214 protein-coding genes, 4 tRNA genes and 1 pseudogene (2 of these 219 only partly in view) are annotated in these 228740 nt (G+C 62.5%); 92 read left to right on the top strand and 127 right to left on the bottom strand.

Going from position 1 to position 228740, the window contains the following annotated elements:
* Positions 1–276 carry the 3' portion of a bifunctional methylenetetrahydrofolate dehydrogenase/methenyltetrahydrofolate cyclohydrolase FolD gene (gene folD / locus J3485_RS07465; protein ID WP_206951873.1) on the top strand. The gene continues 582 nt to the left of window position 1, outside the view, so 276 of the gene's 858 nt are visible here — the last part of the coding sequence; its start codon lies off the left edge, out of view; its stop codon occupies positions 274–276.
* 154 nt (positions 277–430) lie between these two features.
* A complete protein-coding gene (locus J3485_RS07460; protein WP_206951872.1) occupies positions 431–2563 on the top strand; it encodes a M3 family metallopeptidase in 2133 nt (710 codons plus the stop codon).
* 13 nt (positions 2564–2576) lie between these two features.
* Here J3485_RS07460 and J3485_RS07455 read toward each other — a convergent pair whose 3' ends face one another.
* The 3 genes from J3485_RS07455 to J3485_RS07445 all read right to left on the bottom strand — a co-directional run bounded on the left by J3485_RS07455 (position 2577) and on the right by J3485_RS07445 (position 5375).
* Complete coding sequence (locus J3485_RS07455; protein ID WP_206951871.1) at positions 2577–3863, bottom strand: amidohydrolase family protein; 1287 nt, start codon at positions 3861–3863, stop codon at positions 2577–2579.
* Between the two features lie 76 nt (positions 3864–3939).
* On the bottom strand, positions 3940–5103 hold the full coding sequence (gene dinB / locus J3485_RS07450) for a DNA polymerase IV (RefSeq protein ID WP_206951870.1): 1164 nt from the start codon (positions 5101–5103) through the stop codon (positions 3940–3942).
* Between the two features lie 195 nt (positions 5104–5298).
* Positions 5299–5375 (bottom strand) — tRNA-Met (locus J3485_RS07445).
* 282 nt (positions 5376–5657) lie between these two features.
* On the opposite strand from J3485_RS07445, the gene J3485_RS07440 reads away from it, so the two are divergent.
* The 4 genes from J3485_RS07440 to J3485_RS07425 all read left to right on the top strand — a co-directional run bounded on the left by J3485_RS07440 (position 5658) and on the right by J3485_RS07425 (position 9800).
* On the top strand, positions 5658–6512 hold the full coding sequence (locus J3485_RS07440) for an ABC transporter permease (RefSeq protein ID WP_206951869.1): 855 nt from the start codon (positions 5658–5660) through the stop codon (positions 6510–6512).
* 93 nt (positions 6513–6605) lie between these two features.
* Positions 6606–7628 (top strand): ABC transporter substrate-binding protein, encoded by a 1023-nt coding sequence (locus J3485_RS07435; protein ID WP_206951868.1) that lies wholly within the window; start codon positions 6606–6608, stop codon positions 7626–7628.
* Positions 7629–7639: 11 nt separating this feature from the next.
* Positions 7640–8419: an ABC transporter ATP-binding protein gene (locus J3485_RS07430; protein ID WP_242538513.1), complete on the top strand. Its 780-nt coding sequence runs from the start codon at positions 7640–7642 to the stop codon at positions 8417–8419.
* A 19-nt stretch (positions 8420–8438) separates the two neighbouring features.
* Complete coding sequence (locus J3485_RS07425) at positions 8439–9800, top strand: LLM class flavin-dependent oxidoreductase (RefSeq protein ID WP_206951867.1); 1362 nt, start codon at positions 8439–8441, stop codon at positions 9798–9800.
* 1 nt (position 9801) lies between these two features.
* Here the strand turns inward: J3485_RS07425 and J3485_RS28850 are convergent.
* From J3485_RS28850 to J3485_RS07380, 9 genes and pseudogenes are all read right to left on the bottom strand, one after another.
* A pseudogene (locus J3485_RS28850) lies at positions 9802–10062 on the bottom strand (TauD/TfdA family dioxygenase); the annotation flags it as partial.
* Positions 10063–10373: 311 nt separating this feature from the next.
* Positions 10374–11501 (bottom strand): DegT/DnrJ/EryC1/StrS family aminotransferase, encoded by a 1128-nt coding sequence (locus tag J3485_RS07415; protein WP_206951866.1) that lies wholly within the window; start codon positions 11499–11501, stop codon positions 10374–10376.
* Positions 11498–12727, bottom strand: a complete 1230-nt coding sequence (locus J3485_RS07410) for an MFS transporter (RefSeq protein ID WP_242538512.1) — start codon at positions 12725–12727, stop codon at positions 11498–11500. The genes J3485_RS07415 and J3485_RS07410 overlap by 4 nt, the downstream gene beginning before the upstream one ends.
* The gene (locus tag J3485_RS28845) at positions 12724–14994 is read right to left on the bottom strand and encodes a glycosyl hydrolase family 65 domain-containing protein (RefSeq protein WP_242538511.1); all 2271 of its coding nucleotides are present in this window, start codon (positions 14992–14994) and stop codon (positions 12724–12726) included. The genes J3485_RS07410 and J3485_RS28845 overlap by 4 nt, the downstream gene beginning before the upstream one ends.
* On the bottom strand, positions 14988–16034 hold the full coding sequence (locus J3485_RS07400; protein ID WP_206951865.1) for an NAD-dependent epimerase/dehydratase family protein: 1047 nt from the start codon (positions 16032–16034) through the stop codon (positions 14988–14990). Before J3485_RS07400 ends, J3485_RS28845 begins: the two co-directional genes overlap by 7 nt.
* A complete protein-coding gene (locus J3485_RS07395) occupies positions 16031–16702 on the bottom strand; it encodes an HAD family hydrolase (protein WP_206951864.1) in 672 nt (223 codons plus the stop codon). Before J3485_RS07395 ends, J3485_RS07400 begins: the two co-directional genes overlap by 4 nt.
* 14 nt (positions 16703–16716) lie before the next feature.
* Complete coding sequence (locus J3485_RS07390; protein WP_206951863.1) at positions 16717–17199, bottom strand: adenylyltransferase/cytidyltransferase family protein; 483 nt, start codon at positions 17197–17199, stop codon at positions 16717–16719.
* Between the two features lies 1 nt (position 17200).
* On the bottom strand, positions 17201–17710 hold the full coding sequence (locus J3485_RS07385; protein ID WP_206951862.1) for a GNAT family N-acetyltransferase: 510 nt from the start codon (positions 17708–17710) through the stop codon (positions 17201–17203).
* Positions 17700–19016, bottom strand: a complete 1317-nt coding sequence (locus J3485_RS07380) for an aspartate aminotransferase family protein (protein ID WP_206951861.1) — start codon at positions 19014–19016, stop codon at positions 17700–17702. The genes J3485_RS07385 and J3485_RS07380 overlap by 11 nt, the downstream gene beginning before the upstream one ends.
* A 202-nt stretch (positions 19017–19218) precedes the next feature.
* On the opposite strand from J3485_RS07380, the gene xth reads away from it, so the two are divergent.
* On the top strand, positions 19219–19995 hold the full coding sequence (gene xth / locus J3485_RS07375; RefSeq protein WP_206951860.1) for an exodeoxyribonuclease III: 777 nt from the start codon (positions 19219–19221) through the stop codon (positions 19993–19995).
* Positions 19996–20114: 119 nt separating this feature from the next.
* Here the strand turns inward: xth and ntrC are convergent, their stop codons facing one another.
* The 3 genes from ntrC to glnA form a co-directional block, all read right to left on the bottom strand.
* Complete coding sequence (ntrC, locus tag J3485_RS07370; RefSeq protein ID WP_206951859.1) at positions 20115–21632, bottom strand: nitrogen regulation protein NR(I); 1518 nt, start codon at positions 21630–21632, stop codon at positions 20115–20117.
* 13 nt (positions 21633–21645) lie between these two features.
* Positions 21646–22788: a nitrogen regulation protein NR(II) gene (gene glnL, locus J3485_RS07365; RefSeq protein ID WP_206951858.1), complete on the bottom strand. Its 1143-nt coding sequence runs from the start codon at positions 22786–22788 to the stop codon at positions 21646–21648.
* A 116-nt stretch (positions 22789–22904) separates the two neighbouring features.
* Positions 22905–24320 (bottom strand): type I glutamate--ammonia ligase, encoded by a 1416-nt coding sequence (glnA, locus tag J3485_RS07360; RefSeq protein WP_206951857.1) that lies wholly within the window; start codon positions 24318–24320, stop codon positions 22905–22907.
* Between the two features lie 404 nt (positions 24321–24724).
* Here glnA and J3485_RS07355 point away from each other — a divergent pair, with 404 nt between their 5' ends.
* Positions 24725–25192, top strand: a complete 468-nt coding sequence (locus J3485_RS07355) for a rhodanese-like domain-containing protein (RefSeq protein ID WP_206951856.1) — start codon at positions 24725–24727, stop codon at positions 25190–25192.
* Here the strand turns inward: J3485_RS07355 and J3485_RS07350 are convergent.
* The 5 genes from J3485_RS07350 to hrpA form a co-directional block, all read right to left on the bottom strand.
* On the bottom strand, positions 25189–26013 hold the full coding sequence (locus J3485_RS07350; RefSeq protein ID WP_206951855.1) for a competence/damage-inducible protein A: 825 nt from the start codon (positions 26011–26013) through the stop codon (positions 25189–25191). The genes J3485_RS07355 and J3485_RS07350 overlap by 4 nt on opposite strands.
* Before the next feature lie 9 nt (positions 26014–26022).
* On the bottom strand, positions 26023–26835 hold the full coding sequence (locus J3485_RS07345; protein WP_206951854.1) for an EI24 domain-containing protein: 813 nt from the start codon (positions 26833–26835) through the stop codon (positions 26023–26025).
* Between the two features lie 12 nt (positions 26836–26847).
* Positions 26848–27843: a sterol desaturase family protein gene (locus tag J3485_RS07340; protein ID WP_206951853.1), complete on the bottom strand. Its 996-nt coding sequence runs from the start codon at positions 27841–27843 to the stop codon at positions 26848–26850.
* A gap of 13 nt (positions 27844–27856) precedes the next feature.
* Positions 27857–28888 carry a YVTN family beta-propeller repeat protein gene (locus J3485_RS07335; protein ID WP_206951852.1) on the bottom strand — a complete coding sequence of 344 codons (1032 nt, stop codon included), beginning with the start codon at positions 28886–28888 and terminating at the stop codon, positions 27857–27859.
* Between the two features lie 135 nt (positions 28889–29023).
* Positions 29024–33082 (bottom strand): ATP-dependent RNA helicase HrpA, encoded by a 4059-nt coding sequence (gene hrpA, locus J3485_RS07330; protein ID WP_206951851.1) that lies wholly within the window; start codon positions 33080–33082, stop codon positions 29024–29026.
* Positions 33083–33104: 22 nt separating this feature from the next.
* Here hrpA and argA point away from each other — a divergent pair, with 22 nt between their 5' ends.
* Both argA and J3485_RS07320 read left to right on the top strand, forming a co-directional pair.
* Positions 33105–34487 (top strand): amino-acid N-acetyltransferase, encoded by a 1383-nt coding sequence (gene argA / locus J3485_RS07325; protein ID WP_206951850.1) that lies wholly within the window; start codon positions 33105–33107, stop codon positions 34485–34487.
* A gap of 50 nt (positions 34488–34537) precedes the next feature.
* Positions 34538–34813 carry an oxidative damage protection protein gene (locus J3485_RS07320; protein WP_206951849.1) on the top strand — a complete coding sequence of 92 codons (276 nt, stop codon included), beginning with the start codon at positions 34538–34540 and terminating at the stop codon, positions 34811–34813.
* A gap of 176 nt (positions 34814–34989) precedes the next feature.
* Here the strand turns inward: J3485_RS07320 and J3485_RS07315 are convergent, their stop codons facing one another.
* The 3 genes from J3485_RS07315 to J3485_RS07305 all read right to left on the bottom strand — a co-directional run bounded on the left by J3485_RS07315 (position 34990) and on the right by J3485_RS07305 (position 36483).
* Entirely contained in the window at positions 34990–35472 is a 483-nt protein-coding gene (locus J3485_RS07315) for a metallophosphoesterase family protein (RefSeq protein WP_206951848.1), read from the bottom strand.
* Positions 35473–35524: 52 nt separating this feature from the next.
* Positions 35525–35725: a hypothetical protein gene (locus J3485_RS07310; RefSeq protein ID WP_206951847.1), complete on the bottom strand. Its 201-nt coding sequence runs from the start codon at positions 35723–35725 to the stop codon at positions 35525–35527.
* Between the two features lie 137 nt (positions 35726–35862).
* On the bottom strand, positions 35863–36483 hold the full coding sequence (locus J3485_RS07305) for a glutathione S-transferase family protein (RefSeq protein ID WP_206951846.1): 621 nt from the start codon (positions 36481–36483) through the stop codon (positions 35863–35865).
* A 244-nt stretch (positions 36484–36727) separates the two neighbouring features.
* Between J3485_RS07305 and J3485_RS07300 the strand changes: the two genes are divergently transcribed.
* Positions 36728–37033, top strand: coding sequence for a hypothetical protein (locus tag J3485_RS07300; RefSeq protein WP_206955878.1), 306 nt, complete (start codon positions 36728–36730; stop codon positions 37031–37033).
* Positions 37034–37090: 57 nt separating this feature from the next.
* On the opposite strand, the gene J3485_RS07295 is transcribed toward J3485_RS07300, so the two are convergent.
* The 8 genes from J3485_RS07295 to J3485_RS07260 form a co-directional block, all read right to left on the bottom strand.
* The gene (locus tag J3485_RS07295; RefSeq protein ID WP_206951845.1) at positions 37091–37438 is read right to left on the bottom strand and encodes a DUF3579 domain-containing protein; all 348 of its coding nucleotides are present in this window, start codon (positions 37436–37438) and stop codon (positions 37091–37093) included.
* The gene (locus J3485_RS29245) at positions 37435–39060 is read right to left on the bottom strand and encodes a methyl-accepting chemotaxis protein (RefSeq protein WP_206951844.1); all 1626 of its coding nucleotides are present in this window, start codon (positions 39058–39060) and stop codon (positions 37435–37437) included. The genes J3485_RS07295 and J3485_RS29245 overlap by 4 nt, the downstream gene beginning before the upstream one ends.
* 97 nt (positions 39061–39157) lie before the next feature.
* Positions 39158–40288, bottom strand: coding sequence for a porin (locus J3485_RS07285; protein WP_508616727.1), 1131 nt, complete (start codon positions 40286–40288; stop codon positions 39158–39160).
* Between the two features lie 202 nt (positions 40289–40490).
* On the bottom strand, positions 40491–41165 hold the full coding sequence (locus J3485_RS07280; RefSeq protein ID WP_206951842.1) for a response regulator: 675 nt from the start codon (positions 41163–41165) through the stop codon (positions 40491–40493).
* 4 nt (positions 41166–41169) lie between these two features.
* Complete coding sequence (locus tag J3485_RS07275) at positions 41170–42543, bottom strand: sensor histidine kinase (RefSeq protein WP_206951841.1); 1374 nt, start codon at positions 42541–42543, stop codon at positions 41170–41172.
* 106 nt (positions 42544–42649) lie between these two features.
* Positions 42650–43510, bottom strand: coding sequence for an ABC transporter permease (locus tag J3485_RS07270; protein WP_206951840.1), 861 nt, complete (start codon positions 43508–43510; stop codon positions 42650–42652).
* Between the two features lie 34 nt (positions 43511–43544).
* A complete protein-coding gene (locus tag J3485_RS07265) occupies positions 43545–44342 on the bottom strand; it encodes an ABC transporter ATP-binding protein (protein WP_206951839.1) in 798 nt (265 codons plus the stop codon).
* 119 nt (positions 44343–44461) lie between these two features.
* The gene (locus J3485_RS07260; RefSeq protein ID WP_206951838.1) at positions 44462–45475 is read right to left on the bottom strand and encodes an ABC transporter substrate-binding protein; all 1014 of its coding nucleotides are present in this window, start codon (positions 45473–45475) and stop codon (positions 44462–44464) included.
* A 308-nt stretch (positions 45476–45783) separates the two neighbouring features.
* Here J3485_RS07260 and J3485_RS07255 point away from each other — a divergent pair, with 308 nt between their 5' ends.
* Genes J3485_RS07255 through J3485_RS07245 form a run of 3 tightly spaced genes read left to right on the top strand, consistent with a single transcriptional unit; the run spans position 45784 to position 50253 of the window.
* Entirely contained in the window at positions 45784–47796 is a 2013-nt protein-coding gene (locus J3485_RS07255) for a TonB-dependent receptor plug domain-containing protein (RefSeq protein WP_508616726.1), read from the top strand.
* Between the two features lies 1 nt (position 47797).
* Positions 47798–48346, top strand: coding sequence for a YfiR family protein (locus J3485_RS07250; RefSeq protein ID WP_206951837.1), 549 nt, complete (start codon positions 47798–47800; stop codon positions 48344–48346).
* Positions 48343–50253 (top strand): putative bifunctional diguanylate cyclase/phosphodiesterase, encoded by a 1911-nt coding sequence (locus J3485_RS07245; protein ID WP_206951836.1) that lies wholly within the window; start codon positions 48343–48345, stop codon positions 50251–50253. The genes J3485_RS07250 and J3485_RS07245 overlap by 4 nt, the downstream gene beginning before the upstream one ends.
* Positions 50254–50261: 8 nt before the next feature.
* On the opposite strand, the gene J3485_RS07240 is transcribed toward J3485_RS07245, so the two are convergent.
* On the bottom strand, positions 50262–51584 hold the full coding sequence (locus tag J3485_RS07240) for a hypothetical protein (protein ID WP_206951835.1): 1323 nt from the start codon (positions 51582–51584) through the stop codon (positions 50262–50264).
* 267 nt (positions 51585–51851) lie between these two features.
* On the opposite strand from J3485_RS07240, the gene J3485_RS07235 reads away from it, so the two are divergent.
* Entirely contained in the window at positions 51852–52103 is a 252-nt protein-coding gene (locus J3485_RS07235) for a DUF3820 family protein (RefSeq protein WP_206951834.1), read from the top strand.
* 15 nt (positions 52104–52118) lie between these two features.
* Here J3485_RS07235 and J3485_RS07230 read toward each other — a convergent pair whose 3' ends face one another.
* Together J3485_RS07230 and J3485_RS07225 are read right to left on the bottom strand one after the other, a co-directional pair.
* Positions 52119–52880, bottom strand: coding sequence for a 4'-phosphopantetheinyl transferase family protein (locus tag J3485_RS07230; RefSeq protein ID WP_206951833.1), 762 nt, complete (start codon positions 52878–52880; stop codon positions 52119–52121).
* Between the two features lie 69 nt (positions 52881–52949).
* Entirely contained in the window at positions 52950–53438 is a 489-nt protein-coding gene (locus J3485_RS07225; protein WP_206951832.1) for a MarR family winged helix-turn-helix transcriptional regulator, read from the bottom strand.
* A gap of 212 nt (positions 53439–53650) precedes the next feature.
* Between J3485_RS07225 and J3485_RS07220 the strand changes: the two genes are divergently transcribed.
* From J3485_RS07220 to J3485_RS07210, 3 genes are all read left to right on the top strand, one after another.
* Complete coding sequence (locus J3485_RS07220; RefSeq protein WP_206955694.1) at positions 53651–55027, top strand: MATE family efflux transporter; 1377 nt, start codon at positions 53651–53653, stop codon at positions 55025–55027.
* 305 nt (positions 55028–55332) lie between these two features.
* Positions 55333–56289 carry an HTH-type transcriptional regulator ArgP gene (argP, locus tag J3485_RS07215; protein ID WP_206951831.1) on the top strand — a complete coding sequence of 319 codons (957 nt, stop codon included), beginning with the start codon at positions 55333–55335 and terminating at the stop codon, positions 56287–56289.
* 571 nt (positions 56290–56860) lie between these two features.
* Complete coding sequence (locus J3485_RS07210) at positions 56861–57937, top strand: LLM class flavin-dependent oxidoreductase (protein ID WP_309476983.1); 1077 nt, start codon at positions 56861–56863, stop codon at positions 57935–57937.
* 46 nt (positions 57938–57983) lie between these two features.
* On the opposite strand, the gene J3485_RS29635 is transcribed toward J3485_RS07210, so the two are convergent.
* Complete coding sequence (locus tag J3485_RS29635; protein WP_277991596.1) at positions 57984–58304, bottom strand: hypothetical protein; 321 nt, start codon at positions 58302–58304, stop codon at positions 57984–57986.
* Between J3485_RS29635 and J3485_RS07200 the strand changes: the two genes are divergently transcribed.
* The 7 genes from J3485_RS07200 to serA all read left to right on the top strand — a co-directional run bounded on the left by J3485_RS07200 (position 58285) and on the right by serA (position 65730).
* Complete coding sequence (locus tag J3485_RS07200) at positions 58285–59040, top strand: iron-containing redox enzyme family protein (protein ID WP_206951828.1); 756 nt, start codon at positions 58285–58287, stop codon at positions 59038–59040. The genes J3485_RS29635 and J3485_RS07200 overlap by 20 nt on opposite strands.
* A gap of 46 nt (positions 59041–59086) precedes the next feature.
* Positions 59087–60334 carry an ATP-grasp domain-containing protein gene (locus tag J3485_RS07195; RefSeq protein WP_206951827.1) on the top strand — a complete coding sequence of 416 codons (1248 nt, stop codon included), beginning with the start codon at positions 59087–59089 and terminating at the stop codon, positions 60332–60334.
* The gene (locus J3485_RS07190) at positions 60331–61500 is read left to right on the top strand and encodes an ATP-grasp domain-containing protein (protein ID WP_206951826.1); all 1170 of its coding nucleotides are present in this window, start codon (positions 60331–60333) and stop codon (positions 61498–61500) included. The genes J3485_RS07195 and J3485_RS07190 overlap by 4 nt, the downstream gene beginning before the upstream one ends.
* A complete protein-coding gene (locus tag J3485_RS07185) occupies positions 61497–62813 on the top strand; it encodes an ATP-grasp domain-containing protein (protein ID WP_206951825.1) in 1317 nt (438 codons plus the stop codon). The genes J3485_RS07190 and J3485_RS07185 overlap by 4 nt, the downstream gene beginning before the upstream one ends.
* A gap of 47 nt (positions 62814–62860) precedes the next feature.
* A complete protein-coding gene (gene ssuE / locus J3485_RS07180) occupies positions 62861–63463 on the top strand; it encodes an NADPH-dependent FMN reductase (RefSeq protein ID WP_206951824.1) in 603 nt (200 codons plus the stop codon).
* A gap of 48 nt (positions 63464–63511) precedes the next feature.
* A complete protein-coding gene (locus J3485_RS07175; RefSeq protein ID WP_206951823.1) occupies positions 63512–64435 on the top strand; it encodes a ketopantoate reductase family protein in 924 nt (307 codons plus the stop codon).
* Between the two features lie 89 nt (positions 64436–64524).
* Positions 64525–65730, top strand: a complete 1206-nt coding sequence (gene serA, locus J3485_RS07170; protein ID WP_206951822.1) for a phosphoglycerate dehydrogenase — start codon at positions 64525–64527, stop codon at positions 65728–65730.
* Positions 65731–65758: 28 nt separating this feature from the next.
* Here the strand turns inward: serA and J3485_RS07165 are convergent, their stop codons facing one another.
* Positions 65759–66916 (bottom strand): pyridoxal phosphate-dependent aminotransferase, encoded by a 1158-nt coding sequence (locus J3485_RS07165; protein ID WP_206951821.1) that lies wholly within the window; start codon positions 66914–66916, stop codon positions 65759–65761.
* 37 nt (positions 66917–66953) lie between these two features.
* On the opposite strand from J3485_RS07165, the gene J3485_RS07160 reads away from it, so the two are divergent.
* The 3 genes from J3485_RS07160 to J3485_RS07150 all read left to right on the top strand — a co-directional run bounded on the left by J3485_RS07160 (position 66954) and on the right by J3485_RS07150 (position 68938).
* A complete protein-coding gene (locus tag J3485_RS07160; RefSeq protein ID WP_206951820.1) occupies positions 66954–67616 on the top strand; it encodes a GntR family transcriptional regulator in 663 nt (220 codons plus the stop codon).
* Between the two features lie 279 nt (positions 67617–67895).
* The gene (locus tag J3485_RS07155) at positions 67896–68396 is read left to right on the top strand and encodes a ComEA family DNA-binding protein (protein WP_206951819.1); all 501 of its coding nucleotides are present in this window, start codon (positions 67896–67898) and stop codon (positions 68394–68396) included.
* Positions 68397–68488: 92 nt separating this feature from the next.
* On the top strand, positions 68489–68938 hold the full coding sequence (locus tag J3485_RS07150) for a YidB family protein (protein WP_206951818.1): 450 nt from the start codon (positions 68489–68491) through the stop codon (positions 68936–68938).
* Between the two features lie 136 nt (positions 68939–69074).
* Here the strand turns inward: J3485_RS07150 and J3485_RS07145 are convergent, their stop codons facing one another.
* Both J3485_RS07145 and gntR read right to left on the bottom strand, forming a co-directional pair.
* Complete coding sequence (locus J3485_RS07145) at positions 69075–69791, bottom strand: ProQ/FinO family protein (protein ID WP_206951817.1); 717 nt, start codon at positions 69789–69791, stop codon at positions 69075–69077.
* Between the two features lie 182 nt (positions 69792–69973).
* Positions 69974–71047, bottom strand: coding sequence for an HTH-type transcriptional regulator GntR (gene gntR, locus J3485_RS07140; protein WP_206951816.1), 1074 nt, complete (start codon positions 71045–71047; stop codon positions 69974–69976).
* A 154-nt stretch (positions 71048–71201) separates the two neighbouring features.
* Between gntR and J3485_RS07135 the strand changes: the two genes are divergently transcribed.
* Complete coding sequence (locus J3485_RS07135) at positions 71202–72488, top strand: ABC transporter substrate-binding protein (protein ID WP_206951815.1); 1287 nt, start codon at positions 71202–71204, stop codon at positions 72486–72488.
* Between the two features lie 71 nt (positions 72489–72559).
* Here the strand turns inward: J3485_RS07135 and J3485_RS07130 are convergent, their stop codons facing one another.
* From J3485_RS07130 to J3485_RS07100, 7 genes are all read right to left on the bottom strand, one after another.
* Positions 72560–73348: an ATP-binding cassette domain-containing protein gene (locus tag J3485_RS07130; protein WP_206951814.1), complete on the bottom strand. Its 789-nt coding sequence runs from the start codon at positions 73346–73348 to the stop codon at positions 72560–72562.
* On the bottom strand, positions 73348–74355 hold the full coding sequence (locus tag J3485_RS07125; protein ID WP_206951813.1) for an ABC transporter permease: 1008 nt from the start codon (positions 74353–74355) through the stop codon (positions 73348–73350). Before J3485_RS07125 ends, J3485_RS07130 begins: the two co-directional genes overlap by 1 nt.
* Complete coding sequence (locus tag J3485_RS07120) at positions 74352–75458, bottom strand: sugar ABC transporter substrate-binding protein (protein WP_206951812.1); 1107 nt, start codon at positions 75456–75458, stop codon at positions 74352–74354. Before J3485_RS07120 ends, J3485_RS07125 begins: the two co-directional genes overlap by 4 nt.
* A 414-nt stretch (positions 75459–75872) precedes the next feature.
* On the bottom strand, positions 75873–77141 hold the full coding sequence (gene boxA, locus J3485_RS07115; protein ID WP_206951811.1) for a benzoyl-CoA 2,3-epoxidase subunit BoxA: 1269 nt from the start codon (positions 77139–77141) through the stop codon (positions 75873–75875).
* Positions 77142–77144: 3 nt separating this feature from the next.
* Positions 77145–78572: a benzoyl-CoA 2,3-epoxidase subunit BoxB gene (gene boxB / locus J3485_RS07110; protein WP_206951810.1), complete on the bottom strand. Its 1428-nt coding sequence runs from the start codon at positions 78570–78572 to the stop codon at positions 77145–77147.
* Positions 78573–78604: 32 nt separating this feature from the next.
* Positions 78605–80302: a 2,3-epoxybenzoyl-CoA dihydrolase gene (boxC, locus tag J3485_RS07105; protein ID WP_206951809.1), complete on the bottom strand. Its 1698-nt coding sequence runs from the start codon at positions 80300–80302 to the stop codon at positions 78605–78607.
* Between the two features lie 135 nt (positions 80303–80437).
* A complete protein-coding gene (locus J3485_RS07100) occupies positions 80438–81400 on the bottom strand; it encodes a helix-turn-helix transcriptional regulator (protein ID WP_206951808.1) in 963 nt (320 codons plus the stop codon).
* A 164-nt stretch (positions 81401–81564) separates the two neighbouring features.
* Here J3485_RS07100 and J3485_RS07095 point away from each other — a divergent pair, with 164 nt between their 5' ends.
* The 4 genes from J3485_RS07095 (at position 81565) to J3485_RS07080 (ending at position 86218) form a co-directional block, all read left to right on the top strand.
* The gene (locus J3485_RS07095) at positions 81565–82041 is read left to right on the top strand and encodes a DUF4863 family protein (protein ID WP_206951807.1); all 477 of its coding nucleotides are present in this window, start codon (positions 81565–81567) and stop codon (positions 82039–82041) included.
* A 26-nt stretch (positions 82042–82067) separates the two neighbouring features.
* Positions 82068–83660: a 3,4-dehydroadipyl-CoA semialdehyde dehydrogenase gene (locus J3485_RS07090; RefSeq protein WP_206951806.1), complete on the top strand. Its 1593-nt coding sequence runs from the start codon at positions 82068–82070 to the stop codon at positions 83658–83660.
* A 76-nt stretch (positions 83661–83736) separates the two neighbouring features.
* Positions 83737–85338: a benzoate-CoA ligase family protein gene (locus tag J3485_RS07085; protein WP_206951805.1), complete on the top strand. Its 1602-nt coding sequence runs from the start codon at positions 83737–83739 to the stop codon at positions 85336–85338.
* A gap of 31 nt (positions 85339–85369) precedes the next feature.
* A complete protein-coding gene (locus J3485_RS07080) occupies positions 85370–86218 on the top strand; it encodes an alpha/beta fold hydrolase (RefSeq protein ID WP_206951804.1) in 849 nt (282 codons plus the stop codon).
* Positions 86219–86230: 12 nt separating this feature from the next.
* Here J3485_RS07080 and J3485_RS28830 read toward each other — a convergent pair whose 3' ends face one another.
* Positions 86231–86647 (bottom strand): hypothetical protein, encoded by a 417-nt coding sequence (locus J3485_RS28830; RefSeq protein ID WP_242538510.1) that lies wholly within the window; start codon positions 86645–86647, stop codon positions 86231–86233.
* A gap of 30 nt (positions 86648–86677) precedes the next feature.
* Here J3485_RS28830 and J3485_RS28825 point away from each other — a divergent pair, with 30 nt between their 5' ends.
* On the top strand, positions 86678–87238 hold the full coding sequence (locus J3485_RS28825) for a hypothetical protein (RefSeq protein WP_242538509.1): 561 nt from the start codon (positions 86678–86680) through the stop codon (positions 87236–87238).
* Positions 87239–87503: 265 nt separating this feature from the next.
* Positions 87504–88001: an acyl-CoA thioesterase gene (locus J3485_RS07070; protein ID WP_206951802.1), complete on the top strand. Its 498-nt coding sequence runs from the start codon at positions 87504–87506 to the stop codon at positions 87999–88001.
* Between the two features lie 10 nt (positions 88002–88011).
* On the opposite strand, the gene J3485_RS07065 is transcribed toward J3485_RS07070, so the two are convergent.
* From J3485_RS07065 to phnG, 19 genes are all read right to left on the bottom strand, one after another.
* Positions 88012–89457 (bottom strand): sensor histidine kinase, encoded by a 1446-nt coding sequence (locus J3485_RS07065; RefSeq protein ID WP_206951801.1) that lies wholly within the window; start codon positions 89455–89457, stop codon positions 88012–88014.
* A gap of 416 nt (positions 89458–89873) precedes the next feature.
* Positions 89874–90104: a hypothetical protein gene (locus J3485_RS07060; RefSeq protein ID WP_206951800.1), complete on the bottom strand. Its 231-nt coding sequence runs from the start codon at positions 90102–90104 to the stop codon at positions 89874–89876.
* 35 nt (positions 90105–90139) lie between these two features.
* Positions 90140–91366 carry a branched-chain amino acid ABC transporter substrate-binding protein gene (locus J3485_RS07055; RefSeq protein ID WP_206951799.1) on the bottom strand — a complete coding sequence of 409 codons (1227 nt, stop codon included), beginning with the start codon at positions 91364–91366 and terminating at the stop codon, positions 90140–90142.
* A gap of 144 nt (positions 91367–91510) precedes the next feature.
* Entirely contained in the window at positions 91511–92092 is a 582-nt protein-coding gene (locus tag J3485_RS07050) for a hypothetical protein (protein ID WP_206951798.1), read from the bottom strand.
* A gap of 238 nt (positions 92093–92330) precedes the next feature.
* Positions 92331–93212 (bottom strand): helix-turn-helix domain-containing protein, encoded by an 882-nt coding sequence (locus J3485_RS07045; protein ID WP_206951797.1) that lies wholly within the window; start codon positions 93210–93212, stop codon positions 92331–92333.
* Between the two features lie 122 nt (positions 93213–93334).
* The gene (locus J3485_RS07040) at positions 93335–94150 is read right to left on the bottom strand and encodes an acetoacetate decarboxylase family protein (protein ID WP_206951796.1); all 816 of its coding nucleotides are present in this window, start codon (positions 94148–94150) and stop codon (positions 93335–93337) included.
* A gap of 95 nt (positions 94151–94245) precedes the next feature.
* Positions 94246–95784, bottom strand: coding sequence for an FGGY-family carbohydrate kinase (locus J3485_RS07035; RefSeq protein ID WP_206951795.1), 1539 nt, complete (start codon positions 95782–95784; stop codon positions 94246–94248).
* Between the two features lie 17 nt (positions 95785–95801).
* Complete coding sequence (locus J3485_RS07030) at positions 95802–96530, bottom strand: SDR family oxidoreductase (protein ID WP_206951794.1); 729 nt, start codon at positions 96528–96530, stop codon at positions 95802–95804.
* Between the two features lie 33 nt (positions 96531–96563).
* A complete protein-coding gene (locus tag J3485_RS07025; protein WP_206951793.1) occupies positions 96564–97847 on the bottom strand; it encodes a sugar ABC transporter permease in 1284 nt (427 codons plus the stop codon).
* Between the two features lie 2 nt (positions 97848–97849).
* Positions 97850–98665, bottom strand: a complete 816-nt coding sequence (locus J3485_RS07020) for an ATP-binding cassette domain-containing protein (protein ID WP_206951792.1) — start codon at positions 98663–98665, stop codon at positions 97850–97852.
* A 72-nt stretch (positions 98666–98737) separates the two neighbouring features.
* Complete coding sequence (locus tag J3485_RS07015) at positions 98738–99796, bottom strand: ABC transporter substrate-binding protein (protein ID WP_206951791.1); 1059 nt, start codon at positions 99794–99796, stop codon at positions 98738–98740.
* A gap of 109 nt (positions 99797–99905) precedes the next feature.
* Complete coding sequence (locus J3485_RS07010) at positions 99906–100877, bottom strand: AraC family transcriptional regulator (RefSeq protein ID WP_206951790.1); 972 nt, start codon at positions 100875–100877, stop codon at positions 99906–99908.
* Positions 100878–101088: 211 nt separating this feature from the next.
* Positions 101089–102222 carry an alpha-D-ribose 1-methylphosphonate 5-triphosphate diphosphatase gene (locus tag J3485_RS07005; protein ID WP_206951789.1) on the bottom strand — a complete coding sequence of 378 codons (1134 nt, stop codon included), beginning with the start codon at positions 102220–102222 and terminating at the stop codon, positions 101089–101091.
* A 61-nt stretch (positions 102223–102283) separates the two neighbouring features.
* Positions 102284–103036 carry a phosphonate C-P lyase system protein PhnL gene (gene phnL / locus J3485_RS07000; protein ID WP_206951788.1) on the bottom strand — a complete coding sequence of 251 codons (753 nt, stop codon included), beginning with the start codon at positions 103034–103036 and terminating at the stop codon, positions 102284–102286.
* A gap of 25 nt (positions 103037–103061) precedes the next feature.
* Positions 103062–103832 (bottom strand): phosphonate C-P lyase system protein PhnK, encoded by a 771-nt coding sequence (phnK, locus tag J3485_RS06995; protein WP_206951787.1) that lies wholly within the window; start codon positions 103830–103832, stop codon positions 103062–103064.
* Complete coding sequence (locus tag J3485_RS06990) at positions 103829–104845, bottom strand: alpha-D-ribose 1-methylphosphonate 5-phosphate C-P-lyase PhnJ (protein ID WP_206951786.1); 1017 nt, start codon at positions 104843–104845, stop codon at positions 103829–103831. The genes phnK and J3485_RS06990 overlap by 4 nt, the downstream gene beginning before the upstream one ends.
* The gene (locus J3485_RS06985) at positions 104842–106023 is read right to left on the bottom strand and encodes a carbon-phosphorus lyase complex subunit (RefSeq protein WP_206951785.1); all 1182 of its coding nucleotides are present in this window, start codon (positions 106021–106023) and stop codon (positions 104842–104844) included. Before J3485_RS06985 ends, J3485_RS06990 begins: the two co-directional genes overlap by 4 nt.
* Complete coding sequence (gene phnH / locus J3485_RS06980) at positions 106023–106634, bottom strand: phosphonate C-P lyase system protein PhnH (RefSeq protein WP_374192412.1); 612 nt, start codon at positions 106632–106634, stop codon at positions 106023–106025. Before phnH ends, J3485_RS06985 begins: the two co-directional genes overlap by 1 nt.
* The gene (gene phnG / locus J3485_RS06975) at positions 106634–107122 is read right to left on the bottom strand and encodes a phosphonate C-P lyase system protein PhnG (RefSeq protein ID WP_374192411.1); all 489 of its coding nucleotides are present in this window, start codon (positions 107120–107122) and stop codon (positions 106634–106636) included. Before phnG ends, phnH begins: the two co-directional genes overlap by 1 nt.
* 281 nt (positions 107123–107403) lie before the next feature.
* Here phnG and phnF point away from each other — a divergent pair, with 281 nt between their 5' ends.
* The 7 genes from phnF (at position 107404) to J3485_RS06940 (ending at position 112959) form a co-directional block, all read left to right on the top strand.
* Positions 107404–108192: a phosphonate metabolism transcriptional regulator PhnF gene (gene phnF, locus J3485_RS06970; protein WP_206955692.1), complete on the top strand. Its 789-nt coding sequence runs from the start codon at positions 107404–107406 to the stop codon at positions 108190–108192.
* Positions 108189–108932, top strand: a complete 744-nt coding sequence (locus J3485_RS06965; RefSeq protein WP_206951783.1) for a DUF1045 domain-containing protein — start codon at positions 108189–108191, stop codon at positions 108930–108932. The genes phnF and J3485_RS06965 overlap by 4 nt, the downstream gene beginning before the upstream one ends.
* Entirely contained in the window at positions 108929–109474 is a 546-nt protein-coding gene (gene phnN, locus J3485_RS06960) for a phosphonate metabolism protein/1,5-bisphosphokinase (PRPP-forming) PhnN (protein WP_206951782.1), read from the top strand. The genes J3485_RS06965 and phnN overlap by 4 nt, the downstream gene beginning before the upstream one ends.
* Positions 109475–109694: 220 nt before the next feature.
* Entirely contained in the window at positions 109695–110609 is a 915-nt protein-coding gene (locus tag J3485_RS06955) for a phosphate/phosphite/phosphonate ABC transporter substrate-binding protein (protein WP_206951781.1), read from the top strand.
* Positions 110606–111460 carry a phosphonate ABC transporter ATP-binding protein gene (phnC, locus tag J3485_RS06950; RefSeq protein ID WP_206951780.1) on the top strand — a complete coding sequence of 285 codons (855 nt, stop codon included), beginning with the start codon at positions 110606–110608 and terminating at the stop codon, positions 111458–111460. Before J3485_RS06955 ends, phnC begins: the two co-directional genes overlap by 4 nt.
* On the top strand, positions 111457–112266 hold the full coding sequence (gene phnE / locus J3485_RS06945; RefSeq protein ID WP_242538507.1) for a phosphonate ABC transporter, permease protein PhnE: 810 nt from the start codon (positions 111457–111459) through the stop codon (positions 112264–112266). Before phnC ends, phnE begins: the two co-directional genes overlap by 4 nt.
* Before the next feature lie 36 nt (positions 112267–112302).
* Entirely contained in the window at positions 112303–112959 is a 657-nt protein-coding gene (locus tag J3485_RS06940; protein ID WP_206951779.1) for an LbetaH domain-containing protein, read from the top strand.
* A gap of 20 nt (positions 112960–112979) precedes the next feature.
* Here J3485_RS06940 and J3485_RS06935 read toward each other — a convergent pair whose 3' ends face one another.
* The 3 genes from J3485_RS06935 to J3485_RS06925 all read right to left on the bottom strand — a co-directional run bounded on the left by J3485_RS06935 (position 112980) and on the right by J3485_RS06925 (position 116889).
* Positions 112980–113924, bottom strand: a complete 945-nt coding sequence (locus J3485_RS06935) for a 2OG-Fe(II) oxygenase (protein ID WP_206951778.1) — start codon at positions 113922–113924, stop codon at positions 112980–112982.
* Between the two features lie 53 nt (positions 113925–113977).
* On the bottom strand, positions 113978–115288 hold the full coding sequence (locus J3485_RS06930) for an MFS transporter (RefSeq protein WP_206951777.1): 1311 nt from the start codon (positions 115286–115288) through the stop codon (positions 113978–113980).
* A gap of 107 nt (positions 115289–115395) precedes the next feature.
* The gene (locus tag J3485_RS06925; protein WP_206951776.1) at positions 115396–116889 is read right to left on the bottom strand and encodes a class I adenylate-forming enzyme family protein; all 1494 of its coding nucleotides are present in this window, start codon (positions 116887–116889) and stop codon (positions 115396–115398) included.
* Here J3485_RS06925 and J3485_RS06920 point away from each other — a divergent pair.
* From J3485_RS06920 to J3485_RS06910, 3 genes are all read left to right on the top strand, one after another.
* Complete coding sequence (locus J3485_RS06920; protein WP_206951775.1) at positions 116876–117064, top strand: hypothetical protein; 189 nt, start codon at positions 116876–116878, stop codon at positions 117062–117064. The two genes, J3485_RS06925 and J3485_RS06920, sit on opposite strands and share 14 nt — an antisense overlap.
* 359 nt (positions 117065–117423) lie before the next feature.
* A complete protein-coding gene (locus tag J3485_RS06915) occupies positions 117424–120327 on the top strand; it encodes an autotransporter outer membrane beta-barrel domain-containing protein (protein WP_206951774.1) in 2904 nt (967 codons plus the stop codon).
* Positions 120328–120564: 237 nt separating this feature from the next.
* The gene (locus J3485_RS06910; RefSeq protein WP_242538506.1) at positions 120565–121467 is read left to right on the top strand and encodes an alpha/beta fold hydrolase; all 903 of its coding nucleotides are present in this window, start codon (positions 120565–120567) and stop codon (positions 121465–121467) included.
* Positions 121468–121526: 59 nt separating this feature from the next.
* On the opposite strand, the gene J3485_RS06905 is transcribed toward J3485_RS06910, so the two are convergent.
* Positions 121527–121868 (bottom strand): hypothetical protein, encoded by a 342-nt coding sequence (locus J3485_RS06905; protein ID WP_206951773.1) that lies wholly within the window; start codon positions 121866–121868, stop codon positions 121527–121529.
* 122 nt (positions 121869–121990) lie between these two features.
* Positions 121991–122938, bottom strand: a complete 948-nt coding sequence (locus J3485_RS06900; protein WP_309476982.1) for a LysR family transcriptional regulator — start codon at positions 122936–122938, stop codon at positions 121991–121993.
* Between the two features lie 103 nt (positions 122939–123041).
* Between J3485_RS06900 and J3485_RS06895 the strand changes: the two genes are divergently transcribed.
* The gene (locus tag J3485_RS06895) at positions 123042–123425 is read left to right on the top strand and encodes a nuclear transport factor 2 family protein (RefSeq protein WP_206951772.1); all 384 of its coding nucleotides are present in this window, start codon (positions 123042–123044) and stop codon (positions 123423–123425) included.
* Positions 123426–123763: 338 nt separating this feature from the next.
* On the opposite strand, the gene J3485_RS06890 is transcribed toward J3485_RS06895, so the two are convergent.
* The 4 genes from J3485_RS06890 to acs form a co-directional block, all read right to left on the bottom strand.
* Positions 123764–123854, bottom strand: a tRNA-Ser gene (locus J3485_RS06890).
* Between the two features lie 71 nt (positions 123855–123925).
* Positions 123926–125944 (bottom strand): sodium:solute symporter family protein, encoded by a 2019-nt coding sequence (locus J3485_RS06885; RefSeq protein ID WP_206951771.1) that lies wholly within the window; start codon positions 125942–125944, stop codon positions 123926–123928.
* Positions 125941–126300 carry a DUF4212 domain-containing protein gene (locus J3485_RS06880; protein ID WP_206951770.1) on the bottom strand — a complete coding sequence of 120 codons (360 nt, stop codon included), beginning with the start codon at positions 126298–126300 and terminating at the stop codon, positions 125941–125943. Before J3485_RS06880 ends, J3485_RS06885 begins: the two co-directional genes overlap by 4 nt.
* A gap of 142 nt (positions 126301–126442) precedes the next feature.
* Positions 126443–128425: an acetate--CoA ligase gene (acs, locus tag J3485_RS06875; RefSeq protein WP_206951769.1), complete on the bottom strand. Its 1983-nt coding sequence runs from the start codon at positions 128423–128425 to the stop codon at positions 126443–126445.
* Between the two features lie 312 nt (positions 128426–128737).
* Here acs and J3485_RS06870 point away from each other — a divergent pair, with 312 nt between their 5' ends.
* The 6 genes from J3485_RS06870 (at position 128738) to J3485_RS06845 (ending at position 134386) form a co-directional block, all read left to right on the top strand.
* Positions 128738–129637 (top strand): DMT family transporter, encoded by a 900-nt coding sequence (locus tag J3485_RS06870; RefSeq protein ID WP_206951768.1) that lies wholly within the window; start codon positions 128738–128740, stop codon positions 129635–129637.
* A gap of 145 nt (positions 129638–129782) precedes the next feature.
* Complete coding sequence (locus tag J3485_RS06865; protein ID WP_206951767.1) at positions 129783–131318, top strand: fumarate hydratase; 1536 nt, start codon at positions 129783–129785, stop codon at positions 131316–131318.
* 165 nt (positions 131319–131483) lie between these two features.
* The gene (gene bfr, locus J3485_RS06860; RefSeq protein WP_206951766.1) at positions 131484–131966 is read left to right on the top strand and encodes a bacterioferritin; all 483 of its coding nucleotides are present in this window, start codon (positions 131484–131486) and stop codon (positions 131964–131966) included.
* Positions 131967–132036: 70 nt separating this feature from the next.
* Positions 132037–132903 carry a glutamate racemase gene (gene murI / locus J3485_RS06855; protein WP_242538694.1) on the top strand — a complete coding sequence of 289 codons (867 nt, stop codon included), beginning with the start codon at positions 132037–132039 and terminating at the stop codon, positions 132901–132903.
* A gap of 219 nt (positions 132904–133122) precedes the next feature.
* Positions 133123–133365: a (2Fe-2S)-binding protein gene (locus tag J3485_RS06850; protein WP_206951764.1), complete on the top strand. Its 243-nt coding sequence runs from the start codon at positions 133123–133125 to the stop codon at positions 133363–133365.
* Positions 133366–133576: 211 nt separating this feature from the next.
* Positions 133577–134386 carry an energy transducer TonB gene (locus tag J3485_RS06845; protein WP_242538505.1) on the top strand — a complete coding sequence of 270 codons (810 nt, stop codon included), beginning with the start codon at positions 133577–133579 and terminating at the stop codon, positions 134384–134386.
* Positions 134387–134713: 327 nt separating this feature from the next.
* Here the strand turns inward: J3485_RS06845 and J3485_RS06840 are convergent, their stop codons facing one another.
* Entirely contained in the window at positions 134714–135718 is a 1005-nt protein-coding gene (locus tag J3485_RS06840) for a LysR family transcriptional regulator (RefSeq protein WP_206951763.1), read from the bottom strand.
* Positions 135719–135841: 123 nt separating this feature from the next.
* Between J3485_RS06840 and J3485_RS06835 the strand changes: the two genes are divergently transcribed.
* From J3485_RS06835 to hemP, 4 genes are all read left to right on the top strand, one after another.
* Entirely contained in the window at positions 135842–136714 is an 873-nt protein-coding gene (locus tag J3485_RS06835) for a pirin family protein (protein ID WP_206951762.1), read from the top strand.
* A gap of 164 nt (positions 136715–136878) precedes the next feature.
* Positions 136879–137304: an OsmC family protein gene (locus J3485_RS06830; protein ID WP_206951761.1), complete on the top strand. Its 426-nt coding sequence runs from the start codon at positions 136879–136881 to the stop codon at positions 137302–137304.
* A gap of 37 nt (positions 137305–137341) precedes the next feature.
* Positions 137342–137824, top strand: a complete 483-nt coding sequence (locus J3485_RS06825; RefSeq protein WP_206951760.1) for an SRPBCC family protein — start codon at positions 137342–137344, stop codon at positions 137822–137824.
* A 185-nt stretch (positions 137825–138009) separates the two neighbouring features.
* On the top strand, positions 138010–138273 hold the full coding sequence (hemP, locus tag J3485_RS06820) for a hemin uptake protein HemP (RefSeq protein WP_206951759.1): 264 nt from the start codon (positions 138010–138012) through the stop codon (positions 138271–138273).
* 172 nt (positions 138274–138445) lie between these two features.
* Here the strand turns inward: hemP and J3485_RS06815 are convergent, their stop codons facing one another.
* The 5 genes from J3485_RS06815 to uvrB form a co-directional block, all read right to left on the bottom strand.
* A complete protein-coding gene (locus J3485_RS06815) occupies positions 138446–139858 on the bottom strand; it encodes a 4Fe-4S binding protein (RefSeq protein WP_206951758.1) in 1413 nt (470 codons plus the stop codon).
* The gene (locus J3485_RS06810; RefSeq protein WP_206951757.1) at positions 139855–140697 is read right to left on the bottom strand and encodes an FTR1 family iron permease; all 843 of its coding nucleotides are present in this window, start codon (positions 140695–140697) and stop codon (positions 139855–139857) included. The genes J3485_RS06815 and J3485_RS06810 overlap by 4 nt, the downstream gene beginning before the upstream one ends.
* A 47-nt stretch (positions 140698–140744) precedes the next feature.
* Entirely contained in the window at positions 140745–141077 is a 333-nt protein-coding gene (locus J3485_RS06805; RefSeq protein WP_206951756.1) for a cupredoxin domain-containing protein, read from the bottom strand.
* A gap of 29 nt (positions 141078–141106) precedes the next feature.
* The gene (locus tag J3485_RS06800; protein ID WP_206951755.1) at positions 141107–141655 is read right to left on the bottom strand and encodes an iron transporter; all 549 of its coding nucleotides are present in this window, start codon (positions 141653–141655) and stop codon (positions 141107–141109) included.
* A 249-nt stretch (positions 141656–141904) separates the two neighbouring features.
* The gene (gene uvrB, locus J3485_RS06795; protein ID WP_206951754.1) at positions 141905–143995 is read right to left on the bottom strand and encodes an excinuclease ABC subunit UvrB; all 2091 of its coding nucleotides are present in this window, start codon (positions 143993–143995) and stop codon (positions 141905–141907) included.
* A gap of 337 nt (positions 143996–144332) precedes the next feature.
* Between uvrB and J3485_RS06790 the strand changes: the two genes are divergently transcribed.
* Positions 144333–145532: an amino acid aminotransferase gene (locus tag J3485_RS06790; protein WP_206951753.1), complete on the top strand. Its 1200-nt coding sequence runs from the start codon at positions 144333–144335 to the stop codon at positions 145530–145532.
* A 97-nt stretch (positions 145533–145629) separates the two neighbouring features.
* Here the strand turns inward: J3485_RS06790 and J3485_RS06785 are convergent, their stop codons facing one another.
* Complete coding sequence (locus J3485_RS06785; protein ID WP_206951752.1) at positions 145630–146871, bottom strand: DUF3734 domain-containing protein; 1242 nt, start codon at positions 146869–146871, stop codon at positions 145630–145632.
* Positions 146872–146884: 13 nt separating this feature from the next.
* Positions 146885–147682, bottom strand: a complete 798-nt coding sequence (locus tag J3485_RS06780) for a 3-hydroxybutyrate dehydrogenase (RefSeq protein WP_206951751.1) — start codon at positions 147680–147682, stop codon at positions 146885–146887.
* A 195-nt stretch (positions 147683–147877) separates the two neighbouring features.
* Between J3485_RS06780 and J3485_RS06775 the strand changes: the two genes are divergently transcribed.
* Together J3485_RS06775 and J3485_RS06770 are read left to right on the top strand one after the other, a co-directional pair.
* Positions 147878–148849, top strand: coding sequence for a potassium channel beta subunit family protein (locus J3485_RS06775; RefSeq protein WP_206951750.1), 972 nt, complete (start codon positions 147878–147880; stop codon positions 148847–148849).
* Positions 148850–149024: 175 nt separating this feature from the next.
* The gene (locus J3485_RS06770) at positions 149025–149870 is read left to right on the top strand and encodes a 23S rRNA (adenine(2030)-N(6))-methyltransferase RlmJ (RefSeq protein WP_206951749.1); all 846 of its coding nucleotides are present in this window, start codon (positions 149025–149027) and stop codon (positions 149868–149870) included.
* A 54-nt stretch (positions 149871–149924) separates the two neighbouring features.
* On the opposite strand, the gene J3485_RS06765 is transcribed toward J3485_RS06770, so the two are convergent.
* The 3 genes from J3485_RS06765 to cueR form a co-directional block, all read right to left on the bottom strand.
* Positions 149925–150269, bottom strand: a complete 345-nt coding sequence (locus tag J3485_RS06765) for a hypothetical protein (RefSeq protein ID WP_374192410.1) — start codon at positions 150267–150269, stop codon at positions 149925–149927.
* A gap of 269 nt (positions 150270–150538) precedes the next feature.
* Positions 150539–150685, bottom strand: coding sequence for a DUF3563 family protein (locus tag J3485_RS06760; RefSeq protein ID WP_206951748.1), 147 nt, complete (start codon positions 150683–150685; stop codon positions 150539–150541).
* Between the two features lie 203 nt (positions 150686–150888).
* Positions 150889–151320, bottom strand: coding sequence for a Cu(I)-responsive transcriptional regulator (gene cueR / locus J3485_RS06755; RefSeq protein ID WP_206951747.1), 432 nt, complete (start codon positions 151318–151320; stop codon positions 150889–150891).
* Between the two features lie 145 nt (positions 151321–151465).
* Here cueR and J3485_RS06750 point away from each other — a divergent pair, with 145 nt between their 5' ends.
* Both J3485_RS06750 and J3485_RS06745 read left to right on the top strand, forming a co-directional pair.
* Positions 151466–151681 carry a heavy-metal-associated domain-containing protein gene (locus tag J3485_RS06750; protein ID WP_206951746.1) on the top strand — a complete coding sequence of 72 codons (216 nt, stop codon included), beginning with the start codon at positions 151466–151468 and terminating at the stop codon, positions 151679–151681.
* Between the two features lie 16 nt (positions 151682–151697).
* A complete protein-coding gene (locus J3485_RS06745; protein WP_206951745.1) occupies positions 151698–152621 on the top strand; it encodes a dTDP-4-dehydrorhamnose reductase family protein in 924 nt (307 codons plus the stop codon).
* A 17-nt stretch (positions 152622–152638) separates the two neighbouring features.
* Here the strand turns inward: J3485_RS06745 and J3485_RS06740 are convergent, their stop codons facing one another.
* From J3485_RS06740 to J3485_RS06725, 4 genes are all read right to left on the bottom strand, one after another.
* On the bottom strand, positions 152639–155788 hold the full coding sequence (locus J3485_RS06740; RefSeq protein WP_206951744.1) for an error-prone DNA polymerase: 3150 nt from the start codon (positions 155786–155788) through the stop codon (positions 152639–152641).
* A gap of 6 nt (positions 155789–155794) precedes the next feature.
* On the bottom strand, positions 155795–157264 hold the full coding sequence (locus J3485_RS06735) for a Y-family DNA polymerase (RefSeq protein WP_206951743.1): 1470 nt from the start codon (positions 157262–157264) through the stop codon (positions 155795–155797).
* Positions 157194–157865, bottom strand: a complete 672-nt coding sequence (gene imuA, locus J3485_RS06730) for a translesion DNA synthesis-associated protein ImuA (protein WP_206955686.1) — start codon at positions 157863–157865, stop codon at positions 157194–157196. The genes J3485_RS06735 and imuA overlap by 71 nt, the downstream gene beginning before the upstream one ends.
* A 275-nt stretch (positions 157866–158140) precedes the next feature.
* Positions 158141–159271, bottom strand: coding sequence for an alpha/beta fold hydrolase (locus J3485_RS06725; RefSeq protein WP_206955685.1), 1131 nt, complete (start codon positions 159269–159271; stop codon positions 158141–158143).
* Positions 159272–159443: 172 nt separating this feature from the next.
* Here J3485_RS06725 and J3485_RS06720 point away from each other — a divergent pair, with 172 nt between their 5' ends.
* Both J3485_RS06720 and J3485_RS06715 read left to right on the top strand, forming a co-directional pair.
* Positions 159444–160025: a TetR/AcrR family transcriptional regulator gene (locus tag J3485_RS06720; protein WP_206951742.1), complete on the top strand. Its 582-nt coding sequence runs from the start codon at positions 159444–159446 to the stop codon at positions 160023–160025.
* A gap of 441 nt (positions 160026–160466) precedes the next feature.
* Positions 160467–161363: a helix-turn-helix transcriptional regulator gene (locus J3485_RS06715; RefSeq protein WP_206951741.1), complete on the top strand. Its 897-nt coding sequence runs from the start codon at positions 160467–160469 to the stop codon at positions 161361–161363.
* 75 nt (positions 161364–161438) lie between these two features.
* Here the strand turns inward: J3485_RS06715 and J3485_RS06710 are convergent, their stop codons facing one another.
* The 13 genes from J3485_RS06710 to J3485_RS06650 form a co-directional block, all read right to left on the bottom strand.
* Positions 161439–162479, bottom strand: a complete 1041-nt coding sequence (locus J3485_RS06710; RefSeq protein WP_206951740.1) for an EscU/YscU/HrcU family type III secretion system export apparatus switch protein — start codon at positions 162477–162479, stop codon at positions 161439–161441.
* A gap of 32 nt (positions 162480–162511) precedes the next feature.
* Complete coding sequence (gene sctT / locus J3485_RS06705; protein WP_242538504.1) at positions 162512–163306, bottom strand: type III secretion system export apparatus subunit SctT; 795 nt, start codon at positions 163304–163306, stop codon at positions 162512–162514.
* Positions 163303–163806 carry a hypothetical protein gene (locus J3485_RS06700; protein ID WP_206951739.1) on the bottom strand — a complete coding sequence of 168 codons (504 nt, stop codon included), beginning with the start codon at positions 163804–163806 and terminating at the stop codon, positions 163303–163305. Before J3485_RS06700 ends, sctT begins: the two co-directional genes overlap by 4 nt.
* A complete protein-coding gene (locus J3485_RS06695) occupies positions 163787–165166 on the bottom strand; it encodes a FliI/YscN family ATPase (RefSeq protein ID WP_206951738.1) in 1380 nt (459 codons plus the stop codon). The genes J3485_RS06700 and J3485_RS06695 overlap by 20 nt, the downstream gene beginning before the upstream one ends.
* Positions 165163–165813 carry a type III secretion system stator protein SctL gene (gene sctL / locus J3485_RS06690; protein WP_206951737.1) on the bottom strand — a complete coding sequence of 217 codons (651 nt, stop codon included), beginning with the start codon at positions 165811–165813 and terminating at the stop codon, positions 165163–165165. Before sctL ends, J3485_RS06695 begins: the two co-directional genes overlap by 4 nt.
* Positions 165795–166532 carry a bcscK gene (locus J3485_RS06685; RefSeq protein ID WP_206951736.1) on the bottom strand — a complete coding sequence of 246 codons (738 nt, stop codon included), beginning with the start codon at positions 166530–166532 and terminating at the stop codon, positions 165795–165797. The genes sctL and J3485_RS06685 overlap by 19 nt, the downstream gene beginning before the upstream one ends.
* A complete protein-coding gene (gene sctJ / locus J3485_RS06680; protein ID WP_206951735.1) occupies positions 166522–167298 on the bottom strand; it encodes a type III secretion system inner membrane ring lipoprotein SctJ in 777 nt (258 codons plus the stop codon). The genes J3485_RS06685 and sctJ overlap by 11 nt, the downstream gene beginning before the upstream one ends.
* Before the next feature lie 57 nt (positions 167299–167355).
* Positions 167356–167823 carry a hypothetical protein gene (locus tag J3485_RS06675; RefSeq protein WP_206951734.1) on the bottom strand — a complete coding sequence of 156 codons (468 nt, stop codon included), beginning with the start codon at positions 167821–167823 and terminating at the stop codon, positions 167356–167358.
* Positions 167824–167929: 106 nt separating this feature from the next.
* The gene (locus tag J3485_RS06670) at positions 167930–168157 is read right to left on the bottom strand and encodes a hypothetical protein (protein ID WP_206951733.1); all 228 of its coding nucleotides are present in this window, start codon (positions 168155–168157) and stop codon (positions 167930–167932) included.
* 159 nt (positions 168158–168316) lie between these two features.
* Positions 168317–169492, bottom strand: a complete 1176-nt coding sequence (locus J3485_RS06665; protein ID WP_206951732.1) for an FHA domain-containing protein — start codon at positions 169490–169492, stop codon at positions 168317–168319.
* Positions 169493–171622 (bottom strand): type III secretion system outer membrane ring subunit SctC, encoded by a 2130-nt coding sequence (gene sctC, locus J3485_RS06660; protein ID WP_206951731.1) that lies wholly within the window; start codon positions 171620–171622, stop codon positions 169493–169495. It lies immediately after the preceding gene.
* Positions 171623–171630: 8 nt separating this feature from the next.
* Complete coding sequence (locus J3485_RS06655; RefSeq protein WP_206951730.1) at positions 171631–171888, bottom strand: EscS/YscS/HrcS family type III secretion system export apparatus protein; 258 nt, start codon at positions 171886–171888, stop codon at positions 171631–171633.
* 38 nt (positions 171889–171926) lie between these two features.
* Positions 171927–174044, bottom strand: a complete 2118-nt coding sequence (locus J3485_RS06650) for an FHIPEP family type III secretion protein (RefSeq protein ID WP_374192435.1) — start codon at positions 174042–174044, stop codon at positions 171927–171929.
* A 349-nt stretch (positions 174045–174393) separates the two neighbouring features.
* Here J3485_RS06650 and J3485_RS06645 point away from each other — a divergent pair, with 349 nt between their 5' ends.
* The 4 genes from J3485_RS06645 to J3485_RS06630 are packed head-to-tail and all read left to right on the top strand — an operon-like array spanning position 174394 to position 177845.
* The gene (locus J3485_RS06645; protein WP_206951728.1) at positions 174394–175269 is read left to right on the top strand and encodes a helix-turn-helix transcriptional regulator; all 876 of its coding nucleotides are present in this window, start codon (positions 174394–174396) and stop codon (positions 175267–175269) included.
* A 5-nt stretch (positions 175270–175274) separates the two neighbouring features.
* On the top strand, positions 175275–176447 hold the full coding sequence (gene sctQ / locus J3485_RS06640) for a type III secretion system cytoplasmic ring protein SctQ (protein WP_206951727.1): 1173 nt from the start codon (positions 175275–175277) through the stop codon (positions 176445–176447).
* A complete protein-coding gene (sctR, locus tag J3485_RS06635; protein WP_206951726.1) occupies positions 176440–177099 on the top strand; it encodes a type III secretion system export apparatus subunit SctR in 660 nt (219 codons plus the stop codon). The genes sctQ and sctR overlap by 8 nt, the downstream gene beginning before the upstream one ends.
* A 14-nt stretch (positions 177100–177113) precedes the next feature.
* Positions 177114–177845: a lytic transglycosylase domain-containing protein gene (locus J3485_RS06630; protein ID WP_206951725.1), complete on the top strand. Its 732-nt coding sequence runs from the start codon at positions 177114–177116 to the stop codon at positions 177843–177845.
* 12 nt (positions 177846–177857) lie between these two features.
* Here J3485_RS06630 and J3485_RS06625 read toward each other — a convergent pair whose 3' ends face one another.
* Positions 177858–178814, bottom strand: coding sequence for a helix-turn-helix transcriptional regulator (locus J3485_RS06625; protein ID WP_206951724.1), 957 nt, complete (start codon positions 178812–178814; stop codon positions 177858–177860).
* A 234-nt stretch (positions 178815–179048) separates the two neighbouring features.
* On the bottom strand, positions 179049–179990 hold the full coding sequence (locus J3485_RS06620) for a LysR family transcriptional regulator (protein ID WP_206951723.1): 942 nt from the start codon (positions 179988–179990) through the stop codon (positions 179049–179051).
* A 258-nt stretch (positions 179991–180248) separates the two neighbouring features.
* Between J3485_RS06620 and J3485_RS06615 the strand changes: the two genes are divergently transcribed.
* From J3485_RS06615 to J3485_RS06550, 14 genes are all read left to right on the top strand, one after another.
* A complete protein-coding gene (locus J3485_RS06615; protein WP_206951722.1) occupies positions 180249–181163 on the top strand; it encodes a helix-turn-helix transcriptional regulator in 915 nt (304 codons plus the stop codon).
* A gap of 234 nt (positions 181164–181397) precedes the next feature.
* Positions 181398–181613, top strand: coding sequence for a Flp family type IVb pilin (locus tag J3485_RS06610; protein ID WP_206951721.1), 216 nt, complete (start codon positions 181398–181400; stop codon positions 181611–181613).
* 38 nt (positions 181614–181651) lie between these two features.
* Positions 181652–182149, top strand: coding sequence for an A24 family peptidase (locus tag J3485_RS06605; protein ID WP_206951720.1), 498 nt, complete (start codon positions 181652–181654; stop codon positions 182147–182149).
* Between the two features lie 20 nt (positions 182150–182169).
* Positions 182170–183195 carry a Flp pilus assembly protein CpaB gene (gene cpaB / locus J3485_RS06600; RefSeq protein ID WP_206951719.1) on the top strand — a complete coding sequence of 342 codons (1026 nt, stop codon included), beginning with the start codon at positions 182170–182172 and terminating at the stop codon, positions 183193–183195.
* A gap of 71 nt (positions 183196–183266) precedes the next feature.
* On the top strand, positions 183267–184601 hold the full coding sequence (locus J3485_RS06595; RefSeq protein ID WP_242538503.1) for a type II and III secretion system protein family protein: 1335 nt from the start codon (positions 183267–183269) through the stop codon (positions 184599–184601).
* A gap of 13 nt (positions 184602–184614) precedes the next feature.
* Positions 184615–185001 (top strand): CpaD family pilus assembly lipoprotein, encoded by a 387-nt coding sequence (locus J3485_RS06590; protein WP_206951717.1) that lies wholly within the window; start codon positions 184615–184617, stop codon positions 184999–185001.
* A gap of 5 nt (positions 185002–185006) precedes the next feature.
* Positions 185007–186224, top strand: coding sequence for a CpaE/TadZ family protein (locus J3485_RS06585; RefSeq protein ID WP_206951716.1), 1218 nt, complete (start codon positions 185007–185009; stop codon positions 186222–186224).
* Positions 186224–187747: a TadA family conjugal transfer-associated ATPase gene (locus J3485_RS06580; RefSeq protein ID WP_206951715.1), complete on the top strand. Its 1524-nt coding sequence runs from the start codon at positions 186224–186226 to the stop codon at positions 187745–187747. The genes J3485_RS06585 and J3485_RS06580 overlap by 1 nt, the downstream gene beginning before the upstream one ends.
* The gene (locus J3485_RS06575) at positions 187744–188712 is read left to right on the top strand and encodes a type II secretion system F family protein (protein ID WP_206951714.1); all 969 of its coding nucleotides are present in this window, start codon (positions 187744–187746) and stop codon (positions 188710–188712) included. Before J3485_RS06580 ends, J3485_RS06575 begins: the two co-directional genes overlap by 4 nt.
* The gene (locus J3485_RS06570; RefSeq protein WP_206951713.1) at positions 188709–189641 is read left to right on the top strand and encodes a type II secretion system F family protein; all 933 of its coding nucleotides are present in this window, start codon (positions 188709–188711) and stop codon (positions 189639–189641) included. The genes J3485_RS06575 and J3485_RS06570 overlap by 4 nt, the downstream gene beginning before the upstream one ends.
* Complete coding sequence (locus J3485_RS06565; protein ID WP_206951712.1) at positions 189638–190777, top strand: tetratricopeptide repeat protein; 1140 nt, start codon at positions 189638–189640, stop codon at positions 190775–190777. The genes J3485_RS06570 and J3485_RS06565 overlap by 4 nt, the downstream gene beginning before the upstream one ends.
* Before the next feature lie 15 nt (positions 190778–190792).
* Positions 190793–191320 (top strand): TadE/TadG family type IV pilus assembly protein, encoded by a 528-nt coding sequence (locus J3485_RS06560; protein ID WP_206951711.1) that lies wholly within the window; start codon positions 190793–190795, stop codon positions 191318–191320.
* Positions 191320–191952 (top strand): TadE/TadG family type IV pilus assembly protein, encoded by a 633-nt coding sequence (locus tag J3485_RS06555; protein WP_206951710.1) that lies wholly within the window; start codon positions 191320–191322, stop codon positions 191950–191952. Before J3485_RS06560 ends, J3485_RS06555 begins: the two co-directional genes overlap by 1 nt.
* A 20-nt stretch (positions 191953–191972) precedes the next feature.
* Positions 191973–193508 (top strand): TadE/TadG family type IV pilus assembly protein, encoded by a 1536-nt coding sequence (locus J3485_RS06550; RefSeq protein WP_206951709.1) that lies wholly within the window; start codon positions 191973–191975, stop codon positions 193506–193508.
* A gap of 2 nt (positions 193509–193510) precedes the next feature.
* On the opposite strand, the gene J3485_RS06545 is transcribed toward J3485_RS06550, so the two are convergent.
* Positions 193511–194302 (bottom strand): helix-turn-helix transcriptional regulator, encoded by a 792-nt coding sequence (locus J3485_RS06545; protein WP_206951708.1) that lies wholly within the window; start codon positions 194300–194302, stop codon positions 193511–193513.
* 129 nt (positions 194303–194431) lie between these two features.
* On the opposite strand from J3485_RS06545, the gene J3485_RS06540 reads away from it, so the two are divergent.
* Entirely contained in the window at positions 194432–195331 is a 900-nt protein-coding gene (locus J3485_RS06540) for a helix-turn-helix transcriptional regulator (protein ID WP_206951707.1), read from the top strand.
* Here J3485_RS06540 and J3485_RS06535 read toward each other — a convergent pair.
* Both J3485_RS06535 and J3485_RS06530 read right to left on the bottom strand, forming a co-directional pair.
* Positions 195328–196296 carry a threonine ammonia-lyase gene (locus J3485_RS06535; protein ID WP_206951706.1) on the bottom strand — a complete coding sequence of 323 codons (969 nt, stop codon included), beginning with the start codon at positions 196294–196296 and terminating at the stop codon, positions 195328–195330. The genes J3485_RS06540 and J3485_RS06535 overlap by 4 nt on opposite strands.
* Positions 196293–197303 carry a nitrilase-related carbon-nitrogen hydrolase gene (locus tag J3485_RS06530; protein ID WP_206951705.1) on the bottom strand — a complete coding sequence of 337 codons (1011 nt, stop codon included), beginning with the start codon at positions 197301–197303 and terminating at the stop codon, positions 196293–196295. The genes J3485_RS06535 and J3485_RS06530 overlap by 4 nt, the downstream gene beginning before the upstream one ends.
* A 78-nt stretch (positions 197304–197381) precedes the next feature.
* On the opposite strand from J3485_RS06530, the gene J3485_RS06525 reads away from it, so the two are divergent.
* Positions 197382–198359, top strand: coding sequence for a LysR family transcriptional regulator (locus J3485_RS06525; protein WP_206951704.1), 978 nt, complete (start codon positions 197382–197384; stop codon positions 198357–198359).
* 154 nt (positions 198360–198513) lie between these two features.
* Positions 198514–199041, top strand: a complete 528-nt coding sequence (locus J3485_RS06520) for a low affinity iron permease family protein (RefSeq protein ID WP_206951703.1) — start codon at positions 198514–198516, stop codon at positions 199039–199041.
* Positions 199042–199050: 9 nt separating this feature from the next.
* On the opposite strand, the gene J3485_RS06515 is transcribed toward J3485_RS06520, so the two are convergent.
* Complete coding sequence (locus tag J3485_RS06515) at positions 199051–199755, bottom strand: FadR/GntR family transcriptional regulator (protein ID WP_206951702.1); 705 nt, start codon at positions 199753–199755, stop codon at positions 199051–199053.
* A 214-nt stretch (positions 199756–199969) separates the two neighbouring features.
* Here J3485_RS06515 and J3485_RS06510 point away from each other — a divergent pair, with 214 nt between their 5' ends.
* The 4 genes from J3485_RS06510 to J3485_RS06495 all read left to right on the top strand — a co-directional run bounded on the left by J3485_RS06510 (position 199970) and on the right by J3485_RS06495 (position 203312).
* Positions 199970–201295, top strand: a complete 1326-nt coding sequence (locus tag J3485_RS06510) for a C4-dicarboxylate transporter DctA (protein WP_206951701.1) — start codon at positions 199970–199972, stop codon at positions 201293–201295.
* Between the two features lie 104 nt (positions 201296–201399).
* Entirely contained in the window at positions 201400–202416 is a 1017-nt protein-coding gene (gene alc / locus J3485_RS06505; RefSeq protein WP_206951700.1) for an allantoicase, read from the top strand.
* A 30-nt stretch (positions 202417–202446) separates the two neighbouring features.
* Positions 202447–202956, top strand: a complete 510-nt coding sequence (locus tag J3485_RS06500) for an ureidoglycolate lyase (protein WP_206951699.1) — start codon at positions 202447–202449, stop codon at positions 202954–202956.
* Between the two features lie 71 nt (positions 202957–203027).
* A complete protein-coding gene (locus tag J3485_RS06495; protein WP_206955683.1) occupies positions 203028–203312 on the top strand; it encodes a hypothetical protein in 285 nt (94 codons plus the stop codon).
* Here J3485_RS06495 and J3485_RS06490 read toward each other — a convergent pair.
* The 6 genes from J3485_RS06490 to J3485_RS06465 form a co-directional block, all read right to left on the bottom strand.
* Positions 203288–203986 carry a response regulator gene (locus J3485_RS06490; RefSeq protein ID WP_206951698.1) on the bottom strand — a complete coding sequence of 233 codons (699 nt, stop codon included), beginning with the start codon at positions 203984–203986 and terminating at the stop codon, positions 203288–203290. The two genes, J3485_RS06495 and J3485_RS06490, sit on opposite strands and share 25 nt — an antisense overlap.
* A gap of 2 nt (positions 203987–203988) precedes the next feature.
* Positions 203989–206841, bottom strand: a complete 2853-nt coding sequence (locus J3485_RS06485; protein ID WP_206951697.1) for a DUF4118 domain-containing protein — start codon at positions 206839–206841, stop codon at positions 203989–203991.
* A 79-nt stretch (positions 206842–206920) separates the two neighbouring features.
* The gene (kdpC, locus tag J3485_RS06480; protein WP_206951696.1) at positions 206921–207502 is read right to left on the bottom strand and encodes a potassium-transporting ATPase subunit KdpC; all 582 of its coding nucleotides are present in this window, start codon (positions 207500–207502) and stop codon (positions 206921–206923) included.
* Positions 207503–207551: 49 nt separating this feature from the next.
* Entirely contained in the window at positions 207552–209696 is a 2145-nt protein-coding gene (gene kdpB / locus J3485_RS06475) for a potassium-transporting ATPase subunit KdpB (protein ID WP_206951695.1), read from the bottom strand.
* A gap of 13 nt (positions 209697–209709) precedes the next feature.
* Positions 209710–211518, bottom strand: a complete 1809-nt coding sequence (kdpA, locus tag J3485_RS06470) for a potassium-transporting ATPase subunit KdpA (protein ID WP_206951694.1) — start codon at positions 211516–211518, stop codon at positions 209710–209712.
* Entirely contained in the window at positions 211515–211607 is a 93-nt protein-coding gene (locus tag J3485_RS06465) for a potassium-transporting ATPase subunit F (RefSeq protein ID WP_206955682.1), read from the bottom strand. The genes kdpA and J3485_RS06465 overlap by 4 nt, the downstream gene beginning before the upstream one ends.
* Before the next feature lie 288 nt (positions 211608–211895).
* Here J3485_RS06465 and J3485_RS06460 point away from each other — a divergent pair, with 288 nt between their 5' ends.
* The 3 genes from J3485_RS06460 to J3485_RS06450 all read left to right on the top strand — a co-directional run bounded on the left by J3485_RS06460 (position 211896) and on the right by J3485_RS06450 (position 215012).
* Positions 211896–212159 (top strand): LysR substrate-binding domain-containing protein, encoded by a 264-nt coding sequence (locus J3485_RS06460; RefSeq protein WP_242538502.1) that lies wholly within the window; start codon positions 211896–211898, stop codon positions 212157–212159.
* Positions 212160–212258: 99 nt separating this feature from the next.
* Complete coding sequence (locus J3485_RS06455; RefSeq protein ID WP_206951693.1) at positions 212259–213674, top strand: C45 family autoproteolytic acyltransferase/hydrolase; 1416 nt, start codon at positions 212259–212261, stop codon at positions 213672–213674.
* A gap of 87 nt (positions 213675–213761) precedes the next feature.
* Positions 213762–215012 carry a phosphatidylserine decarboxylase family protein gene (locus J3485_RS06450; protein WP_206951692.1) on the top strand — a complete coding sequence of 417 codons (1251 nt, stop codon included), beginning with the start codon at positions 213762–213764 and terminating at the stop codon, positions 215010–215012.
* 80 nt (positions 215013–215092) lie between these two features.
* On the opposite strand, the gene J3485_RS06445 is transcribed toward J3485_RS06450, so the two are convergent.
* On the bottom strand, positions 215093–216655 hold the full coding sequence (locus tag J3485_RS06445; RefSeq protein ID WP_242538501.1) for a hypothetical protein: 1563 nt from the start codon (positions 216653–216655) through the stop codon (positions 215093–215095).
* A 560-nt stretch (positions 216656–217215) separates the two neighbouring features.
* Here J3485_RS06445 and J3485_RS06440 point away from each other — a divergent pair.
* Positions 217216–217632, top strand: coding sequence for a hypothetical protein (locus J3485_RS06440; protein WP_206951691.1), 417 nt, complete (start codon positions 217216–217218; stop codon positions 217630–217632).
* A 79-nt stretch (positions 217633–217711) separates the two neighbouring features.
* On the opposite strand, the gene J3485_RS06435 is transcribed toward J3485_RS06440, so the two are convergent.
* From J3485_RS06435 to J3485_RS06380, 12 genes are all read right to left on the bottom strand, one after another.
* Positions 217712–217788 (bottom strand) — tRNA-Pro (locus J3485_RS06435).
* Positions 217789–217841: 53 nt separating this feature from the next.
* Positions 217842–218270, bottom strand: a complete 429-nt coding sequence (locus J3485_RS06430) for a MerR family transcriptional regulator (RefSeq protein ID WP_206951690.1) — start codon at positions 218268–218270, stop codon at positions 217842–217844.
* A gap of 54 nt (positions 218271–218324) precedes the next feature.
* A complete protein-coding gene (locus tag J3485_RS06425; RefSeq protein ID WP_206951689.1) occupies positions 218325–218741 on the bottom strand; it encodes an integration host factor subunit alpha in 417 nt (138 codons plus the stop codon).
* A gap of 65 nt (positions 218742–218806) precedes the next feature.
* Positions 218807–221239, bottom strand: a complete 2433-nt coding sequence (gene pheT / locus J3485_RS06420; RefSeq protein ID WP_206951688.1) for a phenylalanine--tRNA ligase subunit beta — start codon at positions 221237–221239, stop codon at positions 218807–218809.
* 119 nt (positions 221240–221358) lie between these two features.
* Positions 221359–222372, bottom strand: a complete 1014-nt coding sequence (gene pheS, locus J3485_RS06415) for a phenylalanine--tRNA ligase subunit alpha (protein ID WP_206951687.1) — start codon at positions 222370–222372, stop codon at positions 221359–221361.
* A 152-nt stretch (positions 222373–222524) separates the two neighbouring features.
* Positions 222525–222884 carry a 50S ribosomal protein L20 gene (gene rplT, locus J3485_RS06410; RefSeq protein ID WP_206951686.1) on the bottom strand — a complete coding sequence of 120 codons (360 nt, stop codon included), beginning with the start codon at positions 222882–222884 and terminating at the stop codon, positions 222525–222527.
* 29 nt (positions 222885–222913) lie between these two features.
* Positions 222914–223111: a 50S ribosomal protein L35 gene (gene rpmI, locus J3485_RS06405; RefSeq protein WP_206951685.1), complete on the bottom strand. Its 198-nt coding sequence runs from the start codon at positions 223109–223111 to the stop codon at positions 222914–222916.
* A 240-nt stretch (positions 223112–223351) separates the two neighbouring features.
* The gene (gene infC, locus J3485_RS06400) at positions 223352–223888 is read right to left on the bottom strand and encodes a translation initiation factor IF-3 (RefSeq protein ID WP_206951684.1); all 537 of its coding nucleotides are present in this window, start codon (positions 223886–223888) and stop codon (positions 223352–223354) included.
* Positions 223889–223922: 34 nt separating this feature from the next.
* Positions 223923–225830, bottom strand: coding sequence for a threonine--tRNA ligase (gene thrS / locus J3485_RS06395; protein WP_206951683.1), 1908 nt, complete (start codon positions 225828–225830; stop codon positions 223923–223925).
* A 293-nt stretch (positions 225831–226123) separates the two neighbouring features.
* A tRNA-Val gene (locus J3485_RS06390) sits at positions 226124–226200 on the bottom strand.
* 69 nt (positions 226201–226269) lie between these two features.
* Positions 226270–228510 carry a RelA/SpoT family protein gene (locus tag J3485_RS06385; protein WP_206951682.1) on the bottom strand — a complete coding sequence of 747 codons (2241 nt, stop codon included), beginning with the start codon at positions 228508–228510 and terminating at the stop codon, positions 226270–226272.
* Between the two features lie 70 nt (positions 228511–228580).
* On the bottom strand, positions 228581–228740 hold the 3' portion of the coding sequence (locus J3485_RS06380; RefSeq protein WP_206951681.1) for a RidA family protein. The gene runs 194 nt beyond the window's last position; the window shows 160 of its 354 coding nt (coding positions 195–354); its start codon lies beyond the right edge, outside the window; the stop codon is at positions 228581–228583.

The raw sequence follows: 228740 nt of genomic DNA, 5'->3' as shown, positions 1-228740 counted from the left end.
CTCGCCGCGCATACGCGCACAGCCGACATCGTCGTCGCGGCAACGGGCCGGCGCAACCTCGTCACGGCCGAGATGATCAAGCCCGGCGCGACCGTCATCGACGTCGGCATGAACCGGGACGAAGCCGGCAAGCTCTGCGGCGACGTCGATTTTGCAGGCGTTTCGGCGGTAGCGGGCCATATCACGCCGGTGCCGGGCGGCGTCGGCCCCATGACGATCACGATGCTGCTCGTCAACACGATCGAAGCGGCGGAGCGCGGCGCGACGTGCGGCTGAACGCGGCACGCAGGCGGCACGCAGGCGGCGCGGAGCATACAACAGAACGAAAACGCGCGCCGCCGATTGGAATCGGCGCGCCGCGCCCCAATAATGAGGGTGTCGGGCGCCTAGGCGCCCGCCCTTTCGACACCAGACAGACAGGAACAGCGCTATGGCCTCGAATACGCCCGATTCGTCCCTCTCATCCGACAAGCGCCTCCCAGACGACAACCCGCTGCTCGATTTTTCCGGCCTGCCGCGTTTCGGCCAGATCCGTCCCGAGCACATCACGCCCGCGCTCGACACACTGCTCGACAAAGCGCAAGCGACGATCGACCACGCGACCGACACCGCCACGCCCGCAACGTGGGCCAGCGTCGTCGACGCCACGGAGGCTGCGACCGAGCCGCTCTCGCGCGCTTGGGGCATCGTCGGCCATTTGAATGCCGTCGCCGATACGCCGGAACTGCGGGCCGCCTACGGCGAGAATCTGCCGCGCGTGACGGAGTTCTGGTCGAGCGTCGGACAAAACCTGGCGCTGTTCGAGAAGTACAAGGCGATCGTCGCGAGCCCCGCGTATGCCGGACTGACCGACGAACGCAAGAAAATCCTGCAAAACGCGCTGCGCGATTTCCGCCTGTCGGGCGCCGAATTGCCCGAAGACCAGAAACCGCGCTTCTCCGAATTGCAGGAGCGCCAGGCGGCGCTAGCCAAGGCGTTCTCCGATCACGTGCTCGACGCGACCAACGCTTACGCCTACATCGCGAAGAGCAAAGCCGAACTCGCCGGCCTGCCTGCCGACGTCGTGCAAGCCGCACGCGAGGCCGCGCACGAAGCCGGCGTCGAGGGCTGGAAGTTCACGCTCCACTTTCCGTCCTATTTCCCGGTCATGCAGTACGCGACGCATCGCCCGATGCGTGAAACGATGTACCGCGCCTACGTCACGCGCGCATCGGAACTCGGCGGCACTTATGGCGGCGGCAAGCCGGAGTGGGACAACACCGCGAACGTCGCCGAGCTTTTGAAACTGCGCAAGGAAGAAGCGCAGATGCTCGGCTACCGCAACTTCGCCGAAGTCTCGCTCGTACCGAAGATGGCCGATACGCCCGACGAAGTCGTCGCGTTTCTCGAGGATCTGGCCAAGCGCGCGCGCCCCTATGCCGAGAAAGACTGGCAGGAATTGCGCGACTTCGCCGCCGACGAGCTCGGCCTCGAAGCGCTGGAGCCCTGGGACGTCGCGTTCGCCGGTGAACGCCTGCGCGAAAAGCGCTATGCGTTCTCGGAAAACGAGGTCAAGCAATACTTCCCCGAAGAGGCCGTCGTCGGCGGGCTGTTCAAGGTTGCGCAAACGCTGTTCGGCGTCAAGATCCGCCGCGACGAAACACCCGTATGGCATTCCGACGTTCGCTTCTTCCGCGTCGAAGACGACGATGGCACGCTGCGCGCGCAGTTCTATCTCGATCTCTACGCGCGCGAAGGCAAGCGAGGCGGCGCCTGGATGGACGACGCCCGCTCGCGCCACCAGCGCAGCGACGGCGGCCTGCAAACGCCGGTCGCCTATCTGACGTGCAACTTCTCGGCGCCCGTCGGCGGCAAGAGCGCCTGCTTCACGCACGACGAAGTCATCACGCTGTTCCACGAGTTCGGGCACGGTCTGCATCACATGCTCACGCGCGTGAACGAACTCGGCGTCTCCGGCATCAACGGCGTCGAGTGGGATGCCGTCGAACTCCCCTCGCAATTCCTCGAGAACTTCTGCTGGGAGTGGGACGTACTCGCCGATATGTCGTCGCACGTCGATACGGGCGCGAAGCTGCCGCGTGAGCTGTTCGACAAGATGATCGCCGCGAAGAACTTCCAGAGCGGCCTCGGCACACTGCGCCAAATCGTCTTCTCGATGTACGACATGCTGCTGCATACGAGTTTCGATCCGCAGGGCGCGCAAAGTGCGAACGATCTCGCGCGCGAAACCAATGGGCGCTACCACCTGATTCCGCAAGCGAGCTTCTCGCGCTGGCCGAATACGTTCAGCCATATCTTCGCGGGCGGCTACGCCGCGGGCTACTACAGCTACAAGTGGGCCGAGGTGCTGTCGGCCGACGCGTACGCCGCGTTCGAAGATGCTGCCAAGGCGACGCAAGGCAGCGTGCTCGATGAGAAAACGGGCGTGCGATACCGCAAGGAAATTCTCGAAGTCGGCGGCAGCCGGCCGGCGATGGATTCGTTCAAGGCGTTCCGTGGCCGCGCACCGACGATCGATGCGTTGCTGCGCCATAACGGCATGGCGTCGGCGCCCGCGAACTAACGCCAATAGGGCGTCAGCGGCGCAGCTTGAAGTCGATCTCGAGCGGCCGCCCTTCCAGCGACAGCGTCGCGCGCGCCGCCGGCGTGCGCGCGACGATCTTGCCGCGCCGCACGACCGCCAAGCGCGTAGCTCGCAATCGAATCGCTTCGATCGGGTCACGCGCATCGAGCACGACGCAGTCGGCGCGGCAGCCCGGCGCGATCCCGTAGCCCTCCAAGCCTAGAATGCGAGCCGCGTTCACCGTCACCGCATCGAGCGCGGCCCGCATCGCATCGACGCCCGTCATTTGCGCGACATGCAAGCCCATGTGCGCCACCTCGAGTATATCGGCCGAGCCCAGGCTGTACCACGGATCCATCACGCAATCGTGGCCGAATGCGACGTCGATGCCGGCCGCCAGCATCTCCGGCACACGCGTCATGCCGCGCCGCTTCGGGTAGGTATCGGCGCGCCCTTGAAGCGTGATGTTGATGAGCGGATTGGCGATCGCGGCCACGCCCGACTCGCGCATCAACGGCAGCAGCTTGCTGACGTAGTAGTTGTCCATCGAGTGCATCGAGGTGAGATGCGAGCCGGCCACGCGGCCGCCGAGCCCGAGGCGATACGCCTGCGCACACAGCGTTTCGATATGGCGCGAGAGCGGATCGTCCGACTCGTCGCAATGCATATCGACGGGCAGCCCCTTCTGAGCGGCGAATTCGCAGAGCAGCCGAATCGATTCGGCGCCGTCAGCCATCGTCCGTTCGAAATGCGGGATACCGCCGACGACGTCGACACCCATCGCCACCGCCCGCTTCAAGTTCTCGAACGCGCCCGCCGAGCGCAGCAAGCCGTCCTGCGGAAACGCCACGAGTTGCAAGTCGAGATACGGCGCAACGCGGCGCTTGACCTCGAGCAGCGCTTCGACGGCGAGCAAGCGCGGATCGCAGACATCGACGTGCGAGCGAATCGCGAGCAGCCCACGCGCGACGGCCCAATCGCAATACTGCAGCGCACGCTCGATCAGCGCCTCTTGTGTCAGATGCGGCTTGAGTTCGCCCCATAGCGCGATGCCTTCGAGCAACGTGCCCGACGCGTTCACGCGCGGCAACCCATAAGAGAGCGTGGCGTCGAGATGAAAATGCGCGTCGACGAACGGCGGCGCAACGAGCGAGCCCGCGGCGTCGATCTCCTGCCCTGCCGCCGCCACAAGATTCGGCTCGACAGCGACGATGCGCCCACCGTCGATCGCGATATCGACGGGCGCGTCGCGTCCCGCGACATGAGTGATCAATGCGGCGTGGCGGATGATGAGATCCATCGAGGGCTCCTCGGATAATGGGGGCGCCGCCGGCCCGATCGACGACATACGCGGCGAGAGGCGTGCTGTGCCGATTCTAGCGAGCCGCGCCGCTTTCCTCATCCTGCTCGTCGTCGAACAGCGGAAACTGTGCTCCATCGACGGCATCGTCCTCCTCGAGGCGCACGCCGACGCCTAGCAAGCGCACCGGACGATCACGGCGTGCGAAGCCTTTCTCCAACAAGGCGATGAAGGTAGGCAAATCGGTGGCATCGGCCGCGCATTCGACCGTCGTACGCTGAAAATCCGCGAAGCGGATCTTGACGTAAAGCTTGCGAATCGCAGCGCTGGCCCCAACGCGCGCAATGCGCGCATCGAGTTGCTCGGCTAGTTGCCGGATCTCGGCCGTGCAGGCATCGAGCGTTCGCAAGTCGGTCACATAAGTTGTCTCGACGCTGATCGACTTGCGCTCCTGATCGGGCTCCACCATCCGATGATCGATGCCGCGCGACAGATCGTGGAGCCTACGGCCGAACGCGCCGAAGCGTTGATGCAAATCGACGAGCGACCATTCGCGCAGATCGCGGCACGTAACGATGCCGAGCTTTTCGAGTTTCGCGGCCGTCACCTTACCGACCCCGAAGATCTTGCGTACCGGCAACGCCGCGACGAATGCGTCGACCTCGTGGGGACGCACGACGAACAAACCGTCGGGCTTGTTCCAGTCGGACGCGATCTTCGCGACGAATTTGTTCGGCGCGACGCCGGCCGATACCGTAACGCCCACCGTTTCGCGCACGCGCTCGCGGATTTCCGCGGCCATCAGCGTCGCGCTGCCCTTGCAGCGCGACGCCGTCGTGACATCGAGATAGGCTTCGTCGAGCGAGAGCGGCTCCACGAAGGGCGTGTAGTCGCGGTAGATCGCCATGATCTGCCGCGAAGCGATGCGGTACTTCTCCATCGCGGAGGGCAAGATCAAGAGTTCGGGACACTTGCGCATCGCGAGCGCCGACGACATCGCCGAATGCACCCCAAAGCCGCGCGCCTCGTAGTTGCAGGTGGCAATGACGCCGCGTTGCTCGGGGCGACCGCCGACGGCAAGCGGCCGGCCGCGCAAGCTCGGATCGTCGCGCATCTCCACGGATGCGTAGAAGCAATCGCAATCGCAGTGGATGATTTTGCGGGCGAGCGAGCCCTCCGTGCCAAACGGCGCGAGAGTGGGAGCGGGGAAAGAGGAGGCGCGCGTGCTCAAGGTGAGCATTACTGTACAAAAACACAGTGTTTATTTCAAGCGGCACGTGAGGCGCAGAAGAACGCGACGGCATCGCTTGTACGTGCTTGGTTGCAGCCGCCGACGGGCACCATAGGCGCAGCGCCATGGCTCCATGCGGAGCTACCGCCCAAGAAAGCAAAAAGCCCCGACTTCGCTATGAAATCGAGGCTTGTGCCTGAAACTTGGTTGCGGGGGTAGGATTTGAACCTACGACCTTCGGGTTATGAGCCCGACGAGCTGCCAGACTGCTCCACCCCGCGTCAGAGAAATAGAGTATATGACACTCTGTACGCTGCGTCAAACAATACTGTCGACGACGAGGCGCCCTCCCCCGCCGCCCGATGCTGCCGCCATCAACCCGACTCAGCGTTTTTGATTCTATCCAATCGCGGATTAAATAGATTGCGACGCTAACTTCTTCGCTACAGTCGCAATATCGTGCGCAACGGTACCAACCGTTCGGCGCGCTGCGCCGACTGTCGGCACAGGTTCGCGGGATGACCGACTCATGTTTCGCCGCATCGAACGTTATGGAGAATCGCATGGCCGAAAGACAGCTCGAGCACGTAGGCAATTTCGGCGCAAGGCCGTCTTTCAAGGCATTGGGCCCCGACATCGAGAAGATCCTCGACTCGCGGGCTTGGGCCTTCGTCAATCGCTACGGTACGTTGATTCTGTTCTTCCTGCTCTGGCAGGTTGCCAGCTCTCACGGCTGGCTCAATCCGGCCGTGATTCCACCCGTCGACACGATTCTGCACGCGGTGTTTACCGCGCTGATCAACGGCACACTGCTGGGCGACCTCTCGATCAGCCTGCAGCGAGCCGGCATCGCTTTCGCGGCGGCCGTCGTCGTGTCCGTCCCGCTCGGCCTACTGATGGGTACGTTCACGCGGATCGAATATGCGATCGATCCGATCCTGCAGATGTTCCGTCAGACCTCGGCGCTCGCGGTCTATCCGGTTTTCATTCTGCTGATGGGTCTCGGGGAGACATCGAAGGTCTTCGTCATTTTCTGGGCGACGGTATTTCCACTGCTGATGAATACGATATCCGGCGTCAAGCAGGTCGATCGCCGCCTCATCGAGATGGCAAGCATGTTCGGCGCATCGAAATTGCAGATTTTCCGCCGCGTAACGTTGCCGGGTGCGATTCCACCGATTTTCGTCGGCCTACGGCTGAGCGCCGGGACAGCGCTGCTGATGCTGGTGGCGGCGGAAATGATCGGAGCCAATCAAGGGCTCGGCTTCAAGGTCATGCAGGCTCAGTACAACTTTCAAATCCCGTTGATGTTCGGTGCGATCGTCCTGCTCGCCGGGCTCGGCTTGCTCAGCAACTACGCGCTGCTCTTCCTGCAAAGAAGAATATGTAAATGGGTCGATGCCAAGGATATCGGTTGAATCCGGTACCTGCCACCGCCGCGGCACCACGGCGCCTCTGGCGTAACCGTTCTTAGATCTTCATTCGCAAGACCCTATTGGAGTGATAACCCGATGGCGCATGGATTCAAAAATTCACTCATCCATCAGTTAGGACTACTGATCATTGGATTGACTACCGCGGCAAGTGCATGCGCCGCAGCGCCGGCGCCCGCGGCGGCCCCGCACGGCGTCACCGTGATCCGCTACTTGCGCACATCCGGCACGATCGATGCCAGCGAGATTGCCGCGGCGAAAGGCTGGTTGCAGGCCGACGGCGTCAGGCTCGAATCGACGGGCTTCTCGCAAGGCGGTCCGGAAAATCTGTTCGCGCTGGCGGCCGGTTCGGTCGACATGGCGGGTGCCGCGAATGCGGCCGTGCTCAATGCGATATCCAACGGTAACGACATCATCGCCGTCAAACCAGGCTTCGGCGTCAGCCCAACGGCCAACAGCAAATTCTATGTACTGGCAAAGAGCCCGATTACCAAGCCGAGCGACCTGATCGGGAAAACCATCGCCGTGAATACGCTGGGCGCCCATCTCGACTACACGGTGCGCGAGTATCTGAGGATTCACAACATTGCGCAAAACGCAGTGAAACTCGTCGTGGTGCCCGGGCCGCAGTTGGAACAAACGCTTCGTTCAGGGCAGGTCGACGTTGCCGCTGTCGGGGAATGGCAAGCGGTCTTCGCAGGCAAGCTCGAAGCCGACGGCGGCGTGCGCGTGCTGCTCGACGACTATCAAGTGCTGGGCAACATTACATTGGGCTACGACGTGATGCGCAAATCGTTCGTCGCCGCTCACGCAGCGGCCGTTCGCGCCTTCGTCAGCGATTCCGCGCGAGCAGCGGACTGGGCCACCGAGCATCCCGACGACGCGAAGAAACTGATTGCGCAATTGCTCAAGGAACGCGGGGAGAATCCGACGCTGGCCAGTTACTGGCCGGGCTTCGGGCTGAGGCAGCATGCGCTTATGACCGATCACGACGCGCAATTCTGGCTTGACGTCTTCGAGCGGGAGGGAAAGCTGCGCAAGGGGCAGCTATCGGTCAGCGGCGTCCAAACGAATCAATACAACAGCTACGCGCAGCAATAGAGGAGCACGGCATGATGTCGATTGGCGAGGCACCTCACAAGCTGCAGATCAACAACCTAAGCAAATCGTTCGGCATCAACGGCGCCTCCGTGGCGGTGCTGAAAAACATCGACCTCGACATCTCGGCGGGCGAATTCATTGTCATCGTGGGCGCCAGCGGATCGGGCAAGACGACCCTGTTGCGGATCCTCGCCGGACTGGAAAAAGGCGACCGCGGCACCGTCAAGGTCGACGGCAAGGTCGTGACCGGTGTCGGTCGCGAGCGAGCGATGGTTTTTCAGGAACCGCGCCTGCTGCCGTGGTTGACGGTCGAATCGAACATCGCTTTCGGCCTGGAACTGCAGCAGTGTTCCGGTGAAGCGCTGCGCGAGAAGGTGGGTGAATATTTGCAGCTCGTGGGACTCGAGAATTTCCGCGATGCTTATCCGAGCCAGTTGTCGGGCGGCATGGCGCAGCGCGTGGGCATCGCACGGGCGCTTGCGATCAACCCCGATATCTTGCTGCTCGACGAGCCGTTCGGCGCGCTGGATGCCATGAAGAAAATATCCCTGCAGCGAGAGCTGGAGCGCATCTGGCTCGACGAGCAGGTCACGATGGTGATGGTGACGCACGATATCGAAGAAGCCGTTTATCTGGCGGACAAGGTCGTGGTGATGACGGGCGCCGACGCGAGTGCGCCATTCAATATCGTTCCCGTGGATTTGCCGCGCCCGCGCGATCGAGGCAGCCCCGCGTTCGTTCGCCTGAGGGAAACGTTGCTGCAGGAATTCAAGTTCGATATCCACAATTGATCAATGCCAGGACAAGCCGATGACCGACACAAAACGACAAATCAAGCTGGGTGCGTTTCTGATGCAAACCGGCCACCATATCGCGGCATGGCGGCACCCGGACACGCATGCGAGCGGCGGACTCGATTTCGCCCACTACGCACAATTGGCGCACATTGCCGAGCGTGCAAAATTCGACGCGGTTTTCTTCGCCGATACCGCAGGCGTGCGTGACACGAATCTGGCGTCGCTGTCGCGTACCGCACGCGCCGATCACTTCGAACCCCTCACCTTGCTGTCCGCCCTTTCGGTGGTCACGCGGCATATCGGATTGATTGCCACGGTCTCGACGAGCTTCAACGAACCCTACAATCTGGCGCGCAAGTTCGCATCGCTCGATCATCTGAGCGGCGGGCGCTCGGGCTGGAATCTCGTCACGTCCAGCAGCGAAGCCGAAGCGCACAACTTCAGCTTCGACCAGCATATGAATCACTCGCTGCGTTATGAACGCGCCCGCGAGTTCCACGACGTCGTGGTGGGACTCTGGGATAGCTGGGAAGACAATGCCTTTCTACGCGACAAGGCGAGCGGCCTGTACTTCGATCCCGACAAGTTGCATGTGCTCGATCATCGCGGCAAACACTTCAAGGTACGAGGCCCATTGAATGTCGCCCGCTCGCCGCAAGGCCGGCCGGTCGTCGTGCAGGCCGGCGCGTCGGAGGTGGGCCGGGAGCTCGCCGCGCAAACGGCGGAAGTGATCTTCGTCGCCCATCAAACATTCGACGAAGCGCGCGCCTTTTATCGGGATCTAAAGAGCCGACTCGCGAAATACGGACGGCAACCTGATCATCTGCAAATCATGCCCGGCGTCTTCCCGGTGATCGGCCGCACCCAAGAGGAGGCCAACGAGAAGTTCGAAGCGCTGCAAGCGCTGATCCACCCCACTGTCGGCCTGTCGCTGTTGTCGAATATGTCGGGGGAGATCGATTTGTCGAACTATCCGGTCGATGGGCCACTGCCCGAATTGCCGGAAACGAACGGCGGCAAGAGCCGTCAGCGGTTGCTGTTCGATCTGGCTCGCCGTGAAAACCTGACGATCCGCGATTTGTATCTGCGGATTGCGGGTGCGCGCGGACACCTGCAGATCGTCGGTACGCCCGTCAGCATCGCGGATCAATTGCAGCAGTGGTTCGAGGAAGAAGGGGCGGATGGATTCAATATCATGTCGCCTTGGTTCCCGGGCGGTTTAAGCGAGTTCACTGAACAGGTGGTTCCGGAACTGCAGCGACGCGGGCTCTTCAGAACCGAATACGAAGGCCGTACATTGCGAGCGCATCTCGGCTTGCCAAAGCCTGTCAATCTGCATGCCGGACGAAACGAGCAGGTTCGCGCCGCGAGTTGATTGCCGTATTGGCCCAGACCGTATCGCCGCCAAACGGCGGGACTACCACAGCGCGCAGGATGGAAACCTTCGGATAGGCATCGATAAGCGACATCGGTATGCCACGAATTAGCCCGACCGCCACCGCGGCTCGAATTGAGCCGGACAGACGAACGCCGCGAATTTCGGCACCTATGCGCCCCGCCAAGCGCGCCGCATCGAGGACATCGGTAGAGTTTGTCTGCCTGGGTTGTACCTGCGAAACGATCTGGGCATCGGACATGAAATTTCTCCTGTGGGGTGAGCTTTGAAATTCCAACAGCTAACCCGTAACAGGAGAAACAACGATTTTTGCGAAGCTTAGCAGTGTGATTTTGAATAGGCTTCGGAAGGGTCCGGCAATCTCATCAACCAGCGAAAAGATTTCGTCGCAAGGTCGTTCCGTCATATCGGATTCTCAGCCGACCACGCTTCTGCAGTTCGGGCACGACGAAATCGACGAGCGCTTCCAAGCACCCCGGGCGTATACGTGCGTATAGCGCGCTCGCGTTGCCTTGTTCATCTTCTTGCTTCTCCTTGCTTGAGGTTAAACGCTCAGGAAGGGATTCGTCTTTCCGGTGCGAACTCATACCGAGCATTGAAGCTTCGTATCGTCACTACGATCTTTTCGATATCGCAATCGGAAAGATGGTGGTGACAGGGAATGGTGAGTATCTCGCGCGACAAACGCTCGGTGGTAGGGAGCGCGATGGGTGGCTGGCTGCGAAGCCATGCTTGCTGGCGGTGAATTGGCACAGGGTAATGCACCGCGGCCTGGATGCCGTACTTCGCGAGATGCCGTTGCAGCCCGTCTCGCTTTGCTGACTTCACGACGTAGTGGTAGTAAGAGCTTCCCGGCTTGCCTCCGCCGAGATCTGTTCCCGTGGCGGTTTCAGCAAGTGCTAGATCATAAAAGGCAGCAATTTCCCGACGACGGCGCAGCCACCTATCAAGGTAGGGCGCCTTTATATTCAGGGCAGCCGCCTGCAAGGAATCAAGGCGTGAGTTGATCCCAAACACGATAGATTCATCACGCGTCTGCAACCCATGATTGCGCGCGCGCCTTGCATAGGCGGCGATTTCCGGATTTGTTGTGACGAGAATGCCGCCGTCCCCCAGGCCACCGAACGTTTTTAGCGGATGCAGTGAGAAGGCCGCCGCGTCGCTGGACGTCCCGACCTGCTTGCCGTTGATCGTGGTTCCAATCGCTTGAGCACAATCCTCGACAACCGCCACGCCGTGGGCGCGACATAGCGTCAACATCGAGTCCATGTCCACGGGCCGCCCGCGGAGATGGACCGGTATGACGGCTCTTGTCCGCTCCGTGAAAAGTGGCGCAACCGTATCGACGTTGATCAGTTCGTCGTCACCCACATCCGCGAGTATAGGCCTGGCTCCGACAGCCACAATCGCTCCGACCGTGGCGACGAATGTGTTCGAACATGTGATGACTTCGTGGCCCGGCCCGATTCCCAAGGCTCGCAGTGCGAGCAGCAAAGCGTCGGTGCCCGAGTTCATCGATATTGCATAGGCTCCCATGCAACGCTGCGACATCCACGTTTCGAATCGCGAAACGTCATCGCCGAGCACAAAATCTCCGGCCGGGAGAATATCGCGCCACCGCTCAAAGATGAATTCCGATAAGTCGCGTGCCTGTTCCAAGACGTTATTGCATTTGATCATTGGGCCTTTCCTTGATGTTTTCGCTGAACGGCTAGCAGGCTGATTAAAGCAGTTCCGATTGCGCTCGCCGCAGCAGCGATTGTCAATGTGTAGGAATAACCGACGGAAGCACCAACGAGCCCACTACCGAGATAGATGAATGGATGCGCCCCGCTGGTCACAAAAGTATCGATCGCCACCACCTTGCCGAGATCCTTCTCAGGGGAAAGTGTCTGCACGGCTGTGGCCCAGCCCGTGAGCCATGAGGCTTCGACAATTCCGACAAACGCCGATCCCAATATCGCCATCCAAGCGGAATCGCCGATACCCAACATAGCCATTGCGCTGCCGAGAAAGAAGCCGCAGGTCAGCGCAAGCTGTTTTAAGCGCCGATGGCCGGCAGCGAGCACCGTGATCACGGATCCAATACACGCGCCCAGCCCCGATGCCGCCAAGCAGATGCCCCACATCGTGTCGTTAAAGCGATCGGTCACGGCATACGGCGCAACTACAAGAAAAACTGGGAAGCACAACACACTCACGACTAAAGTGCCGAGAAATCCTAATAACAACTCGGAGTGCCCAAAAATAATCTTTGCCCCATTGAACACCTCTCGCAATAAAAATTGCTCATTAATTTCAAACCTGCCTTTCTCAGGTAGTCGCGCAGTAAATACAGCAGCAGCCAAGAACGTGACGCCGTCGACGAGCACGCCCCACACCGGGTCCCACAGGATAATCAAAACGCCGAGTGTGGCCGGGAACATCACTGCAACGAGGTTGTCGAGAAAGTTCATCGCTCCGTTCCCCGCAACCAAAGCCTGCTTGGGCAGTAGATTGACGAGCAAGACTTGGGTGCATGGGCGGGATAAGCCAATGCCAATGCCAAACACCAAATAAGCGAGGGCTAAGCACCATGATGGCGCACCGCATACGATTAGCGCAGCGACGACAAGCTGCGCCACGCCCCTGGCGGCGTCGGTGGCAATGAGAATGCGCCTCGGCGACCTTCGATCAGCCAGTATCCCTCCAGCTATGGCACCTATGACCGTGCCAACGCCGACCGCAGCCATGACCAACCCAAAGACCTCGCCACCAAAGCCCGCATGAATCATTGCGACAGGAAGCGCCGCCAAGCAAACTGCGTCCCCGGCCATAGACAGACCTTGCCCAATCAGCAGCTTACGAAATGACGAAAAATGTAACGCATCGCGATACGGCGACATGCGCTCAGCGAGTGACATCATTCCAACTCTCCGCAACTGCAGGCATACACGTCCGCGAGGCGCTTAACGGGAAGCCTATTCCCCTCGCAGTCGATGTAGACAACACCATCTGCGGGGACCGTGACTTGAAGTCGATGTCCGCGGAACCAAATGGTGAACCGGTATGAGTTCCAGTTTCCAGGCAATCGCGGCCGAAAATAAAGCGTGCCACCATCAACACGCAAGCCGGCCAGCCCTTCAACTAGCCCCTGCCACGCACCTGCATACGCAGACAGATGCAAACCGTTTCTGTAGTCCTCGGCCGGCGTAAAGTCCAAGTTGTAACGACTCGCACGCGATATGAAATAGGCGCAATCACTCGCATCCCCGATATCCGCTGCTAGTACTGCATGAGGGCCGTAACTAAGCGACGATTCGTGAACAGTCCTTGGCTCATAGAATTTAAATGCCGCTTTCTTAACCTCATCTGTAAAGTCATCGGGAAACAATGTCATGAGTAGAATGATATCGGCCTGCTTCACGATTTTTGAAGTAAAATTCTTCAATTCTTTAGACGAATTCCGCTCGTCTTCATTCAAAAATTGAGGCCCATCAGTCCTTGCAAGCCTACGTTCGGCATCCGATAGTCCTGCATACCCATCGAATTCTTCTGGAATAAGAATCCCATCAACGCTCATCCACGGCAGATACACGTTATTACTAATTGAACGCCACCGCTGTATCTCGCTATTGCATACATCACAAATTAATCCGCACTCAACCAGCGAGAGCGCGAATCGTAGACACCATCCAAGTAAATAATTTGTATAAAAATTATTACTCACATGATAATGATATTCATCAGGGCCCATCACACGTTCGATAACATAGCCGCATCTCTCGTCCGACCACGTGAAGGCGGATGCCGAAAATTTCGCACATTCGGCGACGATTCTGGCCCCGCAACTGCCCATATAGGCATCGTCGCCAGTTACGGTCCAATATCTCCGTAACGCCCAGCAGATATCCGCGGAGACGTGCAGCACCTCATCGACGCTCCATTCCCGAGCCATTTCTGCGCCTGGACAGGACAAAACGTAGCGAGGTCCGTTTTCCGTTCCACGATCATTCGAAGCTTCCGGGAAGCGGGCACCAGAAAACCCCGTTGATTTCGCGAATTCGAGTGCCCTTTCTATTCGATGGTACCGATAGTCAATGATAGCTCGCGCGACGCGAGGATCGTTCCAGATCCAAAATATGCATTTATGAAGCTCCGTATCGAAAAAAACCGCTCCGGAGTGATATGTACTCGTCAAACCACGTGCCGGTGAAATAAATCCATCCGAATGAAAATGAGATTCTATCCCGTGTTGTAAAAGCTGAAAGATTGCATACCTCATTCCCAGCTCGACGAGCTCACCATCTGCATTGATCTCAACGTTGTGATCCTCCCACAATTTCGCCCAGCGCGCCCGGTGTTCTCGTTCGGCAACCGCGCACTTAAAGAGCATTTCCGGCATTCGTGACTTCGAGGCATCAGATTCCGTGCGTACCAGCCAGTGCACGAATAGCTCATGGCAGAGCGAGCTGCGAAAGTTGAAAGTTGTCGAAATCACGCAATCTCGCCCGCACCGGGCCCATGTAGTGGCAAGGCTTGCGGAGCTTGGCGACCGTTCGATTCGCACCTCGTAGCGCAACCGATCTTCCGCGGTGGCGACAACAACGCTGAAGCAGTCGTCGCTGCACTTGGCGCCCTCGATTTCATAGTGGCGGGCGGTCAACCAAGGGGACGTCCCGAGATATTCATTTGCTGCGCAGGTGTCGATGCCATAGTCCAGCCGTAATCGACGTGACGACGTATTATCGCTATTCATCTGCCGCAGGTTGATGACAGTAGCAACCTCAGGTTTGCCTGGCGTATCGATAAATAAGCGCACCATCAACTCGAACGTGCATCCACCAACCTGCAAACGCTCGATGCTAGTGACATTCGCCCCGTCGAGCGAGAGTGTCACCGTTGCCGTCGTACCATCTTCGCGGCGCGCGGGCTCCCCCGTCTCCACGTCGTAAAGCCGCAGAACTCGTGGTGCGGGCAGCGACACGATCTCGCGCGATACGCCGATGCCAGATGCGTAGACGCCATCGGCGAGCAATTGCACTCGCTCGGTGCGCCCGCAGGCTTCCGGTACGTGCGGACGTACCCCGATGAGTGCATTAGCCAACGTTGTCGCGCAAGATACGAACGCCGATGATTCGGGACTTAGATCGATCACGCGTTCCTTTCTTTTTCCGTCGGAAATGATCAGCATGTGCACCCCGAGGACGATGCGATCGACCAGTCCGACAACCGGATATTCAATAGATTGTGATAACGAGGGTCCGCCAAGACATCAGGGCTATCCTCGAACGCTCCCGATTGCCATCGCTCGCATATTTCCAGGACTGCATCTCGAATGGTATAGACAAACTCAAACCCTAGTTCCCGCTGCATCAGCCCCGAGTCGAGCCTATAGGACCGTACGTCATCGGAAAGCGTCGCCGTAATCGGTACATTCAGGGAAAAGTAACTGTCGACGACGCTTTTAACCTGCTTCGCGATACCAGCCACCGTATCATTCTCGCGACCTACGTTGATCGCGCGCCCGCAAAGCGCGCCTAAAGAATCGCGTTCGACCAGCAACGTATAGAGTCGAGAAAGATCACCGATATGGACATTGGGCCGATACTGATTTCCCCCAAAGACAGTGATTCTACCGCGAGCAAGTGCGCTAGCAGTCAGAACGTTCACCGTGAGGTCCAACCGCTGTCTCGGCGACCAGCCGCAGACGGTTGCCGCTCTGACCGCTATCGTTTCGAAAGATGAATCGTTAAGATCAAACAGGATATTTTCCCCCTCTGCTTTGTACCGGTTGTAATCGGTAACGGGTACGCACGGCTGTTTCTCGTCGACCACCGGCTGGTCATTAATGCCGTAAACGCTGGCCGATGACGCATAGATGAAGCGTCGACAACCGAAGCGTTTTGCTGTCCTCATGAGGTTGGGAAGACAATCGATATTGATAGATCGGCTCAGCATCGGGTCCAAGTTGAAGCTGGGATCGTTTGCCACCGCTGCCAGGTGTATGACGATTTGGACGCCTCGTAACGCATTTTCGACAACCGATAGGTTGCGGATGTCTCCTTTGACCAATTCCAGGTGGCGATGATCGCGAGGCCGATCAAGCCCATTTGAAAAAAATTGGGTGTCTAGGATACGGACCCGATAACCGGCAGCCAGTAGTTTGGGTACAAGCCGCGCGCCTACGTACCCGCTTCCACCCGTTACAAGAACCTTTGAGCGATCAGTCATTGCCTATCCTTTGGAGTCTCGCGAATCGGCACAGTAATGTCATCAAGTGACGGAAGAATGCGTGCGCGTGAATCGTTAGCCGTCGGTTGGCGTTCATGGCGGCGGATCTGATAGGCTCGGATTCCAAGACCGCAGGCCGCATCGACGGCATGTGGAGCGTCGTCGACGAGCGTGACGGCATCTAGGGCGTATTGGGCGGTGAGATGCAAGAACAAATCTGCTCGCGTCTGACCACGCCGTTGCCGCGCAACCGCCCGTCGGCTCAACGATTTTCCAGATCTGCGCAATGCGGTGTGAAAGAGATCAGCCGCATTCTGAGACGCCGTATAGAATTTAACATCTTGCCGCGACGTTTCCACTCGCGCCAACAACCGTAGCGCATCGTCAAAAAATCGAATATCTGTAGAAAGTCTCAGAAATTCCAATTGTTTTATCTCCGCTAATACGCTACAGGTATCTGAGTAACGTGAATCGACTCGAACGAGGCTTTTTTTCAACCCAATGAGACTAGATGCTCCTTCTAGGCGTGGCCGACCCGCTATCCAAACGGCGTATTCTTCATAGCTAAGATTTTCAATTCCAATTTGACGGGCCGCGTAGCACCATGCTTCGTAGTGTGGGGTATCGATGAGCGTCCCATCGAGATCAAGCAATAGAAGTTTTTTCATTTCACCTCGATCATTTACATGTCCATCGAAGTAATTATTCTCGCGATGCGTGAGGTTGAATTCATCACAGAATCATCGGTCAAAACCATGCGCCCACCGTTTCTCTCGACAATTCTCCTCTCTGCACTAACTCTCGAATCATTGCCAGAACGATAGTCCGCTCCTTTGAAGAACACATGGGGCTGGAGCAAGGAAATCATATTTTCAGCGGTCGTCGCATGGTTTACAATCGCGTAGTCACAGTATCGAATCGAGGAAATAAACTCTGCTCGAATAGCATCGGTGAATATCGGTCGATTAGGCCCCTTATTGACAAACTCGTCGGCCGTCACGGATACGAAGAGGCGATCGACCAGCGAGCGTGCTTGACGAAGATGGTGGATGTGGCCGACGTGGACGATGTCGAAGCAGCCGTGACAAAGTCCGAGCACGAGACCATCGGCTCGACAACTCCTGACAGCATTCAATAGCTCTATGACTCCGCTGAGGATCGCCATATCAGTGCCGCTCCCGTGAAATAAGGTATTTCGCCATGATGTGTAGATGCTCTCGATCCCCCCAGTAATCGGGGATTTTCCCAACGATATGGAATCCGTTGCGGCGATGAAAAAGGTATGCCGCGCGCTCGCTGTCTATATTGCCGACATCCAAACACAAATAGCGTTTATCGAGATTCACTGCGAACTTCTCGACTTCCATATAAAGCTGATAGGCAATACCACACCGACGATAACGGCGATCGACGATCAACCAGTCTGCCCATAGCGCATGCTTTGACGGCATCGGCCCAGGGCCACATCCCATAGTTCCAACGGCAATGCCTCCTAAAGTCGCCAAAAATCTTACTTCCTCATGATGAGGATTCGCCAATTCACGTGAAAATTGCGTGCCTGCCGATTGTACGAGATCATCGGGCGATTCGATCTGAGAAATCAGTTCAAGCATTGCAGCAATATCTGATTCACTAATACGGCGAACGCAGACAGGTTGATTGCCCTCAATTTTCATGGTACCCAATCCTATTCAATGCAGATTCGAGGCGTTCACATGCGTCGTCGATCATCTCAGGCGTATGCGTCGCTGATAATGTAATTGGTTCCGGGCAATAAGAAAGAGGCATTAGAAAACCGTACAATCTATATTCTATCGACAACATATGAAACAATTTTCTAGAGAAATCGATAGGGTATGTTCGTTCGATGTCTCTCATCAAACGGGGACGCTCTGATGTGCCGAGGTGCACTCCTATGCGACCACCATAACCGTCTATGTGACATGGAATACCATGCCTAGCAAATATTCCACTCAAACCGTTTTTTAGCTGCGCTTCCAAGCATGCGACATGTCGATGTGCGGATCCATCTTCAAGATAATCGATAACTGACAGGGCCGCGGATACCGACAGATATCGCCCCGTATTGGTGCCGCTGACCTGCACTGGCCCACGCGGCGCGATGACATCCATGAATTCGGCTCGTCCCGCGACCCCCGCTATCGGCATCCCACAGCCAAACGCTTTGCCGTATGCAGCAATATCAGGAATAACGTCAAAATCTTTTTGCGCTCCACCGATATTTGCACGAAATCCAGTCAGCACCTCATCGAAAATCAATAATGCGCCGTGCTTTGTCGCAAGCGCGCGCAGATTCTCTAGGAAGCCATCATCCGGCTTGATACAGCCAATATTGAGCGCAATCGGCTCGAGAATGATCCCGGCTACATCGTCGGGATTCAGATCGAACGCTCTCTGCACCGCGTTCAGGTCATTCCAGGGTAATGGAATGGTCAACAGACCGAGTTCGTCTGGGATTCCAACGGTACCGGCCACACGTTCGAGTTCGCCGGTTGGGCGAAGCACCCCACTTCGCGCAGAAGAGTCGATGTTCCAGGTAAGTGTGTCATTTAGACCGTGGAAATGCCCTTCGAATTTGAGGATCAAACGCCTTCCAGTTACGGCACGCGCCACTCGAATCGCATACATAGTGGCTTCGAGGCCGGAATTGACAAGACGGAGCCTCTCGGCGCAAGGAACGAGCGAGCAGAAACGTTCGCTCAGTAGCTGATGCTTCTCGGTTTCATATTGCTGAAGAAAGCCGCCCGACAAGGCCCGAGTGATTGAGTCTCTTATAAGGGTGCTGTCATGGCCAAGGAAGCATGAACCCCATCCCATGATGTAGTCGTCATACCATTCCCCCGACGCAACCTGTACTCGCGGGCCGGAAGCATTCCGGATTTGCATGGGGCCAACCGTCGGCAAATAATTCCAACCGGCCAGAACACCCCCTACCCGTTTCTCATCGCGCATCTCTGTCATATCTTTGTGTTCTTTGAATTGGGAACACGGGCGAATTTACGGACTCGCGCTAGTCGTCGATATTTTTTTTAAAATTTTCGGACCACCGGAAGCTTCCATTACCAGACGGCGCGGCCCTAGCCGCAGGTCCAGCCCCATGCGATAAGGCATTGCAGCAAAAAGCGATTACAATCCCGCTGATCACGGAAGAGACGCATTGAACATGAAAATCGCCACCTGGAACGTCAATTCGCTGAAGGTTCGCCAGCAGCACGTGATCGACTGGCTCGCGCAGAGCCACGTGGACGTGCTCTGTCTCCAGGAATTGAAGCTGACGAACGAAAAATTCCCGCACGCAGAGCTCGCCGGGAAAGGCTATCGAAGCTGGTGCGCGGGACAAAAGACGTACAACGGCGTCGCCATCCTCGTGCGCGACGGCATCGAAGTCGACGACACGGAGATCGTGCGCAACATCCCTGGCTTCGACGACGAGCAGCAGCGTATGATCGCCTTGACCGTAGGCGGTGCGCGCATCATCTCAGCCTACTTCCCGAACGGGCAGGCGCCCGGCACCGATAAATTCGCCTACAAGCTGCGCTGGCTCGATGCGCTCACGCAATGGCTGAAGGACGAGATGCATCGCCACCCGAAGCTCGCGCTGCTCGGCGATTACAACATCGCGCCCGAGGATCGTGACGTGCACGACCCGAAGGCCTGGGAAGGCCAAAACCTCGTCTCGCCCGAGGAGCGCGCGGCGTTCGTCAAGCTCGTCGAACTTGGCCTGACCGACGCCTTCCGCCAATTCGAGCAACCCGAGAAGACGTTCACGTGGTGGGACTACCGCATGCTCGCGTTCCGGCGCAACGCCGGCCTGCGCATCGATCACATCCTGCTCTCGGCGGCACTGGCTGAAGCCTGCACGATGTGCGAAGTCGATAGGACGCCGCGAAAATGGGACCAACCCTCCGACCACGCACCCGTCATCGCGCAACTTGCCTAATACGGGCAGCACGTCAAAGCGACGTCGATTAGTAGTCCTAAGCAACCTTTCGCGCAAAAAAATAGACCGGCGCTCGTAACGAGTCGCCGGCCCTCCCGCGCGTCACCGCAAGCCGCGCATCACGATTCCAAATGCAACTCCTGGATCTTGCGCGTGATCGTGTTGCGGCCGATGCCGAGCCGTTCGGCCGCTTCAACCTTGCGGCCGCGGGTGAAGTCGAGCGCTTCGCGAATGACGGCAGCCTCGAAGCGCCGCGCGAGTTCGTCCATGACGTCGACGGTATTCTCGCGCAGCATGCGCGCCACTTCGGCACGCAGCCCGCTCTCCCACACGCTGACCGGCACGCCCGTCGCCACACCCGCAAGCGCGGCCGGCGTGATCGCGACGCCGTTGCGCTCGCCGTCGGCCGAGGCCATGCTCGCCGAAGCTTGCGCAGCCGCCGCGGGTCCCGCCACGATTTCGGTGCTGCTTTCAGGCATCGCACCCGGTACAAGGTCGGGCGGCAAATCCTTGATCTCGATCGTCTGCGCGGGCGCCATCACCGTCAACCAATTGGCGAGATTCTCGAGTTGACGCACGTTGCCCGGAAACGGCAGCGTCGTGAGATAGGCAAGCGCGGCATCCGACACGCGCTTGGGCTCGACCCCGAGATCGCGCGCACTCTTTTGCAGAAAGTGGCGCGCGAGCAGCGGAATGTCCTCGCGCCGTTCGCGCAGCGCAGGCAAACGCAACCGAATCACGTTGAGACGGTGATACAAGTCCTCGCGGAACAATCCCTGACGCACGCGCGCTTCGAGGTTCTGGTGCGTGGCCGCGATCACGCGCACGTTCGCGCGCAGTGGGCTGTGTCCGCCGACGCGATAGAACTGCCCGTCCGACAGCACGCGCAGCAGGCGCGTCTGCAGATCGAACGGCATGTCGCCGATTTCGTCCAGAAACAGCGTGCCGTTCTCCGCCTGCTCGAAGCGGCCCTGCCGCATGGCTTGCGCGCCCGTGAACGCACCGCGCTCGTGCCCAAATAGTTCGGACTCCAAAAGATCCTTCGGAATCGCCGCCGTATTGAGCGCGATGAACGGCCCGTTCGCGCGCGGGCTATGCCGATGCAGCGCACGTGCGACGAGTTCCTTGCCGGTGCCCGACTCACCCGTGATCAACACCGTCGCGGCCGAATGCGACAGCCGTCCGATCGCGCGGAACATGTCCTGCATCGCCGGCGCCTGGCCCAGCATTTCAGGCGCATCGGTCAGCACGGCCTCGCCCGCCTGCGAGCCGCGCAGGCTCTCGTCCACGGCGCGGCGAATCAGTTCGACGGCCTTATCGACGTCGAACGGCTTCGCGAGATATTCGAATGCGCCGCCCTGAAACGCGGCAACCGCGCTATCGAGATCCGAGTACGCCGTCATGATGATGACGGGCAATTCGGGCAGCCGTTCGCGTATCGTCTGCAACAACTCGAGACCCGATGCCCCGGGCATCCTAATGTCGGAGATGAGCACTTGCGGGCTCTCGCGTTCGAGCGCCGCCAGCGCCTCGCGCACGTTAGCGAAACTGAGCGTCGGAAAATTCTCGCGCGCCAGCGCCTTCTCGAGCACCCAGCGGATCGATTGGTCGTCGTCTACTATCCAGATCGGCTTCATGGAGTAAGTCTTATCAATTGACGAGCGGCAACAAAATCTGAAACTCGGTATGTCCAGGGCGGCTCTCGACTTCGATCAAGCCGTCGTGCTGCTGCACGAACGTTTGCGCGAGCGTGAGACCCAGGCCGCTGCCGTCCTCGCGCCCGGACACGAGCGGATAAAAAATGCGATCGCGAATCTCTTCGGCAATGCCGGGCCCGTTGTCGATCACTCGCAAGTCCAATGCCAATTTACATAGGCGTTTGGAGATCGTTACCTTGCGCGCGACCCGCGTGCGCAAGGCAATGCGCGCATCGCCCTGCCCGATTCGTTCGCGCAACGCCTGCGCCGCGTTGCGGACGATGTTGAGCAGCGCCTGAATCAACTGCTCTTTGTCGCCGCGCAAGTCGGGCACGCTCACGTCATAGTCGCGCTCGATCGTGAGGCCGCGAGGAAACTCCGCGAGAATCACGGCGCGCACGCGCTCGCACACTTCGTGAATGTTCACGTCGCCGACGACGTGCGGGTGCCGGTGCGGCTCCAGCAAGCGGTCGACGAGCGTTTGCAGGCGATCCGATTCCTTGACGATCACCTGCGTGTATTCGCGCAGCTCCTGACGCTCGCGCGCGCCGAGTTCGAATTCGAGCAATTGCGCGGCACCGCGGATGCCGCCCAGCGGATTCTTGATCTCGTGCGCAAGGTTGCGGATGAGCTGCTTGTTCGCTACCGACAGATCGTGAATGCGCTCTTCGCGATCGGTGCGCAAATGGCGCTCGTTTTCGAACAACTCGAGCAGCACGTAATCGGGTGCGCTCTCGAGAAAGCCGACGACCACATGCACATGCAGCGGCTCACGACTCGGCCGCTCGAGCACGGTATCCAAATGCGTCGCATGAAAGCGATGTTCGGCAATCGCGGCAATCGTCGCGACGAGGTCCTCGCCATTCGCAAACAGTTCGGACCACGACATCTGCATGAGCTGCCGGCGCGACAAATCGAGCATCGATTCGGCCGACGGATTCGCGAACGCGACGCGCAGCGTGCGCTTGTCGAGCACGAGCGCGACGGTCGGCAGCGCCTCGAGCCCGGGCAGCAAACCCGATTGTGCCAGCGCCGCGTCATCGGACAGCGGCTCGGCTTGGCCTTTGTTCGCCTTCATCAAATTCTTGAGCACCATCGTCACTCACGGACGCGAAAGAGCATCGAACAAAAAAGGGACGGCGCCGCCGTCCCTTCGAGAGCGATCCTTCACGCGCGCTTCGCCGACGACAAAGACGAAGCGCATCGCGTCGCTTACAGCGAGTAGTACATCTCGAACTCGATCGGGTGCGTCGTCATGCGGAAGCGTTGCAACTCGGCTTCCTTGAGCTCCAGATACGCGTCGAGCATCGGGTCGGTGAACACACCGCCGCGCGTCAGGAACTCGCGGTCCTTGTCGAGCGCTTCGAGCGCTTGTTCCAGGCCGGCACAGACGGTCGGGATCTTCGCGTCTTCTTCAGGCGGCAGATCGTACAGATTCTTGTCCGCGGCTTCGCCCGGATGAATCTTGTTTTGCACGCCGTCGAGACCGGCCATCATCAGCGCCGAGAACGCAAGGTACGGGTTCGCCATCGGATCGGGGAAGCGCGTTTCGATGCGGCGGCCCTTCGGGTTGCTCACGTGCGGAATACGGATCGAAGCCGAACGGTTGCGTGCCGAGTAGGCGAGCTTCACGGGCGCTTCGAAGTGCGGCACGAGACGCTTGTACGAATTCGTCGTCGGGTTCGTGATCGCGTTGAGCGCGCGAGCGTGCTTGATGATGCCGCCGATGTAGAACAGCGCGAATTCCGAGAGGCCGGCGTAGCCGTTGCCCGCGAACAGGTTCTGGCCGTCCTTCCAAATCGACTGATGCACGTGCATGCCCGAGCCGTTGTCGCCCACGACGGGCTTCGGCATGAACGTCGCCGTCTTGCCGTACGTGTGCGCGACGTTATGGACGATGTACTTCAGTTGCTGCGTCCAGTCGGCGCGTTGCACGAGCGTCGAGAACTTCGTGCCGATTTCGTTTTGGCCTTGGCCCGCCACTTCGTGGTGGTGCACTTCGACCGGAATGCCGATCTGCTCGAGCAGCAGGCACATTTCCGAGCGCATGTCTTGGAACGAATCGACCGGCGCGACCGGGAAGTAACCGCCCTTCGTGCCCGGGCGGTGGCCCGAGTTGCCGCCTTCGAATTCCTTGCCCGACGACCACGGCGCTTCTTCCGAGCCGATCTTGACGAAGCAGCCCGACATATCCGTGTTCCACTGGACCGAGTCGAAAATGAAGAATTCGGGTTCCGGACCGAAGAAGGCGGTATCGCCCAGGCCCGTGCTCTTCAGGTACGCTTCGGCGCGCTTGGCGAGCGAGCGCGGATCGCGTTCGTAGCCCTTGCCGTCGGCCGGCTCGATGACGTCGCAGGTCAAGACGAGCGTCGGCTCTTCATAGAACGGATCGATGAAAGCCGTGTTGGCATCGGGCATGAGCAGCATGTCCGATGCTTCGATGCCCTTCCAGCCAGCAATCGAGGAACCGTCGAACGCATGGCCGCTCTCGAACTTGTCGTCGTCGAACGCCGACAGGGGCACCGAGACGTGCTGCTCCTTGCCGCGCGTGTCGGTGAAGCGAAAGTCGATAAACTTGACGTCCTCGTCCTTCACGAGCTGCATGACGTCGGCCACGGATTTACTCATATCCTCTTCTCCATTAATAGGTTCGGCGGTTCTTCGCTTCTTTCCGCTTCGGCTCGTCGCGCCTTCCGACGCCAAAACCGGTGTTACAAGCGATCGCCGCGGGTAAAAGCAGCTTTCGTGCCATGTGACGAGTGCACGAAGCGCCGATGGCGGCACCGGCGCGCCGGGCGGCGCCCCGCGCCGGAGCCGCCGCCACACCGAGGCGCACGGAACATGCCGCGACGCCGCAATCTCGCACCGCCATGGTGCACTATCGCCAGTCACGCCGGCCACTACCACCATTGTGGTGCACGCTGAATGAGATTGCACACTTTTAGCGCATTGACGGCAACGCTACGCGCACCATCGTAGCGTCGTTGCGGCCGGGCTAGAATGTATCTTTACGATTCAAGGAGACGAAGGCTATGAGTTCGCTCGAACAAATCCTCTCGCGCGCCGACGCGCGCCGCGCCGAGCATCAGTTGCCCTACGCGGGCGCCGTATCGCCGAACGAAGCCTTCGAGTTGCTGCAGCTCGACGCGCGCGTGCGCCTCGTCGACGTGCGCACGCGAGCCGAACTCGACTGGGTCGGCCGGCCGCTCGTGGGCGACGGGCAGTACGTGCACATCGAATGGACGCGCTATCCGGGTGGCGTGCCCAATGCCGAATTCATCGAACAGTTGCGGCAGGCGGCACCCGCGCCCGACACGCCGCTATTGTTTCTCTGCCGCAGCGCGGCCCGCTCCAAGCTCGCGGCCGTGGCGGCCGCGCAAGCGGGTTTCGAGAAGGCTTACGATCTGCTCGAAGGGTTCGAAGGCGACAAAGACGGCACCGGCCACCGCAAGACCGTCACAGGCTGGTGTTTCCGCGGGCTTCCGTGGATGGGGGCCTAACCCGCCTCCGGCTCGACGATATCACCGCCGAGCAGGTGCACGCCCTCGCGGAGCTTGACGAACGCGGCGGCGACGGCCTCGGGCTCGCCCTTCACGCCAAGGTCGATATGTCGCCGCGCGAAAACGCCGCCGCGCTCGGCGTCGCCGACGCTCGGCAGACTGAATACGCGCACGCCCGGGAAATCGGCTTCGATTTTTTCCATCAGCGGCGTAAGCGTCGACTCCATCAACTCGAAGACGTAGAGCGAGCGCTCCGCATGTGCGACGGCATGGTGCAGATCCGCATACTTCGTATCGAGCACCCATTCGATCATCGGCCAAGCCATGACCGGAAAACCCGGCACGAAATGATGATCGCCGACCGAAAAGCCCGGAATCTTGTTGTAACCGTTCGGGATGATCGTCGAGCCACGCGGGAAAACGCCCATGTTCATACGATGGCGGTTCTCGGGCGCGTCGAAATCCAGTGACTGCGATGCCACGGCCGCGCCCGAGGCCGCCTGCATCTCGCGGATTCGCGCGCGAATCAACTCGGCCGCTTCGGGATGCAATTCGAGCGGCACGCCCAGCGCTTCGGCCGCGCATTGACGCGTGTGGTCGTCGGGCGTGGCACCGATGCCGCCCGTCGAGAAAACGATGTCACCCGTAGCGAACGTGCGCTTGAGCACGGCCGTGATGCGCTCGCGCTCGTCGCCGACGTATTCGGCCCAGGCAAGCGAAAGCCCGCGCGCGCTCAACAATTCGATGACTTTCGGCAGATGCTTGTCGACGCGCCGGCCCGAAAGGATTTCGTCCCCGATGATGATCACGCCAAATGCCATAGACCGCCCTCACATGGATGGAAGCGCCTCGTCGGCGCGCAGGCGCTGCAGCGCGTCCAAACAATAGTGGCCGAACCATAGCGCCGAAAACACGAGGATAAACGCATAGATCCAAATCGTGGCGGCGGCGATCACCGGAAACAGCACGACGAGCCAAATGGACCAGGCCCAAATCAGCGTCGGCACCGTGCCCATCAAGCCCGTGGTCACGCCGATCGCGAACAGCGGCCCCCGATGGCGCCGGATCAGCGCGCGGCGCTCGGCGCGGCTCGCGTGCAGTGCGAGCGCGTCGTAGGTCATGACGCGGTAGGTCAGCCAACCCCACAGCAGCGGTGGAATCACGACGAACAGCGGCGGGATGAGCCATAGCGGCAGTGTCAGCACGAACAACACGATGCAGACGACGGTCGTCACGAGCGTATGCGCGAGCGAGCCATACCACGTTCCGCCGCGGCGCTGTTCGAGACCGGCGAAACGTCGCCGCGACAGATGACGCACGACGAGCGGCATCGAGATCGTCGCGATCAAGAGCAGCACCGTCGTCACGATGAGCGGAATCGACAGCGCAATGACGAGAAACGGCGCCAGCGCCGCGTGCAGAGAGGTCAGGCCCACCCAATCGAACGCGCGATCGAGCATCGCGCCGAACCACGAGGCCGCAAGCCATGCGCGCGCCGCGTCGACGAGCGGCTGCCACATGAACCAGAAGAAAACACCCCAACCCGCCGCCGCAACCGCGAACGGCATGAACGTGAGCCACAGCATGCGCGGGTGCAGCGCGCTGGCCGCCGCTTTGGCAAGCGCCCTCAGGAAATCGCTCATGCGCGCTCCCCGTCAAACGGCGCTAGCGCCTCCGTCGCCCGCGCGCCGCAGGCCGAGACGCCGCGCGATACGCACGAAGGCAAGCCAATGTTGCGCGACGAACCCGTCCCCATACGATTCACCCTCGATTTGCTGTCGGATACCGGTCGGCTCGACCTCGCGATTCCACGATGCCGTCCGGAACAGCATATCCCACCACGGGAACAGCACGCCGAAGTTGCAGCCGTACGCCGTTCCTTCGTGGCCGTAGCCGACCGCATGATGCCGGCGATGGAACGCGGGGCTGACGACGAGCCGTTCGAGCAGCACGCCGAACGGCAGCCGCGCATTCGTATGCTGCACGCTTTGCGCGAAGTTCGTGACGGCCGTCAACACGACGAACTGCGTCGGCGCGACGCCGATCGCGATCGCGATCGCCGCGAAGAAACCGGCCTGAATGACATCGTCGAGCAGGTGATTGCGATCGTCGCACCAGAGCGACATCTGCCGTTGGCTGTGATGCACGGCGTGCAGCTCCCACCAGAGTCCGATCCGATGCTGCCAGCGGTGATACCAATAACCGGCGAAATCGAGCACGACGAGGTAGAACGCGAACGCGACGAGCGGCCGCGTGGTCACGCCCAGCCACAGCGTGTCGAGATTGATGTTCGCGATGCCGTGATAACGCAGCCAGGCTTGCGTGTTGTCGAAGATCGGCTGGAACGCGACAAAAAAGAAGAGATTGAACAGCCCGAGCTTGGAAATCCACGTATACAGCACGTCGACCCGAACCGCCTTACGATTCTCCCAGCGCTCGAGCGGCCGCAGCGCCTCGAGCGGCCGCAGCAGCCCGTACATCGCAATGATCGTCAGGAAGCCGACGATGACCGGATAGAGCGCGTCGTACGTGTCCTCGTCGTAGTCCATCCAGCCGAACTTGAACAGCAGCGGCTGGATCAGGTCCACGTAAAGCCAGGTTTGCAGCGACGAGACGAGCGAATCGAGCGACGAGACGATCAAATGCAGCATGCCGAACGCCCCGTCAAGCGCCGTTCGGGGCCGTCACCGGCGCACGGTCGTCGAAGAAGATACCGTGCGGCGAGCGGCCGACGGCAATCGTCTTGACCAGCTTGCGGGTGGTCATGTCGATCACGCCGACGTGCTTGGCGAAGCGGAACGTCACCCACATATAGCGCTTGTCGGCCGTGAGTTCCATGTCGTCGGGGCCGGGCATGAGGCCGGTTATGTCGCCGACGTTCGTCAGCGTGTTCTCGTCGATGATGCTGATCGTGCTGGCCACACGGTTGGTCACGGCTACGTGCACGCCGTCGTCGAGCGAGCGGAAGTTATGTGCGCCCTTGCCCGTGTGAATCCGCTTGACGACCGTTTTGTTGCGCCAATCGACGACGGCGACGTCATCCTCCCCGGTCATCCCGACGAGCAGGTACTTGTCGCCCGGCGTCATCCACAGGCCGGCGGGCGTATCGCCGACTTTCATCTTCCATTTGACCGACTGCGTCGGCAAATCGACGGCCGCCACCTCGCCCGACACTTGCAACGTGACGAACACCGTCTTGCTGTCGTTGGAGAAGGCCATGTGGCTCGGCATCGTCGCGAGCGGCAAGCGCTTGACGAGCGTCGGGCTTTCCTTGCTGCCGTCGTAGCGGTAGATGTCGAGGCGATCCAAGCGCAGCCCCGTGGTCACGAACCACTTGCCATCAGGCGAGAAGCCGAGTTGATACGGATCTTCGATATTCTCGAGCCGCTTTTGCAATGCGCCCGTTTTCGGGTCGACGAACATCAAATCGTTCGACACGGAGTCGGCAACGATCAGCGAGCGGCCGTCCGGCGTCAGCATCAAATGGTGCGGCTCCTTGCCCGTCGGAATCTTGTGGCCCACGACCTGCTGCGACGCCTGGTCGATCAGCGAAAGCGTCGCTTCGCCGGAATTGAGGACGATGACGTCGTTTGCGTGCGCCGTGGGTGACACCACCGCCGCGGCAACGAACGAAGCTGCGAGCGCGCCGGCGAACCGCTTGACTCGGGCAACGCGAGAAAGGAAAGAAATAAGCATGAGAACTCGTTCGAAAAAACCGCCGCCATCATAAAACGTTTGCGTGTCGGCGCGGTTGACCAAAATCCAAAATACAAACCAATGGGGCGCAACGCTCGCGCGCCGATGTGGGGCGGCATCGCACCGCGCATCGACTCATCGCTGCATCGACTCCCACACTTTGTGCAATCGCTTGATGGAGACCGGCATCGGCGTGCGCAGTTCCTGCGCGAACAGCGATACGCGCAACTCCTCGAGCAGCCAACGAAATTCCGCGAGCCGCGGATCGGGCACGCCGGCGCGCGCCGACAGCGCGCGCTGGTAGGGCTGCAGCAGCGCCTGCATGTCCGCGAGCGAGCGAGCGTCGCGGGCCGCATCGGCCTTGAGTTTGTCGATGCGCTGCGCCATTGCCTTCAAGTAACGCGGGAAATGCACGAGCTGCGCGTAAGGCGTTTCGACGATGAACCGCTTGCCGATCAGCGCCTGCAACTGCTGCTGCAGGTCCGCGTAGGCGGCCGCGAACGGCTTGGCCTGTGCGAGCTTTTTCGTGACGGCTGCGTACTCCGCGAGGATTTGTCCTACGAGACGCGCGATCTCCTGCGCGAGCAGCGACAGCCGGCCCTTGCCTTCGTCGCGGCGCGTGTGAAAACTCGCGTCGTCGTCGGGCAGCGGCGCTTGTAGGCAAGCGCGGTCGAGCGCCATCTCGATCAGTTGATCGCGCAGTGCCTCTTGCGGGCCGAGCGGCATGAACTGCATCGCCATCTCGCGCAAGCCCGGCAGGTTCTTCTCCAGATACTTGATCGGCTCGCGCAACTGCAACCCGAACAGCCGCCGCAGTCCGGCTCGGTGAATCCGAGCGGCCTCCTCCGGCGAATCGAAGACTTCGACGTCGCAGTGCGTCGTGCGGTCGACGAGCGCCGGGTAGCCGAACAACGTCTGACCCCCGCGCCGGATCTCGAGCAACTCGGGCAGCTTGCCGAAGTTCCACGTCGTCAGATTGTCGTAGAGCGCCGTCGTCGCGGGCGCGGGCGGCGACGTGGACTTTGCCGCGCCCCCCGCGTCAGAGCGACCCGCATCGCCCGCACGCGCCACGCCAGGCTGCCGCGCGCCGGCCGCGGCCGGCTGTGTCGAGCCGCCCGTAACCAGCGCGGCCCCGGCGGCGAGCTTCTGGAAGTGCCGCTGCGCATCCGCCCCCAGCTCCGAGCGCAACTGCGCGAGGTTGCGGCCCATCGCCAATTGCCGGCCGTGCTCGTCGACGACCTTGAAGTTCATGAACAAATGCGCGGGCAGCGTCTCGAGTTTGAAATCGGTCGATTTCAGCGCGACTTGCGTCTGCTCGCGTACGTCGGCGATGAGCGCCTCGACGAGACCCGCCGCGCCGAAGCGACCTTCGTGTCGCTCGACGAACGCCGCCGCATACTCCGGCAACGGCACGCAATGGCGGCGCAGCTTCTGCGGCAACGACTTGAGCAGCAGTTGCGCCTTCTCCTTGAGCATGCCCGGCACGAGCCACTCCGCGCGTCGCGGATCGACCTGGTTGAGCGCATAGAGCGGAACCGTCAGCGTCACGCCGTCGCGCGCGGAGCCGGGCTCGAAGTGGTACCCGAGCGCCATCTCGACGCCGGCCATCGTCATTCGCTTCGGAAAAAGATCCGTCGTGACGCCCGCCGCTTCATGCCGCATGAGGTCGTCGCGCGACAAATAGAGCAAGCGCGGCTTGTCCTCGCTCTGCCCGCTCTTTCTGACCTCGTCGCGATACCAGCGCTCGAACGCGACGCCCGTGTAAATGCCTTCGGGCAACGCTTGGTCGTAGAACGCGAAGATCAACTCGTCGTCGACGAGCACGTCCTGTCTGCGCGATTTGTGCTCGAGTTGCTCGATCTCGGCAAGCAGCTTGCGGTTGTGCGCGAAGAAGGCGAGCTTCGTGTCGAACTCCCCTTCGACGAGCGCCCCGCGAATGAAAAGCTCGCGGGCGCGCGCCGGGTCCTGCCGCCCGAATGCCACGCGGCGGCGATGGTAGACGGGCAGCCCGTACAGCATCGCCCGCTCGAACGCGGTCACCTGCGCCGCGCGCTTTTCCCAGTGCGGCTCGGACAGCGACTTCTTCAGCAGGTGGTCCGCTACCTTCTCGATCCATTCCGGCTCGATTTTCGCGAGACAGCGCGCGTAGAGCCGGCTCGTCTCGACGAGCTCGCCGGCCACGACCCAGCGCCCGGCCTTCTTCACGAGCGTCGAGCCCGGCCAGAGGAAGAACTTGATGCCGCGCGCCCCGAGGTAATGCGGTTCGTCGTCGGCCTTGAGGCCGACGTTGCCGAGCAGGCCCGTCAGCAGCGCCAAATGGATCTGCTCGTAGGTCGCTTCGCTTTCGTTCAGGCGCCAACCGTGCTCGCGCACGACGGTCAGGAGTTGCGAATGGACGTCGCGCCACTCGCGCAGCCGCAAGTGCGACAGAAACTGCGCGCGGCACGCGTCGACGAGCTGCCGGTTCGACTTCTTGTGCGCGACGGCCTCGCCGAACCACGTCCAAATCTTGAGCCACTGCAGAAATTCGGAGCGCTCGTCGGCGAAGCGCCGGTGCGCTTCGTCGGCTTGCTCCTGCGCCTCGGCCGGCCGCTCGCGCGGGTCCTGCACCGACAGCGCACTGGCGATGACGAGCACCTCGGCAAGCGATTGCTGATCTCGCGCGGCAAGGATCATGCGCCCCACGCGCGGATCGAGCGGTAGACGCGCGAGTTCGCGGCCGAGCGGCGTCAACGCGTTGTCCTCGTCGACGGCGCCCAGCTCGGCCAGCAGTTGATAGCCGTCCGCGATTGCGCGGCCCGGCGGCGGCTCGATGAACGGGAACGACTCGATTTCCGTCAGATGCAGCGACTTCATCCGCAAGATGACCGCCGCGAGCGACGAGCGCAGGATTTCGGGATCGGTGAAACGCGCACGCCCCTGAAAATCGGCTTCTTCGAATAGACGAATGCAGACACCGTCCGCCACCCGGCCGCAGCGCCCCGCGCGTTGGTTGGCGGCCGCTTGCGAAACCGACTCCACCTGCAACTGCTCCACCTTGTTGCGGTACGAGTAGCGCTTCACGCGCGCGAGGCCCGTATCGACGACGTAGCGAATCCCGGGCACCGTCAACGACGTTTCCGCGACATTGGTCGCGAGCACGAGCCGCCGCGCGTTCGACGGCTTGAATACGCGCGCCTGCTCCTCGGCCGATAGCCGCGCGAACAGCGGCAGGATCTCCGTGTGCGGCGGATGGTGCTTGCGCAGTGCTTCCGCGGCTTCGCGAATCTCGCGCTCGCCGGGCAAGAACACGAGCACGTCGCCGGGCCCCTCCCGGCAGAGTTCGTCGACGGCGTCGACGATCGCGTCCATGAGGTCCCGCTCGGCGTCGCGCGCGCTTTTCCCGCGATCGGAACGATCCGGACGATCGGGCTTGTCGGTTCGCTCCCGCCCCGTCGTTCCCTGCGCTGCCTTGATCGCCGGGCTCAGCTCCGCGACGGGCCTATAGCGAATCTCGACCGGAAAGAGCCGGCCGCTGACTTCGATCACCGGAGCGGGCCGCGTTTCGGTACCAAAATGACGTGCGAAGCGCTCGGCATCGATCGTCGCGGACGTGACGATGAGCTTCAGATCGGGCCGCTTCGGCAAAGTCTGCTTCAAGTGACCGAGCAGGAAATCGATGTTCAGGCTGCGCTCGTGCGCCTCGTCGATGATGAGCGTGTCGTAGGCGCGCAAAAGCGGGTCGGTCTGCGTCTCCGCCAGCAAGATGCCGTCCGTCATCAGCTTGACCGACGCGCCCGGCGCGAGGTTGTCGGTGAACCGCACTTTGTAGCCGACGACTTCGCCGAACGGCGTGCCGAGTTCTTCGGCAATGCGCCGGCCCGTCGCGGACGCCGCGATCCGGCGCGGCTGGGTATGGCCGATCAGGCCCGCGCCGCCGGCGCCGAGCCCGCGGCCGAGCGACAGACAAATCTTCGGCAATTGAGTCGTCTTGCCCGAACCCGTTTCGCCCGACACGATCACGACCTGATTGTCGCGAATCGCGCGCGCGATTTCGTCGCGACGCCCCGAGACGGGCAGCGCGGCCGGAAAATCGATCGGTGGGACGGGATTGGGCGGGACGGCGGCAGGGCGCGCGCTTTTCGCGCGGGCCGCGCTCGGCGTGCGCGGTGCTCGGACCTCACTCGCGGCCGGACTTTTGGATACGTTCGACATGGGGGCGCATTATAATCCCGGCATGAATTCTCAAACCGATCTCGCCCCCACGCCCGAAAGCGCCCCGGCCCGGCCCGCGGCGCCCGAAATCGAAGCCGTCTCGGCCGCCCAGTTCGTCGACTGGCTGCGATCGGTCGCGCCTTACATCCACGCGTTCCGCAACAAGACGTTCGTCGTCGGATTCGGCGGCGAAGTGGTCCACCAGGGGCTGCTCAATGCGCTCGTCTCCGACGTCGCGCTGCTGCAGGCCATGGGGATCCAGTTCGTGCTCGTGCACGGATCGCGCCCGCAGGTCGAAGAGCAGATGAACTTGCATGGCGTGCAGTCCGAGTTCTCGCACGGCATGCGCATCACCGACGCGCGCGCGCTCGAATCGGCCAAGGAAGCGGCCGGCGAAGTACGGCTCGACATCGAGGCGGCAATCAGTCAAGGCTTGCCGAACACGCCGATGGCCCATGCGCACATCAGCGTCGTATCGGGCAACTTCGTCACTGCGCGGCCGGTCGGCATTCTCGACGGCGTCGATTTCCAGCACACGGGCATCGTGCGCAAGGTCGACGCCGAATCGATCAAGCACTCGCTCGCGAGCCGAAAGCTCGTGCTGCTCTCGCCGCTCGGCTTCTCGCCGACGGGGGAGGCGTTCAATTTGTCGATGGAAGACGTCGCCTCGGCGGCCGCGATCGCCCTGCGCGCGGACAAGATCATCTTCCTGACCGAAACGCCGGGGCTCATGGACGAAGCGGGCGGGCTCACGCAGGAGCTCTCGCTCGACGATGCGTACAAGCTGCTCGACAGCGGTGAGGTCAAGGGCGACGCGGCGTTTTACCTCAAGCATGCCGTGCGCGCTTGCCGCGGCGGCGTACCGCGCGCGCACATCATTCCGTACGCGCTCGACGGCAGCCTGCTGCTCGAACTGTTCCTGCACGACGGCGTGGGCACGATGATCTCGTACGAGAACCTCGAAAGCCTGCGCGAGGCCACGCCCGACGACGTCGGCGGCATTCTTACGCTGATCGAACCGCTCGAATCCGACGGTACCCTCGTCAAGCGCGGGCGCCATCAAATCGAGCGCGACATCGATCACTTCTCGGTCATCGAGCACGATGGCGTCTTGTTCGGCTGCGCCGCGCTCTACCCCTACCCGCAGGAGCGCATCGGCGAAATGGCGTGCCTCACGGTCGCCCCGGACGCGCAAGGCGCGGGCGACGGCGAGCGGCTGCTCAAGCGTATCGAGCAGCGCGCCCGCGCGCGCGGGCTGACACGCATTTTCGTGCTGACGACGCGCACCGAGCACTGGTTCTTGAAGCGCGGCTTCGTCAAGGTCACCGTCGACGATCTGCCGGAAGACCGCCGTCGCTTCTATAACTGGCAGCGCAAATCGCTCGTGCTGATGAAACAGCTCTGAGCGCGCACGCAGCGCTGCCCGCCCCCTATCGACTACAGGAGAAATTCACGATGGCCCGCATGGTTCAATGCGCAAAGCTCGGCAAGGAAGCCGAAGGACTCGATTTTCCGCCGCTGCCGGGCGAGCTCGGCAAGCGGATCTACGAAAGCGTCTCGAAAGAAGCTTGGCAAAGCTGGCTCAAGCATCAAACGATGCTCATCAACGAGAACCGTCTGAACATGGCCGATCCGCGCGCGCGCCAGTACCTGATGAAGCAAACGGAGAAGTTCTTCTTCGGCGAAGGCGCCGATCAAGCAACCGGATACGTGCCGCCGACGCAAGGCTGAACGCCGCGTCTTCCCCGAGCCCCCTCGATTCCCCGATCGTTCCGCTTATCGGCCGCCGGCTAGTGCGCTTATCGCTAGCCGGCACGCTCCCCGCCCGCGGCATCGTTCAGCCGTCGCGCCATTACGCTAACGGCCGCTTCTGTCTTGCGCTTGCTTAGCAGTCCTGACCATTGCCGTCAGCTCGTGACGAGCGTATGAAGCTCGGCCCGCACGCGCGCTTGCTCGACGATCAGCAAGCCTGCCGACACCGGCAGTTTGAAACGCCGTGGCCCCGCACTACCGGGATTGACGAACAACACGCCGTCGCGCGTGACGATCGCCGGCTTGTGCGAATGCCCCGTCACCACCACGTCGACGCGTTGCGCCGGCGGATCGCCCCGCAGATCGGCGATATCGTGGACGACATGAATCGAAATTCCGGCGAGGGTCAGTGTCGTCGCAGCCGGCAAGGCGTCGGCCCATGCGCCTCGGTCGTTATTGCCACGCACCGCCGTGACCGGCGCGATCTGCGCCAAGGCATCGAGCACGTCGGGCGTGCAAATGTCGCCCGCGTGCAAGATGGCATCGACACCCGCGAGCCACGCCAGCACCTCCGGCCGCACGAGGTTATGCGTGTCGGAGATCAAACCGATACGAACGAGCAAAGAGGAATCGGGCATGTGCTTAACGGCCGGCAACGGCCTGTGTCATCGGCGACGCGCTCGCTTTCAATCAGGCCTCGGCCGCCCGACAGCTCTGACGATGACCGAGCAGCCCGCGCGAGCGATGCAATGCCGCACGCGCACCGCGCGTCGCCATGACCGCACCGACTTGCCCGAGATTGAAATCGAGCGAAACCATCAATTCCATGAGCTCGACCATCGGCAATACGACGGTCGGGCTGTACAGCCGTTGTTCGATGAGCTTTTTCATGGCGACCCTCCTGCGAGCGGAGCAGCCTATGCCCCGTCATGCAATCCGATCGCCATTCTAAGGACGCGCGCGACGCCGATAAATGCGTTAAATCGAAAGTCAGAAGTCGCGAGCAACGAACAATCGCCACCGCGGCGTCATTCGAGCGGCGCGCCGACGAACGCGGGCAGCGCTTCCGCACGCCCGGACAGCGCGGCCAGCGCCGGGTAGCGCGCTGGCTCGACGACGCCCGGCAGAATGTACTGCGTGAAGCGCCAGGCCACGGCCACCGTGATGTCGGGCTGCATGAGCCGATCGCCACAGAGCCATGCACGCTTGCCTGCACCAGCCACGTCGCGCTCGAGCGTGTCGTAGGCGGCAACGAGCTGCGTTTGCAAGCGTTCGAGCCAAGGCGCGTGCTGCTTCTCCTGCGGCCGCAGGTTTTGCTCGTAAGCGATTTGCACGGTCTTTTCGCAAGCGGTGAGCGCGAAGCCGATCAAATGCAGCGCGTGACGGCGCTCGGCGGCGTCTTGCGGCATCAGGCGCGCCTGCGGTGCAACGCCGTGATCGAGGTAATCGAGAATGAGCGTCGAATCGATCAACTGCATACCGTCGTCGTCGATGAATGTCGGCGCCTTCACCACGGGGTTGATTTCGCGGAAGCGGTCGAAGTGCCGAAAGACCGAAACCGGCTGGTGCTCGAACGGTATGCCGAGCACGGCCATCGAAACGGCGACGCGGCGCACGAACGGGGAATCCATCATGCCAATCAGTTGCATCGATGCCTTCTTTTCGGGTAACAAGGAAAGTGAACGGCGCGGAGCAAGCGGCAGTTTGCCGTGCCGTACTCGTCTACGGCAAGCAGGTTATCGCGGATTGGCAGAAAAAGAAGGAAACGTCTCGTACCACTCGACCGGCAGTCGGCGTGCACAACGAATTCTTTCGCGATTGAAAGCTTCGTGTGCAACACGATCGGCCTCGGAGGGTCAAACGAGCATGCCGTTCCGATGGGAGGCAGCGATCATGACGAGAACCTCACCGCGGCTCGCCGCATGCGCCGCCGCGCTTGCAATGGGTGCGGCCTGTACTCCGCTATCGTCCGACTATGCCTACTCGACGACAGTCCGCGTGCCGGATGGAAAAATCGTGCATTGCGACGTCAACGAGTCGCCGCCTAGCACGAGCGCGGAGCAAAACGGGCTGACCTCGACGGAGCAACGCCAAGCCGAAGTCCTTGCAGCGCAACGGCTGCGCGTGTTGAGCGGCCCATACTCCCCGTATCCGAGCCCGTACACGGCACCGATCATCCGCTGCAGACAAACCATGTAGGCTAAGCGAAGCGCCGCGCCTGCCGGCAGGCGCTCATGTCGACGATTTGCCGGCTATTCACCGGGGCTCGCACCGGGGCTCGCACCGGGGCTCGCACCGGCTCGTAACGGCTCGAACAGTTAGCTCGTTGTCCTTGGCAAATTGCATGACGAAGTCGAACGCTTCCGGGCAGATCTCGGCAAGTTCTCCCGATACGCTCAAACACTTGACGTTGCCGTCGGCGAACGGCACGGCAAGCCACGTCGACGCAACGCTGCGGCCCGGCCGCCGCTCTTTGACGAACAGTCTGATGACGCCTGCGAGCCGCTCGGCCCAATCGCTTGGGCGAAATTGCCTTCCGCCATGCGTGATGCCGACGATACTGTGTGTAGAGGTTCGATTCGGTTGATGCTCGATTGTCGTCATGCCTGGTTGATCGAGTATGTCTGCGGCGTGCCGAGCGGTATCGGCGCGCGCGTCGAGGCGAGACGCTCTTCCGAGCGGAGCCGGAACGCGGCCACCGTTTCGTCGAGCATGCGGGCCTGCTCCTCGAGCGAAGCGGCGGCGCCGGCCGCTTGTTCGACAAGCGCGGCGTTTTGCTGCGTCGCGCGGTCCATGTGCGATACGGTCCGATTGATCTCTTCGATGCCGGACGATTGGCGCTCGGACGCCGCGCTGATCTCGGAGACGATCTGCGTCACCTCGCGTGCGGCGTCGACCACGTTCGCCATCGTTGCCCGCGCCCGCTCGGCAAGCTGCGTTCCGCCTTGGACCTTGGCCACGGACGCCGTCATCAGTTCGCGAATCTCCTTGGCCGCGACGGCAGAACGCTGCGCAAGCGCGCGCACTTCGCCCGCGACGACCGCGAATCCTCGCCCTTCCTCCCCCGCACGTGCGGCTTCGACAGCGGCATTGAGCGCCAGGATGTTCGTTTGGAAAGCAATGCTCTCGATTGCGCCGATGATGTCGACGATGTGCTCGGAGTCGGCCGACATATCCGCAATCGCATCGACGATCTCGCTCACGACCTCGCCGCCGCGGCGCGCGGTGGTCGATGCGGTCTCGGCCAATGCGCTGGCGTCGCGCGCATGGCGGGCATTTTGCGCGACGGTCGAAGTCAGCTCTTCAAGACTCGCGGCAGCTTGCTCGAGCGACGCGGCCTGGCGCTCCGTTCTCTCGGATAGATCGGCATTGCCGCTGGCCATATCGTGCACACCATGCCGGATTTCGGCCGTCCCCTCGCGTACGCGCGTCACGGCCGCGGCCAAACTGCGCTGCATGCGCGAGAGCCCCGTCATCAGCCGGCCCATCTCGCCGCCGCGCGCCGTGTCGATCGTCGACGTCAGATCGCCCGTCGCGATCCGCTCGAAATGGTCGATGGCCGTGCCGATCGGGGCAATGACGGCAGCGCGCAAAAAATTGCGCGCAAACACGGCAAACGCCACCGATGCCAACCCGACGACGGTAAAAAGCCATAGCAAACCACGAAAGCGCGCGTGCACCGTCATGAAGTGCCGCCTTTGCGCCTGCACCTGAAAATCCATCAGTTGCTGCGCAGCTTGCTTGTAGTCAGTAAAAATCGTCTCCGGCGCCTGCTGCTCGATCATTCGAAACGACGCGAAGTCATCCTGGTCGAGCGCCGATACCTCCGGCGCGATCACCTGTTTGAGCAGCTTGCCGCGCGCGGCACGCAATGCATCGGCGAGCGATGCCTCCGTGTCGTCGGACACGGGCAGCGCGCTAAACGTTGCGAGCGCACGATCGCTCGAGGCCAGCGCGGCATGGATACGCGCTAGCGTCGGCGCCGTCGGCTTGCCCTGAGCAACGAGCGTCTCGTAGCTGCCGAGTTCGACACGCGCCTGCAAGAGGTTGTCGGTACTGTCGGCCAGCGACGTCAGTGCGGCGGTCTCGCCGTTGTACATTCTCTCGAATGCGGCGTCGGCCGAGTTGAGCACCGCCACGGACGCGGCAATGACGAGTACGAGTGCCCCCGTATAGCCGAGGACCGTCGCGGTCAACGCAACACGAATGTTAGTCGTCCTTACCATGCTGTCTTCCGAAAAAAAAGGCGGCAAGCGAAGTGGCTCGCCGCCGCCTTTGAATTGCCGACCGAAGTCGGCAACGTCTTGGAGGAGGTCAGGGAAATCAGAAGCGCGTGCGAATACCCGTGGCCACCTCGAGCTGGTTGGTGTGCCCGAACGTCGTCGCCACCGTGTAGCCGCCGTGCAGCTTCATGTAGTCAGCGGCAAGGTACAACTCGGTGCGCTTCGAGAGGTGATAGAACGTCGAGGCGTACAGCGTCTCCTTGTAGCCGTTGTGAACCGTCGTTGCCGCAGGATCGAACAGGCCCGAGTTGGCGTTCGGGATGTCACCGTTGGTATCGTAGGCGGCGTTCTTCACGTGCATCTGCAGATAGCCGAGTTCATAGTCCAAGGGACCATGCGGCGCGATCTTGAGCGATACCGTCCACGCGTTGTCCTGCCGGTCCCCCAGCGAGCCCTGGTTGCCGAGGTAATGGAAGTAGCCCGCGTTGACGCGGCCGATGCCGAAGCGATAGTCGCCGCCCACCGAGAACGTCTGATCCGTAAAACCGGCATTGTTCGTGTGGTCGTAAAAGCCGCCCAGGGAGAACGACGGGCCGTTGTAGCCGAGCGCCGCCTGGTAGCCCGATCCCGTGGCAAATTGCGTCGAGTTGCTAAATTGATAATCGGCGGCCGCGTAGAGACCGTTGTTGAACAGCTTCTTCCACGCGATGCTGTTCGTGGAGCGCGTCCCGGTCGGACCCGCCGCATAGAACACCAACTGCTTGAAGTTGTTCGAGTTCGTGTAGGCGCCTTCCTTTTCCGAAAACGTCGAGCTGACGTACGGGTCGCCGTACAGGCCCGAGAAATCCTTCGCGATCGTATCCTGGAAGCCGACGGTCACCTTGCCGACCGTATCGTTCTCGAGACCCACCCACGAGTCGCGATCGAAGATCTGGCCGGGATCTTCCATGTTGCCGTTCGCGACGACGTATTCGCTCTCCAACGTGAAGATAATCTTGTTGCCGCCGCCGATGTCTTCGGCACCGCGCAGGCCCCAGCGGCTTCCACTGAACCACGGTTCGCCGGCGTGGCCCATTCCGATCACATGATTGCCGGCTGCATCCGCATTCGTCGTGTAGGTGACGGCGCTCATATCCAAGAGGCCATAGAGCTGCACGCTCGATTGCGCATGCGCGCTGCTCACTGCCAAAGCGCCAGCCGTCAGCGCCAACATCCGATACGTCTTTCTCAAGATCATCTCCTCTCTCACTGCGTTGAAAACGTGTTGTTGTAGGCGGCATGCGCGTACCCCCGCATGCTTCGCTCATGCATCGCTGCAATGGAGAGAATCGTATCTTCCTCTATCCTTCACGCTCCTTTCATAAATAATTAGGATTACTAAGTATTTATACGTAAACAGCCATACGTATGCCACATTTCCATTAAACGAAAAACTAAGACCCGTCCTTTGCGCGCAGAACGTAGCCGAGTCCGCGCAGCGTCATGATCTGCGCCGTCGATTGAGCCAAGTGCTTACGTAAGCGATGAATATAAATGTCGATGGCATCGGCGCTGGGCTCGTCTTCGAGGCTATAGACGCTGTCCATCAGTGCCGTTTTCGATACGGTCTTACCTTGCTTGAGCATCAACGCTTCGAGAATCGCATGCTCGCGCCGCCTCAACGCGAGCGGCATATCGTGGTAGCTGAACTCGCGCGTGTTCGCGTTGTATTGCAAATCGCCGCAGACGAGAGAGACCGATTTGCCGCTGGCTTGGCGCCGTATCAGCGCCTTGATGCGTGCAACGAGTTCTCTCGCATCGAACGGCTTGACGACGTAGTCGTCGGCACCCGCGCTGAAGCAGTCGACCTTGTCGTCGATCGATCCGTGCGCCGTCAGCATGAGCACCGGCGCGTTGTCGCCGCGCCGCCGCAGCCGAGCGAGCACGTCCTTGCCGCTCATGCGCGGCAGCCGCATATCCAGCAGGATGACGTCGTAGCGCCCCGTGCGCAGTATGGCGTCGGCCGTTTCGCCATCGGGCACGCAATCGACGGTAAAGTTCTCGCCTTGCAGCAAATTGACGATCCAATGCGACAGTTCGGCATTGTCTTCCACGAGCAGCAGCTTCATTGCATCAATCCTTCCAAGCCGGCAGGCGTACAGTGGCGATGAGCCCGACTCGGCCCTCCCCCGGCGCGACCCCGACCGTGCCGCCGTGCGACTGCGCGATGCGCTGCACGATGGAAAGGCCGAGGCCCGTACCCTCCACATCCGTTATTCCGCGATAGAAGCGCTCGAAAACGTGAGCACGTATTTCGGCGGGAATGCCCGGCCCGTTGTCGACGACTTCGAGCACGACTTCATCGCCTTCGCGCCGGCATCGCGCGGTAACGGCACCGCCCTCTTGCGTATATCGAATCGCGTTGTCGACGAGATTGTCGACGAGCGCCGTCAAGAGTTGCTCGTTGCCGGCAACACGCAACGCTCGAGCATCGCCCAACTCCCCACCGAGATCGATGTCTCGGCGCTGCGCAGCCAAGATCAATTCTTCGAGCACGGACGACACCACTTGTGCCATATCCACAGGCACGTTCGACGCCGTTGCCGATTCCGCCCGCGCAAGCAGCAGCAATTGATTCGCGATTTCCGTCATCTTGCGGCTCGTGCGATGAATGCCCGCGAGTGCATCGGATAGCGCCGGGCCGTCGTCGAGGTATTGACGCGCGCACTCGACCTGCGTGTCGAGCAGCGTCAACGGCGTGCGCAACTGATGCGCGGCATCGGCAACGAACTGCCGCTGCGTACTCGTATGCAGCTTGAGCCTCGCAATGCACTGGTTGATCGCATCGACGATCGGCCGCAACTCCGTCGGCAAGTGATCGACGCGCACGGGATCGAGTTCCATCGGATCGCGGTCGGCCACGTCGTCCTTCAACTTCATGAGCGGCCGCAATTCACTCGTGAGACCGATCAGCACGAACAGCACGGCGAGCACGAGCATCAAGCCCTGCCGAACCAATTGCGGATGCCACAGTTGCGCCAGCATGCCCTCGCGCGATGCCTGCGTCTTGCCGACTACGACGGTGACGGGCAGTGCCGCACCCAAGTTGTACACCTGGCGCTGGTAAGCCACCGCGCGAATCGATTGCCCATCGAGCGTCGTATCGTAAAAGACGGGATACGTGGCGTGTGGATCATCGGGCAGCGCGAGCTCGGGCGTGCCGCCCAGCAGCCGGTCGCCACCGACTACGACTTTATAGAAAACGTGATCTTGATATGGCGACTCGAAGATCTCGAGCGCGGCGGGCGGAATGTCGGCCGTCAACTCGCCGTTGTTCCACTCGACATCCTCTCCAATCGTGCGCGCCGAAGCGAGCAGCGCGTTGTCCTGCAACAAAGCGGCTGTTTGACGCGCGGCATCGTATGCCATCACCCCGGCAACGACCATGAAGGCCGCGAGCGGCAACAGCACCCACCAAAGCAAGCGGGCGCGCAAACTATGCATCATCGATCGACGCCCCGTAGGTGTGGCTCGGCCCGTGCGCAGCCGACGCGCGTGGCGTCGGCGCGGCACGAGCCGGCCGGGTCAAGCGCCGCTTCGCGGCGCAATGGTTTCAGAACGCGGCAGGTCTCCATTTCAGCAGACGCTTTTCCAACCTCGTCAGCAAAAAGTCGCAGGCCAAGGCCACCACGGCAAGAACGATCATCGCCGCGAACACGCCGCTCGAGTTGAAGGCGCCTTGCGCCGTCGAGATCAAGAGACCGATACCTTGCTTCGAACCGAGAAACTCGCCGACGACCGCGCCGACCAGCGCGAAGCCGAAGCTCACGTGCAAGCTCGCCAAGATCCACGACAGCGCCGACGGAATGACGACGGCCGTCGTCAATTGCCGTTTGGACGCGCCGAGGATCTGCGCATTCGCGATCATATAACGGTCGGCTTCACGCACGCCTTGAAAAGCATTGCCGAAGACCACGAAAAATACCATGACGACCGCGAGCGCCACCTTCGACGCCATGCCCAAGCCCAGCGCGATGACGAACACCGAACCGAGCACGACGCGCGGAATCGAGTTCGCGATCTGGATATAGAGGCTGAAGACGTCGGAGAGCAACTTGTTGCGCCCGAGCACGACGCCGCAGATCACGCCGGCCACCGCGCCGATCGCAAAACCGATCATCGTTTCCTCGAGCGTCACCCACACTTGCACGAGCAGCGGCCCTTGCGAGGTGCCGTTCACGAACCAGTCGACGATCTGCGCGAAAATCAAAGACGGCATCGAGAAGAAAAACGGATCGATCCACTTCAATCGTCCGGCAACTTCCCAGCCGCCGAGCCACACGACGAGCACGAGCACGCGCAAGCCGATGATCAATGCGCGACGCTGGCGCATCCGACGCTGCGCGGCTTGTTCCACCTCAGCGAGCGACGCATCGGCGAGGCTCGCTTTGGGTTGTTCGAAGGTAGTAGCCATGGTAGCCATTCTCAAATCTTTCCGATGTTCAGGGTCAAGCGATCTGCACTTCTTCGCGCAGGTCATGCCAAATGTCACGCGAGAGCTCGATGAAACGCGGCTCGTAGCGAATTTCCGAAGTGATGCGCGGACGCGGCAGGTCGATTGCGTAGACCTTCTTCAGCGTCGCGGGGCGCGCGGTCAACACGAACACGCGATCGGCAAGCGCAATCGCTTCTTCGAGGTCGTGCGTGACGAACACGACCGAGCCCTGGTTCGCCGACCACAGTTGCAAGAGTTCGTCCTGCATCAGCGTGCGCGTTTGCATGTCGAGCGCCGAAAACGGTTCGTCCATCAGCAGAATCTCGGGCTTGTTGATGAACGTCTGTGCGAGCGCAACGCGTTTGCGCATGCCGCCCGAGAGCTGGTGCGGATAATGATTGCCGAATTTTTCGAGGCCGACGCGGCGTAGCCAATCCTTGGCCTCTTCGTACGCCGCAGCCTTCGAGCGGCCGCGGAACAGCGGCCCCGCGGCGACGTTCTCGAGCACCGAGCGCCACGGGAAAACGGCGTCAGCCTGAAATACGAAGCCGATACGAGGATCGATCCCCGTGACGGGGTTGCCCATGACTCGCACGCTGCCGGTCGTCGGCTGGAGCAAACCCGTGATCATGCTGAGCGTCGTCGACTTGCCGCAGCCCGTCGGGCCGACGATGGCGATGAACTCGCCCTTGGCGACGGACATGCTGAAATCGCGCAGCGCGATCGTCGCCTTGCCGTCAGGGGAAATGAAGCGGCACGACACCGAGTCGAACTCGATGACGGGTACATCCTGGGAAGCAGCGTGGTTCATCAAAGCAATCCAAGCAATTTTGGGGTGGGCGCCCGAACTGCGGCGCCCGGGGTACGACAGGGGGAGACGGGATTCGATCGACCGGGCCGCGACACGCGGCCTGGGCGATCTGTTGATTCTTACTTCGCGGCAACGAATTCGTTCGTGTACGTCTTCGACAAATCCACGTGCTTACCCTTCACGGACGGATTGAAGCCCGACAGCACCTTGAGCACGGTTTCCGGACCGTCGGCCGGCATCTTGCCGTCCACGGTATACATCGGCAGCGACGCCTTCAATGCGCCGACATAAAGCGCCTTGTCCTTCTGGTAGTCGGCCGGCATTTTCGCGGCGATCTCTTCGGCGCTATGCGTGTGGATAAATTGCATCGTGCGCACGAACGCATGCGCAAGCTTCGCGGCTTCGGCCTTGTGCGAGTCGGCCCACGCCGATTGCACGTACAGACTCGAAGCGGGATAGGTACCGCCGAGAGCGGCCTTCGTGCCTTCGACCGAGCGCATGTCGACGAGCACCTTGGCATCGCCCGTCTGCAAAAGCTTCGAGACGGTCGGCTCGGTGGTCATCCCGGCGTCGATGCGCGACTGCTTGATCGCTGCCATGAAGCTTGCATCGGCGCCAACGGGGAGCATCGTGTATTGCGAAGCCGCAATGCCGTGCTGGCTTGCGAGATATTGCGTGAGGAAACTCGTCGACGAACCGAGGCCTGTCACGCCGAGTGTCTTGCCTTTGACGTCGGCCATCGACTTGAGCGAAGCGGCCGCCTTGGTCGACACCATCTCCACTTCGCCCGGCACCTGGCCGAACACGACGATCGCCTTGACGTCCTTGCCCTTCGTCTGCAGGTCGATCGTGTGATCGTAAAAGCCGACCACGGCCTGCACGGCACCCGCGAGCAATTCATTCTCGGCATCGACGCCGGCCGGCTGCGACAGCAGTTCGACGTCGAGCCCTTCGTCCTTGAAGTAGCCGAGTTGCTGGGTCAGCTCCGCCGGCAAATAAATCAGCTTGGTGATGCCCCCGACCATGATTGTGATCTTGCCGCTATCGGCGGCCATCGCACCATGCGAAGCAATGCCGAACAACAAAGCGGAAGCGAGAGCGAAAGTGCGGATGGTCCGCGACGTCGGGTGCATGCGAGTGTCTCCTCATTATGGCGGCGCGTATGACGCGACCGGGTTGCATCGATGAAGGATTCTAGGGGTGGCAATCCTTCCCGAACCTTTCACCGTATCAGGCGCGACATACGGGATTACCATGATGCATCGCCGAGCAAGCGTCGATCCGAATGCGCGGCGGCTAGCATCGCGCATCCAAGCCCGCCCCTAGTTCACCGCTCGACGTCCGTCAAGCTGGGGCGAGCGCCCCCTCAAGCTTTACATCCCGGAGCCGATAAAGAAGCAGGCACACATTAGATGATCGAACGCCGTCGTTTCTTTGCTCCATGCTTTCGGAACACTTCCCTCGCGGGCGAAACCCGCACCCGCTGTGCCGTCTCGCGCTCGCGCTGTCGATTCTCTTCGCGACGAGCCGTGTCTTTGCCGACGCACCGGCAACGCCCGATCTCGCTTCGATGCCGCTCGAAGCGCTGATGCAGGTGAAAGTTAGGACTGCTACGCTATTTAGCCAATCGGTGGCCGATGCGCCGGCGGCCGTCGTCGTGTTGACGGCCAAAGACATTCAAGCGTTCGGCTGGCGTACGCTCGCCGATGCGCTCGCCTCGCTGCCCGGGTTGTATACGACGTACGACCGAACCTACACGTATCTGGGGGCAGACGGGTTTCAGCGGCCCGGCGACTACAACAGCCGCTTTCTGCTGCTGATCGACGGCATGCGCGTGAACGACTCCGTCTACGATCAAGCGCCGATCGGCGATGATTTCCCGCTCGATATGGATCTCGTCGAACGTATCGAATACGTGCCGGGACCCGGCTCGGCGGTGTACGGATCGAACGCGCTATTCGGCGTGATCAACGTCGTCACGAAGAAAGGCAGCGACATCAACGGCACTCAGGTAGCCGCATCGGCGGGCAGCTTCGGTGAAAAGCGCGCCCGCGCAACCTATGGGTGGCATGGCAGCGGCGGCGCCGACCTCGTCCTGTCCGCAACGACGTACGATCGCAGCGGGCAGAGCCTCTACTATCCCGAGTTCGATACGCCCGACCAGAACAACGGCGTCGCGCAGAATCTCGACTACGACCGCGCGCAATATCTGTTCGCGAAGTTCGCGTACGACGGGTTCAGAATCAGCGCCGGTTACGGCAATCGCACGAAAGGCGTGCCGACCGCGCCCTATGAGGCCGTTTTCGATACGCCGCAAAGCACGACCGATACGCACAGCTTCATCGACGCCACTTACACCCATGCCGTGACGAGTGGCCTGACGATCGCGTCGGAGGTCTATTGGGAGCGTTACGACTATTCGAGCACCGGCTTGTTCGGCGAGCCGGCGCTTGAAAACGTCGACGGCGACAAGGCGATTTGGTACGGGGCCGACGTGCATGCCACGCTGTCCTCGATCGCGCGCAACAAGTTCGTCGTGGGCGCAAGCGTCATGCGCGACGCGAGCCGCAATCAATACAACTACAACGTCGATCCGTATCAGTCGATACTCAACGATCAGCGCAGCAGCAATTCGGCCGGCGTCTACGCGGAGGACGAAATCCAACTGCCGTGGCACTTCACGCTGACCGCGGGGCTGCGCGCCGATCGCGAAACGACCGTGGGCACGAACGTCAGCCCGCGGGTCGCATTGAACTACAAACCGACGAACGCCGATACGTTCAAGCTGCTCTACGGGCAAGCGTTTCGCGCGCCCAACGCGTACGAACTCTATTACACGGATCCCGGCCCCGGAGGCCAGCAAGGCAATCCGTCCCTGAGCGCGGAGCACATCACGACGACCGAGCTCGTCTACGACCGGGCATTGGGACAAACCGCGCACGCGACCGTATCGCTGTTTCGCTACGACGCGCGCGACCTGATCACCGAAACGCTCGACGCGTCGGGCGTCTACATGTTCGAGAACGTGGATCGCGCCCAGGCCCACGGCATCGAAGTTGCCTACGAGCAAAACATCGGGTCGATCGCGCAGATCCGAGCGAGCTACTCGTGGCAACTCGCCCTCGACAGCACAACGGGCGCCGAGCTGCAGAACTCGCCGCGTCATCTGGGCAAGCTCAACGTCATCGTGCCGCTGTTTCATCACGCGGCGCGCGTCGGCGCCGAACTGCAGTGCGAATCGGCCCGCTTAGCGCAAGCGGGCTCCTCGGCGGGCTACTGCCTCGGCAACGCGACGATCGGCAGCTCACGCCTCGTGCCGCATGCGGACGTCTCGTTCTCGGTCTACAACGTGACGAACACGCGGTACACCGATCCGGCCGGCCCGAACTTCACGCAGGATGTCATTGCGCAGCAAAGCCGGACCTTCCTACTCAAGCTCGTCTATGGTTTTTGACATGCGAGCCGCGAGATTTCTTTTCAATCGCACGATCGTCGCCGCGCTGGCCGCGTCCGCATGCGCGCGGATGTCGGCGTACGCGCAGGTCGATCTCTATTCGCTCGAAGCCGCTTACATCTACAACTTCACGGAGTTCACCGAGTGGCCGGCCGCGCGTGACGCTACAGGTACGGGCGCCAACGCCCTCACGGTCTGCGTCAATCCCCATACGCCGCTCGGCACGACGCTCGCCAAGCTCGACGGGCGCACCGTGTCCGGCAAGGCATGGAGCGTGGAGCCGATTCCCGAAGGCGCGGCCATCGGCGCATGCAACGTCCTCATCGTCGACGACGCCGCTTCGAGCGCCGCGTCGAAAGCCTCGCCTACGCATGACCTGCCGATACTCGTGGTGCGCGCGGCCGATGCCGACGCAGGAGACGCCCGCAGCGTCGTCGCGCTCTTTCGCGAGGGCGAGCGCCTTCGATTCGACATCGACAACACGGAAGCGGCGCGACGCCACCTCGGGCTCAGCTCGAAGCTGCTCCGCTTGGCAAGGAACGTCACATGAAGCGCAGCGGACATCATGCGCCTAGCCCCATGAAGGAAATGGCGCGCGTCAAGCTTGCCGGGTTCAGCGTCGCCCTCTTGATCTCGTGCCTGGTCCTGCTCGTCTACCAAGCGATTTCGCTGCGCTCGAGCTTGACGGCCGACGCCAATGTGCAGGCCGACATGATCGCCGACAACGCCTCGGCCGCCGTCTTGTTCGACGACGTGCGCTCGGCGCAAGAAACGCTGCGTTCGCTGCGCAAAGTGCCCTACGTCGAAAGCGCCGAGATCTATACGGCCGACGGCAAACGCTTCGCATCCTACGCGCGGCCGGGGCTGTCCACGCGGGAACGCGTCGAAGCGAGTCTGGCCAACGTCACGCCGATCGATCATCACCTCTTGTTCGACGACGTCTTCGTCGCCTCGACCATCACGCAAAACGGCAAGACACTCGGTGTTGTCGTGGTCGTCGCGACGACCACGCAAATGATGGCCGAGCTACTGCATTTCGCCGCGTTCATCCTGGCGGCATCGCTCTGCGCGCTTTGGATCGCCTTCGTGATCACCTCACGCATGAGCGCACGCATTGCACAAGCCGAGAAGAAACTCGAATACTTGGCGTCGACCGACCCGCTCACGGGATTGCCTAATCGGCGTGCGTTTTACGAAGCACTGAACGAACGCTTGCAGCGCGGCGCGCCGGGATGCGCTCGAGCCGCGCTGATTCTCGTCGATCTCGACGATTTCAAGCACGTCAACGACACGCTCGGCCACGGCGCGGGCGACGAATTGCTCAAGCACGTCGCCGTCGCATTGCGGCAAAGCGTGCGCGTGGCAGACCTCGTCAGCCGCATCGGCGGCGATGAATTCGCCGTGCTGGTGGCGATCGCAAAGGAAAAGGCCGAAGGCATTCGCACGGCCGAGCGCATTGCGCGCGCCCTTGCCCGCCCGTTCGATCTGCCGCGCGCGAGCATCGTCGCCAGCGCGAGCGTGGGCGTCAGCGTGTTTCCCGACGATGCGGTCGATATCGCATCGCTCGTGAGCAGCGCCGATATCGCACTCTATGCGGCCAAGAGCACGGGCAAGAACGCCGCGGTCGAGTTTCACCCGAGTATGACGGTCGAGGCGCGCCGGCGCGCGCGGATCGATGCCGAATTGCGCAAGGCGATCGAGACGGATGGGCTCAGCCTCGCCTATCAACCGCAATTCGATTGCAGCAGCGGCCGCATGATCGGGGTCGAGGCGCTCGTGCGCTGGGTTCACCCCGTGGATGGCGAAATTGCGCCGGCCGAGTTCGTCCCCGTCGCCGAGGATAGCGAACTCATCGTCGCACTCGGACAATGGGTGCTACGCCGCGCGTGTCGCGACGCCGTACGCTGGAACGCCGGGCAAAGCGTCGCCATTCACGTGGCCGTCAACGTATCGGCACGCCAGTTGCGCCAGACGCAATACAGTGAAGACGTGAAAGCGGTGCTCGCCGAAAGTGGCCTTTCTCCGCATCTGCTCGAACTCGAGCTGACGGAGAGCCAACTGATGGCAAACATGACCGCCGGTGTCGAAGCGATGCGCCAACTGCGCGCGGCCGGCATCCGCTTGTCGCTCGACGATTTCGGCACGGGCTACTCCTCGCTGTCGTACCTGCAGTCCTTCCCGGTCAACAACCTCAAGATCGATCGCGCATTCGTGAAGCCCTTGCCGCAAGCCGGACAGCCGATCGTGACGGCCATCATCTCGATGGCGCACAGCTTCGACATCGCCGTCGTCGCCGAGGGTGTCGAAAGCGAGGCGCAACTGACTTGGCTCACCGACGCGGGTTGCGACGTCGTCCAAGGCTACTTCACGGGCAGACCAATGCCGTTCGATCGCATCGCCGACCTGCTACGCAACGCATTACGCAGCGAATGCGAGGACTCGGAACCCTTGGCCTAGCTTGCCTGCTACACGTCCGCGTTCGCCGCTGTAAACTCGCTGAACGCCGTGTAGGTCGGCTGAATCGGCGCCAGATCGTTCATCACGATTCCGTACGTTTCATCGCCGCTGATCAACTCGTAGTACATCACCGCCTGGATACCTTCGTCCTTGCGTGCTTCGTAGAAGAGCTGCAAGTTTTGTTGTACGTAAGTCGCGCGGAACTGCTCGCTTTCCTGAGGGGCCGCATTCCATTCGGTAATCATGAACGGCGTGCCGTAGCGCGCCTTGCAATAGCAAGGCAAATTGAACCCGGGCCCGGCACCGTCGATGCCGATTTCGAAGATGTCGCCGTACGGTTGGTAGTTGTGCCAGGTCGTGATGTCCCAACGCATCTTCCGATAACCGCCCGAACCATCGGGCTGCTCGCCGTCCCACAACATATCCGACGCACCGATGTCGGCGACGGTGAAGTTCACGCCGCACTTCGCGTTTGGCTGAACCGACTTGACGCCGTCGATCATCCCTTGAATGGCGCCGCGCAAAATAGGCCAGTTCGTGTTGTTGAAATCGAGCGGGCCCGTGCCGGCGCTAGCGGAATTGAGGATGATCGCGCTATCGCGCGTGAGCTCATTGCCGCATTCGTACATCGTGATGCCGTGCGGCCCGAGCGCCTGGGCGCACGCGGCCGCGCCTGCGCGGTTCGCGTTATAGGCAGCGCTCTCGCTCGCATACAAGTTGCCGTTGGCATCGCGCAGCCCATAATTCAGGAGCGGCAACAACGTGAACCCGACCGAGCGGAAAGCATCCGCAAGCCCGATCATCGCGTTCAATTGCGTAGACGAGGCATCGCACCCGACGCGATAGCTCGTGCAACCGAGCGCCTGCAACGTCGTGATGATCTGCTGCGGAGTGTACGGATAGTTGTAGTGCCCGTTCATGCCGTAAAACGCACCGCCCGGTGCCGTGAGCGCAATACGCGGGTCGGAACACGGCAGCCAGCGATTCGCCCACGTCATCACGTAGAACTGGCCGCCTGTGCCGCGCTGGTAAATCATGCCGCCGTACCAGAGCAAGAGAGTGACGTTGTAGGAGTCCTTGTCTTTCACGCCATTTTTGTAAATGTATCCATTCGCGAGCGTCCATACGTTGCCGATCCGGTCGACGAGCGATGTCGCGGAAGGAATGACCGTACCGTCCGTCGACGTTGCAATTGCGGCAGCCTTTACCGAGGCTGTGCTTGCAACATTGCTCGCGGCGATAGCTTCGTCTGATCCTGCGGCGCCCAATACAACCAAAACATGGCCGCCGGCTAGGGCGGCCATGTTGCCCAGGAATCGACGTCTCTTCATCTTCACGTAATGCCTCCATGATCGAGTAGCAATGAGTTAGGTATGACCCTTGCGAGGTCGGCCACTCTGACCATGAGGTAGCCGAAAGAGTTCGGCCGAAGTTCCGAATTTCTTCGCATTTTTTTAGAATGCGTAGCGTCGATCATGCTAGGCGCCGGCCAAAATGCCGTGCTCGCACCCTCGAATCGCGGCGTTGCGCTGGCGTATCATGCGTCGTTCGTCGACCAGTCGGGCGCGATATCAGGGTCAGCGCCCTCTTTCACCGTTATGGATACGCACGACCTCGAACGCCTCGTGACACTCGCCATGCCTTTCGGCAAATACAAGGGCAGGCCCCTCGCCGATTTGCCCGGTCATTACCTCAATTGGTTTGCACGCGAAGGCTTTCCGCCCGGAGAGATCGGCCGCCTGCTCGCGCTCATGCAAGAGCTCGATCACAACGGCCTGCGTCCGCTGCTTGAACCGTTGCGCGAGCGAGCAGCGTCTTTCGACGCCCGAGCGCGGCAACGTGGCGAATAAACTGATTAGGAGTGCTTATCGATTCGGCGACGTCGTATTCGCCTTCGACCACGCGATGCAGGCAGCGTACCCCGGCGGTGCCTCGCACCAGTACGCTTCGTAAGCGTGTACGTCGAGCGGAGCCGGCGTCTGCGACTCGACACTTCGCACGAACGGTACGCGGCTTGTCCCGCCCAATACCGAAAACCGATCGAGCCCCGCCGTAATCCCTATGCCGATCGCCTTGAGCAGTGCCTCTTTCGCGGTCCAAACGTCGAAGAATGCTTCGAGTTGCGCATGCTCGGGCAAACGCGCGACGCATGCCCAATCTTGCGGTGCGAAGACCGCTTCGGCCAACGTGCGCCAATCGAGCGTCGCACGCTTCGATTCGATATCGACACCAACGCGCCGCGCACGCGCTATCGCAATCAACGCGTAGGCTCCCGAATGCGAGACGTTGAAGTCAAAGCCGGCTGGCCCGTCGACGATACTCGGTCGTCCCGCCGCGTCGTAACGAAAGCAAACGCGCGCGGACGGCAAACCAATCGACTCGCCGATCGCCTCGCGCAGCGCCGTGCGGGTTGCGGCAAAGCGGACGCCATCTTCATGACGTAGAAAGCGCGCGGCGCGCGCACGCTCATCGTCGGCCAGCACCGAAAACGCATTCGCATCGAGCGCAACGCCGAAGTCGAACGCGACGCGCAGTACGGTAACGCCGGCCTGCGCCGCATGAGGAACATCGAGCGCGATCGTTTCGAACGCGCGTGGGGAGTCGGAAAACGCAGCGGTAATGGACATAGCGTTCAGCGGCGGCAAGGACCCTCGCAAAGGTGCAGCAGCATCGCTGCCGTCTTCCTATCAAGTGGACTAAACGGTATCGCGCTCACCGACGAATGCGTCGTAGAGCGCGTCCGAGCAGATGTCGTAAAGCATCTCACGCAACCGCCCCGCTTTTTGCGCGCCATATGCGCGTTCGAAACGCCGCTGCGCATCCATCCAAAGCACCTTGGATTCGGCCAGCTTCTTGCGTCCCGCCGCCGTCAATACGACGCGGCGGCTGCGCCTGTCCGTCGCGTCGATTGTCAATTCGACGAAACCATCGCGCTCGAGCGGCCTCAAATTGTGCGACAACCCCGAGCGGTCCAGCACCATGTCCTTCGCGAGTTCGCTCATCGTGGGCGCACCCGCCCGATCGATGTGCACGAGCACGGAATGCTGCGACAGGCGCAACCCGGACGGCGCGAGCACGTCGTCATAGAGTTGCGACAAGCGGCGGGCAGCCTTGCGCAGTGCCGCTCCGTTGCAGAGCGACACGGCCGCCTTCCGGCCTGTCTTCGTGAGAGCGTTCGTTTTCATTCGGATCTGGGATATCACGATCTGTCGACAAGTGCAAGTTTAGCGCCTTGACAGATTCGTGCATATACACGTAAATTGAATTAAAACGTGCATATTCAACTATTTCAATGGGCCGATCCGTCATCATGAAGCCGAACGAGAGAGAACCGGGCCACGGGCCCGCAACAGGAAGCGCGCACCGCGCGACTGCCCCGAACCCGCGCCTGCGGGCCATGCTGGAAGGCCCCGTTGCACGCACCGTGCTCACGCTGGCCTGGCCCAACATCCTCATGATGATTGCGCAGTCGAGCACGGGTTTGATCGAATCGTGGTTCGTTGCACGCCTGGGCACCGATACCCTGGCGGGCACCGCCCTCGTGCTGCCGTTGCTGATGCTCATGCAGAACATGTCGCAAGGCGCAATGGGAGGCGGGATTTCATCGGCGATTGCGCGCGCACTCGGCGCAGATAGGAAAGCTGAGGCCGATCGCTACGTGCTGCACGCGCTCGTGCTCAACATCGTGCTCGGCGTCGTTTTCTCGGTGGCCGAGTTGGCGGCGGCGCGGTGGCTGTATCCGCTGCTCGGCGGCAAGGGCGCATCGCTGCACGCGGCGCTCGCCTACTCGAACGTGATTTTCTGCGGCATCACGCTGATGTGGGTCATGAATGCATTCGCGAGTGCCATTCGCGGCACGGGCAACATGCTCGTGCCGGGGCTCGTCATCTGCGGCGGCGCATTCTTTCTCATTCCGCTCTCGCCATGCCTGATCTTCGGTATCGGGCCGTTTCCGAAGCTCGGCATTGCCGGCGCCGGCTACGCGCTGCTGCTCTACTATGGTGTCGGCGCGGCGATACTCGGCCAGTATTGCTTGAGCGGGCGCAACCCTGCGCGTCTGCGCCGCGGCCGGCTCGCATGGCCGATGTTTCGCAACATTTTGGTCGTGGGCGGCATGGCGACGATCAATTCGCTGCAGACCAACGTCATGATTGCGCTGTCGACGGCACTCGTGGGCGCGTATGCCGGCACGGCCGCTGTCGCCGGCTACGGTACCGGCGCGCGGCTCGAATACTTCATTGCCCCGCTGGCATTCGGCATCGGCGCGCCGCTCGTGGCGATGGTGGGATCGAACATCGGCGCGAAGCAGCCCGAGCGCGCATTGCGCGTCGCGATGGTCGGTGGCGGCCTTGCCTTCGCCTTGGCGGAAACGATCGGACTAGTCGTGGCCATTTGGCCGCACGCTTGGCTCGGCCTCTTCAGTCACGATCCGAAAATGCTCGCCGCCGGCACCGTCTATCTGCGCTCTGTTGGGCCGTTCTATGGGTTCTTCGGCATGGGCTGGTCGCTCTACTTCGCGTCGCAGGGGGCGGGCCGGCTCAAGTGGCCGCTGCTCTCCGGGTTCTTTCGCCTATTGCTGACAGTGGGCGGCGGCTGGATCGCGCTGCGCTTGACGGGCTCGCTCGTCGCCTTCTTCGCGGTAGCAGGCGCGGCGATGTTTCTGTACGGTGTCGTCATCGTGATTGCCACGCTGTCCGGCACATGGTTTCGCAACACGCCGGCCCCGATGCGACATATCGGCACATCGTCGATCAGCGTCGCGTCCGAGCGCTAAGGCCTTTGGCCGGCCTCGTGCCGGCCGCGCAGTAAGGACTGCCGTATGCACATGCCGCCGCCGTGCGGCGCCGTGCAAGTCAAACCCTTTTCGGCACCTCCATTACCCCTCTCACTGCCCACGGCTTCGGTGCGCCACGGCAGGTTTCCAGTCCATAACAACGCCCGAATCCTTCTGCCTCCCGCGTCGGCGCGAATGTGCCGCGCCGGTGTTGCAGTGGCAAACGCAATGCCCAGCGCAAGCCAATGTCATGCAATCGTCGAGACGTTTCTTGCAACCCGTACTCTCTTTTCGGATATAGGCATATGCTCGACCGTGATCAGCTAGAAGCATTCGCTACCGTTTTGAAGTTCCGCAGCTTTGAACGCGCCGCGCTTCACCTAAATCTCTCACGCGGTGCGGTGTCGCAGCGCATACGCGCATTGGAGGAATGCCTTTCGCGCGAGCTCATCGTGCGCAGCAAGCCCGTCGCACCGACGATCCACGGCGAATATCTGCTACGCCATGTGCTAGCGTTGCGCCTGTTGGAATCCGATACGCTCAGGGCGATCCGCGGCGACAAGGCCGTAGGCGGGCCTGTCCAAATCGCATTGGGCGTCGATGCAGACTCGCTGTCGACCTGGTTTCAATCGGTTCTGTCCGATATCGAACACGCGTCGCACGTATCGTTCGAGGTCACCGTCGACGGCGAATACAACATGACGGAGATGCTTAGGCGAGGCGAATTGCTCGGCTGCCTCTCCACGTCCCCCACGCCGTCGAGGGGCTTTTCCTGCGATACGCTCGGCACCTTGCGCTACCGCTGCGTGGCCGAGCCGCGGTTCGCGGCGCGGGCTTTCCCCGACGGGCTCGACTTGCCGCGCGCGCTCTCGACCCACGCCGTCGTGCTTGCCAGCCAGGAACGAACACACGATGCTTTCTTGCGCAAGGCGTTCGGCGTCTGCGTCGACAATTATCCCCGGCACGCGTTTCCCTCCGCCGAAACGCGCCTGAACGCCATCCGTCTCGGCATGGGATTCGGGCTTGCGCCGCAGTCTCAAGTCACCGCGCTCCTCGAACGCGGCGAATTGGTCGACTTGGCCCCGACGCGACCGTTCGACGTTCGCCTGTATTGGCATCAATGCATCGTCGACTCCGCGCTAGTCGACAGAGTCCGGGCATCGATCTCGGCGCGGGCGAAGGCGCATCTGGAACACGACGCGATATCACGGGTCGTCGAATCGAAAACATTCATACACGACGCGGAAAGCGTTCCGGCCTAGCCGCGGCGCCTCACGTCGCCCAGCGGGCACCTCGACTCGGCTAAGGCATTCGTCACGGCGCCTGCGCTGTCGGCGCAGCAAAATAAATATCGGCTCGCTTGCAATCGCACCCGAAACAAGCGATTGCAAGCAGTCGCCCCGTGCCAATTGCACCGAGATCGTGCAACCGGAAGAAAACGTTTCCTCCCTGCGCAGCCTTCATTCGTCATACTCACTACGCATTCGAAGCGAAGTCGAGATCCGCTATCGACGTATTCGCAGTCGCCGCATGTTATGCAAGCGCCCACGCATCAACGCTTGCGAAGCGCTCCTATCGATATGCGAATTCGTCATGATAAAAATCTCCCATTACCAAATCGAATCCAGCAATTTTTCAAAAATTAAATCTTTGGAAACAAACGAGGCCATCGTTAATTTTTTTGCAACGACCCTAAAATTATTGAATCTGCGCTCCGCACCCATCCAATTCGACTAATCTCCCACCAGTCCGATTCACCGACGCCCGACAGACATGCATGGTCCGTTCGCGGCCGTCGCAAACAGTGTCGATTCAACTTCGAACGAGGTGAAAGTGAAGCCGCTTAAGATCAACTGGGGAGCGCCGCGCGGCAGCGGTAATACGCGCGCGTCTGAAAAGGACTTGGCGCACGAGCTCGATCTCGACGGGCTCGTGAGCTTTGCCCAAGAAGCCGAGGCATGCGGCATCGACGGCCTTCTGATGGCGATAGGCTTCCACTTGGCCGACCCGCTTCCGCTGATCGGCGCGTTGGCCAGAGAAACCAAGCGTCTTAACTATATCCTCGCGTATCGGCCCGGGCTGCTCTCTCCGACGCTGTTCGCCCAAGTCGTCAACACCTTGTCGTGGATGTCGAACGATCGCGTTTCGCTCAATCTCGTTGCCGGGATCTCACCCGAAGAGCAAGGCTATTACGGCGACTTTCTCGCGCATGACGATCGCTACCATCGGAGCGAGGAATTTCTCTCTCTCTTGCATCGCTTTTGGAACGAATCGCATCCGATCTCGCACGAGGGTTCGTTCTACAAGCTCGAAAAAGCGAGGCTCGGCCTGCCGTTCAAGGGCAACGGGCGCCCTCGCATCTATTTGAGCGGGGGGTCCTCGCTCGCCAAGCAAACCGCGATTCGCTGGGCCGATTGCTGGCTGCGCTACGGGGACACGCCCGAAGGCATTTTGGCGAGCAACGGTGACTTGTTGCAGGCAAACCGCGAGATCGGACTGCGCATGCACGTGCTGGCGCGCCCCACGCGCGAAGAGGCATTGGCCGAAATCGAAGCCATGATGGCCGATCCCGACGAAGCACACCGCAACACGATCCGCGAGTTCGTGGCGAAATCGGATTCAGAAGCCGTCAAGAGTTCGTTCCGCCTTGCCGACGCGGCCAAGAACGATTGGGTTTCCCCCATGCTGTGGTCGGGCGCCGTCGCCTACCGCGGCGGCCCCGCCTTGTGTGTCGTCGGCAGCTACGCCGAAGTCGCGCAATACCTCGTTTCGTACAAGCCGGCCGGCGTGACCGAATTCATTCTTTCCGGCTGGCCCACTCGTGCGGAAATGCGCCGATTCTGCGAGCACGTCCTGCCGATCATCCGCGATCTCGAGCGCCGTGCCGAAACCGAGAGCCGCGCTGCTTAAGCGCGGGCCGCTGCACAAAGCGCGACGCTTCCAATCGTCGCCACCTTCATGAGTTGAAACAGCTATGCCGACTTTGACGTTCGAGCGGTCCGCGGCGCAATTCGAGTTCGAGGAGGCGGTCGATCTCATCGAGCTTGACGATTACATCATGTTCGGATGCCGATCTGGAAATTGCGGGACTTGCATGATCCAAATCATCAATGGCGCGGAAAACTTGTCGATCAAGACCGAACGCGAAACGCGCCTGTTCGAGCTGACCGGAGAAACCGATCCCGCGATACGCCTGGCGTGCCAGTGCCGGGCGTTTGGCGACGTCGTTATGCGTGAAGTGAACTAGGAGAGCAACCATGCAATTGAGAAACCGCATCACCGATCGTTCAATCGTTCGCAGCAAGCCTTTCCTCGACAGAGAAGCGAGCGCGCAAGCCAAGCGCGATATCGACCACTTTCTCGACGGCAAGATCGAGGAATGGAACAACACCGTGCCCTATGCCCGTCACTTCGAAGGCAAGGAAGTGCACCAACCGTACTACCGGCGCTCGCTGATCGAACACTCCTGGCGTATCAGGCTCATGCGCAGCGCCCAGAGCAATGCGCTTCATAAGATCACGAAGCTGCACGCGCAGGCCGCGAAACTCTATGCCGCGTATCAAGACGAAGAGATGCTGCACGACACGCTGTTCATGCAGGACGCAGAGCGCATCGGCGTAAGCCAGGAAGAAATCTATGCCAGCGAACCGAGTTTCGCCACGCGACTGCTCGCCGGCTACCTCTACTTCGTTGCCGAACACGAACGGCCGCTCGGCGTGATTTGCTACAGCTATCTGGTCGAATACACGACGCAAAAAATCACGCCCAAGCAAATCAAGGCGATGGCCGAGTCGATCGGGCGCGAAAAGATCACGGGCCAAGCCGCGCATCTGAATACCGATCTCGTCGAGGACCACACGCAGGACATGTGGAACATCCTGAGCTTGCTCATCGACGACGAGCAGGATCTTGCCGACGTCAAACGCTATCTCGCCGAGATCCAGGATTTGCTCAAGATGTTCTTCGAAGATATGTACGTGCGTTACGGACAGCCCGAAAAACAAGTGGCCTAAGCGCGCCGGCGTCCCCCGGCACGACGACATCGCAAGGACGTCGATCATGAAGAAAGGGTTTGTCGTTCTGTCTCATCAAGGTCTGACGATGGTGGGCGTGATTGCCGATCAGCTCGCGCAACGCGGCATGGCGGCATGCGTGCTGGCGTCGCGATCCGCTCGGGCAATCGCGCCCGATTGGCTCGAGCGCGTGGCGTGCAGCCATGTCACCGACGCCCTGTCGCTCACCCAACAAGACGTCGATCGCTTCATCGATGTCGCGAGCCGCGACATCGAGATCGTCGGTTGCATCTCGGTGTGGGACGCATATCGCGGCTTGATGGCGCACGCCAATCGTCGAATCGGTGCACGCGACGCGGCACCCGAGGCCATCGCGCGGCTGCGCGACAAGTACGCATTTCGCAGTACGCTCAATGAGCACGGGCTCTCGCGCAAGCAAGCTCGCTTGCTCGATGCTGCGACGTTCGCCTCGCTCAACGAACGCAGCCGCTATTTCGTCAAGCCGAGAACGGGCCTCGCCTCATTCGGCGCATTCCGGGCGGACAAGCTGCGCGACTTCGCCGAGCTGGCCGAACTTTGGCAATGGGCAGCCGCCGATCGCGCCTATGACGGCGTGTTCGCCTCGCAGCCTGAATTCATCGTCGAAGACTTCATTCGAGGCGACGAATTCAGCTTCGAGGTCAGCGTCTATCGGAACAGTGCCATCGTTCACGCCATCCACGAGAAGGTCGATCTGACGGCCGCTGCGCGCACCGTCCTCGAAAACGCGTGCGTCTGCCCGCCGGTTGGCTTGAGCGGGCAGGCGATCGACACGGGCGCGAATTTCGTCACGCGTTGTCTGTCCGCACTCAGTGTCGATGAGGGCGTGTACCACGTCGAGGCGCGTTATCACGAACAGGACGGATGGGAGCTCATCGAGGCCAATCCTCGTATCGGGGGCGCCTATATCGTCGACAGCACACGCCTGCATTGCGGCGTCGATCTCATCGGCCGATGGATCGAACTGATCGGCGACACCTGTGAAGCGCAGGCAGCCGAGGCGCGACGCAAGACGTTCTTTCGCGTCTTTTTCGGCGAGCCCGGCCGCATCGTCGCCCGGCTCGACCGCCGAGACACGGGGCACCCAAGCGTCATCGACAAGCTCTTCGTCAAAGAAGGCGAACGCCTGCCGCAAGCCGATCGCGAAATCTTCATCGGTCAGGCGCTGTGGGACGTCACCTCGATTCCGTCCAGCGAGTTCGATGCGTTCGTCGACACGAGCAAAGCTCATTTTGCGGTGGAGTACCAAGCATGAACGTCATTGTCCTGCATCGGATCCCATACTCGAAAGTCCGCTATGACGAGATCATCGATCATAGCGCGCATCGCGTCGTCTACGTTTGCCGCAGGGGCAGCGGTGCGGATCTGCCCCCCGACGCGAACCGGCATGTGCTCGACGCCGCATGGTTCGATCCCACGCTTATGGCGGATGAACTCGCGGGCGAACTTGCGCGCTGCGATCGCTTGATCGCTCGATCAGAGTACGACCTGATCCCTGCCGCTCAATTGCGCGAACGTTTCGGCATCGAAGGCGACAAGCCCGATGCCGTTCTGCCGATGCGCGACAAGCTGCTCATGCGCGAGCGATGCGCGGCCGCGCGCATCGCTCAGCCTGAATTCTGGGAAGCCCCGGCCTTCCTCTCGGCGCCGAGCCATGCGGAGCACTTCGTGCTCAAGCCTCGCCTGGAAGCGTCGAGCGTGGGCATCCGCGTCGGCCCGCGCGAAGAGATCGCCGCCTTCGTCGGCACATTGCAGCAGCCGTCTCAGTATCTCGTCGAAGCCTTCGTCCCCGGGCGAATCTTCCATGTCGACGGATTTGTTTCCCAGGGGAATCTCGAAGCGGTCGTCACGAGCGAGTATGTCGGCAACTGCTTGGCGTTCGCGTTCGGCGCACCGCTGGGATCGGCTCAGGCGCCGCACGATCCGGCAGCCGTTGAGCTCACGCGGCGCACGCTCGCGGCGCTCGGCTATGACAACGGCAGCTTCCATTTCGAAGGAATCCGCACAGAGGACGGCAGTTTTCGCTTTCTCGAAGTCGCCAGTCGCGTCGGCGGGGCCGGCGTCGCGGAAACCTTCGAGATGAAAACAGGCGTCAATCTTTACCGTGCTGACTTGCAACATCAGTTGTTCGGCGCGCACGTACGGCTTGACGTGCGCGAGAGCGCCGATTTCTTCGGCTGGTTCGTTTATCCGGGCCACGAGCATGAAGTAACGCCTCAGTTCGATTTCGACGCGGACAAATGGAAAGCGCACTTGGTTTCGTACCGGCAAAACATCGTGACGACTCAAACGCCGGGTGCGATCAGCTATGCGCCGGACGCATCGCCGTTGTCGGGTCTCGTGCGCGGCCGCGCCGACGAGGTCGCGCGCATCATCGAGCAAATCTTCGACGAAACCGAGTCCTTGGAGTTCGCATCATGAATCGATGCTTACTGGTGGTCGGCTATAACAACGTGCGCATTTACGATGTCGCCAAATTGCGCGAAATTGCTGCTGTCGAGCACGGCGTCAAGCTCGTTCTCGTCACCGAAAACATCAAGCCGCAGGATCACGGCGCCGCCGACGCGCTCATCGCTTGCGATCTCTCCGAGTCGCTCGTCGACTCGTCGCTCGCGCACGTCCTGCGCGAGTTGGCGATGCACGCGCTCACACCGGCCGGTGTGCTGCCGTTCTCGGATCGCGGCATCCTGCTGGGCGCAGCCCTAGCGACGCATTTTGCGCTGCCCGGCATCTCGGTGAAAGCTGCGAGGGCTGGGTTGGATAAACGCGTGCTGCGGCGCCTCGAGCAAGCTCGCCCACAATGCCCCGATGCCTACCGCCGCGTCTTCAGCCGTCAAGTGGATAGCCTCGCCCACTTTCGTGCGACCGTGGCTGAATTGGGCGGCCGTGCGTTCGTCAAGCCTGCGCAAGAGGGCAACAGCCGCGGCTGCTCCATCATCAGCCGTCTCGACGAATGCGACGGCGCGTGGCAAACCCTCGCACCCTATCGCGACGCGGGCGTCATCGTAGAGGAGCTCATCGACGGTGCACGCGAGTACAGTTGGGATTACGTCGCGGGTGCGCATTGGATCACCGAGAAGCATACGACCGCGGGAGAATATCGCGCGGAGTACCAGCAGATCGTGCCGGCCCCGCTCGGGCACGACGACGAACGCAAGATCGGCGAAGCCGGCTTTCATATGCGCAGCCTCGTGTCGGAGCACAACGGCGCCTTTCACAACGAAGTCTTTCTGCGCAAAGACGGGACAACATCGGCGGTCGAAACGAATATGCGCCCCGCCGGGATGCATATATGGGATCTAGCGAAACGTGCATTCGACGATTTCGATCCGTGGCGTCGCTGGGTCGACTGGGCGGTAACCGGTGCCGGCGAGCCGACCACGGCTAGGCCCACACGCTCGTGCTACAGCGGGATCAGAATGATTCGGGCCGACCGGCACGGACAGATCGCCATGCTCCCCGATATCGAAGTCCTCGCGCACGCGCTTGGCATCACGATCGATGAATCGCGCTACAGCAAGCGTGTCGGCGACATCGTCACCGCGCAGCCGCAGGACAACTCCGCGTTCATCGGAGAAATCATGATTAGGAATCCTGATTATCCAACACTGATCGAGCAACTCGATCGGCTGGCACGCACGATCGAGAGCGCCGTATGCATCACGGGCGTCGAAGATGCACGGCAGCCGTGCGACGCCATGCATCGCGAACTCGAACTCGATGTGTCCCGTTAGGCACCGTGCGCGCCTGTCGCGCGGTCCTCATTCGACCAGGATCGATCATGTCATACATCGCTATGCTCTCGGGAAGCCCGTCGATACAGTCGCGAACGAGCCATCTGCTCGCGACCGCCGAGCGGATGCTGCAATCGCAAGGATTACTCGCGCACCGAATCGACATTCGCGCACTGCCTGCCGGCGCGCTCGTTCATGCGGACAGCGCCGACCCCGCCATTGCACACGCGCGCGAGATCGTGCGGCAGGCATGTGCGGTCATCATCGCGACACCGATTTACAACGCGTCATATTCAGGCGTACTCAAGACGTTTCTCGATCTGCTGCCGCGCGACGCGTTCTCTTTCAAACCGGTCTTATCGCTTGCGGCGGGAGGCAGCCAGGGGCACATGCTCGCGCTCGACTATGCGCTCAAGCCCGTTCTATGCGCGCTGGGCGCGCGGCATCAACTAGCGAACGTATTCGCCGCGGACAGTGACATCCCCAAGGTAGACGGCCAATATCGACTTGAACCCGACGTCGCTAGCCGCTTGCGCAGCGCCGTGACAGCGCTCGTCGCCACGCTCGGCGCAAACGATACGCGCCCATTGTCGCCCGGGGATGCAATCGACTACGACACCACTGAGCCGGCAGCGGCTCTCATCCGATAACCCCCTAACGGAGGCAAGCGCTCGTCCCAGCGGCCGGCGCACGACATCATGAAAATACTCATTCTCGGCGCCGGCGCGATCGGCGGCTACTACGGCGCGCGGCTCATCCAAGCCGGCGCGGATGTCACCTTCCTCGTTCGGCAGAAGCGCGCCGAGACGTTGCGCGAGCACGGGCTCGTCGTGAAGAGCGCCATAGGGGACTTCGAGGGCGACGTGAAAACGGTCACGAACGATACGCTGCGTCCCGACTTCGATCTCGTGCTGCTCGCCTGCAAGGGCTACGACCTCGAGGCCGCACTCGACCACCTCGCGCCCGCGTTGCAGGGCAACACCTGCGTGCTGCCGTTTCTGAACGGCCTGCACGCCTACGACCGTCTCGACGCGCGCTATGGCCGCGCGCGCGTGCTCGGCGGCGTGGCCTATGTCGCGACGATGCTCGAGCGCAACGGCGAGATCGTGCATTACGGCACCAACGATCGTCTCATCGTGGGACAGCGTGCCGAAGAGCAGACGCGAACGGCCGGCGCGTTTTTCGAAGCGATCTCGCGCACGCCGGGTTCGCGCGAGCACTCGCCCAAGATCGATCAAGTCTTGTGGAACAAGTGGGTGATGATCGCCGCAGGCTCGATGATGACGTGTCTGATGCGTGGGACCGTCAAAGACATTCTTGCCACCGCCGACGGTGAGGCGCTCATGGAGCAGGCGATCGCCGAATGTATGGCGGTCGCGCGGCAATCGGGCTACCCGCTGCCCGATCCGGCCGTCGATGCGATGCGCCAGCGCCTACTCGACAAAAACGCGGCGTGGGCGGCTTCGATGATGCGCGACATCGGCCAAGGGCAAACACGCCTCGAGGCTTACGACATCGTAGGCGACATGCTTCGTCGCGGCGAGCAGCTAGGCTTCGACATGCCCGTCACACGCACCGCTTATGCACATCTTCAAGTGTACGAGCGCCAACAACAAACCTGACTTGCAAGAAAGGCCACGCGGCACGTGGCCTGCAAAAGATCGCGAATGCCTCTAACCTATCGCATCCCTCTGCCCACTCCCGTACGAACATGACTTCTGTCCTATTGCTCGAGAACATTCACGAAAGCGCGTCGGATGAGTTCAGTCGCGCCGGCATCGCCGTCGAGCGGGCTGCCGCGGCGCTTGCGGGCCCGCGTCTATCCGACGCCCTTGCAGGCCATGCGCTGATCGGCATCCGGTCCGCAACGCACTTGGGTGAAGGCGACATCGAGCAAGCACCGCATCTGCTCGCGATCGGCTGCTTTTGCATCGGCACCTCACAAGTCGATCTTGCGGCCGCCGCGGCTCGCGGTATCCCAGTCTTCAACGCACCGTTTTCGAATACGCGGTCGGTCGCCGAACTCGTCATCGCCGAAGCGGTGCTGCTGCTGCGGCGAATTCCGGAGAAGAACGCGCTCGCGCATTCAGGCGGATGGGCCAAAAGCGCGAGCGGCTCGTTCGAGACGCGTGGCAAAACGATCGCGATCGTCGGGTACGGCAACATCGGCGCGCAAGTCGGCGTGCTCGCTGAAGCCATGGGTATGCGCGTCGTTTTCTACGATGTCCAAGCCAAGCTTGCGTTGGGGTCGGCACGCGCGGCCCCTTCGCTGCCCGACGCCTTGTCGCAAGCCGACGTCGTCACGCTGCACGTGCCGGCCACGGCTTCCACCGAACGCATGATCGACGCGCGGGCACTCGCGCAATGCAAGCGCGGCGCCATTCTCATCAATGCATCGCGCGGCTCGGTCGTCGACATCGACGCGCTGCGCGATGCGCTTGAGCGCAAGCATCTTGCCGGCGCCGCCATCGACGTCTTTCCGAAAGAGCCGAAGCATACGTCCGAGGCGTTCGCAAGCGTGCTGCAGGGGCTGCCCAACGTCATCCTGACGCCGCACATCGGCGGCAGCACGGAAGAAGCGCAATTGAACATCGGCGTCGAGGTATCGTCCAAGCTCGTCGCATACGTCACGCGCGGCGATACCTCCGGCGCGGTCAACTTCCCGCAGGTGAGCCCGGGACAGCATTGCGCCGCGATGCGGCTCGTCAACGTGCATCACAACGTGCCCGGCGCCCTTGCGAACCTGAATGGGCTGCTTGCGCACGACGGCTTGAACATCGTCGCGCAACATCTTCAAACGAGAAATGAGGTCGGCTATGTCGTGACCGACATCGACAAGCGGCCCTCCGACGCGTTGATGCAAGCACTCGCGAACGATCGCGCCTTCGTCCGCACCCGCCTTCTTCCCGCGACCTGACGCTCGCCGTAGACCGAGCGTCCATATCTCACACGCCCCACGCGACACGCACGCGCGCTCGAATGTCGGCGAGTCGCGCCACCGGCTCGTTGGCAAAAACGAAACGCACGTAACGGCCGGCTTGCGGGCCCCACCCTTTCATCGGCGTCGCCGCCACGTCGGCCTTCGCAAGCAGCAAACGCGACGCCTCATCGGAAGCAAGCCGCAATCGCTCGGTGTCGATGAGCAACGACCATCCGCCGTCAGGGCGTATTACGGGCAAATCGCGTAACGCGGCAAGCAGCCAATCGCGCCGCGCCTGCCATTCAGCTACGGCCCGCGCCACGCCGTCATCGTTCGACGTGAGCGCGGCGGTCGCACCGGGCATGCCGATACCGACTTGGCATACGACGTTCGACAGGCTAGTCAATCGAACGTCGGCCATGATGGATGCGGGGCCGACGATCCAGCCCACCCGCCAGCCGATCATTCGAAACTCTTTAGATACGGACCCCACGGTAATCGTCCGCTCTCGCATCTCGGGCAACGATGCGGGCTGAATGGCGGGACGGCCATCGAAGACGATGCGCTCCATCGCTGCGTCATAGACGAGCCACGCGTCGGCTCGGCGACATTGCGCCGCAATCGCTTCCCACTCGCGGGCGGTCGCGACGAAGCCGCTCGGCATCGACGGCGACATCACGAGCAATGCGCGTGTACGCGGACCCACGGCCTGCGCGAGCGAGTCGAGATCGAGCCGCCAACCGTCAATGCCTGGCACGAGCCGCGCGAACTTCGGCGTGCCGCCCGCAAGTCTGACGCGATTGATGAGACCGGCATAAGTCGGGTCCGTCAGCACGACCTCGTCGCCCGGCTCGAGAATCGACAGCAAGACGTTGAGAACGCCGGCAAGGCCGCCTGCCGACACGATGCATTCCGTATGCGGATCGTATCGAACGCCGGCCGACTGCCGCATCCGCGCCGCGACCGCCTCGCGCAGCGCCGCCTGCCCCACGAACGGCAGGTAGCTGTTCGCATCGTCGTCGTCGATCGCCGCATGTGTACGGGCAATCGCTTCGGCCGGCGGCCGCAAGTCGGTGTCCAGATTCTCGAGCCGTAGAATGTTGCGGTTATGCTCGGCATCGGCCGCATCGCCCATCTTGTCGACGCCGATACCCGGGATGTCCTTCAAACGCGAGACCGTCATGGGCTCCTCCGCTTTCTCGAAGTTTTAATATATTAAAATGAAGAAGTCGCCGACTGCAAAGTTTTTTTCGGAGTCGCTTGCCGACCACCTGCGCGAGCGCATCTTGCGCGGCGAGCTACCGCCCGGCGCCCAGTTGAGACAGGACAAGATCGCGCAAGAATTCGGCACGAGTCACATTCCGGTCCGTGAAGCGTTCGCGCAACTCGAAGCGCGCGGATTCGTCACGATCATTCCCAACCGCGGTGCATTCGTCTCGACGATGACGCGCGACGAAGCCGAAGAGTTGCAGGCGATGCGCATCGCGCTCGAGCTGCTCGCGCTCGACTCGGCCATCGATGCGTTCGCGGCGCCGGACGCCGCCGCCGCGCGCGAGATTCTCGAGGTCGATCGCCGGGCGGGCGACGTCGATCAATGGTCGAAAGACAACTGGGCATTTCATCGGGCGATTTATGCCCCGTGCGGCAAGCGATATCTGATGAACGTGCTTGAATCGCTGTGGCAAAAAGCCGACCGCTACTTGAGGCTCGTGTGGCAACTCGCGGCATGGCAGCGCACCTCGTTCTCGGAACATCTACGCATCCTCGAGGCGGTGGAAGCGAAGGACAAGCGCCTTGCGAAACGGCTAACGAAAGAACACATCGCGGCAGCCGGGCAAGTCATGCTCGCTGCATTGAGCAGTCATCAGGCGGACATCGAGTAATGGCGCAATGACGCAAAGACAGGCAGGCGGAGCAATCGACGTGCTCGCCGCGACCGCATGCACGATCGAAACAGCCATATAGTAGGCAACTTTCGCCGCGCGCACGCGACCCATCGCCTGTTGTGTGAGTTATCCCCACTTTCTGTTGGCAATGCTGTGGACAAGCGGCAGATTAACGGCGTAAGTTCTTGATCGGATTGGGAAGCAGACGCAATGCCCGCATTTGAGTGCACCGGTCTTTCTACTCACGGCCCTATCGGTCGATCTGGAGTTCCAGCCATGCTCAAAAAGCTCGTTTTGCTGCTCGCCGCACTCGTTTTCACCATGTCCACCGCGTTTGCCGCCGCTGTCGACGTGAACACCGCCGACCAAACGACGCTCGAAACGATCAAGGGCATCGGCCCGGTCAAATCGAAGGCCATCATCGACGAACGAACAAAAAACGGTCCATTCAAAAACGCCGACGACTTGGCGCGACGCGTGAAAGGGCTCGGTGCGAAGTCGGTCACAACGCTCGAAACCCATGGCCTGACCATCGGCGGCTCCTCCGCGCCCCCAACGGCGGCCGGCGCCAAGCACGAGCAAGCCACGGCCGCGACTGCCCCGATAGCCGCGCAATCGTCGAAAAAAACGGTCAAGCCCGCGCCGAAGGCAACGATTGCGGCAGCGTCGTCCCCTCACGCGACAGCATCGGCATCGAGCGCGCAAGCGTCATCGAAACCGCAGAAGAAGAAAAAGAACGGAAAGGTAAGAGCGGCCTCGGCGGCATCCGGTACTTGACAGGGCGCAGCCTGGCCACTTCCGCGCCGCAAGGCGCATCCCCCTCGGCGTGCTGCGATGCTGGGCCACGCCGCTTCAGCAGGAGCGTCATCATGGGTCTACTCGATATGGTCGGTTCTCTCCTCGGCAACGCGAATGCCGACGGACAACAACAGAACGTGCTGGCAACCGTGACGGAGTTCGTCAACAGCCATCCGGGCGGGCTGCAAGGACTCGTACAAAAATTCCAAGAGCAAGGCGCCGGCGACGCGATCCAGTCGTGGATCGGCAACGGCGCGAACCAGGCCGTCTCACCCGATACGCTTCAGAACGTAGTCGGCTCCGGTGCATTGAGCGATTTGGCGGGCAAGCTAGGCGTTTCGCCCGATCAAGCTTCGAATCTGCTGGCACAAGTGCTGCCGCATGTGGTCGATCATGCGACGCCGAGCGGCGAAGTGCCGCCGTCCGGTCAAATCGACGCCGCAAGCGTGCTCGAATCGGTCACGCAAGCCGGTGGCCTCAGCTCGCTGGTCGGAGGATTGCTGGGGAAAAAAGAAGGTTGAGCGGACGGGAGGAATGGCGAGCAACGCGCTCGCCACCTTCTAGACGGCGAAAGCCGCCGGCAAAATCTCGCGGGCAGCTTCCGCCGTTTCGATCAACAAGAAAGGCTAACTAGGAAAACGCGTAGGATCGCACCGCTCAATTCGGGGAGGCATCGCTCTGCGCTTCGCCGCTCTGCTTCGCCTCACCGTTCGGCTCTTCGCTTTTCAGCTCTTCGCTCGTCGCGTCTTCGTGCTTGGCGTTCGCATGCTCGGCCGGCTCAGCGCCTTGTGGCACCGCATTCGCCTTGGCATGCGCTTTTCGCCGCCCGCCCGGGCCGCCCTTCGCCTGGTTGCGCGCAAACGCGGCATCGCGCGCCGTCACGGCCCCTGCCGGTGCACCCGACAAATCGACACGCGCGGCACCGTCCACGAGGCAAGCCCAATAGCGGCTACCGCGGCACCAGGTGCTAACGGCTTCGCGAATCTCCGCCTCGGTGAGCTGGAGATCGGATGCCTGCGCCGTCAGGTCGGCAAGAATCCCCACCTTCAACGGCACTTTCGGGGCCGGATTCTTCGGGAACGCAGCCGGGAAACGCTTTTGCAGCTTGCCGATCACGCGCACGACAGGATCGACCGGCGGGGTCTTTTCGGCCGGGCGCGCGCCAGCGGCAGGCCTGGCGGGCCTGGCGGGCCGCGCAGGACGCTCCGCCTTCGTGCCCGCGTTTGCCCCCGCGTTCGTACCCACTTTCGGGCCGGCCTTCGCTGCTTGCTTCGCGACCGGCGCGTCCTTGCCTGCGCCGTGCTCCTGCTGCTTCTTCAACTTCGCTTCTTTCGTTAGCTGCGCCTTGAGCGCGGCCAGTTGCTCGAAACCCATGCTCTGTCCTGTCACCGCAATCCTGAAACGGACGACAATAGTATCAGCGTCGCGGCCGGATTGCCGCGCGGGCCGATAATCGCTAGCAATCGAGACGCTCGCCAAATGCATATCGCATCGCTCGTTGCATATCTGTCAGGGGCAACGAAAGCGGCGCGAAGCCGGCTGGCCCGGACTGTCACTCACGCACTGCTTTGCCGAATCACGAGCTCGAATCCTAGATCGATACGGCTTTTCGTGGGTGTTATGCCGTTGACGATTTGCAACAGCATGCGCGCCGCTTGGAATCCGACTTCGTAGCGAGGCGTTGCCACCGTCGTGATGGACGGACACGAGACCGCCGCGAACGGCAGATCGTTGAACCCCACGATCGCCAACTCGCGGGGTACATCGATGCCGAGCCGCTGGCATTCGAACAACGCACCCAGTGCGAGATCGTCGTTGCAGCAAAATACGGCGTCGCAATCGGGCGCCGCATCGAATAAATCGCGCAGCAAACGGCATCCCAAACCGACGCTCGACGGATCTTTCGTCAATACTTCGAGGTCTGAATCGAGCCCGGCATCGCGCAACGCACGCCGGTACCCGGCGCGCCGCTGCATCGTGCGGGGGTCCAACTGCGCGGCGATGAATCCCGGCCGCCGGGCGCCTCTTCCGATCAGATGCGCGCCGATCGCAAAGCCCGCCCGACGCTGCGAAAATCCGACCGACCACTCGTCCTTCGATACGAGATCGAACATGTGAACGAGCGGCACGCTCGACGCCGCGAGTTGTTGACGAACGACGTTCGAATCGTCGATCCCCGCCACGAGAAAGCCGTCGGGCGCATGCGAAAGATAGGCCGACAACAACTCGACTTGCCGCGCCGGAGAATAGCCGGTATTGCCGATGAGCAACTGATAGCCGGCGGCCCCAACGCAGTCTTGCACGCCGGCGAGCGTCTCCACGAACACCGCATTCGATACCGACGGCACCAACACACCAATCAGCTTCGAGCGCGCCGAGGCAAGCGTGGCGGCGGCGCGGTTCGGAATATAGCCGAGCTGCGCGACCGCTGCCGCCACGCGTTCTCGGGCACTTAGCGAAACGAGCGACGGGTCGCGCAACGCGCGCGATACCGTCATCGTGCTGACCTGCGCGCGGCTCGCCACCTCTTCGATCGTGACGCGACCGCTCGGGCGCCGCCGAACACTTGCACGGCTCGCCGTATCGACGCCGGGTGGATGAAACGACGTGTTGCGATTGGGCTTGTTCATGGCGAGAGTATCGCCGGTTTGCCCGCGCGCCAAAAGACAACGCCCACGCCGCAGGGTTGTTCCTAGTGTGGAGGCTTGACTGTTAGCGCTAACATTCATCGTCTAAAAATCCGTCAACCACATCCGCCGCCAGCCGGCAATGGGAGAAAAATCGATGCGTTCGTTTCAGCATCCGCGTGCACGCGTGCGTCCGTCCTTCCTCGCCTTGACCGCTTGCGCCGCAGCCGCGTGCGCGTTCGCGACGGCTCAAGCGCAGGCCGCCTCCGTCGAAGTGCTCCATTACTGGACATCCGGTGGCGAAGCGAAATCGGCACAACTGCTCAAGAAGATGCTCGAGCAAAAAGGCGATACGTGGGTCGATTTCGCGGTGGCCGGCGGCGGCGGCGGCAATGCGATGACGGCGCTGAAAACGCGCGTGGTAGCGGGCGATCCGCCCGCAGCCGCGCAGATCAAAGGCCCAGCCATTCAGGAATGGGCCGATCAAGGCGTGCTGCTGCCGATCGACGACGTCGCCAAAGCGGGGCATTGGGATCGTCTGCTGCCCCCCGAAATCGCAAGCATCATGAAATACAAAGGCCAGTATGTGGGCGCGCCGGTCAACGTACACCGCGTGAACTGGCTTTGGATCAATGCCGATGCGCTCAAAAAAGTGGGCGCACAGCCACCCGCGACATGGGACGATTTTTTCAAGGTGGCCGATGCGCTGAAGAAGGCCGGCATCACGCCGGTCGCGATCGGCGGCCAGCCTTGGCAAGAAGCGGAGACGTTCGAGTCCGTCGCACTCGGCGTCGGCGGCGCCGATTTCTATAAGAAGGCGTTCGTGCAACTCGATCAGGCGACACTGAAAGGCCCGACGATGGTGAAGGCGCTCGAGACGTTCAAGCGAATCAAGGCTTATACGGACGAAGGGCAAGTCGGACGCGATTGGAACATGGCAACCGCCATGGTGATCAACGGCAAAGCCGGGATGCAGTTCATGGGCGATTGGGCCAAGGGCGAATTCACCGTCGCCGGCAAAGTGCCCGGCAAGGACTATCTGTGCGTGGCCGCGCCCGGATCGCAAAAGGACTTCACGTTCAATGTCGATAGCTTCATCTTCTTCAAGGTGAAGACGCCCGGCGTCGAGAAAGGGCAAAAGGACATGGCGAGCCTGCTCATGAGCCCCACCTTCCAAGAAGCCTTCAATCTCAACAAGGGTTCGATTCCCGTGCGGCAGGATGTGAGCCTAGCCAAGTTCGACGATTGCGCCAAGAAATCGTCGGCCGACTTCAAGGCCGCGGGCGCGAGCGGCGGCCTCGTACCGTCGTGGGCGCACGACATGCTCGTCAGCCCCGCCGTGGAAGGCGCGTTTTACGACGTGATCGGCAATTACTGGGTCAGCAAGGACGAAACCGCGCAGCAGGCCGCCGACAAACTCGCCGAGGCCGCGAAGACCAACTGACGATACGACGAGGGCCGCGCAATGATGCGCGGCCCTCGTTCAACTCGGTCTACATACTAAGCACACCTAACTTAAGCACCCCCGCCGTTCGCGGCCTCGCGCATCGCGCGGTACTCGCGACGGACGATGTCCATCAACTCGGGCACCGACGTCTTGGCACTTTGTTGCTCGTACGTCACGCGCCCGCGCTGCATCAGCATGATGCGATCCGCGATGTCGAGCGTCTGAGCATAGTTGTGCATGATCATCACGATCGACAGCCCGCCCTTCTCCTTGAGCCGCATGATCAGGTCGATGATGAGCCCTGCTTCGCGCGCGCCCATTGCCGCGAGCGGCTCGTCGAGCAGCAAGATCCGCGCATTGGAGTTGACTGCGCGCGCCACGGCGATCGCTTGGCGCTGGCCGCCCGACAATCGCTCGACAGGCAGCGTCACGGACGGGATGTGCACTCCGATGTCCTCGAGACACTGCGCCGCACGCTCTCGCATCGCACGGTGATTGAGGAAGCGAATCGGACCGGGATAGACGATCTCCCGATTCAAGAACATGTTGTGATAGATGCTCAGCGAATTGGCGAGTGCGAGATCTTGATAGACGCATTCGATGCCGAGCGAGCGAGCATGATCGACCGAGCGCAACAGCGTCTGCTCGCCGCGAATGGACAGCTCGCCGCTCGTCTGCTGATGAAAACCCGTCAAGATCTTGATCAGCGTCGACTTGCCCGCGCCGTTGTCGCCGAGAATGCCGAGGATCTCGCCCTCCGCGAGGTGCAGCGAAACCCCGTCGAGCGCCGTGACCGCGCCGAAGCGCTTGACGATGTTCTGCGCGCTCAGTGCAAGAGGCGCATCGTTCTCGGCCATCAGGACCTCCCGCGTCGGCTGAGCCGCGCGACGTGAATGTTGAAGATCATGGCGGCAAGAATCGCGGCCCCCAGGATGATGTTGAACGTGAAGGCATTGACCCCGATCAACGTGAAGCCGTCGTTCAGCATGCCGAGCACGGCCGCGCCGATGAGGCCGCCCACGATCGTGCCCGAGCCGCCCGTCAGCGGCGTGCCGCCGATGACCGCCGCCGCCACGGCCAGGAACATGATCTGGTTGCCGCCTGCCTGCGGATCGATCGACGTGATCCGCACGCCTTCGAGAATCCCGGTAAAGCCGGCCAGCCCGGCGGCCAGAATGAAATTGCCGAGCTTGAGCCGATTCACGTGAATGCCGGCCTCGGACGCGCCGAGCGGATTGGCCCCGCTCGCGACCGTATGCAGCCCCCAACGCGTGTGCCGCAGCATCACGTGCATCACGAGCGTGATCGCTACCGCCCAGAGAATCTCGCTGTAACCCCATCCGCCCATCACCGCCGTAAACACCGCGCCGCCGGGCGTCGACACGGGTATGCCGCGCGAGATCGTCAGCGTGATGCCGTTGATGAGGAATAGCGTACCGAGCGTCGTGACGAACGAAGGCAAGCGCAGAAACACCGTCACCGCGCCGTTCACGAAGCCGACCAGACCGGCGGCCGCGAGACCGGCCACCACGGCCAGCCACATCGGCGCGCCGGCGTCGTGCGCGAACGCCATGATGAACGGCGCGAACGCGAACACCATGCCCGCCGACAAATCGATCTCGCCGCCGATCATCAGCATGATTTCGCCGAAGCCGATGATCGCGGCGGGCGCGACGAATTGCGACAAATTCTGCAGGCTCGCGCTCGTCAACAGAAAATCGTGGTTGGCAGTCTCGAAGTACGCGCCGACCGCCACGGCCACGAGCAAAATGCGCAACTCGGCCGACCACGCAAAACCGCCGAGCCTCGCGCGTGTGCGCGACGGCCCGGAACTTCTATGCACTTCGTTCACGCTTTCACTCATGACTTGATCGGGCCCGAACGCGGCACGATCTGCGCCTTCGTGCTCTTGCCTTCATAACGGGTGGACGTGTTCAGGTACGGATCGACAGTCGATTTCGTCACGAACTTCAGCCCGGTGTTGATGTCCGCCGGACCGACGAGTCCGCCCGAGGACAGATAGGTAAATGCTTCGAGCACCGTATAGAAGCCCTGCACGTACGGCTGCTGATCGATCGTGAAGTCGAGGAAGCCGTCGTGGATCAACTGGATCGTCGTCGGCAACAGATCGAAGCCGCCGCCGTGCACGCCCTTTGCCGGCAGCTTCGATTCCTTCATCACTTGCGCGACGCCCTGCGTGCTGCCCGCATCGACCGCGAACATGCCCTTCAGATCTTGGTGCCCAAGATAGAACGACTTGATCTTCGATAGTTCCTCGTTGACCGTCGCACCCGTCGCGATCATCTGCGCATCGATCTTCTTGCCCGATTTCTTGATCGCGTCCATCGCGCCGTCCAAGCGCGGCTGGATGTTGAGCTGGCCCGGCGTCGCGATGAACAGCGCCACGAGCCCGCTGTCGATCAGGCTCGCGATGCGCTCGCCCATCTGATAGCCCGACTGATACAAGTCCTGGCCGATATAGGCGAGCCGCGGATTGGTGCTGCCGCGCGGCGCATCGGCGTTGTAGGAGAACACGGGGATGCCCGCGTCGAGCGCGTTTTGGATCGGCTTGTCGAATGCTTTCGGATCGACGATCGGCACCGCGATCGCGTCGGCCTTTGCCGCGATGGCCGCGTTCATCGCGTTGACCATTTCGCCGACGTCCGCATTGGCCGAGCCTGTCCATTGGTAATCCATGTTCAGCATGGCGCAAGCATCTTGAATGCCGTATTGCGTGGGGACGAAGAACGGGTTGGTCGTGACGTGGTTGACGAAAACGATCTTCCAACGCTTATGCGACGGGAACGGCATCTCGGCCGCTTGCGCGGGCGAGATCATGCCTCCCATCATCGCCAGCGCGGCGCCTAACCCCGCGCCCTGCAGCAACCCTCGCCGCATACGGTTCGCGGTGCCCTCGCCGGCCGACCCTTGCATCTCATCCTGTACATCGTCTCGCTCGCTCGTCATCACATCCTCCGTTCTTTTCGTTGGTTGAATGCTTCCTGCGAAACGGCGCAAGCCACCGTGGCTCGCGCCCGCCATCGCCCCGGCCGCCCCACGCGCACAGAAAACGACGAGCCCGCGGTGGCCAATGCATGAACGCAGCCATGCTAGCTCACCGGCAAGACGACCTTAATACATAGATACCCTTAACTAGTCGGACTATTTCACGATATCGACCCTGCCTCGGATGGACCGGCGAGCGTCATTCACGCGCCGGCAAAACGACGGATCATCGAATACAGCAAGACGAACGTAAGGATCGCCGCAACATATGGGCAGTCTCATTTCATCTGTCGAATCACATCTCGACAAAGTAAGACTATATGAAGCCACGGCTTTCATCGCTTCACGTTCCCCTGCGCGAACGTCGCCGGCTCGTCAGTATGTCTCGAGATGTAGACGCCCTTCGCGCTTGAGCCGTTCCCATAGCGTAGTCCAACTCAAGCCGCAGCCATCGGCAATTTCTTGCAGCACCTGCAGCACCCCCTCCTCCATGCCGCGCAACCCGCATACGTAGACGCAGGTGTTCTCGTCTCTGAGCAGTTGCGCCACATCGGCCGAACGCTCGCGCATGGCGTCTTGCACATATCGCTTCGGCTGCCCCGGCGTGCGCGAAAACGCCAGATTCGTATCGATGAAATCCCTCGGCAATTTGGTTAGCGGTCCGAAATAAGGCAGTTCTTCTTTGGTGCGTGCGCCGAAGAACAGCATGAGCTTGCCCGTCGCGCCTTTCAGCCGACGGCGCCGGCGATATTCCGTCATGGCGCGCATCGGGGCGGACCCCGTCCCCGTGCAGATCATCAGCAAATGCGAGTTCGGGTGATTGGGCATCAGGAACGTGCTGCCGAACGGCCCGATCACGGTAACCGTGTCGCCCTTCTTCAAATCGCACAAGTAATTCGAACAAACGCCCAGCGCCGCATTGCCTTCGTGATCGTGCGTCACGCGCTTGACCGTCAGCGATAGGTTGTTGTAACCCGGCCGCTCGCCGTCGCGCGGGCTCGCGATCGAATACTGACGCGCGTGATGCGGCTTGCCGTCCGTCGCTGCACCCGGCGGCAGGATGCCGATCGATTGCCCCTCGAGCACCGGAAACGGCATCGAGCCGAAATCGAGGACGAGATGGTGGATGTCCGCCGCCGGCGTCGACCTTTCGATCGATTCGTCGGTCAGCCGGTAGTTGCCGACGACCGTCGCCGTCACGGGCACCTTGTGCGTATAGAGGTTGACATAAGGCTTCGCCGCTGACCATGGCGGCACGATCGCGCTGCGCGAGAGCGGCTGCCGATCGGCTGCCCCCTCGCCGTTGAATGGCGCCGCGCCGAGCCCATCTTCTCGCTGCGCCGATATCGGATCGAGTTCGGCGACCGGCTTTTCGGCAGGTAGTTCATCCCACGCGAATTGCTCGTCGATACCGTATGCCTGCGCCTTCAGCACGGTACGCCAGTTGTCGATCGCCCCCGTCGGGCACGGCGAGATGCATGCCATGCAGCCGTTGCAGACGTCCGCCTTCACGACGTAGTTGTTTTCGTCGTGCACGATCGCATCGATCGGGCACGTCTCTTCGCAGGTATTGCAGCGAATGCAGATCTCGGGGTCGATCAAGTGCTGCTTGATCACTTCGATGGGAGGGACAGGCATGTTCATGATTCAGTTGAATCGGACGTACTCGTAATCGATCGGCTGACGGTTGATCCCCATCGCGGGCGGCGCAATCCAATTGGCGAATTTGCCGGGCTCCGCCACGCGCCCCATCAGCGACGCGACGAATGCGCGATCCTCGGGGCTCGGCAGCCATTTATCGCTATGGGCCGCCCACTGCGCGGCCGAGAGAACATAGCCGTCGGGCGAGACGAATACGTCGGCGAAGGTGCCGATCTGACGATTGAACGCCTTGTGCGGCACGGTCAATCGAAAATCGATACCGGCTTTTTCGAGCACCTTGTTCCAGCGATTGACGCCGGCGATCGAATCCTTGATGTAATCGTCGCGCAGCACTTCATTCATCGCATTCAGGATCGGCACGTCGCGCTCGATGAGTTTGCCTTCTTCGACCGCGAGCAGCTTGTACGTTTGCCCCTCCAGCCGATGATCGTCATCGCGCTTCGATTCTTCGTAACGGCCCTTGAGCCCCGAGTTGTAGAACGTCGCCGCATTCGACGAGTGATCGGCGCCGAACAAATCGATCGTCACCGAGTAATGAAAATTCAGATAACGCTGGATCGTCGGCAGATCGATCACGCCGGCCGCGCGCAACTTGCCGACGTCGTCGGTCTTCAACTCGTTCATCGCTTGCGCCGTACGCTGCACGACACGCGATACGCCCGATTCGCCGACGAACATGTGATGCGCCTCTTCCGTCAGCATGAATTTCGTCGTGCGCGCAAGCGGATCGAAGCCCGATTCCGCGAGCGCCGAAAGCTGGAACTTACCGTCGCGGTCCGTAAAGTACGTGAACATGAAGAACGCGAGCCAATCGGGCGTTCGTTCGTTGAATGCGCCCAAGATGCGCGGGTTGTCTTCGTCGCCCGAGCGGCGTTCGAGCAGCGCCTCCGCTTCCTCGCGGCCATCGCGACCGAAATAGCGGTGCAGCAGATAGACCATCGCCCATAGGTGCCGGCCTTCCTCGACGTTGACTTGAAACAAGTTGCGCAAGTCGTAGAGCGAGGGCGCAGTGAGCCCCAAATGGCGCTGCTGTTCGACCGACGCAGGCTCGGTGTCGCCCTGCGTCACGATGATCCGACGCAGATTGGCGCGATGCTCGCCGGGCACTTCTTGCCACGCGGCCTCCCCCTTGTGCTCGCCGAAATGGATCTTGCGCTCGGCGTCACCGGGAGAAAGAAAGATGCCCCAACGATAATCAGGCATCTTCACGTAATCGAAATGCGCCCAGCCGCTCGGTTCGACGCTCACCGCAGTACGCAGATAGACATCGAATCCGTGCGAGCCGTCGGGGCCCATATCGCCCCACCACGACAGAAAATTCGGCTGCCATTGCTCGAGCGCGCGTTGCAACGTGCGGTCGTCGGCGAGGTTGACGTTGTTGGGGATTTTTTCGCTGTAATTGATCGTGGACATGATGGCGGTTTCCAAGTGCTAAGTCGTGACGCTCAGACGCGAGCCACGTCGAATTGCGCTTTGCTGCCTTTCCCATAGACCTTGAGCGCGCCTTTCTCGCCGACGGCGTTCGGTCGATTGAAAATCCAGTTCTGCCAGGCGGACAAACGTCCGAAGATGCGCGTTTCCATCGTTTCGGGTCCGTTGAAGCGCAGGTTCGCTTCGAGCCCCGTCAACGCGTCGGGCGACATCGCCGCGCGCTCTTCGAGCGCGATCCGGATCTCGTCGGGCCAGTCGATGTCGTCGGGCGATGCGGTAACGAGCCCGAGCCGCTCGGCTTCGATCGCCCGCACGGGCGAGCCGATCTTCGCCCGCACCGCGTCGATTGCTTCGGACTCCTCATAAAATCGCCGTGCGAGACGAGACTGATGCGTGACCATCGGATAGAGCCCGAAGTTGACTTCGGAAAGCGTGATGGCCGGCTCTTCTTCTTCGTTGGACGGCAGCGCCGCCATGTACGTGCGGTCCGCCGCGAAAGCGAACTCGGCGAAGGTGCCCGCGAAGCACGAGCCCGGCTCGATCAGCGCGAACAGCGAGCGCGAGGACACGTCGATGCGCGCGAGGGTACGGCGCAGCATGCCGATCGTCTCGCGCACGAACCAGTGGTCGCGATGCCGCAGCAACGTGGCATCCGCAGCCAGTACGCCGGATGCCTCGCCCGATGTCTTGAAGATCCACGTTCCGATGTCGAGCTCGTTCGTTCGCATCGACAGAATCGCGTCATCGAGTTCGCGCGCAAAGCGCAGCGGCCACCAGCCCACACCCGCTTCCACGATGGCTTCGATCGTCGCCGGCTGCGGGCCGGCCGGTGCCTTCGCCGTGAACGTCGCGGTGCGCTTCGCCCGATCGATCGCAACGTCTATCGTTGCGTATTCGATCCCGTCTGCGCGATCGCTGCGCTCGATGCGCGTCAATGCGATGCCCTTCGCGTCGGACGGCCGGTCGCTTTGCGCCGCCAGTTCCAATGCGCGCGCCTGCACGGCTTGCTCGAACTGATGCGGCTTGACGACTTCATCGACGAGCCGCCAGGTTTTCGCGCGTTCACCGCGAACGCCCTCTACCACCGTGCAAAAAATGTCGGCGCGATCGTGACGCACTTTGCGTTTGTCGGTCAGGCGCGTGAGCCCACCGGTACCGGGGAGCACACCGAGCAACGGCACCTCGGGCAGCGCGACCGACGACGAGCGATCGTCGACGAGCATGATTTCGTCGCAGGCGAGCGCCAGTTCGTAACCGCCGCCGGCGCAAGCGCCGTTTACGGCCGCGATGAATTTGAGCCCCGAATGACGCGACGTATCTTCGATGCCGTTACGCGTCTCGTTGGTGAACTTGCAGAAATTGACTTTCCAGGCATGCGACGACAGCCCCAGCATGAAGATGTTCGCCCCGGAGCAGAACACGCGATCCTTCAGGCTCGTGAGGACGACCGTCTTCACTTCGGGGTGCTCGAAGCGGATGCGCTGCAATGCATCGTGCAACTCGATGTCGACGCCCAGATCGTATGAATTGAGCTTGAGCTTGTAGCCCTCGCGTATGCCGCCCTCTTCGGCAATGTCGATGCCGAGCGTCGCGACCGAGCCGTCGAACGTCAGCTTCCAGTGCTTGTACTGCGAAGGATCGGTGCGGTAATCGACGCGTGGCGTCGTGGGGGTTGCCGGGGTTGCCGGGGTTGCCGTGTCCGGGGCGAGCATGACTGTCTCCTAATGAGCCGTATCGTTGAAATGAACGATAGTGCATCATTTGGAGCATGTAAAGCACTTTAATGCATGTTTCAATTCAAATCAGGGTAAACACGAGCGGGGGTGACACGACCCCCGCCGCATTCGTCACTCCGTTTCCGCTCCCAAACGCGCCGCGATACGGTCGCGCAGTTGCAGGTAAGCATCGGCCAAGGTCTTGTCGCTCGTGTCGAACGTCATGTCCGCACGGCCATACAACTCGCCGCGCCCGGCGAGAATGCGCTTGAGATCGTCCATTGCCTCGCGGTTGCCGGACATCGGCCGCAGATCGCCTTGCGCGACGACGCGGCGCATATGCTCCTCGGGCGTGGCTTGCAGCCAAACCGTGAAGCAATGGCCGAGCAGCATGCTGAACGTCGAAGGCTCCGACACGAGCCCGCCCGGCGACGCGATCACGGCGCGAGGATGCTCGGCGATCACCGCTTCGAGCGCCCGGTGTTCGTAGCGTCGGTATGCGCTCGCGCCGTAAAGCGAATGAATCTCCGACGGCGGGCAGCCGGCCAACTGCTCGATCACGCGGTTCAGCTCGATGAACGGCGCCTTCAGTTCCTGCGCGAGCATTCGCCCGAGCGTCGATTTGCCGGCGCCGCGCAACCCGATCAGCGCAATCCGCTCGCGGCGGTGGGGATCGGCCGGCGCTTGCTCGAACAACTGGGCCAACGCCGCGCGCGCGCGCTGTAGCGCGGACGGATCGCGCCCTTGCAGCAGCTCGCGTATCAGCATCCATTCCGCCGAGGACGTCGTGACGTCGCCGATGATTTCGGCGAGCGGGCAGTTCAGTGTCGCCGCGATTTGACGAAGTACCTGCACGGAGGGATTGCCCGTCCCCGCTTCGAGATTGGCGAGATGCCGCTCCGACAAGCCTGTTTCCGTGGCCAACGCTTTACGCGTCAAGCCGCGACGCGCGCGCAACAGCCGCACGCGCTCGCCCATCGCCGCAATGAACGGATCGCGCTCCGAGCGTTCAGCTTCGGCGCTCTCGCCTTCCGTCTCACTCGCTTCCCGCTCCGCGCCTTTGCCACCGGCCATCAGAGTGTAATTTTGCTTCATGTTTTTACTATTCATCCTTGCAATATACGCACTATAGTTCTTGACATAGGGATTCGATACCGCTAATTTTCGCGAAAACATCGTAGTGCGGCAAACGGTAGCGCATACGCGCACTCATCCGACGAATGACCTGCATTGATATGCACTAGAACATGGAGACATCGATGTCCCCCGACGAATTAGAAAGCCTCGTGGCCGAGGTGACCGAACGCATAGCCGGACGTGCCCTCGACGACACGCTCGATCGCTGGCTCAACGCGCAATGGCCCTCCGGCAGCTCAACCTATGAAGCGCTCGCGCAAGCATGCCGCGCGGGTGTCGACGAAGGTTGGCTGTGCAATCGCGAAGCGGGCGGCATTCGATATGGCCGCATCTTCAAGCCGACGCCACGCACGCACGATTTCTCCGTCGAAGTCGTCCAGATGGAAGACCTCGCCGGGCCGCACCACGTCCATCCGAACGGCGAAATCGATCTGATCATGCCGCTTTCCGAGCGGGCGACGTTCGACGGCCGCGCCGCCGGCTGGTGCGTCTACGGTCCGGGCAGCGCGCATCGTCCAACGGTTGCGAACGGGCAAGCGCTGATTCTCTACTTGCTGCCGCAAGGCGCGATCGACTTTACCCCCGTTACCGCGCAATGACACTGCGTGACGTGCAAGGAACTCTCATGACAGAACGACTGAAGAACCATATGGCCGGCCAATGGATCGAAAGCAGCGGCCCCGGCACCGTGCTCGCCGATCCGATCACGGGCGAAGCGCTCGTCAGCGTATCGAGCGATGGGCTCGATCTCGAGCGGGCGTTCCGCTTCGCACGCGAAACGGGCGGTGCGCAACTTCGTTCGCACTCCTACGCAATGCGCGCGTCGATGCTTGGCGAAATCGCTACGGTCCTTCAAGCCAATCGTGAGGAGTACTACGCAATTGCGTTGGCCAATTCGGGCACGACACGCGGCGATGGCGCGGTGGACATCGACGGCGGCATCTACACCCTTTCGTGGTATGCGAAGAACGGCGCCGCCTTGGGCGACGCCTTCGCGTTGCGCGACGGCGCGGATACGCCGCTGTCGAAGGATCGATCGTTCCGCGTCCGGCACCTTTGGAAGCCGACGCGCGGTGTAGCCTTATTGATCAATGCATTCAACTTCCCTTCGTGGGGCCTATGGGAGAAAGCCGCCCCGGCGCTTCTCTCGGGTGTTTCCGTCATCGTCAAACCCGCGAGCGCAACCGCATGGCTCACGCAACGCATGGTCGCGGACGTCGTCGACGCGGGCATCTTGCCGGTAGGTGCACTCTCGATCGTCTGCGGCAGCTCGCAAGGCCTGCTCGACCAGGTCAGCCCGTTCGACGTCGTGTCGTTTACGGGGTCTGCCGAAACGGCGGCGACGTTGCGACGGCACGAGGCATTCGTCTTGCGCGGCGCGCGCTTGAACGTCGAAGCGGATAGCCTCAACAGCGCGATCCTCTGCGGCGACGGCGCCCCCGGCACCGAAGCCTTCGACCTGTTCATCAAGGAAGTCGTGCGCGAGATGACGGTGAAGTCCGGTCAAAAATGCACGGCGATACGCCGCGCATTCGTGCCGCAGGCTTGGCTCTCGGATGTCGTCGATGCGCTCTCGGCAAAACTAGCCAAAGTCACCGTCGGCAATCCGCGCAACGAATCCGTCCGCATGGGCGCGCTCGTGAGCCGCGCGCAACTGGCCAACGTCAAAGCGGGAATCGACGCCCTTGCGCAGGAAGCACGCCTTGTCTTCGACGGTGCGACGGTATCGCTCGTCGATGCCGACCCCGAAATCTCGGCTTGCATCGCACCATACCTGTTCGTCGTCGACGATCCTGACCGTGCGAGCCGGATGCACGACGTCGAAGTGTTCGGGCCTGTCGCGACCGTCGCCCCCTATCGCGTCGCAACCGAAGGCTTGCCCGAAGCGCATGCGGTCGAACTTGCGCGGCGCGGGGGCGGCTCACTCGTGGCATCGCTTTATTCGAACGACGACGCACGCGTGTCCCCCGTTGCGCTGGAACTGGCCGACACGCACGGACGCATCCATTGCATTACCCCCGCCGTGCGCGAAACGCAGACAGGACACGGCAACGTCATGCCGATGTCGTTGCACGGCGGCCCTGGCCGCGCAGGCGGCGGAACCGAGCTGGGGGGACTTCGCGCACTCGAGTTCTACCATCGCCGCGCAGCCGTTCAGGCTTCGTCGGTCGCGATCGAAGCCATGACTGGCGTAGGCATCGCGGATTCGCGCGAGTAGCACACAGAGGCAACCGCAAGCGCCTTCCGCAGGAAGTGACGGGGCAACCCGAGGATAAGGATGGAGACGAAGCATCATGGATACCCGCACGACATTGCCGCTTGGTTTCGAACAAGACGTTGCGCCGCCGCCAACGCAACTGAATTTCGCCGAACACGTGTTCGCGTTGAATCGATCGAGGGCGACCAAGCCCGCTTACATCGACGATCGTGGCGTGACGACGTATGCCGAGCTCGAAGCGCGCGCGCGCCGATTCGCATCCGTGCTGCGTGGGCAAGGCATTCACGCGGAAGAGCGCATCTTGCTCGCCATGCACGATAGCGCCGATCTGCCCGTCTGTTTCCTCGGTGCGCTCTATGCAGGCGTCGTGCCGGTCGTCGTCAATACCTTGCTGACGGCGATCGACTACGCCTATATGCTCGGCCATAGCCGCGCTCGCGCTGTCGTCGTGTCGGCACCGCTCGCGCCCATATTCATCGAAGCGCTCGCGCAAGCGCAGATCGATCCGTGCGCGCTGATCGTCTCGGAGCCCGGTGCGCGCGGCGATCCGCTCGCATCGAACCTCGATCTGCATACACTCATCGATAGCGCACCGTCCGCCGCAACCGGTGCGCACACGAACGGCGACGACATCGCATTCTGGCTCTATTCGTCCGGCTCGACCGGCAAACCGAAGGGCACCGTGCATACGCATGCGAATCTGTATTGGACTGCCGAAATGTATGCGAAGCCGATTCTCGGCATCCGCGAAGACGACGTCGGGTTTTCCGCGGCGAAGCTCTTCTTTGCATACGGGCTCGGCAACGCATTGACGTTTCCGCTATCGGTTGGCGCAACGACCGTATTGATGGCCGAGCGAGCGACCGCGGAGGCGGTATTCGCTCGCCTCGTCAGGCACCGCCCCACCATTTTCTACGGCGTGCCGACGCTCTACGCGAACATGATGAGCTACCCCAATCTGCCTGCTGCCCGCGAAGTTGCATTACGCGTTTGCACATCGGCAGGCGAAGCGTTACCGCGCGAAGTCGGCGAGCGGTTCGCCGCGCATTTCGGATGCGAGATTCTCGATGGCCTCGGCTCGACCGAGATGCTCCATATCTTTCTTTCGAATCGGCCCGGCGACGTCCACTACGGCACGACGGGCACGCCCGTACCCGGCTACGAAGTGGAGTTGCGCGACGAGAGCGGACACCCCGTGTCCGACGGCGACGTGGGCGACCTCTACATCAAAGGCCCGAGCGCCGCGCTCATGTATTGGAGCAACCGCGAGAAATCGCGGGCGACGTTCCTCGGCGAGTGGGTGAAGAGCGGCGACAAGTACCGCAAGCTGCCCAACGGCTGCTACGCTTATGCGGGCCGCAGCGACGACATGCTCAAAGTCAGCGGGCAATACGTCTCGCCGATCGAAGTCGAGATGGTGCTGATGGAGCACGACGCGGTGCTCGAGGCGGCCGTCATCGGTATCGAGCAAGACGGTCTCGTCAAGACCTGCGCCTTCGTCGTGCTCAAGCCCGATCGCGTGCCGTCCGATGATCTGGAACAAGAAATGAAGACGTTCGTGAAGCAGCGCCTCGCGCCGCACAAATATCCGCGCGAGATCCGCTTCGTCGACGATTTGCCGAAAACCGCGACGGGGAAGATTCAGCGCTTCAAGCTTCGCGAGCACACGCAACACTAACCGAAACAGTACGTACAGCCGCAACCGATCGATGAATACGACTTCCGCCACGTCGATGACCGACGACGTTCGATTCGCCTCGATTCCTGCAGATGCGCCGTGCGGCGCGCTGACGATCGAATATCAATGGCTCGATTCGGATCGTACGGATGCGCCCATTGCGCTGTTCCTTCATGAGGGGCTGGGTTCCATCGCGATGTGGCGAGACTGGCCGCAGCAGCTTTGCGATCGGCTCGGCATGCGCGGGCTCGTCTATTCGCGGCCGGGGTACGGGCGTTCGACGCCTCGCGCGCACGACGACAAGTGGCCGGTCGATTTCATGTCGCATCAGGCGTACGCCGTTTTGCCTGCCCTACTCGATACGCTCGGGATCGACGCAGCAGAACGGCAGCGCATGTGGCTGATCGGACACAGCGATGGCGGCTCCATCGCGCTGTTGTATGCAAGCGCATTCCCGCGGCAACTGCGCGGAGCTGTCGTGATCGCACCGCACGTGTTCGTCGAGGACATCAGCGTGCGGAGCATCGCGCAAGCGAAGGTGGCTTATGAGCAGACCGACCTGCGCCAGAAGCTGAGCCGCTATCACGCCGACGTCGATTCCGCTTTTTACGGCTGGAACGATATCTGGCTGAACCCCGCATTCAAGGCGTGGAATATCGTCGGCGAATTGGCGTCGATCGTCTGTCCTTTGCTTGCCGTGCAAGCGCACGACGACCACTACGGAACGATGGCGCAAATCGAAGCCATCGCGCAAGCGGTGAACGGTGCGCAGTTATGCAAGCTGGCAGGCGGTGGGCACTCGCCGCATCGAGAGATGGGCGAGGCGCTGAATGAAACGGTGGCGGCGTTTGTGGAACGATTCGATCGCGGTCGTGAATGACGAGGCGCTATCTTAGCGCGCGCCCGCTATCCTCAATGTCTCGCGCTTAGTTTGCCGCCATTTCGCAAACGTGAGCATCCCCGGCTCGATCGCGGTTGCATCGAGGGGCGTCAGGCTATAGAACGCCCCCTCCCAGTCGGGAATCGGCTTCAAATCGGTGGTCCGGACGTCGGATAAGCCCGCGCTATACGCTTCGTGCGGCCAGAACAGCGGCATGATACGGCGCTCGATCATCCCTTCGCGTAACCATTGCGGGCCGCCCGCATCGATCACGGTATCGCACTGGAAAGCCCATTCGTCGGCATCCCATGCAACGAAGGCACTTGGATTGCCCGTGGTGTCGAACATCAAGACCGCATTCTGGCCCGGGCGCCAGTAGTACTCGACAAAATCCTCCTGAATGGCCAGTTCATCGAGCAGCCGCACCACTCTCGGATCGCAGTACGTCGCACCGACGCCATGAACGCCGATCTGTCCTCTGAGCCTGCAATGCTTCTTCTTCGCATCCATCAACGCGTTGGCGAGCTTGGCCGGCATGTCGGCATCGGTCTTTCTCAGGTAAAAATCGATCAGCCCTGCGTTGAAGGCGTCGACGGCCTCTCGAGCGCCTGCAACGCCGGTCAGCAAGATTTTTGCGCACGCGGCATTCTGGATCGACGAGAGGAATCGGATGCCGTCGATCTCCGGCATTTCGTAATCCACTACAACGGCGGCGATGCCCTCGAATCGCGCCTCGTCGTCGAGCGGATCCTGACCGACGGCGTTACCGGGGCCTCTTTCCATCTCCAAGTATGCGTTGCCCGCCAATCGAATCCCGTGTGCACCACGATCGTGCGACGACATGAAATCGAGCGCCGCCCGCGGTTTCGTGAAAAACCGATTCAACTCCCGGTCGCGAACGATTCCCCGCAAACCGTCAAGAAAGTCCGCACTATCGTCGACAAACACGACGGACAAAGGATGAAACAGCGGCTGCCTGACAAAGGAACTCATATCAACCTCGGAAAAGAGAATTTTTGAGTTTTTATATCACTTCGAGCATTACCCATGCGGCAATGGCACATTACAGGCAGCTCGCGCCAATTATCCCGTGCCCAGCAAGAAATCCGCAACCCCTCCGCGGTCGCATCCTCGCCCTCGAATCGATCCGAATGCTAATTTTCACGTCTTGATCTCGAGTATCGGGGCGTTGCGATTCGATATGAACGGTGAAAATTGCGCATTCCCCAAAATTGGGCGAATGCGTCGCTACCGCCTGTAGCGGATTTTCCGAGGAAGTTTCCTTATGTTGACACGAGATGCAATCCCCCCTCTTCTTTCCAACGGCGCGGCGCTTCTGACACCAGGTTCGATCAATGTGGGAGCTGATAAAACATTTCATCACGTCATCGATATTTACCTCAAAGACTCGAACGCCTTCGCGAACACCTACTTTGCTAGATACTTCGAATGGCAGGGAGTATGCCGCGAACGCTGGTTTTACGAGTGCATCGACAACAACCTGCTCGGCGCGGGCGGTACGTTCATCACCAAGCGCGCCCATCAGGAGTATGTGCAAGAGACTTTCCCGTTCCAGAGAGTCGACTGCTACCTCAACACCGTCAAAGTCAGGCAATGTTCGGCCTATCTGCTGTTCCGGTTTTATGTCGATGGCCGCCCCGTTTCCATGGGGTATCAGCAAATTTTGTTTGCCGGGCCGGATAAACGGATACGTCGTTTCCCGGCCGGCGTCATCGACCGCGTCATGGAATATGAATTGACGCTACCGTCGGCGACAATCTAACGCAGGTAACTTACTCGCCGTCATACCGTTGCGGCGCGGGCGGCAGATCGTGTGACTCGCGGTCTGCCGCCGACTCGGGTTGCGACAAATGCAGCGTGAACGACGTCCCCACGCCCAGTTTCGACTCACATGAAATACGGCCGCCCAATGCTTCGCAGACGCGGTAGCAAAACGTCAGCCCAACGCCCGCGCCACGGCCGTGGGCCTTGGTGGAATAGAACGGGTCGAAGATTCGCGGCAACACGTCGGCGGCAATTCCCGGGCCGCTATCGCTGAAATGCAACACGCAGAAACGGTCGCCACGATGGGCACTAATCTCGATACGTCCCTTGCCGGCAGAGTGAATGGCGTGAATCGCGTTCTTCAGTAAGTTGAACAGCACGAATATGAGTAAGGAATCGGAGCCGAAGAATTGAATGTCCGGCCCGATCGCCGCAACGGACACGAGCGAGCGTTCGTCCGCGCGAAACGGAAAGCGATCGAGCGCCGATTCCACGCAAGCGTTGATCGAATGAGCGGCAAAGCTTCGCTTATCCAGCCGGCTCAACGTCAGTGAGGCGAGCGACATTTCGATCACGGTAATGGTGCTGTCGACTTGACGCCGGATAGCGGACGCGAGAGCCGGAACCCTTTCGGGTTCGTCGAGCATCGAAAGTCTGTCGCCGCACAATCGATGCTGCACCGCCAACTCGTATCCATGCATCAGTTCAGGAAGCACATGGCGCAACTCGTCCGCGTGCAGACCTATCGCGGCCAGCGGCGATGCGACCTCGTGCGCCACGGTCGCCAACATGAGGCGACGCCCCATCAGGCCAAAACGGATGATGGATACCGCGAGCATGCCGAGACTGACGGCGATGAAGATCACACCGAGCGGATAAAAATCGAAGCCGTAGTTGACCGCATAGTCGGAGGCGGCCAGAGAATACAAAGCAAGGCTGATCAAACACAGATTCAGCAATTTTCGAGAACTCGAGGCTTTGGCCTGACGCCTTGCCCTGAGCAACAGCCAGGCGCTACGACCTGCGAGAAAGATGGTCTGCGCTACATGAATCGGATGGAGGCGGCCGGCTTTGGGATAGTAGCCGAAAGAATGCGTACTGAAGCCATTGACGACCTCATTGCCCATTACCAACAAGATTGCCAGGACCACGCACAAACCATAGGAAACCAGCAACAGTGGCTTTTCATTGCGGCATGACGCGACTTCTTTCACAAAGTGATAGAAGGTTGTCGGCAAAAACAAGATGAAGAAGTAGCCCGTTTTGACGAGCAGCCCGGCAATGTGCGGATTCGTCGTCTGAAAAAGGAAGGCCCATGCTCCTTGCCAAACGAACGTCGTCGCACACATGGCAATGAATGGGGCCGATATGCGTGTCAGCCCCCCAGCCACCAGCACATAGGTGCCGAATCCGAGAAATAACGCCGATACGAATGCAGGCAATAACGAGTACATGGTACGTGTTCGCGATTCCAGTATTCCTGCGTGCGCATCGATCCATCGAGCGCCGTTCTCGGCCGGAGAGCGGGCGTATCTTTGCCGTGCGCGATTGGGATCGTTAGCAGGTGTTCGCCGCCTTTATGCCGGAACCATTTCTTCCTTTCTTTTCCGACATTCGATCCGATCGAAGCGGTGATTTTAGCGCATCGAGCGCTTCGGTTCGCATGAATGTTCATCGCGGCGACGCAATCTGTGCGAAAGCGCTGGAAACGATAGGCACATCGCGGGCCTACCGTGGCTATACGTCAGAGAGGGAAAGGACAAGAATTCTTACCAGAACGGTCAGTATTTTTTAGAGCAAGCAATCTATTACGATCAAGCGATCTCATCTGGCATCGACGAATGGGAAATCTTTTATCAATGCGTCATCTTCAATGCCACGCGAACCACTGCCGGCATTCGCCGACGATCCCACGCCTGAACACGAGCACGCAGCCCACGAACATCACACCCGTCAACAAGCTCACCGATTCGCCAAGCCCCTGAAACCAGGCGACGTGCGTGGCCTGCGCGAGCCATGCGCCGAACGGCGCGAGCTTCGACTCCATCCCGACGACGATCACCGCGCCCACGACCGGCCCGAGAAGTGGAAGCGCGCCCACGCTACGCTGCTTGCGGCATCCTGCCGCTTTGCCCTCTACTTCATCGCAACCCAACGTCCCTTGCCATCGAGGCTCGCATACGGCTCGAACTTGCCGTGCCGAACCGTCACCGCCATAAAAGTCGGCTTCGTCCTGTCGCCCTTCTCGTCGAAGGCAATCTCACCCGTCGCACCGTCGTAGCGCTTGAGTTTGTGTAGCGCCGCGGTGATATCTTCCGGTTTGGTCGATTTCGCGTCTTTGATCGCCCGCGCCGTCACGCCGACCGCATCGTACTCGTAGATCGAATACGGGCCCGGCGCCTGCTGATAGGCCGCTTCGTAGGCCTTCACATACCGCCTCGCGCCCTGACTGGTCATAAATTGCGGCAACGGCGAGGTCGTCACGATCATGCCTTCGACAGCCGCCCCGCCATGCGCGATGAGCGACGGATCAGCCGTGCCGTTGCCCATGAAGTGCTTGATCGTCGGCTTGACTTCGCGCAGGTTCGCGGCAAGCACAGCGGCCTCGGTGTAGTAGCCCGTGAAGTACAACACGTCGGGCTTCGAATCGGCTGCGGCCTGGACGACGTCCCGATAGTTTTTCTGGCCAGGCGTGATTGCATTGTCGTAGACGACCTCGACGCCGTCCTGCTTGAGCGCGGCGACGGTGCTTTGCGCGAGCCCTTGCGAATAGGTCGTGCCGTCGTTGATGACGGCCGCTCGCTTCGCATGCAGCAGATCCTTCATCAGGCTCGCGACATACCCCCCCTGTTTGTCGCTTCTCCCTATCGTGCGAAACACATCTTGCCAGCCGTGGCTGGTTAGCGCCGGATGGGCCGAAGCGTCGAGCACAAACGGAATGTTCACCTCGTGCAAAACGCGCAGTTCAGGCAACGCGGCACTCGAACAGTAGCCGCCCACGACCGCCACGACACCCGCCGTGATGAGCCGGTTCGCTGCGTTCGCAGCCTCGTCGGGATTGCAAGCGTCGTCTTGCGGCATGAGTTCAAGCTGCTTGCCGAGCACGCCGCCGCCGGCATTGATCTGTGCCACGGCCAGCTTTGCCCCGTCGACGATGTCGGTACCCGAGCCTCGGTAGCTTCCGGACAACGGTACCGGCACACCGATCTTGATGATGTCTTGCGCTCGCACAGCCTGGGGTGGAAATCCGAGCGTCAAGCCAATCGTCATCGCAGCCGCGAGCGACGCGATACGGCACCGTTCGAGCGATGCGAATCGGCATACACCGGATAGGCGGAAGGTGTAGGTATTTCCGACACTCATTTCGCGACTCCTATTTCTATCGATGGTCCGCATCTGCCCGCACGTGCGAGAGCGCGCAAAGCGCTACAAACAACGGGCAATTCGGTGGCATTACCGTTATAGTCCGATAAACGCAAACTTGCGCAACGTTTCGCCGGGCCTCGCCTACCTATGACGGTTACGTACTCGCTGCAAAGATAAGGCTTTGCGTTCCAGCGTTTTCAACTCGATCTCTTGAACGACGCTCCTTCCCGCCCAGAACCAACAAAATAAGCCGGCAATGAGCAAAAGCGAAGGGAATACGAAGCCCCACGCGTCAGCGTTGGCGACCGCGGCATTGCGCTGTGCGAGTTCCGGACGTGAAGGCGATATACGAAGCAGCTTGATTCCGGGTGCGTGGCAGTATTGCGCCGTGACCGCTGCTACCTGAATGGCATCGACCGGCTCCCGCGGCGGCGTGCCGTCTACGGGCCAAGTTTCCGCATAATGCTCGCGCAGACCTTCGCCATAGCTCCATGCAGCAGATATCTGCCAGTACTTTCGGTGCCGGCCGACATCGATCGACAGATCGCAACGATCTAAACGAGCTTCTTTCACGGGCCAGTGACGCGCTTGCATGGCACCTACCGCATTGGCCAAGCCGTCCGCGCCCGCGGCCGATAGCCCCAGCCCCAATACGAACAGCATGGCGAGCGCGATGTATAGCAGCACGGAGGTCGCTGCGGGCGGAGGAACATCAGCTTTCATATTGTGTTGACGCGAGCACTAGCTTTCACGGCTGGAGATGGCCTTCGAGCATGGGATTGTGTCCTTCCAAATCATTCCGTGGCGAAGCTTGCCCATCCCTATCCCCAGATGATGCCGCGATTATGGGGGCAGCCTTGAAAGGCGGCAAGAAGCGAGCAAATCGGTAGATGAAGCGACTAATCCCGCTACGGACGCCAAGGCGTAACCGCACGTTATGTCGGAGAGACCTCGATATCGCCTAGTTTTTTGTTCCGCCTTTAGCCCGTATGCCATCGAGGGAAGCAGGTGCATTTCGCCGTGACGTCATGCCCTTTTCTTGCTGACCTGACGATCGTCTCAATGCGCCCGGCGGCGCACCGTGAATGCGCTTGAATACGCGTGTGAGATGAGCTTGGTCGGCAAAGCCCGTAGCAGCCGCCGCATCCGCTAGCGGCATGCCGTCCACGATCAGCGTCTTTGCTTTGACGGCGCGCCAGTTGCGCAGCCAGGTCTCGGGTGGAAGTCCATAGCGCCGCGCGAACTGCTTGCTCAACGTCGTGCGATGCATACCCCAACGGCGCGCAAATTCGCTCACATCAGCTTTCGGTAAATCGCGGTGACTGATCGATGCTTGCAGTTGCGCACACGCATCGACTTCATTGGGTACGCGTGCGACATCGCGTGCCGGCATGGCGTGCTTTGCGAGTAATTCGAACAACGCGACCGATATCTCGACTTTGCGTGCCGCATCCGTGAGATCGGCACGTGTAAGTGCCGCGGCCCAGCGATTGCACAGCGATTCGTCTGTCATGACCACATCGGTGAATCGCACCTGCGCACCATGCGTGAGCGCTGCGTGCGCGTCGAACCAATCGGGTTGGAGATACGCCATGCCATAGACGAGCGGATCGGCCGATGTGCCACCCGTATGCACAGCGAGCGGTGGTATGGCGACGAGATCGCCTTGCCGCGCAACGTGAACGACGCCGTCGCAGGAGAACGTGCAACTGCCTGCGGCGATTGCCCCGATCGACCAAGCATCATGGAAATGAGGTTCGAAATGGTATGCCGCGAGGGCGGCCGTCATGACTTCGCCGGGCAACGCCGTGCCGCAGTACCAAGTGAAACTCGTCATCGCCATGATGTCTCCCGCTGAGCCATTCCGTAGCCGTCGACGCCGTCGATTGCCGAGCGGGCAAGCAGCCGTGCGTTGCGCGGATTATCGCCTACCCGGCGCACCGCGTAAGGCCTTTTGTAGCGTGGTCATCGTCCCTGCGCCGTGTAGTCTTCGATCACTTGCAGATCGTCGACCGTCAGCGAAACGGACATACGGAACCCTTGATCGACGGATAAAGGCGTGAAGGCCGCGAGTTCCAAGCCAGGGTGATCGAATAGCGTGAGCGATGCGTGGCCGATCATCGGGTTTTCGATCGACACATCGCGCGCCCGCAACTGCACGAGTTCGTGAACCGCCGGGTCATCGTGCCGGCCGGCGCTCAAACGCGGAAAGTGACGAACGTTGAAAACCGAAGCGAAGCCCGGGTCGGGCAATCGATGGCTCGGGCATTCCAGTGTGATTTGCGCCTCCGCGACACGGCGCTCGCGAAATGTCAGTGCGGCGCCGAAGCACCCTCCGGCCGACGCCGACGGCTCAGCGGGTGAGCGCATGCCGTAACTGCGTGTCATACCCGTTCGCCCGAATTGCTTCGGCCAGCCTTGAATCAAACCTCGCATTAGCGCGAGATCCTGATCCACCCAGATATACGGGCAAAACGACACGTTCGCACCGTCGCGCTCGCAGGCCATCAGCAAAATGGTTTCGCGATACTGGCTCGATAGCGGATCGAGATATTCCAGTCCGGTGTCCGTGGCAAATTGCCAATCGCAAAAATAGAGCGCGCAGCGGCCGGCGCGTTCACCGCTCGCAAGCGTCAGACCGGGCGGCAAATACGCGGCAATGGCTTGCGCATCGGCTCTGAATTCAACGGCGAGCGCTTCGCCCGTGTAATGCCACGGCGGTCGCGGCGCAAGCGATGAGCGCCCATCGGGCGTGCGGGGTAGCGAATAACCTTGTAGCATACGACCTCCTTGGGGATAAGGAGGCCAGTATCGTCAGGTGAGATTGGGAAGTCTTGAACGCTAGTGACGGTTGATTCTGCCTCGCATCCTCGCGTTCACCGCAGCTTATGCATGAATGGCTTGAGCGCCGGGTAGAGCCCGGTATAGACCTCGAAACGCTCGGCATACTGTGCGAGACACGCCGCATTCGGCCGCGCGCGCTCGATAAGCTTGGACCATCCCCTTCGCGCGGTTTCATCGGAAACGAGCCCTGCGCCGATCGCAGCCAATAGCGCCGCTCCCATGGCGGCCTCCACTTCCTGCTCGATCGTGAAGACCGGATAGCCGGTGACGTCGGCAATGATCTGCATCCAGAGATCGGAATGCGCCGCACCGCCGACGACGATCAGTTCGTCGTCGAGCGTCTGCGTGCCCTTACGGCCCGCCTCGATGTTGTGCTTGAGTGCGAACGCCACGCCTTCGAGCACCGCGCGGTACAAATGCGCGCGCGTATGCACGAGACTGAGGCCGACGAACGCGCCGCTTGCCTTCGCATCCCACACGGGACTGCGCTCCCCCATCAGATAGGGCAGGAACGTCACGCCATCCGAGCCTGGCGGGACGTGTGCGGCCGCTTGCTCCAGCAACACATGCGGATCGCCGTGCGGCAACGCGCGCGCCGCTTCGATCTCCGCCTGGCAGAACTGTTCGCGATACCACGTGACGGACGCGCCCGCCGTGATCGCCCCGCCGAACACGTACATATCGCGCCGGCCGTTAAACACGTACGGCATGCTGACGAGGCCGTGCCGAGCATCGACTTCCTGATTGATATAGCCCCAGCACATGCTCGTGCCGATCATCGCGACGTGTTGTCCCACACGCGTCGCCCCCGCGGCAAACGTCGCCACCGCCGCATCGACGCCGCCCGCGACGATCGGTGTGCCCGCCGGCAAGCCGAGCCGCGCGGTCCATTGCGACAGCAGCGTGCCGACAACCTCCGTCGATTCGACGAGCCGCTCGGGCATCATCGTCGCCGGAATGCCGAGCATGTCGAGCATCACGTCCGACCAATCGCGCCGCGCGCAATCGTAGACGCCGCCGATATTGCCCGCGGAACTATGATCGACCGCGATTTCGCCCGTCAGCAGATAGATCACGTAGGCATTCGGCGGGAGAAAGTAGCGCGTGCTCGCCCATACGTCGGGCCGATTGTCGCGCAGCCACAGCATCTTCGTGAAACCGTAATAGCTGTCGACGCCATTGCCGGTAATCGCAAGCAACGGGTCGACATCCACGTTTTCGCGCACCCACTCGACCTGCGCGGTCGCGCGGCGATCCATCCAGATCAGGCACGGATGCAACGGCCGAATGTCGTTGTCGACCGGGATCCCCGATCCGCCGTACAAGCTGCTCACGCAGACGGCGCGAATCGCCGATGCCTCGATGCCCCGCTCGCGCGCGGCTTGAACGCAACGTGCGATGCATTCTTGCACCGCATCGAACCAGACCGAAGGCCATTGTTCGGCCCATAATGCCTTCGGCGTGTCGGGCTGATAGCTGGCCGAATGCCCTGCGACGATCGCGCCGTTACGATCGACCAGCAGCGCCTTCGTGCTCTGTGTGCCGATGTCGACGCCAATCACGTATTCCATGGGGCCTCCGCGGTCGATCAAAGATCAACGTTGTTGGGAAGAATCACGAGGTCGCGGATCGTCACGTTGCGTGGCCGCGTCAGCATGAAAAGCACGGCATCGGCCACCTCCTGCGGCTGCATCAAGCTGCCCGAGGCGAGCGCTTCGTCCATCTTTGCCTTCGGCCAATCGTCCAGCAGCGCCGTGACGACCGGGCCCGGCGCCACCGCGCCGACCCGCACGCCGTGCTTCGCGACTTGTCGCCGGGTCGTGTGAACGAAAGCCTGCACCGCGAACTTGGATGCGGTGTAGATCGGCTCCCACACGACCGGCACGATGCCCGCGATGGAACTGGTGAAGACGATGTCCCCCGCTTTCTGTGCAACTAGGTGCGGCAGTACCGCATGAACGGACCTGAATGCGGCATTGACGTTCAGATTGAGCACGCGATCCCACTCGTCGGGATTGCCGTCCAGCACGTCGCCGCCGATATAGGCACCGGCGTTCGCATGAAAGATATCGATGCCGCCGGCCAGCTCGAGGATACGCGGTAGCAATGCGGAAACCTCCGATGGCTGCAGCAAGTCCATGGCGAGCGGCAGTGCATTGGGCCCGAGCGCCGCGCAGCATGCGGCGAGCCGCTCTTTCGCACGATCGATCAGAACGACCCGCGCACCCGCCGCGATCAAGCTGCGCGCACATTCCAGACCGATACCCGATGCCGCGCCGGTAATGGCGGCAACCTTTCCTACCAACGATTCAGACATTCACTGCTCTCCTGGATGACAGAGATGATGCGGTTACGCGCGGCCGTGCGAAACGCGGGACTGCCGGGCGAGCGAATCGACGATCACCGCGACGGCCAGCACCGCGCCGGTGATGATGAAGCGCAGCGAGGACGACAGATTCAGCAGCGTCAGGCCGCTCGCGATCGACTGAATCACGATGATGCCGAGCACCGCCGAATACGCGCTGCCACGGCCGCCGAAGAGACTGGTGCCGCCGATCACCGCCGCCGCGATGGCGTTCAGGTTGACGTCGCCCGTGCCGGCCTGCTGACTGGCCGATGCCAATCGCGCAGCGCTCATCACACCGCCGAGCGCGGCAAGGCTCGCGCATAGCACGAAGGCGCTGGTATAGATGGCGCCGACCTTGATACCCGCTCGCCGTGCGGCTTCGTGGTTGCCGCCTACGGCGTTCATCGACCTGCCCCATCGCGTGCGCGTCAGCGCGTAGTCCATCACGACGGTCAAGCCAAGAAAAATGCCGAACATCAACGGAACGCCACGCCCACGATTCAGGTAAGCAACGACGATCTCCAACAACACCGTGATTGCGACGCTGCGCACGAGAAGGCTGCCGATCGACGCCGCCGACAGGTTGGCCTCATGGCGACGCGCCCGCGTGCGCATGCCCACCAGCAGAATGACCACGCCGGGCAGCAGCGCAAGCAAAAGCGATACGACGGGAGGAATGGTCATGAGCTGCCCGAGATTCACGACACGCGAACCGTAGGGCAAATTGATCGATCCGGCCGCCCCGAGGACGTAGAGCTGCATCCCGAGAATCGCAAGCAACCCGGCTAGCGTCGAAACGAAGCTCGGCATCCCGAGTCGATTGAACAGCAGCGCATACAACGCACCGACCAGCGCGCCGACGACGAGCGCGCAGACGATGGCGAGCGACACTGGCCAACCGTGATCGACCCAGAGCGTGCCGACGAGCGCCGATGCGAAGCCGCTTATCGAACCGACCGAAAGATCGATCTGCCCGACCAGCAGCACGCAAACGATGCCCAACGCGATGACCCCGACCGTCGAGCAGTCGAACAGCAGGTTCACGAGATTGTTGGCGGAGAGGAACACCGGATTGAGGCTCGCGAACACGGTCCAAATGATGATCAAGCCCACGATGACCGGCAGCGGCCCCACGTCGCCCGAGCGGACGCGATCGACGAAGGCGGAAACGGTATCGCCGATTCCGTTCGCGTGCTTGACGCGGACATCGCTGCGGTCGAGCAGTTCGGATGGCGTCGGCGTACGCGGTGCTTCGTGCCGCGCATCACGTTGCGTTCGATTGCTCATGGTCATTCCTTTGTTCCGGCGGCCTGCTCGGCTTGGCGGCGGCCTGCGCGGCGCGACACGGCGTTCTCCGTAGCGCCGGTGATCGCGGCGATCAGCGCTTCGTTCGACGAGTCGCGGTAGAAGATGCCGTTGTTGCGGCCGAGCCGCAGCACCACGATCCGGTCCGCCACCGCGCGCACGTCTTCCATGTTGTGGCTGATCATGATGACGGCATGGCCGCGGTCGCGCACGCGCTCGATCAGGTTCAACACCTCGGCGGTCTGGGCCACGCCCAGCGCCGCCGTCGGTTCGTCGAGCATGATCAGCTTCGGGTCGAGCAGCAGCGAGCGGGCGATCGCCACGGTTTGGCGTTGCCCTCCCGATAGCGAGGCGACGACGTCGCGCACGCTGGGGATGCGTGCCGATAGTTCATTCAGGAGCGTCCAGGCCCGCACTTCCATGGAGACCTCGTCGAGACGCCACGGCGCCAGCTCACGGCCGAGAAAGATATTCGCCACGACATCGAGGTTTTCGCAGAGCGCGAGGTCTTGGAACACCGTCGCGATGCCGAGGTCGAGCGCCGTGCCCGGGTCCGATAGCGCAACCGGCCGGCCGCCGAAGGTAATCGTGCCGGCGCTCGGTTGATGAACGCCGGCGAGGATCTTCACGAGCGTCGATTTGCCTGCTCCGTTGTCGCCGACCAAGGCGACCACTTCGCCGGCACGCACGTCGAGCTCGATATCGGTCAGCGCGGAGACAGCCCCAAAGTTCTTGGAAATGCCGCGCAGGCTGAGCACCAGTTCGCCGACCTTCGCACGTGTGCTTGGATTTTCGTTCATAGGAGTGCCACCCTTCATTTCGCGGGGCTCGGCCTGAACCGAAGCCCCATCCGACATTGAGCCGGATCAATATCAGTGCATGATTCCGAGCTTCTTGCAGCCATCCGCATAGCGGCCCGTGCAAAGTTGCGCGGCGCTCGCAAAGCCCTTGTCGACGACCTCGGCCTTGAGGTTGCTTTGCGTGATCACCGCCGGCTTGAAGAGTTGGGTCGGCGTTTTGAAAAGCGTCGTCTCGCCCTTGGGCGCATGCCCCGAGAGAAAGCCTACCGCTACCTTCGCCGCGGCTGCCGCGACGATCTCGCTCGGTTTCAGGATCGTGTTGTACTGATCGCCTGCGATGATCAACTGCAACCCGGCAATCGTCGCATCGTTGCCCGTCACGGACGGAACGGGGTTGACCCCGGCCGCCTTGAAAGCGGCGATGGTGCCGCCGGCCGTTCCGTCGTTGGCGGCCACGACCCCCACGATCTGCGAGCCGAAGCGAGTGATCTGCCCGCTCACCCACTGTTGCGCCTTGGGCGGCGCCCACTCGGGCGTGTCGTACTCGGCAAGCGTCTTGTAGCCGCTACCGGCCAACCCCTCGTGGATACCCTTGCGGATCAGGCCCGCCGCCGCGTCGGTGGGCGAACCGTTCACTTCCAGCACGCCGCCCTTGCTGGTCGACACGCCGCTGTCCTTCAAATGTTGGACGAGCGATTGGGCGATCGCCTTGCCAATGCCTTCGTTGTCGAACGACACGTAGTAGTCGGCCGGGGTCGAGGGCACGGGCCTGTCATAGGCGATCACCTTGATGCCCTGGCTTTGCGCGATATGAACGAGGGATGCGGCGGCCGTGGAGTCCACGGGGTCGAGCACGATCACCTTGGCACCTTGCGAAATCGCGGAATTGAACTGTTGCTGCTGCTGGGCCGCGTCGGCATTGGCATTCTGATAGAGCAGCTTGCAATCGGGGCAAAGCTTTTTCATCGCGGCTTCGAAGCCAGGGAAGTCGTGCTGCTCGTATCGGGTCGAGGCTTCGTCGGGCATCAAGAAAGCGACCGTCCCGCTCGGCGCCGCCAGCGCCGCCGTGCTACCGATCAGACTCAGGGTCAACGCACAAGCGCCGATCAGTCGATTCGTCAGTCTCGTCATCATTCGTCTCCGTTGTTGTCATGCTTTTCAAAGTTGAGCGCGTCCCTCGCGCCGCAACGGCACGACAGACGAAGTGGAAAACGTTATGGAGTCGGGCCTACTGCTCGGGTCAGCCCGGCGGTGCGGCCGATAGGCCGCTAGTCGGGCGCACTGCCAGCACGTGCGGCGCCGTGCCGAGAGGTGATTGCGCATCGTCGATCGCGATCGCGACGTCGCGGCTACGCGCGTTCAAGCGCTGCAGCGTACGGAATTCCGATGGCGACATACCCTTCACCGTCCGGAATTGACGGTTGAAGTTCGAGACGTTGTTGAACCCTGCTTGGAAACACACTTCGGTGATGCTCGCTTCGTCGGCCGTCAGCATCTGGCAAGCCGATTCGATTCGCAAGCGGTTCACGTATTGAACGAAAGGCATGCCCGTGTGACGGTGAAACGCACGCGAAAACGCACTGACGCTCTGCCCGGCGAGTTGTGCGAGATCCGATTCGCGCAACTCGGACGCAAAGTTCTTGCCGATGTAAGAGAGCGCGTGACTCAACCGCGTCGATGCGGCGTGCACTTGATCGCAGGCGGGACTCGCGAGCGGCGTCCGCTCGGCCGCACCACAGAGCCGATCGAGCAGCAGCAAAAAGAGCGACGTGCGGCGAATCCCGTGCGTCGTCAGCAGCGCCTCGAACAGCGGCGCGACGGCCGCGCTCGTCGCGCTGTCGAATGCGATGCCGCGGCGCGCATCATCGAACAGGCTCTGCGCCTCTCGGCATTCCGGGAAGGTGTCCATGCAGCGGCGCACGAAGTCCTGACTGAACTGCATGACGAGATTGCGACGCTCGATCGTCCCGCCTTCGGGCACATCACTGATCCAGTTGTGCGGCAGATTCGGGCCGAGCAAGACGAGGTGACCCGGGCCATACGTCCCGATGTGGTCGCCAACGAAGTATTTTCCTTGCGTCGCGACGATCAGATGCAACTCGTATTCAGGGTGAAAGTGCCAGCGGATCGTCCGGTACGGATACCCATGCGACCAAACCTTGAATGATTCGTCGCGTCGTACTTCGACTACCTCGAGGTCCGGGCGCATCATGGTGCCGTCTCCAAGCTCGTGCCGATTGCCCGCCGCCGCCATGCGTTTGCTGGACGGCGGCTGAGTGTTGTTGATTGAAATTTAGGACCATCGGCAGTTTGACTCCACCAACTTTACGCCGTTTTTTCAGTACTTTTTTGCTTTTCTCCCGGCACGAGCGCCCAAAACGGCAAATTTGTGCAATGCGGCAACACTGGAAAGCCGAGCGTAATCAGGCTGCGCGTCTACCCGACACATAGGTCGCGTGCGGTACCGGTAGCGCTTTGCAAAGCCTCACGCGCACGATGTCGGCGCGCAAACCGACTTCGATCGCGCCTCGGTCTTCGAGCCCCGCCGCTTGCGCGGGCGCCGACGAGACAGTCGCGATCGCGCGCGGCAACGACCATCCGGCATCACGAACAAGCTGAAACACAGCCATCATCAAACTGGAAGGGACGTAATCCGAGGACAAGACGTCGAGCAAGCCTTCGTTGGCGAGCTCCAACGCGGAGACGTTGCCCGAATGCGAGCCGCCGCGCACGACGTTGGGCGCACCCATCACGGTAGCGAGCCCATGCGCGCGGGCCGCTCGCGCCGCGGCCATCGTCGTCGGAAATTCGGAGATCTGAATGCCGTCGCGCACGGCTTCCTCGACATGTTCGACAAGCGTATCGTCATGGCTCGCCACCGATATGCCGAGCGCCTTGCAACGCTCGACGATGCAACGCCGATGCTCGTGCGCATAGCGCGTCTGCAGATCCGAGAGCTCGACGAGTGCTGCCTCCATCTTCTCGTCGCTCCACTTGCCGTTACGCTCCTGGTATTGGCGCCATTTCGCGGGGTCTTGCCACTGACGCTGGCCGGGCGTGTGATCCATGACCGATGCGAGTTGCAGCAAGCGATGGTTGCCGAACTCGTCGAAGAGTTCGATCACGTCCGCGGTGCCTACCTCGCAGCGCAGATGCAGATAATGATCGGCACGCAGCAGGTCGTGCTCGGCCAATCGATCGAGCGCCGATACCGCTTTCCGATGAATTTCGCTTCCGCGCAGGCCCGCATCGGCACGTGAGCCGATCGCGAGCGAATCGAAGACGGTGGTGATACCGGCAGCGGCCACCTGGGCGTCATGGATCACGACTGCCGCTTCGACGTTCCACATCACGCCCGGGCGCGGCGCGAGATGCTTTTCCAGGTTGTCCGTATGGACCTCGACGAAGCCGGGCAGCAGATAATCGCCTTGCCAATCCTCGGCGTCGTGCACGCTCGTCGTCCCGCGTGCAACCTCCGCAATGCGCCCCTTTTCGATCCTCACCACGCCGATGAATTCGTCATCGCGCGTTACGATCCGTGCATTCTTGATCAACATCCCGGTACTCCGTATCCGCTGTGGCGGGCCACGTCCGTGGCCGCCATCGATTTTCGAACGTTCATGCGGCCGCGGGCATCGCCACGGGCTCGAGCTCGAGCCGGCGCGTGGCAACTTGCTCGCGCGCCGCTTCATCGTGAAAGATGCCGACGATCGCAGCACCGCGTTCGCGCGCCTCGACGACGACCTCCGTCACGACTGCACGGTTCGATGCATCGAGCGAGGCGGTCGGCTCATCGAGCAATAACACAGGATGCTCGGCGATGAGCCCGCGCGCAATGTTCACACGTTGCTGCTCGCCCCCTGAAAACGTCGCCGGCGCGAGATGCCAAAGGCGCTCGGGGATGTTCAGGCGCGCGAGCCAATCGCCCGCGCGTCGTCGTGCTTCGTCCACGTCGACCCCGCGCGAGACGAGCGGCTCAGCAACGAGATCGAGCGTCGGCACGCGCGGAATCACGCGTAGAAACTGACTCACATAGCCGAGCACTTCGCGGCGCACGCGCATGACATCGTGCGGACTCGCGCCCGTCAGTGCAATGTGCCGATGCTTGCTCGCCTCGTCGCGCAATAGGATAGATCCCGCACTTGCCAAATAGTTGCCGTAGAGGCAACGCAGCAGCGTGCTCTTGCCTGCGCCTGAAGGGCCGACCAGCGCCACGCATTCGCCGCGCGAGACATCGAGATCCACGCCGTGCAGCGCGGCGATCGCTTGGCCGCCTTGCGTATGAAGCACGAACGTCTTCGAAATACCACGCGCGCGCAGCATCAGTCGATCGTCGTCAACGAGGTGCGTGTCGATTGGCTCTTCACTCATTTAGGACTCCTCATTTCTCGCGCATTCAAACCGGCAGTACGGAAGACACGAGCAATTGCGTGTAGGGGTGCTGCGGATCGTCGAGCACCTGGTCGGTCAAGCCCGCTTCGACGACGCGTCCGCCTTGCATCACCATCAGGCGATGCGCCAGCAGCCGCGCCACGCCGATATCGTGCGTCACGATCACGCAGGCCAGATGCAACTGCGCGGTCAGCGTGCGGAGCAAATCGAGCAGGCGCGCCTGCACCGAAACGTCGAGGCCGGCGGTTGGCTCATCCATCAGCACGAGCCGCGGCCCCGTGACGAGATTGCGCGCGATCTGCAACCGCTGCTGCATGCCGCCTGAAAACGACGTCGGCAAATCGTCGATGCGCTCGGTATCGAGTTCGACACGCCGCATCCAGTTCGATGATGTTTCGCGGATCCTCCCGAAATGACGTGCACCGACCGCCATCAGCGGTTCGCCGATATTTGCCCCCGCCGATACGGCCATGCGCAACCCATCGCGCGGATTTTGTTCGACGAAGCCCCACTCCGTGCGCATCAAAAAGCGACGGCGCGGCTCCGACAACGTCAGCAGATTCAGCCATTCGCCATTCACCGTCGAATAGGCCAAGCTACCCGAATCGGCAGACACGCGCAGCGCGACGGTATTGAGCAGCGTCGATTTGCCCGAGCCCGATTCGCCGACGACGCACAGCACTTCGCCCGGATAGAGATCGAAGCTCACGTCCTCGCAGCCGATCCGCTCACCATAACGCGTCGTTAGATTGCGTGCGCTCAATAAAGGAATCATGTGCGCTCCCCTTCCGCCTCGGTAGCCAGCACGCTCGCCGAGCGATCCGATGCACGGGCTTGCGTCGCATGCACGTTGCCGTTCTCACCTTCGGCGACCCGCTGCTGGCAATAGTCGCTATCCGAGCAGACGAACATTCGCTTGCCCTTATCGTCGACGATCATTTCGTCGAGGAAGCTTTCGCGCGAGCCGCAAATCTCACAGGCATGGTCCCATCGCTGAATCTCGAACGGGTAGTCTTCGAAGTCGAGGCTGCGCACGCTCGTATAGGGTGGTATCGCATAGAGCCGCCGCTCGCGTCCTGCACCGAACAGTTGCAGCGCCGGGTTCATATGCATCTTCGGATTGTCGAATTTCGGAATCGGCGACGGTGCGCTCAGATAGCGGCCGTCGACAATCACCGGATAGTCATAGGTCGTCGCAATGCTGCCATGTCGAACGATGTCCTCGTAGAGCTTGACGTTCATGAGCCCGTACTCGGACAACGCGTGGAGCTTGCGGCATTCGACTAGCCGCGGCTCCAATCGATAGAGCGGCTCCGGCAGCGGCACCTGGTAGACGAGAATCTGTCCGTCCGCCAGCGGTGTTTCCGGAATCCGGTGACGCGTTTGAACGATCGTCGCCTCGACCGTGCGCGTCGTGGTTCTCACACCCGCCGTGCGAGCGAAGAAGCGTCGGATGTTGACGGCGTTGGTGGTATCGTCCGAGCCCTGGTCGATGACCTTGAGGGTATCGTCGCAGCCGATGATCGCAGCCGTGACCTGAATGCCGCCGGTGCCCCAGCCGTAAGGCAGCGGCATCTCGCGCGAGCCGAACGGAATCTGATGCCCGGGAATCGCGACGGCCTTCAAGAGCGAGCGCCGGATCATGCGCTTCGTCTGCTCGTCGAGATAAGCGAAGTTGTAGCCTTCGACGGTCGCGCCGGCATCCGCCGATCCGCTCGCATCCGGCGAATCGGGTCGCGCCTCAGAGGCCGTCTGTTCGTTGGCTTCGTGCCTATGACGCGCGTTCATGCAGCCTCCTCCTCTTCGTTGTCCGTATTGTCCGTATCGTCCGCACCGCCCGCATGTAGCGCCGGGTGACCCGCGCGCAGACGACGAACCAATTCGAGTTCGGATTGGAAATCCACGTAGTGAGGCAACTTCAGATGCTGAACGAATCCCGACGCTTCGACGTTGTCGCTGTGGTACAGCACGAACTCGGGGTCTTGGGCCGGAGCCGTCACTGTTTCGCCGAGCTCTTCGGCGCGCAGCGCACGATCGACGAGCGACATGGCCATCGCTTTTCGTTCTAAATGACCGAACGCCAGGCCGTATCCCTGCGTGAAGCTCGGCGGCGCCTTCTTGCTGCCCGAGAACTGATTGATCATTTGGCATTCGGTGACATCGATCTCGCCGAGCTCGACCGCGAACCCGAGCTCGGGAATCTCCATCTCGACGGCCACCTTGCCGAAACGGATTTCGCCCGCAAATGGGTGATTGCGTGCATACCCCCGCTGCGTCGAGTAGCCCATCGCGAGCAAAAAGCCTTCGTCCCCGCGCGCGAGGTTCTGCAAGCGCACGGCGCGCTCGGCCGGCATGAGCAGCGGCTCGAGCGCAAGGTCCACCGGCTCGGCGGCATCCTGCAGCGGCCGTTCCTGTTCGATCAAGCCTTCCGCATCGAGCAACGCGACGACGCGCGGCATCGGGGCCGCTTCCGCGGCGGCGGCGGCTTCCTCGTGATTGAACTGATCGGGCTCGGTTTGCACGCGTGCCGTGTTCGCATTCGCCGGCTCCGACCGCCCCTCGGCAAGCAGCGAAAAATCCAGCAGCCGCTGTGTGTAATCGTAGGTGGGGCCGAGCAGTTGCCCGCCAGGGACATCCTTGAACGTGGCGGAAATGCGGCGTTGCACCTCCATTCGCTCGGTGTCGATCGGCACCGTATAGCCGAAGCGCGGCAACGTTGTCCGGTAGGCTCGCAACAGAAAAATCGCTTCGACGAGATCGCCGGCCGCCTGTTTGATCGCAAGCGCCGCAAGCTCTTCGTCATAGACGGAGCCTTCGGTCATCACGCGCGCGACGGCAAGGCGCAGTTGCTGACGGATCTGCGCGATCGTCAGTTCGGGTTCGGTGCGATCGCCGCGCCGGGCTTCTTCGAGCAAGCGCCACGACGCCTCGATGGCGCGCTCGCCTCCTTTGACAGCGACGTACATTAGTTGAGCTCCACTCGAGTCGTGCGCGGGATGCCGATCACAGACCGCTCGCAGACGAGATAACAATCGATGCCGCAAGGCGCTTGCGTCGCGAGCGATGCGCGCGCGTGCCAAAACGCATCGGCCATGCCCACCGGCGCGGCAGGCATGCTGGACCGAATACCAGGCCCTGTCAGCGTGAGCGGCCGGCCGCCTTCGAGCGCATCGACGCGAATCAGCAGCGTGGCCGATCCTTGCGGTGCTTCGGGCGTGCCCAGCGAGAACGTGCCAGGAGTCGGCATCGTGGCGGCATCGGCAATGTAAGCAAACGCCGCCGCTTCGGGCGCATCGGCAAGCGGCGCGCCCGTATGGAAGCGGATGGCTTGGGCGAGCGCTTCATCGTGCCGCTGCAGCCAAACCGGCGTCGAGAAATCGACGAGCGTCAACATCGCGGCGAACGCCGCGGCCGGCCACTGGCGTTGCGCGTCGACGTCGATCTCGACGTCGATCGAGCGTACCGTGCCCGGCCGGGCAAGCGCGTCGAGCAGCACGCGAAAGCACCGCTGCGCGTCGTGGACGGGATCTGCAAAGCCGCGTACCAGCGTATCGAGCGCGGAAAATCGTTCAGTCATCATTCGCCTCGGACCATCGTATAGAAATCGACTCGCGTCGATGCCGTCTGTTCCGCGCGTTCGTGGCGCGCTGCGTTGCGTGTCCGCGCAAGCGGATCGAGCAACCGCTCGGTGACCGCCTTGCGCCAACGCGCCGATTGGAGCATCGCATCGGCAAGTGCCGCGAGCTCGGCGCGCCGCTTGTCGCGACCCAATTGATATGCGATGCCGACTGCGCCCGCGCCGTCGCTCTTACTATCGCCCTTCAGCCGCAGCACGGCCCGCGTCACCGTGGCTTCGCCGAGGTTAAAAGGGTCGCCCGTGCCGCCGATGCGACCTCGCACCATGGCAAGACCCGTCTGCGGCGCGCGCAGCCAATCGAACGCCGGCAGCGGTGCGTCTTCACAAATGGCTTCGAGCGCCGACTCTAGCGTCGCGCGTGGCGCCCCTGCAAGCTGCGCGAGCCAGCACTGTCGTTCGAGCGTCATGTCGGAAGATGTACCCTTCATTTGACCGTTTCCTCGATGAGTCATCAATGCGTGTGTTGCACGAGTGGCGAACCGTACGCGGGTCGAATCCACGCATCACTTCGCTTCGGCATCGTTCGCTTTCTTATCTAGTCGTCTAGACGAATAGACTTAACTCGTCGCATGCTAGCATATCGTTGCATCCCTGGTGCGGCGTTCGACATTTAGCAACGCTCGACTTCGCGTTTCACAAACGAATCATCGCTGCCCCATACAATGCTCGCTGATTGAGAGAGATTCAAACCGATCGGAATGACACGATGATGAAACGTAGCAATGACGGCGCGGCCAGGCAGGTCGGTGTGTCGCTCGCTTCCGCGAACGCGGTCGAACGGGGTGCGGGCATAGCGGTATGGCGTCAGATCGAACAGGTGCTGGCCGCCGAGATCGCGGCGAGCGGCTTCGGCGAGAGCGGCCGCTTGCCGAGCGAAGGCGAATTGGCGAAGCGCTTCGGCGTGAACCGTCATACGGTGCGCCGAGCCATGCTCGGGCTCGCTGCCCAGGGATTGGTCAGCGTCGAGCAAGGTCGAGGCACGTTCGTTCAACCCGGCGCGATCGACTATACGATCGGGCGCCGCACGCGGTTTACGGAGAACTTGCGCGAGCAAGGCCACTCGGCGCAAGGAACGGTGTTGTCGGCAGCGTCGGTGAAAGCCGAACCGAAAGTCGCCAAGGCGTTGGGCCTGCGCGCCGGCACGCTCGTCTATCGCATCGAATCGCTGCACGCGGCCGACGACGTGCCGCTCACGTACGCGCTCGCCTGGTATCCGGCGGCCCGCTTCGCGGGCCTGCCGGAAGCGATCGAGCGATCGGACGGGGGCTTCTCGGCGGCGCTCGCCGAATATGGGGTGGCCGACTACTCACGGCGCTGGAACCGCATCGGCAGCATGCTGCCCGACGCGGAGAGCGCGCGCCGCCTCAATATCAACCGTCAACAACCCGTGCTGTGGGTAGAGAATGTCGACGTCGATAGCGACGGCGTGCCCATCAAGTACGGCGTTACCTACTTCGCTGCCGATAGAGTGCAGCTCTACGTCGAACAAGACGCATGAAGCCAAACGATCAGGACAACGAAGCATGTCGGTGGAATGCCGAAAGCCGATTTGCGATCTATTACGCCCCCTCCACCGCTTCACCATGGTGGAGCGCGGGATGCCGTTGGCTCGCGCGCGATCCCGAATCAGGCATCGCGTTCGCACCGCCCGTCGTCCCCGCACTCGCCGAGCGTTCGCTCGACGTGGCGCGCCTCTCGCGCTCGCCGCAGCGCTATGGTTGGCACGGAACGCTGGTCGCACCGGCGCGCCGCGCGACGAATACTTCGTTCGACGAGATCGTCGGCCACGCGCTCGCATGGGCACGCCGACAGCGTCCGTTCGAATTGGCGGTCGAAGCCGTCGCACTCGGACGTTTCGTCGCAATCCAGCCCGCAACGACGGCGGGAGCGGAGGCGATGCGCGCGCTCGCGGCGGATGCGCTGCACGAATTCGCTCGTTTGCGCGCCATGCCGAGTGAAGAGGAGCTGCGCCGCAGGCTCGCAACCGATCTCACCGAACGCCAGCGCGAATTGCTCGGCCACTGGGGTTATCCCTATGTGCTAGAAGAATTCCGCTTCCACATGACGCTCAGCGATTCGATCGAAGCACTGGAGCGGCAGGTACTGATCGACTGGTGGCATATGCGCTTGCCCGAACTCGGCCCGCTGCCGGTCGACGGCGCCGCGCTCTTCGTCGAACCGAGCCCTGGCGAGCCGTTCACGCTCGCCAAGCGTCTACCGTTCGGAGACGCGCGATGACTGGGCGCATCGTCTATGTCATGGGCCCGTCCGGCGCCGGCAAGGACACGCTGCTCGAATTCGCGCGCGCTCGCCTGAGCGGTTCACGCGTAGTTTTCGCGCATCGCTACATCACACGCCCGGCCGGCGCCGGCGGTGAGAATCACGTGCATCTGAGCCACGAGGAATTCGGTGCCCGCGCGGATCTCGGCCTGTTCGCGCTTCAATGGTCGAGCCACGGGCTGCGCTACGGGATCGGCATCGAGATCGAGACGTGGATGGATCGCGGCGTTACCGTCGTCGTCAGCGGGTCACGCGAAAACGCCGGAGAAGCCGCCGCACGCTATCCCACACTCACGGCCGTGCATATCGACGCACGCCCCGACGTTCTCGCTGCGCGGCTCACCGCGCGCGGGCGAGAATCGATCGACGACGTGCGCGCGCGCCTCGCGCGTCGGGTGCCGTTCGCCCTTCCGCCGCATGTCGCGCTCACGAAGATCGACAATTCGGGAGCGATCGACGAAGCCGGACAAGCGCTTCTCGAAGTTCTGACGACCGCCTGAAACCAGGCGCTTTCCGACCTTTTCCTCCTTTTATATATCCGGACGTCAAGACATCTAGACGTCCGGATATCTTGCAATCGATCGAATCTGTCGACTCATCGCGTCGCGTTCACAAATTCATCATCTACGCATCCCACAATGCGCTGAAACACGGCTCGGCGCATTCGAGCATGGTCGCATTCATCGATGCACAACCACGGAACCACGGGAAGGGAAAGATATGAAGATATCCAGGATTTTCGCCGCTGCTGCCACCGCCGCCGTCTCCCTCGTCGCCGGCTTCACCGCCGGTGCGGCCCATGCCGAAGGAACCTGCCCGAACGACGGCGTCGTCCGTTTCGGCGTCGAGCCGTACGAATCGGCGCAACGGCTGCTGCCGGTCTATAAGGATCTCAGCGACCTGATCGGCAAGAAACTCGGCTGCAAGGTCGAGCTTTACGTCGCCACGAGCTACAACGCAGAGATCGAAGCGATGCGCAACGACAAGCTCGAAATCGGCGAATTCGGCCCGCTCGGCTACGTGCTCGCCCATCAAGTCGCTCACGCGCAAGCCGTCGCGACGTTCGCCGGCGAGAACGGCACCCCGGCGACTTACACAGCCTCCATCGTGACGTGGCCGGGATCGGGCGTGAAGACGATCGCGGACATCAAAGGTCAATCGTTCGCCTATTCCGATCCGAGCTCGACGTCCGGCCACCTGTTTCCCGCCTATGGCCTGAGCAAGAACGGCATCGATCCGGACCACGGCGTGAAGGCACTGTACGCGGGCAGCCATACGGCCTCGTTCGAAGCGTTGCGTAACCACAAGGTGCAGGCGGGCGAGCTCAACAGCGAGGAAATCGCGAGCGCGAAGCTGCACAACGAATTCGATGCGAGCGCGTACGTCACGCTCTGGCAATCGCAGCCGATTCCGCTCGACCCGCTTGCGGTACGCGGCGATTTGCCCGCCGACTTCAAGGACCGGCTCACGAAGGTCCTGAGCTCGCTCGACTTGCATGCACTGCCCGAAGCCGATCAGAAATTCCTCGCCGCGAACGAAAATCCGGCACTGAAAACCGTGCCGCAAACCGATGCCGCCTATGATCAGATTCGCGATCTGATCACGACCCTGCACGTCGACCTGGCCAAACTGTGAACACGATCTTCGGAACGACGGGCGCCGCGGCGTTCGAGACGGGAAGCACGAGATGGGATCACGCCGGCGCGCGGGAGGCGGCGCGCGGCGCCGCGCTCGCGTCGGGCGCGAAGCTCGCCGTGCGTGACCTGACGATGCGATATCCCAACGGCCACGTGGCGCTGCAAGACATGAACCTTTCCGTCGAGGCCGGCGAAATGGTCGTAGTGCTCGGCAGCAACGGCAGCGGGAAATCGACGTTCATGAAGTGCGTAGTCGGATTGAACCGCCCGACCAGCGGCACGGTCGAGGTGGCCGGCCGCGACCTGGCTTCGCTCTCCGGCAAAGCGCTGCGCGAAGCGCGGCTGCCACTCGCACTGATCTCGCAACATGCCAATCTCGTGCGCCGTCGCAGCGTGCTTGCAAACGTATGCTGCGGTTCGCTGGGCCGCCACCGCACACTCGCTACCGCGCTTGGGCGCGTGCCTCGCAAGGAGGTCGAGCCGGCGCTCGACTACCTCACCGAGGTTGGCCTGGCGGACCTTGCGGGACAACGCGCGGGGACGCTCTCCGGCGGCCAGGCTCAGCGCGTCGCCGTCGCACGCGCGCTCGCGCAAGTCCCGCAGGTACTGCTTGCCGACGAACCGGTCGCGAGTCTCGATCCCGAAGCAGCCGACGAAGTCATGCGACTCTTGCGCCGCCTAGCGAGCGACGACGGTCTCGCAGTCGTCTGCGTGCTGCATCAGCCCGACCTGGCCATGCGCTACGCGGATCGCCTGCTCGGCCTGCGCCGCGGCCGAACGATTTTCGACCGTGCCGCTTCGACCGTTTCTAGTCGCGCAATCGCCGACCTCTACGTAGCGGACGCATGATGATTACGGTTTCCGCTTACAAAACGCACGTGCGAGGCGCGCCCTCGATGGTCCGCAACGCCGTCACCGTGGCCGTGACGCTCGTTGCCGTGGCGCTTTTCGTGCAGGCGTGGATTGTCGTGCAGGCACGACCGCAGGATCTGGTGACGGGTGCGCACGGGATGGCCGACATCATCTCGCGCGCCATGCCGCCCGCGTTCGACCAGTTCAAGCCGACGTTGATACCTGTGTTGGAGACGATCGATCTGGCGATTTTCGGAACGGTATTCGGCGTGTTGCTCGCCTTCCCGCTCTCGATCCTTGCCGCACGAAACGTGACGCCCGGCAAGCCGTTCTACTACGCGGCACGCGCCGTCATCGGCATCACGCGCTCGGTCCCCGATCTCGTGTGGGCACTGCTCTTCGTGACGGCGGTGGGGCTCGGGCCCTTTCCCGGCGCGTTGGCGCTCGCCGTGCATTCGGTCGGCATGCTCGGCAGGCTCTTTGCCGAAGTGATCGAAGACATGGACATGGGGCCTGTCGAGGCGTTGACGCTGACGGGGGCCGGCCGCCTGCAAGTGTTCACCCATGCGGTGGTGCCTGGCGTCATGCCCTCGCTGCTCGGCATTGCCCTGTACCGCTTCGACGAAAACCTGCGTTCCTCGCTCGTACTTGGCTTCGTGGGCGCAGGAGGCATTGGATTCGTCTTGCTCACCGCGATGAATTTGTTCCAATATCAGACGGTCGCGTTCCTCATGATCGTGACCTTCGTGCTCGTCGCGTGCGCCGAACGTGCCTCAGCCTATCTGCGCAGCCTCGTAGCGTGATTCGAACTGCTCTGCTGCGCATCAACGAGAACTTTCATGTATATCGACAAACTCGGCGGCGTCGATCCCTGGACGCTAGGCCGCGCACTATCCGAAGAGCCCGACATCGACCCGAGCGCCGTCGTGCGTCATTGCGATTTCGGCCGCTACACCTATCTCGGTCCGCGCTGTCAGATGGCCAACTCGACGTTCGGCGATTACAGCTATGCAATGGGCGACAACCAGATCGCGCATGCGCAGATCGGCAAGTTTGCGAATATCGCCACCTGCGCTCGCATCAATCCGCCCAATCATCCAACGTGGCGTGCGACGCTCCATCACTTCACTTATCGCTCGCGCTCATACGGATTCTCGCTCGACGATGACGAGGAAATCTTCAACTGGCGTGCCCAAGACCGCGTGGAGATCGGCCATGACGTGTGGCTCGGCCACGGCGCGATCGTCATGCCTGGCGTGAAGATCGGCAATGGTGCGGCGGTGGGCTCGGGCGCCATCGTCACCAAGGACGTGCCGCCTTTCGCCATCGTCGTCGGCGTGCCTGCGCGGGTTCTGCGCCTGCGTGTGGATGAGCGCACTGCCGAGCGGCTTTCTGAAATTGCCTGGTGGGATTGGAGCAAGGAGCGGCTCGATGCGGCGCTGGGGGATTTTCGGACGTTGAGCGCGGAGGCGTTTGTCGAGAAATACGGCCGTTGAACTCGGTGGCGAGATCACATCTACACGTAAGCCCGCTCCCGCATCCATTTCGTCATGATCCACTTCTCTCCACCCGTGACGGGTGCACCGGCATGCAGGCTCAGCGCATCGAGCTGTCCGGTGCCATTCATATAGCGGAAATAGACGGCGTTACCGCGCTTCGGAGTCAGCGCAATTCCGGCCTCAGGAAACACCGTCGTGCCGCCGCCGGGCACATCGTTCAGGTACACGATCAGCGTCGCGATGCGTTGTCCGCCGTGCGCCGTATGGTGTGCGGCACCGGCCTGCCCCGGCGGGAAAAAATCGAAGTGCGGTCGATATTCGCCGCCCACCCCATAGCGCATGATCTGTAGTCCCTCGCCGTTCTCGAGCGGCCAGTTCATCAACGCGGCAATACGCCGGTCGAGCATCGTGATGAACGCGTCCTCGCAACGCTGGAACCAGATACCCTCGCTGGTCCGGTTCTGGATCACTTCCGCGCCACCGTCATCGACATTGACCGTTGTCGAACGGCGCAGGCAATGGCGCGAACGCTCGATGAGCTGCTCGCACTCGCTGGCCGACAGCACATTGCCGAACAGGATCAATTGCGGACGCTCGCAGCGAATCAAAACCTCGACGTCGCGATCGTACGCGCGGATCACGTTGCCCGGCGCAACGGGTGTGGGATCGTAGCGATACGCGTGCGCTTCCGAGCCTACCGTTTGTTTCGCAGGTCGATCGAGCGGCCGTTGAACCGGTGAGATCGCTTCAAACGCCGGCTGCGGATCTGTCCCGCCCGCGTTCAGATGAGGCGATGCCGGTTGCGCGGCGGTGCGGCTTGCTACCTGCTTAGCGATCGCGGCGCGAGCGATGGCAGGATCGAGCCCCGCCGTCAGCATTGCGTCGAGCATCGATTCGGCGGTGCAGCCGCGCTGCGTGTTCAATACGAGCCATTCTTGCCAAGCGGCGTCCAGTGTTGTCATGAAGCGTCTCGCCGATTGATAGTCTGCGCCGCGTCCGATCAAAAGCGATCGGATTACCGCCGGCGATCCTTGGCGAGCAATGCGATCCCCGCCAAGAGTGCGGGCACGATGAGCACCATGAAAACGCGACTCGCGCTCCAATCCATGCTCAGCATCTGCGCACCGGAAAAAATGCTCAATAGCGCGCCGCAGCGGCCCGCGCCGTGCATCCAGCACGAGCCCGTCGCGCGGGCACGGGTTGGATAGAAAACCGTGGGAAGCGCATTGACGCCGCAGATCGCGCCAATCAAGCAGAAGCCGAGCACGAACGCCAGCAGCAGCATAAACGGAACCGAATGAAAGGCAAGCCCGAGGCCGAGAAACAACGCGCCGCTAGCAACGCATGCTAGCGCAGGCACCGTGTGCAGATCGCACCGATCCATTGCCCATCCGAGCGCCAGCGCACCGGCCACGCCTCCCATCTGATAGACGGCAGAAACTTCAGCGGCGTATCGAAGACTGAAGCCGGCTTCCTTGATGAGGCTTGGCAACCAGTTGGACAGCATATTGCTCGCGAACAGCGCAGCGAAGTAGGCAAGCCACAACATCAGACTGCCGAACAGATAGTTTGCGGAGAACACGAGCTTCGTTTCGGCGCGTCCGACCGGTTCCACTGAAGCGACGAACGAGGATTGCGCCGACGTTTCACCGGGCGCCAACCTTTCGACGATAGCGCGAACACGAGAGGCAGGCGCCTGCCTCGCCACCAGAAACCGGACCGATTCCGGCAGCATGATCAGCAGCACGGGAAGCATGAGCAGCGATATCGCCCCGCCGACAACTAACACGCTGCGCCAGCCGAACGCGGGAATCATCCACGCCGACAAAAAGCCGGCGCAAGCCGAACTGAACGCCACGCCGCAGATGATGAACGCGACCGAGAGCGAGCGAATCCGCGCGGGCGCATATTCGGAAATCAGCGTGGCGGTATTCGGCACGACCGAACCCACGCCCAGGCCAGTCAGGAACCGGAACAGAATCAATTGCGGCAAGCTGTCGGCCGTCGCGGCCAGCAGCGTGGTTGCGCCAAATACGGCAACACTCAGCAGCAGGACCGACTTGCGGCCGAGGCGATCCGCAAGCGGACCTGCCGCCACAGCACCCAATACGAGGCCGATCTGTGCGGCGCTCAACGCAGGCCCCAACGCCCGGCTGGTCAGGTGCCACTGCTGCTTGAGCACCGGGACGATGAAGCCCATCACGGCCAGATCGAATCCTTCCAGCGCGATGATGCAGAACCCCAGCACCAGCACCAATTTCTGCAGCCGTCCGATCGGACGATCGGCAATCATCGCGTGCACGTCGATCACACCCGGTGTATTCACTCAATCACCCTTCGCGCTTTCAAGAACGCATATGTTGTATGGGCGGTGGCGCGCCGCTGATCCGGACCGATTGCAGGCATGCTGCTTCGCATGGCCTCGCGACGATATCAGGCGAACTTGGGCGCGAACGATTCGGTCAACCGGTCACGCAAGACCTTGCCCGTCGCGGTGCGCGCGAACTCGTCAACGAAAAAGAGTTTCTCCGGGCTGATCGGGCCAAGCTTGCCGAGCGCCCATGCCATCAACTCGTCGCCCGGCACGGAGCGGGCGGCGATCACCGCCACCGCAAGAAGATCGCGACCCGAGTGTTGCGGCAGCACGAATGCAGCCGCCTCGCGCACCGCGGGGTGCTTTTCGAAGACACTTTCGAGGTCGCGAAAATGGACCTTGTTCCCGCCGACGTTGAATACGTCGTCCTCCCGGCCTTCGATATACAGAAGACCTTCCGCGTCGAGACGCGCGCGGTCGCGCGGATAGTGCCAGCCGTCGCGAAAGCGCTCGGACGTGAGCGAGGGATCGAGATGATAGCTGTCGAACATGTGATCGAGCTTCACTCGCAGACGACCCGATTCGCCCAACGGCACCGGCCGGTCGTCGTCATCGACGACTTCCAACCGCACCCACGGCACCACGCGGCCGACGCTGGCCGGCGCGCGCCGCAGGATATCGGGGACCGCGACCGCGACCGGACCGATCTCGGACGTACCGTAGTCGACATGCACGTTCGGCGTGAACTTGCGGAACAACGCATCGAGCAGGCGTGGGCTCGGCATCCCACCGAGTATCTGCAAATAGGTGAGCGACGGGAAATGGATGTCGTCGTCGTCAAGCAGCGCGAGGATTTCCTCGGCCATGGCCGGCGAAAGCAGCCAGTGCGTCACCGCATGCGAGCGGACCATATAGGCCAGGTTGGCAGGCGATCTGTCCGGCGACAACACCACCGTGCCGCCAAGCACGAGTATCCGCATCGACTGACCGAAACCAACGCCGAAATTCAGATCCATCGGCAGCATGCGTGTCTGCGGGCCGCGAACGTAGGTGGACTTGGCGACGCGATCCAGCAAATACCCATGCGTACGCAGGACGCCCTTCGGGTCGCCGGTTGTCCCGGAGGAAAGTGAAATCCAGCAGGGATCGTCAGCCTGCGTTCGGGTGGCGGGCAACAGCGGCACACGCCTGGAAAGGTCAATCGCGCTGAGCGAGATGAACGGCCAGCCCTCGAGCCGCATGTCCTCTCGTCCGGACACCACCGCCGAAACGCTGAAACGCCGGGCGGCGAGTACTCGGCGTTCCGCCGACAGTGCGCTATGTAGCGGCACCGCGATCGCGCCGATCCGTGCGATCGCCAGCAGCGTCACCAGATGCATGCCCGTCTGGCCCATCGAGATTCCGATGGTCTGCCGCGCCTGCACACCGTTGGCCATCAGTTTCAGGGCCACGACGTGAACCGCCGTGATGAGTTCGCGATAGCTCAAGACGCAATCCGGAAGGATCAGCGCAAGCGCCGCTGGACGACGACGCGCCTGTTGCTCGATGACTTCAGTGATATTCCAGACACCATCCGCAACACCGAACTGCTTGATGGTCATGTCGTCGGTCATGTTCGTTCCGATGATGGACGTCCCGCTCGGTGGTTCACGCTCACCGCCGGCCCGGTTCGCTCAAGAGCGCGCCGTCGAGATGATGCGCAAGGATGCCAAGTTTCATATTCCGAAGCAATCGCAATTCACCCCACGATTTAAAACGCAGGATGTCAATTGGTGTTTATTGGTTTGACCTACCTGTCCACGGCGCCTCACCTACGCGCGCACGCACAGCTCACGTCAATTCGCATAAATCTCACAGAAAGTGAACGGTCGTCCAGAAACGCGTCATTTGCCGGTATGACAAGCCCTGACGGGCCACCACGACTGACGAGCGTAAATTCCAAGCTCATTGCGACGGAAATCAAATAAAAGACAAAGCCGGCGACCACCTGAATTGTAATATTTCTGCAAGTAATATTCTCTGCCACCCCGGCGGTGCACAGACACGACTTGTGTCTGATTCTTGCAATTCTCCTAACCTAACCTAATGTTGCAAACTGTTGCAGAGATTACACAATGGTGCGAATTCGATCCGACTTGGTGCATTCGATGAATCCCAAAAACGCGCTATCACAACAGCGAGCGCTTGTTGCCGCCGTCGCAGGGGCCATTGCCGGGGCCGCGCCGCTCGTCGCGAAAGCCAATTGCGGGATCACTGGAACGATCAGCGGCAATACCAGCGAGATAGGCTGGTCGTCGGGTGACTGTACGATCTCTGCAAACGTCACCCTTTCCAACTACAACACGCAGACTGCCCTCCTTGCCACAGGCGCCTCCCTCGGCACGCTGACCAACAGCGGCACGATCTCCGGCTTCATGTACGGCCTGCTCAATTCGGGCACCATCGCCGTACTGAACAACAACATTGGCGGGCAATTAAACGGCTTGAGCGTCAGTGCCGCCGGCTTGCGCAACAACGGTACCATCGGCACGCTGACCAACAGCGGCAGGATCTCCGCCGGCAGTACAGGAATCTGGAACAACGGCAGTATCGGCACCCTGATCAACAACGGCACGATCACCGGCAACGGCGGCTTTGGCTACACATCTTTTAACGGTATCAACAACACGGGCCACATCACAGAACTCGACAACGAGAGTAGCGGCCAGATTATCGGTGGCAGTACCGGTATCCAAAACTCCGGTAGCATCGGCGCCCTGACCAATAGCGGTACCATTACCACCGCCAACGGCCCAGACCGATTTGGTATCGGCAATGACGGCAGCGGTACGATCAGCACGTTGACCAATAACAGCAGCGGCTCCATCAGCGGTGGCTCTACCGGCATCCTCAATAACGGCATCGTCGGCACGTTGACCAATAGCGGCACCATAACCGGCGGCGAGGCCGGCCTGGCCAACCACAACAGCATCAGCGTCGTCAGCAACACCGGTACCATTAGCGCCCCGCTCGGCATCTCCAATACCGGCAACATCGGCACCCTTACCAACAGCGGGACACTGCTTGGCAGCGGCGGTAGCGCCATCGGTTTATCCAACGCCAACACCGGCACGATCGGTTCGCTGAGCATCACCGGCACGGGTAGCATTTCAGGTAACGTGGGCATCGCCAACTCCGGCATCCTCGGCCCGGTGAGCAACGACGGCCTCATCAGCGGCACCGTCAACGCGATCAGCAACAGCAGCACCGGCACGCTCGGCACGATCACTAATTCCGGCGTGATCGCGGGCAACATCGCCAATCTGTCGACCCGCGATCTGAACATCAATGGCGGCACGAGTTCGACCTTCGGCACGCTGACCGGCATGAGCGGCTCGATCGGCACCATCAGCGGCACGCTCGCGAACGTCAACTTCGGTTCCGGCAACCTGCTGCTGAACGACAACGTCAACGTCGGGACCAACGCGGTCAACAACAACAGCGCGACGCTACAGGTCAACCAATCCATCGCGATCACCGGCAACTACACGCAAGGGGCGTCCGCCACGCTGCTGGTCGGCGTCGCGGACGGCGCCGTCGCCAGCGGCTCGATCGACGGCGACAGCGGCTATGGCCGGCTCGTCGTCTCGGGTACAGCAAACATCGCAGCCGACTCCGCCGTGACGCTGCAGAAGTTGAATGCCTATGGATTTGCGGCTGGTCAGCGCTTCGTCGTGATTGATGCCACCGCGACCGGCACCAACTACAACGCAGGCGCGCTGCGCTATTCGATTGCCGGGGTAACCGGACTCGTCGTCACCGGCGCGGCCGTGGCCGACGGGGCGAACAGCGATCTGGTCCTGACAGTCGCCAGCACGTCGTCACCCACACCTTCGCCGACGCCGTCGCCCACGCCGACCCCAACACCCACGCCGGTGCCCGCAACCGCGCCCAATTCACTGGCTGCGCTCACCGGCTTGTCGCATTACACCGGCGTCAGCCCGGCGTTGCTCAACCTCTTCGATGCCTCGCTCGCGCTGAATGCGAGCGGCTCCGCGAGCGCGGCAAATCGCGCCGGCGCGCAACTCGCTCCAACGTCGCAAACCACGTCCAGCCAAGCGGCAGCCGCCCCCACGCTCGATGTCCTCAACATCGTTGCAGCCCACAGCGACAGTTTGCGGCTCGCGCAGAACAGCAGCAGCGGCATCTCGACGGGCGAAGGGCCGCCCACGTGGGGCGTCTGGGGGCAGGCGTTCGGCGGCCACGCGAGCCAGAACGAAAGCGATCAAGTTGACGGATACAGCGCCAACTACGGCGGCTTGCTATTCGGCGTCGACCGAGCGGTCTCCGAGACATGGCGGGTCGGCGGCGTATTCAGCTACAGCAACGCCGCCGTCAACAACACCGGCGATACGGCCGGCGACAACACGCGCATCAACTCGTACGGCTTGATCGGCTACGCCAGCTATATCGGCAGCCGCTGGTACGCAAATCTCTCCGCAGGCGCCGTGCAGCAGCGCTACGACACAACCCGCTTGGTCGACTTCCCTGGTGTCCTAGGCGAGGCCAACGGCAGCTTCAGCGGCCAGCAATATGTAGCGCGCGGCGAGATCGGCTATCCGCTGGCGTTGGGCGTCGCGACCGTCACACCGCTCGCAAGCCTGACCTACAGCTACCTGCACCAGAGCGCCTATACGGAGTCAGGCGGCAATGGCGCGGCGCTCTCAATCGGCACTTCGCACCTCACGTCGGTCACCACCGACATGGGTGCGAAGATCGAACGTCAAATGCCAACGTCGTTCGGCGTGCTGGTGCCTGAGTTTAAAGTCGCGTGGCGGCACGAGTACGACAACACGCGGGCGCTCACCAACGCCACCTTCGCGGCCGACCCCAGCGGCCAGACCAGCTTTACGACCCTCGGCGCCAGCCCCATCACCAACTCTGCGGTTCTTACTGTCGGCGTCACGCTGTTGCGCGAGCGGAACCTGAGCCTGACCGCACGCTACGAACTTCAGGCCGGGGGCGGCTATCTCTCCCAAGCCGGCACCTTGCGATTGAGGCAGCTATTCTGATTCCGTGCGGTGAAGCGGTACGGGCGTCGACTACCCCATGGATCGCGTTCCCGAAGAGCACGTCGGGAACGCGGTCCCGTCTTCGAGACCGGCCATGCAACGCGCGCGTGCTACGATCGAGCACCTCGATTTTTCTCTTGAATTGCGAATTTCCTTAGTCGCTCTAACGCCTTGTTTCGCCAGGATGTGCGGCGTTATCAAACGGATGGCAGCCGAATTGACGCAGTTCGAAACGCGATGAGGCACACGCCCGACACACGCAAGCGCTGCCTGCTGTCAGCATATGGCGCGTACCGAGCGGCGAGCGCATTGCTCGTGCTGCTTCTCGCTGGCACGCTGGCAGGATGCGCCGCGCTCGACCCCGATGCGCATGCCGATGCGCTGGCGCAACCGGCTCATTTGCATCGCGAATCCGTCGATACCGGCCGCTTCGTGCTGACGGCTTTCTCGCGCGTCTCGCAGTCCGACAAGCCGCTTCGCGTCTACATCGAAGGCGACGGCCTCGCATGGCTATCGCGCACCGAACCCTCGCTCGACCCGACACCGCACGACGCCACCGGCCTCGCGCTCGCCACGCAAGACCCCTCGCCCAACGTCGTGTACCTCGCCCGGCCCTGCCAGTTCACGCCGATGGCGATGAATCCGCGCTGCGGTATTCCATACTGGACTGCCAAGCGCTTCGCGCCGGAAGTAATCGCGTCGATGAACCAAGCAGTGAATCACTTCGCCGCGCAAACGCCCGGGCAACCCGTCGAACTGGTCGGCTACTCAGGCGGCGGTGCGGTGGCGGTGCTGATCGCGGCGCATCGCACCGACGTCGCTTCGATTCGAACGGTAGCCGGTAACCTCGACGATGAATTCGTCAATAAGCTGCATGGCGTGTCGCCGATGCCGGAGTCGGAGAACCCGATCGATTTTGCGAGTCGTGTCGCAGCGATTCCGCAAATTCATTTCAGTGGCGCCGACGATCGGACGGTTCCGCCTCTGGTCGCACAGCGCTTCGTCGAGGCAACCGGCGAGCGGTGCGCGCGGGCGGTGACTGTTTCCGGCATGTCGCACGATGGCGATTGGAGCAATCGCTGGGCGGGGTTGCTGGACATTAAGCCGGCATGCGGAACGACAAGAAGCGAAAAGCGCTGACAGCGGTCAGGTCAGGATACGTCATCGTCGACAGCTACGGAGATGACGCCATCGAAGCCTTATAAAGCCGCGCCGTTGCCCGTATCGACCGAAGGTTGGAGTTGCGAGCGCAACACCGGATGCGTCGCTCCGCTTCGCATCGCCCACGCGCCGTTCGGCGAGAAGTCCCAGCCGGCAAGACTGGCGGGGTTCGACATTTGCGCCATAGTCAATCCGTTGCTGCTGGAAATGCCGGGGCCACCCAATGTTTGACCGGTGCTTTGTTCATCCCAGTACACGTCCGAGCCGACCGTTCCACCGCTCACGCGCGCGACGATGCCACCTACCACCGCGCCGAAGTCGTTGATGTAGGTAAGCTTGCCGCTCGCGAACGATTGCTCGACGACACCGCCGTCATTCATGCCGACCAGGCCGCCTACATCTGAAAGGTTTTGCTGCTGTGTTCCGTCGACACTCCCGGTTGCGTACGATTGAACGTGGCGAACGGCGAACCGCTCAGTTCTTATCCCGTACCGTCTTGACCCTAAGAATCGGGAAAATATGATTTGACGCCCCGCGCAAAAATCGTTGTTCCAACGATGAAATCGATAAAGGCACGCACCTTTTGAGGGACATGGTTTCTGCTGGGGTAGTAGACATACAAGGGGAATACCTCGTCCGGCCACTCTGGAAATAAAACCTCAAGCCGTCCATTCTCGAAATACTCATCGATCCCAATATCAATTACTTGTGCAATGCCATATCCAGCCACGCAAGCGCCAATTTTTGTTCCTGCATCCGTCACTGTCAGATTACCCTGAACGTCGACGACAATATTTTGCTCTCCGTTCCAAAACTCCCACTCAAACGGCCTTCCTGTTGATGGATCAATTGCCAATATACATTCGTGATTGCATTCAATCAGTTCGTTCGGGTGCTTCGGGCGCCCCCGTCGTGCCAAGTAGGACGGAGCGGCAACCGTCAGGATGCGAGCGCTGAATAATCGTCGGCAAACTAGCGTAGGCAATGACGGCATACCAAAACGCACAGCGAGATCGAATCCCTCGCTGACCAAGTCTGGAAGCTGGCTCCTGGTTTCCAGCTTGAGTTGTAGAGACGGGTTTTCGCACAGAAATGCTGCGAGCCGCGGCGCCAAAATCAAGCGGGAAAACAACGCATCGCAAGCAACGCGCAGCGTTCCGCGAACTGAGGAACTGTACTCAGCAGCCTGGGTCGTTGCCTCGTCGATCCCTTGTAGATGCGGCAGCACTCGCGTCAGGAGGTCGCGACCTGCTTCGGTGACCTCGACATGACGGCTTGTTCGATTCACAAGCCGGGCGCCGAGCCGATCTTCAAGACGAGCAACGGCCCTGCTTACGGCCGGTTGCGTTTTTCCGAGGCGATCAGCGGCACGCCCAAAGCTTTGGGTGTCGGCTACGGCAGCAAGCGCAAGCAAGCCGCCCACCAGTCCTCCATCAAGCTCTTCCATCATCGATGCGTTTCCGTCATAGCAGGAATACCCGACTTGCAGTGGCGCGAAATGGCATGAGGCATCACTATGCAAGTCATTCAAATTTCATGAAACAAGAGCGGCAATGAATCAAACATCAGAAGTAGCATCGCTCATCGATGACTATTTCAGTCTCGCCTACGATCCAACAAGTCGCAAGTTCGATAACATCTTCCATTCGCAATGCCTGATTCAATGGCTGCACAATGGCAGCCTTGAATCGATGACGGCCGAGAGTTATCGATCGCTCATCTATGGACGCCCCAGCCCAATGTCCATCGACGCCCCGCGAGACGAGGGAATTGTCGACATCAATCATATTTCGCGGCACTTATCCGCGGTGACGGCGCGTGTTCGCATCGGGAATAACTCATTCGTAGATCATCTCATACTTCATGAGATAGATAAAAAGTGGCTAATCACCAACAAATCGTCTTTCATTGCATGCAGTCGATCAAGCACATCTTGACGAAAGCTTAACTCACGCTGAGGCGTTGCGTTGAGATTTGCTCATTTTCCTAACGATTACCTGATTGATGGCCCACGCGAACGAGAACCGCTCGTAGAGATTTGCAGGCAAAGTCCGCCGCCGACGTAACACCCGGGATCGACTTCGCGCGAGACGCGCAGCGCGTTGGACGATGCAGTTGTTTTGAGCCCACGCCCTACCCCCAAACCCACCCCAAAACGATGATGCGATTTGTGGGTAGGAACGGGGTGCGACAAGACCGGTGCCCCCAAACGCCGATACGACAATGGTTTGGGGGATGTTTAGGCAAACGATGAAATATCGTGGGAAAGCTTGACTGGCGGAGAGACGGGGATTCGAACCCCGGATAGGTTATTAACCTATACACGCTTTCCAGGCGTGCGACTTAAACCACTCATCCATCTCTCCGGGAACCGCGGAGTATAGCAGAGTCTTCGAGCCGTGGGGCAGCCCCTCTCTTCGACCAGGCGTCACCCGCCTCACGGATGCCGAATGTAATCGACGAGCGCCTTCGTATAAGCATCGGGCGCGCGATCGAGCAAGCTGACGACGATCGTCGCCACGAACCCCGCCGGCACCCCGAACACCCCCGAGCTGATCGGCTCGATGCCGAACCAGCGCGGCCTCGCAAAGCCCGTCAACTGCCCGAAGTACGGATACGTCGAGACGATGTAATAAACGCACACACCGAGCCCCGCAACCATCCCCGCCACGGCACCGCGTTTGGTCGTCCGCTTCCAAAACACACCCAACACAAGCACTGGAAAGAAACTCGACGCCGCAAGCGAAAACGCCGCGCCCACGAGAAACAAAATATTCCCCGTATTGAGCGACGCCACGTACGACGCGAACAGCGCCACGCCGAGCAGCAAGATCTTCGAAATCGTCACGCGCCGCTGAGCCGACGCCTCGGGGTCGACCATGTAGTAGTAGATGTCGTGCGACAACGCATTGGCGATCGTCAGCAGCAACCCGTCCGCGGTCGACAACGCAGCGGCCAACGCCCCCGCCGCAACCAAGCCCGAAATCACATACGGCAGCCCCGCGATCTCCGGCGCGGCCAGCACGACCATATCGGGCTGCATGCGTATCGCCGACCAGCGAATGATGCCGTCGCCGTTGCCCGCCCCGATGCCGATCAAGGCCGGCTCGGCCCGATGCCATTGCGTCACCCACGCGGGCCAGTCGGACATCGAGCGGCCGACGAGATGCGTCATGACCTCGTATTTGATCAGCACGGCAAGCACCGGCACGGTGACGTAAAACAACGCGACAAAAAATAGCGTCCAGGCAGCCGATCGCCGCGCCGAGCGAACCGAGGTCGTCGTGTTGTATCGCGACAAGATGTGCGGCAAGCTCGCCGTGCCCAGCGATAGGCACAGCAGCAGCGACAGAAAGTTGCGCTCGTGTGTGCGCCGCTCGTCGTCGTTCGACGCGGAAAACGGTTCGTACATCGGCACGGGATCGGTGGCGCGCGCAAGCAAATCATCGCGCGCCTGCGTCCACACGACGCGCGCAGCGGCTGCATCGCGCGGAAACGCTTGGAGCGCCGTCTCGCGTTGATGAATATCCCGCAGCGGCCCGTTGTGACGACGCAAGTCGTCGAGCTCGCGCATCAAGCGCGCTTTCGCATCCAGATACGAGCCCGGCAATGCGGCAATCTGCGCGTCGATACGCGCGGCCCGTTCTCGGTACGACGCCCGCACGCTGCGCTCCTGCGGCGAATCGCGCACGATCCGGTCGAGCTTCTCCATGCGCGCCATCAATCGGCCGTACGTGAACTGCGGCACCCATCCGAGACCATCCTTGTGCGCGATCATCGATACCGGTATCAGGAACGCGCTGATGAGAATCACGTACTGCGCAACCTGCGTCCACGTGACCGCTCGCATACCGCCGAGAAACGAGCAAACGAGAATGCCCGCCAATCCGCATGCAATGCCGATCGCGAAGTCGACGCCGATGAAACGCGTCGCGATGAGCCCCACCCCCTGTATCTGCGCAACGAGGTAGACGAACGAACAGAGTATCGCCGCCATCGCCGCAATGCCACGCACGACGTTGCTCGAATAGCGCGTGCCGAGAAAATCGGGAATCGTGTAGCGCGCAAGCTTGCGCACGTAGGGCGCGAGCAAGAACACGACGAGGCAGTAGCCGCCTGTCCAACCCATCAAATACGCAAGCCCGTCATAGCCCGTTGCGTAGAGCGACCCGGCCAGCCCGATGAACGAAGCTGCCGACAACCAATCGGCCGCCGTCGCCATGCCGTTGAAGACGGCCGGTACGCGCCGCCCCGCCACGTAGTACTCGACGAGATCGGACGTGCGCGACAGCAAGCCGATCACGGCATAAACGGCAATCGGAACGAACAGGAAAACATAGCCGACCCAGACACCCGGCCCCGTCACCCGCTCGATCCGCCACATCACATAGATGAACAAGAAAAAACCGAGCGTATAAAGCACATAAGCGCGAACCAGCCGGTTGACCAGCGTCATCGCGCCGCCTCCCGGACAGCTTCGCTCGCCGCGTCGTCTGCGGCGGCCTTTTGCAAGCGGCGGTCGGCGTGATTCATCGCGACGATATAAACGGCAATGAGCAACAGGTAGACGATGATCGCCCCTTGCGCACCGAGATAGAACGGCAGCCTGAACCCAGCGAAGCGCACGCTCGACAGCGTCCGCGCAAAGAGCGGCACGACGAACGAGACCGCAAACCCGATCAGCATCAACACGCCGACCAACGCCACGTTGAAGCGCCAGTAGCGGCGATGAGCAAGCGTCATCGCACGCGAAACCGGAGGCGGTTCGAGCGAGGCTTGAGCATTGGGATCGAAATGACGTGGCGCGGCCATGCGCCTATGTATCAAAAAGGCACGGCACGGGCAATCGGGATTGTCCGCGCCGCGCCTCGATGCGAAGCGGCAAATGGCGTTCCGAGCGGAACGTCGTGCGACGCAAGCCGCGCGCACGACGTACCCAGGCAGCGAACAGAGGTCAGCGCACTTGGCCGAGCTGTTCGAGAATCGCGGGGTTCTCCAGCGTCGATACGTCTTGCGTGATCTCCTCGCCCTTCGCGAGCGAGCGCAGCAGGCGCCGCATGATCTTGCCCGAGCGCGTCTTCGGCAGGTTATCGCCGAAACGCACGTCCTTCGGCTTGGCGATCGGGCCGATTTCCTTGCCGACCCAGGCACGCAATTCATTGGCGAGCTGTGCGGCTTCCTCGCCCTCGGGACGGGGCCGCTTCAGCACGACGAACGCGACGACAGCTTCGCCCGTCGTCTCGTCGGGACGGCCCACGACGGCCGCTTCGGCCACGAGCGGATTGGAGACGAGCGCAGACTCGATCTCCATCGTTCCAAGCCGGTGGCCCGAGACGTTGAGCACGTCGTCGATGCGGCCCATGATCGTGAAGTAGCCCGTGTCTTTGTCGCGCACCGAGCCGTCGCCGGCGAGATAAAGCTTGCCGCCCAACTCGGCCGGGAAGTAGCTCTTCTTGAAGCGCTCCGGGTCGCCCCACACGGTACGCAACATCGCCGGCCACGGCCGCTTCACGACGAGAATGCCGCCCTGCCCGTTCGGCACGTCTTGTCCCGTTTCATCGACGATCGCGGCCATGATGCCCGGCAGCGCCAGCGTGCACGAGCCCGGCACGAGCGGCGTCGCGCCCGGCATCGGCGCGATCATGTGGCCGCCCGTCTCGGTCTGCCACCAGGTATCGATGACCGGACAGCGCTTGCTGCCGACGTGCTCGTAGTACCAAATCCACGCCTCGGGGTTGATCGGCTCGCCGACCGTGCCGAGAATGCGCAGGCTCGACAAGTCGTAGCTCTTCGGGTGCACCTTCTCGTCGGCATCGGCGATCTTGATCAGCGAGCGAATGGCCGTGGGCGCCGTATAGAAGATGCTGACCTTGTGCTTCTCGATCATGTTCCAGAAGCGGCCGCCGTCCGGATAGGTCGGCACGCCCTCGAACATGACTTGCGTGGCGCCGAGCGCGAGTGGCCCGTACGTAATGTAGCTGTGTCCGGTGACCCAGCCGATGTCGGCCGTGCACCAGAAGACGTCCGACGGCTTCCAATCGAACGTCCATTTCATCGTCTGCGCGGCCCACAGCAAATAGCCGCCCGTGCTGTGCTGCACGCCCTTGGGCTTGCCCGTGGAGCCGGACGTGTACAGCACGAACAGCGGATGCTCGGCGCTTAGCCATTCCGGTTCGCAGGTATCGGCCTCTTGCGCGGCGGCCTCATGCATCCACACATCGCGCGATGCATTCCACGCGACGTCCCCACCCGTGCGGCGATAGACGAACACGCTCTTGACCGCTTCGCATCCGCCCATCGCGAGCGCTTCGTCGGCAATGGGCTTGAGCGGCAGCGCCTTGCCGCCGCGCATTTGCGCATCGGCCGTCACGAGCGCGACGGCGCCGACGTCGACGAGCCGCTCGTTCAGCGATTTCGACGAGAAGCCGCCGAACACCACCGAGTGCGGCGCGCCGATGCGCGCGCATGCCTGCATCGCCACGACGCCTTCCACGGACATCGGCATGTAGATGACGACGCGGTCGCCCTTCTTCACGCCCCGCCGCTTCAACGCATTCGCGAAGCGGCAGACGCGCTGGAGCAAGTCCTTGTAGGTCACATGGGCGACGGTGCCGTCGTCGGCCTCGAAGATGATCGCCGTGCGATCGCCGTGCCCAGCCTCGACGTGGCGATCCAAGCAGTTGTACGACGCGTTCAGCTCGCCGTCTTCGAACCACGTGAAGAACGGCGCGTTGGACTCGTCCAGCACCTTCGTGAACGGCTTGCGCCAAGTGAGCGTCTCCCGCGCGAGCCTCGCCCAAAAGCCGTCGTAATCCCGCTCGGCCTCAGCCGTCAACGCTCGGTATGCGTCCATTCCCGAAATCGCCGCCCCTGCTGCCGCCTCCGCGGACGGTGGGAACACGCGGCTTTCGTGAAGAACCGATTCAATCGCAGACATCGACTACTCCCATATGGACAAGATGAAACTTGAATCCGGCGCTGGGCATCGGCCGCACACGCATGCCGAGCAAAGACGCGTGAAATGAAATGCCGCGTTGCAGCAACGAAGCGCAGAGCGCGCCGTGCTCGCACGATATTCGTTGCACAGTAACGCCTACAACTTACCGGGTACTTACAGCACGCGCCATCGGCCGTTCGGTCAATCGTTCGATCGCTGTTCTCGCGCATCTTGGCGCGCCGCAGCACCGGCTTTACGCGGTCGCGTGCGTCCCCCTACAATGCTAGCCGAACTTCCCCTTCGGATTACAGCTTGAATCGGTACGCATGGTTTCTCATTGCCGCGATGCTGCTCGTCGGCAGCAACGTCGGCATCGGCAAGTCGATCGTCGCCTTCGTTCCCGTGCTCGTATTCGCGCTGCTGCGCTTCGTCATCGCGCTGGCGGTGCTGTGGCCGCTGCTGCGCCCATCGAAGATGCGCGCGGTCAAGCGCGGCGAATGGCTCAATCTTTTTCTGCAGGCGCTGTTCGGCACCTTCGGGTTTACGCTGCTCATGCTGAGCGGCGTGGCACGCACGAGCGCCGTCGCCGCAGGCGTCATCACGAGCACGATACCGGCCGTCGTGGCGTTGTTCGCCTGGGCATTGCTCGGCGAGCGGCCGAGCGCCCGCGCGCTCGTGTCGATCGCGCTGGCCATGCTCGGCATCGTCGCCGTCAATCTGTCGCAAGGCCAAGCGTCGTCGGCACAACCCGCCGCCGGATCGCTCGCCGGCAACCTCATGGTGCTCGGCGCCGTCTGCTGCGAATCGCTCTATGTCATTTTGTCGAGGCGGCTCACGCAGACGCTCGCCGCCATCGACATCTGCGCCTACACGCATCTGTTCGGCTTCCTGCTGATGCTTCCGCTCGGCATCAAGGCGCTGGCCGGCTTCGATTACGAGGCCGTGCCGCCCGGCATCTGGGCGCTGATGATGTGGTATGGCTTGTCGGCCAGCATCTTCTCGTTCTGGCTCTGGATGAAAGGCATCCGACACGTGCACGGCTCGCTGGCGGGTGTGTTCAGCGCCGTGCTGCCGATCGCCGCCGCAACTTACGGCATCGTCTTTCTCGGCGAGCGCCCGACGCTCGCCCACGGCATCGCGCTGGCCTGTGTCGTGGCAGGCATCGCGATCGCGAGCGTCGATCTCAAGCGCGTGCCGCCCGTGGCGCCTTGAGAAGGCTCCCGTGGGCCGCGCGCGGTGGCCAAAGCGCCGGCGCGGTACAATAGCGCGATTTTTTTGCGCGCTTTAATTTAAAGGAAGGCGCGCTCGTGATCGTTGTTCGACTTGCCGCCCCGTCCCGTCCCCACAGCACTCAGCCATGACAGTCATCAAACAGGAAGACCTCATCCAGAGCGTCGCCGACGCGCTGCAGTACATCAGCTACTACCATCCGCTCGACTACATTCAGGCACTCGGCCGCGCGTACGAGCTCGAGCAAAGCCCGGCCGCCAAAGACGCAATCGCGCAAATCCTGACGAACAGCCGCATGTGCGCCGAAGGCCGCCGCCCCATTTGTCAGGACACGGGCATCGTCACGATCTTCCTGAAGATCGGCATGGACGTGCGCTGGGGCAGCGAAAGCGGCCCGGCGACGATGGGCGTCACCGACATGGTCAATGAAGGCGTGCGTCGCGGCTATCTGAATCCCGACAACGTGCTGCGCGCATCCATCGTGAGCCCGCCCGAAGGCGCCCGCAAGAACACGAAGGACAACACGCCGGCCGTCATCCACTACGAGATCGTGCCGGGCGACAAGGTCGACGTGCAGGTCGCGGCCAAGGGCGGCGGCTCCGAAAACAAATCGAAGTTCGCGATGCTCAATCCGTCCGACTCGATCGTCGATTGGGTGCTGAAGACCGTGCCGACAATGGGCGCTGGCTGGTGCCCGCCAGGCATGCTCGGCATCGGCATCGGCGGCACCGCCGAGAAGGCGATGCTGATGGCGAAGGAATCGCTGATGGAGTCGATCGACATCCAGGACATCATCGCCCGTGGCCCGCGCGACTGGGTCGAAGCGTTGCGCATCGAGTTGCACGAGAAAGTGAACGCGCTCGGGATCGGCGCGCAAGGGCTCGGCGGCCTTGCCACCGTGCTCGACGTCAAGATCATGGCCGCGCCGACGCATGCGGCCTCCAAGCCGATCGCGATCATCCCGAACTGCGCGGCAACGCGTCATGCGCACTTCACGCTGGACGGCACGGGCGCGGCCCATCTCGAAGCGCCCTCGCTCGATGCGTGGCCGAAGGTGCAGTGGGAGCCCAATACCGAAACCAGCAAGCGCGTCGACTTGAACACGCTCACGCCCGAGGAAGTCGCAAGCTGGAAGCCGGGCCAGACGCTGCTGCTGTCGGGCAAGATGCTGACGGGCCGCGACGCGGCGCACAAGCGCATCGCCGATATGCTCGCCAAAGGCGAGAAGCTGCCCGTCGACTTCACGAACCGTGTGATCTATTACGTCGGCCCCGTCGATCCGGTGCGCGAGGAAGTCGTGGGGCCGGCCGGTCCGACCACGGCCACCCGCATGGATAAGTTCACGGAAACGATGCTCGCGCAAACGGGTCTCATTTCGATGATCGGCAAGGCCGAGCGCGGCCCCGTGGCGATCGACGCGATCAAGAAGCACAAGGCGGCTTACTTGATGGCCGTCGGCGGCGCCGCCTATCTCGTTTCGAAGGCGATCCGCGGCGCGAAGGTGCTCGCGTTCGAAGATCTGGGCATGGAAGCGATCTACGAATTCGACGTGTTCGACATGCCGGTGACCGTCGCCGTCGATTCGACGGGTACGTCGGTCCATCAGACTGGGCCCAAGGAATGGCAAGCCAAGATCGGCAAGCTGCCCGTCGTGACGGCGTAATTGCGCACTACGCGCGTAGCGTGTATTGATGAAAGCCGGGCCAGCGTGCCCGGCTTTTTCGATGGGGGCATCGACCGAACGGCTGACATCGGGCGCAAAGCCTTGGCTTTTGCCGACTCAGCGTTTATCGTTTGCCTTCACTAGCCCCACCAAGAAGGAGCCACGATGCAAGGCGACAAGAAGGTCATCGAATATTTGAACGCGCAGCTCAAGAACGAGCTCACGGCGATCAACCAGTACTTCCTGCACGCGCGGATGTACAAGCATTGGGGGCTCGATAAGCTCGGCAAGCACGAGTATGACGAGTCGATCGGCGAAATGAAGCACGCCGACATGCTGATCGAGCGCATTTTCATGCTCGACGGCCTGCCCAATTTGCAAGATTTGCACAAGCTGTTGATCGGCGAGGAAACGAAGGAAATCCTCGAGTGCGATCTGAAGCTCGAGCAAGGCTCGCAAGCGACCTGCAAAGAGGCGATCGCCTATTGCGAATCGGCGCGCGATTTCGTTTCGCGCGGCATTTTTTCGACGATCCTCGACGATACGGAAGAGCACATCGACTGGCTCGAAACACAGCTCGATCTCATCGACAAGGTCGGCATCCAAAACTACCAGCAGTCGGCAATGGGCGCGCCCTCCGAGTCCTGATCGTCCGACGCCACCTGCCCGCACCACGCCGGCCATGACCGTACCGAACGATGCGTCCTCGCGCAACGCCATGCCGTTGCCGGAGCCCTTTGCGTCGCCGCACAATCCGGCACCCATCGGCATCTTCGATTCCGGGCTCGGCGGGTTGTCGGTGCTGCGCGCCATCCGTGCGCAGTTGCCGCACGAGGCATTGCTGTACGTCGCCGATTCGCTGCACGCACCCTACGGGATGCGCGACAACGAGTTCATCTCCGAGCGCACGCTCGCGATCGGCGAGTGGCTCGCCTCGCAAGGGGCCAAAGCGCTCGTCGTCGCGTGCAATACGGCGACGGCCGAATCGATCGCCCTCGCGCGTGGGCGGCTGGCCATGCCGATCATCGGCGTGGAACCCGGCATCAAGCCTGCGGCGAGTCAATCCAAGTCGCGCGTTGCGGGCGTGCTCGCCACGCAAGTCACCCTTCGTAGCGAACGCTTCCGATCGCTGATCGAGCGCCATGCGGCCGACTGCCACTTCATCTGCCAACCGGGGCACGGCCTCGTGGAGGCCGTCGAGCGGTGTGAAATCGATACGCCCGAGGTACGCGCCCTGCTCGCGCACTATATCGAGCCCATGCTCGCCGCCGGCGCCGACACGCTGGTTCTAGGCTGCACGCACTACCCGTTCCTCGATGCCGCGATCCGCGACATTGCGGGGGCGCGACTCGCGCTCATCGATACGAGCGTAGCGATCGCGCGGCAACTCGAGCGCGTGCTCGAAGCGAACGGCCTGCTTGCGCCGGTGAGCCGGCAGTGCGCCGCCCCACCGCGGCTTTTTTCGACAGACGAAGGCATGCACATGCGCCGGCTCGCCTCTACCCTGCTCGGCCTCGACGTCCCGGTCGAGCAGGTGTCGATCATCGCACCCGGCGATGCGTCGGACCGCTCGCACGCCGCTTGAGCAACTCGCGCTAGCAATATCCACCGAATCAGGGAAACGCTGGCACACCCGCTGGAGCGGCGCGCGCACCCGCATGGGCCGCTTCCCAACCAATCAGGGCGCGATCCCCTAAACGCGTCGCCAACAATCGCTTGTTACAAAAAATCGGACGACCTGCTTGCCAAGCGCACGAAACGTAATGATAATAGTTCGCATTAACGTTTTGTCGCCGCCTCAGCCATGATCGTTTGCGTGTGCAAGTCCGTTTCCGACCGTAAAATCCGTGCTGCCATCGCGGAAGGTGCCGACACGTTCGAAGCGCTTCAGTTCGAGCTCGGCATCGGCACCTGCTGCGGCAAATGTGAGCCGTCCGCGCGTGAAGTCATGGCGCAGTGCGGTCTGTGCGAGACCGAATGCGGTGTCGAGCGGCGCGCACCGTCCCAACCGATGCATGTGACGTTTTACGAGCGCAAGGCCGCATAAGCGCGGCGTCGTCCCCCTCTCTTCTTCCCGTTTTCTCGTCTGCACGCCAATTCGCTACAGCCAGCAGCCGCTCGTCTTGCTCTAGGAGCCCGAGATGGAATTGCTTATCGGTTTTGTTGCGACGTTGTTCATTTCTTTGTTGGTCTGTCGCACATGAAGCGGCATTGCTTAATGCACGGCGCCCGCGGCGGCGCGTTTCGCTCGCGCTAAGATGCGAGCCTCGTCTTTCGCTGCGACCGGCATCGGGCCGGCAGCACCGTTCTCCATGCCGCACTCGCGCATCCTCGCCGCTTTCTTCTGTGTAGCGCTCGCCCATGCGGCCCTGATTGCCGTATTCGTCGCTACCGCGCGTACGCCAGCGCCGCGCGCCATTCAGTCTACGGCGATCATTGCACAGTTGCTGCAGCCGGAACCCGATGCGACACCCGTGGCCGTGCAATCGACGCAGCAGCAGAAAGTCGCACACGCGCCTACCGAGCTTCACCGGCCACAAGCAAGGGCGGGGCATGCGCCGAAGCCGAGCGCCGCCCGGCCGCCCGCGGCCACGGCCACGGCAACAACACCCACACCCACACCCACGGCCGCAGCCCGCTCAATCGTCTCCACCGCGGCATCGCCGAATCAGTCGAGTCAACCGCCGGCGAGTTCGCCAAACGCCGTAGCACAGCCAGCAACCGCCTCAGCCGCAATCGCGTCCTCCGCCAAGGCGCCCGCCACACGCGAAACAATCGCGCTCGCCGCGCCAAAGCATGTCGAGCATGCCGACTGCCGCATCACCAAACCCGCCTATCCGGAGTTATCTAAACGGCGCGGCGAAACGGGAACGGCAACCGTGCGGTTCATCATCGGCACGACCGGTGGCATCGAATCAGTCTCGCTCGTCAAGAGCAGCGGCTTTTCGCGTCTCGACGACGCCGCCGTCGAAGCACTGCGCTCAAGCACCTGCCAGCCGTACCTCGAAAACGGCTCGCCCATCCGCGTGTTCTACACGCAAGCATTCACGTTCGGGCTCGACGACTGACGAGCACCACGAAAACCCATAGTAAAAGGCCCTCATCGGGCGATGAGGGCCTTTTTTCGTGCGCACGCGGCGCCTTCGGGCGGCGGGCTCGCATACCATCGGACTGGTTCGAGCACCGCATGCGATCGCCGTGCCCTGCACGGACCACGCGGTCTGCCCTATCCGGCTTGCTATAAGAGCAGCCGTCTGGTTTCGCATTGGACGCCCCAACGCGAAAGGCACTTCACTATAGGCCCCAGCGCTCGACGCTTCAAGCCGCCGGCCATTGAAACTACCGATCGTCGACGCGGCTTAAATGACAAAAACGATTCGCCTCGCCTCGCTGCATCAACGTGCCGGGCCATCCACCGCGACAAGCGCCGCCATATTCGCCAATTGCGCGGCCCTCACCTGCTCGCTCGTCGGGCATTCGAGCATCGTGTGCTTGGCCTCATCGAGCTTCTCGACGAGAAAATCGACGAACGCACGCACCGCCGGCACCATACCCTGACGCGATACGAACGCAGCGGATAGTTGCGGCGCCGGCAACGTCCAGCCCGGCATGACGGGCGAGAGCTGTCCCGTACGCAATGCGGCGCCGTACATCATTTCGGGCAGCGCGGCGATCCCGACACCTGCGAGCACCGCTTCGCGCAGCGTCGACAAGTCAGCCGTCACGAGACGCGGCTCGTGTTCGTGAATGTGTCGCCGCCCATCCGGCGCAATCAGATGAAAAGCGTGTCGGCTGTCGGCGCTCGGCGTGTCGAGCGTGTCGAAACGTGCGAGATCCGCGGGCGAAACAGGCGGTGCATTCTGGCTGAGCAGGCTCGGCGCGCCCACGAGCATCTGCTGCGTGCGCCACAGCGGACGCACGACGATGTTCGCGTTCTCGGGCGGATCGGAGCGGACGCGCAAGGCGACGTCGATCGAATCCTCGTAGAGATCGATGACGCGATTGGTCACACGGATCGAGATGCGTACTTCGGGAAACCGCAACAGGAATTCGGAGAGGATGCCCGAAAGGATCGTCTGCGATATCGTCACTGGCACACTCACGCGCACGGTGCCGCGCGGTGCGGAGCGCAACTCTTGCACGGCATTCATCGCGGCCTGCGCTTCGGACAGCATCAATTGGCAATGCCGGAAGAAGCGCTCGCCGGCTTCGGTCAACACGAGCTTGCGTGTCGAGCGCTGCAACAACCGTACGCCGAGCGATGCTTCGAGCTCGGCGACCCGCCGCGACAGTCGCGACTTCGATACGCCAAGCACGCGCTCGGCAGCCGAAAACCCGCCGTGTTCGACGACTTGCGCGAAGTACATCAAATCATTGAGATTCTGCGAATCGAGTTGCATGTCATCGTTCCAGCGATAGGACAATCCATTGCTCGGGCCACGGCTAAAAGGAGCGGGAGCCCGTCCATATAATAGACCTCACATATTGACGCGACGCGCAAGCGTCCTTCCGAGGTATTTTTCATGACCCAATCCCGCACGATTCGCCATACGATCCCCGCCATCCGCACAGTGGAAGGCGGCGGCTTCATCGTTCATCGGCCCTTCCCGACCCGAATGTTAATGGACTTCGATCCGTTTTTGCTGCTCGACGAAATGGGCCCCGTCGATTACGCCCCGGGCGAAGCCAAAGGCGCACCGGACCACCCGCATCGCGGCTTCGAAACCGTGACCTACATGCTCGAAGGCAGCTTCGCGCATAAAGACTCGGCCGGCCATTGCGGCGTGCTCGGACCCGGCGACGTGCAATGGATGACGGCCGGCGCAGGCGTCGTGCACAGCGAAATGCCCGATCCCGCGTTCGCGCGCGCCGGTGGCCGCGTGCACGGGTTTCAACTCTGGGTAAATCTGCCGCGTCGCGACAAGATGATCGCGCCGCGCTACCAGGAAATTCCGTCGCAACGCATTCCGACGGCCACGACGAGCGACGGCACCGTGCGCGTCAAAGTCATCGCGGGCGAAGCGCTCGGCGTCAGGGCCGCGATCGAAACTCACACGCCGATTCTCTATCAGCACTTCACGCTCGAGGCAGGCGCATCGATCGTTCAACCCGTACCGCGCGCCTATCGCGTATTCGCCTATGCTCTGAGCGGAACGGGACGATACGGCGACGAGCAGCGCGAAATCGGTGCGCAACACATGGTGATTTTCAGCGACGATGCCGATGCGGTCGCACTGACGGCCGGCTCGGAACCGCTCGACGTCCTGCTGATCGGCGGTGCGCCGTTGAATGAGCCGGTCGTACGCCACGGCCCGTTCGTGATGAACACCGAAGACGAGATCCGCCAAGCCATCGTCGACTATCAAGCGGGGCGGATGGGCGAAATCGCTCACTGAACGATCGATGGAACCGCCGCATGCCGCCACATGCCGGCATGTGGCGCGCGCTGAGCGCGGACGCCGGTGAATTGCGTCACAATAGCCGCTCTCGCTGGTAGAGTTCGCACCGCCCCCTTAGCGGCACTGACGGGCGGGCCAGCGCCACAACCAGGAGGACAGGCATGAGCGAGCGCGTTGTCACCGCAACCATCGGCGCCACCCACTACCAAGTCACGTTCGACGACGGCGCCCATCATTTGTGGCACGCCGACGAGCCCGAGTCGCTCGGCGGCGGTGACCGCGCCCCCACCCCGGTATCGCTTTTGCTTTCTGGATTGGGTGCATGCACGTCCATTACGTTGAAAATGTATGCGCAGCGCAAGGGCTGGCCACTCGAGGACGTGCAAGTGTCGCTCTCGATGCGTGCCGGCGATCAAGGCTCGACGATCGACCGCAAGATCGTCTTGCACGGCGAGTTGACGGACGAACAACGCGAGCGGTTGCTGCAGGTCGCCAATGCGTGTCCCGTCCACAAGATACTGACGCGCCCGATCGCCATCAACACCGGGCTCGTCGCGACGTTGCCCGCCACGCCCGACGAAGCGTGAACCCCCGACCGCTGCGTTTGAAGCCGAAGGAACGCCCTTGAATTTTGAACACCTCGTCCAAGTCAACGATCCGCTGAACCCGCTCGCGGAGACACTCACGCGCGACCAACTGTGGGAAGGTCTCGTGCTGCGCGCCGAGCAACCGCAGCTTTTCGTGTTGGGCCTCGATAGCTGCACGATCCTCTCGCGCACGACGAACACGCTCGAGCGCGAATTACACTACGGCCATGCGACGGTACGCGATCGGGTGACGCTGACGCCCGGAGAAAGCGTGCGCTACGACATCCTCGCCACCGAGGCGTACGTCGGTGGCTCGCTCACGATGACGATCGAGCAGCCCGACGCCTTGCAGCTTTTTCTGCGATTCGAGTATGCAACGACGCTACCGACACCTGACAGCGAAGACGCCCGCCAGACGAACGAGATCGTGAAATCGGCGTACCGTGAGGCCGACATCGATACCGTGCGTCTCATCCGGGAATATGCGCGCGATCCGAAGCGGCCGCAGCCGCTCCACTGAACGGACATCCGCACCGCGACGCTATACGCGAGAAGAGTAGGAAGCACTAGGGACGCGGCCATCGGCTCGTTGATGGTTGCGCCCTATCAACGCCCTATCTCGATGAATTTGTTTTTTACAATCGATAATGATTCTCATTTATAGTTCTTGTTATCGAATCGAACAACCGATGCCCCAAGCCAAACATGAGTGAACCCACGCGCCACCCTACGCTCACGTTGAGAGCATCATCGAACACCGTGGCCCGCTCGCGCTCGAAAGACACATCAACGGCTGCCTTGGTCACTCCGCACGGCCTTACGCGACGCGAAAACATCGATGACACCGCCGATCACACGCTATCGAGCGCTCACTTGCTGCAAGGGCGCAATCGCATATTTATCGAACACAACGGCGAGCAGTATCAGTTGCGCGCCACGCGTCTAGGAAAGCTGATCCTGACGAAGTAAGCACCGAGTATTGTGGGGACCACCTCCAGGAGAGGTGTTGGGCAGTAGCCAGCGCAACGCAAGCACGTGAGGCAAGCACGTGAGTCTAGACCCCTGCGTGCACCTGATTGAGCAACGTTGCAGCCAGCCATGCCGTCTTTTTCTATCCCCGTGTGTTTCCATCCTCGTCGTGCTATCGCGCGAAGCCCCAGAACATTAGCCACCAGGCGCTGTCCACAACGGCCAGCGCAGCAACGACGAACCCCATCGCACTCACTCGCACCGCCACACGCGATGCGTACTGCCGCGTCACGCGCCACGCGAGCCATGCGCTCCACATATTCGCAACTGCAAGCACGCCGATGCGCACCGTCGACGCCCAGTCGAGCGGGACATGCTCGGCGCGAAGCAGCGACAAGGTCGTGGCGGACAATCCCAAGAACACCCCCGTACCGGCTACAGGAATGAGCGCCTGAGTGAGATGGTGCAAACGCGCGCGATCGAACGGGCCGAGCACACGGACACTCGCGGCTACGAGCGCCAGCAACGCTGTGCCGTACACGAACCCTGTCGCCAAGATGTAGCCGATCAGCAATGTGCCGTCGAGCCAGGAAAACACGTCGTTTTGGTCGGGGTAATGCGTGAGGAGGAACCACGGCGCATTGTTATCGAGCATCCACGTGAAATCGTGATCGATCAGCCAGGTGGCAAGAAACTGCTTGATCTCGATAAACCATGGGCTCGCTGTCCAGTGAAACGCACCGATGGCGATGCCGAGCAGGCCGTACAGAATAAGCGCCGTATCCCAGCCGTTCGCCGCATCGCGACCCAGCTTGACCACTTCGTGCGAGGGCGAGCGCCAGGCCAAGGCGATGGCATCACGATGGCCGCTGCAGCGGCCGCACATGTGGCAAGACGCTGCCCCCTTCATGTTTCTCAACGGCACCAACGGTGCGCAGTTGATCGGAATCACGCGATGCCCGCGCTCTCCCGCCGTATACGAACGCCGCCACGCGGCCTCGTCGACTCGATAGTGAAAAGGAGCCAGGCGCGACAAGAGCGAAAACACGCCGTTCACGGGACACAAGTAACGACACCAAACGCGTTTATCACGACCATAGAGGAAGCCGATGACCATCGCTGCCAGCGTCGAGCCGCCCAGCACGAGCAACACGGCGCGCGGATACTGGTAGACGCTGACCATTTGGCCGTAGATCGTCGTGAGGCCGAATGCGACGAACGGCCATCCGCCCCAGCGGATCCAGCGCGGAATCGCACGCCCTCGACCATGACGGCTGGCGAATTCGGCCAGCGCGCCTTCAGGACACAGGACACCGCACCAAACCCGACCGAGCAAGACCATCGAGAGCAGCACGAACGGCCACCAGATGCCCCAAAAGACAAACTGAGCAGCCAGCGTCAGATTGTTCCAAAGATGCGCGCTTTCACCAGGCAACGGCAAGCAGACCGGAACGATGATGAGAAAAGCGTAGACCGCAACGACAATCCACTGGATGGCGCGAATCTTCGCGCCGTTGCGCTGCATCCATGCACCGACGCGAGCGAGCCGCCTAGGATCGGCGGCGGAACATGCCGGCGTACTCATGCCGGACGGCCGGCGGCTGCGGCCGGCGCGCGACCGGCACGCCGCGCGAGCCAACCGACGACGAGCCAATAGAGCGCGTAGGCGATCAGGTTGGTCAGTGCTGGATGCGCGCGATAGCCGGTCAGCGCGGCGACCATCGAGCCTACGGTGCTCGAATCGTCGAGGATCCTGGAGCTATCCCACACCTGCGCGATTCCGAGCGGCAAGATCTCTTTATCGATGAGCTTGTCGACCCCGGTTTGCAGCAGGCCGGCGCCGAGCAACAGCAGCATGATTTCCGTGACACGGAAGAAACGGCGCCACGAAAATACGCGGCCGCCGAGCTGCAGGATGTAGAACGTTAGGAAGGCGAGACCGAGCCCCAGCACGATTGCGAACACGTCGGCTTGACTCACGCGCCCAGATTGTCCGAAGCCGAGCCCGTAAAGAAAGATGACCGTTTCGCTGCCCTCGCGCGCGATCGCGAGCGCGACGAGAATCGCAACACCCCAGCCGTTGCCGTCGCGCGTGTGATCCTGCAGCGAGCGTTCCATGTCGCGCTTGAGCGTGCGCCCATGCCGCTTCATCCAGAGGACCATTTGCACGATCAGCGCGCACGCGATCAGCACCATGCCTGTCTGGAAGTAGTCGGCCGCATCGCCCGACAGCACTTCGCTGAAGCCGACGAGCGCCGCGCCGAGCGCGACGGCTGCCAGCACCCCGGCGCCCACGCCCGCCCACAGAAACGGCAAACCTCGCCGCGCATCGGTGTCGCCATTCTTCAGCCACGCGTAAAGAATGCCCACGACGAGCAAAGCCTCGACGCTTTCGCGCCATACGACGAACACTACCTGGCCCATCTCAAACTCCTGAACGCGCAGCGTTCCACCACCGCGAGCAAAAACCGCTATTTGACGACGATGACGCCTCGCGCCGACTGGTGGAAATCGTCGAAGAACTTGTATTCGCCCGGCGTTTGGGGCGCAATCACGACGACCGACTGAGCACCGGGCGCAAGCACCTTTTCCTTGCGCAATTCGACGCTTTCGAATTCCGCCGCACCCTTGCCGGTGTTGCTCACCTCGATCCGAATACGCTTGCCCGCCGGCACTTCGATGCGCGCGGGCGTCAACTTGCCGTCAGCCATGTCGAGCTTGACCGTCACGGCGTCGTCGGCGTGCGCGGCCATCCCGGCAACGGCGAGCAGGCAAGCCAGCGTGGCCTTCGAACCCAATTTCATGATTGTTCCCCTATACCGAGCCGTGCGACTTAGTAGCCGCCCTTCTTGCCGATGCCGGCGAACGTGAAGTCGTATTGCAGCGTGATCGGCTTGAACCACGGACCGACGCCCGTTTCTTTATCGATATGGCGCCCGAACGCCATATGACCCGTTTGCATCGGCGGCTCGACCACGAGCGTCAAATGGTATTTGCCAGCCCCGAACAGCTTGACGTTGTCGCCGTAGTGCGGGCCGTCGCTCGCCACCATGGGCATCAGATCGCCCTTGATCGACTGCGTCGAACCGACCTTCGTCAATTGGTAATGGACTTGCAGATAAGGCATCCAATCACCTTCCGCGAAGCCTGTCGGATTGTTTTTTACGGCGTGGATGTCGGCTTCGAGGTGGACATCGGAATCCGACGCCTTGCGCATCATCCCTTCGGGATCCATCGTGATCGGCTGCAGATAAACCGCGCCGATTTCCATGCCGCCCTGCACCTGAGCCTTGCCGATCGGATATTCGGCCGCCGACGCCGCTATCGCGGTTATCGCCGCTATGGCTGCCACGCCGCTCACAATCCAGGTGGAACGCTGCATCGAAAACTCCTCTTTTTGCCTTAATTGGATATCGGATGGCGAAGCGCAAATCGCGCATGTCGCAAAAAAATGCCGTGAATTGACAATTGACGCGACCGCGCGCCTTTTCACGCTTCGACTGTGTCGCGCCCGTATGAAAATGCAAACGCGAATGCGAACGATTATCAATCAAGTATAAGTGTACACGAATACTCCACCCGGACCAAGCGACCCTTTAGCGCACCCGATTCCTTGCGTCGCGCCCCGCCCTCAATTCGCCCCGGGAACCGAGTCGCCCACATTCGCCCCGAACACACGCTCGCGCAGTACGGCCAGTTGGTCGCGCGCCGCGGCCGCCTTTTCGAATTCGAGATTCTTGGCGTGCTCCATCATCTGCTTCTCGAGCCGTTTGAGTTCCTTGGCGAGATCCTTCTCCGACATGTCCTCGAACTTGGCGCGCTGCTGCATCTCCTTCAATTCCGCACGCGCTTCGTCGGCGTTGTAGACACCGTCGATGATGTCCTTGACCCGCTTGACGACACCGCGCGGCGTAATGCCCATGCGTTCGTTGTGGGCAATCTGCTTGGCGCGGCGCCGCTCGGTCTCGTCGATCGCGCGGCGCATCGAATCGGTGATCCGGTCGGCATAGAGGATCGCCGTGCCGTTCACGTTGCGCGCCGCTCGGCCGATCGTCTGAATCAGCGAGCGCTCCGCGCGCAGAAAGCCTTCCTTGTCCGAATCGAGAATCGCCACGAGCGATACCTCGGGGATGTCGAGACCCTCGCGCAACAAGTTGATCCCGACCAATACATCGAAGGCACCGAGCCGCAGATCGCGGATGATTTCGACGCGCTCGACGGTATCGATATCGCTGTGCAGATAACGCACCTTGACACCGTGATCGGCGAGGAACTCCGTGAGCTGCTCGGCCATGCGCTTTGTCAGCACCGTCACGAGCACGCGGTCGTTCGCGGCCACGCGCGCGTTGATCTCGCTGAGCACGTCGTCCACCTGCGTGCGTGCCGGGCGCACTTGCACGATCGGATCGACGAGCCCCGTCGGTCGTACGACTTGCTCCACGACCTGCCCCGTCTTCTTTTTCTCGTAATCGGCCGGCGTGGCCGAGACGAAAACGGCTTGGCGCATCTTGTGTTCGAACTCGGGAAACTTGAGCGGCCGGTTATCGAGCGCAGAAGGCAGCCGGAAACCGTATTGCACGAGATTTTCCTTGCGCGAACGGTCGCCGTTGTACATCGCGTTGAGCTGCCCGATCAGCACGTGCGATTCGTCGAGCAGCATGACCGCGTCCGGCGGCAGATAATCGACGAGCGTCGGCGGCGGCTCGCCGGGGGCCGCACCCGAGAAATGCCGCGAATAGTTTTCGATGCCTTTGCAAAAGCCGAGCTCCTGCAGCATCTCGAGATCGAAGCGGGTCCGCTGCTCGAGACGCTGCGCCTCGACGAGTTTGCTTTCGGCGTAGAAGAATTCGAGACGCTCGCGCAACTCGTCCTTGATCGTCTCGACCGCACGCATGACCGTTTCGCGCGGCGTAACGTAGTGCGAGGACGGATACACCGTGAAGCGCACGATCTTTTGCCGAACGCGGCCCGTCAGTGGATCGAAGAGCTGCAACGACTCCACTTCGTCGTCGAACAGCTCGATGCGCAGCGCCATTTCGGCATGCTCGGCCGGAAACACGTCGATGGTATCGCCGCGCACACGGAACGCCCCGCGCTGGAAATCGGCTTCGTTGCGGTTGTACTGCATCGCAATCAAGCGGGCGATGACGTCGCGCTGGCCGATCTTGTCGCCCGTGCGCAGCGTCAAGATCATTTGGTGATATTCGCTCGGGTTGCCGATACCGTAAATCGCCGACACGGTCGCCACGATCACCACGTCGCGCCGCTCCATCAAGCTCTTGGTGGCGGACAGGCGCATCTGCTCGATGTGCTCGTTGATCGAGGAATCTTTCTCGATGAACAGATCGCGCTGCGGCACATAGGCTTCCGGCTGATAGTAGTCGTAGTACGAGACGAAGTACTCGACCGCGTTGCGCGGAAAGAACTCGCGAAACTCCGAGTAGAGCTGCGCGGCCAGCGTCTTGTTCGGTGCGAACACGATGGCGGGCCGCCCGAGCTTGGCAATCACGTTCGCCATCGTGAACGTCTTGCCCGAGCCCGTTACGCCGAGCAGCGTCTGGTACGACAAGCCGTCCTCGACGCCCTCGACGAGCTGCGCGATGGCGCTCGGCTGGTCGCCGGCCGGCGGATACGGTTGGTAGAGGTGAAACGGCGAGCCCTCGAATTCGACGAACTTCGATTCGTCGAGGACTTCAGCGGCATGGGGATGAGCTTCGGACATGGAAATGGCGCTTCCTTCGCCGACAAAACAACCATTCTAGCGTTTCGCGAACGCGCGGGCAGCGTCGCGCCACCCTGGCGCGAACCGCCCCCTGCCGCAGGTCGGGACGTCGTTCGAGTCCGAATTTCGGGTCCGAACACACCGAAAAATGCACGACCGTTCACGCACATTCGCCACGCTTGCAGCAAAAGCGCGCGAACACGGCGACGGGATTCGTTACAATCTCGTATTTCGCGCCCGCCGAGCCGAAGACGTCGGCTCCCGATCCGCCCGCTTCACCGGCGGATACGAGGCGCATGCAGAGCCTGCCCGTTTCTTACTACCGCCGATAGACACCATGTCCCTGTTCTCCGCTGTCGAACTCGCTCCCCGCGACCCGATCCTCGGCCTCAACGAGGCCTTCAACGCCGATACACGCCCGACCAAAGTCAACCTCGGCGTAGGCGTCTATACGAACGAGGAAGGCAAGATTCCGCTGCTGCGCGCGGTTCGCGAGGCGGAAAAAGCGCGTGTCGATGCAGCGCTGCCGCGCGGCTACCTGCCGATCGAAGGGATCGCGGCTTACGATGCCGCCGTACAAAAGCTGCTGCTTGGCGAAACGTCGCCGCTGATCGCCGCGGGCCGCGTCGTGACGGCGCAGGCGCTCGGCGGCACGGGCGCGCTGAAGATCGGCGCCGATTTCCTGAAGCGCGTGAACCCGAATGCGAAGGTTGCGATCAGCGACCCGAGCTGGGAAAACCACCGTGCACTGTTCGAAAGCGCCGGCTTCGAGGTGGTCGCCTACCCCTACTACGACGCGCATACGCACGGCGTCAATTTCGAGGCGATGCTCGCCGCGCTGAACAGCTATCCGGCCGGCACGATCATCGTGTTGCACGCTTGCTGCCACAACCCGACCGGTGTCGACCTGAGCGACGCGCAATGGAAGCAGATCGCCGAGGTCGTCAAGGCACGCGGCCTCGTGCCGTTCCTCGACATCGCCTATCAAGGCTTCGGCGACGGCATCGACGCCGACGCGGCAGCCGTGCGCCTGTTCGCCGCGGCCGAGTTGAACGTGTTCGTGTCGTCGTCGTTCTCGAAGTCGTTCTCGCTGTACGGCGAGCGCGTGGGCGCGCTGTCGATCATCGCCGACAGCAAGGATGAAGCGGTGCGTGTGCTCTCGCAACTGAAGCGCGTGATCCGCACGAACTATTCGAACCCGCCGACGCACGGCGGCGCGATCGTGGCGACGGTGCTCGGCACGCCGGCATTGCGCACGATGTGGGAGCAGGAACTCGGCGAAATGCGCGAGCGCATTCGCGCCATGCGCAACGGTATCGTCGAACGCCTGAAGGGCGCCGGCGTGACGCGCGACTTCAGCTTCGTCAACGCGCAGCGCGGCATGTTCTCCTACTCGGGCTTGAGTTCCGCCCAAGTGGATCGCCTTCGCGAAGAGTTCGGCATTTACGCGGTGGGCACGGGCCGCATTTGCGTGGCGGCACTGAACACGCGCAACATCGAAACGGTGGCGAACGCGATCGCACACGTGCTGAAGTAATGGTGCATGCGGGTCGCGCGCGATGCGCGGCCTACGCGGTGCGACACGCACGGCGCGGCGCCCTTTTCAGGGCGCCGTTTTTTTGCACCGTCGAACTTTAACGACGGTCGCGATGGATGTCGTGGGTGACGAACCCCGCATCGTTCTCGGGCATGTCGAGCCAGCCCGGTTGCACCAAGCTCTCGCGGATGTCGCGCAAGCCGCTACTCCAATGCACGTTCATCGTCGACAGACCGAACTGGTAGTCCTTGTAGTTGCCGTCGAATTCCTTGTCGCGATAAATCAACTCGACCACGTTGTAGCGGTGCGAGGACGACAACTCCTCGGCCAGCTTGCACCACGGATCGTCGCGATGCTCGGGCGCAACGCGCGTGAGCACTTCGCGCAGCACGTGTCTGAAGCGCTGCGAGTGCTGCATCATGTCGGTCACGAGGCGCGTGCGGCTCGAGTATTGAATGTCTTTCATGCGCCCTTGCACGTCCGTGAGGTTCGTCGGCACGGGACCCTGCGCGCTCCACAAATCGACCTGAAACGCGAGCGTATCGCGACGCGGAGAAGCTTGGATAACCTCGGACAGCGGCGTGTTGGACATGAGTCCGCCGTCCCAGTAGTACTCGCCGTCGATCTCGGTCGCGGCGAAACCGGGCGGCAGCGAACCGGAAGCGATGAAATGTTCGGCCCGCAGCTTCGTATGCTGATTGTCGAAATAAGCGAAGTTGCCGGTGCCGACATTGACCGCCGCAATCGAAACGCGTGTCTCGCCCGAATTGATCCGGTCGAAATCGCACAAGCGCTCGAGCGTCGACTTGAGCGGTGCGGTGTCGTACCAACTGGCGGTGCCGGGCGTACCTGAAACAAACGGCAGAGGCGGCGGCATGCGCGGCACGAAGAAGCCTCTTTGGCCGTCGACTAGCGCACTCAGTGCCTGCATGGTGGTAAAGGCGGTACGTACGGGGGTAGACGAATCGAAGAACGCGTGCTCGACGGCCGGCGGCAACGGAAACCCGTATGCGGGCTGACATACCGTGTCCCAGAACGCTTTCAATTTCGACACGCGATCCTTCGGCGCGTTGCCGGCGATGATCGCGGTATTGATCGCGCCGATCGAAATCCCCGCGATCCAATTGGGCAGGATGCCGGCTTCGTGCAAGCCCTCGTAGACGCCGGCTTGATATGCGCCGAGCGCCCCGCCGCCTTGCAAGACGAGCGCCACCGTTTGATAGGGAGGCAAGGCAGCCGGCGGTACGGCGCCGGCCCCTCGCCCTGCCGCGTGCTGCCCGCCGGTATCCGCGGATGTCGCACCCGCGCGAACACGCCGCATAGCATTGCGCTGCCCCATCTCGCCTCCTTCTTTAGATCATGCACCAGCCGTGCGATACGAGGAACGACTGCCCCGTCAACGCGGCACTCGGGAACGTGCACAGGAACAGTACGGTCTGCGCGACATCCTCCACCGTGGTGAACACGCCATCGACCGTCTGGCCGAGCATGACACGCTTGATCACTTCTTCTTCAGTGATGCCGAGCTCCTTCGCCTGCTCGGGGATCTGTTTGTCGACGAGCGGCGTGCGCACGAAGCCGGGGCACACGACGTGCGAGCGGACGTTGTGCGCGGCGCCTTCCTTCGCAAGAACCCGCGACAGGCCGAGCAACGCATGCTTGGCAGCGACGTAGGCGGACTTCAACGGCGATGCCTCGTGCGAATGCACCGAGCCCATATAGATGACCACGCCGCCGCGATCGCCCTGGTACATGTGCTTGAGCGCGGCCTTCGTGGTGAGGAAGGCACCGTCGACGTGAATGGCCTGCATCTTCTTCCAATCGGAGAAGCTGTAGTTTTCGATCGGATTGACGATCTGGATTCCGGCATTCGATACGAGAATGTCGACGGAACCGAATTTCGCCGCGACTTCGTCGATGCCGCGATTGACGGCGTCTTCATTCGTCACGTCCATGGCGATGCCGAGCGCCTTGCCGCCCTCCGCGACGATTTGCTCCGCAACCGCCTGGGCTCCGGCCAGATTCAAATCGGCAATCGCCACGGCCGCGCCCTGGGCCGCGAGCGTACGCGCGATTTCCTTGCCGATCCCGCTCGCCGCACCCGTCACGACCGCGGCCTTCCCGTTCAGATTCGTATTCAACGACGACATTCGTCACCTCTCAAGCATGGTTGGACAATGACATCATGGCGCGCGGCGCGTCGCAACCTGGCAGAATTTCATATGCCTTTCGGCCGAGTGCCGCACCGCGACCGACTTCGCTATTGTGCCCGAACGGCCGGCGCGAGCGCGACTTGCCGCAAATCGGATTAAGCTCTGGCTGTTCACGACACCAAGGAGACGTACATGAATTACCGGCGACTCGGCCGTTCGGGCCTGCAAGTCAGCGAGCTATCGCTGGGCTCGTGGGTGACTTACGGCAGCCAAGTGGATCGACACGCCGCGCGCGAATCACTCGCCGCAGCGCGGGACGCGGGCGTCAATTTCTTCGACAACGCCGAAGTTTACGCAGGCGGCAAAGCCGAAGAAATCATGGGACATGCGCTCAAGGAGCTCGCTTGGCCGCGCGTGAGCTACGTGATTTCGACGAAATTCTATTGGGGCCTGCGCGAAGCGCCCAATCAGTACCACACGCTCAATCGCAAGTACCTGCACGACGCGATCGACAGTTCGCTCGCCCGCCTACAACTCGATTACGTCGACCTCGTGTTTTGCCATCGCGCCGATCCCAACACGCCGCTCGAAGAAACGGTCTGGGCGATGAGCGACATGATCGCGCGCGGCAAGGCGCTTTATTGGGGCACTTCGGAATGGAGCGCCGACGAGATCCGCGCCGCTTACGAAATCGCCGAGCGCCATCATCTGCACAAGCCAGTGATGGAGCAGCCGCAATACAACTTGTTTTGCCGCAAGCGCGTCGAGCAAGAATACAAGCGGCTCTATGAAGACATCGGCCTCGGCTTGACGACATGGAGCCCGCTCGCATCGGGGTTGCTGACGGGTAAGTATCGGGCTGGCGTACCCGAGGGCAGCCGGGCGCAGTTGGAAGGCTACGATTGGTTGCGCGGACGGCTAACCGACACCGCCAAGAACGAACGCGTGGCTCAACTCGGCACGGTGGCGCAGGAGCTCGGCTGCACGATAGGCCAACTGGCGATCGCCTGGGTGCTCAAGAACCCGCATGTCAGCACTGTGATTACCGGCGCCTCCCGGGTCGAGCAGATCGGGGAGAACATGAAAGCGACGGAAATAGCCGCGCGCATCACACCGGAAATTCGGCAAAGGATCGAAGAGATCGTCGGCGACATAGAACAATGACACAGCGATGACGGCGGCGCGCGGCATGGTTCGCGCACTGCCGTACAATATGCGCCCGTTCGCCCGTTCGCCCGTTCGAGCGCAAGCCGGCGCGGCCGGTGTGGCCGAAACATGGCCGCGCCTGCAGCACCTCGCGAAACGCGCGGCAGCCATGAAGCCTTGAACCGTTCTCCGTATGCTCAGCTACCGTCACGCCTTTCACGCAGGCAATCACGCCGACGTCCTCAAACACGCTGTCGTCGTGCAGTTGTTGCGCTACCTTGGTCAAAAGGACAAGGCCTACTGGTACATCGACACACACGCCGGCGCGGGCGTCTATTCGCTGGCCGAAGGCTACGCGACCAAGACGGCGGAATTCGAGACCGGTATTGCGAAGCTTTGGCAGCGCACCGATCTCCCCGGCGCCCTGGCGGATTACGTCGAGCAGGTCGGCGCATTGAATGCCGATGGGCAGTTGCACTATTACCCCGGCTCGCCATATCTCGCATGGCGCCTGATGCGTCAGCAAGACCGGATGCGGTTGTTCGAATTGCACACCACGGAAATCGATGTACTGAGCCATAACTTCCGGGACGCGGGGCGCCGTGCGATGCTCTACGCGGGAGACGGCTTCGAAGGCATCAAGGCCCTACTTCCCCCGCCACCGCGGCGCGCGCTCGTGCTGGTCGACCCTTCATTCGAAGACAAGCACGACTACGCCCGCACGATCAGTTGCCTCGAAGAAAGTCTGAAGCGGTTCGCAACGGGCGTTTATGCAATCTGGTATCCGCAAGTCACACGCATCGAATCGCAACGATTCCCCGAGCAATTGAAACGGCTACAGCAGACGAACTGGCTGCATGCGACGCTGACCGTCTGCCGCCCGCCGTCCGACGGCTTTGGGCTGTACGGCAGCGGAATGTTCATCCTGAATCCGCCCTACACGCTCGCCGCGGCATTGAAAGAAGCGTTGCCTTACTTGGTAGATGCGCTGGGCCAGGACGAGACGGCGCAATTCACGTTGGAGTCACGCATCGCTTAAGGCATGTAAGCGCGAACGCGCGCAACGCGTATATCGAACGGAACGGTGAAGGCGCTACTGCCGATTCGCCGGAGGCATCCTAGATGAGGCCGCGGGAGCCTGCGCGGTCCCCTTGGCGCCGGGCACCGCGACGTAGGGCGCGACAATGATGGGAGGCTGGCCGCTCGTAGCGTCGTTCGACTGATCGGGAGTCGGCAATTGCTGCGCCGGGACGATGGCGGCCCGCGATAACGGGGCATTTTGCAATACGAAGCCGCTTTGGCCGTCGTGAATGCCCGTCTGCGTATCGAGCACCAGCGGCTGCCCATCGGCCATTGCTCGCGACGCCACGCCGATGAGAACGAGGTAGGCCGCCGCGCATACGGCTGTGCGCAAACGAAGCGAAGCTGAAAGGCCCATGGGAACCGTCCGTAAAAGCGCGCGGTGGCGCATGGCGAATGCTCGTACCTTAGCGCGGTAGGAATATTCGCGCTAGTCGCATCCGTGCCGATTCGTCGAGATGGCGCGCTTGGTTCGCGGGTGCTTTGGCCCTATCGCCCAGCGCCGTCGATGGCGGCCAGATATGACAAAGCCCCGCCAATAATTAAGCGAGGCTTGCGACAGGCCCTTCATCGCGCGGACGCGCGCGGGCGCTCGATCTAGCGCCGCGAGACGCTGCCCAGCTTAACTTAGACCGAGTAGCCGTGTGCTTCGAGCGAGCGCAGGCGGCGCTCGAGGTCGACGATATCCGACGACGATGCAAGGTACGCTTCGCGGCGGTCGCGCTCAGCGGATTCGAACCAGTTGCTCAGCTTTTCGAGGATGTACGCAAACATGATGTTCTCCAAGGGTCGGGGCACGTCCCTGGCGGATCACTTCTCAGGGATTTCCCGTAAAAGGGTTAACCCTGATTATAGTGACCTTGGTCCGAATTGCGAGTGAAATGCTCGAATGATGGGCATTCCGTTTTGGAATGGTGCATGAGTGTCATGACTACGACATGAATGCACGCTTATGGTGCACTCTCGTCACTGCCCGCTTAGCCCCGTCGGCAATGGCTCTGCGCGTCTTCACCGGCGTCGTTCGCAGCCGCCAGCCCTTCGAGAATCGGGCAGTCGGGGCGCGCGTCGCCGTGACAATGGTCGGCCAGATGGGTCAGGGTGTCGCGCATTTCCGACAGTTCGGCGATGCGACGCTCGAGATCGGCTACGTGCTGGAGTGCGATCGCCTTCACTTCCGCGCTTGCGCGAGAGCGATCTTGCCAAAGCGCCAGAAGCTTACGGATGTCGTCGATCGAAAAACCGAGGTGTCGTGCCTGGCGAATGAATCGCAGGGTATGCACTTCCTGCCCGCCGTAAACGCGGTACCCGGCGTCCGTGCGCCCCTTGGGCGCGAGCAACTCGACGCTCTCGTAGTAGCGGATCATTTTGGCCGTCACGCCCGATTCGCGGGCCGCTTCCCCGATATTCATGACAATCTCCCATCAACTGCCGAAAGCGTATACCTTCCCACGACAGGAAGGTATACGCTTAGCGTGAATACATCGGCGGCGGACGGCCCAAACTGCTGGTACGGCCGAACGTCTCTCTACCCCTTGTTCAAGAGGAAACCTTGCAATGATCGAACTCCAGGTCGAAGGCATGAGCTGTCAACACTGTGTGGGCGCGGTGACGAAGGCGATTCGCGCGCTGGACGCCAGCGCACACGTGGAGGTCAATCTCGACGAGGGATGCGTGCGCGTGCAATCGCATGAGAAAGCCGATCGACTCGGCGCTGCCGTCGTCGAAGCCGGCTATCCCGTAAAAGGCAGCCGCACGATCGTCGACGCCTGAGCGGCCGCGCATCACGATGTTCAACGTTGCCGTTATCGGGGCGTCGGGGCTGCTCGGGCGCGCGCTCGTCCATGAACTCGAAACATGTGCCGGCTGGCGCGTCGTGCCGACGGCACATCGTCGCGCCGGTGGGCGCACCGTCGCGCTCGACGTTCGCGATCCGGCTGCCGTCACATCGTTCATCGCCCGAAATAGGCCCGATGCAATCGTCATCATGGTGGCGGAGCGGCGCCCCGATGTTTGCGAAAGAGACCCAACAGCCGCGCGCGCATTGAATGTCGACGCGGTCCGTACGATCGTATCGGCCGCCCGACAGTGCGGCGCTTGGGTGCTGTCGATCTCGACCGACTACGTGTTCGACGGCAGCGCCGCGCCCTATCGCATCGACGATCGACCGGGTCCACTGAACGCGTACGGACGCAGCAAGCTCGAAGGAGAGATTGCGCTCGCGGATTCGACCGAACTTGGCTGCGTGCTGCGGTTGCCGCTGCTGTTCGGTCCGGTCGTGGAATGGTCGGAATCGGCCGTGACGAGCCTCGTGCCGGCGATCATCGCGTCGGCAACACCAGGCGCCGACCCGGCCCCCATGGATGCCTGGGCGACGCGCTATCCGACGTACACGCCCGACGTCGCCTATGTGATCCGTCGCATGCTCGAGCAGCACGCCGAAGGCAAAGCCGTCTGTGGCATCGCGCATTGGTCCGGCGACGAGCCCATGACGAAGTTCGACATCGCCGCCCGGATCGCACGTGCGCTAAGCGTCGACGCCCGTCTTTTTCCTCGGTTCGCGAGCGCTGAAGCTACGCCGCGCCCGCGCGACTGCCATCTCGACTCGGGCCGGCTCGAAGCGCTCGGGATCGGCCGGCGCACGCCGTTCGACATCGCGCTTGCCGAAGTGCTCGGTGCATCGCCGGCGCCGGTACCAGCGCCAGCGCGTTGATGCCCGCGGCTCGACGTTCAGTGGAAGTTTCTGCTCTCCGATTGCAAGCCGCCGAGAAGAGGCGATAAATCCACGAGCCGCTTGGCCACGAGATGGCGCACTTCCCCCTGGCACTGCCACACGCCGTACACGGCGAGCAGCGAGGCGCCGAGCACTTCCTTGCGCTGCTTTTCGAGCAGGCTCGGCCAGATGATGACGTTGACGTTGCCCGTTTCGTCCTCGAGCGTCATGAATATCACGCCTTTGGCCGTGCCCGGCCGCTGGCGAACCGTCACGATGCCGCAACCGCGAGCGGGTTGGCCGTTGCGATAGCCGCTCAGCGTCGATGCCGGCATCAGCCGCTTTTCGAGTAGACGCGCGCGCAACAGCGCAACCGGATGGCGTCGCAGCGTCAGCCCTGCCGAGCGGTAATCGGCCACGATGTTTTGTCCTTCCGTCGGCGCACCGAGCAAGGGCGTATCGTCCACGGTGGCCGCCGCGGCCAGCATGTCCCGTTCGGGCACGGCAGCCGCCGAGTGCCAGAGCGCTTCGCGCCGATTGCCGACGAGCGTCGATAACGCATTCGCATCGGCCAGCACGTGCAGGTCGTGTCGATTGAGCTGCGCGCGGTGCGCGAGATCGTGCACGCTCTCGAACGCCCTGACGGTTCGCGCATTTTCGATACGCTCGGCCGCGTCTTCTTTCATGCCGCGCAACTGCGATAGACCGAGGCGCACGGCCGGGCGCACCGCGCCTTCGATCGGCTCGAGCGCGGCATCCCATCCGCTGAGGGTCACGTCGGCCGGCAACACCTTCACACCATGCCTGCGCGCATCCTGCACGAGTTGAGACGACGAATAAAACCCCATCGGCTGGCTGTTCAGCATCGCGGCAAGAAATGCCTCGGGTTCATGGCACTTGAGCCAACTACTCGTATAGACGAGCAGCGCGAAGCTCGCGGCATGGCTCTCGGGAAAGCCATATTCGCCGAAGCCCTTGATTTGCTCGAAGATCGCATCGGCGAAGCTGCGCTCATACCCACGTTCGAGCATGCCGCTCACGATGCGATCGTAATACCCCTGCAAATTGCCCTTGCGCTTCCATGCCGCCATCGCACGCCGCAATTGATCGGCTTCGCCCGGGCTGAAGCCGGCCGCAATGATCGCGACCTGCATCACCTGCTCCTGAAAGATCGGCACACCGAGCGTGCGGCCCAAAGCAACCTCCAAGTCCTTGCTCGGAAAGGTGACGGGCTCGAGCTTCTGGCGTCGGCGCAGATAAGGATGCACGGCGCCCCCTTGGATCGGCCCGGGCCGCACGATCGCCACTTCGATCACGAGATCGTAAAACTCGCGCGGCCGCAAACGCGGCAGCATGCTCATCTGGGCGCGCGATTCGATCTGGAAGACGCCGATCGTATCGGCACGCGAAATCATCTCGTACGTCTTGGCGTCCTCGTGTGGTACGTCCTGCATGATGAAGCGCTCGCCGCGCCGCTCGGAGACGAAATCGAGCGCGCGCCGTATCGCCGACAACATGCCGAGCGCCAGAACGTCAACCTTCAGGAGTCCTAATGATTCGAGATCGTCTTTGTCCCATTGGATGACGGAACGATCGGGCATCGCCGCGTTCTCCACCGGCACGAGCCGCGTCAGCTTGCCGCGACTGATGACGAAGCCGCCCGAATGCTGCGATAGATGACGCGGAAAATTCAGCAGTTGCGCCGCCAACCGAGCCCAGGCCTGAATCAGCGGCTGGTTGGGATCGAGGCCCGACTCCTCGAAACGTTCGAGCAAATCGCGGCTCGTATCGAACCAATGATGCGACTTCGCGACGGCGTCGACGATCTGCGGATCGACGCCGAGCGCCTTGCCCGTTTCGCGCAGTGCGCCACGCGGACGATAGGTCGAGACGGCCGCCGCAATCGCCGCGCGATGACGGCCGTACTTGCCGTAGATGTACTGCATGACCTCCTCGCGCCGCTGATGCTCGAAATCGACGTCGATGTCGGGCGGCTCCCCCCGTTCCTTGCTGATGAACCGCTCGAAGAGCATATTGCCGCGTGCCGGGTCCACCTCCGTAATACCGAGGCAATAGCAAACCGCCGAATTGGCGGCCGATCCGCGCCCCTGGCACAAGATGTTTTGACTGCGTGCATAGCGCACGATGTCGTAGACCGTCAGGAAATACGGTTCGTACTGCAGCTCGGCAATCAACGCGAGTTCGTGCTCCACCTGCTGCTGCACCGCGTGCGGCATGCCGGCGGGAAAACGCTTCAATGCACCCGCGTAAGTCTCTTTCCGCAAGTAGGCAGTTGGCGTGAATCCTTCGGGTACGAGCTCGTCGGGATATTCGTACCGGAGCTCGCTGAGCGAGAACGTACAGCGGGACAAGACATTGATCGTCTCGTGCAACGCCTCGCCGGAGTAAAGATTGACGAGGCGCAGACGCGATCGCAAATGCTGCTCGGCATTCGGCGCGAGTTCGTAGCCGCATTCGTGCACGCTCTTGCCGACGCGAATGGCCGTCATCGTGTCTTGCAGCGGCTTGCGCGAGCGCACGTGCATGACGACGTGGCCGAGCGCGACGACCGGTATGCCCTGGCGGCGCGCGACATATTCAACCGCGCCGCGATGCATGTCGTCCATCGCCCGCTGATGTAGGACGAGCCCCACCCAGCCGCGGCCGGGAAAAGTTTCGTCGAGCCATTCGAGTTGCGCGGCAAGCGCCTCTTCCTTGGCCGGGAAATCGGGGACGAGAATTGCCAAGCAATCGGGCATCCCTCGCAAATACGCATATTCGGGTTCCGGCCGCGAGAGATCGTACGGCGTCAACCGATACTCGCCCTTCGGCGAGCGCGTGCGCGCGAGTGTGATGAGCTCCGCTAGATTGCCGTATCCCTCGCGATTTTGCGCGAGCAAGATGAGCCCGAACGACGGCGAACCGTCGGCATGGCACAAGCGAAAATACGAACCGATGACGAGCGGCAGCCCGACTTTCTTCGCGGCGTCGTGCGCGCGCACGACGCCCGCGAGCGAGCATTCGTCGGTCATCGCGATGCCCGCGTAGCCGAGCTGCGCCGCACGCTCGACGAGTTCCTGCGCGTGCGACGCGCCGTGCAGGAACGTGAAGTTGGAGAAGCAAAACAGCTCGGCGTACGCCGGCAGCCCATTGAAACCGGAACTCATCGCTCATCATCCGAATAAGCCGTGAAGAAACCAGCGCGGCCCTTCATCGGCATCGCGGCTGCTCACGCGTTCGCGGTAAATCCAGTAATAACTTTTGTCGTCGGCTTCGGCGACGAAGTAATCGCGCGTGACGAACTCACCGTCGAACCACCCGGCCTCGATACGTTCGGCCGGCGAAACAATGCGCAACGGCGATCCGTAAAACGGCCGATGCGCGCGCGTGAGCAAACGCACGGGCGTGGCGAGCATCCATGTCGGCCGCGGCAGCCCTTCGAGCAGCGGGCTCTTCGGATGAGACTCGCCAAGCGGGACCCATCGATTGGCCACCTCGGGCCGGTAATCGGCAACCGGCGCGGGACGCACCACGTTGTCTTCGCCGAGCCGCGCCACCAGCAACTCGAGCAAGCGCGCATGACTTTGCGCCGACCCGCCAGGCTCCGGAAAAAGCTGTTCGGTCGGCGCAGCGGCCGCTTCCACCTTCGAGGCATCGAGCCGCAAGGCGATCATCGGAGCCGCCAGTTCGATGCGATGCAAGCGTTCCTTCAGCAAACGCAGCAGATGCGTTTCCTGCCAGGTAGGCTCGCCGAGTGCAATCTCGATCGACGTCGGGGCTATCGCTTGCCGGCCCCGCTCGTGCTCGAGCGAAAACGTGACGGCCGTCACCGCCAACTGCTTGGCACAGAGCCAGCCGCACAACTGCACGATCAACCGATGAGCGGCATGCAATGCGCCATCCGCATGCTCGATGCGATCGGGCAATTCGAGGTACGCGGAAAACGTAGGGGGTAACGAGAGCCAATCGAAGAGTTCGGGCGCCGCGCCGAATGCGCGATCGAGCGAATCGAGCACGCGCTCGCCGCAGCGGCGCCGCAGCCCTGCGCGCGGCAAGCGGCGAACGTCGGCGATCGTCGCACAGCCCAGCCCGGCGAGCCAATCGGCGAACGGCCGCGCCTCCGGCACGGTGAGCATCGGTAACGGCGACAAGACGCGCTCGAGCGAGGCGAGCCGCATCACGCGCCGGCGGCCGTAGCGCGCCAGCAGCCATGCACCCTGCCCTGTCGGTGCGACGCCGATGCGCGCCGTGAAGCCGAGCGTGTCGAGAATCGCGCGCGCCTGACGGCACACTGCCCGCACCCCGCCAAAAAGCCTCAAGCTCGCCCCGATTTCCACGAGGACAGTCGCTTCATCGGCGAGCGCCACGTCGGGCGAAAACCGCATCAGCGACACGCCGACTTCACGCTGCGCCGCAGCCTCGCGCGCTGCGTCGCGCTCGTACATCACGGCATCGGCCAACAAGGTGAGCACGCCGCCGCGCTTCATGCCGAGACGGATGCCGGCCGCACGCGCCGCCGCATCGGCGATGACCACCTTGTCCTTCTCGAAGGCGACACTGCCGGCAGCAGGATCAGGCAGCCACTTCGGCCGAAAGACTTCGAGCGGCAGTTTCGGCAAGTGGACGGCGAGAAAGACGCGCATGGCGAGACCACAAAACGGGCGTAGGTTGAAGGGGAATCGACAATGGCTCCGCGCACAGGGGCCCTCGTCGCTTCACGATATCGACCATCAACCCTTCGGCCGACGGCCGCAGCGCCAGCCGCAGTAGCGCCGGCGACGCATCTTGTGCAACGGCCAGAGGACGCACCATCACGAATAACGTGTCGGCGGACTGCGCCGCCAAATGTAGACGCCGCAACGACGACGCCCGCGCATGCGACGCCCAAAAAATCAGCGCCCCGCAGCTTCCCGCCCGCAGGATTTGCTCGGCGGACCACAAGGCATCGGCCGTCTTGGACGCCTTGACATGCAGCAGACGATCGAGCGCCAACCCGATGTACTCGAGCCCCAAGCCGTTGGGCACCTGCGGCGGCTGCAGCAGCGCGACCGGTCGCTCGCCCAGCGCACTGAGCGCGGGTTGCAGCAGCCGCATTTCACCGATCCCCGCCTGCCGGACGAGCAAATCGACCAACGCGCCGAGTGGCCAGCCGCCGCCGGGTAACTCGGCCGACAGCGCGGGATACCCCGTTTCCACCACGTGTGTGCGCCCGCGCGCAAGCTGCGAGGCCCGCCACAGCGCCATTCCCCCCGAGCCGGGATACAGAGTTGAGTCGATTACGGCATCAAGACGACATGACACCTTATCGGACGGCGAGAACTGCTCGGAATTGCCGAAGGCGGGGTTCACAGGATCGCTCACCAAAAAATACTGTATAAATATACAGCAATTCTAGCTCGGGAGTTTCCGCTTGGGGGATCCATGACACAACGCTTGAACTCGGGCGTGCGTATCGCCGGCAAAGCGGGCCGGTCGCAGTTTCGACGGCAGGTCAAGAGCGACGATAGGCATTCCCCGACCTAAGCGCTGGTGTGATCCGCTCCACCCACCTCCTTGATGAAAGCGAGCAGGAGCGTGCTGAGCCGAACCGGCTGCTCCTGTTGGACCCAATGACCGGCGCCGTCGATCAGCTCGATGCCACCCATCCTCGTCGCCGCCTTCGTCCTCATAACATCGATCGCGCCCGGCGCCGAATAGGTGCCCCAATCGCTCTTCCCGCCGATGAAGAGCGATGGGACATCGATCGTCTTGCCCGAAAACAGGCGCAACTCAGCGTTGAGGTCAGGATCGGAATAGACGCGATAAGCCTGCAGAGCGCCTTGAAACCCAGTGCGGCCATACTCCTTCGCGTACACGCCAAGTTCCGGCTCGGTAAGCCATTTGCTGGCCAGGACCTCGGCGGCGGAAGGTTGGAATGGAGCGACGGTCTGGGGCATCGTCTTGCCGAGATTCATGACGTAATAGGTGGGCATTTGCGCAAGTTCTATGGCGGTTCGCGCCTTCAACGGATGCGGCTTATTTCCCGGCCAGTCAGCGCTCTTGACGTAGAAAAATGCACGAAGAAACGCGTGTAAACCTTGAGGGGGGTGCCACATGTCATAGTTCGCCTCCCGTGTGCTCAAGTATTGTTGGTAATACTCTCTCGGCGGATCGAGTGCCGCCAGCGCGGCCGCTAACTTTTGATTTTCAGTGTTCGGTTGAACCGACGATGCCTCGCTTTCCGCCGTGTCGAACGGAAGCGCCGGCGGACCTGGGAACGGGGCGCTCATCAACACCACCGAGGGAAAGACATCAGGTCGGGCTAGCGCGCAATAGGCCGCCACGGGCGAGCCGAGGTCGTGCCCGACGAGCATTGCCGTACGCCGATACCCCAACGCCGAAACCAATCCGAGGGCGTCACGCGTCATATTCAAGAGGCTGAAGGGCACTAGCGGGGCGTCATAGCCGTTCACCCAACCGGTGGTGCGGCCAAAACCCCGCTGGTCGGGCGCCACGACATGGTAGCCAGCGTCAGCCAGAATTGGGATCAGGTGTCGCCAGCCGTAAGCCAAATCCGGAAAGCCGTGCAGAAGCAGCACGAGCGGCCGGCCGGGGCTTTCGTAACCGGCTTCGAGAATATGGACATCGAGGCCGTTGACCCCATGGATCATGCGCGAGCGGACCCCCTTGGGAAGCGTTCCCTCGCCATATGGTGATGCGGTCAAATCAATTCCTCCTATCTTAGGATTGGGTAGAGGGGCATCGTCGGGCTTTTTCTATGGTGATCACCATACTATGGTGGTTACCATAGTAACGTCAAGCGAAACGTGTTATGTTCACGGCATGCCACGTAAGACTGACGCCCGCGCTCGCGCGATTGCCACGGCCGAACGACTGTTTCGCATCCAAGGCTACACTGCGACTGGATTGATCCAGATCCTTGAAGAAAGCGGTGCGCCTAAAGGATCGTTCTACTTTCACTTTCCCCGCGGCAAGGTACAGCTCGCAGAAGAAGCAATCGATCATTACGTTGCGAGTCGAATTGCTGTTTTGCGGAATATCTCGGCGAATACGACGGGTGATGCTCTGAATTTTGTTCATCAGATTTTCGGCACATTCGCGGCCGAAATGGTCGCCTCTGATTTCCAGTACGGATGTCTAATGCAAAATCTGGCGAATGAGTTGCCCGCGCTCGACGCTGAGCTGACCAAACGGGTAGCGCGCGGATTTGTTGATTCGACCGAGATTGTTGCGGAGCATTTTAGGGGGTGCGGTTTCGCCCCCGCGCGCGCATCCGCTACCGCGGCCGCATTGGTAGCGGCCCTCGAAGGCGCACGAACGATCGCCCGCCTGGAACGTACGCCGGCTATATTCGAGGCGCTGGCGGATGTCAGTGTTCAGAGGTGGGCCGCCCCCGAGGGGTGATCTGGGTCCAATGCGCTCGCTCGGGCGTGGAAAGTCGATCCGGACGCCGTAGCGATAGGGGAAAACCGTAGCGACGGATGGACGCATCTGGCACGAACGGAAGTGGCAAGCATCGGCAACGGCAAACTCCGCATATCCAGACAGGGGCTTACACGCGATCGCCCGCCTCTGAACTGGAACTTTTTACGCCTGTCCCAATTTGGTGCGTCGGTCACGTCCGCGCCACGACATTTCGTAAAACTTAGTACTCCTCATATCGCCGCACCGCCCTTCACTACGAAATGCCAAGCGGCGCTGGCCGAATGCCGTCAATAGAATCGTCTGGGGATACGGTAGCGTCGCCTGCAGCCAAACCGATCCGCGCACCGCCCCCATTCGCGCCCCCTCGCAAGCAGTCCGGCGCCGTAAACGTTCCAAAAACAACGATAGATAGGAATCCCCATGTCATCCCTCGACGTGGTCGAAGAACGCGAAGATCTGCAACGCTCGTCGGCGCCGGCCTCCCAGCCGGCGTCTCGGCTCAAGCCGCGCGCGCAATGCGAAGTTCGCTACATCGACGAAATGGACGTGACCCCGCTCGTGCGTGCCGACGAGACCGGCGATGCCACCTTTATCGCCGCCGAGCTCGGCGCGGCACGCACGGCCGACGAACGCATCCGCATGATCCGCGGCATTCTCAACATCATCGGCTTCAGCGGCCTTGGCTACGCCGCGCTGAAATTGAACGCGCAGAAACAGCCCGAATGCGCGTATCTGCTCCGCGATTACTTGTCGACGGATTTGCTGCCGCGTTCGCTCGAAGGCGGCTATCTGCTGCGCGATCCGCACATGCGGCGCGCCTTCGAATCGAGCCGTCCGCATGTCTGGGAGATGCGCTCGCTCGTGAACGCTTCGCGCAAAGAAGGCATCGATCCGCCGCTGCGGCACTTTTTCGACGGCATGCGCGAAAACGGGCTCGCAAGCGGGCTCGCGTTCAGCTTGCCGATCGCCCGGACGCCGCTACGCGCGCTCATTCTCTTTGCCGGGCCACCCGAGCATTGCGAATGGATCACCGACAGCGTCATCGCGCAGGCGCTCGGTCTCGGGCTCTCGCTGCATCAACGCTGCGCCGCCTACGTCCAGGCCATCTGCCGGCAGGAAGCCGCGAATAGCCTGTCGCAACTGCAGCAACGCATCTTGGGAGCCGTCGTCGTCGGCATGTCGGACAAGGCGATCGCCGCTCGGCTCAATACGACCGTGCACAACGTCGACTATCACTTGCGCCAATTGCGCGAAAAGTTCGGCGCCCGCAATCGCAGCCAACTCGCCTATCTCGCCGGCAAGCTGCAAGCGGTCTGACGCGAGAGGCCGGCCGTCCGCGCTCGCCTGCGCTGCGCCGTCAGGCGGGTGCGGGCGCGAGCGTCATGTCGGCGTCTACGTCGCCTCGCTCTCGCCGTCGGCCCAGCGCAACAGCTCGGCCACGCGCCCGTATAGCGAGCGCTCGATGTATTGATATTCGCGCGCGCTTTCATAGAGCACGTCGGCGAGCGGCCCGTTCGCCGCGGTCGGCACGAGAAATTCGCCCGCCCATTCGAGAATGCGTCGCGCCGTCTCGCCCTCGCCCCGCGCGGCGACCCACGGCAGCTTGCCTTTGCCCGCGTAGCAAAGCGCAACGGCTGCGTTCGCCGAATGAACGACGGCCGATGCCATCTTCACGCGATCTTGCAACGAATTGAAGACCATCTCGTGCGCCATTTGGCGACGGTGCGAATTCAAGTGCGGATCGCCCTCCATCTCGCGATGTTCGCGCCGCACTTCGTCCATCGACATCCGGTGCCGCTTGAGGAATTCGTACTGCTGGTAGGCGTAGTCGAGCGCCGCGAACGCGACGAAGATGAGCGCCGCCCAGCCCGCGAGCGTCAACAGCAACTTGCCCGTGACGGCAAGAATCGCATCGGGCTGCAAATAGCCCGCTTGAAGCGGCGCGTCGAGCGAGCCGCGCAGCAGCACCCATAGCGTCACGCACAGTATGAGCGTCTTCACGCTGGTCTTGAGCAAGGTCACGACGCTTTTCATCGAGAACATGCGCTTCAAACCGGCTGCCGGATTCAACCGTTCGAGACTCGGTGCGATGCGCTCGAATGCGACGAGCCCGCCGGCCTGTGCAAGCGAGATCGCAAACGCCGCCGCCCCGGCGAGCGCCACGATGCCGATCCCGAGCGTGAGCCATCCGTGAATCGCGAGCGCGAGCACGGTGGAGATCGACTGTGCGGGATCGCGCGAGGACAACGCCGCGAAGATCGCATCGAATAGCCCGCGTAGCGTGTCGACGACACGCTGCCCCTGCGAACCGAGCGCGGCGAGCACCACGAGAAAGACGAGCGCAGCGCTCACTTCTGCGCTGAATACGATGTCGCCTTTCTTGCGCGCGTCGCGCAAACGCTTGTCGGTTGGGTCTTGATCCTTTTCGCTCATATCAGCGGCGGTCGCGGCGGCAGGAACCGTTCCTAGAGCATCGACTTCAACAGATCGAGCAAGGTGTTGTCGGGGCCCAAATACGTATGCAGCGTCCCATACACGAACGGCAAGAACAGCGCCATCATCAACACGGCTACCGCTCCCTTCACCGCCTGAGACATCAGAAAAACGTTCAATTGCGGCATCGCGCGGCTCACGAGCCCGAACCCGAGCTCAACGAGCACGAGCACCATCACGACAGGGGCCGCGAGCTTGACGGTCCACATCATGATGCTCGCCACGCTGTGCGCGACGAAGGGCAGCAGCGCGGCGCTGAATTTCGGCGCGAACGAGGCGACCGGCCACAGCCGATACGATGCGAACAACGCCGACAGCAGCAAATTGATCCCGCCGCTCGTCACGAACAGCGTGATCGCAAGCAAATTCAAAAACCCCGCGCACGGGCCGGTTTCGTACTGCGCGATCGGATCGAAAAACGACTGGTTGCTCGCACCCGTTTGAAAGTCGATGAGTGCGCCGGCCGTCGCGATCGCCCACATCACCGCGCCGAACGCGTAGCCGAGCAGGATACCGATCAGTGCCTCCTTCGCCACGAGGCCCACCCACACGAGCGGTGCCAAGCCTTGCAACGTGCTCATATCCATCGCGGGGCCGACGAACAAGATGATGACGGCCATGAATCCGTTGCGAACGAGTCCCGTCAATATCGTGGAGCTGAATGCCGGCACGATCATCATGATCGGCATGACGCGCGGCAGCACGACGATCGCCGGACGTACCGCGCGCATCGCGGCATCGAGGGCCTCGCTCGAGACGGCGGTCATGCCTCGTTCCGGCCGAGCGGCGCGGGCGGCACGATCGCCGTGCGCAGCGCGGCTTCCTCCGCGCGGGCTTCGTCGGCCGCCTCGGCCCGCTGCGCCGCGGAGCGCTCGAGCCGCTCGGCCGTGCGCTCCGCCTGATCGCGTTTGGCATCGGCCCGTCGCAATATTTCCCTCAACGCTTCCAGGCGATCGATCTCTTCGCGCACGCGCGCCTGCGCGGGCTGCATCCGCACGCGGGCCGCATCGATGCGTTCGTCGAAAAGCTGCCAATCGATGCCGGCGCCCACGAGTTCGCGCGCCGAGTTCGGTCCCGCCATCATCTTCGACGAAAGAGAACGTCCCGCTTCGCTCTTTTCCGCGATCAACCGCATCACCTCGCCTTCGGCCCGCCGCATCGCCTCGCGCGCCGCCTCGACTGCGGCCTCTTGGCGGCGCACTTGCGCGAGTACGACATCGCGCCGCATCTCACGCACACGCGTGAGCTTAGCGATGATCTTGTCCATACGCTTCCTTGAGGGCGATAAGCTTCGCGACCGTATCGTCGTAAGCCTCCAGCAATGCGGGCGGTTGGCAAGCGAACTCGCGCAGCGCACCGCGGGCGGCCAGCGCGGCATCGGCCAGGGCATCGCTGCCCGCACGATATTCGCCGATCTGCACCAGCAACTCGATCTCTTGATACTTCGCGAGCAGCCCGCGCGCCCATCCTGCTCGGCGCACGTGCGCATCGTCGACGACGCGCGTCATGACACGCGAAGCGCTGGCGAGCACGTCGATGGCGGGATGGTGTCCGCCCTGAGCCAGCTTGCGCGAAAGGATGATATGACCGTCGAGAATCGAGCGCACTTCCTCGGCGATCGGATCGCTTTCGTCGTCGCCTTCGACGAGCACCGTGTAGAACGCCGTGATCGAGCCGCGTGCGCCCTGCCCTGCGCGTTCGAGCAACTGCGGCAGCACCGAAAACGTCGACGGCGGGAAACTGCGCCGCGTCGGTGGCTCGCCCGAGGCCAAGCCGACCTCACGCTGCGCGCGCGCGAAACGCGTCAGCGAATCGACGAGCAGCAAGACGCGCAGCCCTTTGTCGCGAAAGTATTCGGCCACGGCCGTCGCAACATACGCCGACTTGACGCGCTCCATCGCGGGACGATCCGAGGTCGAGACGACGAGCACCGTGCGCGCGAGCGCTTCGGGCGACAAATTGTGCTCGATGAACTCGCGCACCTCGCGCCCGCGCTCGCCGATCAGGCCGACGACCGCGACGTCGCAGCCCGCACCGCGCGCGATCATGCCGAGCAGCGTGCTCTTGCCGACGCCGGCGGGCGCGAAGATGCCGACGCGCTGGCCGATCCCCGTCGTCAGAAAGCCGTCGATCGCACGTACTCCGGTCGGCAACGGTTCATCGATGAGCGTGCGCTCGAGCGCCCCGATGGGTTCGGCGAACGCGCTCACGCGCGTGCCGCCCGCGATCGGGCCGCGACCGTCGAGCGGCTGACCCAGGCCGTCGAGCACGCGGCCAAGCAGCGCCTCGCCGACGTCGAACGTATGCGCATGTCCCGTCGGCAATACCTCCGTGGCGCTAGACAAACCGGCGAGACTGCCGAGCGGCGTGAGCACGGCCGTTTGCCGCGAGAATCCGACGACTTCGGCGAACATCGGTTCGAGCCCCGGCGTATGCAGCTCGCACACCTCGCCGAGCCGTGCATGAATACCCGACGCGTGAATCAAGAGCCCCGCCGTCTGCGTGACGCGGCCACGCATACGCAACGGATTGACGTTCTCGAGCGCTTTGGCGAACCCATCGTCGTTCGCCTCGCCGTGCAGTTCGGCAAACAGCGCATCGCGCCAACTCGAATCCGATTCGCTCATGCCCCCCTCCGTGCTTCGATGGCCGACCGAAGCGCATCGATTTGCGTCGACAGCCGAGCATCGATGCTGCCGGCCGGCGTCTCGACAATGCAGTCGTCGTTACCGAGCGAGACATCCGCGACGACGCGGACCGCCTGCGCGCGCACCGCGGCGGCCTCGGCGCCATGCGGCTCGTTGGCCATCGATTCCCTGTGATCCGCCACGGCCTGCTTCATCACGTCGACCGACTCGGGCGCGACGCGTACGACGAGAAACGACTCGTCGCGCACGAACGCATCGATGCGCTTGAGCGCGAGCGCGAAAATGCGCTCGCGCTCGAACTCGCCCACGAGCTCGCGCAATCCGCGCACGACCATGTCCGCCATCTTCCGCCGCGACAGCGCCAGCGCATGCGCCGTATCCAGCGTTGCCGCGTAGGCACGCTCGGCGCCCTCGCGCTCACCACGCGCGAACCCTTCTTCGTAGCCTTGACGCGCCATCTGCTCCATGCGTTGCTGCGCGTCGGCGACGATGCGCTCGGCCTCTTTCTTCGCGGTGAGAACGACCGCATTCGCGTCGAGCAGCGCCGAGTACTCGTGCTCCTTCAGCACGCGGCGCTCCGACAGCATCTGCAAGTTTTCGCTCGTAATCAGAAAAGCCAGTCCCATGCTCGCAGTCTCTCGGGAATGAGGCAAAGAAACAGCAGCTCGGCCAATTCCGCGCGCTGCGTGTCGTTGAGCCGATAGGCCGGCTGCACGTCGGCGATGCGCGGCAGTTTCAAACGCGTGCGGGAAAATACCGGCATGCCGGCCGGTGCGATGAAATCGAGCAGCAAGCGTGCGCCGCGCGCGCCGATCTTTTGCACGACGAGCTTCGGATAGCGCCGCATCGGCTCCAACGTCTCGCTGACGGCGTCGAACGGCGGCGTCTCCTTGCGCACGAACGCGATCGTCTCCGCGCCGAATCCGAGCTGCATCGCCTTCTCGACCCCGCGCGTCACCTCGCCGCTCGCGAGCCATGATTTGTGCAGGCACAGCCCGCACAGCCGGGCGAGCTGCTCGAAGGCCTCGCGCGGCAACAGCGCAAGGCGCTTGTCGCGCGAGGCGAAGTCGTAGTCGGCCTGCACATTGCCCGACGCATCCTCGTGCAAGCCCACCGTCTCGAACAATGCGCGCGCCAGCACGCGCCGGCCGCGTTCGCCGAAACGCGCGATCTCGTTCCACGGCGCCGGCCAAATGCCGAGGGGCCAACTCGGATCGACATAGCGGTCGGGACGCAAGTTGAACTCCGCGACGAGCTTTGCAAAGCGGCCACGATTGCCTTCGGCGCGCCATAACTCGTGCGCGTCGTCATAAACGTCGTCGTGCGGATCGTCTTCACCCAACATGAGTCTGCTCTTGCGACATGCTCCCGGCGTTCGCCCCGCTCGCCCCTCGTCCCATCAGCTTGAATTGGCCGCGCCTCAAGAAGAACACCGCGACGGCCACGATCGTCGACAGCACGAGCACGAGCGCGATCAACGAGAGCGCGCGTGCGAGCGGGCCCCCTTGTGCGTCCTCGGCCCGCTCGCCTTCCTTCGGCGGCGCCGCCTGCAAAAAGAGCGAGACGTTGTCATATGAGAGCCCTTCGATGCTGTGCGCCACGAGGTCTTTGACCATCGGCGCCATCATCTTCAAATCGATACCCGGCCTGTACTTGATGTAGACCGACGCCGAGGACGGCTTGATCTTGTCCGACAGCGGATCGTTCTCGGGAATTACGACGTGCACGTGCGCGACGATAACGCCGTTGACGTCGAGCAGCGTCCGCTCGAGCTCTTGCTCCGCGCCGTAGATATAGCGGATGCGCTCCTCGGCCGGCGTAGAGACGAGCCCTTGCTTGCTGAAGAGTTCGCCCAGATTCTCGGTCGGCTGACGCGGCAGGCCAACGGCCTTCAACGCGTTCAATGCGGCCGGCACCGACGAGCCATCGACGCGCAACTCCCACCCGTGGTCGGGCACCTCGGCCTTCGACGCGCCGATACCGGCATTGGCCAGCGCCTCGATCATTTCATTGGCCGACGTTTCCGTCAGGTCCATGTACAGTTCCTGCTGACAACCCGCCAGCAGCAAGGCGCACGCGAGCACAACGCATGCGCGCAGCAGCGTTTTCATAAGCTTTCCCGAATGCGCGTCGCGCCGCGTCGTACGCGCGCGTTGCGCGGTAACCGGCTACTCGGCGTTGTTCTTCAACAGCGATTGCGTGACGCCGTTGGACGCGTCGGCCATCGCCATGCTGAACTGATACTGCTGCATCGTCACCGACGTGCTCAGCGTGAAATCAGTCAATCGCACCATCGTCATCATCGGATCGCTCGCGTCGATCAACGCCTCCGGGTGCTCCATCTGCTGCATCGCCGCGTCGTAGCGCGCGTCGAGTGCCGCCGTTTCCTTGCGCACGTGCGTCACCACGGCATCGAGACTATGCGTTTCCTGCGCGCTATGCATGCGGACGGTACCGGCAGGCGCGGACTCGGTCGACTGCGCACTCATATGCGCGTCGAAGGCGCCCGCCTGTGCAGGGTCCGCTTCGTGAACGGGCGCCGCGGGCATCGCTTCGTTCGCGCTCGCGGCCGCGCTCACACCATTCGGTCCTTTCACGTCCGACAACTGAACGGTCGAAACGGCTGGAACAGTCATGTGAACCTCACTGAGGATCGGCCAACTACGCCGAATAAATCATGTACCGGGCGCCGCTTACGCGGCGCCCCGCACCTAACCGCGTGACAGGTGCCCGACAGCTACATCAAGAAACATGCGCGCCGCGCTGCATGCTTTGGCACGCCGTGTCGACCGTGCTGCTCTCGCCTTGCCGAGCCGACATCGCGGTCTTGCACAAGTCCTGCGTATTGCTCAACTGCATCGACCACAGTTGGAAGTCCTCTTCCTGCGTCTGCATATCGTTCATTTGCGACTGGATGTCTCCCGAATTCATGCCGACGTTCGATGAGGTAGTGGATGACACGCTGGTCATTGCTGCTCTCCTTAGCTGTTAATGTCGTTGCCCCCGGGGATATCGGGGAGTTCAACAAAACGCGCGTTGCCGCGCTTCTCTCGCCCATGCGAGACGTGCTTGCCTCGCGTGAACCCGTCTACACGCGCGGCGCCTGACGAGCGCGCCGCGTCGCGAAAACTAGCCCGGCGGCGAAGCGATGAAGTCGTGCACCGCCGCCGAACCCACGTCCATGAAAAATCGATCCGGTCCACGCGCGAAAATCACGCGATCGTTGCTGATCTGCCTCACCTCGAGCCCGCCGGGCAAGCGCGATCCCTCGAAATAGCGCGCCCCGTCCGACGTTTCGATGAAACGCGTACCGAGGCCGTCGTCGTACACGCCCACGATGTCGGGCACGTCGCCGGCCATCGGCGGCGCCTTTTGTTTCGTCGTCATCGGCACGGCCGCGTAGACCACGTGATCGACCACCTGCAACGCCGGCCGCGCATCCTTCGCGAAGTTGGCGACGCGCTGCTGCAGCAAGCGGTTGGCTGTCCCGCTGACGAGCAGCGTGCCGTGCCCCCCGTATGTCACCGTCAACGGCGTATCGCTGAAATAGAGCCGTGCCGACCCCAACAACTCGTCGATCACGTAGACGTCGCCCACCGTCGTCTGCGGAAACGTCTGCACGATGCTCTGAAGCCGGTCACGATCCGACAGCGAGTTGACGTAGCCCGACACGAGAAAGCCCGTGCTCGTCGGCTTCACGTTCACTTCCGGATAATCGTGCAGGGCCTGCCGCACCTCTTGCATGCGCTCGGTCGCGCTCGCCTGAAACCAGAACGGGTCGGTCGCGCCGATTGCCAGATACGCGCCGCCGGCCAACACGAGTACCCCCCAAAGCACGCCGAGGCCGATCACGAAGCGGCGGCTCGCCATCCATGCCGCCCACGGCGCTAAAGCCCACCGCGCAAGCCGATTGCCCTTCGGCGCCGCTTGCTCGTCGGGGGCAGGCGCGCGCGGCTCGGCTGCCGGTACGATCCCGAGCTTGAGCGCACCGATCTCGACGACGTCGCCGTGCCGCAGCGCGCGCCGCGTCGCATCGAGCGCCACACCATTTAACGTCACCTCGCCGTCGCCGACGTTCTGCACCGATACCGCGATCTGCCCCACCGACAAACGCAACTGCCGCGGCGCGATCTCGCGGTCGGGCACGATCACGTCGCATTGCGCGCCCGACCCCACCCAGTTCTCGCCGACCTTGAGCGCCAGCGTGCGGCCGAACAGCGGCCCGCTCAAGAACGACAGGCTCCACGGCGCCTTCGTCGAAGACGCCGTGGTTGGCTTGGACGGGGACGCCGCGTCGTCGGTCATTCAATGCTCCGAGACGTCTGCCGACGGGGCCGACGAGACGATTTGCGTGGCCGCGCCGATGGGGGTCTTCGGCGTCGCCGCAGCCGGCTCGCTCGCCTGAACGGGCGCGTTCGCCGGTATGCTCGGCGAGGTGGATGCCGTCGATGCCCGAGGCGAGCGCTCGCCTGCTCCAGCCTTCGCGGCGCGCTTTCCCGACGGGCCCGGCGGCGCCAGCTCGTTGGAAGCCGCCGGGCCGGACTGCGAACTCGAAGGCTTCGAACTCGAGGGCGCGGCGCTCGATGGCGGCGTGGTCGGCACCGCGCTCGGCGGCACGACCAGCGGCGCGGACGCCTTGCCCGGCATAGGCTCACCCGCGTTGAACGGCTGCCCCGGCAATATCGGCTCGACGCCCATCGGCGTGCCCCTCGGATCGAAGGCGCTTGCCGTCTGCACGACGCGCGGCGTCAATAGATAGAACCGATCCGTGCGCTCCCCGTTCTTCGTCGTGTACTTGAACAGGTTGCCGATCCACGGGATGTCCGAGAGCAGTGGAACGCCCGACTTGTTGTTGGTGAGCGAATCGTCGTTGAAGCCCGCGATCAGCAAACTCTTGCCTTCGTCGATCATCGCCTTCGTCACGATGTTGCGCTCGAGCACGGCCGGCACCGACGACACCGTCAGCGTGCTGCTGAGTTGCCCGTCATCGATATCGATCGACATCATCACGCCGGGCTTGCCGGCGTCGTCGATGATGCGCGGCGTAACCTTCACGCTCGTGCCCGTCGTGATTCCATATAGTGAGGAGTCCTGATAACCGGACACCTGCACGTAGAATTCGGTGAGGTTCTCGAGAATCGCCTCGTTGTTGTCGAGCGTCAGAATCATCGGCTTAGACAACGTCCTCGCTTTCCCCGTCTGCTGCAGCGCATTGATGCGCGAAAGCAGATAGTTGCGCATGGCGCCGCCGATCGATGCCGTCAGCGCCATACCGGTCGGTGTCGTCGTACCGGTTTGTCCCGCCTCCGTATTGCCGCTGAACGACAGCGGCGGATTGCTGCCGTTGCCGAATTGGAAATCGCCGTTCGGCGTATGCAGCCGCCAGTCGACGCCGAACGAATCGAGCGCGCTCTCGTCGATGTCGATGATCGTCAAGCCCACCTCGATCAAGCGCGGCCGAGCATCGAGCGCCGCAATGAGCTGTGCGTACTGCTGCATATGCTCGGGCACGTCGCGCACGATGACCGAGTTCGTCCCCGCGTCGGCCACGATCTGTGGCAACGAAATCGCCTGCCCGGTATGCACCTGCGTGTTGGTCGATGCGCTCGGCGTGGCCGCCGCATCCGTCGCGCCGAGGCTCAGCTTCGGCACGTCGACGGTATCGCCCGACGACAGCTTCACTTGCCGCGTCGCGCCGCCGAGCGGGGCGCCGTAGCCCGGCGTGCCCTTGTTGTCGTCGTTCTTGCCGAACAGCCGCCCGAGCGTCGTTGCCACGCCGGGAATCGTGACTTCCTTACCGGAGCGATTGACCTGGAAGTCGTTCGCGTACGCGTAGCGCAGCGGGAAAGCGCGAATCTCCGCGCGATCTAGCCCGCGGCTCGGATCGGTGATCGTCGAAATCGCCTGTCGCACCAGATCGACGTAGCGCTGCGGGCCCGACACGTAAATCGTATTTTCAAGATCGCTGATGATGAGCGGATAGCGCTTGTCGGGAATCTGCATCGCCTCGAGCGTGCGCGAGAGTTCTCCCGCGCTGCCCTTTGGAATCGGAAAGACCTGCGTCTGCCCGTCTTCCGCGCGATCGATGTAGAGCAGCGATCCGTCGTAGTAGTACGTCAGGCCATACGTCGAACAAACACTGCGCAGCGTGGTGAGCGGAGAGCCCGAGAAGTGGCCGCTGATCGTGCCGTCGACCTTCGAATCGATCACGGCCGTCACACCCTGAGCGGCAGCGAGTTCGCGAATGAAGTCGGTTACCTTCTTGCCGTCGGCGACGATCGTATAGGGGCGATCGCGCCACTGCAGCTCCGCCGCATGCGCCGTGCGCGGCACGCCGAGCGCACCAGCAAACGACAACGCGAGCGCGCCGAGCGCAAGCAACGAGACGCTGCGTGAACGAGCGGCATAGGCGCGACGCGCCCGAGGAGAAAGCATCTGTGTGCTCAAAACAACCTCGCGAAGGACTGCTGACCGAACAACAAAACCGAGCGCCCAATCCAGCCGCCCGTCACGATGATCGCCACCATCACCGCGATCATGCGCGCGGCAAGGCCGATCGTTTGGTCCTGCAATTGCGTCACGGCCTGCGCCAGCGCAACGACGAGCGCCGTGCCGGCCGCAACGAGCACGATCGGCAGAGACAGCATCAACACGAGCAAGAGCGCCTGCCGTGTAATGTCAAGAATCGTTTCCGTAGTCATCGAGTGATCCTTTGCTTCATGGAGGTACGGCTTACTCGTCACGACGCGATCGCCGGGCTCGACACCCAGCCGATGGTGCGCAGCTCGACGTCTTCCTCGAGCTCCTGATACGACAGCACCGGCAGGTCCGGGAGCACGGCCGCAAGCGTCGTGCGCACGTAGCGGCGCACGTTCAGCGACACGACCACCGCGGTGCGCACGGACGTCGCACGCTTGCGTGGCATGCCCCCGGCCGCCGTGCTTTGGTGGCCGTCGAAAATCTTGCGCACTTGCTGACAGACGTCGTCCTTGACCTCACGTGCAAGGCCGAGCACGTTGCCCTGCTTCGTGCGCATCACGGCTTGCTCGAACCGTTCTTGCAAAACAGGCTCGAAGAGAATGACGTCGAGCTTGCGCGCGTTGCCCACGTGGCGATCGGTGATCATGCGGCGCAGATCGACGCGAACGAGCTCGACGAGCGCGATCGTGTCGTCGGGCTCTCTCGGCGCCCACGTGATCATGCTTTCGAAGATGATCCGCAAATTGCGGATAGGGATGTCTTCCATCAGCAAACGCCGCAGCACTTCGGTGATGCGCTGCAACGGCACGAGACGCATGAGCTCCGCCACGAGTTCGGCGTAATCGCGCCGCACGAGCCGGATCAAATGCTGCGCTTCCTGAATGCCGATCAGCGCGGCGGCGTGTTTGCGCACTTCGCTCTCGACGTGCCGCGCGAGCACGTCCTCGGTGCGCAAGCCCGCCACGGGTTGCGGCACCTTCGTCTCGTTGGCCAGCAGATGCGGCACGCGCGATGGCAGTGGCGGCGCTTCCTTGTCCTCTTGCTCCTGCGCTCTCGCGTCGAGCGGCAGCCACACGGGTTGAGCGAACGGGCCGAACGGCTCGCCGGGCGTACGCTCGACACCGTCCGCCAACGGCGTCACGCCGTCCCATAGCAGCCGATCGGGCCGCAATTGGCCTTCCGATGCCAGCACGTCCTGCACGAATACTTGATAGCCGCCCTCAGGCAACGCCGCATCGAACGCCACGTGCACGCGCGGAAAGATCGGGCCGATGTCGGCCTCGACGTTCGACTTGGCGAGCGCCAATGCCTCCTGCAATCGGATGAGATTCAGATGCGGCGACAGCGGCCGCGCCACCGCCACGGCCACCGGCGAGGTGACGCCCGACGTATGCGGGCCGACTTCCGCCTCGCGTTCGCCCGACAGCGGCTCGGCCAGCGTGATGAGCTTGAGCGGCGGCATCGTCTTGCGCCGGCGCAGCAGCAATGCGCCGCCGCCCCCGGTCACGAACGCGAGCAGCATGAACGACCACGCGGGAAAGCCCGGCACGAACGCAAACGCGAGCAGCACGGCAGAGGCGATCATCAACGCTCGCGGATGCGCGGTGATCTGCTTGCCGATCTGCTCGCCGAGCTGGGTATCGCTTGCATCGCGCGTCGCGACGCGAGTGGTCACGACGCCCGCCGCGATCGAGACGAGCAGCGACGGAATCTGCGCCGACATGCCGTCGCCGACGGTCAAGATCGCATAGCGATGCAACGCATCGGACACGCTCATGTTCTTCATGATCGTGCCGACCGCAATGCCCGCCAGAATATTGACGAAAGCGATGACCGTGCCGGCGATCGCATCGCCTTTCACGAACTTCATCGCACCGTCCATCGCGCCGTGCAGTTGCGATTCCTGCTCGAGTCGCTCGCGGCGATGCTTCGCCTCTTCGGAGCTGATGATGCCTGCGCGCAGATCGGCATCGATGCTCATCTGCTTTCCTGGCATCGCGTCGAGCGAGAACCGTGCCCCCACCTCGGCGACACGCTCGGAGCCTTTCGCGATCACGATGAACTGCACGATCGCGATCACCAGAAACACGACGCCACCGACGACGAAGTTGTTGCCGACGACGAGCCGCCCGAACGCATCGATGATGTGCCCCGCATTCGCATGCAGCAAAATCAGCTTGCACGAGGCGATGTTCAACGATAGGCGCAGCAGCGTCGTAAACAGCAGCATGGCCGGAAACGACGAAAAGCTCAGCGCGGACGGCAAATAGGTCGACACCGTGAGCAGCACGATGCTGATGGCGAGGTTCAACGAAATGAGCCCATCCATCACCATCGTGGGAAGCGGCAACACGAACAGCGAAATGACGATCGCCATGAAGCCGGCCAACGCGAGATCGTAGGGCCGTACCGGCCGGCGCGCGTCGTCTGCGCCGCTTCTGCCCGGCCATCGGTCCTTCATCTGCTTCTTAAGCGCGGCCACGGACATGAAAACCCTCGCTGAAATATCGCCCACGCGGAAAAGGGGTATCCGCGACGGAAAGTGTAAAAGCGAGGGGGGTGCGCCTCAATCGTCAGATTCGTAGTAAATCGCGCAACGACGAGAGCGTAAGGTCGAAACACTACTGAACAGTGCAGTTCCTCGAGCCATAGGCACGCGGCTATAGTCGAAAACCATGAAACGGGCATCGAACACGCGATGTGCCGCTCACGAGACGGAGGACTGCATGACGAACCCCGAGGCGCGCAAGCGCCCGTCGAAAGGAAGCAGTGAACGAGATGCAAGGCATGCGATCGACTTCATCGAAGTGGCCGACTGCCAACTCGTAGTCAGCAAAAACGCCGGACGCACTGGCGAATCAACCGGCAGCGATCGCGTCTCCGAAATCGCGACCGACCTCTCGGCCGCGCATTCCGCCCACGAACGCAAGCAACTCCTGCGCATCGCGCTGCGCACGATCGGCTTCGATTGGTTCTGCTACTGTCGTTTGACGCGGCTCGGCGAGATGGTCAATCGTGCGCGCTATTTCGATCTGTGCTCGCCTCCGGGCTGGGCGCAGCGCTATGTCGACCAGCGTTACTTCGACATCGATCCGCGCATGGCATTCGCTTGCCGCCACGACTGGCCGCTCGTCTGGGATCACGAAACGCTGGCGGCGCAGCCTACGATCACGGCCATATCAAACGAGCGTATGCAACGCTTTCTCGAAGACGCCGAGGCATGCAGCACGCGCAGCGGCATCGCGTTCGGCCTCGTCGATCCGGGCAGCCTCGAGCACAGCGTGATGATCTTCAGCTCCGTCAATCCGACGAGCGATTGGATCAATGACCGCGTAGTCGGCCAGGCTTACGCGCTCGGGCTCGGCGTGCACGCGTTCCTGGCCGGGCAGATGGCCTCGATGGCGCAAACGCCGATGCTGTCCGACCTGCAGCGGCGCATCCTCAATTTCACGGCCAGTGGCCTCAGCGATCGCGAAATTGCGCAGCAATTGAACATGTCGCGCAGCAACGTGGACTATCACATGCGGCAGATTCGCAAGAAGTACGGGGTGCTCAATCGCGTGCAGCTCGCGTATCTCGCGGGACGGCTGTTCGTCGTTTGACCTCCATGAGCGCCACATTGGCGAGTACCCCGCCCAAGGCGAGCGCACCGCGCGCCTCCCCGCCGCCGGTCGCGCCGAGCGCCGCGCAGCCGCTCGGCAACGCGCCGACCTTGCCGCGCATAAGCCCACTGGCTGCGCACGCGCTCAATCGCGCGTATGCGTGGCCGAAGCCGTTCGTGCTCGCGCTCGAGCGCGGCCCCTACGAATTGCGCTGGCAGGCCGACGCCGAGATCAGCGCGCCGGGGCATGTCTACACGTTTCGCTTCGGGCCGGCCGAGGGCCGCTTCGTGCTCGATGCGATCGGCGAGCATGCGCTGATCGGCGACGCCGCAAGCGATAGCGTGCCGGCCGACATCCGCTGCGCGCTGATTGCCGATGCGCTCGCGCCGCTCATCGACGTGCTCGAAGCGAAAACACGGCAACGGATCGAACTCGGCACCGTATCGGTCGGCGCGCAAACGCACAAGGACGAGCTCGCGCGCGAGCGCGACGCGCTGCGCTTTCGCGTGACGCGTCCCGGCAGCGAATGGCACTGCGACGGCGCGGTGCGCTTTACCGAGGAACGGTACTTGGGCCTTGCCTGCCCCGCGGAGCCCCCACCGCCCAAGCTCGACGACACCGACTTCGACATGCTGCCGATCGCGCTGCGCTTCGTCTTGGGCTCGACGATGCTCAGCGTCGCCGAACTGCACTCCATTGCGCGCGGTGACATCATCGGCATCGAGCGCTGGCAATCGTTCGGCCAAGCGCTGCGCTGCGTCGCGACGACGAGCGACTCGCGCGTGACCGTCTCGGCCAAAGCGCTCGGATCGCGCATCGTCATCGACCATATCGAGGAGAATTCCGTGACGCCATCCATACGGTCCGATGCGCCCGGCGCGGGCCCGTCGGGTCCATCGGGCCCGGCAGCCGACGCCGCGGCGCCGAGCGAATCCTCGCTGACGCATATCGACGCACTCGAAGTACGCGTGACGTTCGAGCTCGACGAGCGATCGATGCCGCTCGCGCAGCTCAAAGCACTCAAGAGCGGCTACGTCATCGAACTCGATCAGCCGTTGAATCAAAGCACCGTTCATATTCGCGCGAACGGCGCGCTCGTCGGACAAGGGCATCTGATTGCCGTCGGCAACAAGCTCGGCGTGCGCGTGTCGCGTTTTTCGGAGAGCGGCAATGAGTAACATGCCGAATCCGGTCACGATGCTGTTTTTGATCGTCGCGCTCGGCACGATTCCGTTCGCCGCGTTGATGGTCACCAGTTATACGAAGCTCGTCGTCGTGCTCGGCCTGTTGCGCACGGCGCTCGGGGTGCAACAGGTGCCGCCGAACATCGTGCTGAACGGCATCGCACTGATTTTGACGATCTATATCATGGCCCCCGTCGCGGGCAGCATCGTCGATACGATGCAGCAAAACCGCGTCACGATCGACGGCGCGATGAGCATAGACGACGTCATGGCGATCGGGCAATCGATCGCACCGCCGCTAAAGAAATTTCTCTCGCAACATACCGCGCCTGGCGAGCGCAACTTCTTCATGCGCTCGGCCACCGCCATCTGGCCGGCGGAGCGTGCGCAAACGCTCAAGTCCGACGACCTGATGGTGCTCGTGCCGAGCTTCATGCTCTCTGAGCTGACGCGCGCATTTCAGATCGGTTTCGTGATCTACGTCGTCTTCGTCGTCACCGATCTCATCGTCGCGAACGTCTTGCTTGCGCTCGGGATGCAGATGATCTCGCCGACGACGATCTCGATCCCGTTCAAATTGTTGCTGTTCGTCATGCTCGACGGCTGGTCCGTGCTCGTGCATGGGCTCGTGCTGTCCTATCGCTGAGGCCGGAGGATGCCATGCGCCGATCGCTCGCTGCCGCCTTCGTCGCATTGCTGCTCGCCCTGAGCGCAAGCGCCGCGCGCGCCGCAGATTTTCTGGCGCTCGCGACGCGCTGCGCGCCTCACGTCGATGCCCACACGCTCGCCGCGCTCGTCAGCGTGGAATCGGGCTACAACCCCTATGCGATCGGCGTGGTGGGCGCGCATTTGGTTCGGCAGCCGGTCTCGCTCGAGGAGGCGCTCGCAACTGTCGATAATCTCACGCGGCTCGGCTACAACTTCAGCCTCGGGCTCGGGCAAGTCAATCGCTACAATCTCACGCGCTTCGGCGAAACGACGACGTCGATCTTCGACCCATGCGCGAACCTGCGCGTAGCCGGCTCGATCCTCACCGAGTGCTTCGCGCGCGCGGTACGGATCGAAGCCGACGAGCAATATGCGCTGCGCAAAGCGCTCTCTTGCTACTACAGCGGCAATTTCTCGACGGGATTCACCGCCGGCTACGTCGAACGCGTCGTCTCGCACGCGCTCGACGACGGGCATCACGAGGTCGCACCGATTCCGCTCGCGCCCGGCGGGGCGGCACCCAGCGCGGCGGCCCCGTCATCATCGCAGCCGCCCCGCGCGCACGCGGTCGCCGCCCGCGTGCGCAGCACGCATCCGTCGCGCTGCGCACCGGGCATCGTCGTTCTGTCCGATTGCGCCAGCGACGGCCTGCCGCACGGCGGCACCGTCAAAATCTTGCGGTAACCCGCCCGTTCGTCAGTCGAGCACGAGCGAGCAGACGAGGAACGCGAGGTGCGTGCGATTGGCCGCTCCGTAGCGGCGCCGCAGCAACCGCAAGTGATAGTCGACGTTGTGCGGCGTCGTTTGCAGTCGCGCCGCAATCTGCTTATCGGACAGGCCGCCGATGACGCACGTCAGGATGCGAACCTGCATCTCCGATAGCGGCTCTTGCTGCCGCGCTGCGGCATCGCACGGGCAACCATCGCCCCTATCCGAACGTGCCGGATCAGAGGCGAAACGATGCAGCGACAACCCGAACGTGAGCGCTTGCGCCACGACGTTTTCGACGATCCAGTCTGCGCTCGCCCGACTGGCGGCAAGGCTGACGACGGCGCGCACGCCGCCTTGCACGGTGGGAATGCCGAACATGACGCCGCTTTCGATCCCTTCGCGCTCGAGCGCCGGAAACAAGCCTCGCATCGCTTCGGGCGCGCCTCTACGACGCCATGCGCGCAACAGCCAATCGATGTCCCAAACGAGCGGCACGTTCGACTCGCGCACGGCGGCAAGACGCGGATCGTGCGCCCGATACCCGCTCTCGAAGTAGCGGTTGCCAAAGTGGTGCGGCGCACGCTCGTCGAGCGACCAGGCCGGCGTGTCGACGCGCCCGCGCCCGTCCACTCTGACATAGGCCAACGAGTGAAAACCCATGACGTGCAACAACGCGCGCAGCATGCGCGTGCGTTCGTCGGGCTCGTCGATCGCCATGAGTTGCGCCGCGACGTCCATGTCGACGCCCGCGCCGCCCTGCCTATCGGCCGAGCGGCTCGGTGCCGAGCGCGCCGCGGCCGATGCCGATGCCACCTCGCGTGCGCACAAGCGCCGTGCGTTCGATCTTGCGTTCGGATCGCCGCGCGAGCGCGCCGCGATCCGTGGTGTGTCCTCCTTGGCGAGCGAGCGCTCGCTGTCCCATCTTATCGTTCTCGCATCCATATCAAAGGCCAATGATTCATTCGAGCACCGCGCCGGCCCAGCCCTCATGGGTGCCGGCAGCGCGGTCGTGCGACTGTACTGGGCTCTCAGATGCGTCGATATTCAATTTCGTTGCGCAGGTATAGCAAAGAGACATACGTCGACCGGCAAACGATGCTTGCCGCAAGCATTTCGTCAGGACACCTAATGATGTCGTTCGGGCCGGTACCGACGCCGGGCGGCTACGTGCGCGATTTACGCGAGGCTGACCTTGTACTCGCTGATGCTCGCCGCGAACGCGTCGCACAGCTCGTCGGCGGCCGATACGACGCTGGCGATCAACGAATCGGCAAACGGCCCGGCGAGCGACTTGCTCGTCCCGAGCAGCCTCACCTCGAACTCGAGCTCTGGCGAAAGCAAATAGGCATGCAGTTCGCCCGGCCCGCCGGCCACCGCGGTGAACGTATCGAGCAGCGCGTAGCCGACCCCCTGCGTCACGAGCGCGCGCGCAATCGCGTAGGTTTGCACTACGATGTTCGCCCGCAGACCCATGCTCGCATGTTGCAGCCGCTGGCCGATGATCGAGCCGAGCGGCGTGCCGTCATGCAGGCGAATGAACGGCCGATCGGCAAGATAGCCGAGTTCGCTGAGCGGCGCGTTATGCCGCAGCAGGCGCGGCCAGGACGTCGGCGTGGCGAGCACCATCTGCCCTTTGGCGAGCAGATGTGTCTCGATGCCCGGCACGGCCGGTGGCGACAGGCAAATACCGAGATCGACGGTGCCGGCGCGCAGCGCGTCCACCACTTCGTTCGTATGCAGCGTCGCAAGCTCGAACGCCGCGTCGGGATGGGCGTCGATCATCCGCTCCACCGCCCGCGGCAAGACGCTGTTCGCCAGGCTCGGCGTCACGGCCAGCCGTAGTGGCGCGCCACCTTGGCGGCGCACCGTTGCCGACGTATAGCGCAGCTTTTCGACGGCGGCGAAGACTTGCTCGACGTCGGGGTAGATCGTTATCAACTCGCTGGTCGGTACGAGCCTGCCACGTACGCGCTCGAAGAATTTGAACCCCGCCTGCTGCTCCGCGTGCTGCAGCGTGCGCGAGACGACGGGCTGCGAGACATGCAGCAAGTCTCCCGCACCGCTGATCGAGCCGGTGACCATGATCGCCCTCAATACTTCGATATGACGTAGTCGCATGCGAGGAACACGTCGCCTTGCACGGAAGATGGGAAGGTGCATCTTACCTGTCGCAACCCGCATCCGGCGTACGTCTTACCGGTTGCGTCTGATTTCGGCGACAGCCGATTACGGACATCCCTCACTTTCGTAGTCGGTCGCAACAAGACCACGCAAAACCATAGGCGGACTACTGGTTCGCCGATCTCACGAAAGCGCTCTGCGCTGGGATACTGATACCTCTCGCGGGCTGCGAGCGCGTTTCCTGGAGCAAGAAATATGAATCAGTACGGCACGACCGATGCAGATACCGATGTTTCGAACTTCCTTGTCTACGGCGACGCTGAACTCGACAGCACCGCCGATGCGCCCATCGACGACGATGCCCCCGACGGGCAGCGTCTTGCCGGCATCGCGCACGACCTGGCGAAGGTCGGCTCGGCGCAAGCACGGCACGCCCTGCTTCGTCCGGCGCTGCGCGCGGCCGGTTTCGAATCGCTGTGCTATATGCGCGTCTCGCGCATCGGCGATACGATCAACCGGCTCGTCTACTTCAACGCTTTCTCGCCGACCGGATGGGCGCAACGTTATTTGCGCGAACGCTTCTACGACATCGACGCCCGCCTCGCCTATTCGTGCCGCCACGAATGGCCCATGTTGTGGGATCTTTCGTCGATCTCGTCGGCGGCGGCGGTCGCCGGCATGAGCCAGAACGGCGGCGCAACGAACACGACGGCGGCCGCGCGCACCGAGCGCTTCGCAACAGCGGCACGCGATGCCGGCATGCTCTCGGGCGTCTCCTTTGGCCTCGGCACACCCGACGCACTGGACACGTGCGTCGTCATGTTCGCCAGCTCTCAGCAGTCGAAGGCAAGGCTTCCCGACATGGCAATCGGCCACGCCTATGCGCTCGCCGTCGGTCTGCACGAGTTCCTCGCGTTGCGTGCTCCGCAGATTCATCGCCCCGCCTACACGACCGAATTGAGCGACATCCAGCGCTCGATTCTCGAGCTCGTCACGCTCGGCATGAACGACAAGGACATCGCGGAACGGCTCGGTACGTCGCATCACAACGTCGACTACTACCTGCGCCAACTCAAGAAGCTCTACCACGCCACCAATCGCGTCCAGCTCGCCTATATCGCCGGACGCGTGCTCGGTACGCCTGACGCGTGCCGCGGCGCAAATTCGTAGTTCCGCATCGACACGGGCCCCGCTAAACGGCGATCTCTACGTAACAGCCGGTTTGAAGCAGGGTGCGGCACTCGATATAGTTCACTACAAGCCGCCGAAAAACTACGGTGCTTCGGCGGCAAGATAAAAAGATCATCGTTTGTTCCGTCGTTGTCGATGCATCGCCGTAACCGATGGAAAGGTCGTCCGGTAGTTAATCAGTAGTCCTAATCAAAAGCAACAATCGGGGTCAACATGCGTAAACTCCTCCAAAGCCTCCAAGGTCTTCAACGCGACGAACTCGGCGTGAGCTCGATGGAATATGCCGTGCTCGCCGGCATCATCGTCGTGGCGGTCGTCGCCGCGGGGAGCGTCCTGTCCAACACGACCAACGGCCTGCCCGGACTCTTCACCAATCTCCTCACCACGGTCAATGCGGCCGCCCAAGGCACCACCAAGTCCGGCAGCTAAGCGCGAGCGCCGTCCGCGATAAGCGGGCGGCATCTCTCGTGGTGTCGAACGCAATCGGCTATGCCGGCTGCGCTCTGCTGCTCGCGCTCGCCTATACGGATCTACAAGCACGACGTTTGCCGAATCCGCTCGTCGCGGCGTTCGGCGCGCTCTACGTCGCGCATGCTTGGCTTGGTGCCGTTTCGTATAGCGCGTTCGCACAGCACGTGGTGGCGGCGCTCGTCGTGTTCGTCTGCGGGGCGGCGCTGTATGTCGCCGATCGTATCGGCGGCGGCGACGTCAAGCTCGCGAGCGCACTGGCGTTTTGGATCGGTCCGCACGGTGCGGTGCCGGCGCTCGTGTTCGTCTCGATCACGGGTTCCGTCGTCGCCGTCGCGGGGCTGATCGCGGATCGCCTAGCGCCGGCAGCGGCGCCGCTGCCCTTGATCGGCTCGACGCTTCGACTCGTATCGGCACGGCGCGGCGTGCCCTACGGGGTCGCGCTCGCCGCCTGCGGTGTCATCGCCTTGCTGCCGCGCTCTTTCGTCATCGGATAAACACGTATGCGGACCTCGTCATGTCGAGCACAGTGAAGCTGGCGCTGCTAGTTGCACTCGCCGTCGTCTCGGCGATCGTGCTTCGAGCGCTGTTCATCGCCGCGTCGGCCCACCCCAGCATGCCGAGCGTGCAGCAGCGCGTGCGCGTTGCCGCGGCCGATCTTCCCGCCGGCCTGCTGCTGCGCAGCAGCGACCTCGCGTGGAAGGAGTTGCCGCCGGGACAAACCGTGCCCGCGCAGGCAGTGCGTCAAAACGATCCCGCGACGCCCGACGTCGCCGGCGCCGTCATGTTGCGCCCCATCGCGGCGGGCACACCGATCACGGCGAAGGACGTCGTGTTCCCCACGGCGCCCGGCTTTCTCGCCGCCGCGCTCAAGCCCGACATGCGCGCCGTATCGGTCGCGATCGACGATGTCTCGGGCAACGCGGGCCTCATCGAGCCCGGCGATTATGTCGATCTGATCCTCACACAGAACCTCAGCGACAAAGTGCAATCTCCGCGCATGTCGGTCGCAAGCGAGACGATCGTCGACCACGTGCGCGTGCTCGCGGTGGGATCGGCCTTCACACGTCCGAAGGACGACGGCTCGACGGACAACGCGCATGCCCGCACGGTCACGCTCGAAGTGACGCCGCGCATGGCCGAAGTCGTCGCGATCTCGGCGCGTCTGGGTACGCTGTCCCTCGCGCTGCGCAGCTTTGCGACGCTCGTGCGCAGCGCGTCCGGCGTTCATACGGATCACGACGACACCATCGACGCGCCGGCGCCGGTATGGGCCGGAGACGTTTCGCGCGCGGTGCGCGCGCTTCCGAACTCACCGAACGCCGACGCCCTGAGTGCGCGCGTGTCGAACGGGACGACCGTGCTCGTCTATCGCGGCTCGAGCCACGGCGATTCCGAAGCGACGGCGGCGCAACCATCGTCGCCGGGGGCCGCCAACGCGGCGCCGCACGTGCCGCCCGTTCGCGTCGACCTGCCGGCAGGCGACGGCGGTTCTCCGCCGATCGCCGCGCAAAGTGCGCCAATCAACGGATCGAACCCATGAGCGCCGACTGTCCCGACCATCCCATGCTTCCCGGCGCACCGATGCGAACTACTCGATTAGGATTCCTAACCATGACGCGCGGGTGGTTCATCCTCGTGCTCGCTTGCTTCGCTTTTGCAGCGCGAGCGTCCGAGCCGTTGACGGTCACCGCCGGCGCGGGCGCCGTCGTGAAATTGCCGGAACCTGCCGTCGCGGTGTTCGTCGCCGATCCCGACGTCGCCGACATTCACGTTCCCACGCCGGGCGCCATCTTCGTCGTCGGCAAGAAGGAAGGCCAAACGACGCTGTTCGCGCTCGGCCGCGACAACCGCGTGATTCTGCGCGAGGCGGTGACGGTCAAGCGCGACTTGGGCCGCCTCGATACGCTGCTTCATGACAGGTTTCCGCATTTGAAGCTCACGCTCGCGTCGGCGCCGGGCTCGCTGATGGTATCGGGCAATGTCGATACCGCCTCCGATGTCGATGCGATCGTGCGCACGCTGACACCCGCGCTGACCGATAAAGACACGCTCATCAATCACCTCGTGCTCGCGCAGCCCACACAGGTTTACCTGCGCGTGCGCATGGTCGAGGTCGATCGCAACGTGACCCAGCAACTCGGGGTGAACTGGAATGCGGCCGGCAGCATCGGCAATTTCGTCGTCGGCCTGATGAGCGGGCGCACCATCCAAGACCCGACGACAGGCGCCTATCAACTGCCGACAACTGCCGCCACCAGCGTGCTCAGCGGCTTCAAGACAGCCAACTCGTCGGTGCAGAACATGATCGACGCACTCGATCAAGACGGGCTGCTCACCGTGCTCGCCGAACCGAATTTGACCGTGCTCTCGGGCCAAACGGCAAGCTTCCTTGCCGGCGGCGAGTTTCCGATTCCAATCGCTCAGCAGCAAGGCACGATCAGCGTCGAATTCAAGCCGTTCGGCGTCTCGCTCGCCTTCACGCCGACGGTGCTCGCCGACGATCGAATCAGCCTGAAGGTACGGCCGGAAGTCAGCGAGATCGACCCGACCACGACCGTCACCACGAACTCGATCACCGTGCCTGGGCTGTCGATTCGTCGCGTCGAAACAACCGTCGAACTCGCGAGCGGGCAAAGCTTCGCCATCGGAGGCCTGTTGCAAGACGAAACGCGCGACATCATTTCGCAGTTGCCGGGCCTGGGCAAGCTGCCGATCCTCGGCCGCTTGTTTTCGTCGAAGGACTACCAGAACAACAAGACCGAACTCGTCGTCATCGTCACGCCGTACCTCGTGCATCCGGCCTCCCCCGCGCAAATGAGCACGCCGCTCGACAGCGTGCTGACGCCGAGCACCGACGTCGAAACGATCTTGCAACGCAAGACGGGCCTCGATCCGATGGACGGCAAGACCCCCCGCCTCGTCGGCGCCGCCGGGTTCATCTATTGAGGAGCACGCCGCCATGCGTTCACCTTCTTCTCTCATCACGCACGGTATCGCCGCCATACCGTTAGCACTCCTAAGCGCTTGCATGTCGACGCCGCCTTCTTTGAGCCTGCCGGATGCGTCGGTGATCCGCGTCGAAGACGGTAAGGCCGTGGCGCCGGACTGCGCGCAGTTGGCCACCACGCGCGACTTCCTCGATGCCGGCGAGGCGCGCGCCACCGTGTCGCTCGGCTGCGCCACCTACACCAATCTCGCGGCGATGCTCGTGCGCCCGGCCGACCTCACGGCGCCGGTGCCGTTCGGCGGCAGCGACCCCGATCTCGCCGCAAGTGCCGTGCGCCGTTACGAGACCGACAAGCTCGCGCCGTTGCCCGAAGCCAACACGTCGAACGTCAACCGGTAAGCGCGATGAATCCGCTCCTGAAACTGGCCCCCTCGCCTCGCAAGCATGCGTTCGTCGCGAACTTCGTCGCATTCGTCGGAGACGAACAGAGCGAGAAACTCGTCACGCGCTTCACCGAGGAGCACAACGTCGCGTTCCCTTACGTGACGACCGGCAGCGTGGACGATGCGATCGCGCATCTGACGAAGATGTCGCGTTCCCCCGCCCATCTGATCGTGGACGTCTCCGGCGTCGCGATGCCGCTCTCCGAGCTCGATCGATTGGCTGCGGTTTGCGAGCCGTCCGTGTCGGTCGTCGTCATCGGCGAGCGCAACGACGTCGGCCTGTTTCGCAGCTTGCTCGAACTCGGCGTACATGACTACCTCGTCAAGCCGTTGACGCCCGAGTTGCTGCGGCGAGCGGTCAGCGTCAACCGCGACGCCGCGCCCGTTCGCCAACCGCGCATGGGCAAAGTGATCGGCCTGACCGGCACACGCGGCGGCGTGGGTGCAACCGCCGTCGCGACGAGCCTTGCCTATCATCTCGCGACGGTCGCGCATCGCCGCATCGCGCTCATCGATCTGAATCTCTACGGCGGCACGATGAACACGCGGCTCGGCCTCAAGAGCAACAACGGCCTCGTCGATCTGCTGCGCGACACCGACCGCCTCGATCCGAAGCTCGTGGAGCGCTCGCTCGTCGCGCACGGCAATCGTTTGTTCGTCTTGTCGGCCGAGTTGCCTTACGGAGAAACCTTTCACCTTCAGGATGGGGCGCTCAAGGGCGTACTCGATCGGCTCAAACCGCACTTCCATTACGTGCTGCTCGACATTCCGAGCCAAGGCCATCCGCTCGCGCAAGCGGCGCTACCCGAAACGCAGGTCCTCTACCTGCTCGCGGATGCGACCGTTCACAGCGCGCGCGAAGTACTGCGCCTCACGCGGCTAGCGGAAGGGCTCGACCGTCCACCGTCCACTTCGGTGCTGCTCAACGCGTCGCACGGCACCGACGGCGGGCGCTTGAAGGCGGCCGATTTCGCCCTATCCATCGGGCGCCGCGTGCTGCTCGACATCCCGTTCGACGGCGCCATGCCCGTCGCCGCGGAAAACTTAGGACAACCCATCAATTCGGGAAAGTCGCGCTTTTATGACGCCATCGTCTCGCTGACCGCTAGTTTGACCGGGCAACAAAGCGCGGCGCCGCCGCCGTGGCGTTCAAAGTGGCTGGCAAGGAGGACGCGCTGATGTTCGGCCAAAAACATCGTTCGCCGCCGCGCGAACCCACGCTTGCGGCAGAGCTCGGGCAAGCGGGCGCCGCTGCGCTACACGACGCCGATGCGCTCGATCTGCTCGATCGTCCGCTGCCCACCGCATCGACGGGCACGCCTTCCTCGGCCCGTTCGGAACAGCAGGCGATGTCCGACGATTCGGCGGGCGAGCGACCCACGTCCGACCGTTCCGATGCCGAAAGAGCCGCCGCGTCCCAAGCCGCCGGCCGCACGCAAACGCTGATACGCACGGATGCGTTTCGCCTGATCCGCTCGCGGGTTCTATCGCAGATGAACGTCTCGGCCGCCGTCATGCAAACGCGGGACCACGCGCAGATGGAGCTGGCGCGCACCGTCGCCGGAATCATCGAGAGCGAGCGTCTGAAGATGACGATGACCGAGCAGTCGCAGATCATCGACGAGATGCTCAACGACATGTTCGGCGTCGGCCCGATCGAGCCGCTGCTCGCCGACGACAGCGTCACCGACATTCTCGTGAACGGGGCCGACCAAGTCTACGTCGAGCGCTACGGCAAACTCGAACTCACGCCGCTGAAGTTTCGCGACAACGCGCACGTCGTCAACGTCGCGCAACGTATTGCGGCTTCGATCGGCCGACGTGTCGACGAAAGCAGCCCGATGGTCGATGCGCGCCTGCCCGACGGCAGCCGCGTCAACGTCGTGCTGCCGCCGCTCGCGATCCGAGGCGCCTGCATCGCGATCCGTAAGTTCGCCAAGCGCGACATCACGCTCGCGCGCATGACGGCGCACGGCGGCCTGTCGCGCGCGATGGCACGCACGCTCGAAATCGCGAGCGCGTGCCGGCTCAACATCGTCATCTCGGGCGGCACGGGCTCGGGCAAGACGACGCTGCTCAATGCGATGTCGCACTTCATCGACGTGCGCGAGCGCATCGTGACCATCGAAGACGCCGCGGAATTGCAACTGCAGCAGCCACACGTCGTCAGCCTCGAAACGCGCCCGGAAAACGCCGAGGGCGTAGGTGCCGTATCGCAGCGCGATCTGGTGCGCAATGCACTGCGGATGCGCCCGGACCGCATCATTCTGGGCGAGACGCGCGGCCCCGAAGCGTTCGACGTGCTGCAAGCAATGAACACGGGCCACGACGGCTCGATGACGACGATCCACGCCAACACGCCGCGCGATACGATCACTCGGCTCGAAAGCATGGTCATCATGGCCAACGGAAATTTACCGTTGATTTCGATTCGCCGTCAGATCGCGAGCGCCGTGCAGCTCATCGTCCAAACCGAACGCATGCGCGACGGCGTCAGGCGCGTCACGCACATCACCGAAATCGTCGGCCTGGAAGGCGAAGTCATCCTCACGCAGGATCTATTCACGTTCAAATACGACGACGGCGCCACCAGCGAGCACGTCCGCGGGCGTTTCGAGGGCTCCGCGCTACGCCCCGCTTTCGCAGCACAGGCGGCGCATTTCGGGCTCGAGGAAAGTCTCATCAAGGCGATCCACACATGAGCGCGGCCAACGTCTTCGGCTTTGCCGTTTTCGCCGCGGTGATCTTCCTCGGCTTGATCGCGCAAACCGCTGCCAAGGCGTTGCGCACGCGGCCGGCCGCGCTCATGCGCGCGCGACTCGCCACGATCGACCAGGCGCCGGGCACCGTCGAAGAGGTTGCGCAGGCGACGGCGCTCTTTCGCGAACCGGGCCGGCACCTGCGCGTGTGGGCGCGGCTCGACGAACGGCTGCTGCGCTTCGAAACCGTGGGCGGCAAGTCGGGCTTGCGGCTGTCGCTGGCGGCATCGGTCGGCAGCGTGTTCGTTGCGCTGGCAACCAGCCGCATCGACGTCGTCCCGGTGTGGGCGACGGCGATACTCGCCGTCTTGCTGCCGATCGTCACGCTGCTCGGCACCTTCCGCTTCTTCGCCGAGCGGCTGCGCATGCGCTTGCTCAACGTCTTCCCCGACGCGCTCGATCTGATGGTGCGCGCCGTTCGTACGGGCGTGCCGGTCATGCGCGCGCTCGAAATCGTCGCCGATGAGTGCGCGCCGCCCATTGCCGGGGAATTTCGCCAGATCGCCGATGCATTGCACCTGGGCATCGAACTCGAGACGGTGCTCGCCAGCGCGATGAAGCGGCTTCGCATTCCCGAATTTTCGTTCTTCTGCGTCGCCCTGCTGCTGCAACGGGAAACGGGCGGCCCGCTAGGCGAGACGCTCGAAGGCCTTGCGGACATCATCCGCGCGCGCAAGGACATCAAGCTGAAGACACGTGCGTTGACGGCCGAGAGCCGACTCGCCAGTCGCATCATCGCGTGCGTGCCGCTCGTCATCTTCGGCGCGCTCTATGTCATCAATCGGGACTACGTGCGCGTCCTCACCGATACGCGCGCAGGCCACCTCATTCTCGTCACCGCCGCGTCGCTGCTCACCTTCGGGTTGCTCGTCATTCAGCGATTGGGCCGATTGGACACCTCGCGATGACGCTCACACTCGTCGACGCCATGCTCTCGATTGCGGTGATCGCGATCACGGCCGCGCTGATCGCGCGCGCGCGCAGTGCCGACGCGCGCATCGCACGCCGCGCGCTGGCGCTCGTGACCGAGCAGCGGACCGACCTCGCCATGCAACCGCCGCAGCGCTCGCTCGTTCGACGCATCGAGGCGCGCTTCGCCGCGCTCGGCGAGCAACTGCCGATCTTCGAGGGCGCCCCTCGCAACGATCTCGCGAAGCGCCTCACGCGAGCGGGCTTTCGCGGCCCACGCGCCGTGTCCGTGCTGATCGGCATCAAAATCGTCGGTGGGCTCATCGCTGCCGCGGCCGCATTCGTCGGCAGCGCGCACACTCCGTTCATCGAACGATGGTTCGTGATGCGGCTCGCCACGACCGCGGCGCTCTTGATGATCGGCATGATGCTGCCCGAGTTCTCCTTGCAAGCCTACGCGCGCCGACGTCAGAAGAAGATCGCCGGAGCGTTGCCCGACGCACTCGATCTGCTCGTCATCTGCACGAACGCCGGGCATAGCCTGGCCGCGAGCATCGTTAGGATTGCTGAAGAAATGCGGGACATCGCGCCCGCGCTCGCTCAAGAACTCGACACGACGGCCCAGGAACTTCGGCTCGACGGCGACAGCGTATCCGTACTGCGCAATCTCGCCGAGCGCGTCGATGTCGCCTCGCTGCGCACGCTCGCGACGACGCTGGCACAGTCCCAGCGCTACGGCACACCGGTCACGCAGGCGCTGCAAGTGCTCGCGCGCGCCGAGCGCAACGAGCACATGCATCTGCTCGAAGAGCGCGCCGCGCGGTTGTCGATCAAGATCACGCTGCCCATGATGTTCTTCATTTTGCCGACGGTCATTCTCATTGCGGCCGGGCCAGCCGCGCTTCGCCTGATGACGGTGTTCAAATGAAAGCCTTCGCCTCCCCGCTCGCGCTACGCGCCGCTTTCGCCTCGCTCGCCCTTGTCTTCGCCGGTTGCACACAGACCGTGCTCACGTCGCAATCCTTCGCCCATCCCGCGTTCACGCATACCGTCGCCAACGCGAAAGCCGGCGGCGAGATCGACGACATGTCGCTCGCCGAAAGCGCGTTGCAAAGCGGCGATGCATCGCTTGCCGCCTCCATGTTCGAGAAAGCGCTCGAGAAACATCCGCACGACGTTCGCGCACTCGACGGGCTCGGCGCCGCGCTCGTGCTATCGGGCGATCTCGAGCGGGCGCGGCGCAGCTACGACCGCGCGCTGGCGCTGGCACCCGATTCGATCCCCTCTCTCATCGGCCTCGCCCGCCTCGATTTGCGCGAGCGCCATCTCGACGACGCCATCGCGCGCTACGAGCGCGTGCTCGAGCACGACCGCAGCAATGCCCTCGCCAGCGCGGGACTCGGCAGCGCATTCGCGATCAAAGGCGACGAGCGGCGCGCACGGGACATCTTCGGCCAAGCCCTGCAATTGCATCCCGGCGATCGGATGCTGACCGTCGATCTCGGATTGGCGATGGTGCTCGACGGCGAACTGCGCAAGGGCGCGAATTTGCTGCTCACCGTGGCGGGCGAACCGAGCGCGCCCGTGCAGGCACGGCACGATTTAGCGCTTGCCTATGGCCTGCTCGGCAACGATGGCGCCGCCGATCAAATTCTCAGGCGCGACTTGCCACGCGCCTCGACCGACGACAACCTGACCTACTACAAGGTCGTGCGCGCACGGCTCGAGCCGTCGCCCCGTGGCGTGGCGCCGATCGCCACGCTACCGCCCGACCATCGGATCGGCGTAAGGCAGATTTCTCTTAGCGCGGCTGCGCCGATCGCAGTGCCCGCCTCGTCTGTTCGCCGCGGCGCAAGCAATGCTGCGCCGGCCGACAGCGAGGTGGCACTCAGGCTCGAGCGCGAGGTGCCCGCCATCGCACCGAGCGTGATTGCCGCGTCGCCCGTCGTGTCGCAAGCCACGTCGCCCGCCGCATCACTCGGCGAGCCGCCTGCGGAACCGAACACGGCACCCGATGTGCAATGGCAGCTGCACCGGCAAACGCCGCTCTTGCAACTGCACTGACGAACGGATCGCGTCATGCCCTCGCTCCTTCATCGAGGTCCACGGGTCCCGCGTCACGAACGCGGCGCCGTCGCGCTCGAATACGCGCTCGTGCTGCCGATGTTTCTCGCCGCCGTGTTCGCGCTGTTCCAACTCGGCTTCACGTTCATCGCGCAAGGATTGCTCGACAACGCCACGCACCACGCCGCGCGGCTCATGCGAATCGGCACGCTGGGCGGCACGTCGAGTCAATACGCGGCCCAACTCGCGACCGACGTCTGCAACGAACTCGTCGTCGGCGGACAAAGCTTCGTCCCCTCGTGCGCAGCGAACATTCAGATCTACGTGGCCGCGGCGAATGCGGGCTCGCCGTCGGGCAGCGGCTTCGCGACGCTGAAGACGGCGACGATCGCGAACAACGTCATGACGCAAACGAAAGCCGCAATCGGCCCGAAGTACGACGTCATTCTGCAGATCGGCTATGCGTACCCGTGGGCACTGCTCGCATCGACCGGGAAAACGATGCTCGTCTCGACACTGGCCTTTCAAACGGAACCGTACTGATGCCGATCATGCAGATCATGTCGACCCAGCCGATCCGTATGCACGGAGCCCGCTTCGCACGCGATTCGCGCGGCACCGCGGCGCTCGAATTCGCATTGGTCCTGCCGGTCGTCCTCGCGATTCTGTTCGGCATCTATGAAGTCGTGCAGGACGTGCGCGCGAACATGCAATTGTCGAACGCCGCCGTGTCGATCGCCGACATGGTCGCGCAGCAAAGCGGCGGCGTCACGAGCGGCGCCAGTGGCTCGATCGGCTACTTCTGCCGCGCCGGCGAGCTGATGATGACGCCGTTCCCGACCGGCGCGACGAGCGGCGTGGGTACATTTTCCGTGGCTGTGGCGAGCGTGACGAACTATAGCGGCTCCGGCGCGACCGTCGATTGGGAAAGCGACGCGTCCTGCAGCGCGGCCGCCACGGCGATCGGCTCGGCCGCGATCACGCTCGCGACTTCGCCGACGAACCTCGTTCCGAACGCGGGGCGCCCCGGCGACAGCGTCATCGTCGTCCAGGTCTCGTATCACTATCGGTCCGCCATTCAGTACTTGCTGCCGATCGACACCGTCCTGACTAAAACGGCGTTCGCGCGTCCCCGCGGCGACGAGCCCATTGCATGCACCTCGCCCTGTTCCTGAGGCACCGTATGAAGCACCGCATGAGGCCCCGCACTCGAACCCTTACGCGCACCATTCGTGTACGCGGCCGCGAACGCGGCGGCACCGCGTTGACGTTCGCGCTTCTGCTGATTCCGATCATGCTGCTCGTCGGCGGAGCGATCGACTTCGCCCGCATGCTCGAATTCAAGAGCATGCTCCAAGCGTCCGTCGACGAAGCGGCGCTCGCGGGTGCGGCGGCCTTCACGGACAAGACGCTCGGCAGCACGGCCGTGCGCGTCGCCACCGAATACTTCGACAATGCATTCCTGCCCCCGAGCCTCTCATTGTCGGCGCCGACCGTGACGGCCAATGCTAACGGCTCGATCAACCCGGCATTGGGCAGTGCGCCGGCTTATACGGTGACGGTCACCGCGACGGCGAGCGTCGCGACGACGCTGATGTCGCTCGTCATACCGTCCGCGACGATCACGGCGACGGCGACAGCCGGCGACCCCGTCATTACGCCGGAGCTTGCGATCACGCATATCAACTGGTGGGCATGCGACGGCAACACGGCTTACCTGTATCAAGTTCCGACCGCGGCGAACGGCGTGGGCTACGACTTCTCGAAAGTCCCGGCGTTCTCGGTCGCGAACGGCACGACGCAAGGCAATTACTACGAAATCGGCACCGACTACCCCGCCACGAACCCGCTCGGAAAACTGCCGACCGGCCAGAAGCTTCCTTCGTTCTCCGTCAACCAGCCGCTCGGCGTCATGCTGCGCAACGACACGAACGGCAACACGGTGGGTTGCGGCTCGCTCGTCACGGGTGCGAATTCGTACGGCGCTCCGGGCGGCGCTTCGCAGGCGTTCTACTCGTCGTTGCTGCTCAATGGCCAGTCGCCGAGCCAATTCAGCAATTACGCCTACACGGTGCAAGTCACCTCCGATGCGAGCGGCATCACGGACGTCTGGGCCACGTTGCCAGCGAGTTTGCTCAACCCGACCGGGGCGACGGTCCATGAGTCACCCTCCATTCCCGCGACCTACAACACACTCGCGACGTATCTCGGCGTCAACGATCCCACCTCCGGACACTCGAACTGTACGTCGAGCACGTCGAAATCGGGTTCGGTGTCGACGACGACCTACCGCTGCCGCACGCAGTACTTCACGACGAGCACGTCGACCGAATCCAATTGCCTGCTCTATGTGCAAACGGGCGTGACGGCCAGCGACATCTCGGCCTTGACGAGCACGACCAGCGCGCCCGCCGCGGCGCGCGGCAATTGCTTTGCGCCGAAAAGCACCAGTTCGCAATACGCCGCGCCCACGTGCGCACAGCTATCGGCGCTCGCGACGAACACAGGCAGCAGTTCCATCGCACCGGCGGCCGTTTTTTGGTGGGACGACGGCGGCGGCGTCGGGCCGGGCGAGCAAGACTTCGACCCGCAAGGGCACTGCTCCGCCACGTCGCCGGGTGGCCCCGGCTACGGCGAGGACTGCCTCTACAAGAACAACTTTTTCGCCACGCTTTGCACGACGAACGGCGGCAGCGGCAGCGGCTACACGGAGGTCGTGCTGACGCAGTGAGGCTAGGACCTGCCCCATCCCCAGCGCGCGGCCAAATAGGCGAGCTGCGCGCGGTTTTCGACGTTGAACATTTTTTGCAGCGTTTTGACGTGCTGCGTGACGCGGTGCAGCGACGACATGACTTCCGCCGCGATCTCGTGATCGGACAATCCTTTGACGAGCCGCTCGAGCACCGCCGCTTGTTCTTCGGTCAACTCGATGACGCGAGCGCGACGCGCACAGTCGTCGATATACGGCTGCACGACGCGGCCGATGGTCAGGCTCACCGCCAGCACGCTTCCCATGACGCGATCGTCGATCCAGCTCGTATCGCATGCTCGAGAGGTCAACGTAACGGCGACGCGCAAATCGGCGCACGGTGCCGGCAAGCCCAAAATCAATCCACTGTGCATTCCATGTGCACGTAATGTCGATAAAAGGCTGCGCACACGAGGTTCACTCGCATTCGGTCGCGCTTCCAATTGATCGACATTCCACGTTACCGGAAGGCAGCTTTCGCGCAATATGACGAGCCGCGGGTCCGTTTCATAAAGCCGGCTCTTCAAATAAGTCGTCGTAAACCCGAGATGCCCCATCTCACGCATCGAGTAGGCACGCAAAATGCGCCTTCCCACGGTTTCCAGCGCCATGTAAGAGAACGTCGAAAAGCCTGCTTTCTGCAAGCGCTCGCGGCACTCGCGCAGTTCGCACTCCTGCCGATCGACATCCAGCGTCGTATCGAGCTGGCGTAAATAGGCAATCGCGTCACCTTGCGAGAACCATACGAGCGTTGGAAATTCGTCATCTGTTGTCATCAGCGAATAACCTCACCCACCGGTATCGTTTTTTTGCGCTTATTATTACGCGAAGTTACGCGTGCATACATGGTTGTATCAAACTATGGGTCGTGCACCGTAGCGTGAATCTCGATCGGAGGCTCATCGATGCATTACCCTGCATTGCGCAAGGACGAGTCGGCGCTCGCGCCGCTTTCGCATTCGTGTGGCGCCGAACCGGCTACGACGGGCCGCGGCCGGACAATCGACGTCGTCTGGTGCAACGACCCCCGGCAGGTCAGCCTGGCCCAGCGCCACACGCCACGCCTGGGCATCGCGACGGCGCTCGCGGCCGCACAAAGCGCCTGTGAGCGCGGCCGGATGGTCAACGGCCTGCTGCACTTAATCGGATTTTCCACGTTCACTTATTTCGCGCTCGAATTCGCCCGCGAACGCGTCGAACGACTGTTCCTGCACGAGGCGTTCATTCCCGGCACGTACCGCGGCGATTATGTCCGCGAGCGGTATCACGACGTCGATGCCCGCACGATCGCGGCGCGTCAGGGGCAGCTACCGTTGGTATGGGACCTGCAACAATTGCGCACCCTTCCCGGCGAAACCGCGCAAGGCGGCACATCCGAGGAAAAGCTCGACGGGTTCATCAGGACGATGCGCGACGACGGTATGCGAAGCGGCCTCATGTTCGGCATGTCGATCCCGGGCACGCGGCTTCACGCCTTCATGAGCTTCACCGGCCAGCGTCGCAGCCGCGATTGGATCACTTCCACGACGCTAGAGCAAGCGCTGACGATCGGCCTCTCCGTCCACACGATCGCGGCTGCCCAGTTGACGGCCGCGGCGCGCGAGCGCACGTCCGACGACCTGACGGCGTTCGAGCGCGAATTGCTGCTCGGCATCGCCGAGGGGGCGTCGGACAAGGAAATCGGCCGGCGCCTCGATACGAGCCCCCATAACGTCGACTACCACCTGCGCAAGCTGCGCAAACGCTTCGGCGTGGCGAACCGTACCGAGCTGACCTACCTCACGTCGAAGCTCGAATTGATCTAGGGCAGCGCGAAGCTCGCAAGCCGCTCCAGCGTTACGTTGCCGCCGCAGGCCAACACCGCGACGCGCGCGCCGCTGCGCACGGCGAGCCGGCTTTCGAACGCGGCCGCCAGCGCAACCGCACCGCCGGGCTCGACGACGAGCTTGGCCTCGTTGAAATAGCGCCGGCACGCGCAAGCGATCTGGGCCTCGTCGACGGTCACGATGTCGTCGACATAGCGTCGAATCAACGGGAATGTCAGATCGCCTACGCACTGCACCTTGATCGCATCGGCCATGCTCGCGCTCGGCGCCGCCATCGAGACGATTCGACCCGCCCGTAGCGAGCGCGCCGCGTCGTCTTCGAGCGCCGGCTCTACGCCGATGACGGCAACCTGCGGCGCCAATTGCTTGATCGCCGCCGCCACACCCGCGATCAGCCCGCCGCCGCCGATCGGCACGAACACAGCCGCGGGCGGATCGTCGCCGCATTGCCGCAGCAGTTCCACACCGATCGATGCCTGCCCCGCCATCACGCGCCAATCGTCGTAGGGCGCGATGAGCGTATAGCCGTGCGATTGCGCGAGGCTTTCCGCCAGCGCGCGCCGCGCATGCGACGAAGGCTCGGCCATCACGACGCACGCCCCCCAAGCCTCGGTCGCGTCGATCTTGGCACGCGGCACGTCCGGTGACATGACGATCGTCGCGCCGATACCCTCATCGGTCGCGGCCTTGGCGACCGCCTGCGCGTGGTTGCCGGTCGAGTACGCGATGACACCGCGTGCGCGCTCGTCGGCCGTCAAGGTCGCGATGCACCACGTCGCGCCGCGAATCTTGAATGATCCCGTCGGCATCAGGCTTTCTGCCTTGACGACGATCGGCGCATTTGATGCCGTACGCCAACGGTTCACGCCGACGAGCGCGGATGCGCCGAGCTTGCCGGCGAGAAAATCGGCGGCGGCGCGAATGTCGGATAGAGGAAGGTTCATCGGCCACGCTCCCCCGTCGATTCGCCGTCGTCGTTGCCCTCGCCTGGCACACCGCGTTCGCTTTCGTCTTTGCCTTCACCCTCGAACGATACGGCGCGGCGCGCACGTGCCGCCACCCGCAGCTCGAACACGTCGGGCCGCGCGTAATGGCCCGTCGCATCGAGATCGAACCTGCCGCGCACGATGTCGTCAAGGTCGATGTCGGCCGTCAGGACGGCTTCGCGATCATAAACGGGGCCGGCCAACACCTGCCCCAGCGGATCGACGATCACGCTACCGCCTCGGATCAACGTCGTCTCGGGCGCACCACCTTGGATACAGTCGTAGTTGTCCGGACATGCCGCGCGCGTCAGATACTGACACGCGCTCAGCACGAAGCACCGGCCTTCATATGCGATGTGCCGCATCGTGCTTTGCCAGATGTCGCGATCGTCGACCGTCGGCGCGCACCAGATGCCGATGCCTTTACCGTACATCGCCATGCGCAGCGCGGGCATGTAGTTCTCCCAGCAAATCGCCGCACCGATCTTGCCGAACGGCGGCGCATCGAGGACAGGCAGCGTCGAGCCGTCGCCCATTCCCCAAATCAAGCGCTCGCTCGCTGTCGGCATCAGTTTTCGGTGCCGCGCGCGTAGGGCACCATCGGGCCCGAAGAACAATGCGGTGCAATACAGCGTGGTGCCCTCGCGCTCGATGACGCCGGCCACGATCCAAGCAAGCGCGCGGCGCGCCATCTCGCCAATGCGCGAGACGTCAGGACCGGGCACGTCGATCGCCGCTTGCCAGTAGCGCAGGAAATCGTCGCGCCCCGCGGCCGAGCGCGAACCAACGCGCGCACCGAAATCGAGCCCCTTCGGATAACCGCCGATATACGCCTCGGGAAACACGATGAGCCGCGCGCCCTGCTCGCTCGCCTCGTCGGTCAATTGCGCCATGCGCTCGAGCGTGGCGGCCGTATCGAACAGGCGGCTGCCCGTCTGCACCACGGCCACTCGATGTGTTGTCATTGCTGCTCCCATCGGAAATCGGAGGATGGGCGCAGTTTGCTATTCTGTTTCTTATCAATCAAACAAATTATCTCGAAGATGAAAATCAATGTGCTCGATATCAAGCGGCTCGATTTGAATCTGGCCGTGATATTCGTGGCGATATGGCAGGAGCGCAGCGTCACGAAAGCGGCCGCGCGGCTCGCACTGAGCCAGGCTGCGACGAGCGCAGCGCTCGCGCGGCTGCGTGAAGCCTGCGACGATCCGCTGTTCGTGCGCGTGCGCGGCGGCATGGCGCCGACGCCGCGTGCGCAGGCGATGGCCGATCGGCTCGAAACCGGTATCGCCGATCTTTGGGAAGTGCTGACTCAGCAGCAGGCGTTCGATCCGTCGAGCGCGGCCCGCCGCTTCGCCATCGGCATGTCGGACGACTTCGAACTCGCGCTCGGCCCGCACCTGACGAAGCTCGTGCAGCAAGCAGGCGCACGCGTCTCGGTCATGTTTCGGCAAACGAATCGGCACACGGTCGAGCAAATGCTCAACGATCGCGAGATCGAACTCGCGGTCGTCTCCGGCTCGGTCAAGCGCGCATGGATCGCGCGCGAACAGATCGGGCAAAGCGGCTATGCCTGCGTCGTCGACGCGAAGGCCGTGCGCGTACCGTTGCCTCTTTCGCTAGACGACTATCTCGCAATCCCCCATTTGCTCGTATCGTTTTCGGGGCGTACGGGCATCGTCGATACGGCCTTGCGCGCGCTCGAGCGCGAGCGCCATGTCTATGCGGCACTCACGCATTTTTCGGCCGTGCCCGCGTTTCTCACGAAGACGCGCGCCGTCGCCACGCTGCCTTCGCATGCGGCAGCAGCGCTCGCGCGAATGTCACGCTTGAGCGCCTGCGCCGCGCCGCTCGATCTTGGAATCTATCCCGTGCAATTGCTGTGGCGACGCGACAGCAACGGCGAAGGCGCCATCGGCTGGATGAGAGATCGCATCAAGCAGGCGTTCGCATTGGCGCTCGAAGAAGCGAAAGAAATCGAGGTGTCGCGCAGGGCTCGGAGCGGTCAGGCAAAACGTTAGGAGTGCGAACGAGTTCGAACCGACTGCGCTTCGTGGTCGACGATGCTTGCTGATAGAAAAACAGCAGGCACGGACCTTGCGCCTCCGAAGTCGAACGATCCGACGCTGCTCAGCCGTACGGCTGCCCGTGCGTTCGATCCGGAGGAACTCCGCTATGCGCAAAGACGACGCAGCCACCATACCGACCGATCCGCTCGACACCGTCCCCGACTCGTCGAGCCCCGCTTACGCCAGCCGCAATCGGGTCACGCGTGCGTTCGATTCGTTCGCGAGCGCGGTGACGCGCTGGGCCGGCTCGCCGATCGCGTTCGGCTTGTCCGTGATCGCCGTCGTGATCTGGGCGCTGTTGGGGCCGATTTTTCATTACTCGGACGGCTGGCAGTTGGTCATCAACACGAGCACGACGATCGTCACGTTCCTCATGGTCTTCGTCATTCAGCAAAGCCAAAACAAAGACAGCGTCGCAGTTCATTTGAAGCTCAACGAGCTGATCGCCGCGTATCGTACGGCCAACAATCAATTGATCGGGATCGAAGACGCCTCGGAGGAGGACTTGCGCCGGATCGCCAACGCATACCTCGAATTGGCGCAGAAAGCGCAGACGACGGTCGCCGCCCGCAAGACGATCGAGCAATCCGTCAGCGATGCGAAATCGACCTCGGCCGGCAACGCCAAACGATAGCGCCTCGATTCAGCGTGCGTTTGCGCGCGGTGGCGCTGGAAAGTGCACGCCGGCACGCTGCGCCGCGGCCGTGATGTGTGCTTCGATGCTGCGCCCCGCTGCTTCGCAATCGCGCGCCTTCAAGGCATCGAGGATCGCGCGATGTTCGCGATACGTGGATTGCAGCAGTTCCCGCCGATAGAACGGCAAGCGCTGGCTCTCTTTCATGATTTCGCTGCTGCTGCGCAAAATCGCTTCGATGGCACCGTTGCCGGCCACGGCGACGATGCGCATGTGAAACGCGAAATCGAGGCGCGCCGCCGTCTCGAGATCGCCCTCCGTCAACGCCTCGTGCAGTTGCGCCATGTTCTCTTCGAGCGATTCGATCACCTCGGCGGTCATCGCCAGCGCGGCCATGCGCGCGGCGAACCCTTCGAGCGCATAGCGAACCTGGTAGGTATCGGGCAGCGACGACTGCTCCGCAAAGCGCCACGCCGGCCCGCCCTCCGCGCGCTCGCTTTGCACGTACACGCCCTTACCCGCGCGGATCGTCAACATGCCAAGCGCTTCGAGCGTCGACAACGCCTCGCGCAATGCCGCGCGGCTGATGTCCAGTTCCTCCGAGAGTTGCCGCTGCGCGGGCAGCGCGCTGCCCACCGGGTACTCGCCGCGCTCGATGCGCTCGCGGATCGTCTCGGTCGCGACTTCCGTCACCGTCTGCGTATTGCTTCTCATCGTGCAAAAAAATCGCCTGGTCGGACCAGCATTGTAGCGCTCCCCCGACCCGCCCCCCGCGCCAGGCCGTCATCCCCCCCGAATCGAGGGGTATACCACTAGCATCGCCACGCTTGACGAGACTATATCGGTTTTCTAATCTTCGCCATAAGTCATCCGGTCTTACCAGTTAGACCAGACGATTCACCGCCCGCCATCACCCTTGGAGAAAGCCGTGCTCAGATTCATCAATTCGCTGTTCGGCCGCGTCATGATCGCGCTCGTGGCCGGCATCGCGATCGGTGCAATATTCCCGCACTTCGCGCAATCGCTGCGGCCGTTCGGAGACGGCTTCCTCAAATTGATCACGATGATCATCGGACCGATCGTCTTCTGCGTAGTCGTGAGCGGAATCGCCGGTGCCGGCAACTTGAAGAAAGTCGGCCGCGTGGGCGGCAAGGCCATCGTCTACTTCGAAGTCATGACGTCGATCGCGCTCATGATCGGCGCCGTGCTCGCGCTCGTGCTCAAGCCGGGCGCCGGCATGAACGTCGACGTTCACTCGCTCGACGCTCAAGCGCTGACGACCTATACCGAGCACGCCAAGAGCCTCAAGGACGTCGCGGGGTTCCTGCTGAAGATCATCCCCACCACGGCCTTCGATGCGTTCGCGAGAGGCGACATCCTGCAAGTGCTCGTATTCGCCGTGCTGTTCGGTTCGGCGCTGTCGCTGCTCGGCGATAAGGCCAAACGCGTCAGCACGCTGATCGACGAACTCGCTCAAGTGTTCTTCCGCATCATGGGCTTCATCATCAAGCTCGCGCCGCTCGGCGTACTCGGCGCCATCGCGTTTACGACAGGCACCTACGGCGTCGCCTCGTTGGAACAACTGGGCCTGCTCGTGCTCGTTTTCTACGCGAGCTGCGCGCTGTTCGTCGTGCTCGTGCTCGGGATCGTCATGCGGCTCGCGGGCTTCAACGTCTTCAAGCTCGTGCGCTATCTGCGCGAGGAACTCGTGATCGTGCTCGGCACGGCCTCGTCGGACGCCGTGCTGCCCCAAGTCATGCGCAAGCTCGAATGGATGGGCATCAAGGATTCGACGGTCGGCCTCGTCATTCCCACCGGCTACTCGTTCAACCTCGACGGCTTCTCCATCTACCTGACGCTGGCCGTGTTGTTCATCGCGCAGGCAACCAACACGCCGCTGTCGCTGCACGATTTGATCGTCGTCGTTTTGGTCTCGCTCATCACGTCGAAGGGTGCGCATGGCATCCCTGGCTCGGCGATCGTGATTCTGGCAGCCACGCTGTCGGCGATTCCGGCGATTCCCGTGCTCGGCCTCGTGCTGATTCTTCCCGTCGATTGGTTCGTCGGCATCGCTCGCGCCATCACGAATCTGATCGGCAACTGCGTGGCAACGGTCGTCGTCGCAGCCTGGGAACACGACATCGATCGTGCGCGCGCTCGCCGTGTGCTGAACCAAGACCCCGCCCTGCTCTTCGTGGAAGAGGCGGCCATGCCGGAATTCGATAGGCCCGCGCAAGGTGCCGCCGCGATTTGACGCGCCCCCACCGACAAACACCTGCGACCCCGCCGCCCTGCTGCGATCGAAGCGTTGCCCCGCCGCTTCGCGTAACGAAACTTTGGACTACTAATCGATTCATCATGGCCATTCCAACGCTCGACCCGAACGCCCCCGATTTCACGCGCCGCTGCCTGAATCTGGCCGATCCACGCCTCGGCGCGAAAGCGCTCGTTGCCAGCGACGAGTTCTTCGCACCGAAAGAACGCATGCTCGCCCCCCAACCCGCCGTCTTCATCCCCGGTAAGTACGACGATCACGGCAAATGGATGGACGGCTGGGAGACCCGCCGCAAGCGTACGACGGGCCAGGACTGGTGCGTCGTCAAACTGGCTCGCCGCGGCACGATCGAAGGCGTCGACATCGACACCAGCCACTTCACGGGCAATTTCCCGCCGGCCGCATCGATCGAAGCCTGCGCGAGCACGAGCGATCTGCCGCCCGACGACGCGAAATGGCACATGCTCGTCCCGCCCACGGCGCTGCAAGGCAACCAACATCATTACCTCGGCGTATCTCGCCCCGATACATTCACGCACATTCGCATCACGCTATTTCCCGACGGCGGCGTGGCCCGCTTGCGCATCTACGGCCGGCCCGCGCTGGAAGATGCGCTCGCCTCATCGGCTGAAGGCACGCTCGTCGATCTGGCAGCGGCCGTCAACGGCGCGCACGTCGTTTGCGCGAACAATCAGCATTTCGGGCTGGCGGCCAACCTGCTCATGCCGGGCCGCGGCGTCAACATGGGCGACGGATGGGAAACGCGCCGGCGGCGCGAGCCGGGCAACGACTGGGCGATCATCGCACTGGCTCGGCCGGGCGTGATCCGCAAGATCGAAGTCGATACCGCGTTCTTCAAAGGCAATTATCCCGATCGCTGCTCGCTGCAAGCGGCTTACGTCACCGGTGGCACCGACGAATCGCTCGTCACGCAAGCGATGTTCTGGCCCGTTCTGCTTCCCGAGCAATCGTTGCAGATGGATAACCAGCACTTTTACGAGCGCGAGATTGCCGCCATCGGCGCGGTCTCGCATGTGCGATTCAACCTCTTTCCCGACGGCGGCGTATCGCGGCTTCGCCTCTGGGGCGAGCCGGCATAAGAACGCACAAGGACGAATAAGGACGAGATCATGAGCCGTACGCTCTCTATCGAGCCTCTCACGCGCGATGCGTTCGCGCCGTTCGGCGACGTCATCGCGCTCGACGGCGCACGCCATTTCTCCATCAACGGCGGTACGACCGAGCGCTTCCACGATCTGGCGACGATCGACGTCAGCGAAGCCGGCGGACGAGCGCTCATCAACGTTTTCCGCGGACAACCGCGAGCACTGCCTTTCGAGGTCGCGATGATGGAGCGCCACCCGCTCGGCAGCCAGGCGTTCATTCCGTTGGGTGAAGTCCGCTACCTCGTCGTCGTCGCGCCGCCAGGACCATTCGACGCGCAGCGGATGCGCGCTTTTTCGGTCAGTGGGCGCGTCGGCGTGAACTACGCGCGCGGCGTCTGGCATCATCCGCTGATCGCGCTCGACGCAGTCGCCGATTTCCTCGTCGTCGATCGCGGCGGCGGCCAGCCGAACTGCGACGAAATCGAACTCGATCAGCCTTACGCCCTGCTCCTCGACGAACTCGCCGTGACATAAGGCATCGGAGCGCTCAGGGGGCCCGTTCCGGCTCCCTGAGCGTTCCGACGATTGCCGGTAGAATGGCCGGCATGGACAAGTGCCGTTATTGCGGAAAAATCCGTGACGAATGGGAATGCCATGGGCAGGAGTGCCGGACAGCGATCGCCAAGGCACTGCGCCGGCATCGCTCTGGGTTGCCGATGGTGCAGAACGTCATCCGCAACGAGGTGCCGGCCGGAGCCAGCACGAGCGAGGTGATCGCCGTCCTGTCCCGGCAGCGGCTAAGGGCTAGGCGCGCGAACGAAGAACGTCGCGAGCGCCAAGCGGCCGAAGGCTACGAGATCGAGCCTCAGAGCACGCCGACGAGCCGATAGCCTACCCCCGTCTCCGTCACGATGTGTTCGGGCTGGGCCGGATCGCGTTCGAGCTTCTGACGTAAATGACCCATGTAGATGCGCAGGTAATGCGAGCTGTCCACGCGCGACGGCCCCCACACTTCCTGCAGCAATTGACGATGCGTCAGCACGCGGCCCGCATGACGCGCGAGCGAAACGAGCAATCGGTATTCGATCGGCGTCAGATGAACGGCCTGTCCAGCGCGCTGCACCGTTCGCATTTCAAAGTCGACCTCGATCGTGCCGAAGCGCAGCTTCGATTCCTGATCCGATGTCCCGCGATTGCGTCTGCGCAATTGCGCGCGAATACGCGCGAGCAGTTCCGGGGCGCCGAACGGCTTGGTCAAGTAATCGTCCGCGCCCGCGTCGAGCGCGGCCACCTTCTCCTCTTCGCGCGTGCGCGCGGACAACACGATGACAGGAACCGACGACCAATCGCGCAGTTGGCGAATAACGTCGGCACCGTCGATATCGGGCAAGCCCAAATCGACGATGACGAGATCGGGCCGCGCACTGGCCGCAAGCGAAATGCCCCTGCGGCCCAGCTCGGCTTCGAGCACACGGATGCCCTCGGATTCGAGCGACGCCTGGACGAAACGGCGGATGGCTTTGTCGTCCTCGATCAAGACGACGGTAATCGTGGATTCCGACATGGCTAAGATTTCAGCGTGGATGCCGGTGGTACGGGCGGCAAGTCGACCTCCGGTGCGATCGGCTCCGCACTCCGCTCGCCGTGCGTCCCGTCATGAGGCTCGACGTCCTCGATCAGCTCGGCCTCGATCGTCGGCGTTTCGTTGGCCGGCAGCGTGAACCAGAACGTCGCGCCGATCACGGCGCCCTCGGCATCGCGACGATTGTCAGCGCCGATTTGACCGCCGTGCGCTTCGACGATCGCCCTGCAAATCGCCAGGCCCAGACCGATGCCGGGCTTGGCCGATTCTTTCTCGCCACGCGTAAATTTCTCGAACAAGCGCGATTCCATGCCGGCCGGCAAGCCTGGCCCACAGTCTTGCACTTCGACTTTGACATAGCGCTCCGAATCGGTTTGGCGCGTCGACGCCGCAATCGCGATCAGCGAACCGGTGGGCGTGTATTTCGAGGCGTTCTCGAGCAAATTCGCAAAGAGCCGTTCGACCAGCACGGCATCGAGTTGCACGAGCGGTAGCTCGGCCGGTACGCGCGCTTCGATCGCACGCCCCGCCAGCATGCGTCGGCACGCCGACAACGCCGAGCCGACCACCTCTTCGATCGACGACCACTGTCGATTGAGCCGCATGCTCCCTTCTTGCAGCCGCGCCATGTCGAGCAAGTTCGTCACGAGCCCGGTCATACGCAGCGCCTCGTCGTGAATCGCCTCGGCCAGTTCCTGCTCGCGCTCGCCCATCGGCCCGCCGCCCGGCGCCTCCGCGAGCATCGACGCGAATCCGACGATCGACGTCAAGGGCGTGCGCAAGTCGTGCGAGATCGCCGACAACAACGAATTGCGCAGCCGCTCCGACTCCATGCTGACGAGCGCATCTTGCGCGATCTCGACGTAGTGCACGCGCTCCAGCGCAAGCGCGATCTGCGCCGCGAACGTATCGATCATGCGGCGCTGCTCCGGGATCTCGAGCTCTTCCATCCGCGGCGACACGATCGCGATCACGCCGCGCGTGCGCATCGGCGCCTTCAGCGGCAGATACAGCGCGGGTGTCGCGGGCAGCGTATCGGTGCCTTGACCTGCGCTCTTTTGCTGATCGTAGACCCACTGCGCGATATCCAAATCGAGGCTCGATACGTCGAGCGTCATCGCCTCGTCGGGGTTCTCGATCTTCTGCCTCACCTTCTCGGTGCTATCGGGCAAGAGAATCGCCACGCGCGCTTGAAACACTTCGGCAACGTGACGCGTGCCGATTTCGATGATCTGGGCCGTCGCCAACGCGGCGCCCAACTCACGCGCCATGGCGAACATCGCACCGGTTCGTCGTTCGCCCAACGTCGCAATGCGGGCCTGACGGCGCAAGCTTGCGGTCAAGTGGCTGATTGTCAACGACGTCAACAGCATCACGGCAAACGTCAGCAAATACTGCGTGTCCGACACCGTAAAGGACATGCGCGGCGGCACGAAGAAAAAATCGAACGCTGCCACGCCGAGGAACGAGAACATCACGCCAGGGCCGCGCCCCAACCGCGCCGCCGTGAAAATCGTGCCGAGCAGATAGACCATCACGAGATTTGCGAGCGAGATGTGATCGACGAAGAAGCTTTCGGCGACGGTGATCGCCGCGCAAATACCGAATGCATAGGAGTACGAAACAAACGACGATCGCCCTGCCCCCGCGCCGGTGCCGGCAAAGCGCGCCACGGCTTCGCCGCGCTCGGCCGTCTCGCGCACGGTGCCCGAATTGACGAGCGTGACGTCGATATCGCGCGCCGCGCGAATCAGCCGCTCGCCCGTCGAGCGCCGCAGCCAGCCGCGCCATCCCGACGCCGGCGCCGCGCCCACGACGAGCTTCGAGACATTGCGCATGCGCGCGTAGGCGATCAGCGTTTGCGTGGCGTCCGGCCCCTGCAGCGTCACCGTTTCGGCGCCGAGTTCGGACGCGAGCTTCAACGCATCGAGCGTGCGCCTGCGAATCGCATCGGGCAGCCGCTGCAGCTTCGGCGTTTCGACATAGACGGCAAGCCAATCGGCTTTGAGGCTCGATGCAAGGCGTGCGGCCGCGCGCACGAGCGTCGTGCTCTCGGGCCCCGCCCCCACGCAAACGATGATCCGCTCGCGCGCCTGCCAGATACGCTCGATCGATTGATCGGCGCGATACTCGCGCATTTGCGCATCGACGCGATCGGCCGTGCGCCGCAGCGCGAGTTCGCGCAGCGCGATGAGGTTGCCCTTGCGAAAGAAGTTGCGGACCGCGTTTTCCGCTTGATGCGGCAGATAGACCTTCCCTTCGCGCAACCGATCGAGCAACTCCTCGGCCGGCAAGTCGACCAGCGTCACTTCATCGGCCAAATCGAAAACGCGATCGGGCACGGTCTCCCAGACGCGAATGCCCGTGATTTGCCCAACGACGTCGTTCAAACTCTCGAGGTGCTGAACGTTGACGGTGGTATAGACGTCGATCCCCGCATCGAGCAGTTCATGCACGTCCTGCCATCGCTTCAGATGGCGCGACCCCTGCACGTTCGAATGCGCCAGTTCGTCGACGAGAATCAACTCGGGCTTGCGTGCGAGCGCCGCGTCGAGATCGAACTCCGCGAGTTGCCGGCCGCGATACTCGACACGCGCCGGCGGGATCGTTTCGAGCCCGTCCAGCAATGCGAGCGTTTCCTTGCGGCCGTGCGTCTCGACCAGACCGATGACGACGCCGACGCCCTCATCGCGCCTGCGCCGCGCCGCCTGCAGCATCGCGAACGTCTTGCCGACGCCGGCCGACGCACCGAAAAACACCTTCAGCCGGCCGCGGTGGCGCTTTTCTTCCTCGCGCTGGATCTTATCGAGCAGCGCGTCGGGATCAGGTCGTTCCATAAAGCATCTTCACCATGACCGAATGTCTTGCGTCACCATGGGCAAGCGTTGCGCTCGCACGGACCTATCACAACACTCTTCAGTGTAGCGGTTTCAATTGATCGAGCGCGAGATTGAGCGCGAGCACGTTCACGCGCGGCTCACCGAGCACGCCCAATTGCCGCCCCGCCGTATGCTGCTCGATCAGCGCATCCACCTGCTCGTTCGCCAAGCCTCGCGCCTTCGCCACGCGCGCCGCCTGGTAGGCAGCGGCAGCCGGTGAAATATCGGGATCGAGGCCGCTGCCCGAGGACGTCACGAGATCGACGGGCACGGGCCGCGTGTTCGCCGGATCGGCTTCGTGCAGCGCGCTCAAACGGCCCTTGACCTCATCGGCAAGCGCCGGATTCGTCGGCCCCAGATTCGAGCCACCCGAGCTCTGCGCGTTATAGGGATTCGGCGCGGTGGCCGACAAACGCCCCCAGAAGTACCCAGGCGCGTCGAATTGTTGGCCGATCAGCGTCGAGCCGACCGCCTTGCCGTCTTTTTCAATGAGGCTGCCGTTCGCCTGATGCGGAAAGACGGCCTGCCCGATCGCCGTGACGACGACCGGATAGACGACGCCCGTGATCACCGTCATTGCGGCAAACAACACCAGCATGGGTCTCAGCAGATTTTTCATGATCGTTCGATACAAACAAATGGTGTTCTAAGAGAGCGACCGGCACGCATCAAGCCCAGCCCATCGCCGTGATCAGCATGTCGATCAGCTTGATGAACGGGAACGGCAGCAAGATGCCGCCGAGCCCAAACATCAGCAGATTGCGGCGCAGCAGCGATGCGGCGCCGAGCGCGCGGTACTTCACGCCCTTTAGCGCGAGCGGAATCAGGAACACGATGATCAACGCGTTGAAGATCACGGCCGAGAGGATCGCCGACGCGGGCGAGGTCAAGTGCATGATGTCGAGCACCCGCAGTTGCGGATACGTCGTCGCAAACGCCGCGGGGATGATGGCGAAGTACTTGGCCACGTCGTTGGCGATCGAGAACGTCGTCAGCGAACCGCGCGTCATCAGCATCTGCTTGCCGATCTCGACGATCTCGATCAGCTTGGTCGGATTCGAATCGAGGTCGACCATGTTGCCGGCTTCCTTCGCCGCCTGCGTGCCCGTGTTCATCGCGACGGCCACGTCGGCTTGCGCGAGCGCCGGCGCGTCGTTGGTGCCGTCGCCCGTCATCGCGACGAGGCGCCCTTCCGCCTGATGCGAGCGGATCATCTTCAACTTCGCTTCCGGCGTGGCTTCGGCAAGAAAATCGTCGACACCCGCTTCCGCCGCGATCGCGGCAGCCGTCAAGCGGTTGTCGCCCGTGATCATCACCGTCTTGATGCCCATCTTGCGCAACTCGGCAAAACGCTCCTTGATGCCGCCCTTGACGATGTCCTTCAGCTCGATCACACCAAGCACACGGGCCTGCCCCGATTCGCCGTGCCCGCCGGCCTTTTCCGCCACGACGAGCGGCGTGCTGCCGCGCCGCGCAACGTCGTCGACAGCCTTCTGCACCTCAGCCGGATAACGGCCGCCGTTTTCCTCGACGTACTTTTTGACGGCATCGGCGGCACCCTTGCGAATTTCGCGATTCGGCAAATCGACGCCGCTCATGCGCGTTTGCGCGGTAAAGCCGAGGAAGGTGGCGTGCAACGCGTGCATATCGCGCTCGCGAATATTGAAGCGCTGCTTCGCTAGCACGACGATGCTGCGCCCTTCCGGCGTTTCGTCCGCCAGCGACGACAACTGCGCCGCATCGGCCAGCACCTCTTCCGGCACCCCGGGCGCGGAAACGAACGACGACGCTTGCCGGTTGCCGAGCGTGATCGTACCCGTCTTGTCGAGCAGCAGGACGTCGACGTCGCCGGCTGCTTCGACCGCGCGGCCCGACGTGGCGATGACGTTCGCCTGCATCATTCGGCTCATGCCGGCTACGCCGATCGCGGACAAGAGGCCGCCGATCGTCGTCGGAATCAAGCAGACGAGCAGCGCGACGAGCGCCGTGATCGTCACCACGTGGCCCGCCTTGACGGCAGCCACGGAGAAGATCGAGAACGGCAGCAGCGTTGCCGTCGCGAACAGCAGCACGAGCGTCAGTGCGACGAGCAGAATCGTCAGCGCGATTTCGTTCGGCGTCTTCTGGCGCTTGGCCCCCTCCACCATCGCAATCATGCGATCGAGAAAGGCTTCGCCCGGGTTCACGCTCACGCGCACGACGATCCAATCGGACAGCACGCGCGTGCCGCCCGTCACGGACGAAAAATCGCCGCCCGATTCGCGAATCACGGGAGCCGATTCGCCTGTGATCGCCGATTCGTCGACGGAGGCAACGCCTTCGATGACCTCGCCGTCGGCGGGAATCGTGTCGCCCGCTTCGATCAGCACGACATCGCCCTTGCGCAGATCGGTGGACGTGACGATGATGACCGGGGCTTTCGGATGGGGCGCGTTCAGCTTCTTGGCCATCACGTTGTGCTTAGCACTCCTAAGCGATGCCGCTTGAGCCTTCGAACGCCCTTCGGCGAGCGCTTCGGCGAAATTCGCGAACAACACCGTGAACCAGAGCCACAGCGTGACGGCCAGAATGAAGCCCGCCGGCGCCTCGGCCTGGCCCGCGAGTGCCGCGCCCCAGAGGATCGTCGTCAAAATACTGCCGACGTAGACGCAGAACATCACCGGGTTGCGCAACTGCGTGCGCGGCGCGAGCTTCTTGAATGCATCGACGATCGCGGGCTTCACGAGCGCGGGGTCGAACATCGAGCGCACGGCGGTACGGGCCTGCCCGAGATTGTCGGGACGATGGACAGGCGGTTGAGTGACAGTAGTCATGCTTTCCTCGAAATCAATGACCCGAGATCATCGTGAGATGTTCGGCGACAGGACCCAGCGCCAAAGCCGGCACATACGTCAGGGCACCCACAAGCACGAGCGTGCCGAGCAGCAGTACGACGAACAGCGGCCCGTGCGTCGGCAGCGTGCCGGCGGTCGCCGCAATCCGTTTCTTGTTCGCGAGCGAGCCTGCGATGGCGAGCACCGGCACGATCGTGCCGAAGCGGCCGAACCACATCGCGATGGCGGTCAGCACGTTATAGAACGGCGTATTCACCGAAAGGCCCGCGAACGCGCTGCCGTTGTTGTTGGCGACGGAGCTGAACGCGTAAAGAATTTCGGAGAAGCCGTGCGCCCCTGGGTTCGCAATACCGGCCGTACCGAGCGGCGACAGCACGGCGATCGAAGTGCCGACGAGCACGAGGAACGGCGTGAGCAGAATCGCGATCGATACCATCTTCATTTCGTACGATTCGATCTTCTTGCCGACATACTCGGGCGTGCGGCCGATCATCAGGCCCGCGACGAACACGGCCAGCAGCGCGAACACGAGCATGCCGTACAAGCCGGAGCCGACGCCACCGAAGATCACCTCGCCGAGTTGTATCAGCAGCAACGGAGTGAAGCCGCCCATCGGCGTCAGCGAGTCGTGCATCGCATCGACGGCGCCACATGACGCGGCGGTCGTCGCCACGGTGAAGATGCCTGTCTGCGCGATACCGAAGCGCACTTCCTTGCCTTCCGTATTGCCGCCCGACTGCATGGCCGATGCGCTTTGGTCGACGTGCAGCGACGTGAACAGCGGATTGCCGGACTGCTCGGCGGAAATCTCGCCCCAACATGCGACGGCGAATGCAATCGTCATCGCCGCGAGCACGGCATAGCCTTGCCGGCGATCGCTGACCATGCGGCCGAACACGACACACAGGCCCGCCGGAATGATGAGGATCGACAGGATCTGCACGAAGTTCGACAACGGCGTCGGATTCTCGTACGGATGCGCCGAATTGGCATTGAAGAACCCGCCCCCGTTCGTGCCGAGCATCTTGATCGCTTCTTGCGAGGCCACCGGGCCCATTGCGATCGTTTGCTTATCGGCCTTCGCATCCTGCATGACCGGATTGCCCTTGGCATCCTTCACCGGATTGCCTTGCGCATCGGTCTTCTGCACCTGATACGTCGTGACCTGCAGCGTCGGCACGTCCTGATACGACTTGAAGTTCTGGATCGCACCCTGACTGATGAAGATCAGCGCAACGATCGTCGCGAGCGGCGCGAGGATATAGAGCGTGATGCGCGTAAGGTCGACCCAGAAGTTGCCGATCGTCTGCACCGTATGGCGCGCGAAGCCGCGGATCAGCGCGATGACGACGGCGATGCCGGTTGCGGCCGACAGGAAGTTTTGCACCGTGAGGCCGGCCATCTGCGTCAAATAGCTGACGGTCGACTCGGGCGTGTAATCCTGCCAATTCGTGTTCGTCACGAAGCTCACAGCCGTATTGAACGCCGCATCGGGTGTCATCGGGCCGAAGGCTTGCGGGTTGGCGGGCAGCCACTGTTGCAGGCGCAGGAAGCCGTAGACGGCCAGCGCGCCCAGTGCGTTGAACAGCAGCACGGCGAGCGCATAGTGTTTCCACGACATCTCGACGCTTTCGTCGACGCCGGCGATCTTGTAGAGCAGCCGTTCGATCGGCCTGCCGATCTTGCGCACGACGACGGACGAGCCGTCGAGCACAGCCGTCATGTAGCGCCCGACCGGAAAGGCCAGCGCGATCAATACGACGATAAAGAGAGCGGTCTGAAGAAAATTATCGGCGTTCATTCGAGGTCCTCCGCACGCAGCAGCGCGTAGATGAGATACGCCAACAAAAGCAGCGTCGAAGCTCCGGCGAGCCACATCATCCAGGCAATCACGGCCGACCTCCGGGTCCGCGGCTGCGCAGCTTGTCGCAGCCGGCGGTCAGCGCCATGCATAGCCCCAAGAAGATGGCTATGCCGACGAGGTAGATAAAGTCCATTTTTCGTGTTCTCCCGTAGCGGATCAGGACAGCGTGAAGCGTAGAGGAGTTCGCGTAAACGCCACGATAAGAGTGAAGCTGCGCCCGTAAAAATCGCGTAAACGAACCGCTCGCTTAGCGGTACGCCGCGGCGGCGCCGCCGAACAGCACTGCCCTTGTCAGCACCGCTGCCATAGCGGCATTGCCCGCATCGGTCACGCAGGCGCGCTATCGGATCAACGATTCACTGGCGATTCGCGAGGCGTTGCTCGCCGGCGCAAGGCTCGGATTGGCGCCTGCTTGGCTCGTCGCCGACTTGCTCGCGGATGGACGATTGCAACGTGTCTTGCCGGCATGGCATGCATCGCCGCACGAATTGTTCTTCCTGTATCCGCCGCGCAGATATCAGCCGCTACAGGCGCGCATATTCATCGAGTACTTGACGCATAGGCTCTCGACGAACTGACTCGACCGCCGAGTCGAGCGCGCCCTGTCATTTCTGACAGCTTTTACTCCCCGACACGCCTGCTACATTTTTTGTGGCAGTCGCCCCAAGGAGACCCCTATGTCCAGCGCGACGTCAAACACCGCGGCATTCGCCAATATCGAAAATCTCAATGCGCAAGAGCGCGCGTGGCTAGCCAAGGCAAGCCGAACCGACGTCAACGGCTGGATTCACCTGAAAACGCGCGGCGCGCCGTTCGAGCGCGGCTTCCAACACGGCTTTCTCGTTGCCCGCGAATATGCGGAAGCGCTGCGCGTATATAAGGCGATGACACTGCAAACGATCGGCATGGACTACGCGTTCTTCGTCGAGACCGCCGCCAAGTATCACGGCCCCATCATCGAGCGCGTCGCCCCCGATCTGCTCGAGGAAATGCGCGGCATCGCGGCGGGGCTCACGAAGGGCGGCGTGCCCTCGTCTCTTGCCGACATCATCGGATGGAACGCTTATGAAGAGCTGACCGGATATTGGTGGCCCACGGTCGCACAGCAATACGCCGCGGCGCCGGTGAATGCCGGCGCGCAGGCGAAGAGCCATTGCAGCGCATTCATCGCTACGGGGTCTTCTACCGCCGACCAACGCATCGTACTTGGCCACGAAAGCTTCACCGAGTTTTGGAATGGCCAGTACATGAATACGATCCTCGATATCGAGCCCGACGACGGCCATCGGATGGTGATGCAAAGCTGCCCGGGTTGGATTGCGAGCATGACCGATTTTTGGGTCACGGCGGCCGGCCTCGTCGTGGCCGAAACGACGATCGTCGGCTATGCCGGCTACGACATCGACAAAGTACCCGAGTACATCCGTGCGCGCCGCGCCTGCCAGCGCGCATCGAACATCGACGAATGGGTGGCATTGCTCGACGCCGGCAACAACGGCGGCTACGCGAACATGTGGCTCGTCGGCGACATCGGCACGAACGAGATCGCGAAATACGAGCAAGGCCTGAAGTACCAAAACCTCTCGAAGAAAAAAGACGGCTGGTTCTACGGCGACAACGCCCCCGACGACCCGCGCATCCGCAATCTCGAATGCACCGACGTCGGCTACAGCGACATCCGTCAGCAAACGGGCGCGCGCCGCATGCGCTGGCCGCAGGTACTCGGCCAGTACGACGGGCGCATCGACGCCCAAGCGGGACAGCGGATGCTCGCCGACACGTTCGATGTCTACTTGATGCGGATCAATCCATGCTCGCGCACGATCTGCGCTCACTACGACACCGACCCGATGGAGTACGCGAGCGATCCGAACGCCGTTTGGAACGTACCGTATTTTCCGGGTGGATCGGTCGACGGCAAAGTAACGACGGCCGAATTGGCGCGCAAGCTCGGGCTCAGTGCGCGCTTCGGACGCGCCGACGGCGCGCCGTTCGACGCCGACGAATTTCTGCGGATCCATCCGCAATGGAACTGGCAGCAGGGCTACCTCGCGAGCCGTCCGCACCAACCTTGGACACTATTTAACGAATAACGGAGCCGACCGGCCGCCGCGGCCAATCGCGTCGCGACACGACATCGCCGCGTGCGGCGATCCCACCACATCGAGCAAGGGGACCACATGGATACGCGATCGAAAGCACCGCAAACGGCGCGGCGCCGCTTGGGCTACTGGCTGCCCGCCAGCGAACAAGCCGTTGCCTCCTTCCGCAAGCGCATCGCCGGACAAGTACAGGACAAGGAGGTCGTCACCCCGCTGCTGCCTGTCGTGCAGGAACTGGCGACGCTCGTCAACGATGATCCCGTGCTGCGCATGGGCTTCACGCAGGCGATCGACGAAGCGCTCGCGCGTGGCTATCAACTCGGTTACTCGACGATCGACGAGTTGATGGTGCTGATCAATCACGTCATGACGTACGCGCCACCGTTCAGTAACTCGGAGCTCGTCGGTTGCCCGCTCAACGCGCTGCTCGACTGGCCGATGTGCATGCCGGCGGGATTCGCGCTGTTTCGGATGCCGGCGCTCAATGCGCAACTCAAGCGCGTGCTCAATTTCTGGTGTTCATATTTGAGCGGCCCCTATTCGCGCACCTACTTGAACACGAATTCGCCGGACGGCTGGTTCTGTCCCGATGCGCTCAAAGCGACGAACATGTCCGAGTTCCGGTGCGATCCGCAAGCGCCGTATTGGGGCTTTTCCTCGTGGAACGGCTTCTTCACGCGCGAATTCCTACCGGGACAGCGCCCGGTTGCAGACCCGGCCAACAACAAAGTGATCGTCAATGCTTGCGAGGCGACGCCCTACAACCTGCAGTACGACGTGAAGCTCGAGGATAGATTCTGGATCAAGGAGCAGCCGTATTCGCTGCAGGACATTTTCACCGCACAGCAGGAAGAGCTTGCGCAGACGTTCGTCGGCGGCGCCGTCTATCAAGCGTTCTTGAGCGCGTACAACTATCACCGGTGGCATGCGCCCGTGAGCGGCCGGATCGTCAAAGCGTATCTCGTCGACGGCACGTATTACTCCGATGCCGAATCGGAGGGACTCGATCCAGCGGGGCCGAACGACTCGCAAGGCTATATCACGGCGGTGGCCGCGCGCGCGGTCCTTGTCATCGATTGCGACGATCCGTCGATTGGGCTCGTCGGCTGCGTGTTCGTCGGGATGGCGGAGATTTCGTCGTGCGTCATCGAAGCGCTGCCGGGTACGTACGTGAATAAAGGCGACGAGATCGGCTACTTCCAATACGGTGGCTCGACGCACTGCCTGATTTTCCGGCCCGGGGTGATCGATAGTTTCGTGCCGAAGAAACCGTTCAACTTCGAAGCGCCACCGTTGAAGATCAACTCACAGCTTGCTACGGCGAATTAGCGAGTGCCGTGATCGGCGCCGCGAACAGCGCGGCGCCGCGTCTCTCACGGATGGGCAACGCCCGCACCGTCGTATGACGATCAAACGTCCGCGTGCTGCTCGACGAACGTCTGGAACGTTCCGTACGTCGGCTGAATCGGCGTGAGATTGTCCAGCACGATGCCGTACGTGTAGTCGCCGCTCGTCAGTTCGTAGTACATCACCGACTCGATTTGATCGGTCTTGCGCGCGTTATAGAACTCCGTCAGTTGCTGTTGAACATACGTGGAGCGGTTCGCTTCCGTGTATTCGGGCGCCGCATTCCACTCGGTAATCATGAACGGCACACCGTAACGCGCCTTGCAGTAGACCGGCAAATTGAAGCCCGGACCCGCGCCGTCGCAACCGACATTGAAGATGTCGCCATACGGCGAGTAGTTGTGCCACGTCGTGACGTCCCAACGCACTTGCGGGTGCCCCGTCGAGCCGTCCGGCTGCCCGCCGTCCCACAGCATGTCGGCGGCCGCCACGTCGGCCACGCAGAAGTTCACGCCGCAACGCGCGGTCGGCTGCACCGACTTGATGCCGTCGATCATGCCGCGAATCACGCCGCGCATGATGGGCCAATTGGTGTTGTTGAAGTCCGTCGGACCGGTGCCCGCCGTTGCCGAATTCAGGATGATCGCCGGATCGCGCGTCAGCTCGTTGCCGCATTCGTAGGTCGTGACGCCGTAGGGTGCCAGCGCCGCTGCAACCGCTGCGGCGCCTGCATAAACGGCGTCATAGGCCGCCGTCTCGCTCGTGTAGAGCGTACCGGCGGCGTCGCGCAATCCGTAGTTGATCAGCGTGAACAGGTCCAGCTTCGCCGACTTGAACGCCTTGGCCATCGCCACGACGGGATTCAGTTGCGCCGAGGTGTTGACGCAGCCGAGACGATAGGTGGTGCAGCCGATCGCTTGAAGCGCCGCAACCGTTTGCGTCGGCGTGAACGGATAGTCGTAGTGGCCGTTGATGCCGTAGAACGAGCCGGCATTGGCCGCTTTGGCGATACGCGGGTCCGCGCAGGGCAGCCATGCACCGGTGAACGACCTCACGTAGAACTGGCCGCTGCTCGTGCCCGCGTAGAACATCGCGCCGTACCAGAGCAGCAGTGTCGCGGTCGGGGCTGAGCGATCCTGCACCCCGTTCTTGAAGACGCCGCCGTTCGACATCGTCCAATAGTTGTTCGATTTGTCGATGAGGTACGTGGCGGGCGGGATCGCCGTACCGTCGGCGGAGGTACCGCCCAGGCGCGGGTCGAGGCACGCTTGCCACGACGGGCCGATGTACTGATAGAAGGCCTTGCTCGTGTTCTCCCCGTAGATGGAGCCGTTGTACCAGAGCAGCATCGTCATGTTGTATGCATGCGTATCCTTGACGCCATTCTTGTAGACGTAGCCGTTCGAGAGCGTCCAGACATTACCCGAGCTATCGGTGATCGATGCGGCCGACGGCACTGTCGTCCCGTTGGGCGAACCCGTCGCACCCGCGCTTGCATTTGCGATCGCGCTTTTGCTGCTGGCCGCGATCGATCCCAGCGCATCGGTACCGCCGCCGCCGCACGCGACGAGAACATAGCTGCTTGCCGCCGCCGTCAGGCAGCCGAGGAATTGGCGTCGTTTCATGATTGGGGCTCGGAGAGGATGTTGATCGGGGCTCGAGGCTGCGCGGCGCGTGACCGCTTCGCCCGTCGCTCATTCGAAATTTGCTTCGGAGTCCTAACTAATCGTCAGGCTCAAGTCGCCACCCTGTTTCTTCGAGCTACCGGAAGGTCGTCTGCAACCTGCCTCGTTGCTGCAACGTTGCTGTTGCGTGGTCAGTGGTGTTACTTGTTGAGGTGAAGTATTCCAAAACGCGCGACGTAGCGAAATCAGCGCGGTCGGAGATTGGCGTCGGCGTGACGGACCGACTCGTAGGATTTGACTGACAAATGGCTGACAACGGTTTTTGTCGAGCGTGGCCGGTGGCTTTCGCAGGCAAGCGGCTTGGTGGATGCGGTTGTGCGCGGCGGCTAGCGCGATCGGGTCGATCCGATCCGCGGCCTAGGGACCGGAACCCAAATGCTTGGAGCGTTACTTACTCATCTGGATTAGCGCCTTTTGCGCCGATAGCCAGGGGCGATCAATGGCATGAAAGGGGACGCAGCGCCCGTTATAGAACCTGACACTTTGAGAAAGCGGAAGAGATGAGTACCCCAACGCGAGAGGAGTTCGAGGCGCGCATCGAAGCCGTCGAAGCTCGAATGGACGCGCGCGTCGCGGCCATGTTGGCGCGGTTCGATGCATTCGAGGCTCGCGCCGATGAGCGTGAGCGGCGCTTCGACGAGCGTCTCAACGAACGCGACAAGCGCCTCGACGAGCGTGACAGGCGCCTCGATGAACGCGACAAGCGATTCGAATTGCTCACTGAACAGATAGCCGCTTCTGCAAAAGACGCCTACAGTCTCAGGACGCACATGTGGCTAGCGGCATCGACGGTCATCCTAGCGACGGTTGGAACGGTCGTCGGCGCGTACTATGCGACGCAGTCATCCCACCTGGGATTGACTCAGGCCGTTATCTCGGCCTTCCAACAAGGGCAGCAAACGCCATCGAAGGAATAGCGTGTGCGCGGTGGTGTCGTGCAACACCGACGCAATAAAAAACCCGCGACAGCCTAAGCTGACGCGGGTTTTTTTAATCTGGTCGGGGCGAGAGGATTTGAACCTCCGACCACCTGCACCCCATGCAGGTACGCTACCAGGCTGCGCTACGCCCCGAAAGCATGAAAGTATAACAGACACTTTCACCGATTAGAACCACCTACACGAAACTATCTTCCCAACAGTTCGATGATGCCGATGAGATCCTTGCGCAGTTGCGCGACGTCGACGCTATCTCCCATCGCCGAGGGCGCCACCGGTGCATTCGTATCCTGTGACGCTTCCCGCTCCGGCTTCGCCGCATCCGTCGCATCCTCTTCGATCACCGCACCGCGCGCATCGAGCTTGTTACGCGCACCGTTGATCGTGAAGCCCTGCTCATAGAGCAATTCGCGAATACGCCGTATCAACAGCACCTCATGGTGCTGATAGTAACGACGGTTGCCACGGCGCTTGACCGGACGCAACTGCGTGAACTCCTGCTCCCAATACCGCAGCACATGCGGCTTGACGCCGCACAGCTCGCTGACCTCACCGATCGTGAAGTACCGCTTCGCCGGAATCGGAGGCAAGACGACTTTCTCGACCGTCGTTGTCATCGTCGGTTAACCGTCGTGGTAAAGGGCGCGCTGCGACGCGTCGCAGCTTCGCAATCAGCGCGGCAAAGCCGCCTCGGCGCCGCTTTCGACGAGCGCCTTCAGCTTTTGACTCGCATGGAACGTCACGACACGGCGCGCCGCGATCGGAATCGCCTCGCCCGTCTTGGGATTGCGTCCCGGCCGCTGCGGCTTGTCGCGCAACTGGAAATTGCCGAAACCCGACAGCTTCACGCTGTCGCCGCTCTCGAGCGCGTCGCGAATCACTTCAAAAAACGCCTCGACCATGTCCTTGGCTTCGCGCTTGTTCAATCCGACGTTGTCGAATAGCAGCTCGGCCAGCTCGGCTTTGGTCAGTGTCGGCGTTTCCGCGCTAGTGGATACGTCGGCGAGCGGTGTCGATATTTCGCGAATCATGGCGCCACGCTGCGCCGCAAGTAGGGCTTCGAAATCACTCGAGTTCATTTCATTCATGTCTAAAAACGGCGACCAACCGATGGCGGTACATCGCACGGACGCTCTTACGAGCGTCCCCGCGTTCATCCGCGCAACCGCGCGCCGTAAACTCGAGCCAAGCGATCCACCAAGGTCTTGACGGCCAAATCGACCGTTTCGTCCTGCAGCGTGCCGCCAGTATCTTGCAGGGTCACGCGGAAGGCAAGGCTTTTCTCGTGCGCTGCCATCCCGCCGGAAGTACTTGATTTTGCACGAAATTCATCGAAAAGCGCAACCCTTTGGACAAACTTGCATGCGTCCTCGGCAAGCGCCTTTTGCATCTCGTCGAACAACGCCTGAACGTCCACGTTTTGGTCCACCACCACCGCGATATCGCGGCGTACCGGCGGATATTTCGACACTTCCGTCGGCGTCGGCAATGCGCGGCCCATCAACGCTTCGGCGTCGACTTCAAAGAGGATCGGCGCGTGCGGCAAATCGTATTGTTGCATCCAGCGCGGATGCAACTCGCCGATCCAACCAACGGCCCGGCCATCGAGCTCGATGCGCGCACTGCGGCCCGGATGCAATGCAGGGTGGCCCGCCTTGACGAAACGCACCGCGTGCGGCGCGAACAACGCCTCGACGTCGCCCTTCACGTCGAAGAAATCGACCATGCGCGTCGATTGTCCCCACTGCTCTTCGGCCGCCGGGCCATAAGCCAGCGCGCCGATGCGCTTCGGCTGCGCATAGCCTTCGACGGTCATCTCGCTCACATCGACCGACGCGTCACGCAAAAACACACGCCCTGCCTCGAACACGCGAACACGATCCGCACGGCGATTCAAGTTGTGACGCAAGACGTCGATGAGACTGCCGAACAGCGTCGTGCGCATCACCGACAACTGGCTCGCGATCGGATTGAGCACGCGAATCGGCGCGTCGTTACCGGCGAAATCGCGCTCCCAGCTTTCATCGACGAAGCTGAAGCTGACTGTCTCGGCGTAGTCGCGCGCGGCCAGCGCGTGGCGCAGTGCATGGATCGAGCGGCGCGTTTCGTTCGTCCCGCGCATCGCATTGGCCGCAACGGGGGGACGTGCGGGAATCTTCTCGAAGCCGTAAATGCGCGCCACTTCTTCGATCAGGTCTTCCTCGATCTCGATATCGAAGCGGTATGAGGGCGGCGTCACCGCGAAAATCTCGCCGTCGAACTCGTACGCGAGCCCAAGGCGCGTGAAAATCCGCGCCATTTCATCGGCCTCGATCGCCACGCCGATCACGCGCTGCGCACGCGCCACGCGCATCGTGACAGGCATGCGTCGCGGCAGATTGACGGTTTGGTCGTCGACGGGCCCCGCCTCGCCACCGCAAATGTCGAGGATGAGACGCGTAATGCGTTCGATATGCTGAACCGTCGTCTCGTAGTCGACGCCCCGCTCGAAACGATGAGCGGCATCGGTCGAGAAGTTGTACTTGCGCGCGCGGCCGCGGATGCTGTCGGGCCACCAGAACGCGGCTTCCAGATAGACGTTCGTCGTATCGAGCGTCACGGCCGTGCTGTCGCCGCCCATGATGCCGGCCAGGCTTTCGACCTGATGATCGTCGACGATGACGCCAACCGCTTCGTCGAGCTCGATCGTGTTGCCGTTCAAAAGCTTCAGGCTTTCGCCGCGACGCCCCCAGCGCACCTCGATGCCGCCATGAATCTTGTCGAGATCGAACACGTGCGACGGGCGACCGAGCTCCAGCATCACGTAATTCGAAATATCGACGAGCGCGGAAATGCTTCGTTGTCCTGAACGTTCGAGCCGCTCGACCATCCACTGCGGCGTCTTCGCACGCGCATTCACGCCGCGGATGACGCGGCCCGAGAAGCGGCCGCACAGATCGGGCGCCGCGATCTTCACAGGCAAACGCTCGTTGAGCTTGACGTCGACGGGCTCGATCGCGAGCGGCCTGAGCGGCGCACCGGTGATGGCCGCCGTCTCGCGCGCAACGCCGAAGACGGAGAGGCAATCGGCCTTGTTCGGCGTCAATTTGATTTCGAAGACGGTGTCGTCGAGGTTCAGCACTTCGCGGATGTCCTGCCCGATCGGCGTGTCCTCGGACAGGATCATCAGCCCGCTGTGATCTTCCGACAGCTTGAGCTCGCGCGCCGAGCACAGCATGCCTTCGCTTTGCACGCCCCGCAGCTTCGACAGCTTGATCAAGAACGGCGCGCCGCCCTCTTCGGACGGTGGCAGTTGCGCACCCACGAGCGCGACGGGCACTTTGATTCCGGGCGCGACGTTCGGCGCGCCGCAGACAATGTTCAACACCGCGCCCGTGCCGGCATCGACCTGACAGACGTTGAGCTTGTCCGCATCGGGATGCTTCACGACTTCGAGCACGCGGCCGACGACGATCTTCGAGGTCGGCGGTGCGGCCGGGCGCAACGACTCGACTTCGAGGCCAGCCATCGTCAATGCGTGCGACAGTTCTTCCGTCGTTAGTTGCGGATCGACAAACGCTCGGAGCCAGGATTCAGAGAATTGCATGTGTGTCTACGTTCGAAGGAGTGGGTCCATGCCCGGCTTCATGCGAGCGCCGTTTCGACGCTCGCTCGGCCCAGGCACTGCTTGCGGCTTTCGGCTCGCGTGAGGTGCGCTGATGCGCGTTACGCGAACTGCCGCAAGAAGCGCAGATCATTCTCGAAGAAGAGCCGCAGATCCTGCACGCCATAGCGCAGCATCGCCAACCGCTCGAGGCCGCTGCCGAACGCGAAGCCGATGTAGCGCTCCGGATCGAGGCCCATGTTGCGAATGACGTTCGGATGCACCTGGCCGGAGCCCGAGATCTCGAGCCACTTGCCGGCGTTCTTGCCTTCTTCGAACTTCATGTCGATTTCGGCCGACGGTTCCGTGAACGGGAAATACGAGGGCCTAAAGCGGACGAGGATGTCGTCGCGCTCGAAAAATTTCTTCAGAAAATCGGTATAGACGCCCTTCAAGTCCGCGAAGCTGATGTTCTCGTCGATCCAAAGGCCTTCGACTTGGTTGAACATCGGCGAATGCGTCGCGTCGCTGTCGACACGATACGTGCGCCCCGGCACGATGACTTTGATCGGCGGCTGATTGCTGCGCGCGTAGCGGACTTGCATCGGGCTCGTATGCGTGCGCAACAGGAGCGAACGCCCGCCCGCATCCTGGCCGTCGACGTAGAACGTATCTTGCATCGAGCGCGCCGGGTGGTTTTCAGGGCTGTTCAGCGCCGTGAAGTTGTACCAATCGGTTTCGATTTCGGGGCCGTCCGCCACGTCGAAGCCGATCGAGCCGAAGATTCGCTCGACGCGCTCCCACGTCTGCATCACGGGGTGCAAACTGCCGGCGCCGTTGCCGCGCCCAGGCAGCGTCACATCGATCGCCTCCGCCGTGAGGCGCTGTTCGAGCAACGCTTGCGCGAGCGCGTCGCGCCGCGACGTCAGCGCCGCCTCGACCTGCTGCTTCGCGACGTTGATGCGTGCGCCCTCGGCCTTGCGCGCCTCGGGGTCGAGCTTGCCGAGGCCCTTGAGCAGTTCGGTCAGCATGCCCGCCTTGCCGAGAAAACGAGCCTTCTCGTTTTCGAGCGTGGCACCGTCAAGGGCTCGTGAAAACGCTTCTTGCGCGTCGGCGACAATCCGGTCCAGATCCATTGATCCCATCATTTCAACGTCGGTGATGATTTACGAGGCACCTGAGTGCGACCAGCAAAAAAAAGGGGCTCGGTGAGGAGCCCCGTTTTCTTGTCGGGGGGCACTGGCCTGCACCGGCGCCCCCGACGAACCACGCAGTACTAATCTCGCAATTAGGCTGCAACGGCGGCTTTCACCTGATTCACGATCGCGGCAAAAGCGGCCTTGTCGAACACGGCCATATCGGCCAGCACCTTGCGGTCGAGTTCGATCGACGCCTTCTTCAGGCCGTTGATGAACACGCTGTACGTCATGTCGTGCTGACGGACCGCCGCGTTGATACGCGTGATCCACAGTGCACGGAATACGCGCTTCTTGTTGCGACGGTCGCGGTAGGCATATTGCCCTGCGCGCATGACCGCTTGCTTCGCGATGCGGTAGACGTTATTGCGACGGCCACGGTAACCCTTGGCCAGGTTGATGATCTTCTTGTGGCGGGCACGTGCCGTAACCCCACGTTTGACTCGAGGCATGTTTCGCTCCTATGAGTAAAGGTTAAGGGTTAGGCGAAGGGCATCATGGCGCGCACGGAAGCCACATTGGACTCGTGCACCGCCGTCGAACCGCGCAGATGACGCTTATTCTTCGTGGTTTTTTTCGTGAGAATGTGGCGCTTGAAGGCTTGACCGCGCTTGACGGTCCCGCCCGGACGCACCACGAAGCGCTTCGCAGCGCTCTTCTTGGTCTTCATCTTAGGCATGACGAACAACTCCGTTATTTGATGGCGATGGGTGTGCGGCCGGCCGAAAAGCCCCAGATCCGCCCTTTGAAACCCAGTCCACTTGTCTGCGGCTTGCCGTTGCCGGCCGCCGCGTTTTCAGGAGCCGAGGCCCATTACAGCCGGGCACCGGTTCCGAAATCTGTTTACATCTCTCACCGCTCCGTCACACGCGCCGCACCACCGGCCGAAAATCGTGGCCGAGCCGCGGCGCGCCGCACGTCACTTCTTCTTCTTCGGCGCGAGCACCATGATCATCTGGCGCCCCTCCATCTTCGGCATTTGCTCGACCTGGCCGACTTCTTCGAGGTCGGTGCGCAAGCGCTCGAGCATCCGCATGCCGATTTCCTGGTGCGCCATTTCACGCCCGCGAAAACGCAACGTGATCTTCGTCTTGTCGCCATCCTCGAGGAAGCGCACGAGATTGCGCAGCTTGACGTTGTAATCGCCGTCGTCGGTACCCGGGCGGAACTTCACTTCCTTGACCTGGATGACCTTCTGCTTGAGCTTCGCCTCGTGCTGCTTCTTCGCTTCCTGGTACTTGAACTTGCCGTAATCCATCAAGCGGCAGACCGGAGGAACCGCTTGCGGGGCGATTTCCACCAGATCGACGTCCTGCTGTTCCGACATGCGGAAAGCATCAGCCAGTTTCACGATGCCGAGCGGTTCGTTCTCGACTCCGACTAGACGCACCTCGGGTGCCGAAATTTCACCGTTGATGCGATGCGGCTTATCAGTAGCGATGTTTTGTTTCCTCAAAAAATTAAAAAAACGAGCCGCGCTGCCACAGTGGCTACTTGAACGCCTCGATGTCTTGACCCAAGCGCTCAACGAAGGCGTCGACCGGCATCACGCCTAGATCGACACCGCCACGGGCACGCACGGCTACCGTTTGTGCTTCACGCTCTTTGTCGCCTACCACGAGCAGGTACGGCACTTTTTCGAGCGTATGCTCGCGTATTTTATAGCTAATTTTCTCGTTGCGCAAATCGAGCCCGATTCTAAGCCCTTGTTTTTGCAATGTTTGGGCCAGCGACTGCGCATACTCGGCCTGGCTTTCGGCGATGTTCATGACGACGGCCTGCGTCGGCGCCAGCCACGAGGGCATCGCGCCGGCATGGTGCTCGATCAAAATGCCGAGAAACCGCTCCATCGAACCCACGATTGCCCGGTGCAGCATCACGGGGCGGCGGCGGCTGTTGTCCTCGGCCACGAACTCGGCACCGAGCCGCTCCGGCAGCACCATGTCGAGCTGCAGCGTGCCGCACTGCCAGGACCGGCCGAGCGCATCCTTGATGTGGTATTCGATCTTCGGGCCGTAGAACGCGCCCTCGCCCTGGAGCTCCTCCCACTGCAAGCCGCACGCCGTCAGCGCTTGGCGCAGGCCATCTTCGGCGCGGTCCCAAATCTCATCCGTCCCCGCGCGCTGCTCGGGGCGCAACGAGAGCTTGATGTCGATCTGATCGAAACCGAAATCGCGGTACACGCTCATCGCGAGCGTGTTGAACTTGATCGATTCCTCGATGAATTGCGCTTCCGTGCAGAAGATGTGCGCATCGTCCTGCACGAAGCCGCGCACGCGCATGAGGCCGTGCAACGCGCCCGACGCTTCGTTGCGATGGCACGAGCCGAATTCGGCGTAGCGCAGCGGCAGATCGCGATACGAACGCAGGCCGTGCTTGAACACTTGCACGTGGCCCGGGCAGTTCATCGGCTTGATCGCGTAGTCGCGCTTTTCCGACTCCGTCGTGAACATGTTCTCGCGATAGTTCTGCCAGTGGCCCGACGCCTCCCACAGCGAGCGGTCCATGATCATCGGCGTCTTGATCTCGAGGTAGCCGTCGGCATTCACGCGCCGGCGCATGTACTGCTCGACCTGCTGCCAAAGCGTCCAACCCTTCGGATGCCAGAACACCATACCCGGCGATTCGTCCTGCAAGTGAAACAAGTCGAGCTGGCGGCCAAGCTTGCGGTGATCGCGCTTCTCCGCTTCCTCGAGCATGTGCAGATACGCGTCCTGCTCTTCCTTCTTGGCCCAAGCCGTGCCGTAGATACGCTGCAATTGCTCGTTCTTCGAATCGCCGCGCCAGTACGCGCCGGCGAGCTTCATCAGCTTGAAGACTTTGAGCTTGCCCGTGGACGGCACGTGCGGGCCGCGGCACAGATCCGTGAAGCCGCCGTGCGAGTAGAGCTTGATCTCATCGCTCGCGGGGATCGACTCGATGATCTCGGCCTTGTACTTCTCGCCGATGCTATTGAAATACGCCACCGCTTCGTCGCGCGAGACCACGCGGCGCGAAACGGGCTCGTCCTTCTTGGCGAGCTCTTGCATGCGCTTTTCGATCTTCTCGAGATCCTCGGGCGTAAAAGGCCGGTGATAGGCGAAGTCGTAATAGAAGCCGTTGTCGATCACCGGCCCGATCGTCACCTGCGCCTCGGGATAGAGATCCTTCACTGCGTAGGCGAGCAAGTGCGCCGCCGAGTGGCGAATGATGTCGAGGCCGTCCGGGTCCTTCTCCGTCACGATCGCGAGCGAGGCGTCGCGCTCGATCGACGTCGACGTATCGACGAGCTCGCCGTCGAGCTTGCCGCCAAGCGCGGCCTTCGCGAGACCCGGGCCGATCGAGGCCGCAACTTCAGCCACCGTCACCGGGTGATCGTACTGTCGAACCGAACCGTCGGGCAGGCGTATCGAAACCATTGCGTTCTCTCCGAGATGCCGCGCGCGGCATCAAAAACAATCGGTTGGCGGCAACAAACCGTCACTGCGGATACTTGCTAAGCGAAAGACGGACAAAAAAAATGCGGCCCCGCTTTCGAGGGGCCGCATTCACTTTCACTAAAGCAGACTTACCGGGCGAAAGAGGTCCTCGACTAGCGTCGTTCCGAAAAGGTTTCGGTCAACGTTCGCGGTGTCATAACCGTATTCGCCTTGTGCGCTTTCGCGCTCTTGACTGCCGTTGAGTATCCGGCGAACCGGGTACTCGATTTCGTTGGTAGGCTCGATTGGACTCGAACCAACGACCCCCACCATGTCAAGGTGGTGCTCTAACCAGCTGAGCTACGAGCCTGAAGAAGCAGCGATTATATGGAGCCTATCGAACCTTGGCAAGTACTTTTATGCTTCCACATGCCAAAGGCTATACCTTGCGTACCGCGCGCTCGACGCCGCCCACTTCGCCGAGCAATGTGCAGGCACGTTGAACCTGCGACGAGCTCGACACCTCGACCGTGAACTGCATGAACGCCGCGTTGCGGCGGCTCATCGTCTTCACGCCGACGACATTCATCTTCTCGCGCGCGAACACTTCCGAGATATCGCGCAACAAGCCTTGGCGATCCTGCGCCTCGATCGCGATGTCGACGGGATAGACCGACGAGCCGCGCCCGCCCATCACGTCCGCCGACCATGCAACCTGCAGCACGCGCTCGGGCGCGCGCGCCACCATGCGCCGGAACATCGCGCAATCGCTGCGGTGAATCGACATGCCCTTGCCGCGCGTGACGAAACCGCTAATGTCGTCGGGCGGCGCGGGACGGCAGCATCGGGCAAGTTGCGTGAGCAGCGCGTCGACGCCGACGACGAGCACGCCGGTCGACGCACCGCGCGCGACGCTCGCGCCGCTGCCGCGTTTCTCGAACTGCTCGGGCGTATCGACCTGCGGCTCGGGCGGCGCCGCGTCGGAAATCGCCTGCTCGATGTTGCGCAGGCTGAACTCTTCCTTGCCGACGACGTTGAACAAATCGTCGGGCGACTTGAAACCGAGCTTGGCCGCGAGCTGATCGAGGTTGACCGAGGTCTTGCCTTCGCGTTGCAGCGTTTTTTCGACCATCGCGCGGCCGCTCGCGATGTTCTCCTGCAACTCGATCGCGTTGAACCACGCGCGCACCTTCTGCTTCGCGCGGTTGCTCTGCAGGTAGCCGAGCTGCGGATTGAGCCAATCGCGCGAAGGCCCGCCCTCCTTCACGGCGACGATCTCTACGGTCTGCCCGTTTTGCAACGATGTGTTGAGCGGCACCATCGCGCCATCGACGCGGGCGCCGCGACAGCGATGGCCTAGCTCGCTATGCAAGTGATAGGCGAAATCGAGGGGCGTCGCGCCTTGCGGCAGCGCGATCACGCGCGCTTGCGGCGTCAGTACGTAAATGTGATCGTCGTCGAGCGTGGCGTGGCGCAGTTGCTCCCACGGCTTCGCGGCCGCGGGCTCGCCCTCTCCTTCCGCGACGTCTTCCTTCCACGCGAGCAACTGCCGCAGCCACGCGATCTTCTCGTCGTATTTCTCGCTCGCGCTGAACTGGCCGCCGTAGCCGCGCGTGCCGGCTTCCTTGTAGCGCCAGTGAGCGGCCACGCCGTACTCGGCGAAGCGGTGCATCTCGTGCGTGCGGATCTGCACTTCGAACGCGCGGCCATCGTCGCCGATCACGACCGTATGCAGCGACTTGTAGCCGTTCGGCTTCGGCCGCGAGATGTAATCGTCGAATTCTTTCGGCACCGGCTGCCAAAGGTTGTGCACGATGCCGAGCACCGTATAGCAATCCTTGATGTCCGGCACGATGACGCGAAACGCGCGGACGTCGTAGAGTTCGGCGAAATCGAGCGTCTTGCCGCGCATCTTGCGCCAGATGCTATAGATGTGTTTCGGCCGCCCGCTCACCTCGGCTTGAATTTGGGCGGCCGCGAGCTCCTGCTGCAACCGCTCGATCGCCTGCGATACGTACGTTTCGCGCTCGACACGCTTTTCGTCGAGCAGCTTGGCGATGCGCTTGTAGGTGTCCGGATCCTCGAAGCGGAAGGCCAGATCCTCGAGTTCCCACTTCAATTGCCAAATGCCGAGCCGGTTCGCGAGGGGCGCGTAGATCTCGAGCGTTTCGCGCGCAACGTCGAGCCCGGGCGAGGTCTTGGCCGCCGCGTAGTAGCGCAGCGTCTGCAAGCGCGACGCGAGCCGGATCAGCACGACGCGGATGTCCTGCGCGAACGCGAGCAGCATCTTGCGCAGCGACTCGATTTGCGCGCGCCTCGCCGCCTGCGCGTCGCGGCCCGTCTCCGGAACCGCGTTCTGCGCCGCCTTCAGGCTCACCGTGCCGAGACGCAGCAGCTTGCGCACGTCGCCGACGAGCTGCTCCACCTCCTCGCCGAAGCGCTCGGCGATGATCCGCTCGGGGTCGGCCAGATGCGGCGTCAGCGCGAACAACGCCGCCGCCAACACCGCGGGCGGATCGACGTTGAGCTTGCTGACGATCGACGCCGTGCCCGCCGCGTGGTCGGCCAGCAACTCGCCCGACGACAGGCGCGCCTCGCCCGCGCACTCACGCACGAAAGCGAGCGCGTCTTTGTAGGACGGCAACGACGGCGCGCCGGTGACGATCGTATCGGCGTTCATCGTTCGACTCTGTGATTCGACTGCGACTGCCGACTGCTCATGCGAGACTCTATTCGCATCTGAAGCGCGATCAGCTCCGCTGGGCCGCGACGACGACGATTTCGACCAGGCAATCGGGATTGGCCAACTTCGCCTCGACCGTCGCGCGCGGCGGCGTGGCGCCCTCGGCGACCCACTCGTCCCATACGGCGTTCATGCCGCCGAAATGAATCATGTCCGATAGATAGATC

Source organism: Trinickia acidisoli (genome assembly GCF_017315725.1).
Lineage (GTDB): Bacteria > Pseudomonadota > Gammaproteobacteria > Burkholderiales > Burkholderiaceae > Trinickia > Trinickia acidisoli.
Note: the sequence above shows the minus strand (reverse complement) of the source record. Positions and strands in the feature narration are given on the sequence as shown.

What these genes read in the sequence shown, in the direction of transcription:
- J3485_RS29635 (WP_277991596.1), bottom strand. Translation starts at nt 58,304, where the DNA reads ATGCGGTTTCTCAATTGCATGGTTGCTCTCCTAGTTCACTTCACGCAT.
- J3485_RS06540 (WP_206951707.1), top strand. Translation starts at nt 194,432, where the DNA reads ATGCATTACCCTGCATTGCGCAAGGACGAGTCGGCGCTCGCGCCGCTT.
- J3485_RS06430 (WP_206951690.1), bottom strand. Translation starts at nt 218,270, where the DNA reads ATGACAACGACGGTCGAGAAAGTCGTCTTGCCTCCGATTCCGGCGAAG.
- J3485_RS06560 (WP_206951711.1), top strand. Translation starts at nt 190,793, where the DNA reads ATGCCCTCGCTCCTTCATCGAGGTCCACGGGTCCCGCGTCACGAACGC.
- kdpA (WP_206951694.1), bottom strand. Translation starts at nt 211,518, where the DNA reads ATGAACGCCGATAATTTTCTTCAGACCGCTCTCTTTATCGTCGTATTG.
- J3485_RS07160 (WP_206951820.1), top strand. Translation starts at nt 66,954, where the DNA reads ATGAAGAAGTCGCCGACTGCAAAGTTTTTTTCGGAGTCGCTTGCCGAC.
- J3485_RS07240 (WP_206951835.1), bottom strand. Translation starts at nt 51,584, where the DNA reads ATGAAGAGACGTCGATTCCTGGGCAACATGGCCGCCCTAGCCGGCGGC.
- J3485_RS06880 (WP_206951770.1), bottom strand. Translation starts at nt 126,300, where the DNA reads ATGGCCGCGCCACGTCATTTCGATCCCAATGCTCAAGCCTCGCTCGAA.
- J3485_RS06685 (WP_206951736.1), bottom strand. Translation starts at nt 166,532, where the DNA reads ATGTTGGGTGAAGACGATCCGCACGACGACGTTTATGACGACGCGCAC.
- imuA (WP_206955686.1), bottom strand. Translation starts at nt 157,865, where the DNA reads ATGGCGCTGTGGCGGGCCTCGCAGCTTGCGCGCGGGCGCACACACGTG.
- J3485_RS06845 (WP_242538505.1), top strand. Translation starts at nt 133,577, where the DNA reads ATGCGAGCCTCGTCTTTCGCTGCGACCGGCATCGGGCCGGCAGCACCG.
- J3485_RS06910 (WP_242538506.1), top strand. Translation starts at nt 120,565, where the DNA reads ATGAGGCACACGCCCGACACACGCAAGCGCTGCCTGCTGTCAGCATAT.
- J3485_RS06630 (WP_206951725.1), top strand. Translation starts at nt 177,114, where the DNA reads ATGCGCCGATCGCTCGCTGCCGCCTTCGTCGCATTGCTGCTCGCCCTG.
- J3485_RS06710 (WP_206951740.1), bottom strand. Translation starts at nt 162,479, where the DNA reads ATGAGCGAAAAGGATCAAGACCCAACCGACAAGCGTTTGCGCGACGCG.
- J3485_RS07015 (WP_206951791.1), bottom strand. Translation starts at nt 99,796, where the DNA reads ATGACGAGACTGACGAATCGACTGATCGGCGCTTGTGCGTTGACCCTG.
- pheS (WP_206951687.1), bottom strand. Translation starts at nt 222,372, where the DNA reads ATGGATCTGGACCGGATTGTCGCCGACGCGCAAGAAGCGTTTTCACGA.
- J3485_RS07095 (WP_206951807.1), top strand. Translation starts at nt 81,565, where the DNA reads ATGTCCCCCGACGAATTAGAAAGCCTCGTGGCCGAGGTGACCGAACGC.
- sctR (WP_206951726.1), top strand. Translation starts at nt 176,440, where the DNA reads ATGAGTAACATGCCGAATCCGGTCACGATGCTGTTTTTGATCGTCGCG.
- J3485_RS29245 (WP_206951844.1), bottom strand. Translation starts at nt 39,060, where the DNA reads ATGGTAAGGACGACTAACATTCGTGTTGCGTTGACCGCGACGGTCCTC.
- J3485_RS06520 (WP_206951703.1), top strand. Translation starts at nt 198,514, where the DNA reads ATGCGCAAAGACGACGCAGCCACCATACCGACCGATCCGCTCGACACC.
- J3485_RS07055 (WP_206951799.1), bottom strand. Translation starts at nt 91,366, where the DNA reads ATGAGTGTCGGAAATACCTACACCTTCCGCCTATCCGGTGTATGCCGA.
- serA (WP_206951822.1), top strand. Translation starts at nt 64,525, where the DNA reads ATGACTTCTGTCCTATTGCTCGAGAACATTCACGAAAGCGCGTCGGAT.
- J3485_RS07235 (WP_206951834.1), top strand. Translation starts at nt 51,852, where the DNA reads ATGGATACGCACGACCTCGAACGCCTCGTGACACTCGCCATGCCTTTC.
- J3485_RS06735 (WP_206951743.1), bottom strand. Translation starts at nt 157,264, where the DNA reads ATGCGCGTCTTTCTCGCCGTCCACTTGCCGAAACTGCCGCTCGAAGTC.
- phnH (WP_374192412.1), bottom strand. Translation starts at nt 106,634, where the DNA reads ATGACTGAACGATTTTCCGCGCTCGATACGCTGGTACGCGGCTTTGCA.
- sctQ (WP_206951727.1), top strand. Translation starts at nt 175,275, where the DNA reads ATGAGCGCCACATTGGCGAGTACCCCGCCCAAGGCGAGCGCACCGCGC.
- J3485_RS06765 (WP_374192410.1), bottom strand. Translation starts at nt 150,269, where the DNA reads ATGGGCCTTTCAGCTTCGCTTCGTTTGCGCACAGCCGTATGCGCGGCG.
- J3485_RS06840 (WP_206951763.1), bottom strand. Translation starts at nt 135,718, where the DNA reads ATGCAACTCGATTCGCAGAATCTCAATGATTTGATGTACTTCGCGCAA.
- hrpA (WP_206951851.1), bottom strand. Translation starts at nt 33,082, where the DNA reads ATGTCGAACGTATCCAAAAGTCCGGCCGCGAGTGAGGTCCGAGCACCG.
- J3485_RS06985 (WP_206951785.1), bottom strand. Translation starts at nt 106,023, where the DNA reads ATGTACGTCGCTGTCAAAGGAGGCGAGCGCGCCATCGAGGCGTCGTGG.
- J3485_RS07100 (WP_206951808.1), bottom strand. Translation starts at nt 81,400, where the DNA reads ATGAAGCAAAATTACACTCTGATGGCCGGTGGCAAAGGCGCGGAGCGG.
- cpaB (WP_206951719.1), top strand. Translation starts at nt 182,170, where the DNA reads ATGTCGAGCACAGTGAAGCTGGCGCTGCTAGTTGCACTCGCCGTCGTC.
- J3485_RS07200 (WP_206951828.1), top strand. Translation starts at nt 58,285, where the DNA reads ATGCAATTGAGAAACCGCATCACCGATCGTTCAATCGTTCGCAGCAAG.
- J3485_RS07195 (WP_206951827.1), top strand. Translation starts at nt 59,087, where the DNA reads ATGAAGAAAGGGTTTGTCGTTCTGTCTCATCAAGGTCTGACGATGGTG.
- xth (WP_206951860.1), top strand. Translation starts at nt 19,219, where the DNA reads ATGAAAATCGCCACCTGGAACGTCAATTCGCTGAAGGTTCGCCAGCAG.
- J3485_RS06760 (WP_206951748.1), bottom strand. Translation starts at nt 150,685, where the DNA reads ATGTTTGCGTACATCCTCGAAAAGCTGAGCAACTGGTTCGAATCCGCT.
- J3485_RS07155 (WP_206951819.1), top strand. Translation starts at nt 67,896, where the DNA reads ATGCTCAAAAAGCTCGTTTTGCTGCTCGCCGCACTCGTTTTCACCATG.
- J3485_RS06865 (WP_206951767.1), top strand. Translation starts at nt 129,783, where the DNA reads ATGACAGTCATCAAACAGGAAGACCTCATCCAGAGCGTCGCCGACGCG.
- sctC (WP_206951731.1), bottom strand. Translation starts at nt 171,622, where the DNA reads ATGCTTTCTCCTCGGGCGCGTCGCGCCTATGCCGCTCGTTCACGCAGC.
- J3485_RS07250 (WP_206951837.1), top strand. Translation starts at nt 47,798, where the DNA reads ATGCGAGCCGCGAGATTTCTTTTCAATCGCACGATCGTCGCCGCGCTG.
- J3485_RS06575 (WP_206951714.1), top strand. Translation starts at nt 187,744, where the DNA reads ATGAGCGCGGCCAACGTCTTCGGCTTTGCCGTTTTCGCCGCGGTGATC.
- bfr (WP_206951766.1), top strand. Translation starts at nt 131,484, where the DNA reads ATGCAAGGCGACAAGAAGGTCATCGAATATTTGAACGCGCAGCTCAAG.
- J3485_RS06565 (WP_206951712.1), top strand. Translation starts at nt 189,638, where the DNA reads ATGAAAGCCTTCGCCTCCCCGCTCGCGCTACGCGCCGCTTTCGCCTCG.
- J3485_RS07430 (WP_242538513.1), top strand. Translation starts at nt 7,640, where the DNA reads ATGATGTCGATTGGCGAGGCACCTCACAAGCTGCAGATCAACAACCTA.
- phnL (WP_206951788.1), bottom strand. Translation starts at nt 103,036, where the DNA reads ATGAGTGAAGAGCCAATCGACACGCACCTCGTTGACGACGATCGACTG.
- rpmI (WP_206951685.1), bottom strand. Translation starts at nt 223,111, where the DNA reads ATGCCTAAGATGAAGACCAAGAAGAGCGCTGCGAAGCGCTTCGTGGTG.
- J3485_RS06775 (WP_206951750.1), top strand. Translation starts at nt 147,878, where the DNA reads ATGAATTACCGGCGACTCGGCCGTTCGGGCCTGCAAGTCAGCGAGCTA.
- J3485_RS06905 (WP_206951773.1), bottom strand. Translation starts at nt 121,868, where the DNA reads ATGAATGACGGCGGTGTCGTCGAGCAATCGTTCGCGAGCGGCAAGCTT.
- J3485_RS06485 (WP_206951697.1), bottom strand. Translation starts at nt 206,841, where the DNA reads ATGGAACGACCTGATCCCGACGCGCTGCTCGATAAGATCCAGCGCGAG.
- J3485_RS06615 (WP_206951722.1), top strand. Translation starts at nt 180,249, where the DNA reads ATGAATCAGTACGGCACGACCGATGCAGATACCGATGTTTCGAACTTC.
- J3485_RS07225 (WP_206951832.1), bottom strand. Translation starts at nt 53,438, where the DNA reads ATGAAAACGAACGCTCTCACGAAGACAGGCCGGAAGGCGGCCGTGTCG.
- J3485_RS07355 (WP_206951856.1), top strand. Translation starts at nt 24,725, where the DNA reads ATGAGTTCGCTCGAACAAATCCTCTCGCGCGCCGACGCGCGCCGCGCC.
- J3485_RS06940 (WP_206951779.1), top strand. Translation starts at nt 112,303, where the DNA reads ATGTATATCGACAAACTCGGCGGCGTCGATCCCTGGACGCTAGGCCGC.
- J3485_RS06695 (WP_206951738.1), bottom strand. Translation starts at nt 165,166, where the DNA reads ATGAGCGAATCGGATTCGAGTTGGCGCGATGCGCTGTTTGCCGAACTG.
- J3485_RS07165 (WP_206951821.1), bottom strand. Translation starts at nt 66,916, where the DNA reads ATGACGGTCTCGCGTTTGAAGGACATCCCGGGTATCGGCGTCGACAAG.
- uvrB (WP_206951754.1), bottom strand. Translation starts at nt 143,995, where the DNA reads ATGTCCGAAGCTCATCCCCATGCCGCTGAAGTCCTCGACGAATCGAAG.
- J3485_RS06770 (WP_206951749.1), top strand. Translation starts at nt 149,025, where the DNA reads ATGCTCAGCTACCGTCACGCCTTTCACGCAGGCAATCACGCCGACGTC.
- J3485_RS06650 (WP_374192435.1), bottom strand. Translation starts at nt 174,044, where the DNA reads ATGGCGATCGTCATTTCGCTGTTCGTGTTGCCGCTTCCCACGATGGTG.
- J3485_RS07380 (WP_206951861.1), bottom strand. Translation starts at nt 19,016, where the DNA reads ATGACAGAGATGCGCGATGAGAAACGGGTAGGGGGTGTTCTGGCCGGT.
- J3485_RS07275 (WP_206951841.1), bottom strand. Translation starts at nt 42,543, where the DNA reads ATGATGCATAGTTTGCGCGCCCGCTTGCTTTGGTGGGTGCTGTTGCCG.
- J3485_RS06620 (WP_206951723.1), bottom strand. Translation starts at nt 179,990, where the DNA reads ATGCGACTACGTCATATCGAAGTATTGAGGGCGATCATGGTCACCGGC.
- J3485_RS07185 (WP_206951825.1), top strand. Translation starts at nt 61,497, where the DNA reads ATGAATCGATGCTTACTGGTGGTCGGCTATAACAACGTGCGCATTTAC.
- J3485_RS06915 (WP_206951774.1), top strand. Translation starts at nt 117,424, where the DNA reads ATGAATCCCAAAAACGCGCTATCACAACAGCGAGCGCTTGTTGCCGCC.
- glnL (WP_206951858.1), bottom strand. Translation starts at nt 22,788, where the DNA reads ATGGTGCTCAAGAATTTGATGAAGGCGAACAAAGGCCAAGCCGAGCCG.
- J3485_RS06670 (WP_206951733.1), bottom strand. Translation starts at nt 168,157, where the DNA reads ATGACCAGCGTGTCATCCACTACCTCATCGAACGTCGGCATGAATTCG.
- J3485_RS07425 (WP_206951867.1), top strand. Translation starts at nt 8,439, where the DNA reads ATGACCGACACAAAACGACAAATCAAGCTGGGTGCGTTTCTGATGCAA.
- J3485_RS07260 (WP_206951838.1), bottom strand. Translation starts at nt 45,475, where the DNA reads ATGCACCCGACGTCGCGGACCATCCGCACTTTCGCTCTCGCTTCCGCT.
- J3485_RS06625 (WP_206951724.1), bottom strand. Translation starts at nt 178,814, where the DNA reads ATGGATGCGAGAACGATAAGATGGGACAGCGAGCGCTCGCTCGCCAAG.
- J3485_RS06920 (WP_206951775.1), top strand. Translation starts at nt 116,876, where the DNA reads ATGTCGTCGGTCATGTTCGTTCCGATGATGGACGTCCCGCTCGGTGGT.
- J3485_RS07280 (WP_206951842.1), bottom strand. Translation starts at nt 41,165, where the DNA reads ATGAAGCTGCTGCTCGTGGAAGACAATGCCGAACTGTCGCATTGGATC.
- J3485_RS06525 (WP_206951704.1), top strand. Translation starts at nt 197,382, where the DNA reads ATGAAAATCAATGTGCTCGATATCAAGCGGCTCGATTTGAATCTGGCC.
- J3485_RS06785 (WP_206951752.1), bottom strand. Translation starts at nt 146,871, where the DNA reads ATGGGGCAGCGCAATGCTATGCGGCGTGTTCGCGCGGGTGCGACATCC.
- J3485_RS06585 (WP_206951716.1), top strand. Translation starts at nt 185,007, where the DNA reads ATGAATCCGCTCCTGAAACTGGCCCCCTCGCCTCGCAAGCATGCGTTC.
- J3485_RS07005 (WP_206951789.1), bottom strand. Translation starts at nt 102,222, where the DNA reads ATGTTGATCAAGAATGCACGGATCGTAACGCGCGATGACGAATTCATC.
- J3485_RS07150 (WP_206951818.1), top strand. Translation starts at nt 68,489, where the DNA reads ATGGGTCTACTCGATATGGTCGGTTCTCTCCTCGGCAACGCGAATGCC.
- J3485_RS07025 (WP_206951793.1), bottom strand. Translation starts at nt 97,847, where the DNA reads ATGAGCAATCGAACGCAACGTGATGCGCGGCACGAAGCACCGCGTACG.
- J3485_RS06925 (WP_206951776.1), bottom strand. Translation starts at nt 116,889, where the DNA reads ATGACCGACGACATGACCATCAAGCAGTTCGGTGTTGCGGATGGTGTC.
- J3485_RS07040 (WP_206951796.1), bottom strand. Translation starts at nt 94,150, where the DNA reads ATGCTACAAGGTTATTCGCTACCCCGCACGCCCGATGGGCGCTCATCG.
- J3485_RS06455 (WP_206951693.1), top strand. Translation starts at nt 212,259, where the DNA reads ATGTCCAGCGCGACGTCAAACACCGCGGCATTCGCCAATATCGAAAAT.
- J3485_RS07305 (WP_206951846.1), bottom strand. Translation starts at nt 36,483, where the DNA reads ATGCAACTGATTGGCATGATGGATTCCCCGTTCGTGCGCCGCGTCGCC.
- J3485_RS06750 (WP_206951746.1), top strand. Translation starts at nt 151,466, where the DNA reads ATGATCGAACTCCAGGTCGAAGGCATGAGCTGTCAACACTGTGTGGGC.
- J3485_RS07295 (WP_206951845.1), bottom strand. Translation starts at nt 37,438, where the DNA reads ATGACGACAATCGAGCATCAACCGAATCGAACCTCTACACACAGTATC.
- J3485_RS07070 (WP_206951802.1), top strand. Translation starts at nt 87,504, where the DNA reads ATGTTGACACGAGATGCAATCCCCCCTCTTCTTTCCAACGGCGCGGCG.
- J3485_RS06590 (WP_206951717.1), top strand. Translation starts at nt 184,615, where the DNA reads ATGCGTTCACCTTCTTCTCTCATCACGCACGGTATCGCCGCCATACCG.
- J3485_RS06725 (WP_206955685.1), bottom strand. Translation starts at nt 159,271, where the DNA reads ATGATCCATGGGGTCAACGGCCTCGATGTCCATATTCTCGAAGCCGGT.
- gntR (WP_206951816.1), bottom strand. Translation starts at nt 71,047, where the DNA reads ATGAACAAGCCCAATCGCAACACGTCGTTTCATCCACCCGGCGTCGAT.
- J3485_RS06655 (WP_206951730.1), bottom strand. Translation starts at nt 171,888, where the DNA reads ATGACTACGGAAACGATTCTTGACATTACACGGCAGGCGCTCTTGCTC.
- J3485_RS06490 (WP_206951698.1), bottom strand. Translation starts at nt 203,986, where the DNA reads ATGTCGGAATCCACGATTACCGTCGTCTTGATCGAGGACGACAAAGCC.
- thrS (WP_206951683.1), bottom strand. Translation starts at nt 225,830, where the DNA reads ATGGTTTCGATACGCCTGCCCGACGGTTCGGTTCGACAGTACGATCAC.
- J3485_RS07300 (WP_206955878.1), top strand. Translation starts at nt 36,728, where the DNA reads ATGACGAGAACCTCACCGCGGCTCGCCGCATGCGCCGCCGCGCTTGCA.
- kdpB (WP_206951695.1), bottom strand. Translation starts at nt 209,696, where the DNA reads ATGACTACTGTCACTCAACCGCCTGTCCATCGTCCCGACAATCTCGGG.
- J3485_RS07400 (WP_206951865.1), bottom strand. Translation starts at nt 16,034, where the DNA reads ATGACTGATCGCTCAAAGGTTCTTGTAACGGGTGGAAGCGGGTACGTA.
- J3485_RS07125 (WP_206951813.1), bottom strand. Translation starts at nt 74,355, where the DNA reads ATGAGTGAAAGCGTGAACGAAGTGCATAGAAGTTCCGGGCCGTCGCGC.
- J3485_RS07050 (WP_206951798.1), bottom strand. Translation starts at nt 92,092, where the DNA reads ATGAAAGCTGATGTTCCTCCGCCCGCAGCGACCTCCGTGCTGCTATAC.
- J3485_RS06495 (WP_206955683.1), top strand. Translation starts at nt 203,028, where the DNA reads ATGGACAAGTGCCGTTATTGCGGAAAAATCCGTGACGAATGGGAATGC.
- J3485_RS07035 (WP_206951795.1), bottom strand. Translation starts at nt 95,784, where the DNA reads ATGGAATACGTGATTGGCGTCGACATCGGCACACAGAGCACGAAGGCG.
- J3485_RS06610 (WP_206951721.1), top strand. Translation starts at nt 181,398, where the DNA reads ATGCGTAAACTCCTCCAAAGCCTCCAAGGTCTTCAACGCGACGAACTC.
- boxB (WP_206951810.1), bottom strand. Translation starts at nt 78,572, where the DNA reads ATGTCCACGATCAATTACAGCGAAAAAATCCCCAACAACGTCAACCTC.
- J3485_RS06555 (WP_206951710.1), top strand. Translation starts at nt 191,320, where the DNA reads ATGCCGATCATGCAGATCATGTCGACCCAGCCGATCCGTATGCACGGA.
- J3485_RS07310 (WP_206951847.1), bottom strand. Translation starts at nt 35,725, where the DNA reads ATGAAAAAGCTCATCGAACAACGGCTGTACAGCCCGACCGTCGTATTG.
- phnG (WP_374192411.1), bottom strand. Translation starts at nt 107,122, where the DNA reads ATGAAGGGTACATCTTCCGACATGACGCTCGAACGACAGTGCTGGCTC.
- J3485_RS06830 (WP_206951761.1), top strand. Translation starts at nt 136,879, where the DNA reads ATGAGCGAGCGCGTTGTCACCGCAACCATCGGCGCCACCCACTACCAA.
- J3485_RS06580 (WP_206951715.1), top strand. Translation starts at nt 186,224, where the DNA reads ATGTTCGGCCAAAAACATCGTTCGCCGCCGCGCGAACCCACGCTTGCG.
- J3485_RS06790 (WP_206951753.1), top strand. Translation starts at nt 144,333, where the DNA reads ATGTCCCTGTTCTCCGCTGTCGAACTCGCTCCCCGCGACCCGATCCTC.
- glnA (WP_206951857.1), bottom strand. Translation starts at nt 24,320, where the DNA reads ATGAGTAAATCCGTGGCCGACGTCATGCAGCTCGTGAAGGACGAGGAC.
- J3485_RS07090 (WP_206951806.1), top strand. Translation starts at nt 82,068, where the DNA reads ATGACAGAACGACTGAAGAACCATATGGCCGGCCAATGGATCGAAAGC.
- J3485_RS07315 (WP_206951848.1), bottom strand. Translation starts at nt 35,472, where the DNA reads ATGCCCGATTCCTCTTTGCTCGTTCGTATCGGTTTGATCTCCGACACG.
- J3485_RS06515 (WP_206951702.1), bottom strand. Translation starts at nt 199,755, where the DNA reads ATGAGAAGCAATACGCAGACGGTGACGGAAGTCGCGACCGAGACGATC.
- J3485_RS07335 (WP_206951852.1), bottom strand. Translation starts at nt 28,888, where the DNA reads ATGCTTATTTCTTTCCTTTCTCGCGTTGCCCGAGTCAAGCGGTTCGCC.
- J3485_RS07340 (WP_206951853.1), bottom strand. Translation starts at nt 27,843, where the DNA reads ATGCTGCATTTGATCGTCTCGTCGCTCGATTCGCTCGTCTCGTCGCTG.
- J3485_RS07320 (WP_206951849.1), top strand. Translation starts at nt 34,538, where the DNA reads ATGGCCCGCATGGTTCAATGCGCAAAGCTCGGCAAGGAAGCCGAAGGA.
- J3485_RS06595 (WP_242538503.1), top strand. Translation starts at nt 183,267, where the DNA reads ATGACGCGCGGGTGGTTCATCCTCGTGCTCGCTTGCTTCGCTTTTGCA.
- acs (WP_206951769.1), bottom strand. Translation starts at nt 128,425, where the DNA reads ATGTCTGCGATTGAATCGGTTCTTCACGAAAGCCGCGTGTTCCCACCG.
- dinB (WP_206951870.1), bottom strand. Translation starts at nt 5,103, where the DNA reads ATGCTCACCTTGAGCACGCGCGCCTCCTCTTTCCCCGCTCCCACTCTC.
- J3485_RS07030 (WP_206951794.1), bottom strand. Translation starts at nt 96,530, where the DNA reads ATGTCTGAATCGTTGGTAGGAAAGGTTGCCGCCATTACCGGCGCGGCA.
- J3485_RS07010 (WP_206951790.1), bottom strand. Translation starts at nt 100,877, where the DNA reads ATGATGCGCCCGGACCTCGAGGTAGTCGAAGTACGACGCGACGAATCA.
- J3485_RS06990 (WP_206951786.1), bottom strand. Translation starts at nt 104,845, where the DNA reads ATGAACGCGCGTCATAGGCACGAAGCCAACGAACAGACGGCCTCTGAG.
- J3485_RS07245 (WP_206951836.1), top strand. Translation starts at nt 48,343, where the DNA reads ATGAAGCGCAGCGGACATCATGCGCCTAGCCCCATGAAGGAAATGGCG.
- J3485_RS07460 (WP_206951872.1), top strand. Translation starts at nt 431, where the DNA reads ATGGCCTCGAATACGCCCGATTCGTCCCTCTCATCCGACAAGCGCCTC.
- J3485_RS07230 (WP_206951833.1), bottom strand. Translation starts at nt 52,880, where the DNA reads ATGTCCATTACCGCTGCGTTTTCCGACTCCCCACGCGCGTTCGAAACG.
- J3485_RS07065 (WP_206951801.1), bottom strand. Translation starts at nt 89,457, where the DNA reads ATGTACTCGTTATTGCCTGCATTCGTATCGGCGTTATTTCTCGGATTC.
- J3485_RS06835 (WP_206951762.1), top strand. Translation starts at nt 135,842, where the DNA reads ATGACCCAATCCCGCACGATTCGCCATACGATCCCCGCCATCCGCACA.
- phnN (WP_206951782.1), top strand. Translation starts at nt 108,929, where the DNA reads ATGACTGGGCGCATCGTCTATGTCATGGGCCCGTCCGGCGCCGGCAAG.
- J3485_RS06500 (WP_206951699.1), top strand. Translation starts at nt 202,447, where the DNA reads ATGAGCCGTACGCTCTCTATCGAGCCTCTCACGCGCGATGCGTTCGCG.
- cueR (WP_206951747.1), bottom strand. Translation starts at nt 151,320, where the DNA reads ATGAATATCGGGGAAGCGGCCCGCGAATCGGGCGTGACGGCCAAAATG.
- J3485_RS28825 (WP_242538509.1), top strand. Translation starts at nt 86,678, where the DNA reads ATGAACGCCGATCTGTCCTCTGAGCCTGCAATGCTTCTTCTTCGCATC.
- J3485_RS06955 (WP_206951781.1), top strand. Translation starts at nt 109,695, where the DNA reads ATGAAGATATCCAGGATTTTCGCCGCTGCTGCCACCGCCGCCGTCTCC.
- J3485_RS06800 (WP_206951755.1), bottom strand. Translation starts at nt 141,655, where the DNA reads ATGCAGCGTTCCACCTGGATTGTGAGCGGCGTGGCAGCCATAGCGGCG.
- argA (WP_206951850.1), top strand. Translation starts at nt 33,105, where the DNA reads ATGAATTCTCAAACCGATCTCGCCCCCACGCCCGAAAGCGCCCCGGCC.
- J3485_RS06535 (WP_206951706.1), bottom strand. Translation starts at nt 196,296, where the DNA reads ATGAACCTTCCTCTATCCGACATTCGCGCCGCCGCCGATTTTCTCGCC.
- J3485_RS07080 (WP_206951804.1), top strand. Translation starts at nt 85,370, where the DNA reads ATGAATACGACTTCCGCCACGTCGATGACCGACGACGTTCGATTCGCC.
- J3485_RS06740 (WP_206951744.1), bottom strand. Translation starts at nt 155,788, where the DNA reads ATGAGTTCCGGTTTCAATGGGCTGCCGGCGTACGCCGAGCTGTTTTGC.
- J3485_RS06885 (WP_206951771.1), bottom strand. Translation starts at nt 125,944, where the DNA reads ATGACGCTGGTCAACCGGCTGGTTCGCGCTTATGTGCTTTATACGCTC.
- J3485_RS07085 (WP_206951805.1), top strand. Translation starts at nt 83,737, where the DNA reads ATGGATACCCGCACGACATTGCCGCTTGGTTTCGAACAAGACGTTGCG.
- phnF (WP_206955692.1), top strand. Translation starts at nt 107,404, where the DNA reads ATGAAACGTAGCAATGACGGCGCGGCCAGGCAGGTCGGTGTGTCGCTC.
- J3485_RS06780 (WP_206951751.1), bottom strand. Translation starts at nt 147,682, where the DNA reads ATGTCGTCGTTGAATACGAATCTGAACGGGAAGGCCGCGGTCGTGACG.
- J3485_RS06720 (WP_206951742.1), top strand. Translation starts at nt 159,444, where the DNA reads ATGCCACGTAAGACTGACGCCCGCGCTCGCGCGATTGCCACGGCCGAA.
- J3485_RS06445 (WP_242538501.1), bottom strand. Translation starts at nt 216,655, where the DNA reads ATGAAACGACGCCAATTCCTCGGCTGCCTGACGGCGGCGGCAAGCAGC.
- sctJ (WP_206951735.1), bottom strand. Translation starts at nt 167,298, where the DNA reads ATGAAAACGCTGCTGCGCGCATGCGTTGTGCTCGCGTGCGCCTTGCTG.
- J3485_RS07175 (WP_206951823.1), top strand. Translation starts at nt 63,512, where the DNA reads ATGAAAATACTCATTCTCGGCGCCGGCGCGATCGGCGGCTACTACGGC.
- J3485_RS06450 (WP_206951692.1), top strand. Translation starts at nt 213,762, where the DNA reads ATGGATACGCGATCGAAAGCACCGCAAACGGCGCGGCGCCGCTTGGGC.
- J3485_RS07435 (WP_206951868.1), top strand. Translation starts at nt 6,606, where the DNA reads ATGGCGCATGGATTCAAAAATTCACTCATCCATCAGTTAGGACTACTG.
- argP (WP_206951831.1), top strand. Translation starts at nt 55,333, where the DNA reads ATGCTCGACCGTGATCAGCTAGAAGCATTCGCTACCGTTTTGAAGTTC.
- phnE (WP_242538507.1), top strand. Translation starts at nt 111,457, where the DNA reads ATGATGATTACGGTTTCCGCTTACAAAACGCACGTGCGAGGCGCGCCC.
- J3485_RS07410 (WP_242538512.1), bottom strand. Translation starts at nt 12,727, where the DNA reads ATGATGTCACTCGCTGAGCGCATGTCGCCGTATCGCGATGCGTTACAT.
- J3485_RS07190 (WP_206951826.1), top strand. Translation starts at nt 60,331, where the DNA reads ATGAACGTCATTGTCCTGCATCGGATCCCATACTCGAAAGTCCGCTAT.
- J3485_RS06965 (WP_206951783.1), top strand. Translation starts at nt 108,189, where the DNA reads ATGAAGCCAAACGATCAGGACAACGAAGCATGTCGGTGGAATGCCGAA.
- ntrC (WP_206951859.1), bottom strand. Translation starts at nt 21,632, where the DNA reads ATGAAGCCGATCTGGATAGTAGACGACGACCAATCGATCCGCTGGGTG.
- J3485_RS07135 (WP_206951815.1), top strand. Translation starts at nt 71,202, where the DNA reads ATGCGTTCGTTTCAGCATCCGCGTGCACGCGTGCGTCCGTCCTTCCTC.
- J3485_RS06700 (WP_206951739.1), bottom strand. Translation starts at nt 163,806, where the DNA reads ATGGACAAGATCATCGCTAAGCTCACGCGTGTGCGTGAGATGCGGCGC.
- J3485_RS07265 (WP_206951839.1), bottom strand. Translation starts at nt 44,342, where the DNA reads ATGAACCACGCTGCTTCCCAGGATGTACCCGTCATCGAGTTCGACTCG.
- J3485_RS07255 (WP_508616726.1), top strand. Translation starts at nt 45,784, where the DNA reads ATGCTTTCGGAACACTTCCCTCGCGGGCGAAACCCGCACCCGCTGTGC.
- sctT (WP_242538504.1), bottom strand. Translation starts at nt 163,306, where the DNA reads ATGACCGCCGTCTCGAGCGAGGCCCTCGATGCCGCGATGCGCGCGGTA.
- J3485_RS06550 (WP_206951709.1), top strand. Translation starts at nt 191,973, where the DNA reads ATGAGGCCCCGCACTCGAACCCTTACGCGCACCATTCGTGTACGCGGC.
- sctL (WP_206951737.1), bottom strand. Translation starts at nt 165,813, where the DNA reads ATGGGACTGGCTTTTCTGATTACGAGCGAAAACTTGCAGATGCTGTCG.
- J3485_RS06675 (WP_206951734.1), bottom strand. Translation starts at nt 167,823, where the DNA reads ATGACTGTTCCAGCCGTTTCGACCGTTCAGTTGTCGGACGTGAAAGGA.
- J3485_RS07145 (WP_206951817.1), bottom strand. Translation starts at nt 69,791, where the DNA reads ATGGGTTTCGAGCAACTGGCCGCGCTCAAGGCGCAGCTAACGAAAGAA.
- J3485_RS06815 (WP_206951758.1), bottom strand. Translation starts at nt 139,858, where the DNA reads ATGAGTACGCCGGCATGTTCCGCCGCCGATCCTAGGCGGCTCGCTCGC.
- J3485_RS06665 (WP_206951732.1), bottom strand. Translation starts at nt 169,492, where the DNA reads ATGACCGACGACGCGGCGTCCCCGTCCAAGCCAACCACGGCGTCTTCG.
- boxA (WP_206951811.1), bottom strand. Translation starts at nt 77,141, where the DNA reads ATGAACATGCCTGTCCCTCCCATCGAAGTGATCAAGCAGCACTTGATC.
- J3485_RS07455 (WP_206951871.1), bottom strand. Translation starts at nt 3,863, where the DNA reads ATGGATCTCATCATCCGCCACGCCGCATTGATCACTCATGTCGCGGGA.
- murI (WP_242538694.1), top strand. Translation starts at nt 132,037, where the DNA reads ATGCCGTTGCCGGAGCCCTTTGCGTCGCCGCACAATCCGGCACCCATC.
- J3485_RS06570 (WP_206951713.1), top strand. Translation starts at nt 188,709, where the DNA reads ATGACGCTCACACTCGTCGACGCCATGCTCTCGATTGCGGTGATCGCG.
- rplT (WP_206951686.1), bottom strand. Translation starts at nt 222,884, where the DNA reads ATGCCTCGAGTCAAACGTGGGGTTACGGCACGTGCCCGCCACAAGAAG.
- J3485_RS06530 (WP_206951705.1), bottom strand. Translation starts at nt 197,303, where the DNA reads ATGACAACACATCGAGTGGCCGTGGTGCAGACGGGCAGCCGCCTGTTC.
- J3485_RS07395 (WP_206951864.1), bottom strand. Translation starts at nt 16,702, where the DNA reads ATGAAAAAACTTCTATTGCTTGATCTCGATGGGACGCTCATCGATACC.
- pheT (WP_206951688.1), bottom strand. Translation starts at nt 221,239, where the DNA reads ATGCAATTCTCTGAATCCTGGCTCCGAGCGTTTGTCGATCCGCAACTA.
- J3485_RS07440 (WP_206951869.1), top strand. Translation starts at nt 5,658, where the DNA reads ATGGCCGAAAGACAGCTCGAGCACGTAGGCAATTTCGGCGCAAGGCCG.
- J3485_RS07045 (WP_206951797.1), bottom strand. Translation starts at nt 93,212, where the DNA reads ATGGCGATGACGAGTTTCACTTGGTACTGCGGCACGGCGTTGCCCGGC.
- hemP (WP_206951759.1), top strand. Translation starts at nt 138,010, where the DNA reads ATGAGTGAACCCACGCGCCACCCTACGCTCACGTTGAGAGCATCATCG.
- phnK (WP_206951787.1), bottom strand. Translation starts at nt 103,832, where the DNA reads ATGATTCCTTTATTGAGCGCACGCAATCTAACGACGCGTTATGGTGAG.
- J3485_RS07020 (WP_206951792.1), bottom strand. Translation starts at nt 98,665, where the DNA reads ATGAACGAAAATCCAAGCACACGTGCGAAGGTCGGCGAACTGGTGCTC.
- J3485_RS06810 (WP_206951757.1), bottom strand. Translation starts at nt 140,697, where the DNA reads ATGGGCCAGGTAGTGTTCGTCGTATGGCGCGAAAGCGTCGAGGCTTTG.
- boxC (WP_206951809.1), bottom strand. Translation starts at nt 80,302, where the DNA reads ATGCTCGCCCCGGACACGGCAACCCCGGCAACCCCGGCAACCCCCACG.
- J3485_RS07415 (WP_206951866.1), bottom strand. Translation starts at nt 11,501, where the DNA reads ATGATCAAATGCAATAACGTCTTGGAACAGGCACGCGACTTATCGGAA.
- alc (WP_206951700.1), top strand. Translation starts at nt 201,400, where the DNA reads ATGGCCATTCCAACGCTCGACCCGAACGCCCCCGATTTCACGCGCCGC.
- kdpC (WP_206951696.1), bottom strand. Translation starts at nt 207,502, where the DNA reads ATGAAAAATCTGCTGAGACCCATGCTGGTGTTGTTTGCCGCAATGACG.
- J3485_RS07120 (WP_206951812.1), bottom strand. Translation starts at nt 75,458, where the DNA reads ATGACGAGCGAGCGAGACGATGTACAGGATGAGATGCAAGGGTCGGCC.
- J3485_RS07350 (WP_206951855.1), bottom strand. Translation starts at nt 26,013, where the DNA reads ATGGCATTTGGCGTGATCATCATCGGGGACGAAATCCTTTCGGGCCGG.
- J3485_RS07130 (WP_206951814.1), bottom strand. Translation starts at nt 73,348, where the DNA reads ATGGCCGAGAACGATGCGCCTCTTGCACTGAGCGCGCAGAACATCGTC.
- J3485_RS07385 (WP_206951862.1), bottom strand. Translation starts at nt 17,710, where the DNA reads ATGAAAATTGAGGGCAATCAACCTGTCTGCGTTCGCCGTATTAGTGAA.
- J3485_RS07270 (WP_206951840.1), bottom strand. Translation starts at nt 43,510, where the DNA reads ATGGCTACTACCTTCGAACAACCCAAAGCGAGCCTCGCCGATGCGTCG.
- J3485_RS06745 (WP_206951745.1), top strand. Translation starts at nt 151,698, where the DNA reads ATGTTCAACGTTGCCGTTATCGGGGCGTCGGGGCTGCTCGGGCGCGCG.
- J3485_RS28845 (WP_242538511.1), bottom strand. Translation starts at nt 14,994, where the DNA reads ATGCTGATCATTTCCGACGGAAAAAGAAAGGAACGCGTGATCGATCTA.
- J3485_RS06935 (WP_206951778.1), bottom strand. Translation starts at nt 113,924, where the DNA reads ATGACAACACTGGACGCCGCTTGGCAAGAATGGCTCGTATTGAACACG.
- J3485_RS06895 (WP_206951772.1), top strand. Translation starts at nt 123,042, where the DNA reads ATGAATCAAACATCAGAAGTAGCATCGCTCATCGATGACTATTTCAGT.
- ssuE (WP_206951824.1), top strand. Translation starts at nt 62,861, where the DNA reads ATGTCATACATCGCTATGCTCTCGGGAAGCCCGTCGATACAGTCGCGA.
- J3485_RS06385 (WP_206951682.1), bottom strand. Translation starts at nt 228,510, where the DNA reads ATGAACGCCGATACGATCGTCACCGGCGCGCCGTCGTTGCCGTCCTAC.
- J3485_RS07390 (WP_206951863.1), bottom strand. Translation starts at nt 17,199, where the DNA reads ATGGCGATCCTCAGCGGAGTCATAGAGCTATTGAATGCTGTCAGGAGT.
- J3485_RS07220 (WP_206955694.1), top strand. Translation starts at nt 53,651, where the DNA reads ATGCTGGAAGGCCCCGTTGCACGCACCGTGCTCACGCTGGCCTGGCCC.
- J3485_RS07345 (WP_206951854.1), bottom strand. Translation starts at nt 26,835, where the DNA reads ATGAGCGATTTCCTGAGGGCGCTTGCCAAAGCGGCGGCCAGCGCGCTG.
- J3485_RS06900 (WP_309476982.1), bottom strand. Translation starts at nt 122,938, where the DNA reads ATGATGGAAGAGCTTGATGGAGGACTGGTGGGCGGCTTGCTTGCGCTT.
- J3485_RS06645 (WP_206951728.1), top strand. Translation starts at nt 174,394, where the DNA reads ATGACGAACCCCGAGGCGCGCAAGCGCCCGTCGAAAGGAAGCAGTGAA.
- J3485_RS06440 (WP_206951691.1), top strand. Translation starts at nt 217,216, where the DNA reads ATGAGTACCCCAACGCGAGAGGAGTTCGAGGCGCGCATCGAAGCCGTC.
- J3485_RS06425 (WP_206951689.1), bottom strand. Translation starts at nt 218,741, where the DNA reads ATGAATGAAATGAACTCGAGTGATTTCGAAGCCCTACTTGCGGCGCAG.
- J3485_RS06850 (WP_206951764.1), top strand. Translation starts at nt 133,123, where the DNA reads ATGATCGTTTGCGTGTGCAAGTCCGTTTCCGACCGTAAAATCCGTGCT.
- J3485_RS06805 (WP_206951756.1), bottom strand. Translation starts at nt 141,077, where the DNA reads ATGAAATTGGGTTCGAAGGCCACGCTGGCTTGCCTGCTCGCCGTTGCC.
- J3485_RS06545 (WP_206951708.1), bottom strand. Translation starts at nt 194,302, where the DNA reads ATGACAACAGATGACGAATTTCCAACGCTCGTATGGTTCTCGCAAGGT.
- J3485_RS06715 (WP_206951741.1), top strand. Translation starts at nt 160,467, where the DNA reads ATGTCATCCCTCGACGTGGTCGAAGAACGCGAAGATCTGCAACGCTCG.